General features: G+C 35.1%; 206 protein-coding genes, 1 tRNA gene and 3 riboswitches. Of the genes, 34 read left to right on the top strand and 173 right to left on the bottom strand.

The features are described 5' to 3' along the window. Positions 1 to 39: 39 nt before the first annotated feature. On the bottom strand, positions 40 to 1,581 hold the full coding sequence (gpmI, locus tag C8E03_RS13170) for a 2,3-bisphosphoglycerate-independent phosphoglycerate mutase (RefSeq protein WP_110291236.1): 1,542 nt from the start codon (positions 1,579 to 1,581) through the stop codon (positions 40 to 42). 262 nt (positions 1,582 to 1,843) lie between these two features. Between gpmI and C8E03_RS13165 the strand changes: the two genes are divergently transcribed. Continuing rightward, a complete protein-coding gene (locus C8E03_RS13165; RefSeq protein ID WP_094376710.1) occupies positions 1,844 to 2,131 on the top strand; it encodes a hypothetical protein in 288 nt (95 codons plus the stop codon). 147 nt (positions 2,132 to 2,278) lie between these two features. Next, positions 2,279 to 3,370 (top strand): PTS transporter subunit IIC, encoded by a 1,092-nt coding sequence (locus C8E03_RS13160; RefSeq protein WP_110291245.1) that lies wholly within the window; start codon positions 2,279 to 2,281, stop codon positions 3,368 to 3,370. Between the two features lie 9 nt (positions 3,371 to 3,379). Here the strand turns inward: C8E03_RS13160 and C8E03_RS13155 are convergent, their stop codons facing one another. From C8E03_RS13155 to C8E03_RS13080, 16 genes are all read right to left on the bottom strand, one after another. Beyond that, positions 3,380 to 3,910, bottom strand: a complete 531-nt coding sequence (locus tag C8E03_RS13155; RefSeq protein WP_094376709.1) for a DUF5662 family protein — start codon at positions 3,908 to 3,910, stop codon at positions 3,380 to 3,382. A 42-nt stretch (positions 3,911 to 3,952) separates the two neighbouring features. Then, the gene (locus tag C8E03_RS13150; protein ID WP_094376708.1) at positions 3,953 to 5,803 is read right to left on the bottom strand and encodes an alpha-amylase family glycosyl hydrolase; all 1,851 of its coding nucleotides are present in this window, start codon (positions 5,801 to 5,803) and stop codon (positions 3,953 to 3,955) included. A gap of 24 nt (positions 5,804 to 5,827) precedes the next feature. Next, on the bottom strand, positions 5,828 to 7,624 hold the full coding sequence (locus C8E03_RS13145) for an ABC-F family ATP-binding cassette domain-containing protein (protein WP_110291235.1): 1,797 nt from the start codon (positions 7,622 to 7,624) through the stop codon (positions 5,828 to 5,830). 152 nt (positions 7,625 to 7,776) lie between these two features. After that, positions 7,777 to 8,142 (bottom strand): CoA-binding protein, encoded by a 366-nt coding sequence (locus C8E03_RS13140; protein ID WP_094376706.1) that lies wholly within the window; start codon positions 8,140 to 8,142, stop codon positions 7,777 to 7,779. Continuing rightward, positions 8,133 to 8,615: a low molecular weight protein-tyrosine-phosphatase gene (locus C8E03_RS13135; protein WP_110291234.1), complete on the bottom strand. Its 483-nt coding sequence runs from the start codon at positions 8,613 to 8,615 to the stop codon at positions 8,133 to 8,135. The genes C8E03_RS13140 and C8E03_RS13135 overlap by 10 nt, the downstream gene beginning before the upstream one ends. Positions 8,616 to 8,801: 186 nt before the next feature. Next, a complete protein-coding gene (locus C8E03_RS13130; protein WP_094376704.1) occupies positions 8,802 to 9,998 on the bottom strand; it encodes a tyrosine-type recombinase/integrase in 1,197 nt (398 codons plus the stop codon). Positions 9,999 to 10,085: 87 nt separating this feature from the next. After that, complete coding sequence (locus tag C8E03_RS13125; protein ID WP_242993534.1) at positions 10,086 to 10,328, bottom strand: excisionase; 243 nt, start codon at positions 10,326 to 10,328, stop codon at positions 10,086 to 10,088. A gap of 617 nt (positions 10,329 to 10,945) precedes the next feature. Continuing rightward, positions 10,946 to 12,016 (bottom strand): nuclease-related domain-containing protein, encoded by a 1,071-nt coding sequence (locus C8E03_RS13120; protein WP_094376703.1) that lies wholly within the window; start codon positions 12,014 to 12,016, stop codon positions 10,946 to 10,948. A 111-nt stretch (positions 12,017 to 12,127) separates the two neighbouring features. Continuing rightward, a complete protein-coding gene (locus C8E03_RS13115) occupies positions 12,128 to 14,527 on the bottom strand; it encodes an AAA family ATPase (RefSeq protein WP_110291233.1) in 2,400 nt (799 codons plus the stop codon). Then, on the bottom strand, positions 14,528 to 15,151 hold the full coding sequence (locus C8E03_RS13110; RefSeq protein ID WP_146212327.1) for an ABC-three component system middle component 1: 624 nt from the start codon (positions 15,149 to 15,151) through the stop codon (positions 14,528 to 14,530). It lies immediately after the preceding gene. Between the two features lie 107 nt (positions 15,152 to 15,258). After that, on the bottom strand, positions 15,259 to 16,725 hold the full coding sequence (locus C8E03_RS13105; RefSeq protein WP_094376700.1) for a hypothetical protein: 1,467 nt from the start codon (positions 16,723 to 16,725) through the stop codon (positions 15,259 to 15,261). Positions 16,726 to 16,836: 111 nt separating this feature from the next. Continuing rightward, positions 16,837 to 17,124 carry a helix-turn-helix domain-containing protein gene (locus C8E03_RS13100; RefSeq protein WP_094376699.1) on the bottom strand — a complete coding sequence of 96 codons (288 nt, stop codon included), beginning with the start codon at positions 17,122 to 17,124 and terminating at the stop codon, positions 16,837 to 16,839. After that, on the bottom strand, positions 17,111 to 17,476 hold the full coding sequence (locus C8E03_RS13095) for a type II toxin-antitoxin system RelE/ParE family toxin (RefSeq protein WP_094376698.1): 366 nt from the start codon (positions 17,474 to 17,476) through the stop codon (positions 17,111 to 17,113). Before C8E03_RS13095 ends, C8E03_RS13100 begins: the two co-directional genes overlap by 14 nt. 303 nt (positions 17,477 to 17,779) lie before the next feature. Next, positions 17,780 to 18,439 carry a glycosyltransferase family protein gene (locus tag C8E03_RS13090; RefSeq protein ID WP_094376697.1) on the bottom strand — a complete coding sequence of 220 codons (660 nt, stop codon included), beginning with the start codon at positions 18,437 to 18,439 and terminating at the stop codon, positions 17,780 to 17,782. Between the two features lie 86 nt (positions 18,440 to 18,525). Beyond that, positions 18,526 to 19,260: a hypothetical protein gene (locus tag C8E03_RS13085; protein WP_146212326.1), complete on the bottom strand. Its 735-nt coding sequence runs from the start codon at positions 19,258 to 19,260 to the stop codon at positions 18,526 to 18,528. Positions 19,261 to 19,550: 290 nt separating this feature from the next. Next, a complete protein-coding gene (locus C8E03_RS13080; RefSeq protein ID WP_170122991.1) occupies positions 19,551 to 20,636 on the bottom strand; it encodes a CdaR family transcriptional regulator in 1,086 nt (361 codons plus the stop codon). A 247-nt stretch (positions 20,637 to 20,883) separates the two neighbouring features. On the opposite strand from C8E03_RS13080, the gene C8E03_RS13075 reads away from it, so the two are divergent. Further along, positions 20,884 to 22,023 carry a glycerate kinase family protein gene (locus tag C8E03_RS13075; RefSeq protein ID WP_094376694.1) on the top strand — a complete coding sequence of 380 codons (1,140 nt, stop codon included), beginning with the start codon at positions 20,884 to 20,886 and terminating at the stop codon, positions 22,021 to 22,023. A 66-nt stretch (positions 22,024 to 22,089) separates the two neighbouring features. Here the strand turns inward: C8E03_RS13075 and C8E03_RS13070 are convergent, their stop codons facing one another. Further along, entirely contained in the window at positions 22,090 to 23,703 is a 1,614-nt protein-coding gene (locus tag C8E03_RS13070; RefSeq protein WP_110291229.1) for a hypothetical protein, read from the bottom strand. A gap of 140 nt (positions 23,704 to 23,843) precedes the next feature. Between C8E03_RS13070 and C8E03_RS13065 the strand changes: the two genes are divergently transcribed. Further along, positions 23,844 to 24,428 (top strand): TetR/AcrR family transcriptional regulator, encoded by a 585-nt coding sequence (locus C8E03_RS13065; RefSeq protein WP_094376692.1) that lies wholly within the window; start codon positions 23,844 to 23,846, stop codon positions 24,426 to 24,428. Between the two features lie 62 nt (positions 24,429 to 24,490). After that, positions 24,491 to 25,108, top strand: coding sequence for a lactate utilization protein (locus C8E03_RS13060; protein ID WP_110291228.1), 618 nt, complete (start codon positions 24,491 to 24,493; stop codon positions 25,106 to 25,108). Positions 25,109 to 25,247: 139 nt separating this feature from the next. On the opposite strand, the gene C8E03_RS13055 is transcribed toward C8E03_RS13060, so the two are convergent. The 40 genes from C8E03_RS13055 to C8E03_RS12860 all read right to left on the bottom strand — a co-directional run bounded on the left by C8E03_RS13055 (position 25,248) and on the right by C8E03_RS12860 (position 73,925). Next, complete coding sequence (locus tag C8E03_RS13055; RefSeq protein WP_110291227.1) at positions 25,248 to 26,267, bottom strand: ABC transporter permease subunit; 1,020 nt, start codon at positions 26,265 to 26,267, stop codon at positions 25,248 to 25,250. Further along, positions 26,267 to 27,319 (bottom strand): ABC transporter permease, encoded by a 1,053-nt coding sequence (locus tag C8E03_RS13050; RefSeq protein ID WP_094376690.1) that lies wholly within the window; start codon positions 27,317 to 27,319, stop codon positions 26,267 to 26,269. The genes C8E03_RS13055 and C8E03_RS13050 overlap by 1 nt, the downstream gene beginning before the upstream one ends. Further along, on the bottom strand, positions 27,312 to 28,832 hold the full coding sequence (locus C8E03_RS13045) for a sugar ABC transporter ATP-binding protein (RefSeq protein WP_094376689.1): 1,521 nt from the start codon (positions 28,830 to 28,832) through the stop codon (positions 27,312 to 27,314). Before C8E03_RS13045 ends, C8E03_RS13050 begins: the two co-directional genes overlap by 8 nt. Positions 28,833 to 29,020: 188 nt before the next feature. Next, positions 29,021 to 30,091: an ABC transporter substrate-binding protein gene (locus tag C8E03_RS13040; protein ID WP_094376688.1), complete on the bottom strand. Its 1,071-nt coding sequence runs from the start codon at positions 30,089 to 30,091 to the stop codon at positions 29,021 to 29,023. Positions 30,092 to 30,265: 174 nt separating this feature from the next. Next, positions 30,266 to 31,729 (bottom strand): sensor histidine kinase, encoded by a 1,464-nt coding sequence (locus tag C8E03_RS13035; RefSeq protein ID WP_242993533.1) that lies wholly within the window; start codon positions 31,727 to 31,729, stop codon positions 30,266 to 30,268. A 6-nt stretch (positions 31,730 to 31,735) separates the two neighbouring features. Beyond that, the gene (locus C8E03_RS13030) at positions 31,736 to 33,355 is read right to left on the bottom strand and encodes a response regulator (RefSeq protein WP_094376687.1); all 1,620 of its coding nucleotides are present in this window, start codon (positions 33,353 to 33,355) and stop codon (positions 31,736 to 31,738) included. A gap of 250 nt (positions 33,356 to 33,605) precedes the next feature. Then, positions 33,606 to 34,346 carry an RNA polymerase sporulation sigma factor SigE gene (gene sigE, locus C8E03_RS13025; protein ID WP_094376686.1) on the bottom strand — a complete coding sequence of 247 codons (741 nt, stop codon included), beginning with the start codon at positions 34,344 to 34,346 and terminating at the stop codon, positions 33,606 to 33,608. A 14-nt stretch (positions 34,347 to 34,360) separates the two neighbouring features. Further along, positions 34,361 to 35,215 carry a sigma-E processing peptidase SpoIIGA gene (locus C8E03_RS13020; RefSeq protein ID WP_094376685.1) on the bottom strand — a complete coding sequence of 285 codons (855 nt, stop codon included), beginning with the start codon at positions 35,213 to 35,215 and terminating at the stop codon, positions 34,361 to 34,363. A 444-nt stretch (positions 35,216 to 35,659) separates the two neighbouring features. Next, positions 35,660 to 36,838, bottom strand: a complete 1,179-nt coding sequence (gene ftsZ / locus C8E03_RS13015) for a cell division protein FtsZ (RefSeq protein WP_094376684.1) — start codon at positions 36,836 to 36,838, stop codon at positions 35,660 to 35,662. Positions 36,839 to 36,957: 119 nt separating this feature from the next. Then, a complete protein-coding gene (locus tag C8E03_RS13010) occupies positions 36,958 to 37,680 on the bottom strand; it encodes a cell division protein FtsQ/DivIB (RefSeq protein ID WP_094376683.1) in 723 nt (240 codons plus the stop codon). Beyond that, positions 37,673 to 38,923 (bottom strand): UDP-N-acetylglucosamine 1-carboxyvinyltransferase, encoded by a 1,251-nt coding sequence (gene murA, locus C8E03_RS13005; protein WP_094376682.1) that lies wholly within the window; start codon positions 38,921 to 38,923, stop codon positions 37,673 to 37,675. Before murA ends, C8E03_RS13010 begins: the two co-directional genes overlap by 8 nt. A gap of 91 nt (positions 38,924 to 39,014) precedes the next feature. After that, positions 39,015 to 40,133, bottom strand: a complete 1,119-nt coding sequence (locus C8E03_RS13000) for an FtsW/RodA/SpoVE family cell cycle protein (RefSeq protein ID WP_110291226.1) — start codon at positions 40,131 to 40,133, stop codon at positions 39,015 to 39,017. A gap of 23 nt (positions 40,134 to 40,156) precedes the next feature. Then, positions 40,157 to 41,512, bottom strand: coding sequence for a UDP-N-acetylmuramoyl-L-alanine--D-glutamate ligase (murD, locus tag C8E03_RS12995; RefSeq protein ID WP_094376680.1), 1,356 nt, complete (start codon positions 41,510 to 41,512; stop codon positions 40,157 to 40,159). A gap of 16 nt (positions 41,513 to 41,528) precedes the next feature. After that, entirely contained in the window at positions 41,529 to 42,485 is a 957-nt protein-coding gene (mraY, locus tag C8E03_RS12990; protein ID WP_094376679.1) for a phospho-N-acetylmuramoyl-pentapeptide-transferase, read from the bottom strand. A gap of 78 nt (positions 42,486 to 42,563) precedes the next feature. After that, on the bottom strand, positions 42,564 to 44,495 hold the full coding sequence (locus tag C8E03_RS12985) for a penicillin-binding transpeptidase domain-containing protein (RefSeq protein ID WP_094376678.1): 1,932 nt from the start codon (positions 44,493 to 44,495) through the stop codon (positions 42,564 to 42,566). Between the two features lie 67 nt (positions 44,496 to 44,562). Then, the gene (locus C8E03_RS12980) at positions 44,563 to 46,614 is read right to left on the bottom strand and encodes a peptidoglycan D,D-transpeptidase FtsI family protein (RefSeq protein ID WP_110291225.1); all 2,052 of its coding nucleotides are present in this window, start codon (positions 46,612 to 46,614) and stop codon (positions 44,563 to 44,565) included. 24 nt (positions 46,615 to 46,638) lie between these two features. Continuing rightward, complete coding sequence (locus C8E03_RS12975) at positions 46,639 to 47,151, bottom strand: septum formation initiator family protein (RefSeq protein WP_094376676.1); 513 nt, start codon at positions 47,149 to 47,151, stop codon at positions 46,639 to 46,641. Between the two features lie 14 nt (positions 47,152 to 47,165). After that, positions 47,166 to 48,107, bottom strand: coding sequence for a 16S rRNA (cytosine(1402)-N(4))-methyltransferase RsmH (gene rsmH / locus C8E03_RS12970; protein WP_110291244.1), 942 nt, complete (start codon positions 48,105 to 48,107; stop codon positions 47,166 to 47,168). Positions 48,108 to 48,324: 217 nt separating this feature from the next. Then, on the bottom strand, positions 48,325 to 48,756 hold the full coding sequence (gene mraZ / locus C8E03_RS12965; RefSeq protein ID WP_094376675.1) for a division/cell wall cluster transcriptional repressor MraZ: 432 nt from the start codon (positions 48,754 to 48,756) through the stop codon (positions 48,325 to 48,327). A 288-nt stretch (positions 48,757 to 49,044) separates the two neighbouring features. After that, positions 49,045 to 49,218, bottom strand: a complete 174-nt coding sequence (locus C8E03_RS12960) for an aspartyl-phosphate phosphatase Spo0E family protein (protein WP_094376674.1) — start codon at positions 49,216 to 49,218, stop codon at positions 49,045 to 49,047. A gap of 14 nt (positions 49,219 to 49,232) precedes the next feature. Then, entirely contained in the window at positions 49,233 to 50,087 is an 855-nt protein-coding gene (gene lgt / locus C8E03_RS12955; RefSeq protein WP_094376673.1) for a prolipoprotein diacylglyceryl transferase, read from the bottom strand. Positions 50,088 to 50,250: 163 nt separating this feature from the next. Next, positions 50,251 to 51,348, bottom strand: a complete 1,098-nt coding sequence (ychF, locus tag C8E03_RS12950) for a redox-regulated ATPase YchF (RefSeq protein WP_110291224.1) — start codon at positions 51,346 to 51,348, stop codon at positions 50,251 to 50,253. A gap of 20 nt (positions 51,349 to 51,368) precedes the next feature. After that, positions 51,369 to 52,019, bottom strand: a complete 651-nt coding sequence (locus C8E03_RS12945; RefSeq protein ID WP_094376671.1) for a thiamine diphosphokinase — start codon at positions 52,017 to 52,019, stop codon at positions 51,369 to 51,371. Between the two features lie 55 nt (positions 52,020 to 52,074). Beyond that, positions 52,075 to 52,740: a ribulose-phosphate 3-epimerase gene (gene rpe, locus C8E03_RS12940; RefSeq protein ID WP_094376670.1), complete on the bottom strand. Its 666-nt coding sequence runs from the start codon at positions 52,738 to 52,740 to the stop codon at positions 52,075 to 52,077. Between the two features lie 2 nt (positions 52,741 to 52,742). Then, positions 52,743 to 53,621, bottom strand: a complete 879-nt coding sequence (gene rsgA, locus C8E03_RS12935; RefSeq protein ID WP_094376669.1) for a ribosome small subunit-dependent GTPase A — start codon at positions 53,619 to 53,621, stop codon at positions 52,743 to 52,745. Between the two features lie 6 nt (positions 53,622 to 53,627). Next, positions 53,628 to 55,712, bottom strand: a complete 2,085-nt coding sequence (gene pknB, locus C8E03_RS12930; protein ID WP_110291223.1) for a Stk1 family PASTA domain-containing Ser/Thr kinase — start codon at positions 55,710 to 55,712, stop codon at positions 53,628 to 53,630. Further along, positions 55,706 to 56,449, bottom strand: coding sequence for a Stp1/IreP family PP2C-type Ser/Thr phosphatase (locus tag C8E03_RS12925; protein ID WP_094376667.1), 744 nt, complete (start codon positions 56,447 to 56,449; stop codon positions 55,706 to 55,708). The genes pknB and C8E03_RS12925 overlap by 7 nt, the downstream gene beginning before the upstream one ends. Positions 56,450 to 56,452: 3 nt before the next feature. Further along, positions 56,453 to 57,505, bottom strand: coding sequence for a 23S rRNA (adenine(2503)-C(2))-methyltransferase RlmN (gene rlmN / locus C8E03_RS12920; RefSeq protein ID WP_110291222.1), 1,053 nt, complete (start codon positions 57,503 to 57,505; stop codon positions 56,453 to 56,455). A gap of 14 nt (positions 57,506 to 57,519) precedes the next feature. Beyond that, positions 57,520 to 58,881, bottom strand: a complete 1,362-nt coding sequence (rsmB, locus tag C8E03_RS12915; RefSeq protein ID WP_094376665.1) for a 16S rRNA (cytosine(967)-C(5))-methyltransferase RsmB — start codon at positions 58,879 to 58,881, stop codon at positions 57,520 to 57,522. Beyond that, positions 58,874 to 59,581 carry a zinc metallopeptidase gene (locus tag C8E03_RS12910; RefSeq protein ID WP_110291221.1) on the bottom strand — a complete coding sequence of 236 codons (708 nt, stop codon included), beginning with the start codon at positions 59,579 to 59,581 and terminating at the stop codon, positions 58,874 to 58,876. Before C8E03_RS12910 ends, rsmB begins: the two co-directional genes overlap by 8 nt. 176 nt (positions 59,582 to 59,757) lie before the next feature. After that, entirely contained in the window at positions 59,758 to 60,699 is a 942-nt protein-coding gene (gene fmt, locus C8E03_RS12905; protein WP_110291220.1) for a methionyl-tRNA formyltransferase, read from the bottom strand. Between the two features lies 1 nt (position 60,700). Then, the gene (gene def, locus C8E03_RS12900; protein WP_094376662.1) at positions 60,701 to 61,174 is read right to left on the bottom strand and encodes a peptide deformylase; all 474 of its coding nucleotides are present in this window, start codon (positions 61,172 to 61,174) and stop codon (positions 60,701 to 60,703) included. Positions 61,175 to 61,186: 12 nt separating this feature from the next. Next, entirely contained in the window at positions 61,187 to 63,412 is a 2,226-nt protein-coding gene (gene priA, locus C8E03_RS12895; RefSeq protein ID WP_094376661.1) for a replication restart helicase PriA, read from the bottom strand. A gap of 4 nt (positions 63,413 to 63,416) precedes the next feature. Then, entirely contained in the window at positions 63,417 to 64,883 is a 1,467-nt protein-coding gene (locus C8E03_RS12890) for a UDP-N-acetylmuramoyl-L-alanyl-D-glutamate--2,6-diaminopimelate ligase (protein ID WP_242993536.1), read from the bottom strand. A gap of 168 nt (positions 64,884 to 65,051) precedes the next feature. Next, complete coding sequence (locus C8E03_RS12885; RefSeq protein WP_242993532.1) at positions 65,052 to 65,801, bottom strand: hypothetical protein; 750 nt, start codon at positions 65,799 to 65,801, stop codon at positions 65,052 to 65,054. A 158-nt stretch (positions 65,802 to 65,959) separates the two neighbouring features. Continuing rightward, positions 65,960 to 67,135 carry a cation:proton antiporter gene (locus tag C8E03_RS12880; RefSeq protein ID WP_110291218.1) on the bottom strand — a complete coding sequence of 392 codons (1,176 nt, stop codon included), beginning with the start codon at positions 67,133 to 67,135 and terminating at the stop codon, positions 65,960 to 65,962. 111 nt (positions 67,136 to 67,246) lie between these two features. Further along, positions 67,247 to 67,317: riboswitch (Fluoride riboswitch) on the bottom strand. Between the two features lie 52 nt (positions 67,318 to 67,369). Continuing rightward, complete coding sequence (secD, locus tag C8E03_RS12875) at positions 67,370 to 69,526, bottom strand: protein translocase subunit SecD (RefSeq protein ID WP_110291217.1); 2,157 nt, start codon at positions 69,524 to 69,526, stop codon at positions 67,370 to 67,372. Positions 69,527 to 69,544: 18 nt separating this feature from the next. Then, positions 69,545 to 70,936, bottom strand: coding sequence for a thioether cross-link-forming SCIFF peptide maturase (gene scfB, locus C8E03_RS12870; RefSeq protein ID WP_094376657.1), 1,392 nt, complete (start codon positions 70,934 to 70,936; stop codon positions 69,545 to 69,547). Between the two features lie 146 nt (positions 70,937 to 71,082). Beyond that, positions 71,083 to 71,223, bottom strand: a complete 141-nt coding sequence (gene scfA, locus C8E03_RS12865) for a six-cysteine ranthipeptide SCIFF (RefSeq protein WP_094376656.1) — start codon at positions 71,221 to 71,223, stop codon at positions 71,083 to 71,085. Between the two features lie 77 nt (positions 71,224 to 71,300). Beyond that, positions 71,301 to 73,925 carry a glycoside hydrolase family 28 protein gene (locus C8E03_RS12860; RefSeq protein WP_110291216.1) on the bottom strand — a complete coding sequence of 875 codons (2,625 nt, stop codon included), beginning with the start codon at positions 73,923 to 73,925 and terminating at the stop codon, positions 71,301 to 71,303. A 213-nt stretch (positions 73,926 to 74,138) separates the two neighbouring features. Between C8E03_RS12860 and C8E03_RS12855 the strand changes: the two genes are divergently transcribed. Further along, positions 74,139 to 75,254, top strand: coding sequence for a glycoside hydrolase family 88/105 protein (locus C8E03_RS12855; protein ID WP_110291215.1), 1,116 nt, complete (start codon positions 74,139 to 74,141; stop codon positions 75,252 to 75,254). A 91-nt stretch (positions 75,255 to 75,345) separates the two neighbouring features. Further along, positions 75,346 to 76,899, top strand: coding sequence for a hydroxylamine reductase (gene hcp / locus C8E03_RS12850; protein WP_334294027.1), 1,554 nt, complete (start codon positions 75,346 to 75,348; stop codon positions 76,897 to 76,899). 113 nt (positions 76,900 to 77,012) lie between these two features. Here hcp and C8E03_RS12845 read toward each other — a convergent pair whose 3' ends face one another. From C8E03_RS12845 to gpr, 7 genes are all read right to left on the bottom strand, one after another. Further along, positions 77,013 to 78,917: a PTS fructose transporter subunit IIABC gene (locus tag C8E03_RS12845; protein ID WP_094376652.1), complete on the bottom strand. Its 1,905-nt coding sequence runs from the start codon at positions 78,915 to 78,917 to the stop codon at positions 77,013 to 77,015. Positions 78,918 to 78,938: 21 nt separating this feature from the next. Continuing rightward, positions 78,939 to 79,862 (bottom strand): 1-phosphofructokinase, encoded by a 924-nt coding sequence (gene pfkB, locus C8E03_RS12840; RefSeq protein ID WP_094376651.1) that lies wholly within the window; start codon positions 79,860 to 79,862, stop codon positions 78,939 to 78,941. Next, positions 79,840 to 80,610, bottom strand: a complete 771-nt coding sequence (locus C8E03_RS12835; protein ID WP_094376650.1) for a DeoR/GlpR family DNA-binding transcription regulator — start codon at positions 80,608 to 80,610, stop codon at positions 79,840 to 79,842. Before C8E03_RS12835 ends, pfkB begins: the two co-directional genes overlap by 23 nt. 444 nt (positions 80,611 to 81,054) lie before the next feature. After that, positions 81,055 to 82,200, bottom strand: a complete 1,146-nt coding sequence (gene hemW, locus C8E03_RS12830) for a radical SAM family heme chaperone HemW (RefSeq protein WP_094376649.1) — start codon at positions 82,198 to 82,200, stop codon at positions 81,055 to 81,057. A gap of 132 nt (positions 82,201 to 82,332) precedes the next feature. Continuing rightward, a complete protein-coding gene (lepA, locus tag C8E03_RS12825; RefSeq protein ID WP_094376648.1) occupies positions 82,333 to 84,147 on the bottom strand; it encodes a translation elongation factor 4 in 1,815 nt (604 codons plus the stop codon). 59 nt (positions 84,148 to 84,206) lie between these two features. Further along, complete coding sequence (spoIIP, locus tag C8E03_RS12820; protein WP_242993530.1) at positions 84,207 to 85,589, bottom strand: stage II sporulation protein P; 1,383 nt, start codon at positions 85,587 to 85,589, stop codon at positions 84,207 to 84,209. Between the two features lie 112 nt (positions 85,590 to 85,701). After that, a complete protein-coding gene (gene gpr, locus C8E03_RS12815) occupies positions 85,702 to 86,694 on the bottom strand; it encodes a GPR endopeptidase (RefSeq protein WP_242993528.1) in 993 nt (330 codons plus the stop codon). Positions 86,695 to 87,057: 363 nt separating this feature from the next. Here gpr and rpsT point away from each other — a divergent pair, with 363 nt between their 5' ends. Continuing rightward, positions 87,058 to 87,321, top strand: a complete 264-nt coding sequence (gene rpsT, locus C8E03_RS12810; protein WP_094376647.1) for a 30S ribosomal protein S20 — start codon at positions 87,058 to 87,060, stop codon at positions 87,319 to 87,321. A 188-nt stretch (positions 87,322 to 87,509) separates the two neighbouring features. Here the strand turns inward: rpsT and C8E03_RS12805 are convergent, their stop codons facing one another. The 5 genes from C8E03_RS12805 to C8E03_RS12785 form a co-directional block, all read right to left on the bottom strand. Then, on the bottom strand, positions 87,510 to 89,360 hold the full coding sequence (locus C8E03_RS12805; protein ID WP_110291213.1) for a methyl-accepting chemotaxis protein: 1,851 nt from the start codon (positions 89,358 to 89,360) through the stop codon (positions 87,510 to 87,512). A 232-nt stretch (positions 89,361 to 89,592) separates the two neighbouring features. Further along, positions 89,593 to 89,844: a DNA-directed RNA polymerase subunit omega gene (rpoZ, locus tag C8E03_RS12800; RefSeq protein ID WP_094376645.1), complete on the bottom strand. Its 252-nt coding sequence runs from the start codon at positions 89,842 to 89,844 to the stop codon at positions 89,593 to 89,595. 15 nt (positions 89,845 to 89,859) lie between these two features. After that, positions 89,860 to 90,480, bottom strand: coding sequence for a guanylate kinase (gene gmk, locus C8E03_RS12795; protein ID WP_094376644.1), 621 nt, complete (start codon positions 90,478 to 90,480; stop codon positions 89,860 to 89,862). 5 nt (positions 90,481 to 90,485) lie between these two features. Continuing rightward, a complete protein-coding gene (locus C8E03_RS12790; protein WP_094376643.1) occupies positions 90,486 to 90,731 on the bottom strand; it encodes a DUF370 domain-containing protein in 246 nt (81 codons plus the stop codon). An 18-nt stretch (positions 90,732 to 90,749) separates the two neighbouring features. Beyond that, positions 90,750 to 91,628, bottom strand: a complete 879-nt coding sequence (locus tag C8E03_RS12785) for a YicC/YloC family endoribonuclease (RefSeq protein WP_094376642.1) — start codon at positions 91,626 to 91,628, stop codon at positions 90,750 to 90,752. Between the two features lie 224 nt (positions 91,629 to 91,852). Here C8E03_RS12785 and C8E03_RS12780 point away from each other — a divergent pair, with 224 nt between their 5' ends. Next, positions 91,853 to 93,490 (top strand): ABC-F family ATP-binding cassette domain-containing protein, encoded by a 1,638-nt coding sequence (locus C8E03_RS12780; protein ID WP_094376641.1) that lies wholly within the window; start codon positions 91,853 to 91,855, stop codon positions 93,488 to 93,490. A 308-nt stretch (positions 93,491 to 93,798) separates the two neighbouring features. Here the strand turns inward: C8E03_RS12780 and C8E03_RS12770 are convergent, their stop codons facing one another. The 4 genes from C8E03_RS12770 to C8E03_RS12755 all read right to left on the bottom strand — a co-directional run bounded on the left by C8E03_RS12770 (position 93,799) and on the right by C8E03_RS12755 (position 97,678). Continuing rightward, positions 93,799 to 94,443 (bottom strand): VTC domain-containing protein, encoded by a 645-nt coding sequence (locus tag C8E03_RS12770; protein WP_094376639.1) that lies wholly within the window; start codon positions 94,441 to 94,443, stop codon positions 93,799 to 93,801. 187 nt (positions 94,444 to 94,630) lie between these two features. Next, positions 94,631 to 95,236, bottom strand: a complete 606-nt coding sequence (locus C8E03_RS12765) for an HAD family hydrolase (RefSeq protein ID WP_094376638.1) — start codon at positions 95,234 to 95,236, stop codon at positions 94,631 to 94,633. A gap of 140 nt (positions 95,237 to 95,376) precedes the next feature. Continuing rightward, positions 95,377 to 96,657, bottom strand: a complete 1,281-nt coding sequence (locus tag C8E03_RS12760; protein WP_094376637.1) for an adenylosuccinate synthase — start codon at positions 96,655 to 96,657, stop codon at positions 95,377 to 95,379. A 136-nt stretch (positions 96,658 to 96,793) separates the two neighbouring features. After that, positions 96,794 to 97,678, bottom strand: a complete 885-nt coding sequence (locus tag C8E03_RS12755) for a LysR family transcriptional regulator (protein ID WP_094376636.1) — start codon at positions 97,676 to 97,678, stop codon at positions 96,794 to 96,796. A gap of 207 nt (positions 97,679 to 97,885) precedes the next feature. On the opposite strand from C8E03_RS12755, the gene C8E03_RS12750 reads away from it, so the two are divergent. Then, positions 97,886 to 99,658 carry a methyl-accepting chemotaxis protein gene (locus tag C8E03_RS12750; protein WP_094376635.1) on the top strand — a complete coding sequence of 591 codons (1,773 nt, stop codon included), beginning with the start codon at positions 97,886 to 97,888 and terminating at the stop codon, positions 99,656 to 99,658. Between the two features lie 84 nt (positions 99,659 to 99,742). Here C8E03_RS12750 and modA read toward each other — a convergent pair whose 3' ends face one another. From modA to C8E03_RS12710, 8 genes are all read right to left on the bottom strand, one after another. Beyond that, on the bottom strand, positions 99,743 to 100,594 hold the full coding sequence (modA, locus tag C8E03_RS12745) for a molybdate ABC transporter substrate-binding protein (protein WP_094376634.1): 852 nt from the start codon (positions 100,592 to 100,594) through the stop codon (positions 99,743 to 99,745). Positions 100,595 to 100,863: 269 nt separating this feature from the next. After that, entirely contained in the window at positions 100,864 to 102,294 is a 1,431-nt protein-coding gene (purB, locus tag C8E03_RS12740) for an adenylosuccinate lyase (protein ID WP_094376633.1), read from the bottom strand. Between the two features lie 20 nt (positions 102,295 to 102,314). After that, the gene (gene purF, locus C8E03_RS12735; RefSeq protein ID WP_094376632.1) at positions 102,315 to 103,760 is read right to left on the bottom strand and encodes an amidophosphoribosyltransferase; all 1,446 of its coding nucleotides are present in this window, start codon (positions 103,758 to 103,760) and stop codon (positions 102,315 to 102,317) included. A 92-nt stretch (positions 103,761 to 103,852) separates the two neighbouring features. Then, on the bottom strand, positions 103,853 to 104,560 hold the full coding sequence (purC, locus tag C8E03_RS12730; RefSeq protein ID WP_110291212.1) for a phosphoribosylaminoimidazolesuccinocarboxamide synthase: 708 nt from the start codon (positions 104,558 to 104,560) through the stop codon (positions 103,853 to 103,855). Between the two features lie 168 nt (positions 104,561 to 104,728). Beyond that, the gene (locus C8E03_RS12725; protein WP_094376630.1) at positions 104,729 to 105,922 is read right to left on the bottom strand and encodes a hypothetical protein; all 1,194 of its coding nucleotides are present in this window, start codon (positions 105,920 to 105,922) and stop codon (positions 104,729 to 104,731) included. Between the two features lie 62 nt (positions 105,923 to 105,984). Beyond that, positions 105,985 to 106,794: a hypothetical protein gene (locus tag C8E03_RS12720; protein WP_110291211.1), complete on the bottom strand. Its 810-nt coding sequence runs from the start codon at positions 106,792 to 106,794 to the stop codon at positions 105,985 to 105,987. A 20-nt stretch (positions 106,795 to 106,814) separates the two neighbouring features. Then, on the bottom strand, positions 106,815 to 108,110 hold the full coding sequence (locus tag C8E03_RS12715; protein WP_110291210.1) for a DUF5716 family protein: 1,296 nt from the start codon (positions 108,108 to 108,110) through the stop codon (positions 106,815 to 106,817). A gap of 12 nt (positions 108,111 to 108,122) precedes the next feature. After that, on the bottom strand, positions 108,123 to 111,683 hold the full coding sequence (locus C8E03_RS12710; RefSeq protein WP_110291209.1) for a DUF5717 family protein: 3,561 nt from the start codon (positions 111,681 to 111,683) through the stop codon (positions 108,123 to 108,125). Between the two features lie 200 nt (positions 111,684 to 111,883). Between C8E03_RS12710 and C8E03_RS12705 the strand changes: the two genes are divergently transcribed. Together C8E03_RS12705 and C8E03_RS12700 are read left to right on the top strand one after the other, a co-directional pair. Then, a complete protein-coding gene (locus tag C8E03_RS12705; protein WP_094376626.1) occupies positions 111,884 to 113,020 on the top strand; it encodes a pyridoxal phosphate-dependent aminotransferase in 1,137 nt (378 codons plus the stop codon). Further along, the gene (locus C8E03_RS12700) at positions 113,008 to 114,051 is read left to right on the top strand and encodes an FAD-dependent oxidoreductase (RefSeq protein WP_110291208.1); all 1,044 of its coding nucleotides are present in this window, start codon (positions 113,008 to 113,010) and stop codon (positions 114,049 to 114,051) included. The genes C8E03_RS12705 and C8E03_RS12700 overlap by 13 nt, the downstream gene beginning before the upstream one ends. Before the next feature lie 85 nt (positions 114,052 to 114,136). Here C8E03_RS12700 and C8E03_RS12695 read toward each other — a convergent pair whose 3' ends face one another. The 9 genes from C8E03_RS12695 to C8E03_RS12655 all read right to left on the bottom strand — a co-directional run bounded on the left by C8E03_RS12695 (position 114,137) and on the right by C8E03_RS12655 (position 123,881). Then, entirely contained in the window at positions 114,137 to 114,388 is a 252-nt protein-coding gene (locus C8E03_RS12695; protein WP_181899182.1) for a hypothetical protein, read from the bottom strand. Between the two features lie 485 nt (positions 114,389 to 114,873). Next, positions 114,874 to 115,980 carry an SGNH/GDSL hydrolase family protein gene (locus tag C8E03_RS12690; RefSeq protein WP_110291207.1) on the bottom strand — a complete coding sequence of 369 codons (1,107 nt, stop codon included), beginning with the start codon at positions 115,978 to 115,980 and terminating at the stop codon, positions 114,874 to 114,876. Next, on the bottom strand, positions 115,977 to 117,029 hold the full coding sequence (locus C8E03_RS12685) for an SGNH/GDSL hydrolase family protein (RefSeq protein ID WP_094376623.1): 1,053 nt from the start codon (positions 117,027 to 117,029) through the stop codon (positions 115,977 to 115,979). Before C8E03_RS12685 ends, C8E03_RS12690 begins: the two co-directional genes overlap by 4 nt. A 33-nt stretch (positions 117,030 to 117,062) precedes the next feature. Continuing rightward, complete coding sequence (locus tag C8E03_RS12680) at positions 117,063 to 118,085, bottom strand: glycoside hydrolase family 130 protein (RefSeq protein WP_094376622.1); 1,023 nt, start codon at positions 118,083 to 118,085, stop codon at positions 117,063 to 117,065. A gap of 11 nt (positions 118,086 to 118,096) precedes the next feature. Next, positions 118,097 to 119,272, bottom strand: a complete 1,176-nt coding sequence (locus tag C8E03_RS12675) for a glycoside hydrolase family 130 protein (RefSeq protein WP_094376621.1) — start codon at positions 119,270 to 119,272, stop codon at positions 118,097 to 118,099. After that, a complete protein-coding gene (locus C8E03_RS12670) occupies positions 119,269 to 120,462 on the bottom strand; it encodes an AGE family epimerase/isomerase (protein WP_207657805.1) in 1,194 nt (397 codons plus the stop codon). The genes C8E03_RS12675 and C8E03_RS12670 overlap by 4 nt, the downstream gene beginning before the upstream one ends. A 71-nt stretch (positions 120,463 to 120,533) precedes the next feature. Beyond that, the gene (locus C8E03_RS12665; protein WP_094376619.1) at positions 120,534 to 121,391 is read right to left on the bottom strand and encodes a carbohydrate ABC transporter permease; all 858 of its coding nucleotides are present in this window, start codon (positions 121,389 to 121,391) and stop codon (positions 120,534 to 120,536) included. Continuing rightward, positions 121,388 to 122,392: a carbohydrate ABC transporter permease gene (locus C8E03_RS12660; RefSeq protein ID WP_094376618.1), complete on the bottom strand. Its 1,005-nt coding sequence runs from the start codon at positions 122,390 to 122,392 to the stop codon at positions 121,388 to 121,390. Before C8E03_RS12660 ends, C8E03_RS12665 begins: the two co-directional genes overlap by 4 nt. 103 nt (positions 122,393 to 122,495) lie before the next feature. Next, a complete protein-coding gene (locus C8E03_RS12655; protein WP_094376617.1) occupies positions 122,496 to 123,881 on the bottom strand; it encodes an ABC transporter substrate-binding protein in 1,386 nt (461 codons plus the stop codon). Between the two features lie 255 nt (positions 123,882 to 124,136). Here C8E03_RS12655 and C8E03_RS12650 point away from each other — a divergent pair, with 255 nt between their 5' ends. Continuing rightward, entirely contained in the window at positions 124,137 to 125,060 is a 924-nt protein-coding gene (locus tag C8E03_RS12650; protein ID WP_110291205.1) for a helix-turn-helix domain-containing protein, read from the top strand. Here the strand turns inward: C8E03_RS12650 and C8E03_RS12645 are convergent. From C8E03_RS12645 to C8E03_RS12610, 8 genes are all read right to left on the bottom strand, one after another. Beyond that, a complete protein-coding gene (locus tag C8E03_RS12645) occupies positions 125,008 to 126,048 on the bottom strand; it encodes a LacI family DNA-binding transcriptional regulator (RefSeq protein WP_094376615.1) in 1,041 nt (346 codons plus the stop codon). The two genes, C8E03_RS12650 and C8E03_RS12645, sit on opposite strands and share 53 nt — an antisense overlap. Positions 126,049 to 126,066: 18 nt before the next feature. Then, a complete protein-coding gene (locus C8E03_RS12640) occupies positions 126,067 to 126,747 on the bottom strand; it encodes a hypothetical protein (RefSeq protein ID WP_110291204.1) in 681 nt (226 codons plus the stop codon). 118 nt (positions 126,748 to 126,865) lie between these two features. Further along, entirely contained in the window at positions 126,866 to 129,466 is a 2,601-nt protein-coding gene (locus C8E03_RS12635; protein WP_110291203.1) for an alpha-L-rhamnosidase, read from the bottom strand. A gap of 31 nt (positions 129,467 to 129,497) precedes the next feature. Then, positions 129,498 to 130,391, bottom strand: a complete 894-nt coding sequence (locus tag C8E03_RS12630) for a carbohydrate ABC transporter permease (RefSeq protein WP_181899183.1) — start codon at positions 130,389 to 130,391, stop codon at positions 129,498 to 129,500. 10 nt (positions 130,392 to 130,401) lie between these two features. Next, entirely contained in the window at positions 130,402 to 131,331 is a 930-nt protein-coding gene (locus tag C8E03_RS12625; protein ID WP_094376612.1) for an ABC transporter permease, read from the bottom strand. A 127-nt stretch (positions 131,332 to 131,458) separates the two neighbouring features. Further along, the gene (locus tag C8E03_RS12620; RefSeq protein ID WP_170122990.1) at positions 131,459 to 133,006 is read right to left on the bottom strand and encodes an ABC transporter substrate-binding protein; all 1,548 of its coding nucleotides are present in this window, start codon (positions 133,004 to 133,006) and stop codon (positions 131,459 to 131,461) included. Between the two features lie 178 nt (positions 133,007 to 133,184). Further along, a complete protein-coding gene (locus C8E03_RS12615) occupies positions 133,185 to 133,979 on the bottom strand; it encodes a response regulator transcription factor (RefSeq protein ID WP_110291201.1) in 795 nt (264 codons plus the stop codon). Between the two features lie 3 nt (positions 133,980 to 133,982). Continuing rightward, complete coding sequence (locus C8E03_RS12610) at positions 133,983 to 135,677, bottom strand: sensor histidine kinase (protein ID WP_170122989.1); 1,695 nt, start codon at positions 135,675 to 135,677, stop codon at positions 133,983 to 133,985. A 201-nt stretch (positions 135,678 to 135,878) separates the two neighbouring features. On the opposite strand from C8E03_RS12610, the gene C8E03_RS12605 reads away from it, so the two are divergent. The 4 genes from C8E03_RS12605 to C8E03_RS12590 all read left to right on the top strand — a co-directional run bounded on the left by C8E03_RS12605 (position 135,879) and on the right by C8E03_RS12590 (position 139,909). After that, positions 135,879 to 136,280, top strand: coding sequence for an RrF2 family transcriptional regulator (locus C8E03_RS12605; protein WP_094376608.1), 402 nt, complete (start codon positions 135,879 to 135,881; stop codon positions 136,278 to 136,280). 63 nt (positions 136,281 to 136,343) lie between these two features. After that, positions 136,344 to 138,227, top strand: a complete 1,884-nt coding sequence (gene cooS / locus C8E03_RS12600) for an anaerobic carbon-monoxide dehydrogenase catalytic subunit (RefSeq protein WP_110291200.1) — start codon at positions 136,344 to 136,346, stop codon at positions 138,225 to 138,227. Positions 138,228 to 138,238: 11 nt separating this feature from the next. Then, on the top strand, positions 138,239 to 138,685 hold the full coding sequence (locus C8E03_RS12595) for a 4Fe-4S dicluster domain-containing protein (protein WP_110291199.1): 447 nt from the start codon (positions 138,239 to 138,241) through the stop codon (positions 138,683 to 138,685). 3 nt (positions 138,686 to 138,688) lie between these two features. After that, positions 138,689 to 139,909: an NAD(P)/FAD-dependent oxidoreductase gene (locus C8E03_RS12590; protein ID WP_110291198.1), complete on the top strand. Its 1,221-nt coding sequence runs from the start codon at positions 138,689 to 138,691 to the stop codon at positions 139,907 to 139,909. A gap of 810 nt (positions 139,910 to 140,719) precedes the next feature. Here C8E03_RS12590 and C8E03_RS12585 read toward each other — a convergent pair. Next, positions 140,720 to 140,947 (bottom strand): helix-turn-helix domain-containing protein, encoded by a 228-nt coding sequence (locus C8E03_RS12585; RefSeq protein WP_094376604.1) that lies wholly within the window; start codon positions 140,945 to 140,947, stop codon positions 140,720 to 140,722. Positions 140,948 to 141,319: 372 nt separating this feature from the next. Here C8E03_RS12585 and C8E03_RS12580 point away from each other — a divergent pair, with 372 nt between their 5' ends. Next, entirely contained in the window at positions 141,320 to 143,035 is a 1,716-nt protein-coding gene (locus tag C8E03_RS12580; RefSeq protein WP_110291197.1) for a methyl-accepting chemotaxis protein, read from the top strand. Between the two features lie 107 nt (positions 143,036 to 143,142). Here C8E03_RS12580 and vanT read toward each other — a convergent pair whose 3' ends face one another. The 7 genes from vanT to C8E03_RS12545 form a co-directional block, all read right to left on the bottom strand. Beyond that, the gene (gene vanT / locus C8E03_RS12575) at positions 143,143 to 145,278 is read right to left on the bottom strand and encodes a serine racemase VanT catalytic subunit (protein ID WP_110291196.1); all 2,136 of its coding nucleotides are present in this window, start codon (positions 145,276 to 145,278) and stop codon (positions 143,143 to 143,145) included. A 1-nt stretch (position 145,279) separates the two neighbouring features. Then, positions 145,280 to 146,032, bottom strand: a complete 753-nt coding sequence (locus C8E03_RS12570) for a M15 family metallopeptidase (RefSeq protein ID WP_110291195.1) — start codon at positions 146,030 to 146,032, stop codon at positions 145,280 to 145,282. Further along, entirely contained in the window at positions 146,029 to 147,078 is a 1,050-nt protein-coding gene (gene vanG, locus C8E03_RS12565; RefSeq protein ID WP_110291194.1) for a D-alanine--D-serine ligase VanG, read from the bottom strand. The genes C8E03_RS12570 and vanG overlap by 4 nt, the downstream gene beginning before the upstream one ends. Next, positions 147,071 to 147,907, bottom strand: a complete 837-nt coding sequence (gene vanW / locus C8E03_RS12560; protein ID WP_110291193.1) for a glycopeptide resistance accessory protein VanW — start codon at positions 147,905 to 147,907, stop codon at positions 147,071 to 147,073. Before vanW ends, vanG begins: the two co-directional genes overlap by 8 nt. 343 nt (positions 147,908 to 148,250) lie before the next feature. Beyond that, positions 148,251 to 149,030, bottom strand: a complete 780-nt coding sequence (locus tag C8E03_RS12555) for a shikimate kinase (RefSeq protein ID WP_110291192.1) — start codon at positions 149,028 to 149,030, stop codon at positions 148,251 to 148,253. A gap of 192 nt (positions 149,031 to 149,222) precedes the next feature. Beyond that, positions 149,223 to 149,987 carry a type I 3-dehydroquinate dehydratase gene (gene aroD, locus C8E03_RS12550; RefSeq protein ID WP_094376598.1) on the bottom strand — a complete coding sequence of 255 codons (765 nt, stop codon included), beginning with the start codon at positions 149,985 to 149,987 and terminating at the stop codon, positions 149,223 to 149,225. Positions 149,988 to 150,218: 231 nt separating this feature from the next. Then, positions 150,219 to 151,109: a LysR family transcriptional regulator gene (locus C8E03_RS12545; protein ID WP_094376597.1), complete on the bottom strand. Its 891-nt coding sequence runs from the start codon at positions 151,107 to 151,109 to the stop codon at positions 150,219 to 150,221. A 223-nt stretch (positions 151,110 to 151,332) separates the two neighbouring features. Here C8E03_RS12545 and C8E03_RS12540 point away from each other — a divergent pair, with 223 nt between their 5' ends. Together C8E03_RS12540 and C8E03_RS22950 are read left to right on the top strand one after the other, a co-directional pair. Then, the gene (locus C8E03_RS12540; RefSeq protein ID WP_094376596.1) at positions 151,333 to 153,330 is read left to right on the top strand and encodes an oxidoreductase; all 1,998 of its coding nucleotides are present in this window, start codon (positions 151,333 to 151,335) and stop codon (positions 153,328 to 153,330) included. A 243-nt stretch (positions 153,331 to 153,573) separates the two neighbouring features. Then, positions 153,574 to 153,828 (top strand): LysR substrate-binding domain-containing protein, encoded by a 255-nt coding sequence (locus tag C8E03_RS22950; RefSeq protein WP_110291191.1) that lies wholly within the window; start codon positions 153,574 to 153,576, stop codon positions 153,826 to 153,828. Between the two features lie 146 nt (positions 153,829 to 153,974). Here the strand turns inward: C8E03_RS22950 and C8E03_RS12525 are convergent, their stop codons facing one another. From C8E03_RS12525 to C8E03_RS12425, 21 genes are all read right to left on the bottom strand, one after another. Next, entirely contained in the window at positions 153,975 to 154,415 is a 441-nt protein-coding gene (locus C8E03_RS12525) for a reverse transcriptase domain-containing protein (RefSeq protein WP_242993524.1), read from the bottom strand. A gap of 347 nt (positions 154,416 to 154,762) precedes the next feature. Beyond that, on the bottom strand, positions 154,763 to 156,106 hold the full coding sequence (locus C8E03_RS12520) for a hypothetical protein (RefSeq protein ID WP_094376594.1): 1,344 nt from the start codon (positions 156,104 to 156,106) through the stop codon (positions 154,763 to 154,765). 111 nt (positions 156,107 to 156,217) lie between these two features. Beyond that, complete coding sequence (locus tag C8E03_RS12515) at positions 156,218 to 157,432, bottom strand: MFS transporter (RefSeq protein WP_094376593.1); 1,215 nt, start codon at positions 157,430 to 157,432, stop codon at positions 156,218 to 156,220. Positions 157,433 to 157,450: 18 nt separating this feature from the next. After that, entirely contained in the window at positions 157,451 to 158,320 is an 870-nt protein-coding gene (aroE, locus tag C8E03_RS12510) for a shikimate dehydrogenase (protein ID WP_110291190.1), read from the bottom strand. Positions 158,321 to 158,340: 20 nt separating this feature from the next. After that, positions 158,341 to 160,263 (bottom strand): oxidoreductase, encoded by a 1,923-nt coding sequence (locus C8E03_RS12505; protein ID WP_110291189.1) that lies wholly within the window; start codon positions 160,261 to 160,263, stop codon positions 158,341 to 158,343. 14 nt (positions 160,264 to 160,277) lie between these two features. Further along, positions 160,278 to 161,114: a sugar phosphate isomerase/epimerase family protein gene (locus C8E03_RS12500; RefSeq protein WP_094376590.1), complete on the bottom strand. Its 837-nt coding sequence runs from the start codon at positions 161,112 to 161,114 to the stop codon at positions 160,278 to 160,280. A 337-nt stretch (positions 161,115 to 161,451) separates the two neighbouring features. Beyond that, a complete protein-coding gene (locus C8E03_RS12495; RefSeq protein WP_094376589.1) occupies positions 161,452 to 162,072 on the bottom strand; it encodes an accessory gene regulator ArgB-like protein in 621 nt (206 codons plus the stop codon). Positions 162,073 to 162,084: 12 nt separating this feature from the next. Further along, on the bottom strand, positions 162,085 to 162,231 hold the full coding sequence (locus tag C8E03_RS12490) for a cyclic lactone autoinducer peptide (RefSeq protein ID WP_094376588.1): 147 nt from the start codon (positions 162,229 to 162,231) through the stop codon (positions 162,085 to 162,087). A 102-nt stretch (positions 162,232 to 162,333) separates the two neighbouring features. After that, entirely contained in the window at positions 162,334 to 162,990 is a 657-nt protein-coding gene (locus C8E03_RS12485) for a 3-oxoacid CoA-transferase subunit B (RefSeq protein WP_094376587.1), read from the bottom strand. 4 nt (positions 162,991 to 162,994) lie between these two features. After that, complete coding sequence (locus tag C8E03_RS12480) at positions 162,995 to 163,651, bottom strand: CoA transferase subunit A (RefSeq protein WP_094376586.1); 657 nt, start codon at positions 163,649 to 163,651, stop codon at positions 162,995 to 162,997. Between the two features lie 18 nt (positions 163,652 to 163,669). Next, entirely contained in the window at positions 163,670 to 164,410 is a 741-nt protein-coding gene (locus C8E03_RS12475; protein ID WP_094376585.1) for an acetoacetate decarboxylase, read from the bottom strand. 94 nt (positions 164,411 to 164,504) lie between these two features. Continuing rightward, entirely contained in the window at positions 164,505 to 165,689 is a 1,185-nt protein-coding gene (locus C8E03_RS12470; protein WP_110291188.1) for a thiolase family protein, read from the bottom strand. A 279-nt stretch (positions 165,690 to 165,968) separates the two neighbouring features. Next, positions 165,969 to 167,279, bottom strand: a complete 1,311-nt coding sequence (locus C8E03_RS12465; RefSeq protein ID WP_110291187.1) for a sensor histidine kinase — start codon at positions 167,277 to 167,279, stop codon at positions 165,969 to 165,971. A gap of 8 nt (positions 167,280 to 167,287) precedes the next feature. Then, positions 167,288 to 168,031 carry a LytR/AlgR family response regulator transcription factor gene (locus tag C8E03_RS12460; protein WP_094376582.1) on the bottom strand — a complete coding sequence of 248 codons (744 nt, stop codon included), beginning with the start codon at positions 168,029 to 168,031 and terminating at the stop codon, positions 167,288 to 167,290. 251 nt (positions 168,032 to 168,282) lie between these two features. Continuing rightward, a complete protein-coding gene (locus C8E03_RS12455; protein WP_094376581.1) occupies positions 168,283 to 169,206 on the bottom strand; it encodes a LysR family transcriptional regulator in 924 nt (307 codons plus the stop codon). Positions 169,207 to 169,221: 15 nt separating this feature from the next. Next, positions 169,222 to 170,193 carry an oligopeptide/dipeptide ABC transporter ATP-binding protein gene (locus C8E03_RS12450; protein WP_094376580.1) on the bottom strand — a complete coding sequence of 324 codons (972 nt, stop codon included), beginning with the start codon at positions 170,191 to 170,193 and terminating at the stop codon, positions 169,222 to 169,224. Continuing rightward, on the bottom strand, positions 170,186 to 170,971 hold the full coding sequence (locus C8E03_RS12445; protein WP_094376579.1) for an ABC transporter ATP-binding protein: 786 nt from the start codon (positions 170,969 to 170,971) through the stop codon (positions 170,186 to 170,188). The genes C8E03_RS12450 and C8E03_RS12445 overlap by 8 nt, the downstream gene beginning before the upstream one ends. A 22-nt stretch (positions 170,972 to 170,993) precedes the next feature. Beyond that, positions 170,994 to 172,640, bottom strand: coding sequence for an ABC transporter substrate-binding protein (locus tag C8E03_RS12440; protein ID WP_110291186.1), 1,647 nt, complete (start codon positions 172,638 to 172,640; stop codon positions 170,994 to 170,996). Between the two features lie 17 nt (positions 172,641 to 172,657). Then, entirely contained in the window at positions 172,658 to 173,491 is an 834-nt protein-coding gene (gene nikC, locus C8E03_RS12435) for a nickel transporter permease (RefSeq protein ID WP_110291185.1), read from the bottom strand. Beyond that, positions 173,475 to 174,434, bottom strand: a complete 960-nt coding sequence (gene nikB, locus C8E03_RS12430; RefSeq protein WP_110291184.1) for a nickel ABC transporter permease — start codon at positions 174,432 to 174,434, stop codon at positions 173,475 to 173,477. Before nikB ends, nikC begins: the two co-directional genes overlap by 17 nt. Before the next feature lie 292 nt (positions 174,435 to 174,726). Beyond that, positions 174,727 to 174,900: riboswitch (cobalamin riboswitch) on the bottom strand. Positions 174,901 to 175,006: 106 nt separating this feature from the next. After that, the gene (locus C8E03_RS12425; protein ID WP_110291183.1) at positions 175,007 to 176,398 is read right to left on the bottom strand and encodes a serine hydrolase domain-containing protein; all 1,392 of its coding nucleotides are present in this window, start codon (positions 176,396 to 176,398) and stop codon (positions 175,007 to 175,009) included. A 370-nt stretch (positions 176,399 to 176,768) separates the two neighbouring features. Here C8E03_RS12425 and C8E03_RS12420 point away from each other — a divergent pair, with 370 nt between their 5' ends. The 4 genes from C8E03_RS12420 (at position 176,769) to C8E03_RS12405 (ending at position 179,121) form a co-directional block, all read left to right on the top strand. Beyond that, positions 176,769 to 177,080 carry an ArsR/SmtB family transcription factor gene (locus tag C8E03_RS12420; RefSeq protein WP_094377715.1) on the top strand — a complete coding sequence of 104 codons (312 nt, stop codon included), beginning with the start codon at positions 176,769 to 176,771 and terminating at the stop codon, positions 177,078 to 177,080. 96 nt (positions 177,081 to 177,176) lie between these two features. Then, the gene (locus C8E03_RS12415; RefSeq protein WP_094377714.1) at positions 177,177 to 178,190 is read left to right on the top strand and encodes a permease; all 1,014 of its coding nucleotides are present in this window, start codon (positions 177,177 to 177,179) and stop codon (positions 178,188 to 178,190) included. 120 nt (positions 178,191 to 178,310) lie between these two features. After that, entirely contained in the window at positions 178,311 to 178,685 is a 375-nt protein-coding gene (locus C8E03_RS12410; RefSeq protein ID WP_408609920.1) for a thioredoxin family protein, read from the top strand. A gap of 22 nt (positions 178,686 to 178,707) precedes the next feature. Next, the gene (locus C8E03_RS12405) at positions 178,708 to 179,121 is read left to right on the top strand and encodes an arsenate reductase ArsC (RefSeq protein WP_094377720.1); all 414 of its coding nucleotides are present in this window, start codon (positions 178,708 to 178,710) and stop codon (positions 179,119 to 179,121) included. 71 nt (positions 179,122 to 179,192) lie between these two features. Here the strand turns inward: C8E03_RS12405 and C8E03_RS21990 are convergent, their stop codons facing one another. The 9 genes from C8E03_RS21990 to C8E03_RS12370 form a co-directional block, all read right to left on the bottom strand. Further along, positions 179,193 to 179,369 carry a hypothetical protein gene (locus tag C8E03_RS21990; protein ID WP_170122988.1) on the bottom strand — a complete coding sequence of 59 codons (177 nt, stop codon included), beginning with the start codon at positions 179,367 to 179,369 and terminating at the stop codon, positions 179,193 to 179,195. Positions 179,370 to 179,373: 4 nt separating this feature from the next. Then, positions 179,374 to 179,631 carry a hypothetical protein gene (locus tag C8E03_RS12400; RefSeq protein ID WP_110291182.1) on the bottom strand — a complete coding sequence of 86 codons (258 nt, stop codon included), beginning with the start codon at positions 179,629 to 179,631 and terminating at the stop codon, positions 179,374 to 179,376. A gap of 28 nt (positions 179,632 to 179,659) precedes the next feature. Then, a complete protein-coding gene (locus C8E03_RS12395) occupies positions 179,660 to 180,583 on the bottom strand; it encodes a helix-turn-helix domain-containing protein (RefSeq protein ID WP_110291181.1) in 924 nt (307 codons plus the stop codon). Positions 180,584 to 180,974: 391 nt separating this feature from the next. Continuing rightward, a complete protein-coding gene (locus C8E03_RS12390) occupies positions 180,975 to 182,732 on the bottom strand; it encodes an ABC transporter ATP-binding protein (protein WP_110291180.1) in 1,758 nt (585 codons plus the stop codon). Between the two features lies 1 nt (position 182,733). Then, entirely contained in the window at positions 182,734 to 184,539 is a 1,806-nt protein-coding gene (locus tag C8E03_RS12385) for an ABC transporter ATP-binding protein (RefSeq protein ID WP_110291179.1), read from the bottom strand. Positions 184,540 to 184,670: 131 nt separating this feature from the next. Next, the gene (locus C8E03_RS22845; protein ID WP_110291178.1) at positions 184,671 to 184,802 is read right to left on the bottom strand and encodes an ATP-binding cassette domain-containing protein; all 132 of its coding nucleotides are present in this window, start codon (positions 184,800 to 184,802) and stop codon (positions 184,671 to 184,673) included. Next, positions 184,799 to 184,963 carry a hypothetical protein gene (locus C8E03_RS21985; protein ID WP_170122987.1) on the bottom strand — a complete coding sequence of 55 codons (165 nt, stop codon included), beginning with the start codon at positions 184,961 to 184,963 and terminating at the stop codon, positions 184,799 to 184,801. The genes C8E03_RS22845 and C8E03_RS21985 overlap by 4 nt, the downstream gene beginning before the upstream one ends. A 288-nt stretch (positions 184,964 to 185,251) precedes the next feature. Next, positions 185,252 to 185,857 carry a TetR/AcrR family transcriptional regulator gene (locus C8E03_RS12375; RefSeq protein WP_278321182.1) on the bottom strand — a complete coding sequence of 202 codons (606 nt, stop codon included), beginning with the start codon at positions 185,855 to 185,857 and terminating at the stop codon, positions 185,252 to 185,254. Positions 185,858 to 185,960: 103 nt separating this feature from the next. Continuing rightward, complete coding sequence (locus C8E03_RS12370) at positions 185,961 to 186,215, bottom strand: hypothetical protein (protein WP_201798202.1); 255 nt, start codon at positions 186,213 to 186,215, stop codon at positions 185,961 to 185,963. Between the two features lie 229 nt (positions 186,216 to 186,444). Here C8E03_RS12370 and C8E03_RS12365 point away from each other — a divergent pair, with 229 nt between their 5' ends. Genes C8E03_RS12365 through C8E03_RS12355 form a run of 3 tightly spaced genes read left to right on the top strand, consistent with a single transcriptional unit; the run spans position 186,445 to position 190,640 of the window. Next, positions 186,445 to 188,250 (top strand): ABC transporter ATP-binding protein, encoded by a 1,806-nt coding sequence (locus C8E03_RS12365; protein WP_094377708.1) that lies wholly within the window; start codon positions 186,445 to 186,447, stop codon positions 188,248 to 188,250. A 1-nt stretch (position 188,251) separates the two neighbouring features. Next, positions 188,252 to 190,018, top strand: a complete 1,767-nt coding sequence (locus tag C8E03_RS12360) for an ABC transporter ATP-binding protein (RefSeq protein WP_094377707.1) — start codon at positions 188,252 to 188,254, stop codon at positions 190,016 to 190,018. 31 nt (positions 190,019 to 190,049) lie between these two features. Next, on the top strand, positions 190,050 to 190,640 hold the full coding sequence (locus C8E03_RS12355; protein ID WP_094377706.1) for a TetR/AcrR family transcriptional regulator: 591 nt from the start codon (positions 190,050 to 190,052) through the stop codon (positions 190,638 to 190,640). 110 nt (positions 190,641 to 190,750) lie between these two features. On the opposite strand, the gene C8E03_RS12350 is transcribed toward C8E03_RS12355, so the two are convergent. From C8E03_RS12350 to C8E03_RS12275, 16 genes are all read right to left on the bottom strand, one after another. Then, entirely contained in the window at positions 190,751 to 191,188 is a 438-nt protein-coding gene (locus C8E03_RS12350; RefSeq protein WP_110291177.1) for a DUF4345 domain-containing protein, read from the bottom strand. Between the two features lie 135 nt (positions 191,189 to 191,323). After that, positions 191,324 to 191,887 carry a flavodoxin family protein gene (locus C8E03_RS12345; protein WP_110291176.1) on the bottom strand — a complete coding sequence of 188 codons (564 nt, stop codon included), beginning with the start codon at positions 191,885 to 191,887 and terminating at the stop codon, positions 191,324 to 191,326. Continuing rightward, on the bottom strand, positions 191,884 to 192,414 hold the full coding sequence (locus C8E03_RS12340; RefSeq protein WP_094377703.1) for a PadR family transcriptional regulator: 531 nt from the start codon (positions 192,412 to 192,414) through the stop codon (positions 191,884 to 191,886). Before C8E03_RS12340 ends, C8E03_RS12345 begins: the two co-directional genes overlap by 4 nt. Positions 192,415 to 192,522: 108 nt before the next feature. After that, positions 192,523 to 193,020 carry a DUF1543 domain-containing protein gene (locus C8E03_RS12335; RefSeq protein ID WP_110291175.1) on the bottom strand — a complete coding sequence of 166 codons (498 nt, stop codon included), beginning with the start codon at positions 193,018 to 193,020 and terminating at the stop codon, positions 192,523 to 192,525. A gap of 54 nt (positions 193,021 to 193,074) precedes the next feature. Then, positions 193,075 to 193,734 (bottom strand): hypothetical protein, encoded by a 660-nt coding sequence (locus C8E03_RS12330; protein ID WP_094377702.1) that lies wholly within the window; start codon positions 193,732 to 193,734, stop codon positions 193,075 to 193,077. Between the two features lie 508 nt (positions 193,735 to 194,242). Next, the gene (gene metA / locus C8E03_RS12325) at positions 194,243 to 195,148 is read right to left on the bottom strand and encodes a homoserine O-acetyltransferase MetA (protein ID WP_094377701.1); all 906 of its coding nucleotides are present in this window, start codon (positions 195,146 to 195,148) and stop codon (positions 194,243 to 194,245) included. Between the two features lie 219 nt (positions 195,149 to 195,367). Beyond that, positions 195,368 to 196,012 (bottom strand): DUF1287 domain-containing protein, encoded by a 645-nt coding sequence (locus tag C8E03_RS12320; protein ID WP_094377700.1) that lies wholly within the window; start codon positions 196,010 to 196,012, stop codon positions 195,368 to 195,370. A gap of 120 nt (positions 196,013 to 196,132) precedes the next feature. Then, the gene (gene ligA / locus C8E03_RS12315) at positions 196,133 to 198,088 is read right to left on the bottom strand and encodes an NAD-dependent DNA ligase LigA (protein ID WP_330410800.1); all 1,956 of its coding nucleotides are present in this window, start codon (positions 198,086 to 198,088) and stop codon (positions 196,133 to 196,135) included. A gap of 54 nt (positions 198,089 to 198,142) precedes the next feature. Further along, positions 198,143 to 198,913: a 23S rRNA pseudouridine(2604) synthase RluF gene (rluF, locus tag C8E03_RS12310; RefSeq protein WP_094377698.1), complete on the bottom strand. Its 771-nt coding sequence runs from the start codon at positions 198,911 to 198,913 to the stop codon at positions 198,143 to 198,145. A gap of 140 nt (positions 198,914 to 199,053) precedes the next feature. Beyond that, positions 199,054 to 199,485 (bottom strand): hypothetical protein, encoded by a 432-nt coding sequence (locus tag C8E03_RS12305; protein WP_094377697.1) that lies wholly within the window; start codon positions 199,483 to 199,485, stop codon positions 199,054 to 199,056. A 167-nt stretch (positions 199,486 to 199,652) separates the two neighbouring features. After that, positions 199,653 to 200,867, bottom strand: coding sequence for an SH3 domain-containing protein (locus C8E03_RS12300; protein ID WP_094377696.1), 1,215 nt, complete (start codon positions 200,865 to 200,867; stop codon positions 199,653 to 199,655). Positions 200,868 to 201,062: 195 nt separating this feature from the next. Beyond that, positions 201,063 to 201,135: transfer RNA gene (locus tag C8E03_RS12295), tRNA-Arg, on the bottom strand. 278 nt (positions 201,136 to 201,413) lie between these two features. Continuing rightward, complete coding sequence (locus C8E03_RS12290) at positions 201,414 to 202,316, bottom strand: DUF5688 family protein (RefSeq protein WP_110291173.1); 903 nt, start codon at positions 202,314 to 202,316, stop codon at positions 201,414 to 201,416. A gap of 321 nt (positions 202,317 to 202,637) precedes the next feature. Then, positions 202,638 to 203,195, bottom strand: a complete 558-nt coding sequence (gene efp / locus C8E03_RS12285) for an elongation factor P (RefSeq protein ID WP_094377694.1) — start codon at positions 203,193 to 203,195, stop codon at positions 202,638 to 202,640. 131 nt (positions 203,196 to 203,326) lie between these two features. Beyond that, the gene (locus C8E03_RS12280; RefSeq protein WP_094376522.1) at positions 203,327 to 203,824 is read right to left on the bottom strand and encodes a YqeG family HAD IIIA-type phosphatase; all 498 of its coding nucleotides are present in this window, start codon (positions 203,822 to 203,824) and stop codon (positions 203,327 to 203,329) included. Continuing rightward, the gene (locus C8E03_RS12275; RefSeq protein ID WP_094376521.1) at positions 203,817 to 204,731 is read right to left on the bottom strand and encodes a DMT family transporter; all 915 of its coding nucleotides are present in this window, start codon (positions 204,729 to 204,731) and stop codon (positions 203,817 to 203,819) included. The genes C8E03_RS12280 and C8E03_RS12275 overlap by 8 nt, the downstream gene beginning before the upstream one ends. 265 nt (positions 204,732 to 204,996) lie before the next feature. On the opposite strand from C8E03_RS12275, the gene aroE (C8E03_RS12270) reads away from it, so the two are divergent. Further along, positions 204,997 to 205,860 (top strand): shikimate dehydrogenase, encoded by an 864-nt coding sequence (gene aroE / locus C8E03_RS12270; protein WP_094376520.1) that lies wholly within the window; start codon positions 204,997 to 204,999, stop codon positions 205,858 to 205,860. Positions 205,861 to 205,961: 101 nt separating this feature from the next. Here the strand turns inward: aroE (C8E03_RS12270) and nspC are convergent, their stop codons facing one another. From nspC to nrdR, 7 genes are all read right to left on the bottom strand, one after another. Next, entirely contained in the window at positions 205,962 to 207,086 is a 1,125-nt protein-coding gene (gene nspC, locus C8E03_RS12265; RefSeq protein WP_242993521.1) for a carboxynorspermidine decarboxylase, read from the bottom strand. Between the two features lie 17 nt (positions 207,087 to 207,103). After that, positions 207,104 to 208,306 (bottom strand): saccharopine dehydrogenase family protein, encoded by a 1,203-nt coding sequence (locus tag C8E03_RS12260; protein ID WP_094376519.1) that lies wholly within the window; start codon positions 208,304 to 208,306, stop codon positions 207,104 to 207,106. Positions 208,307 to 208,338: 32 nt separating this feature from the next. Continuing rightward, positions 208,339 to 209,187: an agmatinase gene (speB, locus tag C8E03_RS12255; RefSeq protein ID WP_094376518.1), complete on the bottom strand. Its 849-nt coding sequence runs from the start codon at positions 209,185 to 209,187 to the stop codon at positions 208,339 to 208,341. Further along, entirely contained in the window at positions 209,177 to 210,028 is an 852-nt protein-coding gene (gene speE / locus C8E03_RS12250) for a polyamine aminopropyltransferase (RefSeq protein WP_094376517.1), read from the bottom strand. Before speE ends, speB begins: the two co-directional genes overlap by 11 nt. A 14-nt stretch (positions 210,029 to 210,042) precedes the next feature. Further along, positions 210,043 to 211,488 (bottom strand): aminotransferase class I/II-fold pyridoxal phosphate-dependent enzyme, encoded by a 1,446-nt coding sequence (locus C8E03_RS12245; protein WP_094376516.1) that lies wholly within the window; start codon positions 211,486 to 211,488, stop codon positions 210,043 to 210,045. 563 nt (positions 211,489 to 212,051) lie between these two features. Further along, positions 212,052 to 212,837, bottom strand: a complete 786-nt coding sequence (gene truA / locus C8E03_RS12240) for a tRNA pseudouridine(38-40) synthase TruA (RefSeq protein ID WP_242993519.1) — start codon at positions 212,835 to 212,837, stop codon at positions 212,052 to 212,054. A 13-nt stretch (positions 212,838 to 212,850) separates the two neighbouring features. Next, positions 212,851 to 213,312, bottom strand: coding sequence for a transcriptional regulator NrdR (gene nrdR, locus C8E03_RS12235; RefSeq protein ID WP_110291171.1), 462 nt, complete (start codon positions 213,310 to 213,312; stop codon positions 212,851 to 212,853). 180 nt (positions 213,313 to 213,492) lie between these two features. On the opposite strand from nrdR, the gene C8E03_RS12230 reads away from it, so the two are divergent. From C8E03_RS12230 to C8E03_RS12220, 3 genes are read left to right on the top strand one after another with little or no spacing between them, the layout of a single operon-like run. After that, the gene (locus tag C8E03_RS12230; protein ID WP_094376513.1) at positions 213,493 to 213,867 is read left to right on the top strand and encodes a GntR family transcriptional regulator; all 375 of its coding nucleotides are present in this window, start codon (positions 213,493 to 213,495) and stop codon (positions 213,865 to 213,867) included. After that, positions 213,860 to 214,558: an ABC transporter ATP-binding protein gene (locus tag C8E03_RS12225; RefSeq protein WP_094376512.1), complete on the top strand. Its 699-nt coding sequence runs from the start codon at positions 213,860 to 213,862 to the stop codon at positions 214,556 to 214,558. The genes C8E03_RS12230 and C8E03_RS12225 overlap by 8 nt, the downstream gene beginning before the upstream one ends. Next, positions 214,552 to 215,340, top strand: coding sequence for a hypothetical protein (locus tag C8E03_RS12220; RefSeq protein ID WP_094376511.1), 789 nt, complete (start codon positions 214,552 to 214,554; stop codon positions 215,338 to 215,340). Before C8E03_RS12225 ends, C8E03_RS12220 begins: the two co-directional genes overlap by 7 nt. An 83-nt stretch (positions 215,341 to 215,423) precedes the next feature. Here C8E03_RS12220 and purH read toward each other — a convergent pair whose 3' ends face one another. Next, positions 215,424 to 216,980 (bottom strand): bifunctional phosphoribosylaminoimidazolecarboxamide formyltransferase/IMP cyclohydrolase, encoded by a 1,557-nt coding sequence (purH, locus tag C8E03_RS12215; protein ID WP_110291170.1) that lies wholly within the window; start codon positions 216,978 to 216,980, stop codon positions 215,424 to 215,426. A gap of 302 nt (positions 216,981 to 217,282) precedes the next feature. Next, positions 217,283 to 217,364, bottom strand: a riboswitch (ZMP/ZTP riboswitch). Positions 217,365 to 217,562: 198 nt separating this feature from the next. Here purH and truA (C8E03_RS12210) point away from each other — a divergent pair. Next, positions 217,563 to 218,312 carry a tRNA pseudouridine(38-40) synthase TruA gene (truA, locus tag C8E03_RS12210; RefSeq protein ID WP_094376525.1) on the top strand — a complete coding sequence of 250 codons (750 nt, stop codon included), beginning with the start codon at positions 217,563 to 217,565 and terminating at the stop codon, positions 218,310 to 218,312. 175 nt (positions 218,313 to 218,487) lie between these two features. Next, entirely contained in the window at positions 218,488 to 219,102 is a 615-nt protein-coding gene (locus tag C8E03_RS12205) for a hypothetical protein (RefSeq protein ID WP_110291169.1), read from the top strand. Positions 219,103 to 219,141: 39 nt separating this feature from the next. Here C8E03_RS12205 and C8E03_RS12200 read toward each other — a convergent pair whose 3' ends face one another. From C8E03_RS12200 to C8E03_RS12185, 4 genes are all read right to left on the bottom strand, one after another. Then, on the bottom strand, positions 219,142 to 219,867 hold the full coding sequence (locus tag C8E03_RS12200; RefSeq protein ID WP_094376508.1) for a peptidoglycan recognition protein family protein: 726 nt from the start codon (positions 219,865 to 219,867) through the stop codon (positions 219,142 to 219,144). Positions 219,868 to 219,888: 21 nt separating this feature from the next. Beyond that, positions 219,889 to 220,542, bottom strand: a complete 654-nt coding sequence (locus tag C8E03_RS12195; RefSeq protein WP_094376507.1) for a peptidoglycan recognition protein family protein — start codon at positions 220,540 to 220,542, stop codon at positions 219,889 to 219,891. 297 nt (positions 220,543 to 220,839) lie between these two features. After that, positions 220,840 to 222,294, bottom strand: a complete 1,455-nt coding sequence (gene guaB, locus C8E03_RS12190; protein ID WP_094376506.1) for an IMP dehydrogenase — start codon at positions 222,292 to 222,294, stop codon at positions 220,840 to 220,842. Positions 222,295 to 222,467: 173 nt separating this feature from the next. After that, on the bottom strand, positions 222,468 to 222,959 hold the full coding sequence (locus C8E03_RS12185; protein ID WP_094376505.1) for a DUF6106 family protein: 492 nt from the start codon (positions 222,957 to 222,959) through the stop codon (positions 222,468 to 222,470). 190 nt (positions 222,960 to 223,149) lie between these two features. Here C8E03_RS12185 and C8E03_RS12180 point away from each other — a divergent pair, with 190 nt between their 5' ends. Beyond that, on the top strand, positions 223,150 to 223,824 hold the full coding sequence (locus tag C8E03_RS12180) for a hypothetical protein (protein ID WP_094376504.1): 675 nt from the start codon (positions 223,150 to 223,152) through the stop codon (positions 223,822 to 223,824). A gap of 56 nt (positions 223,825 to 223,880) precedes the next feature. Here C8E03_RS12180 and C8E03_RS12175 read toward each other — a convergent pair whose 3' ends face one another. The 8 genes from C8E03_RS12175 to C8E03_RS12140 all read right to left on the bottom strand — a co-directional run bounded on the left by C8E03_RS12175 (position 223,881) and on the right by C8E03_RS12140 (position 230,492). After that, positions 223,881 to 224,657, bottom strand: a complete 777-nt coding sequence (locus tag C8E03_RS12175; RefSeq protein WP_094376503.1) for an ABC transporter permease — start codon at positions 224,655 to 224,657, stop codon at positions 223,881 to 223,883. A 10-nt stretch (positions 224,658 to 224,667) separates the two neighbouring features. Beyond that, positions 224,668 to 225,471: an ABC transporter permease gene (locus C8E03_RS12170; protein WP_110291168.1), complete on the bottom strand. Its 804-nt coding sequence runs from the start codon at positions 225,469 to 225,471 to the stop codon at positions 224,668 to 224,670. An 11-nt stretch (positions 225,472 to 225,482) separates the two neighbouring features. Beyond that, positions 225,483 to 226,283 carry an ABC transporter ATP-binding protein gene (locus C8E03_RS12165; RefSeq protein WP_094376501.1) on the bottom strand — a complete coding sequence of 267 codons (801 nt, stop codon included), beginning with the start codon at positions 226,281 to 226,283 and terminating at the stop codon, positions 225,483 to 225,485. A gap of 296 nt (positions 226,284 to 226,579) precedes the next feature. After that, the gene (locus C8E03_RS12160; protein WP_094376500.1) at positions 226,580 to 226,792 is read right to left on the bottom strand and encodes a hypothetical protein; all 213 of its coding nucleotides are present in this window, start codon (positions 226,790 to 226,792) and stop codon (positions 226,580 to 226,582) included. A 205-nt stretch (positions 226,793 to 226,997) separates the two neighbouring features. Next, positions 226,998 to 228,620: a chaperonin GroEL gene (gene groL, locus C8E03_RS12155; RefSeq protein WP_094376499.1), complete on the bottom strand. Its 1,623-nt coding sequence runs from the start codon at positions 228,618 to 228,620 to the stop codon at positions 226,998 to 227,000. A 29-nt stretch (positions 228,621 to 228,649) separates the two neighbouring features. Then, a complete protein-coding gene (locus C8E03_RS12150) occupies positions 228,650 to 228,934 on the bottom strand; it encodes a co-chaperone GroES (RefSeq protein ID WP_094376498.1) in 285 nt (94 codons plus the stop codon). A gap of 340 nt (positions 228,935 to 229,274) precedes the next feature. Then, entirely contained in the window at positions 229,275 to 230,168 is an 894-nt protein-coding gene (locus C8E03_RS12145; protein ID WP_094376497.1) for a DNA-3-methyladenine glycosylase family protein, read from the bottom strand. A gap of 138 nt (positions 230,169 to 230,306) precedes the next feature. Further along, positions 230,307 to 230,492 carry a hypothetical protein gene (locus tag C8E03_RS12140; RefSeq protein WP_110291167.1) on the bottom strand — a complete coding sequence of 62 codons (186 nt, stop codon included), beginning with the start codon at positions 230,490 to 230,492 and terminating at the stop codon, positions 230,307 to 230,309. Positions 230,493 to 230,686: the final 194 nt, after the last annotated feature.

Raw genomic sequence — 230,686 nt, 5'->3', positions numbered from 1 at the left:
GAGCCGTTTTATCACTGCAACAGCTCCTTCTTTTATTACTTATTTTTTAATTAGTAATGATTTTCCTGTCATTTCTTCTGGCTGAATCATACCCATCATTTCAATTAATGTCGGTGCTATATCTGCCAAACATCCATTTGCTCTTAATGTATATGCTGGATCATAATTAACTAAAATAAACGGAACCGGATTAATTGTGTGTGCTGTAAAGCTTCCTCCATTCTCATAATCAATTAACTGCTCTGCATTACCATGATCGGCACAAATAAACATCTGTCCATCTACTTCCTTTAAAGCCTCTACCGTTCTTCCTACACATTTATCTACTGCTTCTATTGCCTTAATAGCGGCTTCCTCAATTCCTGTATGCCCAACCATATCTGGATTTGCAAAATTAATGATAATAACATCGTATTTATCTGATTTAATTGCCTCAACCAACTTGTCACATACTTCATAAGCACTCATCTCTGGCTGTAAATCATAGGTTGCAACCTTTGGTGATTTTACTAAAATTCTGTCCTCTCCCTTGTTTGGCTCTTCTACCCCACCATTAAAGAAGAATGTAACATGTGCATATTTCTCTGTTTCAGCAATTCTTGCCTGTGTCTTTCCATTCGCCGCTAAAAATTCTCCAAAGGTATTTGTGATGGCAACCTTATGAAAAGCCACTAATTTATTTTGAATTGTAGTATCATACTCTGTAAAGCATACAAAAGTAAGTGACAGTCTTTTATCTCTTGTAAAGCCTGCAAAGGAATCATCACAAAAAGCTCTTGTGATTTCTCTTGCTCGATCTGGTCTAAAATTAAAGAAAATGACAGAATCGTTATCCTTGATTGTCGCCAATGGCTTACCTGCCTTAGTAACTACAGTTGGCAAAACAAACTCATCGTTCTTACCCTCATCATAAGAAGCCGATACACCACCTGCTGCACAATCTGCAAACACTCCTTCACCTTTTACCATTGCATTATACGCAAGCTCAACTCGATCCCAGCGATTATCACGATCCATTGCATAATAGCGTCCCATTACTGAAGCAATTTCACCTACACCAATTTCTTTCATTTTATCCGTCAATGCTTCTACAAAGGCTTTACCTGAAGCTGGTGGCGTATCTCGCCCATCTAAGAAACAATGTACATAGACTTTATCTAATCCCTGTTGCTTTGCAAGTCTCAATAAGCCATATAAATGGGTGTTATGACTATGTACACCGCCATCTGATAATAGTCCAAATAAATGTAATGCTGTATTGTTAATTTTAGCATTTTCTACTGCTTTTAATAAGGCTTTATTTTTGAAAAAGTCGCCATCATTGATTTCCTTTGTAATTCTTGTTAATTCCTGATAAATGATACGTCCGGCACCCATATTTAAGTGACCAACTTCGGAGTTACCCATCTGTCCATCCGGAAGCCCTACTTCCATACCGCTTGCAAAGCCTTTTACAAATGGGCATTCTGACATAAGTTTATTTAATACAGGAGAATTTGCCTCTGCTACCGCATTACCTTCTTTTCTATCGTTTAATCCATATCCGTCGAGTATCATTAGAACTGTTGGTTTTTTACTCATAATGTTTCTCCTTTATCATAATTATAATTAATTTTTCCATTCGTGCAGTGTTTATGCACATTTTGGCAGATTAAAAATCTAATTTTTATCTTACCCATCTCAATTTAAAATTCTACTCTATTTCTTCCCATATTTCAACACTTTTTACATAAGTGCAAATTATATTCAATAAAAAGATATCATATTTCTTGTATTTTAACCAATTAAGCATTATCATATAGCTATTAGGGGTGTTTCACCCAATACAAGAAAGGATGATGACATGATGCTTCAAAAAGTACAAAAGTTTTTAGAGAATGAACATACAGCATTAGAAAAGGGACTAATGATTTCAGTTGGTTGCTTGTCTGGCATAATTATTGGTTTCTTTATTTCACCTATCAAGTATGGTTTTAAGATGTGGAGTGATATAGGCAGTTACAATGGATGCAATAACGATAGTAAAACAGCGCCCCCACCTCTCAAACCTCCAAAAAAGAATTTCTTTCATAAAAAATTAAAATGCTTAAAGAAAACTAAAAAGAATAGCAATGCTTCTTTACTGCCATAATATTAAAGAAATAAAAGTTCACCTATTGGTGAGCTTTTTTCTTGCACAGACCGAAAATTTATGTTATTCTTTGCTCTATGAATACACATATGTATATACATATAATAATTCAAATAAGATACGAAATATGGAAAGGTTAGGTTGCAAATGGAAAAGTTTAAAAATATATTAAATCGCATTTTTATTGATGGTTTAAGCGGAATGGCTCTTGGATTATTCTCCACTCTGATTATCGGAACTATTATTCAGCAGATAGGGAATCTGGTCGGAGGTACTTTAGGAAATACCCTTTACTTAATCGGAAAGATTTCCGCTGCCTTAACAGGTGCAGGAATTGGTTGTGGTGTTGCTTATAAATTCAAATCAAGCCCTCTTGTTCTATTATCTTCTGCAACAGCTGGTATGATCGGAGCTTTTGCAAGCAAAATATTAATCGGAGGTGTAATGGTAAGTGGCACACTTGGTGAGCTAACCTTGAATCAGGCAATTCTGTTAATTGGACCTGGTGAACCGCTGGGAGCCTTTGTTTCTGCCTATATTGGAATTGAATTTGGCAATCTTGTGTCAGGTAGAACTCAGGTAGATATTCTAATAACGCCATTCGTTTCAATTGTTACAGGAGCCTTTGCAGGACTCTTTATTGGTACACCAATTTCTATGTTCATGACAAGTCTTGGTGATTTAATTAACTGGGGAACGATTCAGCAGCCTGTACTAATGGGAATCATTGTATCTGTCCTTATGGGAATGATTCTTACTCTTCCAATCAGCTCAGCAGCTCTTGGAATTAGTCTAAGCCTATCTGGTCTTGCCGCGGGCGCTGCAACAATAGGATGCTGTTGTAATATGATAGGATTTGCTATAGCAAGCTACCGGGAAAATAAAACCAGTGGTCTTATAGCGCAGGGAATCGGTACTTCCATGCTTCAGGTTCCGAATATTGTAAAAAAACCTATTATCTGGCTTCCGGCTATTATATCCAGTGCCATTCTCGGACCAATTGGTACTTTAATTTTTCATATGGAAAATAACTCCACAGGTTCTGGTATGGGAAGTGCTGGTCTGGTTGGACAAATCATGACTTGGAATACAATGCTTGCTTCTGACGGAGCCTTTTTGGTTTTATTTAAAATTCTATGCATGCACTTTATATTTCCAGCTATCCTCTCGCTTCTCATCTCAGAATGGATGCGCAAAAAAGGACTCCTTCAATTTGGAGACATGCTGCTTAAGCTATAATAGCAAACATTAAGGCTGCTTTAAGAATTCTGTTTTTATAAAATTGTAAGTGGCCTTTTCTCCTCTTTCAGCTAACATTATTAGAAGCGTTTCAAGCTCCAAGCTTGTTTTGGAAGCCATGTAATAATAAGCTTTTCCATTCTTAAAATATTGCAGCGGCATTGATGTATTGTATTTTTCTTTTAGATATATTTTAGAGGCAGATACTCTGTCTACAAACATCTCTGCAACATACTTTTTTGGCATTGGTACCGGAACAATTCCCCGTCCGTCCATACTGTAATCCGTCCAATATTCATAATGATGTTTATTCCTTCCTTTATGATGCATCCAGGCCTCTGAATATGACTTTATTTCTCTTTCTGCATTATTAGGGCTTCTCATACCTTGATAATATTTACATCCAACCACAAATTCTGTTGGTGAATATTTGGAAAGATCATGTAATAAGCCTTGTTTATATAAACCAATTTTAAAGCATCCTTGCATAACCAGAATTTTATGCTGTGTTATTGTTCGAAAATGTTGAAACGCTTTCATTATAATCTCCTGCCCCAGTAATATTGTAGTCATTTATTCATTCTACTTTCCTACTAATACCACTATACTTCTTTCGTTCACCTTAATATTTCTGTACACTGTCTTTTGTTCATCCTCTGTATTCTTTGAAGTATCAATTATTACTTTCCACTTTTTTTTCATTGGCAGATTAGGAAGTGCGAATTCATGTTCGATCCAATGCATATTATAAGCGATATATATATAATCATCTTCTTTTCCCTTTGAAGTTTTTGCATATTGACCGCAATACATAACACCAATCTGTCTATTATAGTTCTCAAAGTCCGGATACCACGCTTTTTCACCATGGTAAGATAAGTCTGGATATCCACAAGATAAGTAATCCATAATTTTAAGTTCTGTTTCATAGTGAAGAATTGGATGATTCTTACGAAAATGAATTAACATTTTGGTAAAATTCAAAATATCCTTATGTTGCTTTTCACCATTCCAATTCAACCATGCGATGTCATTGTCCTGACAATATGGATTGTTATTTCCTTTTTGGGAATTTGCTATTTCATCTCCACTTAGTATACTTGGAACACCCTGACTAAGCAGTAACATAAGCAAAGCATTTTTTATCTGTTTTTTTCTTAATTCTACAATTCCCTTACGACGAGTCTGACCCTCCACACCACAGTTCCAACTGTAATTATAATTGCTTCCATCACGGTTATTTTCGCCGTTTTCTTCATTATGCTTTGCATTATATGATACCAAATCCATAAGATTGAAGCCATTATGACTTGCTATATAATTAATCACTCCACACTGCTTGGGATTTCTTCTCATTCTATAAGCAATATGCTCAAGCTGCTCCTCATCACCCTTTAAAAATCTTCTTGCATCCACTAAATAACCATCATGATAAATTGCCAGATTCTTAAATTTAGGGAACTTTCCAGAACCATATATTTTATCAAACTCAAAGTGCTCTGCCATAATCTTTGTGTGACTCAATCTAGGTAAGGAGGCTATCGCCGTTAAAGGAGCGGCATTACTGTTAATATGCACCCCATCAATATGATATTCCTCTACCCAATACCTTATGCAGTCTATGATCATATTTTGATTTTCATTTTCTTGAAAGTAAAATTCCATAATAACTTCTATCTTATTTTTGTGTAGCGCTTTCACCATATCTTTAAAAGCAACCACACAGTTATTTCCATACGCATAAGAGGCTTTTGGTGCAAAGTAATTTCCTCTTGTGTAGCCCCAGTAATTAATTGCATAATGTCTGTCCGAATCAAACTTTTTATACTCCATTCGATTATCTTGTCTGGGTATAATTTCATCAAATTCATAGGCCGGCATAAGCTCTACCTGATTAATTCCAAGCTCCTTTAGATATGGTAACTTTTCCAATATTCCCTCAAAGGTTCCTTTCTTTCTAACCTTACAGGAAGAATGCATTGTAAAGCCTCTGACGTGTAGGGAATACATAACAGCTTCATAGAATGGAATCCTAAGTGGCTTATCCCCTTCCCAATCATATTCTTCAAAGTCAACAGCAGCTCTTACCTTTGCATCTTCAACTGCTTGTCCCCAAACCTCTCGCCCTATAACCTGCCTTGCGTAGGGGTCTAAATAATTCTTATGATCGAGCATATAAGTATACTCGTATCTGCTATCTTGTAAATTTGTAATCAATACAGAATATATGCTGCCAATCTTATCTTCTTCTTTAAAGTCAACAGTTAAAATAGCTTCCTTACTCCCCGTTTGAAAAATTACCAAACTGCATTTTACACCGTCTTCTACTGCAATTGCAAAATTAATTCCCTCATTACACATAGTAACTCCAAGTGCAGCAGTTGACCCTTTGTTCACTTTCAGTTTCGCTCTTTCGTTACTATCTGTCATCATAATGATTGCTCCTCATGCTCTACTTCAGTTATTGTTCGTTTTTTCAGCCTCTATCTTTTCTTTCAATTCTGTTAAATACATCCATCGTTCCATTTTCTCCTCCAGTTGAGTCTCAAATTTAGATTTTTGTTCCATTAACTGATTTAATTTAGGAAAATTTGTCGCTGAACTTGCTATATCCTTATCTATTTCTTCCAGCATTTCCTCTAGTTTAGCAATTTCTTCGTCTATGGTTTCAAAATCCTTTTGCTCCTGATAAGTGAATTTTAGCTTTTGTACTTTTATCTTTTCCGTCTTAACCTTATTACTATTTCCCTTGTTATCCAAAGTCAATGCAGGCTGCTGCTGCTCAATATATTCGCTGTATGCGCCTTCAAATTGTCTTATTCTTCCCTCTGTCTCGAATGCAAAAATTCGTTTTATTACTCTGTCCAAGAAATATCTATCATGTGATACGGTAATCACAATGCCGTCAAAGTTGTCTAAATAATCCTCAAGTACAGTCATCGTTTGTATATCGAGGTCATTCGTCGGCTCATCTAATAGTAAAACATTCGGAGCTTCCATTAAAATTCTAAGTAAATATAATCTTCGCTTTTCACCGCCAGACAGCTTTTTAATTTGACTCCATTGCAAAGTTCCATCAAACAAAAAGCGCTCCAGCATCTGTGATGCTGATATTTTACCTTCCGATGTTTCAATATATTCTGCTCCTTCTCTTACATACTCAATCACCTTTAAATTCTCATCCATGTATTCATTTTCCTGCGAAAAATAACCGATTTTAACTGTTGTACCAATTTCTATCATTCCTTCATCTGGTTTAATCACACCATTGATTATTTTAAGCAAGGTACTTTTGCCACAACCATTTGGTCCAATGATGCCGACTCTGTCACCCTTTAAAAAAATATAGGTAAAATCCTCAAATAGTTTCTTATTATCATAGCTTTTACTGATTCGATTCACTTCAACAGTTTTTCTCCCCAGTCTGGAAGACAAAGAACTCATCTCAATATTTTCATCCTGAGATGGTGCCTGCATTTGCACCATTTCCTCATAACGTTCAATACGAGCTTTTTGCTTGGTGGAACGTGCTCTGGCACCTCTGCTAATCCACGCCAATTCGTTTCTAAGAATCGACTGTCTCTTTCTCTCAGTTGCATTATCCATATCTTCTCTTGCTGTCTTTAGACGCAAAAACTCAGAATAGCTGCCTGCATAACTATAAATATTTCCTTTATCTATCTCAATAATACGGTTTGATACACGATCCAAGAAATATCGATCATGTGTCACCATAATAAGTGCACTCTTTAGTTTTTTTAAATAATCTTCCAACCATTGTGACATTTCATTATCTAAATGGTTCGTTGGCTCATCTAAAATAAGAATATCAGCAGATGCAATTAATGTGTTTGCAAGAGCAATTCTTTTTTTCTGACCTCCGGACATATGCTCTATTAACTCATTGTGCCCAATTATTCCAAGTTTATTAAGAATTGATTTTGCTTCGCTTTCAATTGACCATTGATTTTCTTTTGTAATATTTCCTTCCAATACTGCCTGCAATACAGTAATGTGATCATCATATATTGGGTTTTGAGGCAAATATCGAATATAAACATTGTTTCCTTTCGTCACAGTGCCTTTCTCAGGACGCTCCAATCCTGCAACTATTTTAAGAAGAGTTGATTTTCCTGTCCCATTTACTCCTATGACTCCAATTTTTTCATTTTCATTTATACTAAAGCTTGCATTATTAAATAGTATTTTATCGGTATAAGACTTAACCATATTTTCAACTGTTAATAAATTCATAAGTACCTCTCTAAACTCAATTTGTCTACATCCGATTATAGCAAGGATTTAATCATAGGGCAAGTGGTGATTATCAGAAAAACTGTTATATGGAAAGCATTTACTTGTGCTCTCTGCTATAACAGTTTCCTTATGCTCATACTATATTTTTGCTACTTCTTATTCTTGCTGTAAAGTTTTAATCCTACCAGTACACAGCCTTCAATATAAGGCAAATCATTTGCCTGCAAGTAAGCCAATAGTTCCTCACTCTCGGCCCCCGGCTGTATCACTATAGCTTTATATTCTTTTGTACATTCTTTAATTAATTGAAGCCCTCGTACCGGATTGATACATAAATCAATAATGTCAATCGGCTCATCAATTTCATTAATCGAATCCAATTCTTTGCCGACAGCATACACCTTATATCCATTTTCTAATAGCTCTTTTTTTATTTTGTACGCGTATTTTTCTTCCTTTCGTGTATCTCCAACTACTACAAATACATTTTGCTGCAATATTTCTTTTATATCCATTTGTTCTCCTTTTCCTTGAGTATTTGATCACATTCTCTAAGCAGTGCATTACAGCCTTCGTAAACATCTTGATACGTAATGTCAAAATCACCTGTATACCACGGATCTGAAATGTCCCTTGGTCGGTCTGTAAAATCCAAAAGTCTGCATACCTTACTCTTGCTATCCTTTCCAATTATTTTTAAAATATTTACTACATTTCTTTGTTCCATTCCTATAATAAAGTCAAAGTGATTACCGTCTTCTCGACATAGCTGTACCGCATATTTTCCTTCCACATTAATTCTAAATTCTCTCAATTTATTTTTCGTTCCATAGTGAACTGGATTGCCTATTTCCTCTCTGCTTGTAGCAGATGATGCGATAGAAAAGACATCCGTTAATCCCCTTTGCTTAACCATATCCTTGAATACAAACTCAGCCATCGGTGAACGACATATGTTGCCGTGGCAGACGAATAGTACTTTTATCATCTATTGATTCTCCTTGTAAATGCTGTATTTATAGGCTTTTTCATTACTTTTACAGTGTTTTCTTGCTTCTAGATTTTTAGTGTTTTTTGGTATAAATTCGCTTATTTTTGCTTATTTTATCCTTGCCTTGTCGTAAAAGTGTCGTAAACTTTTAAATCTTTACGACAACCCTTTTTCTACCATACATCAACATTCTAGTGCTAACAGTTCTTTGGATGCATCCTCATATCCCATATGTGTGTATGTATTTAGGGTTACTCCGATTTCACTATGTCCCATAAGATACTGCAAGGTCTTTGGATTCACTCCTGCCTTTGCCATATTAGAACAAAAGGTATGCCTGCACACATGTGGTGTGATCTTTGGCAATGGATTTTTATATATACCATTATATTTTTCTCTAATGTGCTGGAAATACTTTTCCCAATGAAGGGCAACCATAGGCATGTTATTTTTATCTAGAAATAAAAATCCCCATTTGCCATCAATCATTGGTTCTACTTTTGGTTTGGCTCGATTTGCAATCATTCGTTTGAAAGCTTCTCTTACCTCTGGTCTCATAGGAATATAACGAACACCTGCAGCAGTCTTTGGCTCTTGAATCACATATTGCATATCTCTTGTCCGTTGTAACTGATGTGTAATCAAAATCCGATTATTCTCAAAGTCAATATCACCAATGGTTAGTCCACAAAACTCTGATATACGCAGTCCTGTTCGAAATAAGATGAAGATTCCATCATAGTATCTACCAAAGTGCTTATCTTGTCTGATAAAATCAAGAAAATCTCTTTCCTGCTTTTTGGTTATGGCTTCTCTTGTCACACTATTATTTACAACTACGGAATGTAATTGAAAATCAAATGGATTCTTACGAATCAAATCATCATCTACTGCCATTTGAAAAGCAGGTCTTATGATTCCTCTAATTGCATGAATGGTTGAATATCCTCTTCCATCATCTTGCAATTTTATGATCCATAACTTTGCATCGGACAATTTTACCTGATCAATTCTTTTGGAGCCAAAGGTTTCCTTTTCCATAATATTTATGACAAACTGATAATTTGCTTTTGTACTGTGTCTAACTCCGCGCTTGCCTGCCACATACCTTTTCACTAATTCAAGAACAGACATATTACCACCATTAACTGCTACTCGATCTACACAATCAATTCGTATTTGTTTTTCTTGTTCTCTTAGTGAAATACATTCCTGCTTTCCCTTTGGTAATACATCTGATGGATTTAATTTCCAACTATACACCGTTCTTCGCTTTCCAAAAGCATCCATATATTTATATTCATATTTTCCATCTTTTCTTTGGCTCTCACCTTTTAATAATCTGCGTCCTTTCTGGTCACGTCTTACTGTATCTGACATAAAAACTCCTTCCTAATAAAAAGAGAGCCAAGCTATGATATATAAAATATACCATAAATATGACTCCTTTTCTATTGGATTCTACCCTTAAATCGCTGTCAATTTTTCATCAATGTATTGTTCAAACAACTTTCTTTTTATCTGTGGTCTTGTTCCATTCCATAAAATAAACTCTTCCTCCGGATGTTCATCTATTAACTTTCGAAGTTTTTTATATCCAATATGAAAATATTCTGAAGCCTCTTGAACAGATAAAATATATTTACGCCATAATGGAATTCCATATTTATTAGTTTTATTAATTGTTTTATTTTCTTCGATTACATTCACCTCATCCTATATTTTTGTTATATGCATAGCTGTTACTCCTAAGGTGCACCTCTCTGGTTTACTGCTATATACAAATAATAAAGGATATGAGAAAACAAAAAGCGGCTTCGTAGTCCGCACTTTTATGATTTACAAGGACTAGGAATACGCTTTTATAATTTTATTATTATTTTGTTTAATGTTTTGCTCATTCAAAATATAAACAACTTCACTTCTATAAAAAGGGGGGGGATTGCAAGATACGCAAAAGAGCTAGCTCCACTATTTTTGCATCTTGTTAGGGGTAAAATCCCCTAAAACCCCTAATATTTTTAATGTCACTCACTTTTTTCACTAATAATCGTGAAATGAGTGAACTTTTGTAACTCACTTTGGCAAAGTTAGTGAACTTTGTTAGTTACTTTTTCTGTTAGAAATTTTAAACATAAAAAAATCAGTTACTTTTTGTCACTCACAATTGCTAAATGAGTGAACTTTTGTAACTGACTTTTGGGATGTTAGTGAACTTTGTTAGTGAACATTTTAAACTTTACCCCGAAAACTGGACACAGATTTTAAATGTAACCTAAAAATTACAATTTCAGATAACAATCTGTTATTTATAACTTTTATTAAAATTACTTTTTCAGATAAAATGGTCCTAGAAAATGAGTAAACTGATTTTGTATTTTCTTTATAATTTCACAGGCTTCATTATTCTTTTTATTTAAATTAGAAATTTCTAGTTTTTGCTTTTCAATTATTGTATTTTGAGATTCTGTATTCTCCCTTAGTTTTGCTATAATTATTTTTTGTCTTTCATATTGATCTAATATTGTCTCCACTTTCTCCTCCAAACCAATCCATCCTAAACGGTGTTCTAAACTTGTAACAATTATTTCATCAAATCCTGTACCTCTTTTCTTACTATAACATTTATGAAAATCACAGCTTTCTTTCGCAAAATTAAGACATCCAATTAAATACTGCTGTGTTTTTCTAACATTCCCTCGACTATAATCCTTTCCTTTATATGGTCTAAAAACTAATCGTGCTCCACATTTAGGACAAATCGAAATATCTGTCCTTGTAAAATTATAATGTCCTTCATGAGTTTTTGTCCACTTTTCAATTTTTTCAGTTGTTTTAAGCATTTCCTTATGTTTGTCTGCTTTATTTTTTGAATTATCTTCATACTTTTTTATCTTTATATTTAGATTGGAATCAACTTTTTCATTATATTTTGTTCTTAATAATAAGCATAATACATTCAATAAATTTTTTCTTGTACATACATAATCATTAGGATATTGAGTAGTTAATTGCATATCATCGCATTTAAGTAAACATTCAATTGTCATAACTTTTTTTCTATCCACTCCTAATTCAGAGCAAAAAATATTTTTATGTAATCTATTCTGAATTAATGGATTAGAAACCTCCTCATTACTCATCAGTTTCCATTGTTCGTCTTTATAAGAACATTTCATATAATGTTCATTTTTTGTTTCAATAATATAGACAAAATAGTCTGTAACAATTATATGATCAAGTTCAGTTGTTAGATATCCGTTATCACCATACATTGATGGAAACTCTAGAATTACATTATTATAAATTCTTGCTTGAATTTGATTCAATTTAATAGCCTTCTTTATAATATTTATAACTTCTTGTTCTCCTACAATTCCTTTTTCAATGTTATTCATTTTGCATTCCTTTACTTATCTGTATTTTCTTTACTCTTTTTAAATAGCTATAATAAATTTTTATAATTTATTATACAAACAAAAATGTTATAAAATGACACAAACTGAATATCACTCTGTGAAAGTATATAGTTCCTCTTGTACATTATACATAATCATATCTTTTCCAGCTTTACCATTCTTATATTTTATATAACTTGCAATTTTATCTTCATGCGTAGATAAAATAAGCTGTGTTTTATTAAATTCATTCTTTATAATTTCAACAAACGACGCCATATTTAATTCATCCAATGATTGGCAAGGATCATCAATCATAAATACATCCAAATTTGTTTTTACAATCTTCTTAAGTGCAAGCATCAATGCAATATTAGTTATATTCTTTTGTCCCATACTAAATTTGTGACTTACATCAAGTCTTTTGTTAATATCTTTTTTATCTGTAGACATTTTAAATTCTGTAAGTAACTCATCATTTTGGCCTGTAAAACAATATACGCCAAGTCCACTCTGATGTGTTTGTATTAATTTTCCACTATAAATATAAAGAGGGATTTCTAAATATTTCATCAAATCATTTAAATATTCTTTTCTCGCATCATTTTTAGTTTTCAAAACTTTTTCTAATTTCTTACTTTTTATGCATAATTCTTTATATTTTACTATTTTTTCATCAAATATTTTTTTGTTTACAGAATATTCATGCGCTAACTTTTGTTTTTGCTTCCACTCTAAATAAATTATTTTTTCTTTTAATTTATCATTCATTAATTCTTCTTTTAATATATGAGTTATTTTATTTTTATTCTCCTCGTAAACCAACATATTTATATCCTGCTTTTCAGTATCTTCATTTACCAATTTTTTTTCAATCATTTCAAAGATACTATCTACAACTTTCTTGAAACTTTTCAAAACATCTGGGTATTCATGTACATTTTTATAATACTCATTAAATTTTATATTATCTATAAAAATTTCAAGTTCTGAAACTGTCATTAATTCATTCAATTCTACTAATTCCGTTTTTAATATTTCTATCTGATTTGAGAATTTTTCTTTAGAATTAATATCAATATATATTTTTTCGTCTGTCTCTTCATCGTTCAATTCTCTCTCTATATTTTTTTTAAATTTCAAATAATCAGTTTGCCATACTTGCTTATTCTTTTCTAAAGAATCATCTATTATTTTACTTGACTCTTCAAATATTTTTTCTGCTTGCTGTATTGATTGCGATAAGGAAATTATATTTCCATTATAATTTTTTCCACATAATGGGCACTGATTTTCAAAAATGTTGCTAACTTCATCTTCATGTCCTTTTATTTGTTTTCTAAAATTTTCCACTTGCTCATATAGAAACTGTTTATCATTTAAGCTATTTAAATAAGAGTTACGATTTTCTCTAATAAGATGAAGTGAATCAATACTTTCTTTTGATAAGTATTGTTCTTGTACTTCATCTTTCCATAAAATATCTCCTTCCAATAACAAGTTTTGTAAATACTTCTTTTTTTCACAAAGCCCCATATACTTATTAAGACTATTAGGACTATACGAATTCAAGATATAATACTTGTAAAATGCCTCATTATTACGTATATTTCTAACTAAATCTCTATTTCTTAATTCTCTATATTCTTTAGCTTTATCTAAAATTTCTTTTATATGTTTTGCATGTTCTATATATTCTTTAAATGGTTCTGTGTCTACATATAAATTCTTATCCCATATAAACTCAATTTTTTTAAAAACTTTTTCACACTTCGGCTCTTCACCACTAATATCTTTTACTTCTTCTTTCATTCTTTTCTTGATATCGTCTATTTCTGCTTCTAAAATATCAATATCTTTTTTTGTATTTATAGCTCTCTGATCCATTTCTTTGTAACATTCAATCGTTTCGTTATCAATAAATTTGCTTAAAAAATCGACTCTTTTCTTATCCGCCTTTAAAATCAAATCTCCCTCATGTTCTTGTTGAATATAATTTCTTCCAATCCATTCTAAAATATTTTTTTCACCGAATATATCCGCTATATCTTTACGAGTCTTTTCCTCATAATTATTCTCTAATAAATCATCAAAATCAAATTCTCCATCTATAATAAATGTTTTAAAGTCTTTTGCTTCTTCTATTTTTTTTAAAACACCTGGATTACCTTTATCAGAATAACGTACTAATGTAATAGTTCTCTCAATTTCATCCCAAAACTCTATTGCAACAAAGCAACACTTCGTCAAGTCATTAATTATCATATGTTCTTGCAGTTTTCTATTTCCGTATACATATTCTCCCGTTTCAAGAGTTCCTGTTAAAGCAAAAAATATTGATTGAAAAATAGATGTTTTTCCATACCCATTTGGTCCAGATAAAATCATAGAACTAGTTTTTTTATCATTCCTAAAGTCAATAGTAAAATACGGTTTATCTGTTTTTGTCTCATATACAAACGGTTTGAAATTACATATGTAAAGCTTACTTATATAACATTTTTTCTCCATCTATTTTTTCCCCTCTAACAATTCTTCTATCTTTTTATTAATACTTTCATTTTCATTATCTGATAATAAAACATAATCTTCAATTTCACTGTTGTTGTCTTCTACAAGCAATCTATATAGCTCTGGATGAATATTATTCAGTTTTATTTTAATAAAATCAAGTATTGTTTTATCTGTTGTCTCTAAACTATTTAAATTTAAATATGGAAGTTTAATAAATATTCTACTTAATAAATCATATCCAACATTATTGTTAATCTTAAATTCTTTAAATAAATCATAGTTTTCTAATATAGTACTCATGTTTGAACTACCATAGTCTTTACCACAGATTTCTTCTAATTTTTTCTTTTCTTCATCGTTATACCAAAGAACATATTTTCTACAAAAAAATTTATTCTCTTCTATCGACATAACTCTTTTTCTTTGTTGCCATGTCAACTCACCCTCTATTGCAGTAATCAAAATTACACCCCAATTAGATTTATAACTCTTCTTAACCTGACTATCTTTCTCTACTTCTGCACATATACTTATGACTTCATCAAGTGTATTTTTATCCAATTCAGTTTCTATAACAAAATACATTTCATCATAATTATTCACAAATATATTACGTAACAATGTTTTTTTATTTTTATTAGCAGTATTTTGTTAAAATTCTTTCATAAACGTCACTTCTTCTAAATATATAAAATTATTATTTTGAAATACTTGATTAATTATATCTATCATTTTTCTACCTCTTCATAATCTATAAATTCTGTTTTACGTACTACATTAAATAATGGAAATTTTCCCTGTTCTTCTTGAGTATTTTCTAAAAAGCTTAAATTTTCTTCCGATAATTTATAATTATAATTTTGTGTAATAATACTTTCATAATCTCTATAGACATCCGAATGTTTCCAATAATTATTTAATATGCCTGTCAAAATATTTTCATTACGTTTACTTCCGCCTCCTATCAAAGATGATAATGCATAATAATGATTCAATCCAATTACGCCGTTATTTTCCAAATTCATACTAGTTCTAAATTTCTCAATTACTTCTACAAAAAAATCATGTTTAACATCTGATATTTTATTATTTATAGATTCTGCTTCGTTTTCAGAAGAGAAAAAATCATATTCTAAATTTATATTATCAATAATTTTTTTCATATCCCACTCTTTTATAGTATCTAGTAAACAATTAGGACAATTTTCTACATTTTTTGAACATTTAGGACATGCTTCTTCATCTAAAAACCTTAAAAGTTTTTCCTTTTCCCTATATAATGCAGCCTCCCACCTAAATGAAGAATTATCTTTATCTAAAAAAACTCTTTGAACATCATAAAGTTCATATTTAAAATCATCTTGATCTTCTTTTTTCTCAAGTTTCATCATTTTCTTATACATATCTGTATATAATTTATCTAAAATATCATGTGTAGATAATGCATTATTTTTATTTTTTATATATGATGTCATCTTGTTTATTTGATTTATACATTCATCATCAATAGTATTAATATTAATTTCTTTAAAAGACAGACGTTTTTTAAAATCACTAAAATCTGTAGCACAATTATTCAAAATATTTATTAAAGGTTTTAAATTTTCTTCACAGATTCCCTCAATATCGCTAATTTTTATATATGCTTTTCCTTCTAAATCTAAAGTTTTTCTTATAAAAGATCTAATATCTTTACAATAAGACTCCTTATTTTGCAAATTCAAATTAATTTTCCAATAATTTATATCCTTGTTTTCTAATAATAAAGTAATTTGTTTAATCCATTTATTTTCTATACAATCTTTACATATTTTATTAAATTCTTCTTCATCAATTGATAGATCTGTTACCTCTGTACTATCATAACCCAAAATCCATTTAATAGATTCATTATTCATAATCTTATATTGAATAATAAAATTTTCTAAAACTTCTGCCCTATTTTTCTTTGTTATTGTTTTCTTTATTTGATAAATTTTTTTTATTTCATTATTGTCAAAAATAATAAAGTCTTCTAACCACTCAATCTTTATCTTTAAATTTCCTGCTAATACACCATTCTCATCTTCTTCAAACTTATTAACAAGCTCTTTAAGAAAATATAACAATGCTGTCATTCCTTGATAATGATATCCTTGCCAACTTGGTATTGCATTCCTTCGTTCATTATATAATGCCTCGTCTAATTGTCCCATAAATCCTCCATCTCCCATTTAATCTAATCTGTCACAAAATATATAAATAATCACTTTTTTACACACAAAAACCTCATCAATTTACATAATAAACTGATGAGGCATCTCTATTTATATTTTCTGTTTTGGAATAAACTCAATTTTGAGTGCCATATCCATACCATCTGCTAATCTTTTCAAAAGGTTAATGGATGGATTTCTTGTGCCGTTCTCTAATTTACTGATATCTGCTTGATTAATTCCTGTACGTTCTGCTAATTCTTTTTGTGTAAGATTTTGTGATACTCTTGCATCTACAATTGCTCGAATCACATCAAACTCTGGCTGCAGATTGTCATATTCTTTTTTAAACTCTTCATCCTGAAGTTGTTCTGCTAGAAAATCATCAAATTTTCTCATTGTTCTCACACCTTTCCAAATAATCATTTCTATACTTTTTTGCTTTTTCTATTTCAGCTTTCGGCGTTTTCTGTGTCTTTTTAATAAACCCATTGGTAACAATTATTTTCCCATCATAATAGAAAAAATATAATGCTCTTGAAATATCTGTACCCACTTTTCCTCTAATTTCAAAAATTCCATCTTCAAGATGTTTACTATATGGTTCCCTTAACTGATTTCCTTTTTCCTGTAGTATATCCATTATTCCAAGAAGTTTTGCACGCATCTTGTTATCTAGACCAAGTAAAAATTCTTCAACTGGTATTTCACCATTCTCTCGTTCATAAAATTCAATCGTAAATTTTTTCATTTTTTCCCTTGTCTGTTCAGTTTTATTATATGGCATATATGCCATATTGTCAATGAATTGTAATTTTTAGTTGATTCTTATATTTTATCATAGCCTGACGTCTCAATCCAAACTTAATTTACTTTTTATCTGTTTCAAAACACTGTCGTAATTTTGTCGTAAACTTTTATCCTACACCAAACATTCCTTATAAATACAAGTAAATTCCATTCATCTCTCACATTATGCCGTGGCAGACGAACATTACTTTTATCATGTATTGATTCTTCCTTGATTTACAATAAAATACCTTAAAATCAATAATTATATGTCATCTCCCCATATATATTCTTGTATAAATTTTTTTCTTTCATCATAAAAATTTTCGAAATTCGGCACCCCATCATCATGAATACACCAAGGCTCATTCAATGCTGGAACCACCACCTTATAGCCTTTTTTTCGAAATTCATAACTTTGTGATACATCATAAAAATCCCATTTATCAAAAATATCCTCTCTCCATTCAAGATCATATTGTGTTATCATCATAACCCCATCGATCGCCTCAACATTATGACATATTTGACAATTTCCCATTACACTCTCTCCTGATTGATCAAAACTACTAAAATACATTCTTCCAACTCGCTTATCATTCCACATGATCATAGAATCTGGCATAGAAATGCTACCAATTACTCCAACCATACCAATTGATGCATCTTCAAAAATTGTCATTATATCAAAAATAAATTTTTTATTTACAATAAAAACATCCTGATGTAAATATACTTTATATTTTGCATCAGAGGCATGCATCCCTTCATTATATCCACTTGTCATAGAAATAGCTTCTTCAATAGAAAGGATTTCTACCTCAAAATTTTCTGGTACTGATAACTGATTGAGATATAATAAACATTCTTGTAAATATCTTTGATTATTTACACATAAAATAAAGCATATTTTATTCTTATTCATTGATTTCCCTTTCTATTATTTCTTCTGTAACTATATATTCCATGTTTAAATCTTTACACTTTTATAATCAGACATCTTATTAAGCTTTACGCTTCGCACAATGACCTAAGCGTCTCTGATATCTTTGTTGGATGTAAAATCTGTTTCAAATAATCTCTTGCAACCTCTTTTAGTTGAATATCAAGACATAATCGAGCCATACAGCATAATACAATTTCCTCTCCAGGTTTTATTTCATTTGCATACTTAAACATTTCAAAAGCATACACTTTTTTTTCATGTTTCAAAAACAAATTAGCTAAATTAATTGTTACTTCATAAGAATTCATAGAAACAGAACACAGCATACATACAAGTGTTTGTATTGATGTATTGGTTTCTTCAATATAATTATACAAATAATCTTGAGCGTGTGGAATAATATTAAATTCAGCTCTCCACATTTGTAATTTCAACTCTGTTAAATACTCTATGTTTTTATAAAAGGAATCATATTTATGAAAAATTGTATCTTTTACTCCATTACCTATCTCCTGCATATAAATATTAATTGCTCTATAAAATGCTAACATCTCATTTACATTACTATAATTTTTTTTAAAAGATTCATCCATAAACATTTCTACAATATTTTCAAAATCCTCCTGTCTTTTCAACCACTCATCAACTTGTTTTATAATCATCGGGATCTTATTTCTATAGTTAACAATCCATTGTTTATATTTTCTTTCTTTTTCTTCTACTTTATTTTGTGTTTCTGAATTTATCCATACTCCTGCTGACTCATTAGAAAAAATGTTATTCTTATTATCATTCATCATATGCCTCTCTCTCGTACAATCCATTAGTATACTTTCTAATTTAAATTCGTTAAATTTGTTTTAGCCATATATAACTACTGATACTTGTTAGCATAAATTATAATAACTTTGCCCTTATGTGTCAATAAAAGTGTCATAAATTCAAAATTCATATAAACATTCTTTTACTGATTTATACTTTTTTCATTTTTCAACTTCACTTATTTACTGCCAGATAAAAAATTTGCGAAAAACAAAGAATAGTACAATGTGTACCGGTACAAAAATAAAGGTGTGAAAAGTACTTGCATTTATTTGCTCATGATAATTCCGATATATAATACAACAGCCTCTTTAAACGTTCTTGGATTATAACCAGATAAACGAGCAATTCGATCCAGCTTATATTGTAATGTGTTTTTATGCAGATAAAGTCTTTCTGCTGTTTTTTGAAGGGACATATCTTCTGCATAATAAATTGTAAGTAACTCTTTGTCTTCCTCACAAAGAGAAGCAACCGTCTTTTCTAAATAATGTTCCATGATTTTTGAATCTAGACTTCCAAGGACAATGTCTATGTCCAGTTGATCAAACGAGGCAATGTTTTGACCCGTTCGTTCTAAACTTTTTAACGCAATTTTGGCCGACTCAAATGAGTGCTTTAGCTGTAGCAGTTCGTGGGAGCTGCCAATACCAACCTCTAGAATCTGGTTGTTATCTTGAGCAAAGCTTTTTAAGATTTGCAAAGAAAAGAAAAGTTCTTTTTCATTTATCATAGCCACATAATCATTCGGATAATGATAGGTATACAGCGGTAATTTCAGAGTGTCAAACATTTGAAATAATTTTTGTTCGAATGAGGATCGATTGGCTATGTTGTAATCTGCTTTTAATTTAAAAATTACAACGCGTATTTTTTGCTTTTTGTCTAGTTTCCTTTCTTGCAGGCATTCGTACAGATATTCACGATTTGTTATTTCTCCTTTAGTAAGAGCGTGTATAATATAATTCATTTGCTCTTGCTGCGTGCGATTAGAGGCTTCCAATTCTTGTTCACGTATAAATAATTTCGTAATACGAATTGCCAAATAAGCAAATTTACGTACGAGTTCTGGTTCTCCACTGATCCCAATCACTGCAAGAAAAGAACCATTATGAAAAATAGGTACGTTTACTCCTTGTTGCGTTCCATAAAAACGACTCTCTTTCTTTACTTCAATCGTTTCGTGAGTTTGAGCCACTTGAAATCCAATCTCATGAAAATCCCCAATGCGATTCGTATTTGTACTGGCGAATATAGTTCCCTCTTCATCAATAAAGTTAATATCTTGACCGCAAACATCTTTGACCGTATCTACGATCTGTTGTGCCAAACTTTCATTTATTTTTGTTATCATTAAAATTCCTTTCATTCCATTTGATGGGGTATCGCTCACTCTAAATTGACTTATTGAATCAATAAATCAACAATTTCAATAAAGCAATATTGTATATGTTATGTATAACATATACAAACATTACATGCAACGAATATATGTTATTCCTAACATATAAATAAAAATTATTTTTAGTATAATAAACATATAAAATAAAAACCAATCGACGTGTAAACGAAAATGATTTTTAAACTAAGGAGGTACTAAATTGAATATTGTGATAGCAATTGATTCACTAAAAGGAAGTCTTACTTCTATGGAGGCAGGCTATGCCATTCAAGAGGGAATTATGAAAGCAAATCCTGCACACAACGTACAGGTTCGTCCGCTGGCAGATGGGGGAGAAGGAACCGTAGAGGCACTGGTGGACGGTATGAATGGTATCCTTCACAACGTTGAGGTGACTGGTCCACTTGGAGAGAGAATCACATCTAGCTATGGTATCATAGAAAATTCCAAAACCGCCATAATAGAAATGTCATCGGCCGCAGGAATTACTCTTGTACCAGAACAAAAAAGGAATCCCTTACATACCACAACCTATGGAGTGGGTGAACTGATTAAAGATGCAATCTTAAAAGGATGTAGAACGTTTCTTGTTGGAATTGGAGGAAGTGCCACCAATGATGGCGGTGTTGGAATGCTTCAAGCACTCGGTTTTGAGTTTTTGAATGCAAAAGGACAGCAAATTCCCTATGGCGCAAAAGGTTTGGCTGAATTAGAACTAATATCTGAACGAAATAAATTGAAGGAATTAAGTGAATGCGTGTTTTTCATCGCATGCGATGTGACAAATACAATCTGTGGAGAACTTGGATGTAGTGCTGTCTTTGGACCACAAAAGGGAGCAACTCCTTCCATGATTACTGAAATGGATCAATGGCTGGTACGGTATACTTCTTTAGCAAGAGAAACCTTTCCCAATGCCAATCCCAATCAGTTAGGAACTGGCGCCGCAGGAGGTATGGGATTTGCATTTCTAACATTTACAAATGCCATACTGGAATCCGGTGTAAAACTGATACTTGATAAAACCAACTTAGAAGAGTATATAAAAGAAGCTGATCTTGTTGTAACCGGCGAGGGAAGATTGGATGGACAAACTGCAATGGGAAAAGCTCCTATCGGCGTAGCCCGATTAGCAAAAAAATATAATAAAACCGTAATCGCATTTGCAGGCAGTGTGACGAAAGAGGCGAACGAGTGTAATAAACACGGAGTGGACGCTTTTTTCCCAATCATTCGTTCCATTGTTACGTTAGAAGAAGCAATGAAGCCTGAACACGCAAAAGAAAACCTGTCCGATACAGCAGAGCAGGTTTTCAGACTATTAAATAATAATTTATAAGTAATCAGATATAAAATAAATAAGGCATGAGACTACATATTACAAGCGAACCTGAAATGGAAACAATCAATTCGTTCGCCCTATTAAATAAGAATAGCCCTCTGCCTTACCTAGTTGATTCGTTGGTGTATCATCAACCATAATGGTTGCTTTCAACAAGGACTCGATTTGTTCTCGCATTAAGGTAATATTAAATTTGTCCATCTCACGATTTTCGCTGTCTGCCATCAGATAATCCGGTGATGCAACTAACCCAATTAACGGAATTCCAGCTTCAAGCAACGGTTGACTTTCCCCAAATTCAAACCGATTATGTCCTCGCAATGTTACAGTACGGACTGTCTCTCTCTCTTCAATCGCTTTCCTCCAAATTGCTTCCATCGTTGCATTTCCTGTATAAGTATATTCGGTTTGAATGTCTCCCGTTGCTTCATATTGTCCTGACGCATTGTCTTTCCATTCCATACTGCCTAAATGTTCGACTGTGATTCCCGCTACTGCTTTCATATGCCCCTCCTTGCCATCCCAAAGTTCAGGATGATCCTGCATCCACATTGATGTAGCCTGTGAAGTTCCTTTAAAATCAGGTAACCGAAAATGTCCTGTAACGAAAGCAAATACCATGGTTCGTTCTGGTTGTGTTTGACTTAAGTAGCGAATCATGGATAACATTCCTATGGCACCATCTTCTTCCACTACATTCACACCATCGGTATGCGTATTAATCAGAATCGATTCTTGCTTATTTTTCCCTTCCATCGTCACATAAAACGATTCTGTTACCGCATTTTCTTCTTTTTCTGCTTCTAAAATAACGGTACTTTGTTTATGATTTTGAGCTGCTTCAATCACTTTTTGTCCTTCCGTCTGATTAACCCAAACAGCAGGAATACCCGCATATTTCGTAGTAAATGGCAAATATTGGTCTTTCACTTTCTCATCCGACACACCTTTCCAAACTAAGATGACCGCTTTTGCACCCATTTCTTTTGCTTTCTTCAAATTTGGGTTTTGTAATGTTGAAGTTAATACCAAATCACCATCTCCTAATACAACATGATTTTGTTGTGGAAATACTTGACGTTCATTCATGATGAATCCCATAGGAAGCATCTTGGTGTTATCAATTTCAACTACGATGATTTTACCTTTTACATCCACATAATTGCCACTCTTTGTATAAACCAGTTCACCTGTTACTCCCAATTCATCTGTTTCACCAGAGTAAGGATAGGCTGCCGACACAGGAACCTCTTCATTATCAATAAATACAGCACTTCTCTTTTCTTCCCAACGGTCAAATGTGTATGTGTCACGGTGTACTTCAAACCCCATATCGGCCAATTGTTGCTCCAACCACAAAACAAACTGCTTGTGACCATCTGATCCCGTTGTACGGCTTCCAAATGAATTCATGGTTTCAATATCTTTCAACATAGTCTCTTCTGAATCCAATTTATTATCATCAATCGTATCCTCGATATCTTCTGCTAATTGAACCGATTTAGTAATCGGATTTGCATAGATAACAATAATCAAAAATGTGCTGACTAATACCGTCGATAAGATGATAAAAGATACGATCGATATTTCCGTTTCTTTCCCAATCCATACACAACCGCAAAATGCTAGTATTAAAAAAGCAATGCCTAATACGCCTCGATTTAACTTTTTAAACATGTCTCACTCACTCCTTACTATTTTTCATCATGTTTTCTTTGACATTACAATTGTAATCTCTCATAATGTATAGTATATTGAAAAGTAAGATAAAAAACAACGCAAGAATCGCCATCACGTACAAATGGGAGGAAAATGTCATGTCCGATGATCCATTATTCATTACAGACGCTGCCAAACACTATTCCAATAAAGAAACCAATCGTTTAACCAGAGAAGCCATCTGTACTGCACTCGTGCTATTATTAAAAGAACAGCCCATTGAAAAGATTACCATTACGGACATCGTTAAGCGGGCTGGGGTATCACGAACTGCCTACTATAGCAATTATTCCTCGAAGCAGGAAATCCTAATTGATCTCGTCCATGCGCTTATTTTCCAGATTAACCATAAGCTTTTACCATATACCAATGAAAGAACGGGTAAAGCAAAAGATCCCGAAAAATTTATCAAAGTACTATTTGAAATTATTTATGAGCAACGTGACATCTATAAAACGTTGCTCGAAGCAAATTTTAATTATATTATTTTAGACTGCTTAAATGATATTATGCTTGCACCTGTCCCCAATCCGTCCGATGAAAATAAATACAGAATATACTTCAATGCTGGTGCACTATATAATGTTTTTACAAAATGGATACAATCCGATTCTTTAAAAACAATTGATGACATGACAAAAATTTGTCTTAAAATTTATCATACCCCAATGTCACAAGAATAGTGTGAACATTACATTTTTCTATCTGATATATTATAATATAATCAAAAACTATAGGAGGCGTTATGAATCAGAAAATTGTAAAGGTAATATCTAATTTAAATAAAAACAACATGGCAGGATACTTTGTAGACAGTCGCACCGAATTGTTTGCTTTGCTATCCAGCCTTATCGCGGCAGACTCTACTGTCGGCTGCGGAGATTCCGTTACATTAGAAGAAACAGGTGTTTTCGAGTTCTTACGAAGAGGAAATTATACTTTCTTAGATAAATTTAATCCTACGCTATCCAGAGAAGAAAAAAACAAGCTATATCTTGAAAATTTTTCTGTCGATACATTTATCACTGGATCTAATGCGATTACAATGGATGGTAAAATTTTTAATATCGATGGAAATGGCAGTCGTGTAGCCCCTATGCTTTATGGTCCCAAGCAAGTGATTGTCGTGGTTGGTGTCAATAAGTTGACTGCTGATGCGGAATCTGCAATAAAAAGGACAAGACAAATAGCCGCCCCAATGGATGCAAAACGATTAGGAAAATCTACTCCCTGCACATCTCTCAACCGTTGTATCGACTGCAGCCATAAACAGCGTATCTGTAACGACTTTGTTTTAATCACAGGGCAATTTATAAAAGGCAGGATAAAAGTTATCCTAGTAAATGAAAAATTAGGATATTAAATACTATTCCTTTTGAACAAGTTTAGCATACATAATAAACTTAACTTATTTTAAATTCTTATGGTTATGAGCGGTAAATTACACCTATAACAGTTTTCATGCTATGCTATTTCCTTAACATAGCATGATTAAAATATCCCTATTTACTTTTTTCCTTTGCTTTTGCAAATAAGCTTTGTAATATAATAAAGAAAGCAAGTAATGCAGCTATCGTAATTTTTGTCCACCAAGAAGATAACGTTCCTTGAAAGGTAATAAAGGTTTCTATTGTACCTTTGATCAATACTCCAAACAGGCTTCCTATTACATTTCCGACTCCCCCTGTCAGTAACGTGCCTCCAATAACAGCCGATGCGATCGCCTCCATTTCAAAACCCTTTGCTTGCTCCACAAAGCCTGCACTGGTATTAAGAGAAAACAAAAAACCTCCGATAGCACACAAAAAGCCGTTTAATATATATGCCTTTAGTTTAATTCTTCTAACATTAAGTCCCATCAATAGCGCTGACTGCTCATTACCACCTACTGCATAAATGGAGCGTCCAAATTTCGTGTATTTTAGCATAATATATACTGCTATTAATATGACAATTGCAATTATAACGCTGGGATAGACATATGGGTACAACATAACACCCTTTTTATTCACTATGCCGCCAAACGGAAGATATATATTTGCATTTGCCCAGCTTAAAAACACATCGTTCTTTATGCTTATCATTTCCTGACTGATAATGGCTGTCATTCCTCTTGCGAAGAACATGCCTGCTAATGTAACAATAAAGGGCTGTATCTTTAAATAGGCTACTAAAAACCCCTGCATTACACCAAACACCAGGCCTACAATTAATACGATTATCACGGCCGGGACTGCTCCAATTCCCTTATTCTCCATCATCCATGCAAGAAGCATGCAAATCAAGGCTACCACAGAGCCTACTGAAATATCAATTCCCCCGGTAATCATTACAATTGTCATACCTGCCGCTATTACAATAAGTCCTGCATTGGAAATAAACAAATTCAAAAATACTTGAAGCCTTCCAAAACCTTTATTTTGAAATACAATCATACCTACCGCATACATCACAACAAATAACAGGATTGTAATGAGAAGAAGATAAGTATTTCCATCTAGCTTGAATTTTCTTTTTCCCATTATGCCACCTTCTTTCTTTCCTTATAACTAACTAATTTATCCTTGATATTTATAACTATTTTATTAAATTCCTTTGATTGCAGAGAAACGATAATTACTACAACAATTGCTTTATATACAGGAAGTTGATCTGCTGATACACTCATCGCATATAAGGTAGTCGTTAAAGCTTGTATGGTGTAAGCTCCAATTACGCTGCCCAAAATTGAGAATTTACCACCGGATAAACTGTTTCCTCCTAAGGCAACAGCTAAAATAGCATCCAGCTCCATATTCAATCCAATATTATTTGCGTCTGCTGAATAAATACGTGAAGATGCCATAAGGCCTGCGATACCCGCACATAAACCACAAAAAGCATACGTCAGGAAAATAATTTGTGCTGATTTAAGTCCTACCACTCTTGAAGCTCTTGCATTGATACCAACCGATTGAATATATAGTCCTAAGGCTGTCTTTTTTAGAATGAGATTTGCAAGAACAACAACGATGATTACTACAAAAATTGTTGTAGGCAAAGGTATCCCTTGAATATTTCCTCCCAACAATTTGTAGCTGTCTACTCTGATATATGTAATCTGCCCCTTTGTAATAAGCTGTGCGATTCCTCTTCCCGCAGTAAACAAAATTAAAGTTGCAACCATTGGCTGAATTTTCATTTTTGCGACCAAAAATCCATTCCAGCAGCCGCAAATGATACCGATTATAATTGCGACCAAAGCCCCCAAAAGGTAAGGATTTTGATATGAATTCGTTGTTTGCTGTCCACCCGATAAAATAAAACAGCAAATAGCAGCGGCCACTGACATAACTGCCCCCACTGATATATCGGTTCCACCTGAGGATGCAACCACAAGTGTCATTCCAACTGCTAATATAACCAGTTCACTTGCACGGTTGATTACGTCAATAATATAACCATATAATACTCCGTTTTTTATACTGATTTCAAAAAAGGAAGGTGTCTTTATCACATTAATCAGCAATACCAATATGAAACAAAGTATGGGTAAAAAAAGTCCATAGCCAGTTATTTTCTTAAATCTAGTCATTTTTCACTCCTCCTGCAATTGCTTTCATAATAGAGTCTTGCGATAATTCATCCTCGTTCAGCTCACCCACCTTACAACCATCTCGTAAAATAGCCATTTTGCTACAGGTTCTTATCATTTCCTCTATCTCTGAGGAAATAAACATGACCGCCATTCCCTTTTTGGCAAGCTCTAATACAAGCTTTTGTATCTCTGTTTTCGTTCCAATATCAATTCCTCTTGTTGGTTCATCTAGTATAAGAAAGTCTGGATCAGTCAAAAGCCATCTTCCAAGAATCACTTTCTGTTGATTCCCACCGCTTAATTGTTTAATTGGTGTTTCCCTGTCAGCGGTTTTGATTTGAAGAAGCTTTATGTATTGATCAGTAAATTCCTCTTGCTCCTTTTTGCTGATTGGCTTAAACATGCCTTTCTTTGCCTGAAGTGCTATTATGATATTTTCGCGAACGGATAGGTCTGAAATAATACCTTCTTCTTTACGATTTTCCGGAAGATATGCCATTCCTTTTTGCATCGCATCAATTGGCGCTTTGACTAAGAGATTTTTTCCCTTAACAAACAATTCCCCATTGTCTGGCTTATCTGCTCCATAAATGCATCTTGCAAGCTCGGAACGTCCTGATCCAAGAAGTCCGGTTAAACCAATCACCTCACCCTTATGAATTTGAATATTAAATGGTTTAATGGTGCCAGAATGCCCCAGATTTTTTGCTTCAATGATGACCTCATCCCCGCCACATTCTTTCTCACCCATCTTTTTAATAGCAGCCAAATCATCGAAATCCTTACCCATCATTTTTGCTACCAGTTGAATTCTTGGCAATTGACTTACCTCATAGGCTCCGACTAATTTACCGTTTCTTAGAACCGTTATGTAATCACATACTGCATATACCTGTTCAAGAAAATGAGTTACAAAAACAATTCCCACACCGTCTTTTTTTAGCTTTCGCATTAAGTTAAAAAGCTTTTCTACTTCACTGTCATCCAAGGAAGATGTTGGTTCATCTAATATCAAAACCTTTGCCGACATATCTACTGCCCTAGCTATGGCAATCATCTGCTGAATGGCAATGGAATAATTTTCTAACGCTTTTGTTACATCTATATGAATATCTAGACTGGCTAATAATTTTTTTGATTTTTGATTCATTTGCTTCCAATCTATAATACCTAAATGTCTTGGCTCTCTCCCAATGAACAAATTTTCTGCAACTGATAAATTCGGACATAAATTTACTTCCTGATAAACGGTACTGATACCGTTTTTCTGGGCTTCCTGAGGTGATTTGTTAATGATTGCCTCATTACAGCCCTCTATTTTAATTTCTCCATCTTCAAATTCTTCCACTCCCGTCAACACTTTGATTAAAGTTGATTTTCCTGCGCCGTTTTCTCCCATTAGTGCATGTATTTCACCTTTTCTTAATGTAAAGTCTACATTTTCCAAGGCAATTACTCCCGGAAAAGTTTTGCCAATCTGTCTCATTGTAAGTACAACGCCTTGTTCCATGTAATTCCATCCTTTCTATCTGTTTTGAATTGATTCAGCCTTGCAGCTAAACAGTACTAGTTTTTTATGTTAGTATGGAGAACTGTTTCCAGTTCTCCATACGATACTTCATCACAGGTATAAACGATTAACTCCATCTCTCCTGCATTATGCTGTCTTATTCTTGATAACCATTGATTGTTTATGGATTAATATGCACGTGTTGGTTTAATTTCTGCCGCTGTATCAGCCGGGAAGATTCCCTCCTCTACGTATGCAATCTTATCAACTGTTTCGCCCTTTTCAAGCTTTTGTATCAGTTCTGCTACACGTGGTCCATGTAATGGATTACATTCAATTGATACGTTCATATCACCTGCAATCATAGAATCAAATGCTGCGGCAACTGCATCAAAGGACAAAATAATAATATCCCCATTTGGACCACAGGTTTTTCCGGCTGCTTTAATCGCATCAATTGCTCCAAATGCCATATTATCATTTTCAGCAATTACAACGTCAATATCATCATAGGATTTTAAGAAAGATTCCATAACTTCCTGTCCCTTTGCCTGCGTAAATTCACCTGTTTGTCGTTCAAGCATTGTCCAGTTCGTATGTTCTTTCATTTTTTCTTCTACTCCATCGGTACGTCCAATTTGTGCAGATGCACCTATCGTACCTTGTAATGTAACAATGTTAATGTCTTCTGCGCTCCTTTGCTGCTTATCTAAATACTCTGCTAACCAATCTGCTGCATCATAGCCTTCTTGCAAGAAATTAGAGCCTACCCATGCTTCATATAAAGAATCATCAGAAACATCTACCATACGATCTACTATAATTACAGGAATTCCTGCATCCTTGGCCTCTTTTAATACTGTATCCCATCCTGTCTCTGTTACAGGTGCTATTACTATGTAATCTACATCCTGCTGTATAAAATTTCGTACTGCTTTAATTTGATTTTCTTGCTTTTGTTGTGCATCATCAAATAGTAAAGTATAACCATTCTCCTCTGTAAAGGTAGTTTTCATAGATTCTGTATTAGCAGTTCTCCAATCTGATTCTGCTCCTACTTGTGAAAAGCCAACTACAATCGTATCACCTGCAGCATTTGTGTCTTCACTTTTTGTATCGGTTGCAGTATCGGTATTAGTCTCTTGTGTTGTTTCTTGTTTTGTAGTTGCATCCGTGGTCGTTGTTTTTCCACCACAACCTGATAACATAACTGCTGTCATTGCCACGCTTAAAAGCGTACATAAAAACTTCCTCTTCATATCTAATTCCTCCCGCTAATGTGTTGTTCTCAGTTACATAATACATTTTATCTATTATTGAATTATAATGATACCGAATATATTATTACATATGTGTTTTTTTTTATAAATATATCAATAAAAAAACGAACCTATTAAAAAATGTTCGTTTTTTTATTAAAAAAGTTAATTTTTTTATGTTTTACTAATTGGCAGCCGTATGCTTACTCTTGTCCATTCTCCCTCTATGCTGTCAAAATCAAGTCCATATTCTGCCCCATAGTTTAATCGTATCCTCTCATCTACATTAGCCAGACCAAAGCCTCTTTGACTGCTTTCCTCCACATGTCCCTTTACCCTCTTTTGAATATACTTTAGTTCTTCCTTTGTCATTCCCTTACCATTATCCTCAACCTCCAGATAAATCAGTTTATTTTCAAGCCTTCCTTTTACACAAATCTTTCCCTTGCCTCTTTTGTTTTTAATACCATGATATAATGCATTTTCTACCAGTGGTTGAAGCGTCAGCTTAAGAATTGTATATTGATGTATCATAGGATCAATTAGAATTTCATACTCTAGGATATCGCGATAACGAAATTGCTGTATTTCCAAATAACTTCTTATATAAGATTCTTCCTCTTCAATTGTTATATAATCTCTCCCTTCGCTTAATACTGTTCTGAAAAAATCTGACAAAGAAGTCACCATTTTCACTACCTGATCCGTTTGTTGTCCCTCTGCAAGCCAGACGATAGTATCAAGCGTATTATAAAGAAAATGTGGGTTAATCTGTGATTGTAAAAGCTTAAGCTCCATCACTCTGAGATTATTTTGCTCCTTTTTTATATCCTCAACCAAATTTCCAATTTTTTGAATCATATTATTAAAACTGTTTGTCAATACTGAAATCTCATCATTTGATTCGATCTCTGCTCTTGTAGTAAAATCACCCCTGGCAACTATTTCTGTTGTATCACACAATTCTTTTATCGGTTTTGTGACACTCCTAACAATAATCATTGAAATTAAAATAGTTCCGACTAAGATTACAACAAATGCACACAAGCTGACTTGTACTGCATTATTTTGCTGATTGGCCAGTTCATGTCTGATTGTCTCAAAATTAGCTGCCTCATAATAAATATATTTTTGTATATGCTCCTGAATGATTTCACTTAAGATATATATACTATTATCCAGTAAATATATGTTCTCATCATATCTACCGTTTATGAGAAGATTTACTTTAATATCATCCACTCTATCCTCTAAGGTATCCAGATTTTTTAACAACTTTTTGATTCTAGATTTATTCTCTGGTGTTACTGTAATTTCGTACAGATTCTCAAATACCTTGCGTGCTTCATCAATAATTTCATAGGGATCTCTTATCTCCTCAGAATCCTTTGCTGTTTCAAAATCAGCAGAACCAATCACGATTCGATACATGCTATAATCAATTTCTTCTTTAAAATTAATATTGTAGTCGTTTGCTGCTGTTATATTGCGGACAATTTGGTTATAAGCATTACCAAAATTAATCAATGAAACAATGAGATATAAAATAAGTAACGTCATTGGAACAATGATTACCAAAGCAAACAGACCTAATTTTCTATTTAAATTAAAGGAAAACTTTTTACTTGCCTTTTTCAATGCCAGCTACTCCTTCCCTCTAAAACGAAATTCTTTGGGAGTACATTGCTGCGTTTTCTTAAAAATATAGCTAAAATAGTGAGAATCCTTATAACCAATTTCATAACCGATTTCTGTTGTTTTTAAATTGGAGCACATCAACAGCTCTTTCGCTTTGTTCATTCTTGTTTCTGTCAAAAATTCTATGAAAGTCTGCCCTGTTTCCTGACTGAAAATAGCACTAAAATAGGTAGGGCTGATATTTACGATGGAAGCAACCGTGTTTAACGAAATATCCTCTTTATCATAATTTTCCTGTATGTACTCGCGGGCAATTTTTAGTATTTCACCATATTTTTGTCTGGCGATCGCATCTCGAAGAGTAAATGCTTTATAAAGTAGTCTTATCATATATTTCTTACTTGCATCGACTGATGCTATAAAATCTTCTAAATTATAAAAGCTGCCCAGTTCTGCTACAATTTTGTCCTTTGAATATCCTATGGACTCCATAAATGCAGTGATGCAAAAATAAATATCCATAATAATATATTGCCGAAATAAAATTGATTTAATATTGACATTCCCTGCACTTAACAGATATTCTTCTATGAAATGATTAATTTCCTCTTTGGAACCATTTTTTAAAAACTTATCTAAATGAGATTTATTCATTTTTTCTGAATCTATCGCCTGCATATCAATCATGTCATTATGGTATGTATTTACTTTTTCAAGCATACTTCCATTTATAATCTGATTTGTTTTGGTAAAATATCTTGCCGAAAACGCTCTGTTGGCTATGTGGTAAGAATCTTGCAGTTCACTGATTCTTGTTACGATGCTGCCTATCCCTCCAAAATATTCAATGTCCGATTTATCTTGTAAAAGTGCTAATATCCGATTGCAATATGTCTTGATTAGAATTTCTAATTTCTTTTCATTCTCTGCTTTTATTATAATTGCTTTGATTTCATTTTCTAATTCAAATTTTATAACATCCACACTATTTTGTAACAAATCATCTATTTCAGCAATTGCGGCAATCAGATAACCAGAATATTCATATGGATTATTCTTGCTATAAATTTTCAATAGCAGTATGCTATATGCCCCAACAGCCAAATCAATCCCTAACTTCTTCCCTTTCTCTAATACCTGCAATAGCGTTAATTTGTTTTTAATAATCTCAAAAAAGAAGTTCTTCTTCTCAATTACTGTCTTCCCATTCATATCCTGTTTATATTGTATTAATAATTCTTTTTCTTGTGCTTCTTTCTTAATAATCTCTCTTACTTTATTGATTGCTTCAATTAATTTAGCTGATGAGATAGGTTTCAACAAATAATCGGTCACGCCAATGTGTATTGCCTGCTTCGCATAATCAAACTCATTATATCCGCTTAAGATAATAATTTTGGTATCAGGAAGCTCCTTTTTAACCATTTGGCTTAGCTCTAATCCATCCATAAACGGCATTTTAATGTCTGTAATTAAAATGTCCGGTTTCATACTTCTAATCAAGGGATAGGCAAGCTCACCATCACTTGCTTCACCTACAAATTGGTATCCTTCCTTTTCCCATGCTATATTATTCTTAATTCCTTCCCTTACTACAATTTCATCCTCTACCAGAAATACTTTCAAAATATTTTCCCCCTATCCTCAGATAAGTACTCCATAATAAGATTATCCAATTTTTTACTAAATTGCAATAGTAAAGTCAATTCACTTTATTGTTTTAGTAGTGAGCTGATAGAACAGGAAAGTGGTCAAGTACGCATCAGCTCCCTATCCTATGAAATAAAAAATCCGAAAGCAGCCGATATTTGAATCAGCACTTTCGGATTTCAAGTTGCTTCATTGATAGAGCAAAGTTAACTACAGAAATCTTAATTTATTCAAAACGAACAATTTCCTTTTTGAGCCTTCTAATAATCTTTTTCTCTAATCTTGATATGTAGGATTGTGATATTCCTAACAATTCAGCAACTTCTTTTTGAGTCAGCTCCTCACCGTCTCTTGTATTTAACCCAAAGCGTAACTTAACAATTGTTTTTTCTCGTTCCGATAGCTTATCAATTGCTTTATTTAACAACTTTCTTTCTACTTCATTTTCAATATCCTTGTAAATAATATCCTCATCTGTACCTAAAATATCGGATAGTAGCAATTCATTGCCATCCCAGTCAACATTTAGCGGTTCGTCAATGGATACCTCCATTTTCGTTTTATTATTTCTTCGTAAATACATTAATATTTCATTTTCAATACATCTGGAAGCATAGGTAGCAAGCTTAATATTCTTATTCGGATTAAAGGTATTTATGGCTTTTATTAACCCTATTGTTCCGATTGATATTAAATCCTCTACTCCAACGCCAGTATTATCAAATTTCTTTGCTATGTAAACAACTAATCTTAAATTATGTTCAATTAATACTGATTTAGCATCTTTATCATAATCTGTTCCAAGATCGCTAATAACCTCTGCTTCTTTTTGTACTTCTAACGGTGCTGGCAATACATCGGCCCCCCCAATGTAATGTATATCACCGCCTTTTGAAAACATCATATTCTGAAATGATGGCATTGCCCTAAACTGAAAGTGGTTTGGTACTGATACTTTTATAAACATAAATATGCCCCCTATTAATCTACTAATTTTGGATTTAAAATAATGTGATACCTTTTGTCAGATACAAATTCATTTTGGCAGATTCCTATTATTGGCATGAAAATTTCACTCACCCTCTGATCTTTAATAATTTTCATTTTGTCTGCTTTTATAGCCGGTATTAAACCATTCTTCTTGCCTACAGAATTATACGGAATATAGCATATTCCTTTTAAATCTTCTAAGTCAACATCCCTACTTACTGTTTCGCATTCCAAAAATGACTTAATATAATCTACCTGTTTGCTCGTAAGCAAGTCCTCTATTTTACCTAACGGTACAATATTTACAGGTTTTTTACTAATTGGCTCTACCAAACTGTTTCCAGTATCCACAAGCCCCTTTAGGTTCAACTGTTTATTATTAAGGCTTATGGTTACCTCACACACTTTACTTATATTTCTTTTGTAAAAAGAATATATAATGATTGCACCTCTAATAAGTATAAATATTATTAATCCAGCCACCAGCAGTTTTTCTACATTCATCTCTCTACCATATGTAATCCAATTTAATACACCTCCAATTAAAAAAGTTAATATGTATAATAGAATGACTGCTTTAAATATCTGGCTTCTCCCCTTGAGCTTTAATGCTAACTTTGTACTTAAAACATTAATTCCCATATGAATTATAATATATTTAATTATTATACTCTTTAGTGGCAACACGATTATGATTATGGTTAACATTGAACTAATTATACTGATAAAAAAAATTCTCGGATACGTGGCAGAGCACCCCATTATTTTTTTTATAATTGCAAAAATATAAAAGTTCATACACATGTTAATCAAAAAAAGTACATCTACATATAGCTCATAATACAATTTTCACTCCCCTCACTTAATAGTATGTGTCTAAGCTGTAATTATTATAAAACGAGTTAACTATATTTTTTGTCAAATCCTATACGAATATATATTTTTTTCATCTCACTTTTTCTACATTATAGACAATTATTCTTCATAGCTAATTTTTCTTATATAATTGCGCGAATAGCGTTTTATGAATCTCTTAATTTAATACTTTTCAAAATCCAGTCTTATAGAAGGAACAAAGCAGACAAGTCCGCATCAGCTCCCTAATCCCTCACACATGAGGAACTTGACCGCTTTGCCGCGCCGAATGCTGTTACGCAGTGACATTTTCCACTTGCATTCATGCGCATTGTGTTTTTATTTCATAGGAACCAAACTATTTTACGTTACCACAACAAGGTCTTTCCTTTGAAAAAAAACAGACCGTCAAGATGACGGCCTGTCCTAAAAATCTTATTTACGATTCTTCTGTAAAAACTCCGGAATCTTAATTGACTTCTCTTCCACATTGCTTTCCGGAGTACGCGGTCTTTGAATACCAGTCAAAGGCCTAGGTGATATAGAAGGAGTTGCCCCCAACTTAACCTCACTTGTTACCGGTCTTTGAGCAGCCTGTGTTGATGCTGCTTTCGTTGGGTATGAAAAGCTTGGCATAATTTTTCCCGGTGTTGAATTTGAAGAGACATTATCAAGTCCTGTTGCAATTACTGTAATACTAGCTTCATCTGTATACGTATCATCATACATCGCTCCAAAAATAATATTTGCACTGTCACCAGCTAAATCCTGAACATAACTTGCTGCATCATTTGCATCCATCAATGTGATATCACCTGATATATTAATAATTACATGAGTAGCACCCGTGATAGTAGTCTCAAGCAATGGACTTGCAACAGCCTGTTTCACTGCTTCTATTGCCTTATCATCACCCTTAGCCTTGCCAATACCAATATGTGCAATACCTTTATCCGTCATAACAGTTTGCACATCAGCAAAATCCAAATTGATTAATGCTGGAAGATTGATTAAATCGGTAATTCCCTGTACTGCCTGTTGTAAAACTTCATCTGCTTTCTTAAGTGCATCCGGCATGGTTGTCCTTCTATCAACGATTTCAAGAAGCTTATCATTTGGAATTACGATTAATGTATCTACGCTGTTTTTTAGCTTTTCAATTCCGTTAAGCGCATTTGACATACGTGCTCTTGCCTCAAATTTAAAGGGCTTAGTAACAACTCCTACTGTTAAAATTCCCATCTCTTTCGCAATCTTGGCTACTACAGGTGCCGCACCCGTTCCGGTTCCGCCCCCCATACCGCAGGTTACAAATACCATATCTGCTCCCTGAATTGCTTTTTGTATATCTTCAGCGCTCTCTTCCGCTGCCTTTTCCCCAACCTCTGGCTGTGCTCCCGCACCAAGTCCTTTTGTCAGTTTCTCTCCAATTTGTAAAGGTGTAGATGCCTTACACAGCTGCAATGCCTGCCTATCAGTATTAATACCGATAAATTCCACTCCACCAATTTTCTCATCAACCATTCTATTTACAGCATTATTTCCTGCCCCGCCAACTCCTACGACGATAATTTTTGCAGAAGATTCCGCTTCGTTTGTCTTTATTTCCAGCAAGGTTCTTCCTCCTTCACATTCCTTTTCCACATAAAAAAACTTACTCTCTATATAATATATTTTTTTTGTAAATTAATCAACACAATTTTGATATTTTCTCCTAAATTCTTTACATATCCTTATTTATCCTTTTCAAAAGTTATATTGGATACCCCCTCTTGATAATCTTCCATGTGAAGTACACCAGATAATCCTTCCAAATCAGGAAGTATACTTTTTAATCTTATAATTTTTTCTTCTGTGTCCTTATCCTTTCCCAAATAAACCCTGGCATCTGCAAAATAAAATGTCATTTCATAATTACTGTTAAAATAGACTTTATCAGGTGTTATTTCATATTTAGATAAGAGCTGTGTTACACTCACGATTGTATTGAAAACAGATTTTTCTTCAACAGGCAATTTTTGATATAAGATTATATGATCAAACTTAAGACCTGTAACTAAAGGTACTTTGTCAACCGCTTCTGAAGAGCTTTCAACTACAATTCCATCTTTATCAAAATACATACAAGAGCCAAGATACTCGATGTATCCTACGAGGCTTTTTTCATAAACATTAATTTTAACCTCATTGCCAGATATCATTTCCACCTCAATTGTATCAATAAAAGGGATCAAATAATCATTCCTATAATTGTATTTCCAATATAAATAAAGCGAATTATAACAATATCTGTTGCTAAATATTAATTTCTTAATTTCTTCCTCTGTATAATGCTCATTACCTGTTATTGTTATTTTCTTAACTGAAAATACGCTCACTATTGTTATCACTACCGCTGCCAGTAGCACTGCTATTAAAATAATTATAATCCGCCTTCTTTTGTTTTTTCTAATCATAACTAATATCAGCTCCCAGCATCTCTAAATCTTTACATATATCCTGATAACCTCTTTCTATATAATGAGCTTCCGATATATTTGTATTACCCTCGGCTATTAAGCCTGCAATTATAAGTGCTGCACCTCCTCTTAATTCTTCAGCCTTCACCTGCTCACCATGCAAACCCTTTACTCCTGTTACTTTTGCCTTATTGCCAGCTAAAACAATATCTGCTCCCATTTTCAAAAGCCATTCCACGGTTTTAAATCTTGCTTCAAAGATATTCTCTTTAATCATGCTCTCTCCATCCGCAACCGTAAGTACGGATAACAGCTGAGACTGCAAATCAGTAGGGAAACCAGGATATACACTTGTTTCAACATTTTTAACTGCTTGAACTGCTTTCGTGCCATCAATTATCAGTTGATTGTCAATACACATATATCTTCCACCCATTTTATTAACTACTTCTAATAAAGCAGTTAAATGATTCATTGGAGCATTATTTAATATAATCTTGCCTCGCGTTCCCATCGCGGCCAATATATAGGTTCCGGCCGCAATACGGTCTGATGCAATATTTATTTGTGCTCCATGAAGTTTCATAACCCCATTGATGGTAATTGTACCTGTACCAGCTCCTCTTACATCTCCTCCCATTTTATTAAGAAATCTGCAAAGCTCCATAACTTCCGGTTCTTTTGCCGCATTTTTAATAATTGTAGTTCCTGTTGCACATACTCCTGCCAGAATAATATTTTCTGTTGCTCCAACACTTGATATCGGTAAATTTATGATATTACCTTTTATTTGTGATGTATTCGCTATTAGACCTTCTGCACTTTCATATATGCCTATATTCATTTGTTTAAACGCCTCAAGATGTATATTGATTGGTCGTTTTCCAATCACACAGCCACCTGGATAAGGAATAACTGCTTTTTTCAGTCTGCCAAGCAAAGCACCTGACATCAAAACTGAGGAGCGCATCTTATCTGCTAACTCCAAAGGTATCTCATATGAATTTACATATGTCGAATCTATAATAAGGGAATTATCCTCCCATACTACCTTACACCCAATTATCTGCAATATGGCAGTCATATTATCTACATCAACAATATGAGGACAATTATGTAAAATTGTAATGTCCTTGCACAATATTGCTGCAGCAATGATTGGTAATGCTGCATTTTTTGAACCTTGGACTGCTACTTCACCATTTAATGGTAACCCACCTGAAATATTGATAGAGTTCAAAGTTAACCTCCATAATCGTATTATTTATAATACACTTTTCTACTCTATCTTATGTAAATTTCTTCATAATGAAGCTTATCTATATAAATTTTCACTTTTCAAGCTTCACTTGCCTTGAAACGCTAAGTGCAAGCCCCATTTCGGATAAGAGGAATAATGCTGAGGTTCCTCCATAGCTTATAAATGGTAATGTAATACCTGTATTTGGAATTGAATTCGTTACAACTGCAATATTTAGTATAACCTGTATTGCAATATGACCCATAATCCCTACTACAATCAGTGCACCATATAAATCCGGAGCATTATTGGCAATAATCATAAATCTCCATATCATCAGTATAAACAATAGAATAAGAGAAACTGCACCAAACAACCCTAATTCTTCACATATAATTGAAAAAATCATGTCATTTTGAGCTTCCGGTACAAAACCTAATTTCTGCATGCTTTCGCCGAGTCCTTTGCCAAGTATGCCTCCTGAACCAATTGCATATAATGCCTGCAATGTCTGGTAACCTTTATCAAAATTTTCAGGATGCAGCCAGATTTTAAGTCTTTCTGCCCGATATTTTTCGAGGTAGATAAAGATACCCATGAAAACAGAACCACCTAATCCAATAATAATAAACTGCATATACTTAGGACTGGCTACAAATATTAAGATAACCGCTATTCCTAATATAATAATGGCCGTACTTAAATTATTGACTCCAACTAAAGCTACAATAGGACCGCACAAGGCCATTACCATCATCATGGTACGAAACTGTTTAATTTTTTTTGAAACTTTACTGATTACTAATGCAAGAAAAAGTATAACTGCAAGCTTTGCAAATTCGGAAGGTTGAAATGAAATAGGTCCAATCTTAAGCCATCTCTTGGAACCATTAAAATCAGATCCTACAAATAATACTGCTGCTGATAAAATATGAGCTAATAAAAATGCCACCAGAGTAAATCTTTCCCAAAAATGATAATCAATTCTCGCTATAATGAGCATGGCAACAATGCCCAAAAGTGTGGCCATTAACTGCTTTTTCAAATAAAAGGTAGAATCTCCAAACTTGACCTGACCATTATAGGAGCTGGTACTATACAGCATTACTAATCCAAAGCAGACCAAGAAAATGATAATGAACAATAAGCTATAATCAAAATAATGCTCTTTTTTTCGTCTATGCGATTTTTCATTCTCCCTTGGACTCATTCCTTTTCTCCTCTATTTCAACTTTATAGCTTATGCACATATTCTTTAAACATTCTTCCACGCTCTTCATAATTTTTAAACATTCCCCAGCTCGCACAGGCAGGAGATAATAACACCGCATCACCCGTACTGGCTTTCAAAGCACTGATTTTAACTGCTTCCTGTAAGGTTTCTGCGAATATTATATTATGATAACCGCATTCCCTTGCAGTTTTGGCAATTTGTTGCTTCGTTTCTCCAATTAAAACAAGATATTTTACTTTTCCATCAAAGGAATTGATCCATTCATCGTATTCTGATTTCTTATCATATCCTCCACCAATTAATATGGTAGGCCGATTCATGGCCTGAATACCTTTTATTGCGGCATCCGGATTCGTTCCCTTTGAATCATTATAATAGGCAACCCCGGATTTCTCCATTACAAATTCTATCCTGTGCTCAACTGCTTTAAAACTCATTACTGTGTCCCTTATGACCTTCAGTGGAACTTTCATGCTAATTGATAAAGCAATAGCTGCCATAACATTTTCATGATTATGTCTGCCAAGTAATTTTAATTCCGTAGTCTTGCAAATAATCTCGATATTTTTCCCACTATTATATACTATATTCTCTTCGTCAATATAAATTCCTTTTTTTAATTTATTTATACTACTAAAGTAAATTACATTCGTATTTAATGTCTTTCCAAATTCTCTTAATATCTCATCCTCATAGTTAAGAACACAGGTATCATGAATTAACTGATTGCTCGTTATACTCTCCTTAACTGCTATGTATTGATCCATCGATTTATGCCGATTCAAATGATCTGGCGTAATATTAAGTATTGCACTTGCAACTGGTCTGAAATTTTCTATCGTTTCTAATTGAAAGCTGCTTATTTCCGCTACAGTGACCGACGTGTCATTCATCTCATCCACAACACTCGTATACGGTATTCCTATATTACCCACAACAAATACGCTGTCAAAGTAATTTTTCATGATCTCTCCGGTTAATGCTGTCGTTGTTGTTTTTCCGTTTGTTCCGGTAATTGCTATTACACTGCCCTTTGTTACAGAATATGCTAATTCCACTTCACCCCAAATTTTCACACCTGCTTTTTTGATCTGTTCAACTACCGGTTGATCAATTGGAACTCCGGGACTTACTACCGTTAAATCCAATGTATTAATTATTTTATTTGGAAGCTCACCTAACACTATTTTTATATTGTTTAAATCAGTTAATTTCTCTTCTATCTGTTCCTTTGATAACTTATCGTCACCATCGTATAAGATAACACTTGCACCTCTTTTTGATAAAAGTTCTGCGGCTCCAATTCCACTGATTCCCGTTCCTATTACACAAACATTCCTTTTTGTAAACTCCATTTGTACATCCTCCCACTTACATTGCTAATAAACCCAATAAGCAAAGCACTGCTGTAATAATTGTAAATACGGTAACTACCTTTGTTTCTGACCAACCGCATAATTCAAAATGATGATGAATGGGCGCCATTTTAAAGATACGTTTTCCCTTTGTCAATTTAAAATAAGTAACTTGCATCATAACAGATATCACTTCAACTAAATAGATTAATCCAACAATCAAAATAAATAATGGCATCTTAAGCATGTATGCTGATGCTGCAACAAACCCTCCAAGTGCCAGCGAGCCTGTATCACCCATAAATACTCTTGCCGGATGAGCATTAAATAATAAAAAACCAAGCAAGCTTCCCACTACAGCACAGGTTATTGGTTCAATACCACTTCCTTGGGTTATCGCAACCAGTGAAAAAAAGGTCGCAACCAGCACCGTGACGCTAGATGCCAAGCCATCCAACCCATCCGTAAAATTAACACCATTTACTGTTCCAATCATTGCGATAAACATAATTGGAATAGTAAGTATTCCCATATTAACATATTTACCGTCCGAAAACGGCAATAGCATCTCAAGTCCCACTTCAGAGTAATTGATTATATAATATGCAAATATGACCGTTACCATAATCTCTCCTGTCATCTTCTGCATTACGGTTAATCCTAACGAACGTTTTAGCACCACTTTAATGTAATCATCTAAAAATCCTATAATACCAAATCCCAGTGTTACAAATAAAATTGGAATAATCTTTGGATAATCCTGTATATAAAACAAGGATACAATAATAATACTTAATAAAATAAGTACTCCTCCCATAGTAGGAGTCCCTGTTTTCTTTAAATGTGTCTGTGGTCCATCTTCTCTTACGGTCTGACCTGCTTTCAGCTTAGTTAAATATTTAATTATACCCGGTCCCGAAATTGCACTGATGATAAAAGCCGCAATAACCGGAATCACTACCTTGTAATCCATTATCTACACCTCTAAATTTCTTTTGTTTTAGTTTAACATGAACTAGTATAATTCTTTTTAACTAATTTATCAACTTTTTTACTCTAAATAAAGAATTATATTACTTGTTTTACTTATAGTTTCTCCCGCTAGTGGAAATTGATCAGTAACAGTTTCTCCTTCATTTAGATATTCTACATTAAGTTCATATTCCTTTAGCACTTTATCTGCCTCTTTCTTAGTAAGACCTACTAATTCAGGCATTGTAATGTCTCCTATGTTATATTCTTCTATCTCTGAGGCTTCATACACCTGTTCAATGCCCAGATACGGAAGAATATTTTCAAATATTTCTTTTACAGCAGGTGCCGCTATCGTTCCTCCATAATAAATTCCTTGTGGATTATATATAATCGCCAGTGCCAATACCTGTGGATTCTCTGCCGGTGCAAATCCTATAAAAGAAGAAATATATTTTTTGGCACTTCTTGGAAGTGTCTGTGAGGTAGCTGTTTTGCCTCCTACTCGAAAGCCTGGTATATACGCTTTCTTACCTGTACCCTCTGATATTACTTTTTCTAATATAAAACGTATCGTTTCTGTTGTCTCTGATGAAATAATGTTAGCCTTAGTTGGATACGAAAAATTTTCTATTAACTGACCGTCATAGGTTCTGACTGCGACTCCAAAATGTGGTGTCACTCTGGTTCCTCCATTTATAATGGAGCTTACTGTAGTTGCCAATTGAATCGGTGTAATCTGAAAAGACTGTCCAAATGCCATGGTAGCCAGTTCGACCTGCCCAACATTTTCCTTTTTATGCATAATGGTTCCGGCTTCTCCCGGCAAATCCACCCCAGTCTTTTCCAGAAGACCAAGCTGTTTAAAATACTTAAAAATATTATCGACTCCCAGTCTTAATCCCACTTCTATAAAAACCGGATTACAGGAGTTCATAACTCCTTGTAGGAACGTTTCACTTCCATGTCCCGCTATTTTATGACATCGGATTCGCCGATCCTCTACAATCTTAAACCCCGGACAATGAAAGGTATCCTCTAAGGTTACTACTCCTTCTTCCAGACCTGCTGATGCTGTAATTATTTTAAAGGTGGAACCAGGTTCATAGGTATCATTAATACACCTGTTTCTCCACATCTGATTAAGCAAATTCTGTTTGGTTTTTTCATCTAACGTTTCTGTTGTTTCAAAATTTAATGTAAATGGATCATTTAAATCAAATTCAGGTAAATTAACCATTGCCATAATTTCTCCATTTTGCGGATTCATTATAATAATGCAGACGCTATCGGCTGACTTTGCTTCCATCACCTTAGCAGCAGACTGCTCTGCAAATTTTTGTATATTGCTATCCAGACTTATATATAAATCATTACCTGAAATCGGCTCTACTCTTCCCTCTGCTGCATCTTTTATCTCAACGCCCCTGGCATCTGTCATGGTTAGAATATAACCATTTTGCCCCTTTAAATAGTTCTCATATTTTACTTCAAGTCCTATAATTCCTTGATTGTCACTTCCTGTAAAGCCAAGCACCTTAGATGCCAAACTTCCATATGGATAATATCTCTTAAAATCTTCATCCACTTTTACTCCTGATAAACCATAAGAACGTATTTTATCTCCAATTTCCTTATCTACATTCGTTTTAATTCGCTCAATCGAGCTAAATTTTTCAACTCGTTTTCTGACTTTTTCCTCTGACAGCTCCAACTCTTTACATAATATGCTAATTACTTTCTCCGGCTCCTTTATCTGACTGTGAATAACCGAAATGGTACATACCGTTTTATTTGTTGCTACAATTTCACCGGTAGCATCTATAATCTTGCCCCTGGCTGCTTTGATTTCTCTCTCTCGTTCATGTAGTTCATCTGCTTTTTCCTGATAGTACTCAGACTTAACTATCATTAAATAAAACAGCCTTCCAACAAGCATAATAAGAATCATAGCCACTGCCGCAAACACAATAACTATTTTTTTTCTATTAAAAGTTTTGCTTTTAACCATTGCTATCCTCATAAACGTCATTATTACATTTTATTTCAGAATTCATGAGGTTATGAAAATTATTGAATTAATTCTGCTCATTGTCGGAGTCGTCTTCATTCAAATCTCCTAGTTGATAAGGTAACGCTGCATTTTCACTTGTACTACTTTCTTCAATATTCTCTTGAGTCGTTTGTTCTTGTTCTGATTGCTCCTGTGTTGTACTTTCAGAGGTCTGAGAAGCTTCCTGCGTTGTTTGTGTACTTTGTTCTGTTTTCTCCACCGCCTGTGTCGGAAATATATTTAAATAGGGAAGAATTTCTTCTAATATTCCCTTTGCCACTTTTTGAGCATAAATACTATTGGATTGTTTTTCTACGTTTGGTTCATCAATTACGACATAGATTACTACCTGTGGATCGTCTTGGGGTACATATCCCAGAAAAGAAACAACATAGTTTATTTTATCTCTGTTTTGCTTTTCAGCAGTTCCTGTTTTACCTCCCATTTCATAGCCTTCCACTCTTGCAGTCTTTCCTGTTCCGGCCTGATCACATACTGTTTTGTATAGATATTGCTTTAATTTATCTGATGTTGATTTCGATATTGTTTGTTTTAACAAAACTGGCTCAACTGTAGATACGGTTGCTCCTTTTGAATCCAATATTTTACTGGCTACATGCGGTTTATAATAATAGCCTCCATTGATAATAGAGGAAAATGCCGATACCATTTGTATCATAGTTACATTGAAATTCTGGCCAAATGCATTGGTGGCCAAGTCAGTTTGCCCCATATTTTCTAATGAATAAATAATACCACTTGCCTCACCCGGTAAATCAATTCCGGTTTTTTTACCTATATTAAATATACTCTGATATTTTGTAAATACTTCTTTTCCTTCTGTCAAGGCAATATGCATAAGTGCAACATTGCACGATTTCATAAGTGCCTGTTCAACAGTAACTGTTCCATGAGTTGCATTACATCCTATATCCCAACCACCAACATTTAAAAATCCGTTACAAGTATAAGTTTCATTACCGGTTATCTTTCCACTATCTATGGCTGATGCTACAGTGAATGGCTTGGCTGTAGAACCTGGCTCATAAGTATCTGTTATACATGAATTTTTCCAAATCTGATTCAAATTATTTAGTTTTGTCTCATCGTCCATAGCAGCGATATCTTCTTCTGAATAATAAACAGATAAATCCCTCGGATTATTCAAATCAAAATGATTGGAACTGCTTGCCATAGCAATAATACTTCCATCATTAGGATTTGCTATTATAACAGAAGTATTCTTACTTCCATCATCATCTTCTCGATATGAGCCTCGGTATTCTTCATTGAATGCTGCAATATGCTTTTCTACAATGCCCTGTACGGTTGCATCAATTGTAGTGACCACTGTATTTCCATCCGTGGCAGCTTTAATCGTTCTCTCCAACTCAGAATCGTCATTTAAATAGCCATATTCTCTTCCATCGACTCCATTTAACTGATCATTGTAATATTGTTCGATTCCCCAATTTCCCACATTACCTGATACTGTAAATCCAAGCAGACTACTGGCTAATGAACCATAGGGATAGGTTCTTAAATATTCATCCTCAAACCAAACTCCTTTTATATAAGGATTTTTCTTTTCCTTTGTTTTTTCGTCTATTTCATCTTGCATTTGAATAAATGTCTGAATTTCTTCATAGCTTAATTTTTTGAGCAATATTACATATCTACTGTCTTTTTTTTCATTTAGTATGCCTTGTAAGTCTGATTCATTTAATTCAAAGCAACTGGTTAGGGCGCTAATAGTAGGCTGAATATATTTCTCATCTGAATTTACCACCTTACAGTCTAATATTACGTTATATACTTTTTCGCTCGTAGCAAGAATCGTTCCTTTTACATCTGTTATATCTCCTCTTCGAAAAGGAATCGACTGGCTGTCATATTGCTGCTGTGACAATACCTGCTTTGTATATTTATCGCCACTTTCTGCATTAATATAAGTAAGTCGTACACTTAATCCAATTAAAGCTAGCATTATTACGATAAATAATACTGCTAGCTTCATTTGCATTTTTCTATTAAATTTTTTTTGTTCTTGTTTGTTTCTTTTATCTGATTTCTTCATGAAAGCCACCTGCACTTAACTTCTTTATTTAGACTTTTTTGCCTCTGGAATATCGCTATATTGTCTCACATAGTCACTTTCTTCATTATTGTATAACACTACTTGTTTTTCCGAAGCATAAACCATACCTAGATCTTCCATTGCAACTTTTTTGATATAATCCAGGTCAGTCGCATTATTGATTCTATTATAGGTTTCATCATTATCTGAACGCAAATCCGCTACTTCCTTTTCTAAGGACGAGATGTTTTTTACCTTTTGTGTCATCTCTGCTTGAAGCTTTAGATAAGAAATACATACAAATAATGTTACAATAGCAGCAACAGCCAAAAACACAACATACCCAAAATTCATATTAAGTGCTTTCTCTCTGTTTTTTCTGGCACTGTTGCTTAACCTAGGCTTGTCCACCTCAGACTTCTCATATGGATTTGGTACTACCTGAAACTGTCTTGCCGTGTTTCCGTATTGATAAGTTGATGTATTCCTTAAAAGTGTGTTTTGTGCAGACGCTCTTCTTCCTGTCTGATTCGACATAACCATTCACCCCTTTACTTAAATTCTCTTTCAAATACTCTAAGCTTAGAACTTTTAGAACGTTTGTTATATTCTATCTCTTCTTCACTTGGTTTAATTGGCTTTCTAGTAATTACTTTTCCTTTAGATTGTTTTCCACACACGCAGATAGGAAAATCACTGGGACATGTGCATGGATTTTCATTTCTTCTAAAACTATTTTTTACAATTCTATCTTCTAATGAATGAAATGTAATAATACATATTCTCCCGCCATCATTTAAGCTATCTATCATTTCATCTAAAGAATTCTTAAGTACTTCCAATTCTTTGTTAAGCTCTATTCTTATTGCCTGAAAGGTTTTTTTGGCCGGATGACCACCTGTAATTCTTTGCTTCATCGGTATTGCCGCTTTAATAATATCTGTAAGTTCAAAAGTTGTTTCTACTTCTTTATTAGCTCTAGCCCTAACAATATGCTTGGCAATATTTTTTGCAAATCTATCTTCTCCATAGTCCTTTATAATATGGTATAATTCCATTTCACTATAGTGATTCACAATATCCTTAGCTGTAAGCTCCTGTCTTTGATCCATTCTCATATCAAGAGGTGCATCCGCCATATAGGAAAAGCCTCTGTCAGCTGTATCTAATTGATATGATGATACTCCCAAATCAAGTAAAATCCCATCTACTTTGTCTGCTTCAAGCGTATGAAGTACCTGCTTCATATCATTATAGTTGCTTCTTACGATTGTAACTTTATTTCCAAATTCCTTTAGTTTTTCACCAGCTGCTTTAATTGCAGCCTCATCCTGATCTATTCCAATAAATCGTCCCTTATCCTTTAAGCGTGCACATACTTCATAAGCATGTCCTCCGCCTCCCAATGTGCCATCGACATAAATACCATCCGGTTTGATATTCAGATTACTTATTGTTTCGTCTAATAGTACCGATTTATGTTCAAAACTCATATTACCTCCATACTGTGCCATTCTCTTGGCTATATCAACAGCTTTGAAAGATTTTCTCAAACTTTCCTCTTTTGCCAAAGCGGATATTGACCATCCGCTTCGATACTTGCTCTTAATTTTATTATTATTCTGGTATTTTTGTTGAAGTTTGGGCTCCTAAGAAAACAAGCTTAGTCCATTTCCCCACTTTAAGAAATAAGTAACTTATCTGATAAGGTTATATACTTAACCCGAGTTCTTCCATGTGCTCTGCAATATCATCCATATCATCATATACATTGCTTTCAATCCATTTGGACTTGCTCCAGATTTCTATTCTGCTTAGTACACCTACTAAAACTACATCTTTGTTAAGCTGCGCAAATTCTCTTAAAACACTAGGAAGTAATATTCTTCCCTGCTTATCCACTTCACAGGTTGCTGCACCTGCCAAGAAAAAACGTGAGAACTGTCTTGCATTTTTATTTGTAAGTGGGAGTGTTTTCAGCTTTTCTTCAAAGGCTTGCCATTCATCAATAGGGTATACAAAAAGACATCCATCTAAACCCTTGGTAACAACAAATTCATCTCCCAAAGCTTCTCGAAACTTAGATGGCATAATCAACCTACCTTTAGCATCAATTGAATGGTTGTATTCCCCCATAAACATATAGCGCACCTTCTTTCAAAATGGTCTGCCACTTTTCTACCATTTTGTACCACTATGTACCACTTTCCACCACTTATATGTACATTTTATATTAATTCAGATGAAATAGCAATAGTTATCTTGAAAAACAAATAGTAAAAAAGTCCTATAAAATGCTAAAATTAACATTTTATAGGACTTGAATTTACAGGTCTTTACAACATTTTATAAAATTTTCTTCTTTCACAAGATTGTTGCTAATATACTAAGCAACCGAAGTTTTTTGATTCGGTTGCTTTCAATTGTATATTAGTTCAACCCATTATTTAGCTCAACAATATTAATATACTCTTCAATCAAATGGTCAAGTTCTACACTTTTTTCATACGTACCTTTTTCATCCATATTATTAGCTACAAATGAATTCAATTGTCTTCTTGCCTCTTCAATTTTAATTTTCAAAGCTGTAACGTTCTCCATCATCCAATCACCCTTTCTTATGAATTTATTACTTTTTTACGTTTTGTAAAAATGAAAAAAATCGAAACTACCACTACTATTATCGATAATAACTGTGATACAGGTATTGTCGTGTTAGCAATTAATAACTGGTCTGTTCTTAGCGATTCTATCCAAGAGCGTCCTGCACCATATCCCGCTGCATAAACCAAAAATATTTCACCATTGAATTTTTTATATCTCTTATAAATTAATATAAGTAACAATACACCACAATTCCAAAGCGATTCATATAGAAATGTTGGATGTACTTGAATATAATCAATGCCATCTTTAACACGAAGCAAAAGCTCTTCGGATATATCACCTGTCCTTACATCCGCAATTGGAATCCTCATAGCTAATAACCCATCTGAATAACCTCCAAAGGCTTCTCGGTTAAAGAAATTCCCCCACCTTCCTATTATTTGTCCAGACACAAGTCCTATACATGCAGTATCTGCCATTTTCCAAAAGGAAAGATTCCTTTTCTTGGAAAAAACAGACAAAGTAATGACCGCTGCTATGATGCCACCATAAATAGCCAGTCCACCTTGTCTTATGTTGATAATTTTTAATAAATTACCCTTGTACATATCCCATGAAAATACTACGTAATAAATTCTTGCTCCAATGATTGAAAATATAATTGCATATAATGCAAAGTCTGTATAGTCTTCCATTCGTTGATTTGTAATCTTTGCCTCATGCTCCGCCATTAAAATTCCAACAATCATACTAATACCAATGATAATTCCATAATATGCTATATCAAAGTCAAAAATATTAATACTCTTGCCGATATTGTTGAACTGAATTCCCAAATTGGGGAATGCAATACTGTATTGTTTCATAACTGTTTTCTCCTCTTTGCGAATGTTTTCGACTATATATTCATTTTAAACCTAATCAGAAAAAAAATCAAACTTAAGAGATTGATAAGTTTTTGCATTTTTCGACCTGATACAACGAATTGAAACATCATACATCATGATTTTATAAATTACAACATCAGTTTTATACATTGAATCTAAATAAAATAACATCACCGTCTTTTACTACATAATCTTTCCCTTCCAGTCCAACAAGCCCCTTCTCTTTAGCTGCTGAATAAGAACCACAGTCCAATAAATTTTTATAATTTACTACCTCTGCACGAATAAATCCTCTTTCAAAGTCTGAATGAATCTTTCCTGCTGCACCTGGCGCCTTCGTGCCCTTTTTAATTGTCCAAGCTCTTGTTTCATCTTCTCCTGCGGTTAGATAACTAATCAAGCCTAATAAGCTGTAGCTAGCTTTTATGAGTTTTTCAAGTCCTGATTCCATAAGACCCAAATCCTCTAGAAACATTTTCTTTTCATCCTCATCAAGCTCTGCAATTTCCTGCTCGATTTTTGCACAAACAACAAATACTTCACAACTTTCCTGCTTTGCAAATTCCCGTACAGAATTCACATATTGATTACTGCTGCCATCATCTGCAAGGTCATCTTCTATTACATTAGCCGCAAAAATAACCGGCTTATAAGTTAACAGATTGTAAGAGATTAACAACTCTTTCTCATCATCATCATTTGCTTCAAAACTCTTTGCCAGTTTTCCTTCTTCCAGATGCTCTTTTATTCTTGTCAGTAAATTTAGCTCCTTTGCAAGCGTCTTATCATTTCTTGCACCTTTGCTGGTTTTTGCAATTCTTCTTTCTAAAATTTCTATGTCTGAAAAAATCAGTTCAAGATTAATTGTTTCAATATCACGAAGTGGATCCACACTTCCATCTACATGAACTACATTGGTATCTTCAAAGCATCTTACCACATGTACAATAGCATCTACCTCTCTTATATTGGATAAAAATTGGTTTCCTAGACCTTCTCCCTTTGAAGCACCTTTTACCAGACCTGCTATATCTACAAATTCAATTGCTGCCGGTGTAACTTTCTTTGAAGCATAAAAATTACCCAATAAGGTAAGTCTTTCATCTGGAACTGTTACAATTCCTACATTTGGATCTATCGTACAGAATGGATAATTTGCTGATTCCGCTCCTGCTTTTGTTAAAGAATTAAATAATGTACTCTTTCCTACATTTGGCAACCCTACTATACCTAATTTCATATGTAACTTCCTTTCTACTGTCAGTCTTTTGATTGTATCATAATTAAAATTCCTGATTGAAACATAATTTTCGCACGTTCCTCTACGATTTCATTGCTTACGCCAAAGCCCCCTGACTGATTTGTCAAGTTATACTCATAAAGCGGATATTTAAACCCTGTTAACGTAAGACCAGTCACTTGATTGGTTAATGCAAGTAAGGATAGATAAGTCCCATACTGCTCTTTCTTTTTAATCTCAAGACTATCCTTTATCAGCATAATCTTATTGTTACTATCTATTATATAGCAATTAATATTCTTTTCCAATGCGATACTCAGGCTTTGAATATTTCCTAGAAGATGATCAATTCGACTACCGGTAGCCCCAATAATTGCAATTTCTGTACTCTCTATCTGCACTGCCCACAAAATGGCCATTTGCGTATCTGTGTCATCCTTTTCCGGCTTAAATCGATGTATTTTAATATCCGAGTGATTTTCATAATATTTTAGTGTATCCATCCTAACCGAATCAAAATCACCCATTATAATAGATGGCATGATTTCATATTCATAACATATCTCAATTCCCTTGTCTACTCCAATAATATATTCAAATTTATTTTTAGAAAGAAATTCTTCCAGAAATTCCTGATTTATATATCCGCCTGAAATGATAAGTGTTTTCATTTTTCCTCAATTCATACAGCATGCCTTTCACAATTTACGAACTTAAATTGCTATTTTACATACTTTCATATTTACTAATTATATTATTAAAGGATGTTATATTTTCTTTGATATCACCTTGAAATATTGAAGAACCCGCTACAATCACATTGGCACCGGCCTCAATAATCTTGTCTAAATTATCCTGCGTAATTCCTCCGTCTACCTCTATATCCGTATTGAATCCTTTATCCTTAATCATATCTCTAAGTCTGGTTACCTTGTCATACATACCGGCAATAAAAGCTTGTCCTCCAAAACCTGGATTGACAGTCATAATTAAAACCATATCAACTAAATCCAATACATAATCAAGTGCTGATAACGGCGTGGAAGGATTCAGTGCCACTCCCACTTTAACCCCATTTTGCTTAATAAAGTTAAGTGTCCTGTCAAGATGTTTACAAGCTTCTGCATGAACAGTAATAATATCTGCACCTGCCTTGACAAAATCAGCAATATATCGTTCCGGATTACTCACCATTAAATGAACATCAAAGATTTTATCTGTCGCACTTCTTATTGATTGGATAACAGGTACCCCAAGTGAAATACTTGGGACAAAATCTCCGTCCATAACATCTATGTGAATGTACTGAGCGCCTGCCTGGTCAGCTTTTTGTATATTATCGCTAAGATTTTTAAAATCCGCTGCAAGAATAGAGGGTGAAAGCTTTATCATATCTAATATCTCCTTTTGTCTTTTAATTCCTGAAACATCTCTACGTAATTATTGTATCTGATCGGACTTATATTACCATCCACAAGTGCTTTTTTAACCATACATTTTGGCTCATTTATATGCATACATCCTTGAAATTTACAACCTTCTTGATATTGAGCAAACTCCGGAAAATAATCTTTTAATTCATCTTTTTCAAAATCATTAATATATAAAGAGCTAAATCCTGGAGTGTCCATGATATAAGTCGCTTCTTCAATATATATTAATTCTGAATGTCTGGTCGTATGCCTCCCCCTTTCTATCTTCATGCTTATAGATCCGGTTTCCATCAATGCATTTGGTTGAAGTACGTTAATAATCGACGACTTTCCAACACCAGAGGGTCCAGCAACTGCTGTTGTTTTACCTCGGACTAAATTTCCAATTTCATCCACTCCATCTTCCTTTTTGGCACTCGTAAATACAATGTCATAGCCGCACTGCATATAAGTATTTTTAAGCTGTTCCAATTCCTTTTTCGTTACAATATCCTTTTTATTAAAGCATATGATTGTATTTACGCTTTGTCTTTCCATCATAATTAAAAACCGATCCAATAGATTAAAATTAGGATTTGGTTTTGCCGCAGCAAAAATGACCAATGCCTGATCAATGTTTGAAACAGCAGGACGAATTAGTTCATTCTTTCTTTTAAGAATCTCAATAATATTGCCCTTTCTTTCTTTTTCATCCAAAACATCTAAGATTACATTGTCTCCTACTAATGGTTTTATTTTATTTTTACGAAATACACCTTTGGCCTTACACTCATATACGATATCTTCACCTGTATGAACATAATAAAAACCTGCAATTCCTTTTATGATTTTTCCCTGCATATACTCCTATTCCGAAAATGTAATCGTAAAGGTACCATCCACGGCAACACCGTCAATATACATTTTCACTGTTCCTGTTGTCACTCCGCTCTCACCAATTATCTGACGTGAATATGGAAATTCCGAAGCTGATACATCTTCCTCTACTACAGTGGCAGTTTTCCCATTTTGAGTTAAATCTAACCGCATGGTACCATCCACAAAATCATCTGGCAAATCAGATTTTTCAATTCGAATTGTTCCTGTAGATTGTCCTTGCGCTGTGCCTGTTTCCGGCCCCATACTAACTACAAAGTCCACTGCGGTTCCCTCACTCACACTCTTTCCCGATGTATAGCTTTGACTGATTACATAACCTTCTTCTATTTTAGAGCTGTAAGAGGAATTAATGGTTCCCACTGCAAGCCCTGCTGATTTTAATGCAGACTTAGCAGCGGCCTCTGACATCTCAGTAATATCCGGAACTGTAACCTCTTCAGATCCACTGCTGACCACAACAGTTACACTGGATCCCTTTTTTACTGATGTTCCAGCAGTAGGAGATGTTGAAATCACATTTCCTTTCGCTACACTTGTGCTTGCCTGCGAGGAAGTGGTAACAGTCAGCCCTTCTTTTTCAAGTGTACTAACCGCCTCATCCTTTGATAATCCAGATACATCTGTCAAATCAAATGTACTCTCTCCGGTACTGACCGTAACATTAATTGTTGTGTTTTTATCAACCTTTTTACCCTTTTCAACATCTTGTGCAATAACATATCCAGACTCATACATGTCGGAATTCTCATAAGAGGAATCCTTTATCCCTAGTCCTAATGTGTTTAACTCGGTTTTCGCTTCTTCCAAGGTTTTTCCTACTACATTAATCATTTCAACCTGTTCTGTTGCTTCCTCAGTTGTTTCAACTGTAGTTTTATTTTTCGTACTGCTGCTTCCAAACCCATTAAATACACCAAAGGCTTTAGCTGCAACATAAATTGCTATCAACGCTATAATAATGGCTGCTACAATTCCAAGAACGTTCATAATTTTTTCTAGAGTTGGATTCATATCCTCAGAGGTATCATTTTCCTCATCACTTTCATCTTCGTATAAGTCTTCCTCTTCACTGTCCTCATCACCATCATCTTTTTCTTCTTGTAAATCATGTTTTTGCTTTACATCATAGCCAAGTTTTCCTGTTTCACTCTTTATTTTAACTCTCTCATCATCCGTTATCATGATAGTCTTAGCATTATTTTCTTCCGGTACCAGCTTTACAAAATCCTCATCAGGACTAACTAATGATTTCTTTAAATCTGCAATGACCTCTGCCATGTCGCTATAACGTCTATCTGCCCTCTTTTGCGTACATTTAAACACAATCTGCTCCAAACTGATTGGAATCTCAGGCGAATATACACGAGGTGAATCCATTTCATCCTGAATGTGCTTGATTGCTACAGCTACCGTATTGTCTCCATCAAAAGGAACTCTTCCGGTAAGCATCTCATATAAGGTAATTCCTAAAGAATAAATATCACTTTTTTCATCACTATAGCCACCTCTGGCCTGCTCAGGTGAAGTATAGTGAACCGATCCCATTACATTAGAGGATATGGTATTAGATGAAGCTGCCCGTGCTATGCCAAAATCAGTTACCTTAACCTTACCATCTCTGGAAATAATAATATTTTGTGGCTTTATGTCTCTATGAATGATATGATTGTTATGCGCAGCTTCAATCCCCATCGACATTTGAATAGCAATACTGATTGCTTCTTTTACAGACAGTTTACCTTTCTTTTGGATATAATTCTTAAGAGTGATCCCTTCTACCAGTTCCATTACAATATAATGAATCCCCTCTTCTTCTCCAACATCATATACATTTACAATATTCGGATGTGCTAAACCTGCTGCCGACTGTGCCTCTATTCTAAATTTAGATACAAAATTTTTATCATTGCTAAATTCATTTTTTAACACTTTAATTGCCACAAACCGATTTAGTTTGTGGTCTTTTCCTTTATATACATCGGACATGCCGCCTGAACCCACTGGCTCTAATACCTCATATCGATCACCAATAAACATACCAAGTCTTAACATATCTTCACCTCACTCACACATGGTTCAATTATTATAACTGCTATATTATCTTTTCCCCCATACTGATTTGCTGTTTCAACTAATCTTTGGGCCTTTTGTTCTGGTGTTTTTTCTTCTTTTACTATTTTAAATATTTCATTGTCTTCTATCATATTGGTTAATCCATCCGAGCACATAAGTATGATATCATTTAACTCCAATTTCATTTCAAAAAAATCCACTGCGATATCCTCCGAGGCTCCGATTGCTCTGGTAATTATATTCTTATCCGGATGATTTCTTGCATCCTCTCTGTCAATTTCTCCTAAGCGTATCATTTCTTCAACCAAAGAATGATCTTTTGTGATTTGCTTAATGGTTTGGTCTATAATATAAAGTCTGCTGTCACCTATGTTCGCTACATAGATATAATCCTTTACTACAGTCGCTACTACTAAGGTAGTGCCCATACCCATCAGTTCATTATTTTCACAGGCTTTACTCAAGAGCTCTTTATTCGCTGATTCAATTGATTGTCTGATAATCTTAATTGGATTCGTTTCTCGATTTGACTCAATCGATTTGACTAATTGCTGTACAGTATATTTTGATGCAAAATCTCCGGCCTTATGCCCACCCATGCCGTCAGCCACAGCAAACAGATTCGGAAGATTCCCCACTGGATTTTCAGATGTATATACGTAGTCCTGATTCATATTTCTCTTTTGTCCCACATCCGTTATGGAAAATGTCTTCATTACTTATAACTTCCTTTCTGCATTTCTATCTTTGTAACTCTTTCTAAGCTGACCACAGGCTCCATCAATATCTCTGCCCATTTCTCTTCTTATAGTAACATTTATTTGGCATTTTTCAAGTTTATTTTTAAAATTATCTATAACTTTTTTATTAGACTGTACAAAATCTCTTTCCTTTATTGGATTAACCGGTATTAAATTCACGTGACAATTGATACCTTTAATAAGCTCAATTAATTCTCTTACATCCTCATTGGTATCATTCACGCCACCTACCAAACTATATTCAAATGTAATTCTTCTCCCCGTTTTTTGGAAATAATATTTACAGGCAGAAATGACGTCTTTAAGGCTGTATTTATTTGCTATTGGCATCAGTGCTTTCCTTTTTTCATCTGTGGTTGCATGCAGCGATAATGCCAAGGTAATTTGAAGTTCCCTGTCCGCTAGCTCTGTCATTTTAGGAACAATTCCACAAGTAGAAACCGTAATATTCCTCTGGCTGATATTTAATCCAAATTCATCGGTTAGAATTTCAATAAATCGAAGCAGATTCTCGTAGTTATCCAAAGGTTCTCCTGTTCCCATTACTACCACATTAGAAATTCTCTCATTTGTACTTTTTTGTATTGCATAAATTTGCGAAAGCATCTCAGACGCAGTTAGGTTTCTATCTAAACCACCGATTGTAGAGGCACAAAATTTACACCCCATCCTGCAGCCAACCTGTGATGAAATACAAACTGAGTTTCCATGTTTATATCTCATTAATACACTTTCAATCACATTTCCATCGTTTAGCCGGAATAAGTATTTTTGTGTTCCATCAAGCTTAGACGTTTGTATTTCAATAGAACTTACATTAATAATTTCATAAGTTAATTTCAGCCTCTCTCTTAAGCTAACTGGTATATTTGACATTTCATCAAAGCTCTCTGCCAGCTTGACATGCAGCCAGTCATAAATTTGCTTTGCCCGAAATGCCTTATCTCCAATAGAAACAATTTCATCTTTTAATTGCTCCATATTAAGAGATTTGATATCAATCAATTCCATATTTCCTCCAAATATTATTGCCTGTCAGCTTTTCTAAGCTTAGCAATAAAAAATCCATCTGTTTCATTTATCTCAGGAAGCAGCTGAACGTATCCACTTTCTGCTGTATCACATTGAAGCTTATCCTTTAAGTAATTCGAAATACTTTCCAATTCAAACTCATGGTTTTGAATAAACCAACTTACATTTTCTAAATTTTCTTCCCGGTTAATAGTACAGGTACTATAAATTAAAACGCCTCCCGGTTTGACATACTGACCCACAACATGAAGAATATCCCTTTGAAGCTTTACCAAAGCACTTTGCTTCTTGGGAGTCATTTTGTATTTAATATCTGTCTTTTTTGCAATAACGCCAAGGCCTGAACATGGCAGATCGGCTAATACAACATCTGCCTTTTCTAACGATTTTTCATCTAAAATAAGTGCATCCTGTTGCCTTGCTTCTATATTAGTAAAGCCAATTCGATTTATATTTTCCTCAATGAGTGTAATCTTATTCTCTGTTAAATCTCTTGCCTCTACGTATCCGGTTTCTTTTAGCTTATCTGCCGCATGCAGACTTTTGCCTCCCGGTGCAGCGCAAACATCAATAACATACGAATTTTCTTTGATATCTGCCACTTCCGCAACAAGCATAGAACTGATATCCTGTACTTGAAAAAAGCCTTTTTTAAAAGCTTCCATTACATTTATTCTATTATAATCAGAGATTTCTAATGCATAATCTAAGCAATTGGATGAATTTACTTGAATTCCTTCCTGATTAAGCATAGCCTTTAGTTCCTCTGTCGTAATCTTGCTCGTATTGCACCTTATTGTCGTACTATTTTTATTCAAAAAGCCCTCTAATATCCTCTTTACAATATGATATTCGTATTCTTCCAGCCATTTTTCAACAATCCATTCCGGCATAGAATACATAATAGACAAATATTTGGAAGGTGTTTTCTTTTCATCAGGAAATGTAACCTGTTCCAAATTTCGGCTTATGTTTCTTAATACTCCATTTACAAAGCCTTTTAAATTATGAAATCCTTTTCTAGTTGCTAGTTTGACTGCTTCATTACATACTGCCGAATCAGGTACACTATCCATAAATTTCAATTGATATACGCTCATTCTTAGAATTGAACGAATTACCGGTTTCATTTTGTTAATCGAAACCTTGGAAAATTGGTTAATGATATAATCTATCAGTATCATATTTTCAATGGTTCCCTCTGAAACTCTTGTTATAAACGCTCTTTCCTGTTTATCCAAATACTGATATTTATCAAGTACATTACGTATAATAAGGTGACTGTATGCTTCATGTTCAGTCACCTCTAATAAAATACCCAGAATCAGTTCTCTCGTATTTACTGATTTAGTCACGATCTCTTCCTCCGAATAACAAAACTAGTCTTAAGAGCTGTAAAATAGCAGTTGCTGCACTTGCCACATAGGTCAGAGCTGCTGCTGATAGCACTTTCTTAGTATCATGTATTTCTTGACTTCCTAATATTCCTGTCTGATCCAATATGGCTACTGCCCGACTTGAAGCATTAAATTCCACTGGTAAAGTTATTAATTGAAATAACACCGCTGCAGAAAATAAAATGATACCAAACAAAACTAACGTATCAAATGCTCCGATAATTGCCCCAATTACAATAATAGGCCATGCAAGTGTTGAGCCTATATTAGCAACAGGTACAAGTGATGCTCTAATTCTTAATGGCACATAGTCTTGTTGATCTTGTATCGCATGTCCGCACTCATGAGCTGCGACTCCAATTGCTGCAACAGATTGAGAGCCATATACACTGTCAGACAAACGTAGCACCTTACCTCTTGGATCATAATGGTCTGTAAGATTACCCGATATTCTTTCAATCGTAACATCGTAAATGCCTGCAGAATTCAAAACTCTTCTCGCTGCATCAGCACCCGTCATTCCAGACATGCTTCGCACCTTTGAATACTTGGCAAAAGTCCCCTTAACCTTGGCTGATGCCGCCAACGTTAATATAATGCCTATTATAACTAAAATATAGGTTGGGTCGTAATAAAAACCATATCCATATCCTAACATATTTATTCCTCCTTCTGAAACAATGATAAGCAAAAAACTTTATCATTTTAAGATTAACATTAAAAATTAATGATAAATTATATCAATATCATCATGTAACAATGTATTATTTCTACATTTAGGATATTATACACCTATTTTAAGATAAAATTATGATTTTCAAATATTTTTCACAATTAATCCTTGTTTTCTCCTAATTTGATTCCAATTTCTAACTGTACACCTCTTAGGAAATCCTTTGCGGGCATTCGCTTTTTTCCCTCTAATTGAAGCTCTGTAATGGCTAGTAATCCATCTCCTGTTTTCACATTAATTGAATCGTTTGCAACAGCTACAATTTCTCCGGCTACTCCGTCTGCTTCCTCTGCTATGACAGTCGCTTTCCAAATCTTTAAGGTCTTATGATTCAGTTTACTATAAGCGCTTGGCCATGGATTTAAACCTCTGATTAATCGTTCAATATTAACTGCAGAATTGTTCCAGTCAATATTTCCTAATGATTTATCTAGCATCTTGGCATAGTTTGATAAGCTGTCATCCTGCTTTTCAAAAACAACTGTATTCTCTTCCAGTCGCTTAAGTGTTTCAACGCAAAGCTTCGCACCGGCCATCATAAGCTTATCATGAAGACTTCCTCCTGTTTCTTGTTCTGTTATTGGAACAACAGTCTTTAAAAGCATATCTCCGGTATCTATTCCAGCATCCATTCGCATTGTAGTAACTCCGGATTCCTTTTCCCCCTCAATAACTGCCCATTGAATCGGTGCTGCGCCACGGAATTTTGGCAATAAGGAGGCATGCACATTAATACATCCGTATCTTGGCATCTCTAAGATTGTCTTTGACAGAATCTGCCCAAATGCAACGACTACAATTACATCAGGATTGATGTTTTTTAATATTTCAATAAATTCAGGTTCTCTTACTTTAACTGGCTGATAAATAGGGATTTTGTGTCTTAATGCGGCTTCTTTCACTTGAGAAAATTGAATCTCCTTGCCTCTTCCCTTAGGTTTATCAGGCTGTGTAACAACCGCTGCCACTTCATGTCCGGCCGCAATTAGGCTTTCTAAAGTTCCTACCGAAAATTGAGGCGTTCCCATAAATATTATTCTCACATTACTCCTCCTCTTCAGCTCCTACATCATGCAATTCGCCTTCCACCTTATCTACATACATAATACCATCCAAATGGTCGCATTCATGGCAAATTGCTCTTGCAAGCAGCTCTGTTCCTTCTAATTCGAATTCATTCATTTCCGTATCAAAAGCTTTCACCTTAGCATAATTTGGTCTTGTAACCACTCCTGACTTTCCCGGAACACTAAGGCAGCCTTCGTCACCTGTCTGTTGACCTGAGGTTTCCAAAATAACCGGATTAATCAAGACAATGGGATCATCTCCTGTATCTATTACGACTATGCGTTTCAGTACTCCAACCTGCGATGCAGCAAGACCAACTCCGTATGCTTCGTACATCGTATCAAACATATCCTCAATTAACTCCAGAATTCTTGGCGTTATTTCGGTCACTTCACGACATTTCTTTCTTAAGCAATTATCTCCCAATTCTCTTATTTTTCTTAGTGCCATAACGATTCTCCTTTAATATGTGTTCATTGGATTAAAATCAAACTGAACATTTATGTTTTTGTATCTATCATTGTTGTTAATATATTGCTCTAAACTATTTTTGACCATCACCAGCTTATCATACTCATTTTGCTTAACATAAATAACCTTTTTATAAATATCATTTATTTTTGCTATCGTACAATCACTAGGACCAATGGCAGCAAGCCCCTTAATCATTTGTAAATCAATTTGCTGTTTTAATAAAAGTGCCGCATTGTCAGCACGTTCTTCTTCCTTTGATGTAATAAGTATTGCAAGCATATTAGAAGCAGGAGGATAACCCGCAATGCTTCGATAGGACATCTCCTGATTATAAAATTCTTCATAATCCTGATGCTCTGCAGCCAATACACTGTAATGACTGGGACTATAGGTTTGTATTACTACCTCACCCGCTTTTGTTCCTCTGCCTGCTCTTCCTGCTGCCTGTGTCAAAAGTTGAAAAGTTCGCTCAGAGCAGCGGTAATCATTCGAATATAACGATAAATCAGCAGCCAAAACTCCTACCAGCGTTACATTGTGGAAATCATGTCCTTTTACAATCATTTGCGTACCAATTAATATATCTGCCTCTCCATTCGCAAATGCGGATAATATCTTGGCATGACCATCCTTTGATTTCGTTGTATCCATATCCATACGCAAAATTTTTGCATTGGGATACTCTTTTTTAACAATTTCTTCAATTTGCTGTGTTCCAGCCCGAAAGCCTCCAATATATTTAGAGCCGCAGTTCGGACATAGCTTTACCATTTTTTCTTCATATCCGCAGTAATGGCAGATTAATTTACCATTATTATGTGAGGATAATGAAACATCACAATGTGGACATTTCATTACATGCCCGCAAGCTCTGCACGACACAAAACCTGCATACCCTCTTCTATTAATAAAAAGCATGATCTGCTCTTTTTTGCTTAATCGTTCTTCCATGAGTATTCTGAGCTTTCTACTTAATATAGAACGGTTGCCAGCCTTAAGTTCTTCTCTTAAATCAACTGTATATACACTTGGGAGCTCACTTTGACTTGTTCTGCTTGTTAAAGTAAGTAACTGATATTCTCCTTTTTTTGCCTTATAATAGGCATCTACAGAAGGCGTAGCCGAACCTAAAATTACACTTGCTCCTGCCATTTTGGCTCTTGCTATTGCAGTCTCTCTTGCATGATATTTAGGAACCGTTTCACTTTTATAGCTGCCTTCGTGTTCCTCATCAATGATAATAAAGCCCAGCTTACGAAATGGTGTAAATAATGCGGACCTTGGTCCAATCATAACGTCTATTTCACCATTTTTAGCTCTCTCAAACTGGTCGTATCTCTCACCGGTTGAAAGCCTTGAATTAATAATTGATACTCTCTCACCAAATTGCTGATAAAAACGCATTACCGTTTGATAGGTTAAGGATATTTCCGGAATCAGCACAATTGCTTGAAGTCCCTGCTCTACTGCTTTTTTAATCAGCTTCATATAAACTTCCGTCTTACCGCTTCCGGTAATGCCATAAATACAATAAGTATTTCTTACCCCATTGCGATAATCCTTTGTTATGGCATCCACTATATATAGTTGTTTCTCATTTAATTGAATCTCAGGTACATTTTTCTTTTGCATATTGACAGGATTTCTGTATATTTGCTCAGATTCAACCTCTAAAATACCTTGTTCTTTTAGTGCCTTAATAACTGCTGATGACACATTCAACTTATTCGTAACCAACTCATAATCTAAAACTTTTGTTGTAATCAATTCGGAAAGTAATCGTAATCTTGCTGTATTCTTTTTTCTTTGATATATCTCTAATTGAGCCTTTGCTGCATCTTCATCCAGTAATAGTCTGATGCATCTTTTTTCCTTTGATTTCATCTTTTGCTTAACAGGAATTACTGTTTTTAAAGCCTGAATCATAGTTCCGCCATATTGCTCTTTCATCCATCCTGCTAATAATATAAGCTGAGCCTCTATCATAACACTGTTTTTTAGTATACTATGAATTGGTTTTATCTTACTTATATCAAATTCAGGAACTTTTGTCAGCTCTAATACGTATCCCTTGATCAAACGATTTGCATTGCCAAAGGGAATTTCAACTTCCATACCCACTGAAATCTTACTTTCTAATTCTAGTGGTATGGCATATTGAAATGTTCTGTCTAATTTTTCATGAGAAATATCAATAATGATATTAGCAAACATGAATTTACCTGCTCTTTCTTTCCTCTAAAATATCCTGAATTATAATTCTTTCATCCATAGGGTATTTTATGCCTTTTATTTCCTGATAGTCCTCATGACCTTTCCCGGCCAAAACTATAACATCACCCGGCTTTCCATTGTCAATCACATAGGCAATGGCTTCTTTTCTGTCTATGATTTCAATATATTTTCCTGACGTCTTTCCTATACCAATCTTAATATCATTGATAATCTCCTGCGGTTCTTCATCTCTTGGATTGTCCGATGTAATAATCGTTAAATCAGAAAACTTGCCTGATACTTCTCCCATTTCATAACGCCTAAGCTTAGATCGGTTGCCTCCGCATCCAAACAAACAAACTAATCTTTTGGGATTATAATCTTTCAAGGTTGTCAGAAGACTTTCTAAACTCATTGCATTATGGGCATAATCAATCATCAATGTAAATTCATCTGATACTTTTACCATCTCAATTCTTCCTTTAACCTGAGCTGTCTTAAGCGCTTCCCTGATAATGTCTGTCTTAACATTGAAATGTCTGCATATCGCAATCGCAGTCAGCGAGTTATATACACTGAATTTACCTGGTACATCAATTTCAACTTCAAAGTTCATAAGCCCCGATACTTGATATGCTACCCCAAGATAACCTGGTCTAGATACGAGCTGTGTATTTGCTGCTCTTAAATCTGCTTTCTCTGAAAAGCCAAAGGTTTCAACCAAACAAGTATGCCCTTTCAGCACGTCCAATGCATGTTTATCATCAATATTAACAATACCTCTCTTACACTGCTGAAACAAAAGTCCCTTGCAGGCCATGTATTCCTCAAAGCTTTCATGCTCATTTGGTCCAATGTGATCTGGTTCAATATTGGTAAAAATACCAAATTCAAAGGTAAAACCATCAACGCGATGCATCATAAGCCCTTGTGAGGATACCTCCATCACTGCAATGTTACAGCCTTCCTCAATCATTCTCCTGAAATATTGTTGGACAATAAAAGACTCTGGCGTTGTATTGTTTGCTGGTATGACTTTGTCTCCAATAATAGCCTCTATTGTTCCAATCAACCCTACCTTATGTCCTGCACTTTCAAGAATCGACTTTACCATGTATGTCGTTGTTGTCTTACCCTTAGTACCCGTTACTCCGATTACCTTAAGCTTATCTGCCGGATAGTCAAAATAGGCAGCCGAAATGACTGCCATTGCTTTTCTCACATTATCAACTTTGATAATGACAGCAGGTGAAAAAACTGTAATTTCTCTTTCTACAACTAATACCGTAGCGCCTTTTCCTATCGCATCATTCGCAAATTTATGCCCATCTACCACTGTTCCTGGTACACAAAAAAACAAGGAGTTTTGTTCTACCTTGCGCGAATCGTATATAATTTTATCTACCTGTATATTAATGTCTCCTTGAATACATTGATAATCTACACGTTCTAATAATTTCGCTAATTCAATCAACCTAGTTCCTCCTGATTCATGCAGTGACATTGGCTTTCTTTACTATGCAAAGCCAGATTTTAACCATATTTAATAGAATAACATATCTGGATAAATGATGCAAATATAAAAAGAACTGCGCAACCCTGATTTAACTCAGCTTAGCCCAGCCCTTTTTTCTTTCTATTAAAACAAACTGCTAAATAAATTACCTGTTGAATAGTTGTTGCTGTAGCTTGCCTTATCTGTATAAGTATTCGCCTTTAAAGATTCCAAAACGGCTGCACTCTTTATCTTAGATGCCTTTGCTGATACATTGGCAGCATAAGAATTTGAGCCGTTAAAAAGAGTTTTAACTGTACTCATGTCCGCTTTCTTAAAGGTGCCTTCATCAATTGATAACTTATTATTACTGCCCACTGTAATACCAACCTGCTTTAATAAACTTTCGTTGGTCTTAGATAGTCTTGTCATGGATAAGGTGGATTTTAATATAGAAGTAGATTCTGCATTTGCTCCTTCTTCTATCATTGTATTATAGTCGCTCACAAATTCATTTACCGCCTTATAAATTGCATCGTTGTCGTATCCCGTTGTCGTTATCTTATCCCCTGATGAATCCGTTGTTGTAATTTCTCTTTGTTTAAATATGGACTTGCTTCCCTTGGCCGTTAACGTATCTGACGAATCTCCCAGACTAGCAGCGGCACTTTGAACAGAGGTTATCGTCTTAGTGGAATCCGTGCTGGTAGAAGTCGATGAATCGCTATCTGACTCCTGCATACTTTTGTAATACGCTTTTAGAAGCTTCTTATAGCTTCCGTTCTTAATACTTGCATAATCACTTAAAATCGCACTATTAGAATCGGTAGAGCTATTTGAGTTAGTGGTATAGCTGTTAAAGCTATAACTAACCATCTGACTGATTGTTGCCATAAAATCACTCCTTTGATTAAACCTGGCTTCCATGCCTTTCTAAACTTACGTACAATCGTTGGTCTACAGACATTAATTGATAGTTAGTATCATTTTACCAAATTTGACAAGAAGAATCAATATAACTGTACTAGAACTTTCTTCTCATTTTTCTACTTCTATTTTTGCAGTAATTTTTTGTAACTATTATCCATGCATATTGCTCCAAATGGGGCAGTAATTAAAATCGACATTACCGCTACCGTCAATACCTGCTGCCCGCAAGGTAGTGCCATTGCAAGCGGTATACTTCCAATCGCTGCCTGTACCGTAGCTTTCGGTGTATACGCTACCATACAAAAAATTTTTTCTTTCACCGATAATTTTGTTTTGATCAGGCAGGTAAAGACACCAAGCATTCTAAAAAGCAATGCACCAAGAACGATTATAATTGCCACGACTCCTGCTTCTATTGCATAACGAATATCAACAGTTGCACCAACCAAAACAAACAATAATACTTCCGCCGCTATCCAAAGTTTATTATATTTAATCGAAAGTCGTGATGCCACTTCTCGAGCACTTTGATATATGGTTATTCCTGTACTCATAACGGCTAGTAAGCCTGACATTGGTACAATTCCATCAAGCCTTTTCTCACACTCTAGTAATAGAAATGATACGCTTAATAGTATTATCACCTTAACAGAGTCTCTCATATGATAACTTCGAAAAACCTTTGTTAATCCTAAGCCGGCTATGATTCCAATCAAAATTCCTACTACAATTGATATCGGAATCTGTATAAAACTCATAATAGAAACATGTTCGCCAGATGCCAATGAAATCAGTGCTGTAAAGATTACTATAACAAATACATCATCTACCGATGCTCCCGCTAAAATAAGCTGAGGTATACTATGCTCTTTTCCATATCCCTCATCTATCAAGCGAATCATTCTTGGTACTACAACTGCAGGTGACACAGCCGCAATCACGCTTCCCATAATAGCTGTATCAAGCACACTCATTTCAAATACTTGAGTTCCAATCAATACAACTGCTCCTATTTCAAAACAAGCCGGCACAAAACACATTAATATTGCAGGTCTGCCTACTTTTTTTAAATCTTCAATATCCAATGTCAATCCTGCCCTGGTTAAAATAATGACTAATGCAGCTTTTCTTAAATCAGCAGATATCAAAAGTATGGATGAGTCCAACATATTAAATGCATATGGACTTATGACAATGCCCGTTATAATCATTCCCAAAAGACTTGGAAGCTTTAATTTATTAAAAACCGAACCAAGTACCAAACCAAATAAAAAAATAATTGCTATACTAGTTAACATAAATATCCTCCCTTACTCTTTCATTAATTTATTTGTATCATTCATTGAAAATAATACAACAAAAAAGCCAACGCTCACTATGAATCATCTAATAAAGAATCTCTTTATTATTTTATCATAGAAGTCATCAGCATTTTTGCGGTTTAGGTATTCCTAGGGAGAACTTCATTCCCTTAATATAAAATTATTGATCTATATTGTGAATCATTCAACTCCAGTCAAACGATAATGTATTTATTTTCGAATATTTTTTTTACTTACTAATTTTGTCTTAAACAAATACCACAATGCACCTGTTATACATACAGAAGAAAATGCACCATATACAATTCCCACAATTAACGGAAGCGCAAATTCCTTGATTGCAGTTACACCAAGAATATATAATACAAATATGGTGATAAACGTAGTAAAGGAGGTATAAATGCTTCTTGTTAATGTTTGAGTAATGCTGATATTTACAATGAGCTCCAAGCCATCCTTTTTCTCTGACATAATAGTTAGATTTTCTCTGATTCTGTCAAATATTACAATGGTAGCATTAATAGAATAACCAACAATTGTAAGCATACAAGCAATAAACGTTCCTCCAACAGAAACCCTTGAGATTGCATAAAAAGCTAATACTGCTAGAACGTCATTAATTAATGCAATTACCGCACTCGTTGCAAACCGAATATCTTTAAATCGAAACCAAATATAAATAAGCATACAAATAGTAGAAATAATAACAGCTACCAAAGCATCACTCTTCATTTCAGAGCTTATTGTTGAGCTGATGCTTTCAACCGTAATCAGGCTCTTATCAATACCAAATTTCTCTATCAGCTTATTGTTCAAGGATTCTCGTTCCTCTACATTCAATTCTCTCGTTTTAATAATTACTTGATTCGTACCTGTGACCTTTTGTGTTTGAATTGCTCCGTCATTCGTTACAGATTCCACTAAAGGTTTAACGTTCTGTTCTATATCCTCCAAAGATAATTCCTCATTAAAGGTGACATTAGAGGATGTACCACCGATAAATTCCAGACTAAAATTTAAGGTTCCTTTATTTTGAGACTGATTCAGAGCCATCATACCAAAACCAGCAATAATAACTAATACAGCAATTGCCATGCATAAATACTTTTTGCTCAAGAAATTAATTGTTTTTCTTTCCTTTTGCATACCGTAATATTTAACATCCTGAAAACCAATTGCATAGAGTGCTCTCATAATATATTTTGATATAATTAATGCTGTGAACATGGATAAAACTACTCCCATGGCAAGCGTCTGTGCAAAACCTTTAACAGTACCGGTTCCCTTTAACCCTAATACAATTGCTGCAATTAATGTTGTAATATTTCCATCTATAATTGCTGACATTGCTTTCTTAAATCCAACATCAATAGCAGTACGAACTGATTTTCCTGCTGTCAGTTCTTCTCTTACACGAGCAAATATAATAACATTGGCATCCACTGCCATACCAATAGAAAGAATAATTCCTGCTATACCCGGAAGAGTCAATGTGATATCAAATGCGTTTAATATAACAAGTTCTAATGTAATATAAAATAAAAGTGCAATCCCAGAAGCCAATCCTGGCAGCCAATATACTGCACACATAAAGATAATAACCAAAGCCAAGCCAATTGCTCCGGCCGTCAAGCTTGTCTTAATTGCCTCCTGTCCCAATCTAGCTCCAACTACATTAGAGCGAAGTTCCTCAAGCTCCACCTTAAGGGAACCAATTCGGATCGTGGAAGCAAGTGTTTCAGCAGCTTCATAGCTCTCCATACCGGTAATGGACGCCTGTCCTCCTGTAATAGTTGTTTGTACAACCGGAGAGCTTATCACCTCGCCATCAAATACAATTGGTATCTGTTGATTCAGATTAGCTGCCGTAGCCTCTGCAAACTTAGTCGCACCCTCATCTGTTAAAGTCAATGCCACAACATACTCTTTGTTTTTCATATTGTCCTGAGTAATCTGTGCCTCAGCAGTTGCAATATCTGAGCCTTCCAACAATACGTTTCCAGATGTATCCTGAAACTGAAGAGAACCCGGCTTTCCTAGCTCTTCCAGAATTGTATTTGCATCAGAAACGCCAGGAATTTCTACGTTAATTCTATCATCGCCTTCTTGATACACCTCAGATTCTGTACTATAGTTTTCCACACGTTTTTGCAGCTTATATACAGTATCTTTCATTTGTTCTTCCGTTGGAGTTTCTCCGACCGCCTGATAAGTAATACTTACTCCACCGGCCAAATCCAACCCCAAATTAATATTCTTTGCAGCTCCAGTATGCGTTTTTCCTATACCAAATGCTGAAGTAAAACCTAACCCCACTATAATGAAAAGAGTAATAACCAGGATTAGTATGCCTTTGTTTTTTTTCATTTTTTCCCTTCTCTCTCTTTATTCTGCCAACGCAGCCTTTATCATGATTGCACATTCTATTCTTTTTCTTTGAAGCTCACAGCCCACATCATAAGCATCCGTAATGGAGCCATGGAACTTATAGGAATTAGCTGCGCAGCCTCCGCTGCAATAGAATCTTGCAAAACAATTCTTACACTTGTCCTTTGCATAGACGTTACAAAGCTTAAACTCGTCCCGAATCTCTGTATTTATAACTCCTTCCTCCACATTACCCATGAGAAAGCCTTCCTCTCCCACAAACTGGTGACATGGATACAAATCTCCCCATGGAGTTACCGCCAGATATTCTGTCCCGGAACCGCATCCTGACAAACGTTTAGCAACACAAGGACCACCCTCTAAATCTATCATGAAATGGAAAAAATTAAATCCATTTCCTTCTTTTTCCCTTCGTATCATTTCTTTGGCAAGCTTATCATATTCTTCATATATCTGAGGAATATCCTCTTTCTTAATTGCATATTCTTCTTCGTCTGCCGATACAACAGGTTCTACCGATATTTGTTTAAAGCCCAAATCAGCTAAATGTAGTACATCATTGGAAAAATCCAGATTATGATGCGTAAAGGTACCTCTTACATAATAATTTGTCTGATTTCTTCTTTCAGCCGTCTTAATAAACTTAGGAATAATTAACTCATAACTTCCTTTCCCATTTCGAAAAGGACGCATATAATCATGAACCTCTGGTCTTCCATCAATACTTAAGACAATGTTGCTCATCTCTTGATTCGCAAACTCCAAAATATCTTCATTTAGCAAAACACCATTTGTAGTTAGTGTAAACCGAAACTTTTTATCGTGTATTACTTCCTGTTCTCTTCCGTATATAACCAGGTCTTTTACCACCTGCCAGTTCATAAGAGGCTCGCCGCCAAAAAAGTCCACCTCCAGATTTTTTCTGTTTCCAGAATTCGCAATCAGAAAATCCAATGCTTTCTTCCCGACTTCATAGCTCATAATTGCTCTTTTACCATGATATTCTCCCTCTTCTGCAAAGCAATATTTACAGGCAAGATTACAATCATGGGCGATATGAAGACAGAGCGCTTTCACTACTGTCTTTCTCTTTTTAAAATCCATAATATATTCTTGATATATATCTTTAGTAAAAAGGGATTCATCCTCTACTAATTCCTTAATATCACGAATCGCTTCCTTAATTTCTTCTCTACTATAGTGTCCTTTCAAATGATTGTTCAAATCATTTTCAAAAGTACGGTCTGATATATATTGAGAAACATCCAAAGAAGCGTTTTCACACAATAATGCAATTACATCATAAACCAAATCATCAACTACATGAATCGCTCCGCTGTTGACATCAAGTACAATATTGTAACCATTATTTTTGTATTGATGAACCACGCTTATGTTCTCCTTTCAAAGCAAAGCTTTACTTTGCAGGTTGTCTTTGTATCATACCCTAAATGAGTGTGCTTTGAATTTATCTGGATATATAAATTCAAAGCACACTCACTTAACATACATCCTCACCTATTAAGCAACCAATGCTATTTGTTTTCGCAGCTTTGATTTCCAACTGTACAAGAAGTCTTACAAGCCGACTGACAAGAAGTCTGGCATTCGCCGCAACCACCCTTTTTCATTGTATTTTTTAAATTTTTCGTATTTAATGTTTTAATATGTTTCATTCTTATACCTCCTTAAGTATTGGCTAAAAGCCACATCTTCGTTATTATATCACACCTTTTTTATTTTTAAAAGTATTTTATTTGTTTATTTTTACTTTTATAGACAGTTTATTCTTTTCCTTTATGAATCCGTCGTCGATTATAATTAAAATTTCATAATCGCCAACCTGATTTATATTAGGCTTCCAGCTTAACAGATAGTTTTCTCCATCAAATCTTGCACCCTCGGGAAGATTTTCAGCATATACTTTTAATTCTTTCTCAATTCCTTTTACTACATATTCTTTTTGCGTAAGTTCTTCATTATATATGTGGCTGTCAGCTTCCTCCATTACAGCTTCCCTTGCTGGATAACGTATCTGCAGCGATAGTGTTAATTCTTCTTTAGGTCGTACAATCACCTCCTCCATAGCAGCAAGAAAAGGACGAAAAACTGTCTGCGGTAATGGATATTTGTCAGTAGGTACTTTATAGGTATAGCCATTTTGAGGAATAGGAAGCGTTTCATATGGATAACAACGATCCTTTGGCGTTCCGGGTGATGGGGCATTCACAATGACCTCCTTAATTAAAACGTCTTCCGATATTTGCATGCTTTCTACCCGTGTTGTAAAATATGATTCATTTAATATATATTCTCGGTTAGTATGTCGTTTAAAATGATTCGTAACTATAGCAATACACTCTACATCTTCTTTAACAGCAGCATCTAACTTACAAATCTGTACATGATTAACATCGTCCAAAACAATTGCATGCCTTTCATCTTCTACCTTATAGTAAAGTTTAATATCAGAAAGTTTCAAGCCTGCCACATGCCTTGCATACAAGCCATATGCAGGCAAAATCCCCCAATTGCTAGGTTCTGGATAAACTGTAGGTAATTCTGGCACATTATAAGGATCGTCTTTCCACTCTTTACTCTCCTGATTCCAATCTACCCTTGGCAGCAAACCTTCCTCCTTAAGGAAAAATGTATTTACTAGCCATGGCAAGGTTTGTATAGAACTTTTGGTTTCATATTGAACATATTTCCAGTTCGTATTGAGCTGCCTTTGTTCTATTGCATGCTCCATCTTCATACCGCCCCGATATTCAACCTCGATATTTTTTATGGAAACATTTTGAATTGGTGCATCCGTCAATCCCATAAGCAGAATGGGATATCTAGGATCCGCATTTGTCACTTTAATATTACTGATTTCAATGTTATAAACCTTGGGCATTTCTCCTTTCCCAACTGCATTTGCATACAAGACAAGCTCCTCCCTTGGGATTTGCTTTGACTTGTCTGGTAGATACTTTTTCTGCTCTTCATCATATACGATCAAATAGAACGCACCATCCTCCTCCATGATATTAGCGTAATTGATATGAGATGGATTTTCTTGATTGACAATGCAAAAACTTGATTTTTCGTCAACCGTGACTTTTTGATCTTTATTATAAGAAGGAACATATCTTTTTGCAGGATAGCATTCATAATCTTTGGTATTTGGCAAAACCCAGTTTGTATTATCCAACCTAACATTACCTATTTTGGCATTTACAATCTCTTCTTCACTGTTTCCGGTAACTGGATAACGTCCTCTTTCTCCCACCCGTATGAAAATAGGAGAACTACTTATATTATCCATAACACAATCGGTAAAAACAATATTGCTTAAATCAGAAGCATCCACAGCCTCCAGCGCAAAGCCTCTGGAACGCTCAAACCTCACTCTTTTAATGGTAACCAAATCATAGCCACAGGTAGATTCTGTACCAAGCTTCACTCTTGCAGTCGGACCACATCGATCCGTTGCGACCAATTTATCCTTTGTAAATTTTCCTGCATAAACACTGCCTGCATCATATCCACAGACCATGCAATCTTCAATCAATATATTTTTCGTAGGAATAAAAGCCCCTGCACCATAGGATGCTTTCATAACCAATGCATCATCTGTGAGTGAATTAAACAAAGAATTTCTCACCGTCACATTTTGGCAGCAATCAATGTCAAAGGCATCTCTTGTGGTATCAACCAGAATATGATCTGCCAATAGATTTGTAACTCCCTCAGCTATAATTGCAAAATGTCCACCTATCAAAACCGAAAAACCCTTTAAAACAATATTCTTGCACCTGACAAGTGCAATCGCTTTATTCCCAAACCATTCGCCGATATGCCCCTTTTCCTTTCTCATTGGATTGTCGAAAGGATCTCCTCCTTGCAAAACATATTCCCGATATCCCGTTTTATCATCCATACGGCTTCCATCAATGAGCCCTTCTCCATAAATCATAACATTTTCTAGCTCTTTACCATAAATCATACTATTTGAAAAATATGTGTGTCCATGGTCTTGCAGTCCTGCATAAAGATTAATTTCAGGCTCATCATAATTACCACCTTCTCCTTGCTGTCTCTGATAGGAATTCGTAATTTGAGTTCTTGCCGCGTGTAAAACTGCATTTTTTGCAAGATAAAGATTAACTTTACTCTTTAATCGAATTGTATAAATTTTAAAATCACCATTCGGAATAACAACGGTACCACCGCCGGCAAGGCAGGCACTTTCTATGGCATTTTGAATTGCCCTTGTGTTCATTAATGGCTCTTCATTTGGTTTCGCTCCAAAGTCAGTAATCAAATATGTCTTCTCTTTGTATAAGTCTTCAAACGTTATTGTAGCGCCTGTGGCTTGTTTAATGTTCATTTCTACCTCCTGAATAATAATAAGTATAGATTAGCACTATTTTTTTGCGTTTGCCACGAATAATTTGTTATTTTTTTATTGTTTTTTGTTGATTTGTTTTGTATTATATTATTATGCAATTTTAAATTGACTGCTCTACAATCTTCAAACAATCAGACAGGTATCAACATGTCTGACTCATAATTTACTTTAATCATATAAACGGAGGAAACTATGAAAGCAACAAATGACCTTTTGCTACAAAAAATCAACCTATTGGTTGATAAATTAATGAATCTAGGAGTTCCTGACTGTAAAACTGATATTACAAACAAAGCTGAGCTTTCCAAAGGCTTAATTCCAAGAGACTTCGGAATAAAGGAATGGGACTGGCCGCAGGGTGTTGGTCTTTATGGACTACAAAAGCTTGAGGATTTCTACAATGATGGACGTTATCATGACTTTTTTCAAGACTGGTATCAATCCAACCTAGAAATTGGCCTTCCATCCAAAAATGTAAATACTACAGCTCCTTTTCTTCCTCTTGTAGATTTATGCAATGAATTAAATAACCCAATTTATGAAAGGCTTTGTATGGAAAGAGCTGAATGGCTTATCAATGATCTTCCACGTACAAAAGAAGGTGCTTTTCAGCATGTAACCAGCGCAATTGGAAATCGTCAGGGTGTTCACTTAAACGAAAGTGAAATGTGGATTGATACTATATTTATGACGGTTCTTTTCTTAAATAAAATGGGGCATAAATACAATCGTCAGGATTTTATCAGTGAAGCCACTCATCAAATGCTAATCCATATCAAATATTTATACGAAAAGAAAACAGGACTGTTCTATCATGGCTGGAGTTTTAATGAAAACAGTAACTTCGGAGAAATCTTCTGGTGTCGTGGAAACTCTTGGTTTACTTTCGGAATTATTGATTTTCTTGAGACAAGCAAAGCTACTTTGGATATAGGTATTAAAAAATATTTATTAGATACATTCAAGGCACAAGTCAATGCATTAATTAAGCTTCAGGCCCCCAGTGGCTTATGGCACACTGTATTAACCGACAACACAAGTTACGAAGAAGTATCTGGTTCAGCTGCCATTGTGACTGGTATTCTTAAAGCAATTAAATCAGGCTATTTAGATGACAGCTATCAGACCTATGCCGACAAAGCTATTGAGGCTATCTGCCAAAACATTGATACAGACGGTACAGTATTAAATGTATCGGCAGGAACAGGTATGGGATACGATGCCAATCATTATAAAAATATAATCATTGCGCCAATGGCATATGGGCAGTCTCTGGCACTTTCTGCTCTATGTGAAGCTTTGGTATAAATGTATCAAAACAGAATGAATATTATTTCTTTCATCGTAAAGACTACCTAACATAACCTATTTAACATATGGAGGATTGCAAATGAAAGATATGTTCTGTTTTCAGTGCCAGCAGACCGCACATAATACTGGTTGCGAAGGTAAAGCTGGCGTATGTGGCAAAAAGTCAGATACCGCAAATTATCAAGATGCATTAACCGGTGCCTTAATCGGACTTGCAAGGTCTGCTAAATCAGGGCACAAAACGTACGATACAGACGAAATTGTGATAAAAGGTCTGTTCACTACGATAACAAATGTAAACTTTTTTAATGACACCATCAAAAAACTTACAGCCAAGATACATGAAGAAAGAGGGAAAATTAACGCCCAGAAATATGAAGATTATGACATGGAATGTCTCTGGAATGATAATGAAAATATACGATCTTTAAAATCCCTAATTCTGTTTGGACTAAGAGGTATGGCGGCCTATGCTTATCACGCAATGGTACTTGGTAAGACAGATGATGAGGTTAACCAATTTTTTTACGAAGGACTGTATGCGATTGGAGAGAATTATGATTTAGAGAAGTTGCTTTCTCTGGTATTAAAGACTGGCGAAATAAATTTTAAATGTATGGAGCTGCTTGATAAAGCTAATACCGAAGCCTATGGTGCTCCTGTACCCACAACAGTACCTCTCACAATAGAAAAAGGTCCATTTATCGTAGTCAGTGGTCATGATTTATACGATTTAAAACTTTTGCTTGAGCAAACAAAAGATAAGGGAATTAATATATACACACACAGTGAAATGCTTCCTGCCCATGGCTATCCAAAATTAAAGGCATATTCTCACCTAAAAGGCAATTTTGGAACAGCTTGGCAAAGCCAGCAATCAGAATTTCACAATATTCCCGCACCAATATTATTTACAACCAATTGCCTGATGCCGGTTAGAGAAAGCTATAAAGACAGAGTATTTACAACATCGGTTGTTTCTTATCCCGAACTTGTTCATATTGGAGAGGATAAAGACTTCACACCGATTATTACAAAAGCAATTGAATGCGGTGGCTATGAGAAAGAAATGAATCTTACCGGTATCAACAAAGGCTCTACGGTTACAACCGGTTTCGCTCATGAAACTGTTCTTGGGGTTGCTGATAAAATCATTCAGGCCGTAAAAGACGGTAAGATAAGACATTTCTTTCTGGTAGGAGGATGTGACGGTGCTGCTCCTGGTAGAAGCTACTATACTGATTTTGTTAAGCAATCTCCAAAAGATACCATCATACTTACGCTCGCCTGTGGAAAATATCGTTTTAATGACCTTGATATCGGAGAAATCTGTGGTCTTCCTCGTATCCTGGATATGGGACAATGCAACGATGCTTATAGTGCAATCAAAGTGGCTCTGGCTCTTTCAAAGGTATTTGAGTGCAGCGTAAATGACTTACCCCTCACGCTCGTTTTGTCTTGGTACGAGCAAAAGGCGGTCTGTATCCTATTAACCCTTTTATACCTTGGAATCAAAAATATTTATCTTGGTCCCACACTGCCTGCATTTATTTCTCCTAAGATATTAAGTATCCTTGTTGATCAGTATAATATTACCCCTATTAGCACACCGGATAAAGATCTGGCTAAAATTCTTGGATAAAGCAAACAATTCATGCGATATTTATTAACACTAACACAATGCAGGACGTTGAATTTTTGTCAACGCCCTGCATTTTACATAATATTAACTGGATTCATTTCACTCTTTTGAAATTATTCCACCACTTTTTTCTTTATAACGCCCATCATAACTGCTGCAATTACAGTACCAATTGCAAGTGCTAATAAATATAACAGTGCATTTCCAACCACAGGGAATACAAAGATTCCACCATGTGGTGCCATCAATGTACAATCAAATGCCATAGATAATGCTCCCGCTACAGCTGAGCCAATGATGCAAGAAGGCAATACTCGAAGTGGATCGACTGCTGCAAATGGAATTGCACCCTCTGATATAAATGCCATTCCCATAATAAAGTTTGTCGGTCCTGATTTTCTTTCTTCTTTCGTAAACTTATTCTTAAATAATAAAGTAGCAAGTGCTACGGCTGTGGGAGGAACCATACCTCCTACCATTACGGCTGCCATAATATCATAATTGCCTGCTGCAATCGATGCAGTACCAAATACATAAGCTGCCTTATTAACTGGTCCTCCAAGATCTACTGACATCATACCACCAAGAATTAAACCTAACACAATTTTACTGGAACCACTCATATTAGTTAAAGCTTGATTCATCAAGGTATTTAAAGCACCTACCGGTGGTTCTACAACAAAAATCATAATAGTTCCCACAATCAACATTCCTATTAATGGGTACAAAAGCACCGGTTTTAATCCATCCAGAGAATCCGGAAGATGATCAAATAACTGACGTAATAACACCACAGTATAACCTGCTAAAAATCCAGCTACCAAAGCCCCAAGAAAACCTGAGCTTCCTGCTGCTGCAATTGCTCCTCCAACAAAACCAAGTGCAAGTCCCGGTCTGTCTGCTATACTCATAGCAATAAAGCCTGCAAGAATCGGCAGCATAAATCCGAAAGCTGCAACACCGATTTGCTTAAAGAATGCAGCATATGGTGTTATTGTTCCAAAGTTACTTCTTGCTTCTACTGATAATGAAGACATATCTACTAACACACCATCAATTAAAAATGCAATTGCAATCAAAATTCCTCCGCCTACAACAAATGGCAACATATGAGATACACCATTCATTAAATGTTTATATATCGTATGCGCTGTGCTGCCACTTGATATTGAAGATGAATCTTCATTTCCTCCTTTTGCATTGTAAATTGGTGCATCACCCAAAATTGCCTTATCAATCAATTTATCAGCCTTACTGATACCATCCGATACCTGACACTCGATTACTTTCTTACCGTGAAATCTTGCCATTGGAACTTTTGTATCGGCTGCAACAATAATAATATCCGCCAGCTCTATTTCACGATCAGTTAATACATTCTTTGCTCCACCTGATCCTCTTGTTTCTACCTTAATACTGCAGCCACGTTCCTTAGCTTTTTTTTCAATGGACTCAGCCGCCATATAAGTATGTGCAATTCCAGTCGGACAGGCGGTAACAGCGAGAATTTTTATTCCTTGATTATAACTGTAGGTTTCCTTTTTATCTATTTTGTCTGACCTTTTACTTTCTGCCCGGTCAATAATTTCAAGAAACTCATCCACTGTTCTTGCTTTTCTAAGATTGTCTGCAAAGGTTTCTTCCATTAAGAGAATAGACAATTTACTCAGTACATCCAAATGTACATTATCTCTCGTATTAGGAGCCGCAATCAAGAAGATTAAGCTAACTGGTTCACTATCTAAGGAATCAAAATCAACACCGTTTCTCACTACCATTGCCGCAAGACCGGGTGCCTGCACGGCACTACACCTTCCATGAGGGATTGCGATTCCCTCTCCTATTCCAGTTGTTCCTTCTTCCTCTCTTGCATATACTGCTTTACGATAGCTTGTTACATCTGTTATCTTTCCAGATGCTGCCATCAAATCAACCATGGCGTCTAATGTATCTTCCTTGGATATCACATTACCATTTAGATTAATACTCCTTTTGTCCAATAAATCTGTTATTCTCATATTGGAATCCTCCTTTTTATACTAAATCATTTTTAGTAATTTAAAAACTTCTTCCTTTCTTGCCAACTGATTGGAAAAAGCGCTTGCACTTCCAGTCGCAACACCCATTTTAAAAGCATATTGGTAAAGGTTTGTCGTATTTTTATATCCCATTTGTTCCAAATAACCAGCCAAAAAGCCTGCAACCATGGAATCTCCCGCTCCAACTGAATTTACTACTTGACCCTTTGGTGCCTTACTCGCTAAAATATCACCGTTTTCACTAAGGAATATAGCTCCATCCCCTGCCATTGAAATCAAAACATTTCTTGCTCCTTTTTCTTGAAGCTTTTTGGCATAATAAATAATTTCTTCATTCTCTTTTAACTCAACATCAAATATTTCACCCAACTCATGATGGTTTGGCTTGATTAAAAAGGGCTTTTTTTCTAATACGTTTACCAGTAATTTCTTGGTCGCATCTACTACCACTCGTACCTTTTTACTTTGTACGCGTTCCATAATATCGCAATATATGGTTGTGGAAACACAGCTAGGTATACTTCCCGCCAGCACAAGAATATCTTCTTGTTTTAACTGATCAAGCTGATCAAAAAGCTGATTCATATGTGCGGCTTCAATAATGGGACCAATCCCATTAATATCTGTTTCTTCCTTTGACTTTAGCTTGATATTGATTCTTGAATTTCCTTTTTCAATATTAATAAAATCACTATGGCAGCCCGATGCCTTTATCTGTTTTTCAATCTCTCTTCCTGTAAAGCCGGCTATAAAGCCCAGTGCAGTGCTCTCAAAGCCCAAATTATTAAGTACAATTGATACATTAATTCCTTTTCCGCCCGGAAGCATATTCTCTTTCTCAACCCGATTGACTTGTCCAGGCTTTAATTCCTCGACCCAAACTGCATAATCCAGACAGGGACTAAATGTTACAGTATAAATCATCTTCATTCACCTCCAGTACATTGGTACACTGTTTATAACTATTATCTTCCAGATTTGTTGTTATTATTTTGGATTCAGAAAATTCGGCAAAAGTAATGGGACATATTTGGTTGAATTTTGAAGAATCACTTAAAATATAACTGTCACTGCACCTATTAAATGCAGCTTTTTTTACCATTGCTTCATTAAGATCCGGCGTGGTAAATCCTATTTTCATGCTGACCCCATTTGTTCCAAAAAAACCTTTTGTAAAATTATATTTATTAAGGTTTAATATCGCTTCATTCCCTACAATAGCTTCTGTTGATGCTTTCAGTTCGCCGCCAATTAAATACACCGTGCATCCCGCCTTAATCAGCTTTCTTGCATGTGCAATGGCATTTGTAACAAAAACTGCATTTTTTTCACATAGATAGTCAATCAGATATTCTGTTGTCGTTCCTGCATCCAAATAAACAAAATCGTTTGCCCGTATGAGCGAAGCTGCATATTTTGCAATTTTTCTCTTATCATCCAAATTAAGAGTCTGCCTGGATTCCACTAAATCATCCTTCGTATTATAATTAGACCCCAATGCAATCGCACCTCCATGCACTTTAATCAAACGCCCATTTGAATGCAGGGTTGTCAAGTCGCGTCGAATTGTCGATTCGGAAGCTTCTAACTGTTCCATAAGTTCTTGAACTGTTACACTTCTTCTGTCCTCTACAATCTTAAGTATTTCCTCAAATCTTTGTTCTACTAACATTCCATACCTCCTTGACTGATTTTGATTATACGCTCACTTTCAGTCATTTTCAATCATTTTCATTCACAAATTCGACTGTCATTTTTTGTGCATTTTCTACAAAAATATTCATTTTATTCATTTTTTTTCGATTTTTTTCTTGAATTTACTTATTTTCAAGATACTAATTTTATTCTTGTTTAATGTTATCAATATTTTTCAGTCAAATTCATTCAAATATATTCAAGCACAATCTTATTATACCACATACTTTCATTTTCAAGAACACAGCGGACAAGTGCGCATTGTGTTTTTATTTCATATAGGAATCAAAGCTTTTATACATTACCACAACTAGGCTTTCCTATGAACAAAAAAAGTGTCTGCTTACAGACACTCTCGCAAGGCGCACTCTTCCATTTTTTTGTATATCCATAGCGTATTCCTCTTATGACATTTTTCAAATCATAACAAGAATTCTGCCAACACACAATTACTCAAATCAATACCCTTTTCTGTAAGGCAGATTCTATCTCCATTTATATCAAGTAGATTGTCCTTGACTAATTGAGCACTACATGTCCCATAAATACTTTGATATGTTACATCAAACAACTCCTCAAATTGCTTGATGCTTACTCCATTTATCATTCGAAGCCCCAGAAACATAAATTCCTCCATTTCTTCTTGCTTCGATAATTGGTGTATTTCCTGATGTAAATGTTCCCAATTGTCGTCTGCGCCTTTCAAATAATCCTGCATATTGTTAACATTCGAAAACCTTGTATGGTTAATAAAAGAAGCTCCTCCCAGTCCAAATCCAATATATTCCACTCTTCTCCAGTAACCTACATTATGTTTACATTCAAATCCTTTTTTACAATAATTCGAGATTTCATATCGATGATAACCTGCCGCTTCTAATATGCTTTTTGTATTATAATACATTAGCCTTTCCTCTTCTTCTGATGGCAGTTTTAAGATATTTTGCTTCCATTTATCGTAGAATTTGGTTCCCTCTTCTATCATAAGACTGTATGCTGACAGGTGTTCTGGTGAAAGTTTTATTGCTTTCTCTAATACCTTATTCCAGCTTTCTACTGTTTGTCTTGGTATCGCTGACATTAAGTCGATATTAATGTTGCTGAACCCTATTTTTCTTGCAAGCCAATAATTTTCGAGAAATTCTTCGTAAGTATGGATTCTTCCAAGCTCTCGTAACTCCTCGTTATTGATAGACTGAAGTCCTAAACTGATACGGTTAACACCTGCCTCTTGATATGCTTTAAGCTTGTTGTTTGTGGCTGTTCCCGGATTTACCTCAATTGTAATTTCTACATTTGAATCAATTTCAAATCTTTTATATACACTTTTAAGTACTAGAGCTATTTCCTCTCCCTCCAGAATGGAAGGGGTACCTCCTCCTATAAATATGGTTTTGACAATATAATTCTTCGCCTCTTTCCCCATAAGATTTATCTCTTCTATTTCTCTTATTAATGCCGGAACATAATTTACATTAAGCTGCGGAAAGGATAAAAAATCGCAATAATCACATTTTTTAACACAAAATGGAATATGAATGTAAATTTCTAACTCTTGTTTTTCCATAATTTTCTCCACTCATTTATAATGTTGTCATCAACCAACACGTTCTAAACAAAAAGCCTTTGAAACGGTTTTTCGTTTCGAGCCGTTGAAAAGGACGAATTCCCAATAATGAAAGTATTCGTCCTTTTTATTTTAGTCTTTGTCCAATTTCAGTACACTCATGAATGCTTTTTGCGGTATTTCTACATTTCCTACCTGTCGCATTCTCTTTTTACCTTCTTTTTGTTTCTCTAGCAGCTTACGCTTTCTTGATATATCTCCGCCATAGCATTTAGCAAGTACATCCTTTCTCATTGCCTTTACGGTTTCTCTTGCAATGACCTTGCTTCCAATTGCAGCCTGAATCGGGATTTCAAATAATTGTCTTGGAATTTCATCCTTTAACTTTTCACACATTTTTCTCCCGCGCTCATATGCTGTATCTGCATGGATAATAAAAGATAGTGCATCTACCTCTTCTTTATTAATTAAAATATCCAGCTTAACAAGCTCAGACCTCTCATAACCTTTCATTTCATAATCAAAAGAGGCATAACCTTTGGAACGTGATTTTAAAGCATCAAAAAAATCATAAATAATTTCATTCAACGGAAGATCATAGCGTAGCAATGCTCTTGTCTCTTCCATATATTCCATTCCATAATATATACCGCGTCTTTCCTGACACAAGTCCATAATTTGTCCTATAAATTCAGTCGTCACCATAATTTCAGCACTGACTACTGGTTCCTCCATATATGATATTACAGACGGTTCCGGCAAGTTAGACGGATTTGTCAGCTCTATCATTTCTCCATTTGTCTTATAAACTTTATAAATAACACCGGGAGCAGTTGTAACAATGTCTAAATTATATTCTCTTTCTAATCTTTCTTGGATAATTTCAAGATGCAGCAGTCCCAAAAAGCCGCATCGAAAACCAAAGCCCAGTGCAATGGATGTCTCGGCCTCAAATTGTAAAGCGGCATCGTTTAGCTGAAGTTTTTCCAATGCATCTCTCAAATCTGGATATTTTGCTCCATCTGCCGGGTACATTCCACAATAGACCATTGGATTTACTTTTTTATAACCCGGCAACGGCTGATTACAAGGATTATGATAATCGGTTACGGTATCCCCCACTCTTGTATCTTTCACATTTTTAAGGCTTGCTGTAATATAGCCAACCATTCCAGCAGTCAGCTCATCACTTGGAATAAATTGACCTGCTCCAAAATATCCCACCTCTACAACTTCTGCTGTTGCCTTTGTAGCCATCATTTTAATGGTACTTCCTTTTGAAACTCTACCTTCTTTGATACGGCAAAATACAATAACCCCCTTATAGGAATCATATAATGAATCGAATATAAGTGCCTTAAGCGGTGCATTGACATCCCCCACTGGTGCAGGAATTTTTTCCACGATCTGCTTTAATACTTGTTCACAATTTAAGCCCGTCTTTGCCGAAATCAATGGTGCATCCTGTGCTTCTATCCCAATAACATCTTCAATTTCATTAATGACGCGCTCAGGATCTGCACTTGGTAAATCTATTTTATTAATGACCGGAAATACATCTAAATTATGGTCTAGAGCCAAATATACATTGGCCAAAGTCTGAGCCTCAATTCCCTGCGCGGCATCTACAACTAATATCGCCCCATCGCAGGCTGCAAGACTTCTTGAAACCTCATAATTAAAATCGACATGTCCGGGAGTATCAATCAAATTAAAGATATACTCTTCCCCATTATCGGCTTTATATATTACACGAACCGACTGTGCCTTAATCGTGATTCCTCGTTCTCTTTCCAAGTCCATGTTATCCAAAACCTGTGCCTGCATCTCTCTGCTTGTTAACAAACCTGTCATTTCAATAATACGGTCAGCCAGTGTTGATTTTCCATGATCAATATGTGCAATGATACAAAAATTTCTAATTTTACTTTGGTCTATTACTGACATTCATTTTCTCCTTAACATAAGCGTTACTGTAGCAATTGTAGCATATTAAAAAGCATTATTCAATTCCCTTCCAACACTTTATTAATGATATCCGCCAACGGCTCCATAGCATTTTTAGCCTCCTCTACCGTATTGGTTTGACCTCCAATCTCAATTAAGGTTGCCCGTGGCATTAAATGCAGATTGTAACGATATCCTTTTAAGTAAATTTTCCTTGTAACATTAGGGTAAAGCTTCATTGCTTGCAGTTGCATCTGAAAGGAAAATGCTAAATTGTCCTCAATATATGGATTGTACAAATATTCTATATTTCCCACCTTCGTATTATAACTTAACCCATTAAAGAACATAAACTGGGCAGTCGGTTTTCCATTCACATCCGTCACCAGATGTGTATTTTCATTGATTCCATCCCGATGAAGATCAATCACCACTTGAATCGATGGATTTTCCTGTAATATTCGCTTTATATCCGGCTCTGCTAATGTAAATGCGTAATTTCTGTCTATCTTACCGTTTACCATATCATAGGTGGAGGAATTATGTATCACGTTATAACCATATGTACCTGCCAAAATCTCAGCCAGATATTCTCCCACACCAACAATTGTTGTGCTGGCATCTCCCTCTATCGAGTCAACAAAAGCCTCTTGCGAGTGCGTATGATAAATCAATATCTGAGGCACACTTGTGTCTTTTTGGATTGTCATATCCCTTTCTAACATATTTTTAGCATTAATTCGTTCACTATCTACCGAGGTGGTAGAATCCACAGAATAAAACGTATTTTTTAAAAAGTCAAAATCAGCCAGCTTTTCAAGTGAATATTCCGTACCGGTAATCGCAGTGACAGTACCCTGATTTACAGCTTTTGCACTGTTTCCCTCTTCCTGCTGAGCCGTTTGCTGTTCTGTATTTTCATTCGTATTCGTTTCATTTACTAATGTTTCATCCGAAGAATCCAAGGAATCAGAATTTGTGTTACTACTATTATTTTCCCGCTCTATATATTGTGCATTTTCTTCTGCAACTAGCTCTCCTGCACTGTTTATTGCTTCACCTGTTTCCTGATTGATATAATTTTCATCTGTCGCTTCTGCTGCTATTATCATTTCATATGTATATTCACTGTCTGCGGATGTTTCATAGCCGTTATTTTCATCAAAATATTTTAAAATCGGATAATCTTCTAAGACCTCATTTATGATTGCTTGTGTTACCGTATTCTTTTCCTTATCAGCAATGCTGCTAGTTACTGACGGCATATACATATTCATTACATCTTTTCCGACCGCACCGGTAAAATTGTTGATAACGTTATTCAAGGGATTTTCCATGCCATTAAATACTATCACAGAAAATCCCCTGACACATACATAAATTCCCAATAAAACAATTACAGTCCATACGAACGTATACAATCTCTTTTTGAAATTCTTCATTCTCATCACTCCAAATATATGGTAGGTGTTGTGCTGTGAAATGCATGGTAATCATTCATTCCTTAAAGTATATTCAGAGAAAGGAAATTTATTCTGTCTGTTTATTTTATTTTTAGGATAATGCTATATTTAATCCTTCTGAAATGGTATAGCCTAACAGTTTAATTGTCTCATCAATATCCTTTGGTGTGACAAACATTCCATTTAAATGAGGTGATATAATCTCTCTTATTAACTGATATTTTTCATTGCTATCAAATGTTTTTAATGTTCCTCCAATAGCTTTTAATTCCTTTGTCTGCTCCATTGCATCAATTAAGTTCTCCATTGTGTCATTGACAATCGTTGCCGCATCTACTACAGTTGGTATTCCAATTGCAATAACCGGAATATTTAAGCTTTCTTTATTAAGACCATTTCTATGATTACCCACTCCTGAGCCTGGATTGATACCGGTATCTGTTATCTGTATGGTTCGATTCAGCCTTTTTGTACTTCTTGCGGCCAGAGCGTCGATGGCGATTACATAATCAGGCTTTGTTTCTTCTACAACCCCCTTTATGATTTCTAATGTCTCCATACCTGTTTGCGCCATAACTCCCGGTATGATTCCGCTAATGATATTGACTTTATTTTTTCCATACGCTTCTTTTCCATACTCTTTCACAACGTGTCTTGTTATTAATAAATTTTCAACTACATTCGGTCCTAACGAGTCAGGCGTCACCTCTCTGTTACCAAGTCCAACTACTAATACAGCAATCTCTTTTTCGATTGGTATTATTTTTTTTAATTGCTCCGCCAGCTCCTTTGATATTTCTCTATGATAGTCTTCATCTGGAACCACCATATTAGGCGCTTCTAGTGTAATATAAGTTCCCATTGGTTTACCCATTGCCTTTGCACCGTTTTTGGTTTCTATGACTACTCTTGTTATTTTAATGTCTGAATCCTCTTTATATTTTTCATCAATTATAACACCACGAATCTCAACATTATCTTCCTCAAAGCTTTCCTTGGCCTCCACGGCTAAGTCTGTACGAATCATAAACTTTTCTGTTCCATTCTCTCCCATATTCTCCACTACCTTTCTGTACATTTTCATCTATGCCTATCATTCCCCAAAATTGGTTGATTATGTATCTCAGCTTCTTATAATAATAAAAGAAAAAATACTCTAAAGAACAACAACGATGCGTTGAACCAAAGGGCATTTTTAAGAACTATACTTATTATATTATGAACTACCACCCTGCAAAAAATGTGGTGAATTTTTCATGGTTTTTGGAAATACACTTGACATAGCACTCATAATCCGATAATATATATTAGTGTGTTTACATTAGCACGTCCGTGTCCGGCTAATGATGTAAATGCCTACTTTGAAAATTAAGAAGTTGAAAATAGATTTTATTTTCATTTCATAACAACCATTAAACAACATTAATAATAATCGGAGGTGCCTAAATTGGCTAATATTAAATCTGCAAAAAAAAGAATTTTAGTAAACAGAACTAAGACCGAAAGAAATAAAGCTATTAAATCCAAAGTTAAAACATCTATCAAGAAAGTAGATGCTGCCATTACTGCAAACGATAAGGGTGTTGCTACAGCAGCTTTAGCTGAAGCAATTTCAACTATTGACAAAGCTACTACAAAAGGTGTTTATCATAAAAATACGTCATCAAGAAAAATTTCTCGTTTAACAAAAGCTGTTAACGCAATTCAATAAGTAAGAAAAACACCAATCCCGTCAGTTGGTGTTTTTTTATTTCATAGAAAAGACCTTATTGTGGTAACGTATAAAAGCTTTGATTCCTATGAAATAAAAACATAATGCGCACGTATACAAGTGGAAAATGACACTGATAAGGGGATATATCAAACGATATATCCCCTTATCAGTATTCTATGTACTTTTTATAATTTAAACGCTGATACAGCATTTTCCAAATCTGCTGCTAAATCTGCCAATACAACTGCGGTTGCAGACACTTCTTCCAGATTAGCCGTTTGCTCCGTTACAGTACTTGAAATATCCGATGTTACCGTAACATTCTCTCCCGTTTTAATATCTATCTGTTTCATATTATCTGCTACATTAGCAATCGTACTTGATAATTCTTCAATCTCAGTAATAATATCCTTAATATCCTTATTAACGATCTCTGTTCCCTGTTTAATCTCAGCAAAACTCTTGCTCGTCATATCTGCCAATATATTTCCTTTTTTTAATTGATCGAGTCCTTCTGACATTTTACTACTCATGTTATTCGCATCTACCTGCACTTCTGTAATGATGGAACCAATTCTTGCCGCTGCTGTTTGTGAATCCTCAGCCAGTTTTCTAATTTCAGACGCTACTACTGCAAAACCTCGTCCCGCTTCTCCTGCTCTTGCAGCTTCTATACTTGCATTAAGTGAAAGCAAATTCGTCTGTGATGCTATTTCCGTAATTGAATTCAATATCGCATTCATTTCTTTCGTACTGTCGCTCAGTTTCGTTGCAACGCTGGCAACCTGATCCATAACATTATTAACATTTGATAACTGTCTTACATATTGATCAATATTGTCATTTCCCTTTTCAGCCATCTGCATGGATTGGTCTGCTCTGTTTTCAATTCTATCAGCACTTTGAGTGATTTTTCCGGAAATATTTTCCATCTCGTATACGCGATTCATGGCACTGTCTGATTCAGACTTTTGCTCATTCATTCGCAATGACATCGCATCAATTGCTTCTGAAATTCTAACACTGCCATTTGTGTTTTCAGTAACGCTTTCGGTAACAACCTTGGTAGAATTTTCTATTTCCTGACTCATAGAATATACTTTTCTAATAATATCTTTTAAACTATTGCTCATTTCGTTAAAAGCATCTGCCAAATCCTTTATTTCATCTCTCGAATTAACTGCAACCTCTTTGGCCGTTAAATCCCCGCTTGCCATAATTTGCATCTGTTCCTTTAAACTATGTATTGGTTTTGTTATATTTTTAGCAAGAATAATTACTAAAAATATGGATAATGCTGTAACCAATGCAACCACAATTATAATTACAACAATAATATGAACAAAAGATGCCTGGATTTCTTCTTTCAAGGTTTCACTTCTTATCAGCTCACTGTCTGTTAAAATAGAAACCTCATCCTGTATATATCCGGCTACATCTCTTAAATAGTATATAGAATCAAAAGCTTTTGAATCTAGTTGCCCAAGTGCCGCCAATTCATTTGCCTTTATTTCATATGTAGAATATAGACGTTTTATCGTTTCAATTGCATTTCTGCTTTCTTTATTCTCGGGAATATTCTCGATATTTGCATCTGTATCAGAAATCGCCTTTGATATCACTGTAAGCCTATCGGGAATATTAGCGTCCGCTGAATTCTTATTCTGAGTACATAAAGAAAGTAAATCCGATGGTATTAAAGCACAATTCTCTTTTATAGAATTAATGGTTGTTACATTTTCAATTACATTTTCAAGTTTTGAAGTAAAGCTGACTGCATTTACTCCTAAAATAATTAATGCAATTGTCATAGTTATTAGTATAAATGATGAAGTATATACAATTTTTCTTCCTATTGTCTTTGGTGTTATAGCATTTAAAAAACTATTCTTTCTTTGACTTCTTGTATTATCCTTTATCTTCTTCTTACCTTTTTTCTTTTTAAGGGTTGTACTATCAATGTTCTCTTCATCCTGCCGTATCATATTTTTCCTCATGAAATTTTTTGTCAACCTTAGCTTGCCTTTAGCTTTCATAAAAAGACCTCCATTAATTTTCTTCCTTGGTTTGTGTCAATCTTACAAATATATGAATTTATTATAGCAAATTGTGGTAATATATACAAGTTATTTCATTACTTTTACTTTTTTTGATATATATAATCACTATAATAATATTAGTAATACGATATGAAATTGACATAACATTTTATCAGATAATTCAATGACACATTAAAAAGGCAGGAATTATATTACCTGCCCAAATGTCTTATTCAGTCTCAGTAGATGAATCTTCATCACCAACAATTTTAACCAATCCGCTATTTAATTCTTCAACCGCTATGGATAGAGGTTTCTTACCTTTTGCATCTACAAGAGGCTCTTCGCCACCTATGATCTGTCTTGCTCTTTTAGAGGTTGCAAGCACGATCGAATATCTGCTGTTTACGACCGGTTGTTCACCCGCTTCTACCTCACTGTTTACTACTCTCATTAAGTCTGTGTATGATGGATGTAACATTTTAATATACTCCTTTCAAAAGCTCTTTAACTCTTCTCTGATTTGCTCAATTTTACTTATATTTCTAGATGCTCTGCTATGCTCACCTTGTATGATATTATGAGTATGTACAATGCATTCATCTAAATCATCATTAACAATCAAATAATCATACTGCTCAATTCCTTCTGCTTCCTGCGTTGCTCTTCTAAGTCTGCACTGTATTGTTTCAAAATCTTCGGTTCCTCTTCCAACCAGCCTTTGCTTTAACACGGTGGCATTTGGCGGAGTAACAAACAGTAATAAAGTATCAGGAAACTTTTCTTTTACCTTAAGCGCACCCTGAATTTCTATTTCCAAAATTACATCTTTTCCGCTGTCGAGCTGACTATCTACATATTCCTTTGGCGTTCCATAGAAATTACCAACATATTGAGCATACTCAATCAACTTATTATTGTCAATCATATTCATGAATTCTTCTCTGGTTTTAAAGAAATATTCAACGCCATTCTCTTCCCCTGCTCTTGGCTTTCTTGTAGTAGCCGAAATTGAAAATGCATAATTTGTATATCTGCTCATCAATCCCTTAACAAGAGTCCCTTTTCCTGCACCTGAAAAGCCTGATATAACTATTAAGATACCTTTCCTATCCATTATTGTCACCTTTCATCGTTATTAAACCTGCCAGCTATTGTCTCAGGCTGCAATGCTGACAATATAATATATTCATCCTCCGTTATGATTACTGAACGTGTTCTTCTTCCCTGTGTAGCATCAACAGTTAACCCCTTATCCTTTGCACTTTGTATCATTCTCTTAATCGGAGCGGCTTCGGGGTTAATGACTGCTACTATTTTATTTGTATTTACAACATTTCCAAATCCAACGTTTATTAAACCTGCCAAATTTCATCACCTTTAATTTTATTCTATATTCTGTATCTGCTCTCTAACCTTTTCAATCTCTGTCTTTAAATTAATTGCTCTGTTGGAAATTTGTATATCATTTGCCTTGGATAATATCGTATTAGCCTCTCTGTTCATTTCTTGTGCAATAAAGTCTAATTTTCTTCCCATATTACCACCAGCACATAATGTATCTTTTGTATTCATTATGTGGCTTTTTAATCTTACAATTTCTTCATCCACACATATTTTGTCTGCAAATAAAACGACTTCTGCTGCAATCCTGCTTTCCTCTATGCCTGATTCATTTAGCAGTTCCTTTACACGCTCATTAAGCTTTTCCCGATATTCCATAATAATCTCAGGTGAACGTTCTTCAATATACGCTACATCCTTAAGCATTGTGTTAAGCTTCTCAATTAAATCCTGTTTTAAATTCTCTCCCTCCACAAGTCTTGCATCTGCCAAATTCTTAGCTGCAGTCGAAACTGTTTTCTCTATCAGCTTCCACAATTCCTCCTCATCAAGCGATTGCTCCTCCATTATTAAAACTTCCGGGTATTTTGACAAGGTAACTGCACTTATTTCTCCATTCAGTTCAAATTCTTCTGAAATCTTATTGATATACTTAAGGTACTCTGCCGCTAAATCATAATTATACTTTAAAGATATTTTATTTTCTGATAAATCCTCATATGTAAAAAATATATCCACTTTACCTCTCTGGATATAATTCTTCAACACATTTCGAATTCCTGCTTCAAAAATATTTAACTTCTTTGGCATCTTTATATTAATATCTAAGTATCTATGATTTACTGCCTTCATCTCTACAGTCAGCTTGCGGACTCCATCAGATTCTTCACATCTGCCAAAGCCCGTCATACTTTTTATCATCTTATCACTCTCTTTATCTTATTTGCAATACAGTATACTATGTCTTATTGCACACTCATCAAATTATTATAATTCATTTGACCTCCAACGTCAACATATCAAATACCATAGTTTTGTTTTTATGTAAATTATTTAGAGAAAGACTTGCAAATTACATATTTTACTGTAAAATAGGTAGAGAAAGTTATTTGAAACATATATGATAAATAAGAAAGGTTTACAAAATGATTAGTGCAAATAATGTAACATTAAGAATCGGAAAAAAAGCTTTATTTGAAGACGTTAATATTAAATTTACAGAAGGAAATTGTTATGGTCTGATTGGTGCCAATGGTGCCGGTAAATCTACATTTCTCAAAATTTTATCGGGACAAATAGAACCCTCCAAAGGTGATGTTATCATTACTTCCGGGCAAAGGCTGTCTTTCCTCCAACAAGATCACTTTAAATTTGACGATTTTGCAGTTCTTGATACAGTTATTATGGGAAATGCAAGACTATATGAGATTATGAAAGAAAAAGAGCAGATTTATGCCAAAGAGGACTTTACAGAAGAGGACGGCATAAAAGCCAGTGAACTTGAAGGTGAATTTGCAACAATGAACGGTTGGGAAGCGGAATCAGATGCCGCAACCTTACTCAACGGTCTTGGTATTGCAACAGATCTTCATTATAAATTTATGAAAGACTTAAACGGCAGTGAAAAAGTAAAAGTATTACTGGCACAGGCTTTATTTGGAAATCCTGATATTCTTCTATTAGATGAGCCTACCAATCATTTGGATTTAGATGCAATTGCATGGCTTGAGGAATTTTTAATTAACTTTGAAAACACTGTGATCGTAGTATCTCATGATCGTTATTTTTTAAATAAAGTTTGTACACATACTGCCGATATCGATTATGCTAAGATTCAGCTTTATGCTGGTAACTATGATTTTTGGTATGAATCCAGCCAGCTTATTGTAAAGCAAATGAAAGAAGCCAATAAGAAAAAGGAAGATAAAATCAAGGAATTACAAGACTTTATTTCCAGATTTAGTGCAAACGCCTCTAAGTCAAAGCAGGCAACCTCAAGAAAGAAAGCGCTTGAAAAAATCGAATTGGATGACATTAGACCATCCAGCAGGAAATATCCCTATATTGATTTCAGACCATCTCGGGAAATTGGCAATGAAGTACTTACGGTTGAGAATCTGTCAAAAACAATTGATGGTGAGAAGATACTTGATAATATTTCATTTATTGCAAACAAAGAAGATAAAATTGCTTTTGTTGGCAGCAATGAACTTGCAAAAACCACATTATTTAAAATATTAGCGGGAGAAATGGAACCAGACGAGGGAAATTATAAGTGGGGAATTACCGTAACAACTTCCTACTTTCCCAAGGATAGTACTTCTGAATTTAATAATGAGCTCACTATTGTCGACTGGCTTACACAGTTTTCAGAGGAAAAAGATGTTACCTATGTTCGTGGTTTTCTAGGCAGAATGCTTTTTGCCGGTGATGACGGTGTGAAAAAGGTTAAGGTATTATCTGGTGGCGAAAAGGTTCGCTGTCTTTTATCAAAACTCATGATTTCAGGTGCGAATGCATTAATGCTTGATGAGCCAACAAACCATCTGGATATGGAGTCGATCACAGCTCTAAATAATGGAATGATTAAGTTCCCTGGTGTTTTATTTTTTGCTTCACATGACCATCAGTTTATACAGACTACTGCAAATCGTATTATGGAAATATTACCGGGCGGAAAACTGTTAGACAAGATAACCACTTACGATGAATATCTGGAAAGCGATGAAATGGCAAGAAAACGTCAGGTTTATACTGCTGATAAGGAAGAGGATGAAAATTAAACTGAAGCTATGAATAAAAAAATCAAACAAATACTTGCTATGGTTGGTGTTATATTCTTAGTCGGACTTTATGTAATGACATTTATATTTGCACTCATTAAATCACCAAACTCCACCAATCTATTTAAGGCATCGTTTTATGCTACGATCGTGATTCCAATATTAATATATGCATATAAATTAATATTTAACTATCTTAAGAAAAAATAACTAGTTATTAAAAAAGGCCTAAGAAGCATATTCACTATGCTGCTTAAGCCTTTTATATATACTATTTCCATGAAATCACGAAACTTTTCTCTCCATATTTATAAGGAAAAAGCTACTTCATAGGATGGTTCATTGGATATATTTAATATATGATTGAGAGCTCTAGGAATTTTAATGATTTTTTTATAACTCATAATAACTTTATCACAGCTTAAGCAATCAAACATCTGAATGCTTTCATCCAATAAACCGGCTGTCTGATCCACAGCTCTTTTGATATCTTCATTAAATACAATGCAAAACTTTCCTGGTCTGTCATATACTACTCTTCTATATTCCATTACAGTAGCCAGTTCCAAATGATTAATGGTAAGATATAAATAAAATTCTCTCATTAATGATTTCTTACTGTTTTTCAACCATTCAATGTCTTTTTCTAATATTTTGCTGCATTCTTCTTTAGTTAAATTAACAAATGCTTTATAAATTACTCCATTTTGCCTGCTCTTTTTCTCTAAATAATATGTACTTAACTCATCTAATCTCATACATAAACTAAAAATAGGTTTGTTTTCAATATTTTCATCCTTAGAGCTTTTATATCTGTTTTCTACAAACTTAACTTTCCTTATTGCTGTTTCTCTTCCATCCCTTTTATATTTTTCCTGTATTTTCTCTCTTATCCTGTCATAATCATCGTAATTAATTACATTATTTTCTTCGTTATACATTACGTACTTCATAAATAGCCTCCATTCATACTAATCTAACAATATGCAGGAAAGTTTTTCAAACATCCTACAAGTTACAGTATATTCAAATGCCTCTATATTCATTCCAAATTTGTTACTTTTTAATATTATTTTCTTAATATGATTATATTATAATATCAATCTATGAAGACTTCGTGACTAACTTTTGACGTTTTTATTAAAATTGTCTGAATATCTTATTTAATTCTTGCACTGCATTGTCTCTCGTAGTGAAATGAATACTATGGATTCCTAATTTTTGTGCAGCCTCTATGTTATTTATATTATCATCCAAGAAAACGGCCTCTTCCGATTTAATATTATACTTATCCAACAGCAAATGAAATATTTCTTCTTCTGGCTTTATCTTCTTTACTTCAAATGAAAATAATGCTCCATCACAGACCTCTAAAAAGTCAAGCTGCTTCTTCGATAAATCATATGTTCTTCTTGGATAATTTGATAATATATAAATCTTATATCCTTTTTTCTTTAACTCCTGAATCCATGGTTTTGTATAATCATATGTGGCAACCGTATTTCCGATATTTTGAAATACTTCAGCTATTTCCTTTTCATATTCTGGCGCATTGCGAATAAAGGAGGACAGTATTTCTTCATCAGATAAAAGACTTCGGTCAAACTCATTCCATTCTTTGCTTTGTACCATAGCTTTAGATACTGCCTCCTTTACTTCCTTCGTAAAGTCAAATTCCTCAATAAAATCGTGCCACCTAAAATTCACAAGTACCATTCCTAAATCAAATATAATCGTGTTAATCATTCCTGCACCTCACCTTTATATGTATTCTTAATCCTATTCTCATAACTCTATTTACAGATAAATCTGTTGTTTCTTACATCATTTATTTTCTTTTACATTAACAAAGGCAGACAATTTTTACTGTCCGCCTTCGTAATCATTTATCTGCTTCTATAAATAATGTCATCTCTTCCTGGTCCGTTTGAAATTAATGTGATTGGAAATCCGAGTCTTTCCTCAATAAATTCAATATATTTTCTACAATTTTCCGGCAAATCTTCGTATTTTTTAATTCCTCGTATTTCTGTTTTCCATCCTGGTAATACTTCCAGTACCGGCTTCGCCTTTTCTAACTGTGCTGTAGTAGGAAAATCTGTTATTACCTTACCATCAATCTCATATCCCGTACATATCGGAATTTCATTTAAATATCCTAATACATCCACTACTGTAAATGCTACGTCTGTAGCTCCCTGCATTCTACAGCCATATTTAGATGCCACTATATCAAACCATCCCATACGTCTTGGACGACCTGTTGTAGCTCCATATTCACCACCATCTCCGCCGCGTTTTCTTAATTCATCCGCCTCATCACCAAATATTTCACTGACAAAAGCACCTGCACCAACTGCACTTGAATATGCCTTGCAAACTGTAATAATCTGCTTAATTTCATATGGAGCAATTCCCGCTCCGATAGCACCGTATGCAGCAAGTGTTGATGATGAAGTAACCATTGGATAAATACCATGATCTGGGTCCTTTAAAGAGCCTAACTGTCCTTCTAATAAAACATTCTTTCCTTGCTTAATTGCATTCCATAAATATAAAGATACATCACATACATAAGGAGCCACCATATCCTTGTATTTCATTAATTCCTCGAAAATTTCATCTGTATTTAAAACCGGCTTATGATATAAATGTTCTAATAACACGTTTTTCGTTTCACAAACCCGTTCTATTTTTTCTCTTAGTGAATCTGCCTCAAATAGTTCACATACCTGAAAACCAATTTTTGCATATTTATCTGAATAAAATGGTGCGATTCCTGATTTGGTAGAACCAAAGGATTTGCCACCCAGTCTTTCTTCCTCATATTGATCCAAAAGAATATGATATGGCATCACTATTTGTGCCCGATCGGATACTAAAATCTTTGGAGCCGGAACGCCACGTTCTACAATTCCTTGTATCTCCTTAAATAAAAGTGGTATATTAAGAGCAACACCATTTCCTATCACACTTGTAGTATGACCATAGAAAACTCCTGATGGAAGTGTATGTAATGCAAACTTTCCATAATCATTGATAATGGTATGACCTGCATTTGCCCCTCCTTGAAATCTTACGATAATATCAGCCTCTTTCGCGAGCATATCGGTAATCTTTCCTTTGCCTTCATCTCCCCAATTTGCTCCAACTACTGCTTTAACCATAATATATCCTCCTAACATTTCACATTACATATTTGCTTTTGCAAAGCTTATTTAACCTAACGATTTGATTATACTACAATCATTTTCATAAGTAAAATCAATATCTTTTATATTAGATATAACGTATACTTATGTTCTAATTTGAAATCATATCCATAAATTTTTGTGCTGCTGAGGATAATGGATTATTTTCATCCATAGCAATACAAAAATTTCTTTTTGGAATTACTTCATTGAATTTTAACTCAATTAATTCTCCATTCTCAATGTATTTCCTTGCAAAATCCCTAACCACACTTGCAATCCCCAAATTTCTCAACGCAAACTGAACAATAATTTCACTGGTTGCCAATTCAAACTCAGGATTTAATACTACATTTCTATTCAGCAGATACGCATCCACATAGGTTCTTGTACTTGTATTACCCTCCAGACAGATGATAGGAAGTGTTTCAAGCTGGCTGTATTCCAATTTTTTATCCTTTAAATAGCGAAATTTAGAACCTGCAACAAAACTATCTTCTATTTCCTTTACAGCTCGAATCTGTATACCCGACCTATGAACAATCGGAGAACTGACTACTCCAAAATCAATTCTGCCTTCTTGCAGTATATTTAGTGTTTCCGGGGTTGGACCATTTGTAACCGTCACTTTTATCTTGGGATATTGCTCATGAAATTGTTCCAATATAGGTAAAAGATAAAATTGCAATGTCATATCACTAGCTCCGATTCGGATTTCGCCATATTGCAAATTCAGCATTTCCTTTACCTTATTTTCCCCTAAAGTAATGTATTCATACCCTCTTTTAATATAAGAAAATAAAACCTCTCCCTCTGATGTAAAACGAACTCCCTTAGAAGTTCGTATAAAAAGCGGTGCTCCAATCGCTTTCTCAAGCTGCTTGATTGACTGGCTGACTGCAGGCTGCGATATTGCCAGTTGCTCTGCTGCCTTAGATATACTCTTAAGAATACCGACATAATAAAATATTTTATAATAATCTAAATTAATATCCATGATTACACCTGTTTCGTCTTTCCTTGTTCTTTCTTTATTATCACATATTTCATTTTATATTTCAAATAGAGAAAACAATTCTATTTTAATCAAATTTGATTGAAATATTCTGATAAAAAAACTATAATTAAATACAGTACCAATATCTCATTTATTATATAATTTTTAGTATTGATACATAATCTATTTGATAAAGGAGTTAACATTATGAATAAACAAGTAACGATTGAAAAAAGAAAAGGAATTAAATTATTAGTCAGAATGCTGTTAATTATAATTGTACCACTTATCATTCTATCTATCGTCTCCATCATTTCAAGTACCCTTAGAATGCTTTCTCTTTCTGATAATCTTATTAAACATGAATTAAATGCTGGCGTATACTCGCTTAAATCCATTACCGCTTCATTTGGTGATGGTGATTACACCTACACAAATGGCGTTTTATATAAAGGCGGAAAAGATATCTCGGATATTTTAAATATTTTGGATGATTTCAAAAATAATACTGAAATGGACTGCACCATATTTATGAGTGATACTCGTGCAGCAACAAGCCTAAAGAGCTCAGACGGCAGCCGTATTGTTGGAACAAAAGCAGGCGATAATGTAATTGAAACCGTTCTTAATAATGGCAAGGAATATTATGATTCCGATATCGTAATTAATGGAACTGCATATTGCGGTTATTATGCTCCTCTTTATCAGCCAAGCAGCAACGAAATTGTAGGTATGTTGTTTGCAGGTATTCCTCGTACCGAAGCAATTGGAACTGTCCAGAAAAATATCTATGAAAATATGATAATCGATATTATTGTATTAGTTATATCATTAATTTCCGGCATTTTCTTTATTGGACTAATTGTAAAGGCCATACGTAATATTGTTACACATGTAAATAAAGTGGCAAATGGAGAGTTGGATGAAGATGTACAAAATAAATTATTGAAGCGCAAAGATGAAGTAGGTGATATGTCACGTTCTTTGCAGTCATTGATTCATTCCTTTACCGATATATTACATAAAATCCTATCTACTTCTGATTCTCTGGCTGATTTTTCAACCAGCTTTAAAGCTTCCTTTCTTTCAATAAGTGAAGCTATTAGCAATATAAATACTGCAATAGATGAAATAGCAAATGGCGCAACCTCTCAGGCAAGTGAAACACAAAATGCCAATAGTGAAGTATTAAATATGGGAAATGCCATTGATCATACCTACTTAAATGTCGAGGTACTCACTACAAGTGCCAAGAAAATGGTGGACTATAATGGCACTGCCAATACCACTCTTACCGAACTATTTGACATCAGTCAAAAAACAAAGGAATCTGTTGATACTGTTCAAGATCAGACTAACATAACGAACGAATCTGCTATTCAGATTCAAGCAGCTACGGATTTGATTGCAGACATTGCCAGTCAGACTAATTTGCTTTCATTAAATGCCAGCATAGAAGCAGCCAGAGCAGGTGAACATGGACGAGGATTTGCCGTTGTCGCGGAAGAAATCAGAGTTTTGGCAGATCAATCGCATGACTCAGCCAATAAAATTGCAACTATTGTAAATACCTTGATTAATAATTCAAATACAAGTGTTAAAACGATGAATCATGTTGCCGATATGATTGCTTCTCAAAATGAAAAGCTTGATAATACAAGGGAAATGTTTACTTCCTTAGACTCGGAAATTAAAGAAGTTAATGTAGCAATTAATAAAATCACTTCTGAAATCGACCATTTGGCAAGCCTAAAGGAAAATGTCTTAAACAGTGTTGAAAGCCTTGCCGCTATCGCCGAAGAAAATGCTGCAAGCACAGAAGAAACCTCTGCATCTATGATAGAGCTAAGTAAAATTGTAACTGATTGTACGGATGCAACCAATGACATTGTCACACTATCCTCTGACCTTGCTGCAAATACCAAACAGTTTCGTTTAAACCAGCAGCATGCTGCAAAAGAACTTAAGATAGAAGAATAAAGTAGTGAGCGCCCTATGGATTGTGGGGCGCTCATATTATAATCTTGGCAGTTAAATTTGAATAATGAATGAATAACAGCACCGTTAATTATTTACTTTAGTATCAAAATAATATTTATCTAAAATAGTCTTTGCCTCATCAGAAATAAGAAAATGTATAAAGTCAAGTGCCGCCTCTTCTTCCAAACGGTCTGCTTCTTTATTTTGAATCTGTGCAACAGGATAGAAAACATCTCCTGTAAGCTCATTGGGAATTTTTTCTAGTATTATTAACTTATCATCATAACCATATGTATCTGAATAATAAAGCGTTCCAACTTCATTTAAACCTTCTGACACTGCTGCTATTACTGCACCAACGTTTGCGCATTCATTAATCTGTATGCCTCCTAGGATTTCTGAAATTTCTGCGGTTGTTATTGCCGAAGCATCCTCACATTTTGGAAGTATTGCGGAGGAAGCCATAGCCTGTCTTGTATATATTCCTACGGGCACTAAACTATCTGCTAATGCAAGACTGGAAGCCTTTGCCAAATCGGATATCCCTGTAACACTAGTATTGCTTCCGTTGTAAGTTACAACACAAACCTGATTATTAACAACATTAAATCTCGTCTCTTCCAATATCAAGCTATCCCCTTGTAGCTGATCCATCTGTTTTTGATCATCAGAAAAAAATACATCACAAGCTGCCCCTTCCTCAATCCGTGTCATCAATGCACCTGCGTTTTCATAGTCTCCAATGATTTTTACGTTTGGTTGGATTTCGTTGTATGCCACGATCAATTCTTCCATAACGGCATTTAAGCTTTTTGCTGCAAACAGTGTAACAGTCGTCTTACTTTCTTTCGTTGTGTTTGTATCGCTTTTACAGCCTACCAACATAGCTGCTGTCATAGCAGTCATTAACAACACAATTAATCCCTTCTTTTTCATATAAAAGTCCCCCTTTTGCTTCTGTAATTACAAAGATAATAAACACATTAAATTCTATCACTAATTATTCTATAAAGGTAGTCTTTTTTGATAATTTATATGGTAAATTCACACTTTATATTAAGAATCACGAATGATAAAACATAACACAAAAAATTCCGTGACAAAAATCACGGAATTTTTTTAATGAATGTTCAATATTAGTTCTTACATTTTTTCAATGTGAAATTATAAATCACAACATTTAGCTGAGTAAGAAACCGATTCAACTAAACATTGATTGTAGCTTTGATTCCCAATATTTCCTTATTTGCTTCTAATACCGGATTTACTACATTTTCAAGAAATGTCTCTACTTGCTCTTTAGAGCGTCCTGTATATTTAGCCGGATCCATTGTCTGATTAAGCTCTTCTATTGTCATATTAAAGGCAGGATCCGCAGCAATCAGCTCTAAAAGATTATTTTCCAAACCATTTACCTTAACATTCTTACCTGCTTCCATTGACAGCTCTCTAATTCTTTCATGAAGTTCCTGCCTGTCTCCGCCTGCTTTTACCGCATCCATCATAATATTTTCCGTTGCCATAAAAGGAAGTTCAGAACGTAAACGCTTTTCAATTACCTTAGGATAAACCACTAAACCGTCTACTACATTTAAGCAAAGATCCAAAATTCCATCAATTGCCAAAAAGCCTTCCGGAATACTAAGTCTCTTATTCGCAGAATCGTCCAAGGTTCTTTCAAACCACTGCGTCGCTGAAGTAATCGCAGGATTAAGAGCATCTATCATGACATATCTTGACAGAGAAGCTATTCTTTCACTTCTCATTGGATTTCTCTTATATGCCATTGCAGATGAGCCAATCTGATTCTTTTCAAATGGCTCTTCCACCTCTTTTAAATGCTGTAATAAGCGGATATCGTTTGACATCTTATGGGCGCTTAATGCGATTCCTGATAAAATATTTAGCACTCTGGCATCTACCTTACGTGAATAGGTTTGTCCTGAAACTGCATAACACTCTTGGAAGCCTAATTTTTTTGCTATCATTGGATCTATTTTATCAATTGTTTCGTGATTCCCATCAAATAATTCCAAAAAACTTGCCTGCGTACCGGTTGTTCCCTTGGAACCTAACAGTTTGAGACTTTTAAGTACATATTCCAAATCCTCAAAATCCATCATAAATTCCTGTAACCACAGTGTGGCTCTCTTTCCTACCGTAGTAGGCTGGGCAGGCTGAAAATGTGTAAACGCAAGCGTTGGCAGAGCTTTATATTCCTCTGCGAACTTAGCAAGCTCTGCGATCACATTGATTAATTTTGTACGAACCAGCTTTAGCGCCTCTGCCATAACAATAATATCTGTATTGTCACCGACATAGCATGAGGTAGCTCCTAAATGAATAATTCCCTTTGCCTTAGGACACTGTACTCCATATGCATATACATGTGACATTACATCATGTCTGACAAGTGCTTCTCTTTCCTTTGCAACGTCATAATTAATATCATCCTTATGCGCTTTTAATTCCTCAATTTGCTCATCCGTGATATTCAGTCCTAATTCTTTTTCCGTTTCGGCTAACGCAATCCATAACCTTCTCCATGTTCGAAATTTCATATCTGGAGAAAAGATATACTGCATTTTTTTACTCGCATATCTTTCTGATAATGGACTTTGGTATCTATCTGTCATACTCTTAACTCCTTGGCTTATTATTTTTGATATTCTCCGCGAATATCCTCAGTTGGCGGATTCATAGGATATTTACCTGTAAAGCAACCATTGCAGATTGGCAGTTTATCTACCATCTCGCTTAATCTCTCAATTCTTAAATAACCTAAGCTATCAGCTCCAATAACCTTTCTTATATCATCTACTGTTCGGTTATATGCAATGAGCTGCTCTCTGCTAGGTATATCCGTTCCAAAATAACAAGGAAATAAAAAAGGTGGGGAACTGACTCTTACATGAACCTCTTTTGCTCCTGCTTCCTTTAACATGCTTACAATTCTATCACTGGTTGTTCCGCGTACAATGGAATCATCAATCATGATGACTCTTTTTCCTTTTACTGCCTCTGCCAAAACATTCAGCTTAATTCTTACACTTGATTCTCTGTTGCTTTGCTTGGGTTTAATAAAAGTACGACCTACATAACCGTTTTTCACAAACGCTGTTCCATAGGGAATCCCTGATTGAAGAGAATAGCCAAGCGCTGCTGCATTTCCTGATTCAGGCACTCCAACAACTAAATCTGCCTCTACCGGCGAATCCATGGCTAAGAATTTACCTGCCAAAATTCTGGAATGATATACACTGATTCCATCAATATGACTATCTGGTCTGGCAAAATAAATATATTCAAAAATACATCTAGCCTCTTTTTCCTTTGATTTACACATACTTGTATCAGAAAAAATACCCTCCGGTGTAATAGTAACAACCTCTCCAGGTAATATATCACGTATAAACTGTGCACCCACTGTTTCTAGCGCACAGGTTTCCGATGTAATAATATAAGAATTATCTCTTTTCCCAATACATAGTGGCTTAAAGCCATAAGAATCTCTTGCTCCAATTAGCTTTCTTGGGCTCATAACAATTAACGAATATGCCCCCTGAATCTTTTTCATTGCCCGGACAACTGCTTCTTCAACTGATTTGGTATTCAGTCTCTCTCTCGCAATATGATAGGCAATTACCTCGGAATCAATTGTTGTCTGAAATATAGCACCGGTGTACTCTAACTCATGTCTTAACTGAGGTGCATTAATTAAATTACCGTTATGTGCCAATGCCAGAGTCCCTTTTACATAATTTAAAACCAATGGCTGTGCATTTTCTCTCGTGCTGCTTCCCGCAGTTGAATAACGAACATGACCCACGCCAATATCACCATTCATACCTTCTAAGCTTTCAGGAGTAAATACCTCATTTACCAATCCCATTCCTTTGTAGGAGCTTACCTTACCCTTTGGCCCTTCCGTTTCGCTTACAGCTATACCGCAGCTTTCCTGCCCTCTGTGCTGTAAAGCAAAAAGACCATAATATATCGTGGACGCAACATTTCCACCGTCAAAATCATACATACCGAAAACGCCGCATTCTTCGTGTAATTCGTCTGTTATGTCATACTGCTCATGTATATTATTACTCATTGAATTTCCTTTCTAACATGTAGTAGTCTGCCAGGTTCAAATCTCCTGCAATTTGAAAGCATAGGAAATTTAAAAACCTCCTATGCTATCAATTATTTAATTCCAAGTCTCGCAAATACTTCCTTATAGGCATCTTCTACATTACCCAAATCTCTTCTGAAGCGATCCTTGTCCAATTTTTCATTTGTTTCTAAGTCCCACAATCTACATGTATCAGGTGAAATCTCGTCAGCTAAAATAATCTGACCTTTATATCTTCCAAACTCCACCTTAAAATCAATCAGTCTCATGCCAAGCTTTTCAAAATACTTGCACAAAAAGCTGTTTACTTTAAATACAAGCTCTGTAATTTTATCTATTTCGTCTTTTGTTGCTAAACCAAGTGCCAAAGCATAGTAATCGTTAATAAAAGGATCTCCAAGCTCATCATTCTTATAGCTGAATTCCAGTGTAGGTGAAAACAATTTAGTTCCTTCTTCAATTCCCAGTTTTTTCGAAAAGCTTCCGGCAGCAACGTTTCTTACGATTACTTCCAATGGTACGATTTCAACCTTTTTTACTGCTGTCTCTCTATCACTAAGCTCTTTCACCAAATGAGTAGGCACGCCTTCTTTTTCCAATAGAGCAAAAAGATGATTGGTCATTTTATTATTAATTACACCTTTACCCACAATCGTTCCCTTTTTCAAGCCGTTAAAAGCTGTTGCATCATCCTTATAATCAACAATCAGTACATCCTCGACATCGGTTGAATAAACCTTTTTTGCCTTTCCTTCATAAAGCATTTCTAACTTTTTCATTGGTTGCCACCTGTCCTTCTTGGTATATCATTATCAGTTTACCTACTCTTATAGAGATTATGCTCTCTTCTAGCATTATAATATAATGCATTTTCAAAAGCAATATGATATCCTTATTAATCAGGGTTATATGTTATTAAAATTATTAAGTAATACTTATAACTTATGCTAATCGTTCTCCGTAATATCCTCTACGGATTTTACTACATCAACAATTTCATCTGCATATTCTGGGTTCGTTGCGGCAATCTTTGTGATATCCTTTTTCGCATTCTTAATCATATCTGTATTGTATTCTACTCTCTTACGAAGATTTTGACGCCTTACATTCAAATTATGTCTCACTTCCACCATTTCCTTGTCATCAATCAATGCAAGTGCCTGATGAATCCATATCGAAGGTGCCTGTATTTTATAACGGGTCAGTATTCCGATTAATTGTCTGTTATTAAAATCCAAATCAGCCGTATTTAGCTTATATCTCTGGCTTTCTGCCTTTGCTGCCAAATATTGCTCCCAAATAAACGAAAGTTCACGCCCGCCGCTGACATTATAGGTACTGCAAATATAGTCCAAGGCATTTGTAGCATTGACATATCTAATTTTCGTACTGTTTGACAAGCTGATTGCGCGATTAATTTTAAGGTCAACTTTCTTTAACTCTACTACATTGTATCTTATTTTTACAAAAATAGCAGTTGCAGCAATGGCTCCGCAAAATACAACGGCGGAATATCCTACTGATACCTTCAGATTAGTAATTGTCTGTAAAATAAATAACATTAGAAAAGATATAATAAATGTAAACAGTGTTATAATTGCAAGTGCTTTCATATTCTTTTGGCTTTTGACCGTTTCTTTTCTTAAAAAAATGAGAGATGTTTTTTCACCTTCCAAATATTTTAAATCTGTCTTAATTAAACTCTGCTCCTTTTCTCGTTCTTCCAAATCAGCCAATACGTGTGGAATATCCTCTTCATTTAATTCGATTTGAGAATATTGCAAATCGGTAATTTTAGCTGCCGCACTTTGAAAACTTTTTCTTTCATCACTAAGTAAAACAATTTCTCTTGCTAAATCAGAAACTTCTGCCTTGTTATTTAATGGCAACTCTTCAATTTGTTGAATATCACTCAAATAGGTCGTAACCAGATTATATTCTTGCTTTGTATCAGATAACTCCTTTCTTGCTATCTTTATTTGATCACAGCAAAATTTGACATACTGATCCCTTTGCTCTTTATTATTAATATTGATTTCCTCAAGCTTTAATTTTCTATCCTCCAACACTTGATCAATTTCATTCATTAACTGTTCCTGTTGTGTGTTTTCTCTTTTCTTAAATCTGTCAAAAAGCCCCATATTATCCTCCACTGTTGCAGCTTACTGCTGATTGCCGAAAGTCTGCATCTTACAATTCTCTCTTATGAATTAATGTTATTAAAGCTAATATACTCTTCCTTCCAATCAGCAAGCAGGCTTTCCAACCCCTTATAATATTGTGCAATCTGGTTTTCCTTTTTGTAATCAAGCACTTCGTTTAATTGGTCAAGTTTTATATTACATTCTGAAGATTCTATCATAGCCAAATCTTTTTTTAAAGCCTCTTCACAATCTAAGTCAAGAGCTTCCTTTATATCCTCTGTTTCCTCTTTTGGTGCCATAGCAACTGCATATAAAAACTGCTTATATATGTCTTGATTATTCCCAAATTCATAAGCTTGTTTAAAATAACGTGCTGCCTCTCTGAAATAAAACATTTTTGCATAAGCTACTCCTATGTTGTTTAATACTTTTTCCCTTTGACCGTATTCACAAAACCCATACAATTTCTTATATTCTAATATTGCTTCTACATACTTTTTGTTTTGCAAATAATGGGTTGCTCTTGCCAATGACTTTTCCCAATCACTTTTTTGGTCCATTTCAGTCAAAAGCTTATTTGTTTCCTCCATATCTCTATCAGAAATATATCCCGCATATTTTAGTATAATCATAATTAAGCTTTTGACATTTCCTCGATTTTTATTTAACTGCTGGACTAAATCAGTTAATTTAAGCTCTTTATCAATCCAATCAATCAGCTCATCGCTAATCATACTTTCTTCAATAAAATAGAGATTATCGTAGAGATAATAGCATAATTCTTCTATGGTATACAAATTAAGACTCATGCTTTTCATAAAGTATGGTTTTTCTGCTTTATTAGGATGACACAATATAAGCCTGCCCATTTTATCCCTTCCTTCTATAATTACAATAGTATCTCATGCTTCCATATTTTTTCCGATGATTTAAAAAATTCTCCAAAACCTAAATCTTTAATGATAGCTGTACCTATATTGGCACATTCAAATTTTACATAAAGCTGTACCCTTATCGTTTTATTTGGCCTGTTAGGCAATTCATGAAGATTAATAATGATATTACGCGTATCCTGATTATCAATTGGGGTAAACTTTAATTCAACACAAGATTCCTCATCTAGTATTAATTCACATTCCCCTTTTGCATCATACCAATTTTCACCCGCTGTTATGAGGGAATGATATTTTTTCTCCCCCTGATAAAAGACGTCCAAACCAACATTATACTTTATCTTATTTTCACTAAAAAACAAATAATTCTCAGTTTGCGTATCAATAAATTTGGCAGCCCCTGTGTAGCAGGCTCCTTTTGTGTACAGATTTTTGCCTTGAAAAACCCGTCTCCCACTGCATAAAAATCGTAGAGTCTCCTTAGATAAAGTACTTTCAAAGCCATCTCCACATAAAAATACACAAGAAATTATATTGACTCCAAAATAGTTCTTAAGTGCATCCTTGACAGTCTGGTCCAATTTCTTTCTCTTTTCTTCCTCTGAATCAGGTAAAAAGCTTGTTGGGGGCATTTCTATATCTTTAAAATTTTTCTTATCAATTGTAACAAATATAGGTGTTGTTTTTGTGTTGATTTTCAAATAATATGCTTTAAGATAATCTCTGCAATAATCCAGTAATACTACATCATAGCTCCATAGTTCCCTCTTTTGGTTCAAAGTATATTCTACAAAACTTTCATCATGACTCTGAATATAAATATGATCCTCACATATCCCAATTGCTTTTGCACTTTGTTTGATTGTGGCGGTTAAATTTCTATCTATATGCTCCAACGTAAATACAATGACATCCGGTATTTTTTGTGCAATTCCTTCATACGCAAAAAGGCTAAGCGTTTTTCTTATAAAAGTCTCAAGCAATTGAGCAGGAACATATTCTTTATCCTCAATAACTGTAACTTCATTATGTATCCCTTTATCTAATATGTCTTTAACAAGCAGCTCCTCACCATTTAGCGCTTTCTTAAGTGCCTCATCGCCAAAAAACCATTTATCCAGACCCTTTTTCTTTAATAACACGGTTGGTATCTGAAATCTTTCCTCACCTGCTGTCGTGCTGATCGTTTTTGGCTCAGCATTTGTAAAATTAAAATAGCTGATCTGTGAATAGTCATTGCATAAGTCATATCCTACAATCAGTTCTTTTTTTGATTTTTCACAACTATCCACCTATTTCTCCTCCTATATGCTCTTAAATAGCAGCTCTACCGTCTGAGAATTATATGCATATCGTTTCATCAGCTCCAGTAATGTTTGATCATCATTTAACTGCATTGCCACAGACATATCGTTTAACATATTATAACGACTCTGTGTACTGCATAAATCCATTTCGTTTTTTACTATAACGTGATTCTTAACTAAATGATCTGTATTATTTTCCTCTGTCATATAATATTGAATTCTTTCACCATAAAATGCCGTAAATTGCTTACTATAGATACCAGGGTATATTTGTTTCATTTCTTCAATTTTATATTCACCTTCACCCTTCAAATCCTCTCGAAAATAGTGAATCTGGACTTTATTATTTGAATCTGCTTGATATTCCACGATATATTGTCCTTCATAGCAGCAGGTTTCCAAAATCTGTTTTTCAAACTGATTATAGAATTTAAAATACATTTTACGATGCATAAATTCCTGTAAGGTTTTAATTACATACTCTTTGTTTTTTTCTGTTAAAACAGAATCTTGTGCAAAATGTTTTAGCAAAGCTAGTTTACAGGTATCGTTTTGTAAATCTTCGTTTTGCTGTTCCTTAGCGATGTACTCAAATATTTTATCACCTACTGTCTTATTAAAGACTAAATAACGGTATGCATAATAGGTTAAAAAAGCCTTTTCTATTTGAAATCTGGCACCCTTTATATAATAATATTCAAAAATTTTATCAATTTCCTCTATGTACTCATTCGTAAATAAAACCTGCAAAATTAATCTCTCAGAAAGCTCATAGGCATCTAAATCAAATTTAAACGCAGCAATCCAGATATCTTTCATTTTATTTGAAGTTCCATTAAAATATTGGACTAAATAGTTCAATATAGTATCATCATACTTCCTTGCTTGAAATACATAGACACACATTGATAATAAAATGGCATTTTCCTCATAGTCATTTATATCAATAAGCCTGCTTATTAATTTAACGAGCTGCTTTACTTTGATTTGTTCGCATCCATATTTTTGAATCTCTTCATACGCTTTTTCATAAAATCCTTTCATGATAAGATATTCTATTGCTTTGGAACGCTGAAAACCAGCCACACAGGCAAGATTCATATCTTTCATATAGATTGTCAAATTATCATCCTCATAGTGATCATAGCAATATTGAATGACAATACTTCTTAAATAGTTTTTATAGCTGTCTTTTATAAAGGATTCATCGATCAGCTCAGATATAATCTCAAGACATTTGTCCGTTATGTTGCTGCTGGCCACCAAATTCTGACAAATGTTGAATTTAATATTGATGTCTTCTGTGTCCAGCTCATAGCACCTCTTAATATAATATGCTTCATCTATCAAATTCTTTAATTCATACTCAATTGAATTTAAATACCTATTTCCTTCTCTATCCAGAAGCGCTATCTCATACTCCTTTGTGTAAAGATTAATATATGCAGTATTATCTATGACAGGGTATATTTTTTCTGTCTTCAAATGCTTATGAACTACCAAAACACTTTTAATATTGGGGTTTTTACAGTATAATTCACAGCCAAATAAAATTCCTGATATTTTATTTGCTATTTCCTTTGTCATTTGATTCAAAGACAGCATGGTATCATATATAAAAGCAAGCTGTTCATTGTTACGTTTCAACATCAACTGTTCTAACATAAATTCCTCAATATGACGGCGATAGCTTTGAAATAATTCGGGATATACATCTCTTTGCTTAATGACGCGCTCATAAAGCAAAGCACTTTTTTTGTATTCTAAATTATTGTAATATCCAAAATACATTAAGACCGGTTTTGGTATATTCTCTGTATTGTGCATTGGAATCGCATACATATAGTACTCATACAATCTTGTAATTCTTACATCCTGCTCAACACCCAGACTGTACCATTTAAAATACTTTGCCTCAGTTTTATTTCCCTTAATTAATAGACCACATATGGCACCAAGAATTTCCTTATCCTGATATTTTTCATATCCGTAAATTAAAATCTTGTATAAAATATGATTAAAATCCTTTGCTTTCGCAGATAAATTTGCAGTTTGTAATAATACTTCTCTAGATAAAACCTGATTCTTAGCCGCCCACCAAAGAACTTGCAATTCAAACCGATCAAGCTTTGCCAGTATAAACAGCTCTGCCTGCATCAATCGATAGGCTTCCACATAAATAATGGGACTCTCTCCTCCCAAATAATATTGTTCCTCAATTTTACTGAATTTTTGCAAAGTATCTGCCTGCAATGTAGTGTCCATGCATAATAATACCCATAGTATTTCCCAGCTTTTTTGCTTTTTATTATAAATATTTCTAACTTCATCTGTAATCTTGCTTAAATATTTCTTATCCTTATTCCAGAAAGTAGTAAGGTAAAGATAATAAACGTATCTTCTAATATCCTCTTTTATATCTTTTTTATTTTGCTCAAATTCTTTTAACAACTCATAAGCATCATAATTTTTCTTTTCGATAAATAGAAGCTGTGCCTTTAACAGCTTATATACTTTGTTATCTTCTTCTGAATCAATTAATTCATTCACATATTCCATGCAGTCTTTCACCCATGGATTTGTATTTGTTTTTTTGCAGCGAAAAGCAGTATAGAGCTTTGTTAATTCAACCAGACACTTTTTTCTCATCCTTGCCTTTTTTCTTTTCTTCCAAAGCTCCTTTTCATCCTCTGCCGATACGGTTACATGATAAACAATATTGCAATTAATCGTATTAAAAATGATTCGTCCAAAATTTCTGCCACTATGCAGCTTATCTTTTCTGATAATATATTCTAATGGATAACTGCTTCCTATAAAATCATCTGTAGTAAGAATATTATCATGAAGTTCAATAAACTCACTATCTGCATGTATTTTAATTTTTACATATCCCCAAGTACTTTTGGTAATGGTAATACTTTCTTTTTCATCTCCCGTAAGCGGTACAAAATTCTTTTCCTGTTCATTAATTTGAATTGAAATTGGATTTTTCTTATGAATCCCTATCAAAAACTCTTCCATACATTGTTCTGTCATTACCTCTCCTGCAGTAAGAGCGATATATAAGTTTTCATATCGTTTGTCATGATTAATAAAAATATTTCGAAATTCAGGTAATTGAAATACTTCAAATGCCTCATTCCAATTTAAGGCAGCCAGATTGGTAAAATGAAACAGATTATTTATTTTACCCATAGATGAAAGAATCACTTTCTTTTGAATATTCACAATAAAAGGAAGACTAAATTCGCCTCCATTGCTAATAATATAGAAATTACCTTTTATCGCTTCCCCCTCACAAATTCCCTTACTCAGAAAAAGAAATTGAATCGTTGCTTCTTTTCCGATAAACTGAGAATTTATACATTGCATTCTATATGTAGAGGTATATACAACCCCCTTCATCTTGTAAGAATTAGTACTTATTAATGTAAAACTGCCATCATAACAGTCATCTGCATTAAGAGTTATTTCTATTAATGGTGTAGAAATCTCGATTTTAGGCGTATTACTCTTAAAATCTCCTCGTTCAAGTTCCTCTACTCTTTCGCGCAAATCCTTCACCTGCTTTTTTATTAGTATCAAATTTTCTTTCTAATGTTTATTGTTTGTTGCTTTTTACAATAAAATAGATATAATAATTATAACACTATATCTACAGTTCGTGCAATATCCGACTTGTTTTGATACTAATTTACTATATAAGGAAAATTTTAAGAATTTTCCTTGACGGCTTTCGTCAGAAAGGAATTATTATGATTCGACATACTGATCATTTTCACGGCAGTGATTTAGAAAAAATCGAGACTGTCTATGGAATAAAGAAAGATGAAATTACTAGCTTTAGCGCAAATGTAAACCCATTGGGTGTTTCTCCCCTGTTGAGAAAAACCCTGTCTGATAAAATAGATGTAATCACCTCTTATCCTGACAGAGAATACCAAACTCTTCGAAAGAGAATTGCAAATTATGCCGGCTGTGAAGCTTCCCAGATAATAGTAGGAAATGGCTCTACTGAATTAATCTCATTATTTATTCAAATAAAACATCCTCAAAAGGCACTTATTATTGGCCCCACCTATTCCGAGTATGAACGTGAAATTTCACTTGGAGGAGGTACTTCACTTTATTATCCCTTAAAGGAGGAGGAGGATTTCAATATCAATGTTGAGGATTTCATAACTCATTTGCATGAGGGAATTGATTTGCTTGTCATCTGTAATCCCAATAATCCAACCTCAACCTCAATAAGCAACAGGCAGCTGCGACTAATCTTAGATTCATGTAAACAACATGATATTTTCGTTATGATTGATGAAACCTACGTGGAATTTGCTGATAATATGGACGAGATTAATTCCATACCGCTTACCTACTATTATAATAATTTAATTATCTTAAGAGGTATTTCTAAATTCTTTGCTGCTCCGGGACTTAGGCTTGGCTATGCCATAACCGGCAATCTGGATTTAATAAAGGAAATCAATAAAAGGAAAAATCCCTGGACAATTAATAGTTTGGCTGAGGTGGCCGGCACGATTATGTTCACAGATAAGGATTACATTGCAGCTACAAAACAACTAATTTCATCTGAACGGGCACGTATATACGATGCATTAAAGAAAGAAACAAAATTATATCCTTATAAGCCCAGCGCAAATTTTATACTTGTTAAAATAAAGAAAGACCACCTTACCTCACAAGACATCTTTGATGCTGCTATACGTAAACACCTAATGATAAGAGACTGCTCCACTTTTCCTTTCTTAAGCAATAAATATTTTCGTTTCTGTTTTATGCAGCCTGAAAAAAATGATGAACTGCTAGACTGTATTTTAGAAACGTTACATGATAACAGCAATTTCATAGGAGACAGAAAATGTATGATGTAATAATTATAGGTGCAGGTCCAACAGGCAGCAGTGCTGCAAGGGAATTGGCCAGCAATGGTTATCATGTATTGTTGGTGGAAAAATTTAAAATGCCAAGAAATAAATCCTGCTCCGGCGTTCTTATCAAAAAGTCAATGGATTTGGTTTTACAATACTTTGGCGAAGAAGTTCCTGCTTTCACCATGTGTCAACCGACGGATAATAAAGGTATGATTTTTACAAATGATAAAGGTAAGGAATACCGTTACGAACAAGAAGGGTTGAATATTTGGCGAAGTAGTTTTGACTGCTGGCTGGCTTCAAAGGCAGCACAAGCAGGTGCTAAGCTGCGTGATGAGACAGTGGCTTTATCTTGTGAGGAGCAAGAAAACGGTGTCCTTGTAAATCTAAAAGGTACCACTTCATATTCAGAAATGGCCAAATTAGTCCTTGTTTGCGATGGTGTAATAGGCTCTGTTAAGCGAAAGCTGATACATACACCTCAAAACTATATCACCACATATCAAACTTTTAACAGAGGTTTTATTGATTTAGATCGGCATTATTTTTATGCCTATTTACAGCCCAAACTTTCGGAATACGATGCATGGTTTAACGTAAAAGATGATTATCTTATCTTTGGGGTGTCTGTTAAGGATCCCCGTAATATAAAACATTATTACTCTGAATTTATGGAATATATGAAAAAACAATATAATGCCAAAATTACAGAGCAAGAAAAAGATGAAAGATGGCTTATGCCGCATATAATGCCAGGATGTCCTATTGAATATGGTTACAATAGAGTGCTGTTTGCCGGTGAAACAGCAGGGTTTCTAAATCCAATGGGCGAGGGTATCTATGCTGGTTTGGAAAGCGGTTATGCAGCCGCAAGAGCAATTGAAGAAATGGATTGGAATGACGATCTGAATCTTGAGGCCTTATATTCTTCATACAAAGCTAACACTGCTGTATTAAGAGATTATATGACTCGTCAATGGGATTTTGTTGGAAGCATGTCAGAAACATTCGGTCATATGAAAATACGATAGGATTCTATCAGAAACTTGAACTTATGCAAATTGCTTCCATGTCAGGCTCGACCAAAAAAATGCCCCATAATAATTGGGGCATTTTTTAAAACCAATGTGTAATTCCTGTTATTTCTTTTGCTTTTTTCATAATATCATCTTGATTTAGCTTCAAATAAAGTTCTAATTGCTTTACCTCATCCTCAGTAAAACCGTTTTGCTTTTCAATAATACCACTTGGAACAATGCCTTCCGCGTAAGCAGTCTCACTTTCAAAGGTTACTCTAACAATCTTCTCTTTTCCGCGTGATAAAATGCAGGAATGTGTCATCTTTAATTCATTATTAACATTTCCCATAACATCATTCCTCCAATTCATGATGTAATATTTTAATAGTGCCTAGAATAAATATCCAATTTGTCTATATTATTATACTATTAATTGATAAAAATCGCAAACAAATTATAATTTTTATTCATATTTTATTCACCATTTTCTAGTAACGTTAACAATTAATTCAATATATTATCACTATTTTAACACATTTTTTAATTATACTTAGTACATCAGTTAAAGCTAATCCCTTAATTTATATAGATAATCTTTTTCATATTTTTAAGGAAACTTGGTTTCCTTAAACTCCCTCCCCCCTAAAAAGTAACCGCCACGGTTACTTTTTTTATTTCATACGTGGAAAGACCTTGTTATAGTAACGTATAATAGTATTGAAACATAAGAACAAAGCAACTGTTTTCTGTAAAATTCAAATGGCATAAATTCAAAAAAGGGATTAGCAATCACTTTTGCCTCTCCCTTTTTTCTTGAATAAAATTAACCTGTCTCTAATCCGTAATAAGGGATACCAAATAAAAAAATCCCTTATCATCTTCATGACTTTCTATGATTTTTATTTCTACTTCATGCATTTCTTTTTTATCTTTATTCCATACGTTTTGCAGATACAGGCAATCTCCCCATGTTTCCTCAAAATTAGCATCCAGTTTTACTGTATGTTCTTTATCCCCATCGATGATAGCTTCTGCAACTGGTCGTGGTTTAGTAATCGATTTCAAATATTGAATAGAAATAACCGAAGCGTTTATCTTAAAGGTGATTGAATCTCCTCTTTTTCCTCCGATCCATCCATTTTTATACAAATCGAGCATCCCCATCTTTTCTCTGGTATCTACATGGAATCCATCTAATATTGGTACACTGTTTTGAATCTGATATAACTTTGCATTTTCATAGCGATTTGCTGTAAATGGTTGTTTGGGATATAGTGCCTTTATATCCTCAATATCTAAGTCCTGATAGACCGCTTCCAATAAAGCAGTTAACTCCTCTGCCAAAAGTGCATGTCCTTTATCATTTGGATGCAGGTTATCCTGCGTCATTAAACTCCGCTCCAGTGTTCCTTGTATAATCTGTGCATATAAGCTTTCTTTCATACTCACACAAGGAATCTGGTAATACTTTGCAATTTCATTATGATAATCTTGGGCATTGACTCCCGTATCATAAAATACATTGTTCAGTACTAAAACAGCAGGACTTTTTTCTGCTGCATACACTTTCCGGATTACTCCTTCATAGGTTTCCTGAAAAAATGAGGTAAATTCATCATTTACTGAAAAATCTACGACTACAAAATCTGGACGATACACCAAAACATCTCTCCATGCTCTTGCTGCTCCATAGAGTGAATTGGTCGCGCCGATCCCGCCATTGACATAATGGAACTTACTTTGTGGAAATGTCTTTGTCCACCATTCATATACCAAATAGGCATAGCACTTAGTTGGTGCAGTTGCAAGACTTCCCTGTGTAATGGAACCACCTATAAAACCAATCGTAAATTCACCGCCTTGCTTTGCCAACTTCATTAGTTTTTTTAATCGATACAGATTGCCTTGATAAACAATTCCTGAATTTTCTTTATGACTCATTCTTCTGCCTCCCATATCTTTTGTCCCAATGACTCAATAAACGCACTCAATTCATCAGACATCTCCTCTGCTTCCGAAATACGGATATGACCCGGTGTTCCGGCTGCGTTTCTGGTGTAAAGAAAATGGTAGAGATTTGAATCATTGACTTTTTGACATACCTCTTCAATTGCATCATCCCACTCTTTTGCATGATTTAAAATAGTTGTGGTCAAAATCAATACTGATTTTGGATATTTCAATCTAAGGTTTCTGATAAGCATCTCATAGTGTTCTTTCCAGTACTTTGCCTTAACTCCCTTTGGCTCTGCTGCCATATAATCCTCCGGGTGATTATCATTTTGTCCAATCGCTACGATAACTACATGTGGTCTGTATTTTGTAAAATCCCATGGTTTTACACTGCCAAGGTGTGGATTATAGTTAAGTTTATCATAAGTATCTTCCATTCCAATGTATTCCGGTGCGCAAAACCATCCGGTCTTATTCAGCAGTGAGATACCTCCCTGCGCGATATCATGAATCTCTGCCCCCAGTTTTCTAGCTGTCATCCAAGCGTAAGAATACCAACTGTTTGAGTATTCTCCATTGTGTTTTGGATCTTCTTTTCCAACATAGTCAATTGCTTCGGATACCTCCCCAGCAGACACACTGTCTCCATATACTTCGATTTTTTTCTTTGGCTTAGAATCTGCATGTTTCACCACACAGTCATCCTCTACAAGAAAGCCCAAAAAGGTAAACAGGTGACAAGCATCCTGCCTTTTAAAGAGTAATAATTCATGTTCCTCATTCTTTTTATCAACCGGAATCTCAATCTCCTCTTTTCCTTTCCTTGAAAGTAAAAGTTTTCCCTGCACGCCATCCAAAATATACCCAAGATAATTGTTCCAGCATTCATGGTGATTCTCTACGACTACTTTCAGTGTGTTTTTTGTAAAATTCATTTTTACCCAACTGCATGGGTAAATGAAAACAGGCGCATTTTTATCTTCAAAATCAATCCGGCCACTGTATTGCAAATGTGTATTTTCTGGTAATATCAGCATACGATTTCCTCCATTTGATGTCTGTCACTTAGTCTATCGGATTCCAAGTTCTGTGTCTTCTTGTCTCACAGCACTGTTATTCTTAATGTAATCTATAATTTCATCTAGTGTTGTGAATGCAAGACCGACGTAGCTGTCTGCCGCACCATAATAAACGGCAATCTTTCCACTTTTTGAGTCATGGATGGTTGCACATGGGAAACATACATTTGGTACAAATCCACGTTCCTCATACCACTCCTGAGGAGTCAGAAGAAAATTCTCACATCTATATTTCACTTTGGAAGGTTCATCAATGTCTAAAATTGCTCCACCAATTGAATAAACAAGCCCGTTACAGGTTCCAGTTACTCCATGATAAAATAAAAGCCAGCCTTCACTTGTCTCAATCGGAGCCGCACCTCCACCAATCTTTACAGACTGCCACCATTCCGGATTCTTGCCCATGACATGGCGGTGTTTCCCCCAGTAGGTCAAATCAGGACTCTCGCTGATAAAGATATCACCAAATGGTGTATGTCCACTATCGGAGGGTCTGGATAACATCATAAAGTTTCCATTTATTTTTCTAGGGAACAATACTGCATTCCTGTTAAACGGGAGAAATGGATTTTCAATTCTGGTAAATGTCTTAAAATCGGTTGTCTTTGCCATCCCGATTGCCGCACCGTAAAAATCCTGGCACCAGATTATATAATATGTATCTTCTATCTTTACAAGACGGGGATCATATGCATAAATCGGCATAAATTCTTTTCCACTCTCATCTTGAAAAGGAATTTTATTTTCATCAAAGTTCCAGTGAATCGCATCTTTGCTTCTTCCCAGATAGATATATGGAATTCCGTTTACCTGCTCTCCACGAAACACGCCAATAAATGCTCCTTCATAGGGAATCACTGCACTGTTAAAAATTCTTGCCACTTTCTCTGTGGGATTTCGTCCAATAATCGGATTTTTATCATAGCGCCAAATTGGAGCGCCCTTTAAGTCTTCTGGCTTATCCTGCCATGGTACATTTTGCACTGTTGGACTGTTCATTGTATATTTACTCATATTAATCCCTCTTACTTTCCGTTGTTTATCAGTCTTAAATTTTCTTTGATTATCTCACATCTTTGTGCCACACATTCTACGGAACGCCCTGGATCTTTGGGTGTGTGAAATACGTAATCAATCAATTTTTCTTTTGTTGTTGTTGCCACATGCATTCTCGTATCAGAGGAAGCATAGTAGATATAAACCTCTCCGTTATCCTTTGCAATGGCACCATTAGTAAATACCACATTGGATACATCTCCCACTCTTTCTTCTCCAAGTGGCGCAATTAAGAATCCAGAAGGCTCTGCAATCACCTTAGCGGGGTCATCAATTGCCGTTGCGAATGCATAGATGACATAGCGAAGTCCTGCTGCTGTATTTCTAACACCATGTGCAATATGAATCCAACCTTTTTCTGTCTTAATTGGCACAGCTCCGGCTCCGTTTTTAGCCTCGGTAATGGTATGATACTTTCTTTTACTGGTTATGATCTCTTCATCAATTACCGCATGTGTAATATCTTCGCATAAACCAAATCCGATTCCGCCACCCGATCCGGTATCAATAAAATCGTCCATTGGCCTTGTGTAAAAAGCATACTTACCATTCACAAATTCCGGATGCAGTACAACATTTCTTTGCTGCAAAGAGTGCAGCGTTTTAAGATTCTCTAGCCGCTCCCAATTTTTCAAATCCTTGGTTCTTACAATTCCTGCCTCTGCAACTGCTGCTGATAAATCCGACTGCGTCTTATCTTTACTCTCAGAGCAAAACACACCATAAATGTATCCGTCTTCATGCTGTGTCAGACGCATATCATAAACATTGGTTTCACTTAAACACGTATCCTCTAATAGAATGGGATAATCCCAGAAATGAAATCCGTCAATACCATGATCGCTCTCTGCGACTGCAAAGAATGACTTTCTGTCATTTCCTTCTACTCTTGCAACCAGATAAAATTTATTATTCAAATAAATGGCTCCGGCATTTAATACCGCATTTACGCCTAATCGTTCCATAAAGAACGGATTTGTCTCTTTGTTTATATCATAACGCCAGATAAGTGGAATATGCTGGTTTGTCAGAACCGGATCTACATATCTGTCATAAATTCCGTTATAAAAATTACTTTTTTGATTTTTCTTTTGAAATAGCTGCTGTTGTTCTTCTAATTTTTCGAAATATTTTTCATGAATCATCCTTTTAGTCTCCTCATTACCTCTAAACACATCCGACCATTGTGATAAGGACATTTCCACATGTTTACAATTCCTTTTTCTTTGTTCGAAATGCCTTGGTCATCCACTGACCAAAACCACTCTGAGCCTTTTCTGTAATCGATAAAGTTTTTCTTAATATAGTTCCAAATCGAGGTTGCTGCTTCGTAGTATTTTTTTTCTTTTTTATCTTTTTGATAACCGTTTAAAAACCCTATTACTGCTTCCGCTTGCACCCACCAGATTCTGGTTTTGTCAATTTCTCCATTGCAGCATTCATTGTACAAAGAATCCCCAGTAAATGCTGTTTCAAATATTTTTTCTGTTAGTGATGTTGTGATATTTATCATTCTTTGACTGTAAGATCTCTCTCCCAGTACCTCACATCCTCTGTCAATCAGCCATGCGGCTTCTATATCGTGTCCATAGGAGTTTAAATCCAAAATGCTTCTATATTTTTTATCAAAAAATACTTCTTGTCTCTTTAATATGGGATTATAAATTCGATCCGCTATAACATTTAATATAAAACGTAATCGATGTGCTACTTTATTGGTAAATTCAATGCTTTTATTCTCCTCTTTTCGTACACGGTATAATTCGGTATAAGCTTCAAACACATGAAGAATCGTGTTCATAGTCTTGTCTGCCATGACACCGTTTTCTGATAGCTTTTCGTTGTCCACTGGCATAAACCTGCGATCAAATGCTTCCATGTACCCATATGAGTCTGTACAATTATCTTCAATCAAATCAAACAGCTTTTCAGCCATTTCTAACGCTTTTTCGTCCTTACTTACTGCATAGTAGGAAGACAATGCATAAATTGCAAATGCCTGGCAATATGTATGTTTGGTCGTATCTGCCTGTATTCCATTGTAATGAACAGACCAGTAAACCCCCCCATATTCTTTATCCCAAAATGCTTCTTTCAAAAATCGATATGCATGTGTTGCACATTCTAACAGATGTTCATCCCCAAGCTCCCCATAAGTGTTTGCGAAAAACCATAAAATCCTGCTATTTAAGATGCCACCTTTATCCGCTTCTTTTTGAAGTGTTAAATCCCCATCCATCTGACCATAAAATCCGCCATGTTCTTCATCTTTCATATGAACCCAGAAAGGAATCATTCTATTTGTTAAATATTCTTTTATTTCACCAATCAACATCATCGCCTCTACTATCTCACTCTATATTTTTAAGTTTTTTTAACTCTGTATTTTCTATATTAAGATTCTTATTAACCTTTGACTGCACCTGCAGCAATTCCACTGTAAATCTGTTTTTGGCACAATAAGAATACGATTAATGCCGGCAGCAGTGAAATAATAACACCAGCACAAATTAAATTATATCTGCTTCCCAATGGTCCGGTAAAGCTGTATAGCGCAGTAGACATGGTTGCGTACTTTGATTTGTCCTGCAAATAAAGATTTGCACAGTAATATTCATTATAGACACCGACGCCTTTCAATATCAGACTGGTTACAATCGCTGGTTTCAACAACGGTAACAAAATTCTTCGATAAATAGTAAAATATGATGCCCCGTCAATGATAGCTGATTCATCCAAGGATATTGAAATATTTTCAAAATATTGTATGAATATGTAGATGGATATTACATCCGTTCCCATACACATAATAATGTATCCATATAAGGTATTGACAAACCCAAGCTTTGTCATAATTTCATACACTGCTACCTGCATAGCAATTCCGGGTAATAATGCTGCAAATGTAAATAAATTTCGAATTAATTCATTTCCAACAAATTTAAAACGATTTAATACATAAGCTAACTGTGTACCAATCAGTACTGATCCAAGCAATACAAATACAAGAATAATCACAGAATTTCGAAAAGCAAGCCCCATGTTTGCTTTTTGAAATGCATCTACAAAATTACTTAAATTTAACCAGTTAGAGGGAAAAGTCATTACATTCGTATTTTGGTATTCTGCCTCTGACTTAAATGCTGTAATCACGCAAGAAACAACCGGAATGATTGCGCAAAACGATACGAATAACAAGGAGGCATACTGTATAATTTTCCATATAATGAAACCTATACTATAATGCTTTTTTATTTTTTTCACGCTACATCACTTCCCTTCTGTTGTTTTAGCAGTTTTCGCTTTTGAGGTTTTACCTTTGTTTCCTTACTGCCGTCTTCCTCATTTGCATTTCGAAAAACAAATCGAAAAAATAGTTTCTGCAATATGGTACAGACAAAAATAATTGCCAGCAAAAATACAGCCATAGCAGACGCCAATCCAACTTTCTGATTCGTATGAGCGATTGTATTCATTACAACAAAGTATGTTCCTGTCCCATTTGCACCACTTGTAATCACATATGGTGCCTCAAACGCACTTAACGCGCCTGTTATAGAAAGAATAATATTTAACGTTACAATTGTCTTAATGCTTGGCAAAATAATATGCCGAAATTGTTGAAATTTATTTGCTCCATCTATCTGTGCAGCTTCATATAACGTCTCATCTACAGACATCATAGCACCGATAAACAATATCATATTCTGACCAAAGTATCTCCATACGGAAGTACCAACTAAAGACCAGTTATTGATCGACTGATCCTTTAACCAATAAGGCAAATTATCTATTTGAAAACCGCACCATTGCAATACTGTATCAAATACAAATCCTCTTGTGAAAAAGAATTTAAAGATAAAACCTATTGCAATACCATTAATCAAATAGGGAAAAAACATAGCTCCTTTAAAGAAATTGCCTGCTTTCACTTTAAAACTTAAAATAGTTGCAAGATATAATGCCAGTGCAACCTGAAAAACAGAGCCACACATATAATACAGACTCAGTTTTAATGCGCCTACAATATCATCTCTTTCAAATACCGCTTTGTAATTATTAAATCCAACAAAGGTTCTAGCACCAACATATTTCATTTTATAAAAACTATACTTTACCATTTCACAAAAAGGATAATAGGTAAATGTTAAAAGCAGTATAAGCGGTACCACTGTAAATGCAAAAATTACAACTGCCTGTTGCCCTTTTCTGCTCTTTATCCATTGACCAAATGTTTTCTTCTTTGCAACACTTCTTTGTGGCATACCTTGTTCCTCCATTTTTCTCATTACCATTGAAATTTTTATCAGGTTGAGAAACACTCAACCTGATAAATCTTGTTATATGGCAGAAACATTTTGTCATTGCTTAATACTTTTGTTCAATACCATTTGTCTCTTGAGCATCAGACCAAGCTTTGTTCCATTCACTCATAATATCATCGAAAGTTTTGTCTCCATTTGCTGCATGCTCTATAATAGACTGAACTTTTTGGTTTCCACCTGTATTTACCATTAATTCTGAGTCAGCATTCAACATATTGAAGAAGTCTTCTTCTCCTGATACTGCCGGCTGATCTTCAATAAACTCTACACTTTCAAACTCTGCATAGGTATCCGGAAGTTCATCATTGTCTTTATCAACAGTAATACCACCTTCATTCATTGCATAACCTGATTCTTCTGTCATCCATTTCACAAATACCATAGCTGCTTTCTGATTATCGGAGGAAGAATCTACATTAATACAATAACTATAATCGCCTGCTGTCGTCGCATATTGTTTTCCATCTATTGTAATAGGAAATGGCATATATCCAACATCATCTGGTTGATCACCAGCCTGTTTTATTTGTGAAAATGCCCATGAGCCAAGAACCATGCATCCAATTTCACCATTATTGAGCATTGCTTTGCTGCCTTCCCAGTCTGTCGTTGAATAGTCATCTTCTGTTAACCCATTTGCCACTGCATCATATAAAATTTTATATACGTTGTATGCATGTGTTCCATCTCCGGGGTCAGTAAATGGTGCTGCCGTATGTATTAATGTCTGATTCATATAATCCGTTTCACCAGTAGCAGCTCCACCAATATATGCATCCCATGCTCCCATAGTCCAGCCTGCAGCATAATTTGTATAAAGTGGAATTGCCTGCGTATTATCCTTAATTAACTGTAAGTCTTTAAGTAATTCTTCCGGTGTTGTTGGAAGTGCATCAATACCTGCTGCTTTAAAAACTGCTTTGTTATATACAATTCCATTTGCTGTACCATCACATGGAATTCCATATTCCTGCCCATCATATTCCCAAGCCGTAGCATATTTGATTTCTTCTTTCATGGTATCAAGGTCACCATATGACAAAAAGTATGTACTTAAGTCACTTTTATCCACAGCCGGAATGTACATAATGTCACCCCAATCTCCACCTTGCAGACGAATCAAAGCATTATCCGCATAGGCAGAATCTGTTTCAACTTCTACTGTGATATTGGGATAAAGTTTATTAAAATCAGCTACGTAATCTTTCCATTGCTTTCCTGAATAATCTGATTTTTCCATATCCGTTCTGCTATTATAGAAATGAATTGTAGTTTTTATATCTGTATAATCCTTACCCACCTCTATGTCCGCATATTGAATCGTTTCTTCATCTATATCCTTGGATGCACTTTTGTTACCATTTCCACAAGCTGCTAATGACAATGTCATAACCGCCGATAAAAATATTGCTAAAACTTTTTTACTCATATTTTCTTTTCCTCCTTAAACTAATTATTGATTATTTAACTTAATTACATTATAATCAATTAAGTAATTTAATCATCATTCATTCTTGCTATTAATCATTGATTCTTGATTATATTTGTCTTTTTGTTACTGTTTGCTAATTTTTATTCAACGTTTTTGTTAATTATGCATATATAATTTAAATTGCTAAAATTATTGTATACTTTTTAGCTTAACCACTAATTAATATATTTTGAATGCAAAGGAGAATTAATTTTGGATTTTATAACTCAATTTCACCAATCTGTCTCAGGACGAAAAATGATCAATATGAAAGCAGAACCAGATATACTCATTCCCAATATATACACGTGTCAATCTACAATTCAAACAAATTTATTAAAATTACTGGCAGGTGGCACCTGTCCTATTGATTATCCTTTTTCCTTTTCCTTTTCTCCTTTCACAGGCTTTCTATTTTTATATACTTTATCAGGCAGCGGCAAACTAAATTGCGAACATTTTTCTGCTATCATGACTGAACAAACTGGTATATTGTTTGATTGTACACATTCGTTCACTTTACAAACTGCAGTATTACCTTGGAAGTTTAAATTGTTCTTTATTAACGGAAATGATTGGGATTCATATCACGCTCTTTCTCCGTATCCGATAAAGCCTTTTTCTATTCCTGTACATTCTGCGTTTCATCAGAATTTATCAAAACTTTCTGGTATTCCCAATCAGTATTCTGATTATGATGCCATTATCATGCATAAAGCTTTAACAGATATCTTGTGTGATTTATACCTGGCAAATATACCAGCACCCACTCCTTCCTCTTCCATTCCTGAGTATCTGGTAGAGATGAAAAATCAATTTGATTATCATTATCAAATGAAGTTTTCACTTTCTAGTTTAGAGAATACGCTCAAAATCAATAAATACAGACTTTGCAGAGAATTTTCTAAATTTTATGGGATGCCTCCTTTACAATACTTAAACCAAAAAAGAATTGAAATAGCAAAAGAAATGCTGCTCACCACAGATTATAATATCCATGAAATAAGCAGCTATATCGGTTATGAAAATACAAATCACTTTATTAATTTATTTAAAAAGAGCACAAACCTTACCCCAAGCGCATTTAAACAAACGGTATTGGTGGAGCAATCTGCTTTGCACTCTCCCGTTCAATAAGTTTACCCGCAACTACAAATGTCCCGGTAGAATAGTTCTGGTTGTTTATTTTATGGAGGAGTATGTGAAGCGTCCGCTTAGCCATTTCAATCATGTCAATGGCATAAGTAGTAAGACCAATTGTTACAAATTGCTCACTTAAAAAATCATCAAAACCCACAACAGAAATATCCTCCGGTACCAGGTAGCCTGCGTCCTTTAATTTTCGCATCATAAAGCTGGCTGTCAGATCGCAGTTACAAAAAAACGCCGTAGGCATGTCCTTTGGCAAAGTAAATTTTGTTTCATAATTTAATTGCCCTGACTCCCTGTCTCTGTCGTCAATGAACCATTCTTCTTTCCACACTTCTCCGTGCTCCATGACGGATTTCAGATACCCCAGAAAACGTTCATCAATACTTGATGTTGCCAATCTTGTTCCAACAAATCCTATTTTTTTATGTCCCAGCTCAAACAAATAGTTGGTCATCTGATATCCTCCCTGTAAATTATTAAATACTACTGAATCACAAGCTGATCCTACATTGGATGCGTCCAGTTCTACTAATGGCAAGCCTAAATTAGAGGTTAAAAAAACAGAATACTTTTTTCTAAAACTTCCCATGATAATTAAACCATCAATTTTTTCTTCCTGAATAATCTGCGGTATTCTACACTCGTTTTCATCTTCCTCATTTACCACCTCTAGAATCATAAAACTCTTTTTTTGTTTTGCTTTTTGCATAATTTCCTGATATATCTTCCAATAAAAAGATTGATTTTCAGCTAAGTATCTCTCAGCAACCACAATCCCAAGAACATATATTTCTTTTTTTGCTAAGTCCTTAACTTTTGTCTTTTTTTCATATCCCATCTTTGCTGCTAATTCAAGAATACGCTTTCTGGATTCTTCACTTACCCCTTTTTGTCCGGATAATGCCTTTGATACAGTTACAACACTTACATTCATCTTCTTTGCAATATCTGCCATCTTCACTGTCCTACCCATTCTTGCACCTCTACTTTTTTACTTTTCAACGATTCTTTCACCATTCAACCATTTTAAAAATATTTTTGCATTTTGCATATTTTTAGCATTATTCGCAATTCCCACAACCGGGTTCTTTAATATAGTACCTAATTTTTTGTACTCGGCACTATCTGCGATGTTGACTCCATAGGGTAGAATTTCACCTTGTCCTGTTTCCTTATCTTCAAATGATATGTCATCATTCTCCTTGTATCCAGCCGCATAAAGAAATTGATTGGTATTTCTTTCTAATTCGTCCTCCTCCAATACAGTATTCAAGTCCTGCATGAATCCATACCCGGCAAAGGTTCGAATTACTTCTTCATTTGCTATCACAAGATCAATTTGATGGTTACTTAGATACACTTCCAACTTATTAAGACCATCTCCGTCGGTATAAAAGGAATCATCGATTGTTACAAAAGTACGGTCTGTCCCATTGTTAAAAATCTTTTCTAATTCCTGTTCAACCTTTTGTGTTTCTTCATCATTTAGAATATCATCGACTACAGCGACATATAATATGGATTCACTCTTATGTAATATATGCCAGCAAAGTGATACTACAATGGCTATTCCTACTGCGGTGCATAGGATTTGAAATAGATAGTAATCTTTAAAATATGTAATTTTTTGTCTGGTACTAAGAATTTTCCATTGATTTTTCTCTATTTTCACCTTTAGCTCCCTACTGTTTTCTTTACTATTGATAATCAGTATATCTGCCGAACTAAATTGTGTCAATACATTAAGCTAAATAGAATTATATTTAACCATTTATTTAATCTCTATAACTCTATGTATTAAGGGTATCATCATAGAAGCATTTACTAAAATAGTTCCCCTCCCTTTCCTGAATTTCATAAATACCACATTCCACTTCAAAGACATAGCCTTCTACACGTTTTTGATTACACTGATAGCATCCTTTTTTTAACGCAATGACTGCCTTAGCACCAAATGGGACTTCAAAATAATAACTTACTTTACCTTCTTTATCATACATCCACTCACTAATATAGGTTCCCATAGCAGTATTGAATAAAGCCTTTACAAAACCAAGTCTTTCATCGGGATGAGGGGCAAGAAGAGCATATCGAAATCCTGCCTCTTCCTCGCAGGGATTAAAACCACAGATATAACGATACATCCAGCTTTCGATACTTCCATAGCTGTAATGATTCAGGCTATTCATTCCCTCTGGGTTCATACTGTTATCCGGCATCACAGAATTCCATCGTTCCCAAATCGTGGTTGCACCAAGGTTCACGGCGTATAACCAACCAGGATAGTCTTCATTTAACAACAAATCAACGGCCAGCTTATGATTGCCCGTTTTGGAAAGTGCAGGACAAAGAACAGTTGTTCCTACAAAACCGGTATTTAAATGTTTTTTATTTTCAAAAATCAGATTTTTTAATTTTTGTCCTTCCTTTTTCTCTTGTTCTGGCATCAATCCAAACTCAATTACTAGAGCGGATGCAGTCTGCGTCTTGCAGATGCATAAACCGTTTTTATCAAAATAAGTCTCATGTATCGCTTTCTTAATTTCTTCTGCTAATGTCTCATAGAAAATGCTATCCTCCTCTAGACCAAGAATTTTTGCTGCTTTACCTACGATTTTGCTGCAATGGTAATAATAAGCGCTCGCTATAAATAACGCATTGGTTGCACCAAATGGTCCCGGCTTTTCATTGTCAAGTGCAAGCCAATCGGCAAAGTGAAAGCCATCCTTAACCAAATGCTTCCCCCCTAATGCTTCTTCCTTTTTCTTTTGATAATCCACCCACGCTTTCATTCCTGGATAGGTTTCTAAAAGCAAAGTTTTACTGCCATAATGCAGATAAACATTCCAAGGGATAATAACCCCCGCATCAGCCCAAGGGCAAGAACCGTGTTCTGAAATCATATCATGTTTTAATCTTGGAACTACATTTGGTACAGAACCCTCTAATATACTTTGCTCTGCACGCATATCCCACAAGTACTTCCGATAAAAGGCGGGCATATACATATTAAAGCAGGCCGTATCTGAAAAAATCTGTGCATCACCAGTCCATCCCAATTTTTCATCCCTTTGAGGACAATCGGTTGGAACATCTAAAAAATTATCCTTTTGACTCCACAATGCATTGGAAAATAATTGATTTACCTTTTTATGTCCTGTCTCTATCTTACCAATCTGATCAATGTCACTTCGTATGTGATATGCTTCAAAATTCTCTTTTATTATTGGTTCTGCGCATTCCACTTTCATATAGCGAAATCCAAAAAAGGTAAAGTGTGGTCGAACATGAGCCTTCTTCCCATCTGAAATATAAGTAAACTTTGCCTTTGCCGTTCGATAGTTCTCGTTGTAAAAACATCCCTCCTGCATAATCTCAGATGCAGTCAAACATATTATAGTATCTTTTGAAAGGTTACAATTGAATTCTACCCATCCGGTTATATTTTGACCAAAATCCAATACTTGTTCGCCTTTTTTGGTTTTAATTAATTGAAGTGGTTTTAATTTTTCTTTCTTAATAATCGGTAGGCTATATCGATCGGTTAAGGGACCGCATTGGATTGGTTCCCGTTCTACTACCTCCTGATAGTCGAACATCGCTTCTAATCTGGCATCGTAAAGCTCTCCGTCATAGATATTACTATCCATGATAGCAGACGGTTTGCACTGCCAGCTTGTATCCGTTCCCACAAACAGACTGGTTTTGTCTTCATATTCGATATGAAGCTCTTGTATTAGATAATAACTGTCACCATAAACATCCGTATAGCCGCCGTCAAAACCAAGTCTGCCTTTATACCAGCCTGCACCTAGCAATACTTCTATTTGATTTTTCCCTTCTATTAAGTATTTAGTAATATCGTAGGTATGAACCTGAAGATGAAAATCATACGAGTGATACCCCGGAGCAAGAAATTCATTTCCTACCTTTTTCCCATTTAGATATAGCTCATAGAGTCCAAGTCCGGTCAAATAAGTTCTTGCTTGTTTTACTTTTTTATCAATTGTAATTTCTTTATAAAAGCATGGGTGAATTTCTTTGTCAAATGTTGGTGAAATCCACTTAGCCCTCCATGCTTCCTTTAATTTACCGGTTTCAAACCAACTTTTTTGGCAGGCACTTTCCCCATTTTCAGCGGTCACTGCTACCTCCCAGCTATACCTGGTTCTTGGCTCTAGCATCAATTGTACTTGGTAGTCCAAACTATTTGCATTTTCATCTTTCCCACTGTCAAAAATAATATGATTGTCCTTTTTCACAATGATTTGCGCATATTTTTGCTTTTTCGCATTTTGATAATCGACTATAATCCAGGAAAAGCTAATTGTATCCATTGTAAAGCCAATTGGTTTTTCAATTTGATTGACTCTTAATTTTGTTATTTTCATTACATTCACCCTTTTCAATATAGTTGATTACTTATCCCTTTACTGCTCCCATCGTAAGACCTTTTGCAAAGTATTTATGAAAAAATGGATAAGCAATTATGATTGGTAATATGGCTACCACTGCAATTGCCATACGAATCGTAGCGCTTGGCATATTCGACATATCAACTCCCATCATATTCTGGGAATTATTTGCCATAAATAAGATATTTTCGTTCATTTTATTTAGCAAAAGCTGTATTGAATATAATTTTTCATCGGTAACGTAATAAAGGCCGTTTGTCCAGTCATTCCAGTAGGAAACTGCCGATAGAAGTCCCACTGTTGCAAGAATTGGCTTTGACAAAGGCAGTATCATTTTAAAGTAAATGCGAAAATGACCACAACCATCTATTTTTGCTGCTTCTATTAATTCCTCTGGAATGCTTTGCTGAAAATAATTTTTTACTAATATTACGGTAAAGCCACTCATTAATAAATTCGGCAAAATTAATCCCCATATTGTATTCTTAACCTTTAATAAATTATTATAAACAAGATAGGTGGGAACTACTCCGCCGTTAAACAACATTGTAATCAACACAAATATAAAAACAGCGTTAACTCCTTTTATGTCCTTTTGTATTAATCCGTATGCAAGCATACTGACCATAATTACACTTAATACAGTTCCTAAGACACTAACCAAAACTGTGACTCCATAGGCACGTCCTATTTGTGTCCACTCCTGAAATATATATTGATAGGCCTCAAAGCTTATATTCTTTGGTATAAACTGATAGCCTGATTTGGTTACATCAAATGCGTCAGACAGCGATGAAGCAATTAAAAGCCAAAAAGGTATCACAGCCAATGCAGACACGATAAATAGTACTGTATGGGCGATTATTTGCATAATTTTGTTACTTTTTGTATGTATTCCCATAAAGACCTCCTTAAAACAAAGCATTTTCTTTGCTTAGTTTTCTTATTATCTGATTTGATATTACAACTAAAGCAGCACCGACAATCGACTGAAACACACAGGCCGCAGCAGACATACTGATATTATTTTGATTCATAAGCGCATTGTACACATAGGTATCAATTGTCTGCGTTACGTTATAAAGCATTCCTGAATTCTTTGGAACCTGATAAAATAAACCAAAGTCAGAATAAAAAATGCGGCCAATATTTAATATGGTAAGTGTAATGATTGTTGGCTTTAAGCATGGAAGTGTAATATTCGTTATCTGTTTCCATTTGGAAGCTCCATCTATTTGAGCCGCTTCATAAAATTCAGGACTAATTCCAATAACACTTGCCAGATAGATAACCGTACCAAAGCCAAGACTCTTCCATTGATTTGTAAATACTAAGATAAATGGCCAATATTTTTGCTGTTGATAAAATGAAATGGATTGATTAATGCCAAAGAAAGGGAGAATAGTAGCATTAATAAAGCCTGTTTCTCCGCTCAAGAATGCATAGGCTAAATAGCTTACAACAACCCATGACATTAAAAATGGCAGCAAAATCAAGGTTTGATAGATTCGGGACGCAATTTTTTGCTGTACTTCATTTAATAAGATTGCAACTGTAATCGGTATGATAATTCCAAGTATAATAAATACTATATTATAAAGTATTGTATTTCTGGTCATAATCAAAGCGGTGTTGCCTTGTGAGAATAAAAACTTAAAGTTATCTAAGCCACACCAAGGACTTTTTAAAATTCCATCCCTAAAATTTAATTTCTTAAATGCAATTATCATGCCAAACATTGGTAAATAGTTATTAATTAAAAAATAGAGAATTCCCGGTAACATGAGTGCATAAACTGGGAGCGCATTTTTCCACCGAAATGATTTCTTTTTCTTTACCATACTTTTCTCCTCCAAATAATTTAATCTTGTAATGAATCTTCCCATCTGTGCCAAAGGGTTTAAAAAAGGAAAGAACGGTGAATGTCCTTCCCTTTCTATTACTGCTTATTCAACATGAATGGATTCTTTATTGTTTCTCTAGCCATAAATCAAATTGAGCTTGATTGTCTGCAATGACGTCTTCAATTCCTGCATTTTTTAAGGCTGAGATAAATTCAGGATATACGCTGTCTAAATCTACACTGCCTGTTTCTAAGGAAGGAAGATATTGTGACATAACACTGTTAATTGCAATGAGCTGATTCGTCATATTCTCACTGTTATAGGAATATCCTACTGCTTTGGATTTGTTACTCATTGATTTTTGTGTAAATGTTTCGTTTGCTTCCTCACTTGTTGCATCAGACCATGTATATTCATATCTTCTGTCTCCATAAAGACCAAGTGTATTATAGTAGCCGCTTGTATCTGCTGTCACACCCTCTGGAAATGTAATTAATTTCTCAGTATCCGTTTTCACATAATGAGTTCCTTCAATTCCCCAATGAATCAAGTTTGCTAAATCGGAATCTTCATACATCAGATTCAAAAATTTCATTGCTGCATCTGGGTTTTTACTGGTTATTGGTATGGTCCAATACGTTCCGCTGTTTGGCGATAAGGAAGTATAATAATTATCCGTAGTTACAAGTGCCACAAATTCTTTGCCATATTGAGTTTCAGAATCTGGAATCATTTCCGGTTTATTTAACATTGGAAAAGAGCAGATAACTCCTGTGCTTAATAACTCTGTTTTTAAGGAATCTGTTGTTGCTGCATCCGGCATAATATAGCCTGCTTCATACCACTCTCTGACTGTTTTTAAGTAATTATAATAATCCTCTGTTTCATACAAATTTACTATTTTTGTGCTGTCCGTTCCCATCAGTACACCCGAATTGGCGGTTGCACCCAAGGTATCTGCAATTCCAAAGTATCCGTATGCTGTTGCTGCTGAAACGTCTGTTCCAATAATTCCATATGGATACATATCTGGATGTTTTTCCTTAATCGCTGCAAAGATCTCTGTAAAATCATTAAGTTGATACTGATCCTTTACAGTCACACCAATTTCATCAAGAACATCCTTTTGAATGAGCAAAGATCCTTGTGCTCCGTAGTTATAAAGTACAGGAGAAATTCCATAAATCTCATCGTTAACTACCGTACCGTCCGTAATTGGGTATTCCTCCATTAATTTTGAAATCGTAGGTGCATTTTCGGTAATTAATAGATCCAATGGCTCTAGTGATGCACTGTTTACGTAATTTGACACACCTTGAAATGCATTCATCATTAAATCAATTTGTTCTCCTGAAGTAATCCATAAAGAATACTGTGAAAATGTTTCAGGAATTGAAATTGCCTTAAATTCAACCTCAACGTTAATCTTTTCTTTTGTAATTTCATTAACAGCATCCTGTACCTTTAATAAATCTGCCGGTGTATTTCCTGCTGTTAAATATGTCATTACAATATGTGCCGTCTCCTGACTTGCCTGTTCATCACCTGTGTCTTGACTCGTTGTATCTTGACTGGTTGACTGCTCACTTGATTGATTCTTGGTACCACATCCCATAAACATGGTTGCGGTCAACACGGTCATTAGTAATAATGATAGTATTTTCTTTTTCATATTCATCCTCCTTTTATCGATATCAATATTATAGAACACTATTTCTCTTATGTATCCTCCAATTCCGATTGACAAATTATACAATAACGACGTATTTTACCACATTTCCGACTTTTATATGCACATTTCCTATATGAAAAGAAGCCAGATAAATTTGACTTCTATCTGACTTCTTTTACTAGCATTTCTTACCTTTTAAATATTGATTCTGATAATCTCTTGGCGTTTTTCCATAATATTTTTTAAACATTTTTGTAAAATAAGAATAATTTCCATATCCCACCTTTGCTGAAATCATACTTATGGTAAGCACATTGCTTTCTAGCAGTTCTTTCGCCAAAAACATCCTTTGGCTTGTAATATAATCAATTAAGGTTTGTCCTTTTTGTTTTTTAAAAAGCCTCGTTAAATAATCCGGACTTAAAAATACCATTTTGGCTATTTCCTCTACAGTCAGGTTATCAGATATATGATTTTGAATATAATGTTCCACCTCATTTAAGGGGTCTTTTACCTTTTCCTCCTCATTGATCCCTTTCTTTTCACTCAATTCCTTTATAAAACGCTTTCCATACTCTAAATATTCCTGTGTCCGATAGGTGTTCTTAATCTCATCGCTTGCCCTCTGTAGTATCTCCAACAGCTTCTTTGGCGGGATGGGCTTTAGTACATAATCAAAACATTTTAAGGAGATAGCCTGTTTGGCATATTGAAATTCATCATGACAAGTCAGAAAAATACATAACGTATTGGGATAATGCTCTCTGACCCATTCTACTAAATCTAAACCTGTGCCATAAGGCATCTCAATGTCACAGACTAAAATAGCAACCTTTTCGTTTTGAAAAATATTAAGCGCCTGAGAATAGCTATTAGCTGTAAAAATATTATCAAAATCAAGTCTGTCCCAATTTACACTGTCTAAAATTCCTTGTATTGCATATATTTCATCATCTACAATTAATAAGTTCATATATTACCTCCGCACAACTGGAAATTCCATCCATACCTGTGTACCATAGCCCTCTGAACTGCTGATAGACAAAACAGCCTCTTCCCCATAATATAAATTTAAACGCCGTCTGCAATTCCATATTCCGATATGCTTACCTATTCGGTCATGAATAATTACTCCATCCTTTAACTGCTGCAATCTATCCTCGCTCATGCCGCATCCTGTATCACAGATTGAAATGGACATCTTATTTCCATCCGACTTGATAATAAGTATAATCTCAATCAAGTCATCCATTTTCAGAGCGTATTTTATAGAGTTTTCAACAAAATTCTCGATAATAAGTGGGAGAATCAAAAGCTCGCTTATGCCTTCATCAATATCATATACGCAGGTAAATTTCTCTGGAAACCGTATCTTTTGTATTTCTAAGTAATTCTTAACAAAATGTATTTCTTCTTTTAATGTTACCAAATCATTTGCATTACGTAAAGAATATCTAAAATATTCCACTAACAAAAGGGTGTAGTCCAGAATATATTTGTAATTTTGTGATTGCGCCAGGCTATAAATCATATTTAAGGAATTTAACAATAAATGAGGATTGATCTGCAAACGCAGATTTGTCTTCTCAATATCCAGCCTCTCAATATCCTTTTCATAAGATTCAATTCGAAGGTTTTGTATCTGACCAGCCATATTGTTAAAGACCTCTTTCACATGTTCAAATTCTGTTGAATTAAGCCTGCCTTTCATACGATAATCAATATTGTCCTTTTCAATTTCCTGCATTGCGTGGTTTATTGCTTTCAAAGGTCTTAATACCATTCTATAAAGCGCTATAATTAAAACAGGGATTAAAAAAAAACTTAAGATTCCCAATACCAGAATGTTTTTTTCCAGAAACGGTATTTCGTTATTGATTTCTTTAAATGGAACAATTCTTGCTATTTCATAGTCCAATACTACTGACGGCTGGTAAATTACATAACATTTTTGCTCTATCTGATTAATCGTTATGACCTGCTCCTTTTTTGATAAAATTACGCTTTTGTCTACATCACCTGCTATTATATTTCCCTGCTTATCGACCAGACAGATTTTTTCTCCGTTAATATCAGACGTTTTTTCCATATTTTCTAACATGTTATCCAAATCACACAGCATTCCAAAGGAAAAGTACTCATAATTCACCAGATGCAATAAATATTTTTGATTATTGATATTTATGATTTCAAATGATAAAGGGGGAATCTCTTTTAAATCATTATTGCCCAGATAGTCTGCAACCTCTTGCTTTTGCACATAGGATATCTTAAGGGGATCATTCGTTATATATATACTATTATCCCAATTCACTTTAAGAAAAGCTAAGTCGCTAAATACATTATTTTCTCTTTTCGTTTTCAGCTTTTTCCAAAATTCAAAGGCTGCAATATTCTTTTGCCCCACACTGTAACCAGGCTGCAGCTCCAAATAATTTTCCTGCATAATATCCTCAAGCGCATTTCTCATGTAATCAAGTCCATTATCCAAATCTGACACATGAATGGATAGCGCATTTTGATAAGAAGTAAAAAGTGCCTCCTCTACGTTGTGAATCATATGCTTTGCAGTTATAATTAAGAGTATGTTGATTGGAATAATCGTTATACATGCAACTAATACGATACGAAATGTTAAAGAATGTATCAATTGTTTTATTTTTCTTTTCATTTTTCTCATCCTTTATGGTTATATATCCTGTTAATTTTTAAGTATACCCCAAAATATCAAAATTGAATAGTTGATTTATAATCTCATTTATCTTATCGAATTTTGTCGAAAATGTAAATAAATTGGATTAAAAAAATCAATTTCATGTTAATCTTGACCAAATTAGTACACTATGTTAAAATCATAACAAGGAGGTATCACATGCTTATTACCAGAGAATGCGATTATGCAGTCCGAATCATTCGAGCACTTGCTCAAGGAGAGCTTACCAGTATTTCTTATATTTGCGAAAAGGAACATATTACTATGTCAATTGCGTATAAGATTGCAAGGAAGCTTGAGAAAGCTGGATATTTAAAAAGTTACCGCGGTAATGCAGGCGGTTATGCTTTAAATTGTGATTTGGCAAAAACAACTTTATATGACATATTAACCGTCATTGATCCTAAGCTATTGCTGATTGAGTGTATGCAGACAGGCTATGAATGTTCTTTAAATGCGCCTGTACATCCTTGTCTTGTACATCATGAATTTTGTAGAATTCAAAGCAAGCTGAATCAAGAGCTAAAAGCGAAATCTTTGGCAGATATTTTACATGTGTAATTTTTTTGCCTCAATCTATACTATTTTAGTACAGTATAACATGTTAATTAAGGAGGAATTACTATGAATCAATGTTATGGATGCAATACCTGTAAAAGTGCTGACAAACCACTGGAAGGTTTCATTCAGTCGTTACCAATGGAAACATCCCACCACCGTGTGGAAAAACAAAGTACCAAATGTGGATTTGGATTGCAGGGAGTCTGTTGCAGACTATGTGCTAACGGTCCTTGTCGTATTACCCCAAGCTCACCCAGAGGAATCTGCGGAGCCAATGCCGATACCATTGTGACCAGAAACTTTCTAAGAGCCGTTGCTGCAGGAAGTGGCTGCTACATACATATTGTTGAAAACACCGCTTTAAATTTAAAAAATACAGCCAAAATCAAAGGTGAATTAAAGGGAATTGCTTCTCTTGATCATTTGGCAGACATCTTTGGTATCAAAGAGGACGATGTATATGCTAAGGCAGAAAAGGTTGCTGATGCTGTATTGGGGGATTTGTATAAGCCGGAATATGTCCCAATGGAGCTGGTTGAAAAGGTTGGCTATGCTCCTCGCGTAAAACGCTGGAAAGAGCTTGGCATTATGCCCGGCGGTGCAAAATCAGAAGTTTTTAAAGGAGTAGTCAAATGCTCTACTAACCTCAATTCCGATCCTGTAGATATGCTTCTTGACTGCTTGAAGCTTGGTATCTCAACCGGTGTATACGGTCTGACACTAACGAATTTATTAAATGATGTATTGCTAGGACAGCCAGAGCTTCGTATGGCTCCTGTTGGTCTTCGCATAATTAACCCGGATTATATTAATATTATGATTACCGGTCATCAGCATACCATATTTGTTGATTTGCAGGAAAGACTTATTTCCAAAGAAGCAATCGCCAAAGCGAACGCAGTCGGTGCAAAGGGCTTTAAATTAGTTGGCTGTACTTGTGTCGGTCAGGATTTGCAACTAAGAGGCGCTCATTATACCGAGGTATTTGATGGTCATGCCGGAAATAACTACACCAGTGAAGCTATACTTGCTACCGGTGCGATTGATGCTGTTCTTTCTGAATTTAACTGCACATTGCCCGGAATTGAACCAATCTGTGATGAGCTTAATATTAAACAGATTTGTCTGGATGATGTGGCCAAAAAAGCAAATGCTGAACTACTAAAATTTGATTTTGAAAACCGTGAAGAACAAAGTGATATTATAATAGATAAAGTCATTGAATCCTACAAAGTGCGTCGTGGAATCGTTCCATTGAATTTGATGAAAGAGCATGGAAATGACCACTCATTAACCGGTGTCAGTGAAGGTTCTTTAAAAGCATTTCTTGGCGGAAGCTGGAAGCCTCTTATTGACTTAATTGTTGCAGGAGAAATTAAAGGAATCGCAGGCGTAGTGGGTTGTTCAAATCTGACCGCAGGCGGTCATGATGTACTGACTGTTGATCTTACTAAGGAATTGATTGCAAGAGACATCATTGTACTTACCGCAGGCTGTTCCTCAGGTGGTATCGAAAACTGTGGCCTTATGACTCCAGAAGCGGCTGAATTGGCCGGTCCTAAGCTTAAAGCTGTCTGTAAAAAGCTGGGAATACCTCCTGTCCTTAATTTTGGACCTTGTCTTGCAATTGGTCGGTTGGAAATTGTTGCGACCCAAATTGCTGCTGAGCTAGGCGTAGACCTTCCACAATTACCACTTGTGCTCTCTGCCGCGCAATGGCTGGAAGAGCAAGCGTTAGCTGATGGCTGCTTTGGTTTATCCCTTGGCTTACCACTCCATCTTGGCTTGCCTCCATTTATAACAGGCAGTAAAACGGTTGTAAAGGTATTAACACAAGATATGAAAGAATTAACCGGCGGTCAGGTTATTATAAACTCTGATGCCATAGAAAGTGCTAATATACTGGAACAAATTATTATGGAAAAACGTATCGGTCTTAACATATAGGAGGATTGCATATGAGACGAATAATCATTGATGCAACAAAATGTGATGGCTGCAAGAATTGTACACTGGCTTGCATGCAGGCACACAGTGAAAGAGAAGGCAGTATCTATGACCTTGATTTGACTGATATTAGCAATGAATCCAGAAATCTCATCGTACAGGCTTTTGATGGAACTTATAAACCAATCTTTTGCCGCCATTGTGACCAGCCTGAATGTGTGATGTCCTGTATGAGTGGCGCTTTGCAAAAAGATAAAGAAACCGGACTTGTACTTTATAACGAAGCCAAATGCGGTTCCTGCTTTATGTGCGTCATGAACTGTCCTTATGGAGTATTAAAGGCAGACACTAAGACAAGAACAAAAGTAATCAAATGTGACTTTTGTATTGATGCAGGGGGCGAGCCAAGCTGTGTAAAGGCATGTCCGAAACAGGCAATCTATGTAGAGGAGGTATAAGAGATGATTCATTTGATAATCGGTGCAGGAGCTGCTGGAATTACGGCTGCCAAAACCTTACGTGAGTTAGATTCAGATGCAGCTATCATTATGATTTCTGCCGATGAGTTTGTTCATTCCCGCTGTATGTTACATAAATATATAAGTGCGGAACGTAATGAAAAAACACTATCCTTTGTATCCGATCATTTTTTTGAAGAAAATGATATTATGTGGATGAATAAAACCTATGTCAATCACGTTGATACCGCTTCGCAAGAAGTAGAATTACAAGATGGCACCCATATGTTTTATGATAAACTGCTTATCGCCACAGGTGCGAACAGTATAATTCCGCCAATCGGACATTTTAAAGAGTCTAAGAACGTATTCGGCCTTAGAAATCTAAGTGATGCACAGCAAATATCCAACCTTTCCGCCAGTGCTAACCGCATCTTAATCGTTGGCTCTGGATTGGTGGGAATGGATGCAGCTTATGCATTTTTAGAAATGCATAAAAATGTTACAATAATAGAAATGGCTGACAGAATATTACCGACTCAATTAGATGCAACCGCCGGCAAAGCATATCAAAAGCTGTTTGAACAACATGGCTGTAAATTTATCCTAGGCAAAAAGGCCTCCGAAACAATCCAAAACAAAGATGGAAACATTGAAGCTGTCATTTTGGATGATGGCACCAAAATAGAGTGTGATCTCATTATTGTTGCTGCTGGCGTTTGCCCAGCCGTTGCATGTGTTGACAATACAGACATTGCAACAGAACGCTTTATCATAGTTGATGATTTTTTGCAGACCTCCGATAAAAATATATATGCTGCCGGAGATGTAACAGGACTTTCCGCCATCTGGCCTAATGCCATGAAGCAAGGGCAAATCGCAGCTTACAATATGTGCGGTAAAAAAGTGCAATATCTTGACCAATATGCCATGAAAAACACAATGAACTTCTACGGACTCACTACCCTGTCTCTTGGAAGAGGCATAGCAGATGAGAATGACAAAGTAATAATATGTGAGGATGCCAATAATTACAAAAAAGCAATTTTAAAAGATGGATGTCTGTCACATATTATGCTTCAAGGTAACATTGATTACAGCGGCATATATCAATTTTTAATTAAAAATAAAATTAAACTGCATTTAGATAAAACAGATATCTTTCATCTTTCCTTTGCTGATTTCTATAAAATAGATAAAACAGGTCAGTATACCTACCAATAAAACAATAACTAACATTACATAAGCATAGAAAATGCCAAAATCGATACCACGACTTTCGGCATTTTTTATGCTGCCGAGTAATTATCTTGCTGTGGTAAAATAATAAAATTAGTAAATCTTATAGAATAAAAGAATATTATTTTGATGTTATAAATTTCTTCATGTTATTGACATATTTTATACACTTTTAAAGTTATTTATTAACAATTAATTCAATTTCTCATCACGGTTTCTACACAAATTAATATTATACTTAATTCATCAGTTAAGTTAATCACTTATTTATATAGATAATCTTTTTCATATTTACTTAAGGAATTAAATTCCTTAAGCTCCCTCCCCCTAAAAGTAACCGTAATGGTTACTTTTTTTATTATATAGGAAAGACCTTAGTGAGGGATTAGAAAGCTGATGCGGACTTGTCCTCTTTGTTCTCTCATAGGAAAGTCCTTTTTGAGTACAAATTTATTGTTTCTGTTTCTATCGTTACAGGGTATTTTCTTTGACCGCGCAAAAAAGAAAGACTTCATATAAAAGTCTCTCTAATTTTTTTTCATCGTTATTATATTTGTTTTTAATATGGATTGGTCTAATCATTAAATACCAAAATAAGTTAAAACTTCATTATCTATATTCAATTCTGATAAAGCAAAAACAGTACATTTTAATGCTTTTACTTCTAAAATGTACTGTTACACTGTTACTTCTCCTCCAATCTCTATATGCTGTTTAACTCTATACTCTTGTTGCAAATTTTATATAATACTTAATTATCTTTCCAAATCCAATACAAAAACTTTTATTTCATTACTAAAGATGCATTATGTCTTCCAGCATTTTCACGAAAGTACTAGGCTTCATCTGAAAGGAATTGCTCATTCGAAAAATAACGTCAAGTGTAGGGTTTCTTTTTTTTCGTTCTAACAAACTAATATAAGTTCTATCCATATTACATAAGTGTGCTAATTCCTCCTGCGACATGCCATTTTTTTTTCTCTCCTGTTTAATAACGATGGAAATTGCCTCTTTTAACTCCAAATTTATCACCTCGCTATCTATACATTATGAAAAAAATAACTTTTAAGTTCTACGGACTATAGTCACATTTTTAATATGGTGCTATAATGAATACTAGGTATTAATCTTATGATTATAGCAAAATAATATAATGCGCTAAAAACAGCTTAATCAGTACCTTTTAGTATATGCAGATATATATAATTATATATTAATAATATCAAAAATAAATTTAAAAATGCATAATACAAACGTATCAGGCATTTAAAGAAGGAGGGATATCATTAAAATTTCTAAAGCTTTGTTTCATTTACATACTATGAAAAATCTCACTGGCTAAAGAAATAGGCTACACAAGTAGCTAATGATAAAAAGGAAAAGGAGACGAAAGATATGACGAAACTGTTGAAAAAAGCATCTATTAAACTAAAACTATTGATTGGCTTTTTATTTATTGCCGCAATCTCAGTAGCTGTAGGCTTAGTAGGTACCATAAGCATGGACAAAATAGCGGATCATTCAGAAACCATGTATTCTTATAATCTGGCAAGCATTGATGATTTACATATCATTAAAGAAAATCTTTTGAACGTCAGAACTCAACTGCAAAAGGCAGTTTTATATCAAGATCCTGATCAAACAAAAGATTCCATTGAAAGCATTGATGAATTCACCCAAATCAATGAGACATATATTGATAGCTATGATAAATTTTCTTTATCAGATAAGGCGAGAGAAATATGGAATAACTTCTTAACGGATATGGATGCCTATCGTACTGCCAGAGAGGAAGTATTGACGTTGGCATCTGCCGGTAAATATGAAGAAGCCTCGAACAGCTTAAGCTCCGTAACACAGATAAGGGAATCTATGTTTGACAAGCTAAATCAGTTAATTGAATTGAACCAGCAAATGGCTCAGGCAAGTGACGCTGAAAACAAAGGCCTTGCAAATACCAGTTCAACTACCATGTCCATGATGATAGTTGTAGGTTTAATACTATCTATATTCATTGGCTTAAGATTATCCTTAAATATTTCCAAATCCATCAATAAGGGATTGGAATTTGCATCTGCTCTTGGTGAAGGTGATTTGACAGTGGTAATCAAAAATAGCAGTCAGGATGAACTTGGCAGGATGATTGATGCTTTAAATCTAGCTAAAGACAACATGAGAAAAATTGTTTCAAGTATTGTAGTACAGACAGAGGAAGTATCAGCCTCTAGTGAAAAGCTTTCTGCTACACTTGAAGAAGTGTCTCAAAGCTTTGAAACCATGAATACCAGCACCTCAACTATTTCAGATGGTGTAATGGATATTCGTGCTGCAACAGAAGAATTAACGGCTACCGTAGAACAGGTAAATACAGGTGTCACTCAATTAGCTACCAGTTCTTCTGACGGAAGCAAGGAAGCTGTTGATATTAAAGCCCGTGCAATACAAATTAAGGACAAGGGCACCGAATCAAGACAATTAGCTGACAGTATGTACCATGATAAACAGGTCAATATACTGGATGCAATTGAAAAAGGAAAGGTAGTTGAAGAAATTTCCAATATTGCAAATCTGATTAATGACATTGCAAGTCAAACAAACCTGTTGGCATTGAATGCTTCTATTGAAGCAGCCAGAGCTGGGGAGCATGGCAGGGGCTTTGCAGTAGTCGCAAGTGAAATTGGTGCATTAGCAGCACAATCAACAAATTATGTCAGAGAAATTACAGATGTGGTTAACAATGTTAAAAATGCATTTAGTAATTTAGCCGATAACTCAAAAGAGATATTAGGCTATGTGGACACAAGGGTCAGAGGGGATTATGATTTACTTGTAGATACAGGAATCAATTATGAAAAGGATGCAATTTATGTAAGCAGCCTTTCGCAGGATACCGCCAGCATGGCACAGGAGCTTAATGCTTCAACCGAAGAAATCACAAGCGTGATTCAAACGATTGCTTCCAATATAGAGGATACAGCAATCAGCTTTACTCAAATTCAGGAGAATATGAATGAAACTAATATCGCAATGGAGCAGATTGCCAAAACGGCAGAAAATCAGGCTACTATAGCAGAAACACTGAATAAACTAACTTCTGGCTTTAAAATATAAAAAGCTAAGATACTGATTAGCATAACCTAATTACTTTTGATATTAAGATTATAATAATATATATCTAAAAAGGAAGCTTATCATTTGCTTAAGCTTCCTTTTACTGATTATGATACCATTACTCTTTCCAACCGCTCACCTAAACGACTTACAATTTCATTTGAAATCGTATTTGTCTGGCTTGCCATATCACAGGCCGTTATTTCTTTCTCTTTCGATTTTCCAATAACAACTGCAATATCACCACACCTTACTGCATCAAGCTCTGTTACATCAATTAGAGTTTGATCCATACAAATGCGGCCTATTATATTCGCTTCAAAACCATCAACTAATACCCGTCCACCCCCCTTTGAAAGAGCGCGTGGCAGACCATCTGCATAACCAATTGATATAACCGCTAACTTCATATCTCGTTTTGCTATATATTGTCTTCCATATCCCGCTGATTCCCCCTTATAAAGCTGCTTGACCTCAATTATTCTTGCTTTAACCGCTAAAACTGGTTCTAAGAATACATCACTTTTATTTACATCCTCTTTCGAACTTAAAATTCCATAAAGTGCAATACCAACTCTTGCATAATTTCCACCTAAATGCGGATAGTTTAATATTCCATAGCTTGCCAGAATATGCGTCTTAGAACAAATAATTCCTCTTAGTTTCAACTTCTCTATTACCTCAAAAAATACTTTTCCCTGATTATTGGTAAATATTTGATCCTCAGTCTCTGAAGAATCAGACGAACATAAATGTGTATAAATTCCCTCTATCTTTAAGTTTTTCATTTTGAAGATATCGAATAGCTCATTGATATTTTCACTTCGTTCTCCTAGTCGGTGCATTCCCGTATCAATGCATAGATGCACTCTAAATTTTTTTCCATACTGATTCATGCTATTCGCATAGGAGTAATCGATAACAGTCTGTATCAGCTTATATTTTCTTAATAGAGGAAACTGCTTTGGATGGGTATAACCTAATATAAGGATATCGCCTTTAATCTTGTTTTTTCTCAGCTTAATGCCCTCAAGAACCGTGGCTACACAAAAGGCTTTGATACCCATTGCATTTAATTCTTTTGCAATCAAAACTGCTCCATGACCATATGCATCTGCCTTAACAGCAGGCATCAACTCACATTCAGGGGGCAGCTTTGTGCGAAGTTCATTTACATTATGACAAAGCGCATTCCGATTCAACTCTATCCAGGCGCGCCCATAGTGAAATTCCTCTCTCCTGCCTCTTTGCAAAAGGTATGACAAAGCAGCAGCTATGATAAAAGAACACAGGCTTACCAATAAATAATGAATCAGACTATTTTCCACTAATATATGGAACAGACCTGTAGCTTTTGAAAAACCTCTTATCAAAATGATAACAAGAGGGTGAAGCACATAGATAAAACCTGCAATAACACGCATCCTTTTGGAAGATTGTGTTTTGAAAGATAAAATAAACTGAAACCCAAAATACATGCACGGCAAAAGTGCAAAATACATACTGTCATGACGTTGCAATGACAGCAGCTTTAATGTAAAACCCTCAAATGTCATAGCAATCATAGACAATAGAAAACCCCAAAGACAAACTTTTCTGCTAACATGCTTCTTAGAATGATTTAATAAGGCACCCATCATCAAGAAAACCGGTGTATAAAACAGACCATTTCTTGTATAGGTGTATAAGAAAAAACCTACGCGATAAACAGTCCGAAGAACAGGTATGTGATTACTCAGTCCAAAGTAACTGTCACCAAACAATCCGAATAAATATAAACTAAAAGTAATGATAACCACCTGCTTATAAGAAAACCTTTTGATTAAAATACATAAAAGAAGCACTCCACTAATACAAGCAGGAAGATACCAAAGGTGATAAAATGTACCATCAAACACTAGCAATCGAAAGAAATCTAAAAAAGTTAAATTTCGATATAATCCAGCATAAAATCCAATGGGCAGATAGAGAAGAATGGCTCCCGCATAAAAAATCAAATTATTTTTGATAAAACAAATTATGACACTCTTATTTCTATTAGGGGAAAATAGATAATCTGGAAGAATAAAAAAGCCCGTTACCATAAGAAAAAAGGGGACTGCAATCCGTGCAATTACTCTGGTCAATAGATAATCAGCATTGAAACTTATGCCGGTCAGGGGTGAGGTATGGATGGAAACAATGAGAAAAGCAGCTATCAGCTTAAAATAATCCAGCCCACCGTAATTTTTTCTATCCCCCATTTTATTTCCTCCATTCTGTAATCACAAAACCATCCACATTATTACCTGATATTAGGTACTTCGCATTTATATCCATTTCTAACTGTGCAGTTTCCTGATCGATTCCTTTTTGATAGGATATATAATATTTAGTATTCGTATTTTTGTAGGTATAGCTGCTGTTACCAAATGGATATTGCTTTAAGAAAGAGGTATACTCTTCTAGCGTCAATTTGTTTTGAACTATAATAGCAGCATGAGGAATTCCGACATAGCGAAAATGCCATGGTTCATGAGCAATTTTTGTTATATTTTCTTTTCCCATAGGATAACGCTCTATAAACCCAAAATGTGCTGCTCTTTCCCTGAAAGTCTGGCAAATACCTGTATATGGAAATTCAGGACAGATAAAATTAATATTTTCTTGCCTTATTCCCAAATCAATTGCAAGACCTGTCTGATGTTCGCTGTGACCGGGCAGCGCCACAAACTTTTCTGTGAATTCTGCCCCCTGCTCTTGTAATGACTGTTGAAAGATAGTTTGCTGTTCTTTCAACGTTCGATAGCCGCTGACTGCTGTTATTTGCGGCCACCCATTGATGTCATGCATTAGCAACGACAATGCCCTTGCAGCCGTATGCTCCATTAATATATTATTTTTGTCCTCGGCTAATGTCAGAAGACATCTATTATGGTTTTCTTGATATGCATAACTTTGATTAACCAAAATTAGGTTCCCAGCATGAATGGCTTCTCTTAATAGTGTTATTTTCATTCTTTCACCGCCAATTCTATGACTTTTGATATTATTTGTTCAAATGTAATTCCAATCGCTTTCATCATACTTGGAAAACGACTATGGGCTGTAAACCCAGGTATTGTATTGACTTCATTAAATACAATTTGCCCTGATGGAGTTAAAAATAAGTCCACTCTGGCAAATCCGCGGCATCCTAATGCTTTATAGATAATCAGTGCCTTCTCTTTAATTTCACTGGATTTTTCTTCCGATATGCGTGCAGGAACATGAATGACAGAGGTCTTTAAGGAATATTTTTCATCAAAATCAAAGAAACCTTTGGCAAGATCAATTTCATCCACTTCACCGATTGTGTACTCTTCATTCCCCATAATAGCGCAGCCTACTTCAAATCCTTCTATTGCTTTTTCTATTATCACTTGGTTATCAAATGTAAAAGCCAAATTGATAGCATTACTTAGTTCATTTTCTCTTAACACCCTGGTAACTCCGTATGAGGAGCCTGCCTTTACTGGTTTAACAAAGAGTGGATAACCTATTTTATTTATCTGATCTAATTCTGTTTTCTGCCAGCGACCTGGTTCAAGCACATAAGACTCTGGGACTAATACACCTGCCAACCTCGCTAATCTATGTGCCTTATCCTTGTCCATACATAACGCCGATGCAAGTGTTTTGCAACCTACTATCGCAATATCTGCAAGCTCAAGCATTCCCTGAAGCGTACCATCTTCACCATTTTTACCATGCAACACTGGAAATGCGGCATCAATTGGAATCGCTTTCGTATCATTTTGATATAATAAAATTAGTTCGTGCACTGTGCGATTTGGTGATAATATGGCTCTCGTACAGTCTGCTTCATTGCACCACGTATTATTAGCTATCTTTTCAATATCTCCCTCAAAATAATACCATGTTCCGTCTTTGGTAATACCTATCATAACCGGTTGGTAAAGTTCTTGATTGATATGGCTGATAACCGCGTATGCTGATTCAAGAGAAATACTATATTCCGAAGAACATCCTCCAAACAGTACTGCAATATTTAATTTATTCATAATGAAATCCTTTCTCTCCAATTGATATATTTTCTGGTAACTGATATCCGATTTCACATTTATTTTTATATAACAGTCTGGTAGCAGAGTTTGATATGCTGCCATATGATATGACCTTTGAAATCACTTCAACCTCTTCAAAAATCTTATCATTTGAACGGTAATATATTGTTTTTCCATTCAGTACCTCATAGCTTTTCTTACAGTCCTTATTGATTAGTAACCTGCCATTAATACAATTCTGATCAAAGGTAATTTGAATTTGCAAGGTTTCCTTTGTGTTATTTTTCACCTTAAGATCCAGCCACCCCTCAGAAACAGTTGCATCGACACCGATAGGTGCATCACTTGGAGGATCTGGGAAATCTTTTATGGTATGACCATGACGCTCCACTATAGTAAGTGGGGAATGCAAAAACATCCAATACAACAAATTACTTAATTGACAAAGTCCCCCTCCGGGTGCGGTTGTAAGCTTTCCATTTATCATGATTAAGCCATCTTTGTAGGGTATAGCTTTGTCTGCATATCTTACCAGCTTCCAAAATGAGAAAGTCTCATTTGGTAAAATGATAAGCTTGTCTATAGCGGCCGCTGCCAATTTCAAATTAAAGACCTTATTTTCCTGATAAACCAAATCAAATCCTGTTTTATAATTGTACAAGGGGCAACTGCTCTCAAAAAGTTCATATGGCAGAAGAATTTCCTTTTTTGTAGCAGCATAATGCTCCCTGTCAAACTTCATTCCCATATAAAAGCAAGCTAGTCTTTGGTATTTTCGTATCGGCATAAGCCATGGAAATATTTGCGTAATTCGTTTTCTTTTCATAACTCTCCTTTCACGTAAGAACAAGGTATATAAAAGCGAGTACTTCCTTATCCACACCGCGTCTCTGCGATCCCCTGCATAATAAGAAATTCATCGAAATTTTCTATTAAATAAAGAAAAACTCCCCGCCGTGTAGTGATATCTTATCACAGCGAAGAGTTCCTAGTTTTAACTTTGTATGAGGATTTTCTTAGTATTTCATTTTGATTTTCATAAGATTTATTAAGATTTTGCTGTATAATTCTTAAGACAATTTAAGAATAAAATCAGTTTCAATTTTGTTAATCAATATCTTTATTACTTTCTTTTACTACGGTTAAAAATTTTCTTTATATAAATTCCTTTATTCCAGCGCTGTTAATTTAGCCACTACTTCCTCACTGATTTGAGCAATTGTCTTATGATCTGTTTCTACTATAATATCCGCTGCTGCCAGATATTTTTCCCGTCTCTTATCCATTAGCTCTGCTATAAATGTTGTATTCATATTATTATTTAAAATAGGGCGTTCTGTACTATCCTTTACACGCTCTAGTGTAGTTTCCGGTGTAGCAGTTAACAATACGATGCGGCCACGTTTTTTCATATGATCAACATTTTCTTCTCTCAAAACAATTCCTCCACCACAGGACACAATTAATTGTTTTCTTTTTTGAAGTTCTATTAAGGTATTGCTTTCACAGTTTCTAAAATATGACTCGCCAAATTCTTCAAAAATTTGAGGGATACTCATTCCTTCTTTTTCTACAATCAATTTGTCGGTATCAACTTCTTCCATTTCAAGAAGATGACATAAATAAGAGGAAACCGTACTTTTACCTGCTCCCATAAAACCAATCAACATAATATTATAAGAAAATAAGCTTTTAGCCTGAATTTTTCTACTGTTTTTTACTATGTATCTAAAGGTATCCAATATTTCTTCTTCAAATTTATGATTCTGAAGCTTCGCTTTTAAGGCTTCTCTTTGCTTTTTCTCCTGTTCAGGTTGCAAAATAGGTAATCCGTTTTCTTTTTTATATTGGATAATCTCTTGTATGTAGTCCATTCTTTTTTCTAATGATTTCACAATTTGATCATCACACTGACTGATTTGTTCTCTGATTTCCTCTAGCGTTCTCATTGAAACCTCCTATGATTGTAATTGAAAATTTATTGCTGTCCCTAACTATGTTCAAGTTATGATAGCAATCACTGTTTTCATTAAATTTCGAAAACAGTTTAGAGCTTTAAAGTGATGCACTGAAATATCATATCATAACCTTCTATATAAATCAATAGGCGTAAAATGAATTATCCCCAATCATAAAGAATATCAATGCATACTGCGATTCAATAGCTGTAAAACATGATCTAATTCTTTCACTGGAATCTGACCCGGTGCAGATGCTTTTTTGGCTGAACCAAATGTAATTGCCGAGCCAAAAGCTTCCCCTGTCAAACGGCTGACAACTCCAATACCAGACATTGACATTGTAACAATTGGTATTCTAGCATATTGCTCTGACATGATTACAGTCGCTGCCATTAATTCAAGAACATCTAGCTTATTGTTAGGCATCACTGCAATTTTGGCAATATCGGCTCCTAAATCCTGCATCTTTCTTAAACGCTCAACGATATCCTCCTTGGATGGCGTTTTGTCAAAATCATGATTAGAGGCTATTACCTTTACTTTGCTTGCATGTATATGCTCAATGGCAGATTTAACGATTTCATCCCCAGTAAATATCTCTATATCCACCAGATCAACCAAACCGGTGGCAGCCACTGCTTGATTCAGTGCAGCGTACGAAGCCGCTTCGATTGCCTTTTCACCACCCTCTCTTTTCGTACGAAACGTAAAAAGAAGCGGAATTTCGTTTAATGCAGGCGCTAAATCTTCTAATACAGCTATTATCTGCTTCAAATCGTTTGAACCTTCAAACCAATCCACTCGCCACTCTACTATATCGACCGGAATGTCTGTTATACTTTTTGCTTCTTCTATAATTTCCACTCTTGTTTTAGAAACGATAGGAACACAGATTTTTGGAAGTCCCTCTCCTATCACCACATTTTTAACTGTTACTGTATTCATATAGCCTCCTTATTCTTCAATACTGATGTATATAATGCATTCTTATTTTATTAAAAACCTTAATTATTTCTATATATCACAATATTTTATAATTATAACATAGCTAGAATCCATTCTGCCACATGAAACAACAAGTATATCTTGTGATGTGCCCGGTAAATATTTTATCCTTATCTACATTTGTATTTACCTCCCCGCAAATCTGCCCTGACTAGGATATCATGTTAAAATTCATATATTGATTTCGTTTTGATCCTGTACAAATTTAGCAAATTGCTGAATAACAGGCGCTAAATATTTATTTTTTACCCTTGCCATGTAAATTTTTCTTGTATATAAAGGATTGTTTATATTCAATATTTTAACGTTAAGAGTCTGCAATATTAAAATATTAGGTAAGACAGCGATTCCAAAATTTTCAGCAACTAAACCTGCCAATGCCCCATCCTCTTCTACTTCATATAGAATTGTGGGAGAAAGTCCTATTTGTCTGAATAAATTATCAATTACCGGTCTTAGACCGCTCGATTTTGAAAAAAAGATCTGCGGATAATCAATTGTTTCTTTTAAATCAATTGATGTTTTCTCAGCCAGAGGATGTGAAAGTGGAACGATTACCACTAATTCCTGTTTGCCTATTGGATTAAATTCAATTTCTTTTTCATTTTCTATTTTAGAGCAGAACGCAATATCATATTTTTCTTCTTTTAAACCTCTTAAAATATCTGTGGTAGCGGCGGAATGAAATGAAAATTTGATATTCTTTTCTTCATTTTCTTTGAGAAATTGAGATACAATCTGTGGTACATAACGAGTTCCCAATGTATATATAAAGGCTAAATCAATATAACCACTGGTTTCACTCGTAAGCATTTTCGTTTTTTTAATACCGCTTTCCAAAGTTCCAAGAGATTCTTCCACATATTTAAGAAATTCTCTTCCGTACTTAGTTAAAACAACGTTTCTTCCCTGTTTTTCAAACAAATAGGTTCCAAGCTCCTGTTCCAGAGAGGTAATGGCATGGCTAAGGCTTGGCTGCGTAATGGAAAGTTCATTCGCAGCATTTGTGTAATGCTCCATATGAGCCAGTGTAACAAAATAATACAGATGATTTAAGTTCATATATTCATCCTTTCTTTTTCCTTTTTCTTACTACTTAAATAGAGACATCCTATTCGCATTCTTGATTTATATTAACATGATTCATAGATAAATTCTATAGATTAATAAAAAATCTGAATTTGTTTTTATGCATATCTTGATATAAGATTATTATAGTATCAAAGAAAATAATTTTTTTGCTAATAATTGTTAATACATTAACATAAGAAAAATGGAGGCAAGCATGAATAAAAATTATTCAAATATTTTCACTCCCCTTACAGTGAAAACGATGACCTTAAAAAACCGTGTTGTAATGACACCAATGGGTACAAACTATGGGGAACAAAACGGGGAAATGAGCTTTTTGCATATTCATTATTATGAGCAGCGTGCTAAAGGTGGTACTGGACTATTAACGGTTGAAAATGCAAGTGTTGACTCACCGCTAGGCTCAAATGGTACTACTCAATTACGACTTGATCATGATAATTACATTCCCAGGCTTTTTAAACTGTGTGAAACGGTTCATAAGCACGGAGCCTGCATCTCTATTCAAATAAATCATGCGGGTGCTTCTGCTCTATCTTCCAGAACGAACATGCAGCCGGTTTCAGCTTCTAATCTTCCTTCTAAGAAAGGAGGAGAAATACCTCGTCCATTGACAGTGGAAGAAATTGAACAAATTGCTAAAAAATACGGTGATGCGGCAAGAAGAGCGCAGATTGCCGGATTTGACTCCATTGAGGTACATGCGGGACATTCCTATTTAATCAGCCAGTTTTTATCTCCTCTTACCAATAATCGTACAGATGAATATGGCGGTTCTAAGGAAAATCGCGCCAGATTCGCAAAGCTTGTAATGACAGAAGTAAGAAATGCCGTAGGTCCTGATTTTCCAATAATGCTTCGCGTCAGTGCAGACGAATTTTTGGAAGGCGGAAATACGTTAGATGATACGTTAGAACTTTTGGAATATTTTGGACAGGAAGCGGATATTCTTGATGTATCTGCAGGTTTAAATGGCTCTATCCAATACCAGATTGATGCCAATTATCTTCCCGATGGATGGCGCTCTTACATGGCTAAGGCTGTAAGAGAAAAATTTAATAAGCCGGTTATTACTATGGGAAATATCAGAGATCCTAAAGTCGCTGAGGATATTCTCGCACGAAAAGATGCCGATTTAATCGGTATGGGACGAGGACTCATTGCTGATCCGGACTGGGTTAATAAAGTGGATGCCGGTCAGGAGAATACCATTAGAAAGTGTATCTCCTGTAACATTGGCTGTGCCGGAAATCGAATCGGTATTAACCGTCCTATCCGCTGTACAATTAATCCGGCGGTTAATGAAGGCGAAAGCTATAAGGAACAGCAAATTAAAAAGCCATGTAATGTTGTCGTAATTGGTGCCGGAACTGCCGGTCTGGAAGCAGCCTGTACCTCTGCCGAAGTTGGCTGTACCACTTTCCTATTAGAGAAAAGAAACGTTTTAGGAGGATTAGCGGCTGATATATCCAAAATCCCGGATAAAAAGCGTTTATCTGATTTTCCAAATTATCTCATTCAGCGTGCCAAAAGTTTGAAAAACCTTTATATTTTTACAGATACAGAAGCAGACACTAGCTTTATTGAGAGTCTTAATCCGAATATTATTATTAATGCAACTGGCTCTAACCCTCTTCTTCCTCCGATTAAAGGACTCTTTGAATGTCTTAATCAAGAAGATACTAAAGTAGATACCATTACCGGAATGATTGATAAGCTGAATGCTTATCCGGAGGATTTAACAGGTAAAAAAGTTGTTGTAATCGGAGGGGGTGCAGTGGGACTTGATGTCGTAGAATATTTTGCACCTAGAAATGCTGACATTACCATTGTAGAAATGCAGTCTGTAATCGGTAAAGATTTAGATCCTGTTTCTAAAGTAGGTACTGCTGCCCTAATGGAAAAGCACCATGTTACACAGCTTATAAACACTACTCTTTTAGAAGTTAAACCAGAGTCTTTTATTTTAAAACATAGAGATTCAGAAGAGGAAACATTCTTTGATTATGGCTTTGTCTGCCTTGGAATGCGCGCTAATAATCCAATTATTGACGCACTTCATGAAACATTTAATGATTCTGATGTTGAAATCATCAATATTGGTGACAGCGTTCGTGCCAGAAGAATTATTGACGGCGTTTTGGAAGGTAGAAATGTTTTGAGTTTGTTATCCAGAAAAGGCTTTCTTTAAGATTAGATATTGTATATTTATACCACTTATTCAACTTTATGAGAATAAGTGGTCTTTTTTGTACCCCATATTTGCTTATTATTTCAACAACTTCTCTTTTCTATGTTATACTTATTCTATTATAGTGTTTGTTTAGTCGATTTTTAAATATTAAATTAAGAAGGAATATAATATTATGAACCTCTATCATTTACGGTACTTCGTAACACTGGCTCACCTTGAACACTACACAAAAGCCGCAGTCTGTTTCATAAAATTAATGCTTCACCCCAAATAGCACTTGAAATTGAAGAGGATCAGGTAATCGCCGGATTCGTAGCTGCTGGTTTTGGTATCGCTATTGTTCCTGATATGCCTATGTTAAACCAGCTTCCTGTAAAAACACTTTCTATTAAGAATCCAAGCTGGGAACGTCGTTTTTATATGGCTTACTTAAAAGGCCAGTATCAAACACCTGTGGTATCTGATTTTATTCAATTCATTAAAAATAAAGTCTAATTTAGTGCCATGCCTGATAGAGTAGGCGGGTGAAATTTCACCCGCCCCTCATCAAACCGTACGTGAGGTTTTCCCTCATACGGCTTTCCGACATTCTTCTTTCTTCATCATTATGTCATGCAGATAACTTCTGTAAACCTTTCTCGCTAAGTATAGTTCTCCATAAGGTCTTCCATCTTTTCTAGTTTATTAAATCGTCTATGGTGCATTCCCAGAAAGTCAAATCCCTCTTTTCCATCCCATAAACAAACTATCTTGGTTTTAACCGGATGCAATGTTAAGTCTAGTTTTCCCATGATGTACCTTAACAGTTCTAATGCATGATTCGCACTTTTCTTATTCTTGCAAATGATTACACTATCATCCGCATATCTTACGAGTTTTCCATGGGTAAGTCCATACTTTTCCCACAGACGGTCAAGTGTATTCAGATAGATATTGGCTAGTAGCGGGGATATCACCGAACCTTGACTTGTACCCAGTTCGCTTATTTCTAGTACATTTTCATACAGAACCCCTGCTTTTAGCCACTGTCTGATGAGTTTGAGTATCCTTCTGTCTGATATCCTTTGTTCCACCAGTTTCATTAGCTTTTCTTGATTGACGTTATCAAAGAAGGTTTGTATATCGGCATCTACAACGTAGGCTCGACTTCCCTAGTCTCCTCTTTTCAGAGCAGTTTTAATTACGATACGGCAGATTTCACTTTATGTTACGGTCTGTATAATTGCTCGCCCTCTTTCGAAGACTTTATCCATCCGCTTAGCACCCTACATTACTGTAACGCACCGGATTTAGCTACACGGCTCACTGGCGATTACCGTGACCGGACTTACACCGGCAGGCATGATCCAGCTTCGCTGGACACACGCACAAATAAACAGGCAACCGCAAAAACTGGTTGCCTGTTTTATATCACAATCATAAATATTTTTTATTCTCTCTCTTTGTTTAATCCTGGAATGCTCCAATTACTCAATAATAGATTTAATCCAAAGCCAACCAGTAGCGCCCATGCCGAACCTTGCATTGCAAGAACAACTGCCATAATCGCTGCTATACTTTTATCCAAATCGGATTCACAATATTCCATACCAATTCTGGCACAGACAAATGCCTGAAAGATTAGAGTAATACCAGCTCCTACCGGAAATACAGGCTTTAACAGTGTAACTACTGGAATACAAATTACGCTTATGAAAGTTCCTAATCGAAACGATCCCATTGCTCCAATCAAAGATTTCATAGCTTTCTTGCCTTCTTTATAACGAATACTAACGGAAACGGTCATTCCAACCCATAATGGACCGGCAAGAGGTGGAAATGGTGCGAAAATTGAAAGAATAACATTTCGTATTCCGCTGATTAAATTAGAACGACTGGAATTAAAATCAATGATTTCATCATCGCGCGCTTCTTTCGCCTCATTGATTAAGCTTTCTGAGGTAACAAAATCACCAAATGCTATCACATAACAAATTAATGCAAGAGGCAGTGCATTTAAAAACATCTTAAAGCCCGGGAACCCAACGCCAAAAACACTGACCGTATCAAACATTTCTTTGAACTGAGGAACTTTAATGAAAGTACCAAATTCCACAGACGGAAGCGCCAGTTCTCCAACAATGATACCTATTATCATTGCAATCAGATAGGGAAATAGATTGCCATATTGAGCAATGATATCCAACACCTTGTACTTCTTTCTTGCTTCCTGATATTTACTTGAAAAACTGATGATTGCCAAAAATAATGCACCGACACCAACAGCAATTGGATAGTTCTTTAGCTGTCCGTTTTCAGAAAGCTGACCTTGCAGTACCGTAATTGGTGTAGCCAGAAGAATTCCTCCTTTAATTGATGTTGGAATGTTTCTAATAAAGCTTTCTGCGAGTTTAGTAATTCCCATAAATATAAATACCAGACCGACTAAAAGCTGCAAAGCAATCATAGCCTGTATTCGTTTGGGTCCTTGCTCATAGGTGGTAAGATATGCCAAAGTTAAAGGCAATGTTGCGGTAATCCATCCTGGAATAACCGGATCGCCCAGATTTGCATGCAGTATATACAAAAATGCTTCTAATATAATACAACTCCATGCTAATTCATATGGTAAGCCTAAATATTCTGTCATATAAGGAATAGCACTTAAGGCCGTAGCTCCTACAATCAATCCTTGGATAAATTCTACCTTTTCCATTTTGTAGTGGATACCAGGAATTCTTAGTTTAAAAATCCAGATAGGTAGGTAAGGCAGTTCTTTTTTTTCGTTTATCATATGACCTCCTGTGTACTTTGATGAATTTTTAACAAATAATGGTAAAATAGATTAAAAACATACTGTCAGGGCATCTGTTTACTCGCCCTGGCAGTCTATTATAACCTTATTCTAAACTTCTTGCACTACTTTTTTCATATTTATCTTTACGTATATCGCCAATAAAATACCAACAAGCGTTACTCCTGCATTTAACAATAAAATCATTCTAGGTGCATTGGAACCGCCGATTTTAGTTATATAACTTGCAAGTGTTAAAATAGTATAATTTGCCACAGAGGATGCAATCATTACAAAAGATGTTGCAGTTGCCTTGTTCTCCGGGAAAAATTTAATTGTTGTGGCAACAGCAAGTTGAAGTACTCCGCCTGCTCCCGCATATCCAATAACAAAACCGCCAATCAAACAAATTGTCGGAGATTGAATAAAATAGCACAGTAACAGCATTACGGTTGTGATGGTTGGATATAGTACCAGTACATTTGTCTCTTTCAAGCCTTTTTTAATCATAAAAGCCGTTGCTATTATAGCTAAAGCGGTTCCTGCTGCATAATAGGATTGAATCATAGCTGGATTGGACAGACCGTATAATTGACCCAATTCTTTATTACAATTTAGCCAAAGCATAAATGTTGAAGAACTGGTAAAGCCAATTAAAATCGCAGACACTGATACAAGAGAAAATTTCATTTTATGCTTAACAGGCTTTTCTGATGCATTTGCAGCATTTGATCTATTTGCCTTAGGAAATGGAAGAAATATGATTAAAATTCCATCTAATAATATTGCTGCAGCGCAGAGTGTAAATAAGGTTGTATAAGGCAGATTCGCTCCTGCAACCCATAAAATAAAGAATGGTAATAAAAACTGACTGATACACATAGAAAATTTTGTAAACATGTTTGCAATGGATCCATTATTTACAAATATCTCCATACATGTTGGGCTGACACATGCATCCAGAAATGAATTTGCTGCCCCTCCCAAAATAGCAAATAAATATGCTACAGTCATATTTGGCGCCAATATAATTCCTGCAAAAAAACCTGTATATAATACAACACCAATGATTCCACTTAATTTTCTGCCATATTTATCCGAAAACGGACCTGCTATAAAGTGTGCTAACAAACGCCCTAGTCCTAGTGCTGCGATAACCGTTACCACAGAACTTACGTCATAACTGCCATCTGCCAGTGTTTTTGCTCCCCAGGCTTTTGCAAAATCTGTTTTATACTGACTTAATATAGATGCTCCGATTCCATGAATAAAAAAAGAAAAATAAAGAGCAAGAGCGGTTGGATAGTATTTTTTATTATTATTCATCTGTTTTCTCTCTTTCTGTTAACTGAAAAACAACGCCTTTACTTCTTCAACTGGCATATCTTGTCCTGTATAAAGTTTAAATGCTGCTGCGCCCTGCCATACAAGCATACCCTGCCCGCCGATACAAGTACACCCTGCTTCTTTTGCTTCTTTTAGCATTTTGGTTTCCTTTGGATTATAAACTGCATCAGCAACAATAAGCCCAGGATGATACATTGTTACATCCTTTATAACGCTATTATTCTCCATTGGCTTCATACCTACGATGGTTGCATTCGCTACGATATCACTGGATGCAATTTCTTCTCTCATCTTCTCTTCATCTGCTATATCAAATATCTTAACAACGCATTCCGGCTTCTCATTTTTTATCTTCTTTGCAGTTTGAATCGTTTTTTCAAAAAATTCATCTTTCATATTAAAGATTGATATTTCCTTCGCTCCCTCTAAGGCACACTGCACCTGAATTGCGGTTGCAGCTCCACCACCGCCGAAAACTGTTATTTTCTTTCCAGCAACTTCAACTCCATGATCACGAAGATTATCTACAAATCCTTGTCCATCTGTAATATGGCCAACCAATTTTCCGTCTTCATTTACAATTGTGTTGACTGCACCGATGATGCGGGCAGCCGGCGAAAGTTCATCCATAAATTTAGCTGCTTCACTTTTACATGGCATTGTAACATTGCATCCTCTCATATGTAAAGTTCTGATTGCATCAATTGCCTTTGGTACTTCATCTACTTTAATATCAAATGCGAGGTATGCATAATCTAGTTCCAGCTTCATAAAGCTGTAATTGTACATAGCTGGTGAACCGGAGTGTCCTACTGGGGAACCAATCAGTCCTAATAAACCTGTTCTACCTGAAATTCTTTTTTCCATCGTTTTCTCCTTTTATTTCTCTATATATTCAACGCTGCCTCATAAGCTTCTCTGGTAGCATCCAGTGCCCTTCTTGCTCTTATTGCATCACCAATTACATATACTTCCTTTGCAAGATTTGAAGCTTCCTCTCCAAAAGGATTATAGTTACGATATCCCATTGCAAGAACTACATTGTCAAATCCTGACAATTGTTTCTTTGTCCCATCCTCAAGAGTATATGTTACACCGTCTGTGTTAAACTCACTTACCTTGGCACCAGTTACCGTTTGAATCTTGTATTCATCAAAATCTTTCATGAGATATTTTCTATGCTCTGTAATAACATCTGCACCTACCTTATCTCTTAATTCGATAACAGTAACCTCGTGATTCGCCTCTCCTAAAAAGGCAGCCAGCTCACACCCTACCATTCCTCCGCCAACAACCAATACCTTTAAACCGCATTGTGCTTTTCCGGACAATACATCATCACCGTGTAACAATCCTGCCTCTTGGATTCCCGGTATTGGGAGCACCAATGGTTTGGAACCAGTTGCCACAACGACTGCATCAGGACATTCCTTACGAATCAATGCTTCTGTTACTTCTGTATTCATTACGATTTTGACACCGCTTTTCTCGCAAAGTGCGATATAATTGCGTACCATGCCAATCAAATCACCTTTTCCAGGTGGAAATGCTGCTAAACGCATATTTCCTCCGAGTACACCTGATTTTTCATATACTGTTACATTATGACCCTTTAAGCGTGTTATATAAGCAGCATACAGTCCTCCGACACCACCGCCGATCACCATAATCTGCTTTTTTGTTTCAGCTTTAGTTAATTCTGTTTCATGACCAACTCTTGGATTAACCAGACATTGAATTGGTTTTCCCTGAAACATATTGGCAACACAGCCTTGCAGACATCCAATACAAGGTGTCATACTATCTAATTCTCCATGATAGGATTTATTTGGCATTTCCGGATCAGCAATGCTTTGACGGCCAAAGGCGATTAAATCTGCGCGTCCTTCCTTTACCATAAGTTCTGCATAATCTGGTTCTGTAAAACGTCCAACCATGATAACTGGTATCTGAACTGCCTTTTTGATTTCAGTTACGTAATCTGCGTTGAAACCACCATGTACACATGTAGGAGCCCACATAAACTCATCGCGTATATGAACGGCGCGAGACACATGAAGTGCATCTGCTTTACAGACCTCTAAGTATGCTGCTACAGCTGCCGCATCCTGTACGCTGATTCCACCAAGTACATTGTCATCACAATTAATACGACAAATAATTCCTAATGATTCCCCAACTTTTTTTCTGATATTCTCAATAATTAATCTGGACAAACGCATACGGTTTTCAAAGTTTCCGCCAAATTCATCCACTCTTTTGTTCGTTCTTTGAGAAATAAAGCTGCTGACGAGATATCCGTGTGCCATATGTACTTCAACAAAATCAAAGCCTGCTTTCTTGGCACGCAGCGCAGCATCACCATATTTTTCAATCAAATCATATATTTCTTCTCTGGTAATTTCTTGCGGGATATCTTTTCCTACATGGCTGGCAATGGGTGAGGGTGCCTTTATCGGATGTCCGGCTGCTTTTGCATTTCCTTCCGCCCCTGCATGCTGAAGCTGAACAGAAATCTTACCACCCTCTGCGTGTACGGCATCTGCTACCTTTGCAAAACTGTCAATGACAGTATCATCATATAGACAAGGCTTCTTTGGACCTCCTTTTGCCGTTTTATCAACTACGGTAGCTTCCACTGTAATAAGTCCAAAACCGCCTTTTGCACGAACTGCATAATATCCTAAAGAACGTTCGCTTAAGCATCCGTCTCCATTTGCAAAATTATTTCCCATTGGGGGTACTACAAAACGGTTTTTTATGGTAACCGGACCAATCTGAACCGGTGTAAACATATTTTGAAATCTCACAGTAATTTCTCCTTTTATTCCGCCAATAGTTCTGGCCAAACTTCTTGTAATACTTTCATTGCTCCGGCGTAAGTCTTTTCTGCTGCTATTTTTGCACCTTCTGCCATATAAAAATCAGAAATAACTTCTACTCCTACAGCCTTTGGTTCAACCCCTGCCTCTTTAATCATTTTCACGAATCCTTTTGTATCTCCATATCCTGTACCAGGAGCTAATCTGTCATGCATGGATTCGTCACGTAAAATACTTGGAGCATAGGCTCTGTCATGTACATCATTAATCTGGATTGATATAATTGCATCCCCCGGAACGCCACAAAGATCAAACGGTTGATTTGCTCGAACCCAATGCCATGTATCTAAGATTATTTTAGCATTTTCACAGCCACTTAATTTTACTACCTCCCAAGCTTTCTTTAAGTCAGGAATACCACTGTATGGCATTGGTTCCACACCAATTGTATATTTTCCTGCTCTCTGGCAAAGTTCTTTTAGTTTCTGTGCAATGTGTTCTACAGAATAATTTTCCATCAAACCACAGTTGATATGGTTCACATGGAATAGTTCACACATATGAAAACAAACTTGTTCTTTGTATTTCTGCTCGTATGTACGATGTTCATCTGCCCACATGGTTATATACTCCACCTCAGTACATTTCATATCGTATTTTTTCAAAATTGCTAAAATATCTTCGTCATGAAGTCCTTCTGCCAATGCATCTACGTAAGTCTCTGCCCGAAGACCAATTCCTTCATAGCCTGCTTCCTTAGCAGCCTTAACACGTTCGTCAAATGTGATTTGGTCTCCCAATGTCCATGAGCTAATTGTAATAGGGTATTTTGCTGACATATTCCGTTCTCCTTTTTATCAATTATTGATCGTTAATTTTCTAACATAGCCATATTATAATTCTATTTTTGCTAGAAATCCAATTGATAATTTTGTTATAATTGATAAATATTTTATATAGATTAGAATAAACAATTGTTATATATGTAGGTCTTTTCTATGTAATAAAAAGTGTCTCTTGCAGGCACTTTCGCGCCGAATGCTGTCACGCAGTGACATTTTCCTCTTGCATTCGTGTGCATTGTGTTTTATTTCATAGGATTCAATACCTTTTTACGTTACCACAACAAGGTATTTTTTATGATATGAAAAAACATCGCTCTTTCGAGCGATGCCTCTAAAAATCTCTTGATTTTTGTAATAGCACATTGATGAATTCATCAATTGCTTTTCGATTCCATAAATCTGATATCTTATGCAATACCAATAATAGCGCTGCTGCACTAATTCCGCATATTACCAGATTTCTTACATGATATAAATGAAGCATGGTCAATATTATACTGCCAAAATCAGCCGACAAAAGAATATATAATGCTTTCTTTCTAAAATGCTTTCTTTCATTTAAATCCAACTTTTTATTTTCATTATCTAAAGGGCACAAGCTGAAAATAATTACATTGGATAAAACAAATGCACTCCACCACACATTTTGATTCATATTTATTGCAGAAACAACCAATATAAAGAAAACAAAGCAACAGGAAAACAAATAGCATCCTAGTCTTGTCCTAGCATGATAGCCGCCTGCATTCCTTCTTAAGGGAATTAAAACACATGCTATTATGATTAATTCAGGTAACAGCTTTAAGCAAACAGCAATCAGCAGATAGGATATACAGTGGAGCAGCTTTAGACTCAAGCAATCAAGCCCAAATTGGTATACATCTGCCTCCTCTTGCGGAATAACTTTATACAATATAAGCTTATCGATTATGTATTCTTTCCACTTAAACATTCTAGCTATTCCTTAGAATTTTCTCAATTTTTTTGCTGCTTTTGGAATTTGTGGTTGATATCCAAGGAAAAAGCAAGCAGAATTAACCTCCTTTTGGGCTGAATTTAAAATTATCTTTGATGCTACATCCATTGATACTTTTTTTAATTGTTCTCTCATAATAATTCCTCCATTTTTGATAATAATGTTTGTCTTACAATATAATATATGCTTCAAATATGTTTTTATGATAAAAACTTTAAAAAAAATTAGTAATTAAGACTAAACTTCCATAACTTTTAAATCAGGTGAAATGATAAGCTTTGCTTCTGTTGCATTTTGAACATCTTCCACTGTCAGACCAGGAGCAATTTCCTTTAACACTAGTCCTTTTTTCGGAACTACATCGATGACTGCCATTTCTGTTACGATAGTTCTTGCAACATTGACTGCTGTTAGCGGAAGTCGGCATTTTTTAACAATCTTAGGAGCACCGTTTTTATTTACATGCTCCATAGCTAAAATTACTTTCTTAGCTCCAACAACTAAATCCATAGCACCGCCCATTCCCGGCACTTTTTTACCTGGAATCATCCAATTTGCTACATTTCCTTCCTCGTCAACTTCCAAAGCTCCCAATACGGTAATATCTACATGTCCGCCGCGGATGATACAAAACGAAAATGAACTGTCAAAAAAACTGGTTCCTTTCACTGTTGTAACATAATTTCCACCGGCATCAATGCAGTCACTCTTTTGTTCTCCTTCACCTGCCTTTGGACCTACTCCTAATATACCATTTTCAGCCTGTAGCATTACGTTGACATCCTTTGGTATATAATTTGCAACCATTGTAGGCATTCCGATACCAAGGTTTACAACATCTCCGTCCTTAAGCTCCTTAGCAATTCTTTTTGCAATAAATTCTCTATTTTCCATACTCTTATCCCACCTTTACAATAGCATTTACAAATATTCCGGGTACATTGACATGATTTGGGTCAATTTCTCCTGCCTTTACATATTCATCAACTTCTGCTATAACATAATCAGCAGCTGTGGCCATAACAATATTAAAGTTTCTTGATGAACCATTAATAACAAGATTTCCTGTTTCATCAGCCATATGTGCTTTGATTAAAGCTACATTGGCTTTCAATGGCATTTCTAGTAAATATTCTTTGTTGTCAATTTCAATCTTTCTCTTATCCTCTTCTACAATAGTACCTACACCTACAGGTGTTAAAAAGCCGCCAAGGCCTGCTCCGCCTGCACGTATTTTTTCTGCAAGTGTACCCTGTGGAAAGAGCTGTACGGTTGCTTCTTTGGTCATAAGCAATCTACCGGTTTCCGGATTGGAGCCGATATAGGATGCAAATATCCGCTTTACTCTTCCACTTTTTACAAGCTGAAAAATGGATAGCTCCTGTGTACCTGTATCATTTGATATAATTGTAAGGTTGCCAGCCGAATTTTCGTTTAAAAGAGCTGCAACTAAATGTTCCGGATGACCTCCTGTCAGAAATCCTCCGACCATGATGGAATCTCCATCTTTAATCATACTGATTGCTTCTTGTGCTGATGTTATTTTATTTTTCATTGTCATGCCTCCTTCGCATTATTTTAAATAATCATGGATTACATTTGCATAAGGTAACGTTAAATCTGCGATAAAGTGTCTTCCTTCAATGCAGGCTTTTACTGGCAAATCCGCCACCGGAGCATTGACATGGGGTGTCAGACTCAGTCTGGCCGCTCCCGACCAAGCACCTTTTACCGTTATGTCTTCCAGATTATAGGCTACGAGCTGTGCAATTTTAGGACTACCATCCACATCTGGAATTAATTTTAAGTTGATTTGTGTCTTTGCTATGGTTTTTGCAATTTCTTCTTGATTTAATATGTTATATTTGAAAGGCATTGTGCCCATAGCAACCATGATGTTATTATAAAATAATTTACCTGTTAGCGTTTCTGTTTCTTCTACTTCGAGACAAGGTCTGCCCCATTTTTTAGGAAAACCCCATATTTCTCGTCCTCCTAAAATGGCAGGGCCGTTATCTAAATACATTTGAGCTGTGAAATTACAAGGTTCATTATGAAAGGTACACGGAATTACAATTCCGCTCTCTTCATAGCTTCCAAGACCAGAAGAATCTGGCATTTTAATCCATTCATATAAAACAGTGTTACTACCATCCGGCTGGAGTGGTTCTGGTACTGCTTGTCTGATTGCCGCCGGATCTGATTCATATCGTATCGTAAAAAATTCTCTGTTTATAAAACGACAAGGTGGTCTGCCATAGCTTGGGCTCGCTGCTGGCATTGATTGTAATAGTAGAACTTCCTCTTGTGTCATAAACATCTTCCTTTCTATGTAATTTTCGTTTCTATTGATTGGGTCTATTTTAAGGGCATAATATAAATTTTATAATACTATCGTTTTATTTTAATTATACTAATGCATTTTCTACCAGCATGGCGATTCCCATGCCACTTCCAATACATAAGGTTGCTACGCCGTAATGTGCAGAGGTCCTTGTCATTTCATGCAACAATGTAACCAATATTCTTGCTCCACTCGCACCTACAGGATGTCCCAATGCAATTGCACCTCCATTGACGTTTACTTTCTTTGTATTTACTCCAAGCTCCTTTGCAACTGCCACAGATTGTGCGGCAAAAGCTTCGTTAAGCTCGTAAAGATCAATATCATCTATTGTTAATCCTTGCTTTTTAAGAAGCGTAGAAACCGCTTTAACTGGTCCCATACCCATGTAAGCAGGATCAAGTCCCACTAAGGAATAGCCTTTGATAAATGCTACAGGTTTTAAGTTATGCTCCTTACATTTGTCTTCTGACACAACCAGCATTGCGGCAGCACCATCACTGATACCTGAAGCATTTCCGGCCGTTACGGTTCCGTCTGCTTTAAATACGGTTCTTAAGTGAGAGAGTTTTTCTACATTGGTTTGAGGCTTTACGTGCTCATCCTCAGTAAAACAAATTTCTTCTTTTTTCTTTTTTATAGTAACAGGAACAATTTCACTTTCAAATATTTTCTTGCTTTTTGCTTCTGTTGCTTTCCTATGACTTTCATATGAGAACTCATCCTGTTCTTGTCTGGTAATGTTATATTTTTCAGCAACATTTTCTGCAGTTATACCCATATGATACTTATTAATTGGACACGTCAGACCATCGGTAACTAAACTATCTATTAATTCACCACTTCCAAGGCGATAGCCATTTCTTGCGTTTCTTAAATAATATGGTGCATTTGACATACTTTCCATACCTCCGGCTAACATGACACTACCCTGACCAGCCAAAATAGAATTATAGGCCAAAGCAACAGCATGAAGTCCTGAACCGCAAACGGTATTTATTGTAGAAGCAGGTATATCAATAGGTATGCCTGCTTTTAATGCAGCTTGTCTTGCAGGATTCTGACCGATGCCAGCCTGAAGTACATTTCCCATATAAACCTCATCAATCAATGAGCCTTCTAAATTACTTTGTCCGAGACATTCTTTCATAACCACAGCTGCCATTTCAGGAGCACTCAAGGATGCTAAAGTTCCGTTGAAAGAACCAACAGCAGTTCTTAGTGGGCTTACCAAAGCTACTTTTTTCATAAAACATTCATTCCTTTCATTTGAATCGCGTGTTAGCTATCATCTCAGGCAGCTAATTGATTTAACTGCCGAGTGAATCGCTTTCTTATTCTCAGTTGCATTTATGTAAAATGAATAACGAATCAGGCTGCACAACCTGTTTTCTTTTATTCACAGTCGTATTTTCCCACTCTTTTATACTATTTTCAACATAAGTCGCATAACTGACAGTTTTTATGTATAAGTGACAGAAAAAGGGGCTAATGTATACATTAGCCCCGACAAATAATGATAATTAATTTATTGATTGAAAATTATTTTACAACTAAATATTCCTCCATTTTCCTCTAAAACCATACTCCCATTGTATTTCTTGATAACGTTTTCGACATTAAGCAAACCAATTCCATGATTTTTACCTTTTATTGATACCGGCTTCCCGCGATGCCATTTTTCAATCAACACGGAGCTGTTCTTGATATTGATCACAATAAAATCATTATATGTATCTAATTTCATCCCTATCATTTTGTTATCTGCAACCAAATAACAGGCCTCAATCGCATTATCCAGTAAATTTCCGAAAATTGTAGTTACTTCAATTGGTTCCATAAAGCTAAGATCGACGCTGCCTATTTCTAAATCAAATTGAATATTTCTAATATTAGCAGTTTTCTTTTTATCATTCAGTAAAACGTTTAATATTGGATTATTTGTATATTCCTCCAATGCAAGCGGCAAAAGTATTCGACTGATTTCCTGTGTATAAGTAATCGCAATCTCGTCTTCTTTTGTCTGATACATACTCTCTATCATTGTAAGATGCTTATTTACATCATGTAGAATTTTTACAGATTCATTATACTTTTCTTCCTGCTTCGCATAATATTCATATTGCAGTAAGGACTGCTGCTCTAAAAGTTTTAGCTTAACCCTAAGTTGATTATATTCCTCGGCGAATCTTGCGAAATATAGAAAGTATAAGTCAGCAAATAAAATAAATCCCATATTTACTAGTAATAATATATGTTCTGTTCGATTTGTTAATTTTGATAAAACAGTTATAATTACTGCCAAATTGGCAACACTGAATAAAATGATAATGAACTCTATCCAAAATTGTGTTCTTGTAAACATTCGTATTGATTCATCTTTCCATAATCTTGAAATTACTAAATAATAAAAGATAAGAACAAATAATTTGGAAAAGGTTGTTTCAACACTTTCTATCATAATTGACTGAAAATAATTAATTTTAAATTTCCATAAAATAAACTCAAGTATCACCACCCCGACTGTTTCACAGATTGACAATATGAGAATCAATACTGGTACCTCTAATAGACGAGAAATCAATTTTCTATTTGTATTCTCATACAAAATTATATTTACAGCACTAAACAATATAATCCAACTTGCTATATTTATAATTGGCATTTCGATTACATTAATGCAGCCAATCAAAACGCATAATCCCATTTTAATCAATACATACAACTTATTATTGTCATATATTCTTTCATTCCTTTCTTCAATAAATTGAAATAGTATAATGCCATTAACAAGGCATGAGACAATGGTTCCAAATATAAAAATAATATAATTTTCCATTTCTTCTCCTATATACTGCTCTGAATAAATTTGTTCAATTTCTTTCTGAAATCTGCTGATTTTTTCTGCGATACAGGAAGTTTTTCATTGTTATCAAGAAAAACCTCATAACCTTTAATTTTTTTAATATGTGATAAATTAATCAGAAAACACTGATGGCATATTTCGAAATTATGATCCTGCATTTTTTCTGCTAACTCTTTCATTCTGTCAATAAAGAAATATTCCTCATATTCGAGCTTTATTTTTATTTTTCTATTGATATATTCAAAATAATAAATATCATTTACATAAAAATTTTTAATTTTACTTTCTAATCTTCCCTCCCCTGTAATTTCTACTATTTCAAATTTTACTATTTCCACTTTCTCATTTTCTTGCTGAATACAACGTAACACTTCGTCTAGCTGAAGCTGTGCCTTAACCTTTGAAATCGGTTTTTCCAAATACGCAAAAGCATGCACATTATTTAAAGCTTGTATACAGTATTGATGATAGCTGGTAGTATATACTATTTTGACATTTCGATTTATTTCACGCAGCTTTTTGCCAGCCTGAATACCATTCATTCCATCCATCGCAATATCAAGAAATACTAAGTCAAATTTGTCGTGAAAATCAAGCAATTCTTCTCCTGATTTAAAGGTATTCATTCGAAAAGGAATCAATTTGGTATCCATATAGTTTTTCACTATAGTTTCAATTTTTAAGGAATCCTTTTTATTGTTATCACAAATAGCAATTGTAAACATTTATAACCTCCTAAACAGACCTCAATACTTCTTATTCTATAGACATGTTTTTGATAAATCAACTTTATTTTTAAAATAAATGCTAATTACCAATCTAAAAACTTGTTTTCCCTATAAATGGTAATAATACGACAAAAAAGACCTAAATTCTTAATTAGAAATTTCTAAATAGAATTTAAGTCTTTTTATATTTATTTTATGGTGCTAAATTACTCTTTGTTCACCTTATCCTTACAGTATTAAAACCAACTCTAAGACTCTTTTTCATCCTGTAGTTTTTGTTTTAAGAAAGCTAGAAAATCGGCTGGTATTTTCTCAAGTTCATCATTTTTTCGTTTCACATATCCAAATGCAATATTTTGATTACCAAGAGAAACCGGAATTTTATGTATCCCTCTTTCTCTTTTGCCACAACTATTAATATCACTGCAAAGACATCCATAATCTGTATTTTTAAGCATGTAATCCATAAAGTAATCACTATTGGTGATTGACATTAAAAAAGTCTCATTTTTTAATGGAGTATCTTCTTTTATATGTCCAATGTGATGGATTAAAGAATAGTGTTCTTCATAATTACATAGTAATTTCATTCTGTAAATCAACTGTACATCTACGCTTTTTGCTCCATAAGAGGGATGGTTTGATCCAACGAAAAGGTAAAGCCTTGTATCTTTTAATTTTTGAAATATCAGACCCTTTGCCTGAATTTGATTTTGAAAGGCTGCAATATGTCGATCTGAAATATATACAAAGCCTAGTTGAGACTGTCGTCTGTGAACCCTCGTAATTACCTCTTCCACATTTCCTTCAAAATAATCTAGCTGCACCTCTTTCATTTTTATTTTATTATAGTATTCGGAAGTCAGTAAGGCAAGCCTGTTACTTGATATCGATGCGATAGACAAAAAATATCTTTCCTGTTTCCCTTTTATATCGGAGATGCTTTGAACCTCTTTTAGTACATTTACAGCATACCGATAGATTTTCTCCCCTTCAGGAGTAGTGATAACGCCGTTACTTTTTCGTTCAAGTAATACAATATTTAACTCCTGTTCCAGAGCCTTTATGGTCTTGCTGACATGGGACTGGGTAGTAAAAAGTACTTTTGCCGCTGAATGAAAACTTCCCATATCCACACTTACAACAAAATATTGTAGATGTTTAATATCCATCGGTTATTCTCCTTTCTAAACGGGTTTATCAATTGGTAATAAATGGCAAGCTACCATATGCCCTTCTTGGTATTCTCTTAATTTTGGTTTTATCTCTCTACACAGTTGCTTTGCATCACTGCATCGACTCTGAAATGGACAGCCATTAGGCAAATTCACTGGACTTGGAACTTCTCCTGTCAGCTTGTCTATTTTTGTACTTTTGTCCATTCCCAGATAAAAAACAGAGTGTAAAAGTCCTTTGGTATAAGGGTGGATTGCATATTTGTGCAAATCTTTTCCTGGCAATATCTCTACAATATTTCCCAAGTACATAACTGCTACCTGATGGGATATCTGGGATACCAAAACTATGTCGTGGCATATAAATCCAATCGATATTTGTTTTTGCTTTTGAAGGCGAATTAATAATTCTATAATATTTTTCTGAACCGACACATCCAGTGCGGAGGTAGCTTCATCGCAGATAATCAGCTCTGGCTCTAGTACAAGCGCTCTGGCAATGCCAATTCTTTGGCGCTGCCCTCCGCTCATATGGTGAGGATAACGTAGCGCAAACTCTTCTGGTAATTCAACCATTTCTAAATATTTTCGTGCGATTTCATCTTTTTCATGATTTTTTATTTTCTTGAAATTCAACAATGGTTCACAGATAATATCACGAATTTTCATCCGAGGAGGAAGTGCTTCTAATGGGTTTTGGAATATCATCTGAATATGACTGTGATTATTACGCTTTTCTTCTCCTTTAAGCTTTGTAATATCACACCCCCGAAACATAATCTCACCACTGGTAGGTTTTGTTATTAATGATAGCATTTTTATGAAAGTACTTTTACCGCAACCGCTCTCCCCAACAATCCCAAGGGTTTTACCTTGGTAAAATTTTAAAGATATATCATCACAGGCTGTTAAGGTACTATTTTTTGATATTTTAAACTTTTTAGTTAAATTTTGGGCCTCCAGTATTGCGTTATTTTCACACATATCTTTTACCCTCCAGTGTCGGTACACAATCAAGTAGCTTTCTGGTATATTCAGATACTGGATTGTTCAAGAGTTCTTCGGGAGTTCCCGTATCGACAATTTTACCTGATTTCATCACCACAATTCGATCCGCGATGTATGATGCCAGACCAATATTATGTGTAACAAATATAATAGCGGTATGATATATTTCCCGTAAATCTTTCATTTGTCTTACAATCTGCGCCTGAGTTGTTACATCCAATGCACTTGTGGGTTCGTCTGCGAGCAAAAGATTGGGACTAAATGTCATTGCCATTGCAATACCAACCCTTTGACGCATACCTCCGCTTAACTGAAACGGATAACTATTCATAACATGATCAACATCAGAAAGCATCATATCTTCAAGCAATTGCATACTCTTATTCCAGGCTTCTTTTTTAGATATTTTTTCATGGGTTCTTATAAATTCCACATATTGGCTGCCAATTTTACGAATAGGATTAAGCATAGCTCCTGAATCCTGATAAATCATGGCTATTTTTTTTCCACGAATGTTGCGCCACTGTTCATCGGAATAGTCAAGAATGGAATCACCAAAAAATGTCAACTTTCCATTCGTGACCTTTCCCCCGCAAGATAAAAGTCCCATAGCAGAGTGAATAAGAGTGGTTTTTCCACTTCCGCTTTCTCCTACGATCCCCACAATTTCTCCCTCTTTCATACTCAGGCTGAAATTCTCAATCACAGGATTTCCTGTCTGATAAGAAACACTTATATTACGAAACTCGAACATTAGTTTAATCGGCCTCCATTCGTTAATTACTTGGTTCTATATCAGCAGTAATCCAGTAATAATCAGCTGTATATATGTTAGCTCCTGTTACAGAAGCAACACTGCACATATTGCTATGATAATATCCATGAACTAAAACGGCTGCGTCATCAATTAAAATCTGTTGAAGCTGTTCTATCAATTTTGCCCGTGCATCTTTATTCAGTTCGCTTTCTAATTCTTCATATAGGCGGTCATATTCTTCATTCGCATATCCACAGTAGTTGGCGGTTGACTTACTGTACCAGTTATCAAGATAACTATACGGATCTCCCACGGGCACGGTCATCCAGTTGGTAGCAAGAAGGTCATATTCACCAGATACCAGCATGTTCCATTCTGTATCAGCATCGGTAGTGTTGACGGTGACTTTGATACCGATTGAATCTAGTTGAACTGCGATTGCTTCTGTGAAGTCTGTCAGGTTCCTGCTGTCATAGGTCAGGTAGTTTAGGTTGATCATTTGTCCATTTAACTCTCTGTAACCATCTCCATCTGTATCTGTAATACCAGCATCATCCAGACATTTTACTGCTGCTTCTACATCAAAAGGTGTGCTATCCTTTAAATTTTGATAACCATAATCAAGACCGGATGGAAGTACGGAATAGCCTGCTGTATACATTCCACCTACAGTTATATTACACATAGTCTCATCATCAAGTGCAAGTAAAACAGCATTTCTTAAAGCTTCATTAGCCAGAATACCTTTCTGATTCATATATGAAAAACCGCAGCGGATACCAGTTGCCTCTGATACATTAAAATCAGAAGAATCCTGTAAGGTTGTCAGGTCATTCGAAGAATTGATATTTTCTACCACATCTACATCCCCATTACGAATTGCAAGCGCTTTCGTTGTAGTATCCTTTATAAATATAATATTTAGGTTCTGATATGGTACTTCTTTGCCCCAATAGTATTCATTTGCCGCCATTTTAATTGAAACATCCGTATCATAGGATACAATGGCATAAGGGCCAGTTCCGATTGGGTTCTCGGAAATATTTCCCTGTTCAACATCCAATATGGAATAATACGGATGGGCAAGGATAGAACATAAATCAGCATATGGCTTACTTGTAACGATTGTAACAGTTCCGGCACTGTCATCTGCCGTAATAGAATCATATGTCATATACTGAGAAGGAGTAGAATTTCCTGTACCTTCTGCCTCCTGGCTATACATATAGGAAAGGGAAGCTACTACTTTTGATGGTGTCAGGTCATTTCCGTTTGAAAATTTTACTCCATCACGGATATGAAAGACCCAATTCGTATTGGTTTCATCAACAGAATAGTTATCACATAAATAGTAGTCTGCATTCATTTCATCATCAAAATGAAATAAGCCTTCTCCAATTCCGTATCGGGATACACACCATGCAGCATTTATCATTGTCGATGGATCTAGACTATCAGAAAAGTTAGTGCATCCAAAATTAAGGGTATTGGAAATGTCTTTTTCTTCTGTCTTTTGCGTGTTGTTTTCATCATTGGTACTAGTTTCATTGTTGGTACTAATATCATTGTTGGTATTGTCTTTTGCGCATCCGGCAAGAGAAGTTCCTGCAATAACCGCAAGCAGTGTTAATATTAATGCTGTTTTTTTGTTAATTATTCTTCTCATAAATCCTCCAATTTTAATCACTTAGTTTTATTTCTTGGATCCAGTATATCTCTAAGACTGTCTCCTAAAAGATTAAATATTACGACTACGATGCAGATTGCAAATCCTGGATAGATCATTAACCACGGATAATCCATCATGTAAATTCTACCTTCATTTAGCATAAGTCCCCATTCTGCCAAAGGCGGTTTCGCACCAAACCCCAGAAAAGAAAGTCCAGCAAGCTCTAACATCATGGTACCAATATCAGAAGCTGCTGTCACAATTAAGGTTGGCATTACATTAGGAAGCATATATTTTTTTAATATATACAAATTCTTTGAACCTGTAGTCAAAGCCGCATATATGTAATCTTTATGACGTATCTTCAGTACCAGGCTCCTTGCGAGTCTGGCATACTTCGTCCAACTGACAATTAATATAGCAATTACCGCATTCATGGTACTTGCTCCCATAATACCTGCTACTGCAATTGCAAGCACCATTCCTGGAAAAGATATTAACATATCTGCTATACGCATTACGACTGTATCAATCACACCACCAAAATAACCAGCAGTAATTCCTAAAACTGTTCCAAGGAAAAGTACAGATATGGTAAGTAACAGTGAAGAGGTAAGAGAGATTCTGCTTCCATAGATAACACGAGAAAATACATCTCTTCCCAGTTTATCGGTTCCAAAAAGATGCTCACCTCCGGGTGGTAAAAAAGCATCTTTTAAATTTGAATCATAAGGGCTTATCTTAATCCACAAAGGTGCACTGACTGCTGTCAGTATTAATAAAAACACAAGTGCAGACAAGATAGCAAACTGTTTATGTAATCTCACAAAATCAAGCATTCTTTTCATATATTTTTCTCCCTTCCCGTATTCTTGGGTCAAGAAAGCCATAGGATAGATCCACTATAAGATTAATTAACATATAGAGGAAAGCAATCCACAAGACATAAGCCTGTATCAACGGATAATCATATGCTGTAATAGCCGATACGGCCAGGCTTCCTAGACCAGGGTAAGAAAAAATCACTTCCACAACAGCTGTTCCACCTAACAATGAGCCTAATGACAATCCGATTAAAGTAATTAAAGGAAGAAGAGCATTGGGGAATACATGTCTGATCAGTATCGTTTTTTCTTTCAGACCTCTTGATCTTGCGCCATTTACATAGTCTTGATTTAATTCCTCCAAAACTGCTGCCCTAACCTGCCTGGTATATTTAGCTGACATTGCAAAGGCCAAAGTAACTGCTGGGAGAACCATTTTGTCTATTCCCGCCCCCATCGAAACAACAGGAAATAAACCAAGTTTAAAGGCTACAAAATACACGAGCAATAAACCTACCCAAAAATTAGGAATTGATAATCCCAAGAAAGAAATACCACGTACAAAATAGTCGGTAAATCGATTTTGTCTGACTGCAGCAAGCAGACCTGCCGGAACAGAAATAAGCAACATAAGTATAAGTGAAAAAAATGCAAGCCAAAGAGTTGGTCCAATTCTTGACATCAGTATGGAAGCAACTGGTTTATTCATGGAATACGACGTGCCAAAATCTCCTTGCAAGCTACTGCTCAGCCACTTAAAATACTGAATCATAAAAGGCTCATTTAATCCCATTGCCTCTCTGGTTTTTTCTAAAGTCTCCTTATCCGGCATGACCCCTGATGCAGCATACATGGTACGTACCGGATCTCCCGGCGCAAGATAGGTAAGCATAAAAGTCATCAGGCTAATGCCTAGCAAGACTATGATAGCTTGCATCAATCTTGTGGTTAATTGTTTCACATTCATAGTTTCTTCTCCATCATTGAATCGTTTTAATATTCTTTTTCCCTCACGCAATTAGACTTGGCCGCTTTGCCGCACCGAATGCTGTCTCGCAGTGACATTTTCCACCTGCATTCGTGCGCATTGTGTTTTTATTTCATAGGAACCAATACTTTTATAAGTTGCCACAACAAGATCTTTCCTATCAAATGAAATAAAAAAAACGTATCCACTACGGACACGCTTAAAAGTATACTAAAAAATGCATGAAACATCCTTTCATACACAATAAGTAACACCTATACACCGTAGGGTTTGACTCCAATTCATAGAAGCAGGTCTCCTGACTTAAAAGCATTGCTTTTACCACCTTCCCAGAAATCTCCAGTGGATACGGTAAAAGTCCTTTATCACAGTGACGGGATCGTGCCGGAATTACACCGACTTCCCTTTGAATCCCTTTTAGGGAACTTCTTTTGTTATATTTTTGCTATTATAACACAAAATACGACATATTACATCTATATAATGATTCCAAATTGGAATACCAATTGAATGAAAGTGTATTGAAATAAAATACTTTTCCATATCCTCCACTACGAAAGAAACGATGGCAAAAAGCAGAATCCCACCAAAACAATTATTTTCATTATCCCTATCAAAATCAGATATAGTAAAAGCCCAAACAGTATATGGGCAAACCCTTTCGCAAAACGAAATAAAGCTTTCCAAGTTGCCTTAAATACTTTAGGGATGGAAACAAAAAAAAGTATAGGTATCAAAAAATCAATAATCAAAAGCATTGGTAAATAGATATCTGAGCTGATTAATAAAGCTAAACCATATATTGTAGTAAGTGTAAATGTACTTACAAATATGATATTGATTTTCTTATAAAATTCATTATTTCTGGCAATAACAGGAGAAACCATATCTTCTTGCATCAAAACATTTATTATTCTAGATTGAATCCGGTCATACGAGACAGTTTCACCACTGCCAAAATTTCCTTTTATCAATGCACCTGAAATATTGTCATTAATATTATACATAATTGCAAGGCCAATTTCTTTGGAAGGAAGTAACATCATATTTGTATGATAATTCTCACAACTTCCTCCGTGATGTACAAGTTCACCATAATCGAACCAGCCAAGTCCATAGTGTTCGCTGGTTTTAGATGATTTCGTATGGAGTGTGCGTATTCCATCTTCTGATAAGATTCTTGAGTTTTTATAGCATCCTCCATTTAAATTTACAATCAAGTATTTCGCCATATCCTCCGCACATGTTGCAAGATAACCCGCTGGTATGATTTCTGGATGAAATTCGTACTCTGTCTGTCGAATCAGACCTAAAACAGGCTGAACTCCCTTCTCCAAACCATAATCAAGTGCTTTCTGATGATTCGCAAAAGAACAGTGCATCTCCAATGGCTTAAAAATATTACTTACAACATAATTATCAAATGTCATGCCGGATACGATTTCAATAATTTTTCCAAGAATCACATAATTAAGATTGGAATACTCATAGGATGCACCAGGCTTTCTGCTCAGCCTGACACTAGATAAATATTTTAAAACCTGAGATAAACTTTCTTTTGGATTCCGATTAAATATTTTCATTCCTTCATAAGTAGAAAATCCACTTGTATGGTTGAGAAGTTGGCGAACTGTTACAGTTTTACCATTTTTTATACATTTAAACTGAGGTATATACTGAAAAACATAATCGTCAATATTCAAAACTCCACCTTCTATCAGTTGCATAATTGCCATAGCTGTAAAAGATTTACTAGATGAACCAATATAAAATACAGTTTTTTCTGTTACCTTGTCTCCTGATTCATTAGTCTTTCCAAATCCTTTTAGATAGATGATATCTTTACCTGATACGATTGCTATTGCCAAACCTGGTATTTTTAATTGTTTCATTTCTTCCTGAATAATATTGTCAATACTTAATAGATTTAAATGATTGTTCATGAAATTGATCTCCTTTATTTTACCAAATCAGTTTACTATACTATTGGCACTTCTATCACAATATGCATATACTTATTAGATTATAATGAAGGAATAAAACCTACATTCCCTGGATGTAATCACACTATCGGCTGAAATCTCTTTGATTCTAGCTTTTGTCTTATCAAAACCGTTGGGTGCTTACGTTTCTACCAATTCGAAAAGCACTGTAATTCCCAGTAAATCCGCACTCTTCCTGGGCTGATATGCTGATATGTGTCAATATTTAATTTTTTCATATGTGTCAATTTTTAGTTTTTTCATATTGACATTTTTTGATTTGAAGCATATACTGTTTATATCAAGATTTTTTGATGTGAGGTGATGAAAGTTGGAACTTACTCCGGATAAAAACGCTAAGGTGTTCAAAGCGTTTTGCGATGAAAAGCGGCTTGCCATTTTGGAGCTGTTGCGCAGCGGTGAAAAATGTGCCTGTGTTTTAATAGAACAAATGGAAATCGGCCAGTCCTCCTTGTCCTATCACATGAAGATTTTATGTGATTCGGGTATTGTGGAAAGCAGACAGGAAGGAAAATGGACACATTATAAAATCAGTGAACAAGGTAGCTACGAGGCAATGCTCCTGTTAAAAGCAATTACCACTCCCAATGCAACCGCAACAGATACACACTGTTGCAATTAATGAAAGCCATCTAATGGAAGATGGCTTTTATTCAACACAATATATCAAGTTTTTTTGATGTGACTATATAATTTAGGAAAGAGAGGCGCTTACCCTATGGAAACCCTTCAAACTATGTGGCTGTTCTTTCAAGACCAATTGCTTGGAATGAAATGGCTCAATACTTTAATCGGCAATCAGCTCTCACTGTTTGGTCTTGATGTAACAGGACGTATTGGTGGCAGCGTTCAATTCTTTATCTACGACGTACTAAAAATCACCGTGTTGCTCTGTGTACTAATTTTTATTATCTCGTACATTCAAAGCTACTTCCCTCCAGAACGGAGCAAGAAAATCATGAGCCGCTTTCACGGCGTGTGGTCAAATATCATGGCTGCGTTACTTGGTACAGTGACACCATTTTGCTCTTGTTCGTCTATTCCGCTTTTTATTGGCTTTACCAGTGCAGGGCTGCCGCTTGGCGTGACATTTTCGTTTTTGATTTCTTCTCCCATGGTAGACCTTGGTTCGCTCGTTCTGCTCATGAGTATCTTTGGTACAAAGGTAGCTATTGTCTATGTGGTTGTGGGATTAATCATTGCCGTTATCGGCGGTACGCTGATTGAAAAACTTCACATGGAAAACTATGTGGAAGAATTCATCCGCTCGGCAAGCAATGTAGATATTGAATCACCTGACTTAACCCGCAAAGAGCGTGTCATTTATGCCAAAGATCAGGTGGTATCAACTTTCAAAAAGGTACTGCCATACATTCTCATAGGTGTTGGCATTGGCGCAATCATTCACAATTGGATTCCTGAAAGCTGGATTGAAATGGTGCTGGGTAGCAATAATCTTTTTGGCGTAGTGCTGGCAACTCTGCTTGGCATTCCCATGTACGCCGATATTTTCGGCACGATCCCAGTGGCCGAAGCATTGCTCTACAAAGGGGCACAGCTTGGTACGGTACTATCATTCATGATGGCGGTTACTACACTCAGTCTCCCATCTATGATCATGCTTCGCAAAGCGGTAAAACCTAAGCTTTTGGGTGCATTTATAGGCATCTGTACGATTGGTATTATCATTGTCGGTTATCTTTTTAATATATTTCAGTATCTACTGGTTTAATGGAGGTATTTTCCATTTAAGTTACTAATAATAAATTATAAGGAGGATTTTATTATGGCATTGTTTGGTTTTGGTAAAAAGAAAAAAGAGGAAGAACTGGTGCAGTGTGATTGCGGTGGAATGTGCAACCCCACTGAAATTACTGCAAAGAAATCTACAAAAGACACAAAAGCAAAAAATTCAGAATGTTGCTGTGGAGGTAACTGTAATACAGAAACGATTGCAGAATCCGAGAAAGTAAAAGTCAGTGGTTCGTCCATCAAGGTGCTCGGCTCTGGCTGTGCAAAGTGCAATCAACTGGAAGCGGCTACTTTGGAAGCGCTGAAAGAGCTTGAAATGGATACCACCATCGACCATGTGACGGACTTTTCACAGATAGCCGCTTATGGTGTGATGACTACCCCTGCTCTTGTGGTAGATGGCAAGGTAGTTTCCTTTGGCAAGGTACTGAAAAAAGATGAAGTTATTAAAATCCTGAAAAAAGTAAGAGGGTAACTACGAAAGGATGGTTTCCAGTATGAATAAGCCGAAAGTAGCATTTATCTGTGTACACAACTCCTGCCGCAGTCAGATAGCTGAAGCACTGGGTAAACACCTTGCCGGAGAAATTTTTGAAAGCTATTCAGCGGGGACTGAAACTAAGCCGCAGATTAATCAGGATGCAGTGCGGCTGATGAAGCAGTTTTACGGCATTGATATTGAACTAAAGCAGCGCAGTAAGCTGCTTGAGGAGATTCCCCCAGTGGACATCGTAGTCACAATGGGCTGCAATGTGCAATGTCCATTTCTCTCCTGTAAGCACAGAGAGGACTGGGGATTGGATGATCCCACAGGGAAAAACGACGTAGAGTTTGAACGTACTATAAAAGAAATACACTCTAAAATCGAAGATTTACGAGAGCGAATCATGACTAATCAAGTTAATTTTTAATGCAAGAAGCAAAGATTCTGGTGAAAATCGGAATCCTTGCTTCTTATTAAATATTAGCATACATCATTTGCTCATGAATAATTTGATATCATCTCCAACTCGTCAGATACCTGCACATATACAATTGATGTAATCACACTGTTTGCTAGAATCTCTTTTCTTCCTTCTTTCGTCTCAATCACAACGCTATTCTTTCGAATCTCTACTGTTTTCGACTCAAGATAAACTGGTACTTCATGAAATTTCAATAAGTCACGTAAACTTTAATTTTCTAGCAGTTCCACCTGTAGCTATCACAATATCATCCGCTTTCAAATCAGTAATATCTTTTACTTCATGATTAAAAATTACCTTAACTGAAGATTTTTGAAGCTGCTTGATATACCAATTCAGTAAATTTTTATCTTTCTCTTTAAAAGTAGGAGCTGCCGCTGCTTGAAAAACAACCAGAATGGCAAGATATACAAGGTCTGATATCTTCCATACAATTTTCACGAATTTTTGTAACAATATTCTTACCTATTTATCATAATTTTTACTATGGTATAAATTCTCTTATTTTATTCTCCTTACGATATTCAGAAGGTGTCTGTCCAGTATATTTTCTAAAGACACTTCCAAAATGACTTTGTGAACAAAAACATAAATACTCTGATATTTCCACAATATCAGATTCTGAATATTTTAACATGTTTTTTGCTAATTGCACACGTTCCCTCAGAATGTAGTTTTGTATTGTCATTCCAACCTGTTCTGAAAATTTTCTTGATACATAACTTGGATTCAATCCAACTTCTCTTGCAATATTCTCTACTTTGATTGTCTGAAAAATATTTTTTCCAATGTAATCTTTACATAACTCAATAAAATCAGAACTTTTCTGTTGATCTCTTGAGATTTTTACAAACCTCACGAAATCGTCCAATGCGTTTTTCTGCAAATATAACATTTCGACGATATTCGTGCATTTTTCAAGCTTTTGAAGATACAAATCACTTAAGTTATAAGCTTCTGAGGGACTCATCCCCCCTTCAATTGCTGCACGAGTTATTAGAGTAATGATACATACTGTCACATATTCATTCTGTTTTCGGCTGGCAGTAGCCAGTCTTCCCATTCTTTCCGATTCTATGCTGTTTTTTATTTTATCAATCATTTCTAAATCTGCGTTTTTCACTGCATCTGTAAACATTCTTTCTTCGGCATAGCTAATATGATTCAGGTCTGCTTCCATTTTTTCAAGTTTATACTTTAAATCATCTTCTTCGTCTGGCTTAAAGTGCTTCGCTGTCTTAATACTATAAGAAATGATTTCTTCCTCACTAATAATTGTCCCATTTATCATTGTATTTGATATTGCCATAATATTTAACATGGTATCTATATCAATATAGGGCACTATCAAGTCTTTTCCATTAATATTATGCATTTTCTTGTAATTATATATTTGAGTCCTTGTCAAATAATCTACTGCTACTGGTCCAATAATATAGCAGTTGCCAATATCATCTCCTAGTATTCGTCAAAGAAAAATGTGCAAACACCTTTTTGCTCTCCTCATTACTCGCGTAAATGAAAACAACCTGCGTTACAGGAATCGTAAGTACATAGCAATGTATGGACTTATTATACTATAAAACAGGCTGATTGGTTTGTATTATTTAATTTTTTATTTCTGGGAACAAATGATAACAATTCATTATTCCATCAGATGTATCACACTCGATTCTATATTTTGTTGTGTCAAGTGTTCTACTTAATGCTGATACATCTTTTCCAAATAATTTTTTTTCTTTATCAGTAACCTAAGAACTCCCTTCCTATTTTATTTACATTCATTTTTAACCGTGTCATTACACGCTCCATCCCATACTTTCTTGCTGAATAGAAAACAGTTTATGATATAATCCCTTTTTCATCATTAGAATTTCATGGATACCTTCTTCAGCTATTTCGCCCTTATCAAGTACAATAATCTTATCTGCTTTAGCAATAGTACGAAGCTTATGAGCAATTACGATAACAGTCTTGCCTTTTATTAACTCACCAATTGCCTGTTGAATATGTTCTTCACTTTCTGGATCTAAACTTGCTGTCGCTTCGTCCAGCAAAACTATGGGGGCATCCTTTAGCAAAGCTCTAGCAATAGACAACCTTTGTCTTTCTCCTCCTGATAAAGTATTTCCATTTTCACCCAGTAAAGTATTGTATCCATCGGGAAGTTTATTAATAAACTCATCACATCGGGCTGCTTTTGCCGCTGCAATAACTTCCTCTTTTGTTGCATTCATATTTCCAATATTTATATTATTATAAATTGTATCATTAAAAAGCACGACATCCTGAAAAACAAAAGACATATATCCCATCAGATGCTCTGGATCCAGATTTTTAATATCTACACCACCTATTGTAATTTTTCCCTTGTCTACGTCCCAAAAACGGGCAACTAGTCTTGACAATGTACTTTTTCCACTTCCAGAAGGACCCACTAATGCAGTAATACTGTTCGCAGGAATTGTTGTTGAAATATTACTAATTGTTTTTTCCTTTCCTTTGTTATAACTAAAATCAACATCTTGAAATTCTATGTTGTATTCTTCTATAGGCGTTTCCTTGCCTTCCATTGGTACATAATCCATTAAAGTACGCATACGTTTGATTGCAATTTGATGATAAAACAGCTCAGGGAGTAATTGTAATTCGACATTGATCGGTCCGTATATTCTTGTAACAATAAGAAGAAAAGCTAGTAATGGAATAAGCTCAATTTGTCCACCAGCCAAAAGTGTAGTCCCTACAAAAATAGTAAGACCTATCCCTGCCTGTAATATCATTTGCGAACTTGCTACAAAAATACCACTCCCAAGTTCAGTCTGGATTGCAAGTTTTTTCATATTTAACAAAGCATTATTGAGTTTTTCCGACTTTTCTCCATCTAAAGTACATGCTTTAATTACTTTAATTCCTTCGATATACTCTTGCACCTGTCCAGACGCTTCCAATTTTGCCACAGCATGGCGTTTACCAAGAAACTGTTGTATTTTTCGAGATGCCACGATAATAAATAATGCAATAGGCACCGAAATAAAAATTGCAAGCGACATACGCCAATCATAAAAAGATAACATAATACAAATAATGGTTACAGATATTCCATTTGCTATTAATTGCGGATATACATGGCTTAGTACATGCTCACTTGTCTCAACATCCCCCATCATATTCGTTGTAAGTTCAGTCAAATCTTTCGAATTAAATAGGCTCATAGGCAGCTTTCTGATATGTTCCGCTATTGCTATACGGGTATTTTTACTTTCTAAATAAGACGCCACGTAAGTTTTTTTATAATCATTTTTATTACAGATAAATATAAGAATGAACCCAAAAATTCCTGCTGCAAATAATCCCCACAATTTTAACCAGGAAATAGATTCATTGTTAAAAGGTTTTACAATTTCCATAATTGCAAATAACATGATAGATGCTGGAATAAACATTGAAAAATTAGTAATTGTGCAGGCAAAGATTGCTTTTTTCAAATCTTTATATCCTTTATCTGTTAAGAACATGGCATTTTTCAAATACGGTTCTTTTCTTGTCTTTTCCATTTTACGCCTCCTTATCATTCATGACCCAGCTAGAAGTCGTGTTGTAGGTTTTCCACATTGCAGCATACTTTCCTTCTTTGGCTACTAAATCATTATGCGTTCCTTCTTCAATCACTTTTCCTTGATCCATCACAATAATTTTATTTGCATTTCGAACGGTAGAAAGTCTATGAGCAATAATAATAACTGTTTTATTTTTCATCAGTTTTTCAAAAGCTTTTTGGATTAAGTGTTCGTTTTCAGGATCTGCGAAAGCTGTTGCTTCATCAAGAACAACGATAGGAGCATCTTTTACAATCGCTCTGGCAATGGCAAGTCTTTGTTGCTCTCCACCCGATAAATGTACTCCTTTTGTACCTATCACTGTTTGATATCCATTCGGTAATTTTTCTATAAATTCATGACACTGAGCTGCTTTTGCTGCACTTTCGATATCTGCTTTCGTAGCATTTGGATTCCCCATTGCAATGTTGTCATAAATGCTCTGCTTGAATAGAAAAACATCTTGAAAAACAAAACTGACTTTTTCCATTAAATAAGATGATGTAAAGTCTCTGACGTCTACTTCACCAATTAAGATCTTTCCACTATCAACATCAAAAAATCGTGGTGTTAAATGGGCAATGGTACTTTTCCCGCTTCCAGAAGGTCCGACAATTGCTGTCACCTCACCCTGATTCGCACAAAAATCCACACCATCCAACGCCTTAATCTTTTCCTCCTTTTTATAGGAAAATTCCACATTTTTAAATGTAACTTGAAAACTCTCTGTTGTTTTTGGATGTATCGGTTGTTTTAATTCTGGTTCAGAAAGTATTTTATCCATTGCTTCAACACCATTAAATATCCTTGTAACATCTGAATTAACATATAAAACTTTCATTAATACACCTGCAATAGACGGAACAAATATAAGATAAAAAATAAAAGTAATTGCAAACTTTCTGTAATCTGTTGTATTCATTCCTACTAGAATTCCAACTGGCAAAAGAAACAGATAAATATGATTAATGAGCGTCGTATACATAGACATGGGATTTTCCCAGCTCAATGTATAAGGAATCACCATATCCGTATATTCCTTAATTGTTTTATGTAAGCTTTGGAATGAATATACTGTTTGTTTATACGCTTTCACGACCGAAATACCACGAATGTACTCAACAGAAGCGTTATTCATATCTTCAAGTGATGTCTGATATTTTGCCATCATTTCTTTTGCGCCATCTTTTCCATATAACAGAATCTGCATTGCAAAAGCAATGGCCATTCCCAAAATAGCAGCTGATCCAAAACGCCAATCTACTGCAAGCAGTAATATAAGCATAACAATCGGGGCAACAAATGCTGCAACAATATCAGGCAATTGATGAGCGATGAATTGTTCAATTTTTTCAATATTCTCATCTGTTATTTTACGAAGCTTTCCACTTCCTATCATAATATGGAATCCCAATGGAACCTTTGCTAAATGAGATGCAAAATTGATCTTTAATTCGTATAATGTGCCAAAGGCAGCTATATGGGAGCACATTAAGGCCGATACATATAGGAATACATTCAGTAACATTCCTCCAAGCGCCATATATGCAAATTTCATTAGTTCTGATATATTTAGATTTGAAAACTCTGGCCATACTCTTAGAATCTCACGAATAACAAAATAAATTGCTATAAATGGAATAAAGTTAGCAATTGCAGCCAAAGATGATAAAATTACTGATAGAATCACTAAAGGTTTTTTCGTAGCCGCAAGTTCTAATAATCTAGGCATACCTGTTTTGTATGTTTTTTTTGATTCCTCCATTTAAAACTCCTCCTCTGGAATAAAATATTTTTTAAGTTTTGTTTCTGCATTCATTTCTTGCAGAGAATAATAGTCTTTCACTTTTCCCTCTTCTAAATAAAGTACTGAGGTGTAGCAACCAAGTAAAAACTCTAAATCGAAAAGCAACTGACAAAAGTGGATTTTCCCGCACCATTTTTTCCAATAAGCCCAACAATCTCTCCTTTTGTAATTTGAAGTTTCGTTATATTTAATACTTCTTTTTTCCCTCGGCAGCAAATCATATTTTCAAAATCAAAAAATCCACACTCTTTTTTGATTTTAAATGTTTTTTTGTAACATGCTTTAAATCTAATGTACGAAGACCTTTTTCACTTAACATATCAGGAGGTGCTTCATTCATTTCTGAATCTGTATATTCATTACATATCTTTCCATTTTTCATGTAAATAAACCGGTCTCCTAATTTCCGTAAATAATATAATCGATGCTCAGACACGATTACTGTCTTACCCATAGCTTTTAACGTTGTTAATACTTGCTTTAAGTTTGTTATTGAGACAGAATCCAGATTAGAACTAGGTTCATCATTCTCCTTTTGAGTTAGTTTTGGCTAACTCGTAGTCTTGAGATAACGCCCACTCACATGGACGCATAAGTTTAATACTATTTACTAAAAATATAGATACTTGGAAAAGAAATTTTACGTTTTCACACCACCCTTCAAAAATAGTTAATTATTCTTTATAATTTTCTCAATTCCTAAACAGCCATCAATAAAGAATTGCCTAAAAAAAGTAGCCTCTGCAATTGCAGTCTCTTTATCCATTTTATGACAGATCGGTTCAAAAATCGCTTTTATATAGACTTCGCATATAATATGTAAAGAATTTTTATTAATAACATAGTTTGAATTATATTTATTCTTCAAAATCTCAATATATTTTATCCATGTCTTTGTTTCTCTTTCAACAAGTTCTTGCAAAAAAGATCCTTTTATAGTTTCATGAGAGTAATTCGCAAGCAGATAAAATTTATCAAACTGCTCATAAATCAAATCATACATAGCTGCAAGACTGCTCTGGCTTCCTTGCTTATTGCTTTTTTCGGTATAACTTATCCCCTGAAAAGCGTCTTCAACGGTTTGGTCATATGCCTGATCATACATTTGATAGAAGGATTCTACTGCACTTTTTGTAACTGCTAAAAATAAAGAATCCTTGTTTGGGTAATAGCGATAGATTGCACCTGTCGTTACTCCAGCATTTTTAGCTATGATACGCATAGAGGAATCGTGGTACCCCTGCAGAACAAACTCCTTTTGAGCACTTTCTAATATGTTTTTTTTACATTCTTCTGATTTTTCTATTACAATTTACTCCTCTCCAAAAAATAACACTGTTATTTTTATATCATTATTATATTTATTTGTCAATACAATTTTATAAATCACTTCTATATTGCAATATTTTATCATTTATTTGTCTCAACGTTTTCATCCGTTCCATAGCAGCAACGAATTCACTAACCGTTGTTGTACTGACTAAATAGTATCCCATGATAAAACCTGGAAGCATATGTGTATATATTCCAACCGCAGCGCCCAGTATAAAATTCCATAGTCCAGTAAGTAAAGATAACACCGTCAATTCGAGTACAAGCAAAATGATATATGTTATTGTAAAGCGTATAGCCACGCTTCAATTAATTTCCGCTACTCTATATGGCTTTGAAATACTCCAAATGGTTTAAAATGTTATAACAACAAACTGTGTAACTTTCCTGATGTTCAGTACAGTCCTGATATTTTTTATCATTATCTAACAAATCGCCATTTTTCTATTGCAATTAGTTGTAACTAACTATACAATACTTATGCGACCAAAATAATAATAATAGTCGCATAAACAGGAAAAGGAGATAAAAATGAGCAGGAAAAAGTTGAAAAAGAAAGAAGGAATTGCCCGGCTCTTTGAATTGGCTGGAGCGAAGAAACGGAAGCTTTCATTGGCATGTGCCCTGGCAGTACTATCCTCAGGAGCACGTATTACAGCATTTTTTACAATTTATGGAGTTGTAAAAGAACTGTTAAGATCATATGGGAACCCGTCACAAATTAACTTCAATCGGATCATTGCATATGCATTGATTACCCTGGCGGGAGTGATTTTGTATGGGGTGACTTCCTATCTGTCTTCTGCAATTGCACATACAAGTGCATATGATCTTTTATATGAAATCAGGATGACTATGATGAATAAAATGTCGCGTATATCCTCAGGGTATTTTACAGGAACTACGCAGGGGGCAATAAAGAAGATTATGTCTGATGATGTAGAAGAGATAGAAGGCTTTGTGGCACATAATCTATGTGACTTATCAGCAGCAGTTGCAACACCGCTTTTTACATTGGTTTATTTATTTGCGTTAGACTGGCGGCTGGCTCTGGTAACGTTACTTCCGATTCTGATTTCGGTTATACTGCTTGGAAGCTGCTTAAAGCAAAAAGGAAAAGCCGAATTGCAAAAGGAAATGCATGATTCTATGGAGAAAATGACAGGAACAATTGTGGAGTATATTCATGGAATGCCGGTAGTAAAAGTGTTTAATCGCTCGTTAAGTGCTTTTAAACGATATGAGGATGACTTGAATTCTTTTGTGGATGTAGTGGATCGCACGGCAAAAGCAAATGCAATCCCGATGGCGAGTTACTATGCTTTTTTTGGAACACAGCTGTTGTTCCTGCTTCCAGCAAGTATATTACTGATGTCAAAAACAACAAACTATGTTTATTTTCTTCCAGTTGTTTTATTGTTCTTTTTAGTTGGACCGGGTTTAAAAGAGCCCATGGAAAGTATGATGAACATGATGATTATGTCTAATCGTATAGTGGAAAGTGTAAAGCGAATTGATGAGGTACTTGATCAGCCTGAGATCAAGTCAGATGGGAATCAAATTCCTTCCTCCTATGATGTGGCTTTTGAACATGTGGAATTTTCATATACAGAATCAGCACAGACAATTGATGATATATCTTTTTATGCAGAACAGGGAAGCATAAATGGAATTGTAGGGCCGTCGGGTGGCGGTAAATCCACATTGGCACAGCTTTTGTTACGGTTTTATGACATCCAAAAAGGATGCATAAAAATTGGAGGAATAGAGATTAGGCAAATTCCAATAGATCATTTGATGAACATCATATCCTATGTTTTTCAGGATTCTGTCATATTTCATGATACAGTGGAAAATAACATTCGCATGGGGAACACAGAAGCTTCCTTTGAAAGTATACAGGAGGCTGCAAAAAATGCTCGTATTGATGATGTGATAAGGCGATTACCCAAAGGGTATCAGACGGTTGTGGGAGAGAAAAACACATATCTTTCCGGGGGTGAAAAACAAAGACTGGCGATAGCAAGAGTATTTTTAAAGGACTCACCCATTGTTATACTGGATGAAGCAACGGCTTATGCAGATGCAGAAAATGAAGCGAAAATCCAGGAAGCATTTGCAAAACTATCTAAGAATAAAACTGTTTTTATCATTGCGCATCGATTGAGGACGATTGAGAATGCAGAACATATTCTAGTACTGGAGCAAGGAAAGCTAAATGGGTTTGGAACACATAAGCAGTTACTGAATTCCTGTGTGCTGTATCAAAATATGGTAGCGGCTAATGAGCGACGGGATGCATGGACAATCAGAAGGAAAGAACAGGAGGCTATATAATATGAAGACAATAAAGCAATGGTTTCAAATGTTATCCTTTGGAAACACTAAAAAATACCGCAATATAATCTTATGGTTTTTTCTGGACAGCGTGACGGCTTCTCTACCTTATAATATCGTGATTATGGCAATTTACTATTTACTCCTGCCATTATCAGCCTCTGAAACAAAATTACAGTCAGGACAGCTATGGGCAATCACAGGAGTTCTGGCTTTGCAGTTCGTTGCCTATTTCTTTATCCGAAGAAAAACATACATAGACAGCTGCGTTGGAATGGCAGATACCATTAAAAAATCAAGGATTTCTATTGGAAAGCACTTGCGTATTCTACCAATGGGTTTTTTCAATGAGCGTGATGCAGGAGACCTTTCTACGGTTCTTTTGCGCGATTACACCACGGTAGAAACACTTTCTGGGCAGTTTGCACCGCAAATAACTATTACGACAGCAAGACTGCTGATGTCCATGCTGGTTCTTGGCATCTTTGATTATCGCATGATGCTTGCAATGTTTATTGTAGTTCCACTGGCACTTCCCTTTGCGCTGCTCAGTTATAAAAGAATGGTACATTCCAGCCTGGATTTGCAGAATGCACAGCAAAGTGCATCCTCTGGAATTCTTGAATATGTGGAGGGAATACAGACGCTAAAAGCCTATCATATGGCGGGAGAAAAGTTTGATACTTTAAAAGAATCATTCTTAAATCAAAGAAAAGCAGCTATCAATATTGAAACAAAATCTGCATCGCCGGTTGCAGTACTTGGCAGAGTTATATTAAACCTTGGTATCGTATTTGTGATTTTGTTAGGCGCAGTATTGACAACAGGTGGTTCCTTACATCCATTTTACTATATTGCATTCCTGATTGTGACTTTAAATGTATACGAACCGGTATCCATGCTGTTCGTATTTATTGCAGATTTTTCAAGAAGTAAACGGTCGGGAGATCGAATCCAGTCAATTTTCAAGGAAGAACCCTTACCATGTGTGAAAAGGACAGTGAAGGAGAAAAAAGACAGTTCAAATATGGACATTGTTTTTTCTCATGTGAATTTTTCTTATGGCAATAAACAGGTATTGCATGATATATCGGTAGCATTTAAGAAAAATACAATCACTGCCCTTGTGGGTCCATCTGGCAGTGGAAAGTCAACAATTACAAGACTTGCTGCAAGGTTCTGGGATGTCAGTCAGGGCGAAATCACATTGGGTGGAATTCCACTGACGCAAATGGAGGCAGATGAGGTATTAGAGAATATCGGTATTGTTTTTCAGGATGTATATCTTTTTCATGACACAATCGAAGCAAACATCAGGATGGGGAAAGCGACTGCTTCCAGTGAGGAAGTCATAGAAGCAGCGAGAAAGGCAGCTTGTCATGAATTTATTATGTCACTTCCAGATGGATATGATACAATGGTAGGCGAAGGTGGTTCAACTCTTTCGGGTGGCGAAAAACAGAGAATATCAATTGCCAGAGCGTTACTAAAGGATGCTCCGATTGTCTTATTAGATGAGGCTACGGCTGCATTGGATTCGGAGAACGAGGTCTTGATACAACAGGCAATATCAAAGCTTGTAGAAGAGAAAACAGTAATTGTAATTGCACATAGATTGCAGTCAGTCTGCAACGCGGATCAGATTGTTGTGTTGGAGGATGGAAGAATTACAGAGCGTGGGACACATAAAGAACTGCTAGAAGAGAAAGGAATGTATGCAAGACTCTGGGAAGAACAGAACAATGCAGGCAGTTGGAGAATTGCTTGATTAGTACGATAATGAAAGGTGGATAATACAGATGCCAATACGCGTCTTTGACGAGGAAGAAAAGAATATCATACGGAAAAAGATGCTTGACGAGGGTATGGAATTGATTAAAAAGTACGGTCTTACACACACCTCGGTAGTCAAAATTACAAATGCAGCCGGGATTGGAAAGAGCACATTTTATAACTTTTTTACGTCAAAGGAAGTATTTGTGGTAGAACTGATTCAATACGAACGACGCAGGATGATGGATTATTTTCATCAGATACTTCACGGACGTGAAAGAATCACAGTATCAGAAGCAAAGGACTTTCTGCAAAAGATTATCTTTCATCAGGATAGTATCTATCAGTATCTGACGGAACAGGATATGGAAATGTTGTATCCAGTGATGGAAGAACAGGGATTGATCCAATCAGATCTGCAATCCGGCACACCGGAATTTCTATTTGAACACTTTGAAGGAATCAATCCGAAAGCAGATACAAAGGTCTTTACAAATTTTCTACGAATTATGGCATTAGCAGTATCTCAAAAAGATGCTCTTCATGCAGATGTTTTAGATGAAAATTTGGAGATGATGTTTGAAACTATGTTTGCATATATTTTCATTAATCAATAATGGATAAAAAGCTGTTGAGAGATAAACAATGGAATTAATGTTCCGACAAACACTAGTACAATTAAAATCCAATCACCTGCAGCACTTAATTTAATAAAGATAAAAACATGTTATTTAAAGATACGCCTTTGCCATAAGGTTAGAAGTGGAAAGCTAAACTCAATCATTACATAAACAAGATCAATAGGAGAAGGTATGCCACAAAATAGCAAAGAAAGCAAACGCCCAATTCCTCCACAGAAAAAGCATACAGCAATCACCCGAAGCGTTGTTTTATCACGGTCGATTCGCGGGATCATCCACAACAAAACTATACCAATGCCTAACCATAGACCATTGTAAAATCGAAAATTACTTTCCAGCATAAGAAGTCCGTTTGAGTATTCTTGCCCTTCAGCAAAGCCGTAGTACCAGTTGACTGCACCGTAGGCATATCCCAAATAAGCTGAAAATAGGGCTAATATACTGATCAGGCCAAGAATTAGCTGCATAATACGCTTTGATATCATTTTGCTTTTCATATTTTTATTTATTACATTATCTTTCATAATTTATTTCACGCTTCTTTCTATATCAATCTAATAGTTATATATCGTTTCGATAGTTACAACTAAAAAAAATGCACTTCCTTTTCTTTTTTTATAAGTATGTGCCCCTACTTGTAAATATATCTTATTTTCTGTTTATTGGTCATTTAGAATGGCTGCCGCCAAATCATTTGCTGTTTTTCTAGCTCTTTCATTAAAATCTGATGCATTACTATATGGAATGACATACTCACCAACAAGTTTCGTATGGAACATACCCTTATTCTCTCCATCAAAGCCTCTGCGGAAAAATTCCTGTACTAAATCTGCATTTCCCTCTTCCTGACCAGCACAGGTAATGAGTAGTGCTACACGTTTTCCATCTAATAGGGATGTATTGGAAAGACAAAACGAGCGGTCAACAAGAGGCTTCAACTGTGCAGTAAGGTCAAAGCAATATAGAGGGGAAGCATAGATTACAACATCCGCCAAGCTAATACGCATGAGTACCTGTTCGGCATCGTCTTTTTGTATACATCCAGCTGCATCTTTGTTCTGCATACAGGCATAACAGCCCAGACAGGCATTTATGTTATAATCAGTTACATTAATTCGGTCAATATCATGTCCTTGTGACAGAAGATTTCTCTCCAAAAAACCAAGTGCGGTTGCGGTCTTTCCATGCCTTTGGGGACTTCCCATAATAATTGCTATTTTCATAAGTTCTCTCCTTCGATTTGTTTTAATAACTTATTACACCAATCAATTATAAATTGATAGTAATTAACACCATAGATCATTGCAGAATAAATGAATTTAAATTGATTTACATCATATTCTTTTTCAACGTCCGACTTTTGATTACTTAACCGATTTAAAAGTTCTTCCACTTCTGATATAAAAATTTTTAAATTAGAAATTGCTTTTTCATTGGGTAAGTATTGATAAAAGTAGAAATTAACTAAATGATCCTGTTTTGTTTTAGAAAAAGCAATCGGCTTTTCAAGCCAGTTCAAAAAATATGTCTTTCCCACGTCAGTAATAGCATAAAGTTTTTTGAATTTACTACTCTCAATAACTTCATGACAACTGATGTGGCCTTTTTCCTCTAATCTTTTTAACGCCGGATAAATGCTCCCAAAACTAGCATCAAAAAAGTAGGATGTGCAGTTAACCATCCACTGCTTTAAATCATACCCGCTCATTTCTTCTTTCATCAGAAAACCTAAGATAATGTATTCTAACATATCTCCTCCTTATACCATCGTTTTATATATCGAATCGATATATAAATATTATAATAGCAAAATTGGATTTGTCAATAGTCATATTTAGAAAAAAGCTCCCCCACTGATCTATATTAACTTCTTATAGCCACTCCAATCAGGATTCAAGCTATACACTTTTTCATCAAGAATTAAATGAATGTAAAGTTTCATTCCGTCTGCAAATTTCAAACTATTTTCAACCTTGAAAATACCGTCAACATGACTATCAGTAACATTTTTTAGTAACTCTTTTTTCGCTTTCTCTTTTGCTTCTTCTTCCGTTTTTGCTACAAAAAATCCATATTCATGTTGTTCTCCAAAGGTTTCCTTTAAATACCCCCCCCTATTTAGAAAAAACAGATTAAGTTCTGTATTTTGCGGATAATCTTTAATCTGAATAGCACACCCATCGGCGCCTGTAAGTGCTTTATATTCATCTAGGTGCAAATGTTCTCCATACCAATCTTCTTTAAGAATCTCATACGTTTTTTCTATACAATCTGCTATAACCAGTTGCACATCATGTACTTCAATATTTGCTTTGCTAACACTTCCACCAATTCCGATCACAAATAACTTTTTCATATATTCCTCCTGCTATTACGCTTTTTCTATTAATCACCAATCGTATTTAAACTTTCAAGAAACATTAATGATTTCGTCGATTTCTTCATCTATCATACTTTCCGAATATTTTTCATAAGAATTCTCTATGTACTGCCCCCAGTCACTCTGATATTCTGATTCACTCATAAACGCGTACCAACCCTGTTTTTGAGTTGCAAAATCCGCTGCATTATTGGCAAGCATTTTCGAAAACTGTGGATCATTTATGATGGACATGTATGAATTTTTTGATTCCTCACCATTTGCTATGCTTTTTGCATCTATGTTTGCGCAACTCGCAAATAGCTCCATCTGAGTACAATCAGCAAGATTAACTTCATTTAATTTTATCTCATAAGTCTGTCCATTTCCATTTACATCACTGATTTTTATATTAATAATTGGGTTATCTGTTGTTGAGTTATCTGCATATGTCGCTGTAACATTTCGATAGTTTTCTCCTTCTCCAATACTCCATAATCCAATGATACCGCTGGTCATATTCCCCTCTAGACTAGTTACATCTTTCGTACCTGTTAATTCTTCTCCATCGCTCCACTGTAATGCGATATTCGAACTAGCTTGTGCTTCCAGCACTAAATTTTGTACTGTATCATTTGTTCCTGTTACACTATTATTATAGTATCCATAATATGTGTAAGAATTTTGATATCCTACTCCTGTTATTCCCATAGCTCATTTCTCCCTTCTCTTTGGAATTAAATAAAGTCCAAACAACTACTAAAATTTATTAACCTAAAACGTAATTTTAATAAAAACAAAAGCAGTATGCCAAAGTCACCTTCACAGACAACTTCAAAACACACTGCTTTCCATACATTCCATGTACCGATTCCCATCTCACAGATTATCTTCCGCAATCAACTTCATCGTTACAAATTAATTTATTTTCTTTACACATTACAGTCAAAAGACCTGACACCATCCGTCATCCGAAACCCAATCAGCACCAAAATATCCCGACACCAATCTTTTGGATTCAAATCAAAATTTTTCTCATCACTTGATTTTTTTCATCAAGTGACACCCCAAATCTCTGACACCTTTTTCACCATTTTTGGCTCCAATTTTGACACCTTTTGACTCCAATTTGACCCCAAAACATACGCTGAATTACGATAAGAAAAATCACTTTCGAATCTACCAAACCCCATAAAATCTAGGATTCTACAGCCCTTCCCTACAACTCATAAGGCGTCACCTGATATACATAATAATTAAGCCAATTCGTATACAGATTATTACAATGTGATCTCCACTGCAATTTTGGTTTTATTGTATAATCATTATCTACATAATAATTCTTTGGCAATTCAATCTCCAAGCCCTTATCTTTGTCGCGAATATACTCATTATGTAACGTAAATCTGTCATACTCTGGATGCCCAGTAACAAAGATTTGTTTGCCTTCCTCTGCTGTTACAATATAAATACCTGCCTCCTCTGATTCGGCAAGAATGGTCAGTTGCGGATTCTTCTCAATGTCTTCCTTTGAAATTGTAGTGTGCCTGGAATGTGGTGCATAGAACTCATCATCAAATCCCCTAACAAGCGGCACCTTTTTGTTAAGAACAGAGTGCTTAAACAGGCCAAACATTTTTTGTTCAAGGGCTTCCTTTTTAATACCATAGTGATAATACAAACCGGCCTGTGCTCCCCAGCATATATGAAAAGTTGAGGTCACATTAGTTTTCGACCACTCAAATATCTGCGTCAATTCCTCCCAATAATTTACCTCCTCAAACGGCATCTGCTCCACCGGAGCTCCTGTTATAATTAAACCATCAAATTTCTGGTGTTTTATTTCGTCAAATGTATTATAGAACTTGTTCAAGTGAATTGCCGGAGTATTCTTAGATATATGACTGGTTACATTGATAAATGTTATATCTACCTGTAGCGGTGTGTTAGACAAGGCCCGCATTAACTGAAGCTCCGTATCCTGCTTCACTGGCATCAGATTTAAAATACCTATCCCAATTGGACGAATATCCTGATGCATTGCACGATTTTCATCCATGACAAATATATTTTCAGTTTCTAAAATTCCCTTTGCTGGTAAATCACTTTGTACCTTAATTGGCATACTATCACCCGTCTCATTTATTCTGTGCTTTTTCAGTGTCTATATTATTCTTTTATACAAAACAACTTATTTCTCTGCTTCTGAATTAAAAATACCAATCGCTTTCATAAAAGATCAATATTTACATTATTATATCATATCTTGTCTCATCGTGCTAAGAATTGTTTTCTAAATTAGATTTAAAAAATCCTCTTCATTTTATTTTATAATGAAAAACATTTATTCAGATATTCTAAAATGTCCAATAATATCTGTTCGTTTTTCTAAAATATCTTCTTCATATTTTTTCTGCCAACAATCATTGTGATGAATAACATACGGTACATTATTAAAATTTCTTCTATCAGATACTATTCCTATATGATGTTTGAAAACAACAATATCTCCTCCTTGCCATTCTTCATAATCATTAACATCAGTTGTTAGGTTAATTGTATTGTTAAGAAAATATACATACAAATTTTTTACACGTCTAAAATCAATATTAGAATCTGGTTCATCTATATCATAATTTTCAGGATGTTCAGTTATATCCTTTTCTAAAAGTATTTGTAAATTGTAACCTGAATTTTTCAATGCAAATGCAACTACGTCTGTACATACACCATAATGATCATCCGGATATCCCGTTTCATAATATTTACTTTTATATTTTGGGTGTGTATCAACATATACTAATGCATTTTCAAGTATATCTGTTTGGTCTTCAATTCCATCTTTATCTTTATCAATTGTGCTTTGTATTTGTGATAATTCGATATAATTTTGAGGTCTCTTTGAAGATGTATTTTGATATTTAATTACTACAAATATTAATACAATAATAATTATACATAATAATATTGTTATTATTCTCTTTTTCATATTGTTTCCTATCTAATTATTTGAACATAGCTTTCACTTGCCAAGATTATTTTTACATTTAAGTATTTTGCGCTTATTAGCACATATTATATCTTGTCACATTGTTCTAAGAATTGTTTTCTAAATTAGATTCATAAAATCCTCTTCTGAAATAATTTCTACACCTAATTCCTTTGCTTTTTTATTTTTAGAAGACATTGACATCGTATCATTATTAATCAAATAATTAGTTTTCGAAGTAACACTGCCTGTTACCTTCCCCCCCTTTTCCTCAATGAAAGACTTAAGCTCATTTCGGTTTTCATAATGATTTAAACTTCCTGTAATAACAAAAATCTTATCTTTTAATGCTAGATTTGACTCGTTGATTTCTATTTTTTCCAGCACAAGCTCCTCCAACAGATGCTCTAGATTTTCAACATTGCTTTCTTTCTCAAAGTATGAAACTAAGCTGTCTGCAATAACGCCTCCAATTCCCCCAATCAAAGCCAATTCCTCTCTCGTAGCATGCATCAACCGTCCGATATCATAGTCGAATTCCTTGCAAATTATTTTTGCATTGGATAAGCCAATATTTAATATACCAAGACTATAGATGAGCTTTGGCAAAGTGGTCTGCCTGGCTTTTTCAAGACTACTCATTAAATTATCATAGGATTTTGGACCAAAACCCTCCATTTGTATAATTTCCTCTTTATACTGATTTAGCTTGAAAATATCTGAAAACTCTTTAATAAAACCTTTTGCAATGAATTTTTCTAAAGATGCTTCCGACAAACCATCTATGTTAAGAGCATCTCTGCTGACAAATAAGGTGAAAGCCTTGATTTTTTTTGCCAGACATTCAGGATTCTCACAATAAAGTGCTTCTACATCGTTTATTTTTCTAATGTTGGTTCTTTGACTACAGACCGGACATACCTCTGGTATGCCACTTGCACCGCTCCTCGTCAGATTATCTGCAATTTGAGGTATAATCATATTTGCTTTGTATACCTTTATGATATCTCCCTGACCAAGTTCTAAGCCTTTTAAAATGCTTATATTGTGAACACTTGCTCGACTTACAGACGTTCCCTCAAGCTCTACCGGTTCAAAAATTGCCACAGGATTAATCAACCCTGTTCTTGACGGACTCCATTCAATTTCCAAAAGCTTCGTTTCCTTAACCTCATCTGCCCATTTAAATGCCATAGAGTCTCTTGGAAACTTTGAGGTAGCTCCAAGACCTTGCCCATATGCAATATTATCATAAACTGCTACCAGTCCATCTGATGGAACTTCATACTTTTGTATCTTTTCTGAAAAATATGACATTGTCTCTGGTAAAGTTTCTCTCGTTACTACCTTGTATTCAACCACATCAAAGCCTTGCTCTTTTAACCATTCATATTGAAATTTCCTGGAATTATAAAAATTGATACCATCAGCCTTAACTAGCGAAAATGCATAAAACTTTACATTTCGACTTGCTGTAATCTGGTTATTTAACTGACGTACAGAACCGCTGCATAGATTTCTTGGATTCTTATATTTTGCATCCACATCTTCAATTAAATTATTTATATTCTCAAAATCAGAATAGCTTATAACTGCTTCTCCTCGCAGAATCAGTTCTCCGGTATAAGTTATCTTAAGCGGTACATTCTTAAAGACCTTTGCATTATTTGTAATCACCTCTCCAATCTCTCCATTACCTCTGGTAACTGCTTTTTGAAGCTCACCTTGATTGTACGTTAATACAATGGTAAGACCGTCCAGCTTCCATGATAAAAGTGTTTCCTGATTACCAATCCAGTCTGCAAGCTCCTCAACTGACTTGGTTTTATTCAAAGAAAGCATTGGCTTTTCATGTCGCTCCTTAGGAAGCTCACTCATTACCTCGTACCCAACATTAACAGTGGGGCTATTTCCAAGTACTACTTTTGTTTCCTTTTCAAGCTGCAATAGCTCATCATACAAAGCATCATATTCATAATTGCTCATAATTTCCGTTGCTTCCTGATAATAAGCCCTTCCCGCTTCATTTAGAATTTGTATTAATTCCTTTATTCGGTCAATCTTATTTCCGTTCATTTTTTCCTCCATTTTACGGTTACTCGCCGATATAGGCGGCAGTTTAAGAATCTCTTACACTTTTTTATAAACTGTAGTATTTGAAGAATGCAAAATAAGCTTATTCAGCTTATTTATTTCCTCACTCGTCACCTCACGATATTTACCCTGCCTTAAATTGCCCAGAGAAATATTCATGATTCGTACTCTTTCCAGCTTTGTCACCTTGTATCCAAAGTATTCACACATACGTCTGATTTGCCTGTTTAATCCCTGCGTGATTATAATTTTAAAGGTATATTTTCCTACTTTTTCTATTCTGCATTCTCTCGTAACCGTATCAAGAATTGGTACCCCCTTTGCCATTCCTTTTAAAAAATCGTTGGTAATCACCCTGTCCACATCAACTATGTATTCCTTTTCATGCATATTGCCAGAACGCATCATTTTATTCACAATATCTCCATTATTAGTCATCAATATTAAACCTTGAGAGTCCTTATCAAGTCTACCAACCGGATAAATTCTTTGAGAATAGCCAATATAGTCAACTATATTATTTGTTTCCTTTTTTTGCGTCGTACATACAACACCAACCGGCTTATTAAAGGCTAAAAGCACCATTTTCTCTTCATGTTTTACTAATGTATTTTCAACACAAATTTTCTGACTTCCATCTACCTTAGTACCCATTACTGCAACAATTCCGTCTACTGTTATTTTTCCTGCTTCTATTAGACGATCAGCCTCTCTTCTTGAGCATATCCCTGCTTCACTTAAATATTTATTCAATCGAATCAATTCCCTTGATTTACGTTCAACTTTTTTATTTGTGTTATGACCCATAAAGTTCCTCCTTAAAACCGTATGTATAGTTTAAACGTCCCCCTGACAATAGTCAAGGCTAAAAGTATGCGCAATTAACATGTCTAAAGGTGTCGGCAAAGTCGACACCCTGTAATTTTATAGCAAGCGTAATAAGTTTTCTATAAGTAATTCTTTAATTTTTTAATACTGTTATCTTCAAAAGTTACCAATTCATTTGCCAATTCTACTGATTTATCTGTGGCATTATCACTTTCCATAAGTGTAGACATAATTCCTGTCATGCCAACTGAGTTTTCACGAATCATCATATCTGCAATATGTTTCGTACTGGTATTAAAAATAGTATTAGCCTGAATGGATGACCACATTTTAAACTTGTCCACAGCACTATTTTCCAGCATCACGCCCGATTCAATTAATCTATCTGAAGCCTTAGCGTTTATTTCACGATACTTTTGAAGCTGCAAATTCATATCATAATTTAAATTATCGTCATAAACCTTATTTAATAGCATATTAATAGTATCCATTCCTTTTTTACTATTTTTATAGGTTTCCTGCAAAAGCTGTCTGTCAGAACTGGTAATCATATCATTCACCTCCAATAAATTACGATTGCTTTCAAATTTAAATTATAGTTATAGCATATGAATTTTTTTAAATATTATGTAAATTTATATCGTAAAATAATGGAAAAAAGAATGTGCAATGCACACTCTTTTTAATCCCAAACAAGTATTTAAGATTCTACCTGCTTTTATTTATAAGTATCCGCTAAATATTCTGATTTCACATAACCAATTACACCATCACAATTGATTTTACTCCAACCATTATCTAAAACTGCTGTTCTTGTCACCTTAGTACCTTCATAGGCTGTTCCTACTCTGCTTGAGCTTTCATCCGCCTGTTCTCTAATGTTAACAGTCGACGATAAATATTTTGTTTCCTGTATTGCACCCTGAGTTGTTAAACATTCAGATAAAACATAACCTGTCTGACCATTAAATTCGATGCGGCTCCAGCCATTCGAATAAATCCCTGTTCTCTTAGCACTTTCACCAACATAAAGCTGTCCAAGTCTTGTTGCATCTTCGCTGCTTGACTCTCTGACATTTACTGTCTCGGCTGCATAAACTGTTTCACTAACCTCTTCAAGTCCATCCTCTGTTGCAGTCTGTTCTGTTTGCTCTTCTGCCGGTTGTTCCTGTGTTTGCTCTTCTTGAGCTGGCTGCTCCTCTTGTGGCTGCTCCTCTGCTGGCTGTTCTTGTGTAGAATCCTCCGTCGTACTAGAAAGCTTTGCGATAAATTCCTTTAAATCAGGATCGTTTTCCTGAGCCTCAGCAAATTTTGTATCAATTGAACTAATCAGGTCAACCACATCTTGTCCTGCTGCAATATTAGATATATAAGAATCTACCTCAGGTGAGAGCTCTCCATTATAAATGTATAAACTTCCATCTTCATTGGAACAAATATATAATGGAATCTCGCCCGGAACCAATGTATTAATATTAATAAATTTAATCTCATAATATACAAAAACAATATAGGAATTCTCTTCCGGTCCAATCTTGGTATAACAGGTTATATTATCATAGCCTTCGATATACTCTTTCTTTTGCTGAATCTGAGTCTTCTCATCTTCACTTAAAGGGTTCACTATTTGAAGCAACGTATCAATATCACTACTAGCCATAGCAGTAAAATATTTATTTACTAACTCATTAACGGCCGGGTAAGCATCTGTCTGCAAATCATTGGATGTCTGAGCTGCTGTGTCAGTAGCATCCGTAGTAGTTTCATCGACGGTAATTACCTTTTCGGAATTTGTTTCTTCTGCTTTATCATTTGAATCTTTTGATGATACCTTAACTAATGTAAAAATCATTACTACAAATATAGCCGCAATGATTACATATGTTTTATTCTTTATCAAAAACGCTTTCATATCTTCCCAATTAAGTTTCATATAAACCTCCTAAATTTACGAATATCAACATTATATTATAGAAACGTGAATATTTGATGTATTTTATCTTTCGAAATTAATCATGTAAAATTACAATAATTTTAATAAATGTGTCAACAACATACTAATTTTATTACATGATGCAAATTTTATCAAACAATCACCCTGAAAACAACTGCCCCTATTTGACTAATATGCATCCGGAGGGATTCGAACCCCCGACACGTGGTACCGGAAACCACCGCTCTATCCCCTGAGCTACGAATGCATGATATAAGTGCCTATTGCACTTCACCCACCTGTCATCCTATATTAAAAAACAGGTACTTTGCGCGCCGAATGCACTGATCCAGTAATATCTTCATATGCATTCGTACGCACTATGTATTTTCTAATTATCAAAAACCATATGTCTTATTATGATACAACATCTCAATTTTTTCAATAATTAAATAATCGGTTATAATTACACATTTAGTATTTTACCTCATTTGACGCAAATAATCAATTGGAAGTTTATAGATTTTTAAGAAACTATAAAAAAGATTACAATAATATTCTTATTTTATCCTCTTTCTTTATGTATTCATAGATACTATAGGATAATATTTCCTCTGCTTCTACGTGGTTGTCATTTGTATCTTTTACCATTTCCTTAAGATCTTCTGGACGCATATTTTTATTCTGTGGAATTAAAATAAGCTCATGAATGCTGCTGGGCAGCACATACAAATCACTATTCAAGGTTTTTGAAAAATTCTTTAATACATCCTTATATAAAATGCAGGCCGCTCCATTTAGTTTTGCCTTATTGCTTAAAACATACATCGGCAGCACATCATTAGGCTCCTCTTTATATATTTCCTGTATTGTTTCTCCAAGCTCTTCTCTTAGTATATCTTCAATATTTTCTACCTCCGCCTGAAGAAGCCTCTTTGTATTTCTTTGTGCCGCTTTAAAAATTGCTTCTATTTCTATTCCCCACATCTGTATGTGAGAATTATTTATTACAATCGTTGCATTACCAGACATATCACTTTGAGCCAGACAATAAAATACGATTGCTAAATCCATAAATTGAATATAAGGTATTTTTTTTAATTGTTCCAAATTTTTGTCAAAATTAATTAGCTTATACGCTATTTTGTCTTTCACATTTTCGAAGTTAGAAAAAAAGTTAATATCAATACTGTTAACAACTTTATTTTGCTTATAAAGTGATATTATTTCTTGGATAATTCCCTGAAGATTATCCTCAGTCAACTCCTCAAAATAATAATTGTTTAAATAAATAGTTGGTGAAATGTTCTCATTCTTAGTTCTTATAGTAATTCCATCTAAAACTACGTTATTATTTTTCGTAATCTTCTGCATTGCAACTTCAGCCTTTTCTCCTAATTGTTTTTGTATTCCCTCTTTTATTTTATTGGCAAAAACATTATACTCCATATGATCTCCTATTCTTGTTTATTTAATAATTGATTAACTTCTTTTTTGTTTCACTAATATGAATTCATTTATAACTAATTAAATAAAACCTATACGCATCCCCTCCTAAAGGCGCAAGAATAGACTCTCTCAACTATTTTGCATAAATAATTTATAATACCCCAATAGATAACTTGATTCATTTATAATTGAAAAATATGCACGAATTGTGCAAAAGATAAAAGCCGAAAATAACTGATGAAAAATAATTATTGTTCTACTGAATATAGTATATAGAAAACATAAATTCATTCTCTATATACTATGGAATATACTGGCTGCTTACACTCTAGAAAGGTAATCACCTGTTCTGGTATCAATTTTAATCTTATCACCCTGATTAACAAATAAAGGTACATAAACCGTTGCACCTGTTTCTACAACAGCAGGCTTTGTAGCACCTGTTGCGGTATCACCTTTAACACCCGGTTCGGTATCCGTAATTTCCAATTCAACAAATAATGGCGGCTCAACAGCAAATACATTTCCATTATGTGCGCAAATCTTAACCATTTCATTTTCTTTTACGAATTTTAATGAATCGCCAATTTCATCTGCATTTAAAGCAATCTGCTCAAATGTCTCAGTATCCATGAAATTATATAAATCTCCGTCAGAATATAAGTATTGCATATCATTTCTGTCAATACGAGCCTGAGGAAACTTCTCAGTTGGTCTGAAAGTTTTTTCTACTACTCCACCATTTCTAATATTTTTTAATTTTGTTCTAACAAAAGCTGCACCCTTACCTGGCTTTACATGCTGAAATTCAATAATTTGAAAAATGTTATTATCTATTTCTACAGTTATACCATTTCTAAAATCACCTGCTGATATCATATCTGATATTCCTCCTTAAAATAATGCCGATGGCAGTTCTCTTTACTACCACACTCTTTTATATTCTATAATAAATAGTCATTTTTTTCAACTATTTTTTTGATAAAACCACAACATAGCTAATATACATGCTACTCTTTTGTTTTCATATAGAAAAATAAAACAATTTTCTCTAAATAGCGCTTTAGTACAATTTGGATTTCTTCCTTTGGATGAATGGGCTTTACTAATATCGTTTTTAATCCTGCTCGATTTGCCCCATATACATCGGTAAATATCTGATCTCCGATAAAAATTGTATTTTCCTTATTCGTACCAATAGTATTCATTGCCTCCTGATAACCTTTCAAAAACGGCTTACGAGCATTAAAAATGTATTTTACCTGAACCTCATCATTAAAGGTCTTCACTCTTTCTTCCTTATTATTGGAGATTAAACATACCTGAAAGCCAATCTTCTTAAGACGCTTTATTAATTCCTTAACTCTGTCATCCGCCTTTGCACCATGCTGTACTAAAGTATTATCTACATCAAATAGAATTCCTCGATAACCTTGCTTAAATAATTCCTCATAATCAATAATATAGGAAGAATTTACATAGTCACTGGGATAAAATTTCTTAAGCATGATTGGTACTCCTTTTCTTTAATGTAAGCTTTATAAATTCAAATTTTGTTTCAGCCATTATAACAGCCGCTAGAATCAAAGTACATCCAACCACCATCTTTAAAGTCAAACTTTCTCCTAAAAATAAAACAGAAAAAGCTACGCCGAAAACAGATTCACCCGACAGCAATAGTGCAGCTGTAGACGGCTCGATGTACTTCTGACAAATATTTTGCAGCAAAAAACATATCATGGTACTTCCAATCCCAAGATAAAACATACCAACAAGCATGTCTGGCTGCGTAATTGCTATTGGGAAACCTCCATCCATTATTGGGGCTGTGATCCACGATAATATTGCCGCAACAAGTATTTGCAAAAATGTTAATACAACCGTATCCTGCTCCTGTGAAAATTTACTGATAAATACCATATGGATGGCATATCCAAAACCACTTATTAAGGTTAAAATATCTCCAATATTAATACTCTTATCCCCATTCAGTGACAATAAACCAATTCCAATAATTGCCATAAATGCAGCAGCAACGCAATAAATGTCAGGCCTTGTTTTGCTGATTATCCAATATAAAAAAGGGACAATCACTACATAAATCGTAGTAATAAAAGCATTTTTCCCTGCGGTTGTATAGACACAGCCTATCGTTTGTAGTAAATAGCTGATAAATATTAATATACCCAATATCAAACCCGCTTTTACATTTTCTTTATTTAATTTAATCCGCCTTTTATAAAATATTATGCCAAGGCCAATCGTAGCAATAGTAAAACGAAATGCCAGCATATATACTGGCGGAATCAAATCCAACGAATTTTTCACTATTACAAATGCAAATCCCCAAATCAATGCCGTCAATATTAAACCTGCACTTGCCAATATCTTAATCTTACTCTTTTGTATCTTCATTTTATCACTCTTATACCTAATTTCTTCTAATTTCTAATTACAGTTACTTATTTCCTTGTATCATTATATACAACATTAATAAATGGTTCAAGTTAATTTATAAAGAATTGTATTTGACATAAGATTTCTTTTCCATTATGATAAGAAATAAATAATTGTGATAATACTTTTCACAACAATACATATCTATATTTATTGTCAATTATTGATAGAACGATTCCTATAATTAACAATTACATAATAAATAAAAAGGCGGGATTGAATAATGAATAGAATAACTGGTCACACTGTTCTAACTGGCTTACTTGGAAGCCCTGTTTCACATAGTATTTCTCCAATGATGCATAATGAAGCGTTCAGGCTTCTTGATTTGGATTATGTTTATTTAGCCTTTGATGTCGGAACCGATAATCTAAGAACTGCTGTTGCGGGACTCAAGACTCTTGGGGTACGAGGCTTTAACTGTACGATGCCTGATAAAAATTTAATGTTTGAATTATCCGATAAATTATCACCATCTGCCGAGCTGATTGGTGCCGTTAATACCGTTATTAATGACAATGGAATTCTAACCGGTGACAATACAGACGGTGTCGGTTATATGCGTGCAGTTAAGGATGCAGGCTTTCATATCACAGGTAAGAAAATGACACTACTTGGAGCCGGCGGTGCCGCTACCGCTATTTGTGTACAGGCTGCACTTGACGGTGTTTCTGAAATAGATGTTTTTAGTATTAAGGATCAGTTTTATAGCAGAGCTCAAAATCTGATTGACAATATAAATAAGAAAACAAATTGTAAAGCTTCGTTATATGAATTGCCTGATGATGCTATGCTTAAAAAAAGTATTTCAGAAAGCGTAATTTTAACGAATGGAACCAGCGTTGGTATGTCCCCTAATGTAGATAACAGCATTATAAACGATACTTCCATGTTTCATGAGAACCTGATTGTATCTGATGTCATCTATAATCCACAAAAGACAAAGCTTCTAAAGCTGGCAGAGGATGTCGGTTTAAGTACTTTCAACGGAATGTATATGCTGCTTTATCAGGGAGCTAAGTCGTTTGAACTTTGGACCGACAAGGAAATGCCAACTGAACAAATCAAAGAAAAGTTCTTTCAGTAAACAAAACCTATATTAAAATCCAAATGGCACATGAAATCTTTCGCAACAACATTCTTGTGCCATTTATATTTAACATAATAAAATTTAATATTAGAAATTTTTTAAGATAATCGCATTTTAAAATCCTCATAGCCAAATACCTTGATTGTTTCCATCATATCACCCTTTTTAAGTACTATAGACGGTAATTTCATCCCATTAAATGTATTGTTCTTAACCATAGAATAAATTGCCATATCACAAAGCTTAAGCCTTGAGCCAACCTTTAAAGCATCTTCGAAAGAATAATCTCCAATTATATCTCCTGCAAGACAGGTCGGGCCTCCCAAACGATACGTATATTTCTTTTCATTTGCATAAAAAGCTCCTTCGATACTCGGGCGGTAAGGCATTTCCAATACATCTGGCATATGACATGCGGCAGAGGTATCGACTATTGCAATGCTCATTCCGTTTTCAATGATGTCCAATACCTTTGTAAGCAAATAACCAGCATTTAAGGCAACTGCTTCACCCGGTTCTAGATAAATTTCCAGATCATACTTATTCTGCATTCGATTAATGTTGGTAATTAATTTTTCTATATCATAACCCTCTTTGGTAATGTGATGTCCACCACCTAAATTCAACCATTTCATTTGTGGTAAAAGATGTCCGAACTGCTCCTCAACAGCTTGTAACGTTGTGACTAAATCAATGGAATCCTGCTCACAAAGAGTGTGAAAATGGAGTCCTGAAATTCCCTCTAATAAATCCTTGCGAAAATTTTCTTTTGTCACTCCCATTCTGGAAAAAGGAGCACAAGGATCATAAATAGCATGTCCCTCCTGCGTGGAACACTGCGGATTAATCCTGATTCCGCATTCTATCTTATGCTCTTGTGCTAATTTCTTATATTTAGTCCATTGAGAGAAGGAATTGAATACAATGTGGTCGCAAATAGTTACAATTTCATCCATTTCCTCTTCTCGATAGGCAGCAGCATAAATGTGATTTTCCCCATCCATATATTCATGTGCAAGCCTTGCTTCGTATAAACCACTCGCAGTCGTTCCATTTAGGTAATGACCAATTAATGGATAGACAGAGAACATGGAAAAGCATTTTTGTGCCAACAAAATATGACAACCTGTCCGGTCAATGACTCTCTTAAGTATTTCAAGATTTTTAATCAGCTTCTCCTCCTCCACGACATAGCAGGGAGTAAGAATTGTTTCGTCATTCATTTCCATTCCTCTTTCTGTTAATCCACTAAAACCGGATTATGGTTCTCCTCCCAAGGAAGCCCCCATTTATTCAGCTCTTCCATAAAAGGATCTGGATCAAATTCTTCAATATTAAAGACACCTTTTCCGCTCCAAGTACCATTCATCACAAGCATAGTTCCTATCATAGCCGGCACACCTGTCGTATAGCTGATAGCTTGTGAGCCTACTTCCTTATAACATTCCTGATGATCACAAATGTTATATAAGTAATAAGTCTTGTCTTTTCCATCCTTTTTACCTTTAAAAATACAACCTATGTTTGTCTTTCCTACGGTTCTGGGTCCGAGACTTGCGGGATCTGGCAATACTTCCTTTAGAAATTGTAATGGTACAATTTGCTTCCCTTCAAATTCAATTGGATCAATCGAAGTCATTCCAACATTTTCAAGACATTTTAAATGAGTTAAGTAGCTTTGTCCAAAGGTCATGAAAAAACGGATTCTTTTGATTCCTGTAATATTAATTGCCAGAGATTCTAATTCCTCATGATGAAGCAAATACATGTCTTTCTTCCCAACACCCTTAAAGTCATATTCCCGTTTAATCTCCATTGGCTTTGTTTCAACCCAATGTCCAGCCTCCCAATAGCTGCCGTTTGCAGATACCTCTCGGATATTTATCTCTGGGTTAAAATTTGTTGCAAATGGATATCCATGATCTCCACCATTGCAGTCTAATATATCAATGTAATTAATTTCATCAAATTCATGCTTTAAGGCATACGCAGAAAATACACCTGTTACCCCTGGGTCAAAGCCGCTTCCAAGAAGAGCCATGATTCCGGCCTTCTCAAATTTTTCCTTATACTCCCACTGCCACTTATATTCAAATTTGGCAGTATCTAGTGGCTCATAGTTAGCAGTATCTATATAATGCGTCTTAGTTTCAAGACAAGCATCCATAATTGATAGATCCTGATATGGCAGTGCTAAATTTAATACTACATTTGGCTTAAACAATTTAATCAGTTTAACCAGATCTTCCACGTTATCTGCATCTACCTGTGCGGTATGAATTATTGTTTTCGTTTTTCCTTCTAATTCCTCTTTCAGCCTGTCGCACTTACTTTTTGTACGGCTTGCTATCATGATTTCTTCAAACACCTCACTGTTTTGACAACATTTATGAATTGCAACACCTGCAACTCCTCCACATCCAACAATTAACGCTTTTCCCAACTTAATTCCTCCTAGATTCATTTTTCTATTTTTTATCCAACACAAAGCAGCAGCTCTCTCAATATCTTACAAGCCACTGCGGTCGAAGCCCCGCTATGATCATACACGGGGGATAGTTCATTCACATCCATGCCAACAATATTGAGCTTACTTACCTTTAAAATAGCACTTAATAATTCCATAAAGGTTACTCCACCTGCCTCGGGTGTTCCGGTTCCCGGAAAAACAGATGGGTCTAGCACATCCAAATCAATGGTAAAATAAACCGGATAATTTTCACATTCTTTGATGGCCTCCTCCAGCCCTTCAAAGGAAAACTTATGAAGATTTGTATGCTTCTTCGCCCAGTTAAATTCATCACGTTCACCGCTTCTGATTCCAAACTGATGTATCTTTCCATCTCCGATTAAATCCCACGCCCGTCTGATTACGGTTGCATGAGACAACTTTTCTCCCAGATAATCCTCTCTTAAATCCGTATGTGCATCAAAATGAATGATGCGAAGCTTATGATACTGCTCTATTACTGCTTCCAATGCTCCAAGCGTTACCAAATGCTCTCCGCCTATCATGCATGGAATTTTATGATCCTTTCGAATCGTACCTGCCGCTTCTTTGATATCATCAAGTGCCTTTCTTGTATTTCCAAAGGTAAGTTCTAAATCTCCACCATCAAATACTTTAATTTCTCCCATGTCCTTATCCTGATAAGGACTATAAGTCTCTAAGCCGAATGATTCGCTTCGCATCGTTTTACTGGCAAATCTAGTACCTGGACGGTACGAGGTTGTTGAGTCAAAGGGTGCTCCAAACAATACGATATCTGCTTCTTCATATTCGGCATCACATCCGATAAAGGTTTCAATATTTTTATTCCACATCACGTAACAGCTCCTCTATATAATTTGGCAGTGCAAAGGCTCCTATATGCAGCTGTGTATTATAGTACTTGGTTCCAAGGCCTCTTGCATTCCATCTTGTACTGCCGAAATCTTTAATTGGATGATATTTCTTAGAAGCAAAACCAAACAGCCAATAGCCTGAATGATAGGTTGGAATATGAGCCTGGTATACTTTGCTGATTGGAAAGCTTTCCACAATCCTTTTATGTATTCTTTGCATCATAATCGCATCATCATTATAAAATGCACTCTCATGCTGATTTACCATAATTCCATCGTCCTTTAAAGCCTTTGAACAGCTACCATAAAATTCCTTGGTAAACAGGCCCTCTGCCGGTCCAAACGGATCGGTGGAATCAACAATAATTAGATCATACTCATCATGACAATTTCGAACAAATTTTAATTCATCCTGATAAATGATATCAACTCTGCTATCATCTAAACAACAGGCTGTTACCGGTAAATATTTTTTACAAACCTCGACTACCAATTCGTCCTGCTCTACCATATCAATATGCTCTATTGTTTCATATCTGGCAAGCTCACGAATCACACCACCATCACCCGCTCCGATGACCAATACCCTTTTTACATTTGGGTGTACTGCCATAGGTACATGAACAATCATTTCATGATAGATAAATTCATCCTTCTCTGTCAGCATCATATTGCCATCCATTGCTAAAAAGCGGCCAAAATCTTTTGATTCAAAAATATCAATTCTTTGTATTTCACTTTGCGCACTAAACAATTGACGATCCACTTTGATTGAAAAGTTTACTCCCGATGTATGATGCTCTGTAAACCAAAATTCCATATTTATTCATCCTTTCATTTTAATACATTCAAGCTCTCAATCTTCATATCTTCCGGTCCGGTCATAAAGCAGCCCTTTTCCTTGGCATATAAAATATAATCAAGAATATCTTTTGTAATTCTCTCTCCCGGAGCTAAAATAGGTATTCCCGGCGGATAACACATAACAAATTCGCTGCAAACCTTGCCGATGCTTTCACGAATAGGAAGTGAATATTTTACACCGTAAAATGCCTGTTGAGGTGTGACTGTTACGATTGGATTAATATATTCATGGTCAAGCATCCCGGCCCGATCCTTTTTAAATCTTCTTCTAATCTCTGACAGAGCGCTAACCAGTCGTTCAATATCTCGTTTACTGTCTCCCACGGAAATATAAGCTAAGATATTTCCAATATCACCAAATTCAATCTGAATTCCATACTCATCTCTTAATAGATCATATACCTCAATACCGGCCAGGCCGATGTCTAAGGTATTAATAGACAGCTTTGTAACATCATAATCAAATATCGTATCTTTATTAATCAACTCTCTGCAATAAGCATAATAATCTCCAATTTGATTAATTTCCTCTCTTGCATAATGCGCCAGGCTTCTTACCTTTTCAAAAATATCCTTACCGTTTAAAGCTAAATTTTTTCTTGAAATATCAAGGCTGGACATTAAAAGATAGGAACCACTTGTGGTCTGTGTTAAATTAATAATCTGCCTTACATAACCTACATTTACATTAGAACCCAGCAATAAAAGAGAGCTCTGTGTCAGACTTCCGCCCGATTTGTGCATACTAATCGCTGCCATATCTGCACCTGCTTCCATTGCAGACATAGGTAAATTATCATCAAAATAAAAGTGCGTGCCATGCGCTTCATCCGCAAGTACCAACATGCCATACTGATGTGCAAGCTTTGTAATCTCCTTAATATCTGAGCAAATGCCATAATAGGTTGGATTATTTACCAATATTGCCTTTGCATCTGGATTATCCTCGATCACTTTTTTTAGGTCTGCCACAGACATACCAAGAGAGATGCCCAAACGGTTATCAACACCCGGATTTACATAAACAGGAATTGCACCACTTAATATCATTGCATTTATTGCGCTTCTATGTACATTTCTTGGCATAATAATTTTGTCTCCTGATTTACAGGCAGCCAACACCATACTCTGTACAGCTGAGGTAGTGCCGCCCACCATGAGAAAACCATGTGCAGCGCCAAACGCATCTGCTACCAATTCTTCTGCTTCTCGAATTACTGACATAGGATGACATAGATTATCTAACGGCTTCATGGAATTAACATCAACAGCCAGACACTTTTCACCTAAAAATCTGGTTAATTCTTCATTTCCTTTACCTCTCTTATGACCAGGTACATCAAATGGTACAACTCGTTCTTTTTTTAAATTGTTTAAGGCCTCATAAATAGGCATACGATTTTGGTCTAGTTTCATAGATACCTCCATTTGTGTATTTAATAATTATTCTACCCAAAAACAGATTGAATTACCCTTGTATCATGAAATCATAAAATTTCGCTTCGTCAAACAAACCGATATGCAAAAAAATTCAAGTACAAAGGCAGTCTACTACTACTTTTACACTTGAATTGTTCACTAAATTGTGTTATTTATATTTGAATTTACATTCTCATTTTATTTATCCAATATTAGCATATAGAGTCTATATAGCAAGAATTACTTTTACCACTCTTATTGATTGTTTCACAAGTGTGATGTGCAGCTTACTGCACACGGTTATGTAGTCACTAACTCAATGTTTACATATAAACATCAACTTATAAAATTTGAGCAAAATACTCAATCAATAAGGCAACTAAGTTGCCAATTCGGCATTTGACCTGGCTGTCCGTATGGCCTTAATTTCTAACCTATATTCAAGATAGAAATGGTCAAAAAATTCCTGCAAAAGACTTTTTAATGCTTTTGCTGTAAGCAGAATTATATACTATTTCTCTTAATAAAGTCAACACTTTTTTGAAAATAAATTAAATTTATTAAACTAAATGTTTAGTTCTAGTAAACAAAACTGCCTCCTCTTCTTTCGTATATATGACACGTTCTAAAAATAATCCGTTCGGTGGAGCCAGAAATCCTGAAAACTTTCGATTGCCTGAATAAAAGATTTGCTCAAATTCTACCATTTTACGCTCTCCTGCCCCAATTTCCAACAAGGTCCCCGTAAGAATTCTTGCCATATTATATAAAAAACCATTGCCAAAATAACAAATCACAATTTCATTATCCCTTTTCTCTATCGTAATATCATACAGACAGCGAATACAGGATTTCATAGGATTCTTTTCTGATGAAAATGCACGGAAATCATGAGTACCCATCAGTTGATTTGCCGCGCTTCTCATAAGTTCCAGATTAAGTTCTTTCTCGTAATGATACAGATATTTTCTTCGAAACACACTTGGTCTTTGACCATTGGCAATATGATAACTGTAAATTTTAGAAACAGCGGATAATCGGCTGTGAAAATCTTTTGAAACCTCTTGTATACAAACCATTTTTATATCTGGCGGAAGCTTTTTATTTATCTTTAACAAAAAATCTTTTAACTCCTGAATTGACTTACATTTAAAGTTAGCAGTCTGTCCATAAGCATGAACGCCCGCATCTGTTCTGCCTGAGCCTTGTATTTGAATATCCTCCTGCAATACAACACTAAGAGTTTCTTCTAAAACTATCTGTATCGTGTTCGTTGTATTTTTTTGCTTTTGCCACCCATTGTAGGAGGTTCCATCATATTGTATCGTCATCCTATAATTTTTCACTACTGATACTCCGTTATTTCTTCTCATTATTCAAAAGCTTCGTCAATTCTTCCATAAAAGTATTCACATCTTTAAATTCTCTATATACAGAAGCAAATCTAACATACGCTACTGCTTCTAAATCCTTAAGCTTATCCATAACAATTTCACCAATTTGCTTACTTTCTATTTCTCTTTCCTCGAGATTAAATATTTCATTCTCTACTTCATCAATCAGCTTGTTAATTTCATTTGCTGACACTGGCCTTTTATGACAAGCTCTCAAAACCCCTGCTTCTATCTTAGATCGGTCATATTGTTCTCTGTTGTTATCTTTCTTTATTACAATTAATGGAATTGTCTCTACCTTTTCATAGGTAGTAAAGCGTTTTCCACACACGTCGCATAAACGTCTTCGCCTTATAGAACTATTATCATCAGCCGGTCTTGAATCAATGACTCTTGTATTTTCTTTACTACAAAATGGACATTTCATAGACTTCCTCCTGCTTTCTATTTTCATCGTTATTTAATTATAAGCATTTCTAATAACTATGTCAAATTATTGCTTTTAAATTTTATTTTATCTATTGACTTTTATCTCTTTCAAATGTACTATTGTATTAAGTACTTAGTACAATATTGCTTATCAAAAACTAAGAATAGAGGTGATAAAATGACATGGAATCTAAATTCTGACAGACCGATTTACTCTCAATTAATAGATAAATTAAAAATAGATATCATAGCCGGTGTATATAAAGCAGGTGATAAGATACCATCAGTAAGAGAATTGGCATCTGATGCATCTGTCAATCCGAATACAATGCAAAAGGCTCTCGCTGAGCTGGAACGTGATGGACTCGTATATTCTCAACGTACGAGCGGCAGATTTATAACGGAGGATCAAGAAATGATTAAGCATGTTAAAAATCAGTTAGCAATAGAACAAATCACAGAGTTTTTTGAAAAAATGAAACAACTGGGATACAAAAGAGAAGAGACAATGCAATTAATAGAATGTGCATTAAGGGGGAAAGAGAATGAGTAACATATTAGAATGCAGTTCTTTAGTAAAAAAATACGGTACCAAAACTGCTCTTTCAGAAATTGATTTAATCATAGAGCCAGGGCATATTACTGGTCTGCTCGGTCCAAATGGCAGTGGTAAAAGCACACTGATAAAGCTTATCAATGGCTTACTGGTTCCTGACAGCGGTGTGATAAGAATTAATGGTATGACGCCGGATGTAGATACGAAAAAAATAGTTTCTTATCTGCCGGAAAGAACTTATCTGGATAATTCGCTAAAGGTAAAAGATATCATCTCCTTCTTTGAAGATTTCTATGATAACTTCAATAAGGAAAAAGCGTATGATATGCTAAATCATCTTAAAATTAATGCAAATGACAGTTTAAGGAAGATGTCAAAGGGAACAAAAGAAAAAGTGCAACTGATTCTGGTTATGAGCCGTGATGCGAAGCTATATTGCCTTGATGAACCAATTGCCGGAGTCGATCCAGCTGCAAGAGACTATATCCTCAATACAATTATATCGAATTATAATGAAAATGCTTCTATTATTATATCTACTCATCTGATATCTGATATTGAAAATATTTTAGATGAAATACTCTTTATAAATCAAGGCAAAATCACGTTAAAATCTACCGTTGATGAGATCCGCTTTCAGGAAGGTAAATCGGTTGATGCTTTATTTAGGGAGGTATTCAAATGCTAGGAAAACTAATTAAACATGAGTTTAAAGCTGTATCCAAAGTCCTTGGAATCCTGCACATCGCTTTGTTAATAACCACAATTATGGGAATATTTGCAATTAATATAAGCAAACATAGCGGTTTTATTTTTTTTAACGAGCTTACTTTTATTCTTTATATATTCATTCTTATAGCTATTTCCATTGCTGTAATGATATATATAGTAATCCGGTTTTACCAAAATATATTCACTGATGAAGGCTATTTAACGAATACCTTACCGGTTAAGCCGTATGAGCATATAATAGCAAAGCTATATGTAAGCTTTGTCTGGGTCATTATTAACGCAATTTGTACTCTGATTTCTTTTTTCTTTTTAATGCTTAGTCAAAGCTCTATATCAGAAATCAAAATCGCCTTGTGGAATTATAAATCAGATTTATTAGATTTAATGGGCAATCACACGCAGCTTGTAATATTTTTAATGATTTTAGGAGTTTTCATTTCTGTAATTTATATGCTAATTATGTCCTATGCTGCTATAGCCATAGGTCAAACAATGAGAAATCATAAAGTTTTATTCTCACTTGGTGCTTATGTCGTGCTTTATGTTTTATCTCAAATTGTGTCAACGATAATCCGTTTACCCTTTGGTTTTATATCATTATTAGAAACCAATACCATTAATTGGAATACCTTTTTCGTACCAATTATACTACTATCCTATTTACTCTCCACAGCCTTGATCATATTATACTTTTTCATTACCAATTACATTATGAGTAAAAAGCTAAATCTTGATTAACTGTCCAAGAAAAAAGGAATATCAGCGATGTAAGGCCGATATTCCTTATATATTTTTAAAAAACCTTGTTGCCCACTTTGTTCTTAGTGTTTGAAATGTCTCATTCCTGTAAATATCATAGCTATTCCATAATCATCACATTTTTTAATGGAATCCTCATCCCGAACCGAGCCGCCCGGCTGAATAATTGCTGTAATTCCTGCCTGATGTGCTACCTCTACACAATCATCAAACGGAAAGAACGCATCCGATGCCAAAACAGCCCCATTAGTTGCCTGAGCACCAATTAATTCTTTTGCATGCTCTACTGATTGCGAAGCAGCCCATACTCTGTTTACCTGTCCGGGTCCAATTCCAATCGATTGTTTATTCTTTGCCATTGCTATACCGTTTGATTTTACAAACTTCACCATTTTCCAAGCAAACATTAAATCCTCCATTTGCTCCTTTGTAGGCTCTATCTTTGTAACCACCTTTATTTCCGAATTCTCCGGCAATAATTTACTGTCAATTGTCTGAACAATCAAACCTCCATTTACTTTCTTCAAATCGTAAGCTGACGACGGCTGTGGTATAGAAATATCTTCTAATTGCAATACGCGGACATTTTTCTTCGACTGCAATATTTCCAATGCTTCTTTTTCATAGGATGGTGCTACAATAACCTCCAAAAATATTTTCTTCATTTCTTCTGCCATATCTTTGGTCACTTCACGATTCGCTACAACAATTCCACCAAAAATAGAAGTTTTATCCGCCGTATAAGCTTTCGTCCAAGCCTTAAGAATGCTGTCTGCCGAGCCTACTCCACAAGGATTTCCATGCTTGCAGGCCACTACGGTCGGTTCTGTAAATTCCTTAAGAAGCTCCAGTGCTCCATTTGTATCATTGATATTGTTAAAGGAAAGCTCCTTTCCATTTAACTGTACCGCATCTACGATAGAACCTTTCTTTTTGCCTATCTCTCTGTAAAAGGCAGCAGACTGGTGAGGATTTTCACCATATCTCATATCCTGTACTTTTTCAAAGGTCATCGTTAAGGTTTCAGGGAAAGCCTCATCTTTTCTTTCTTTCTTTAGATAATCAGCAATCATGGTATCATAGTTTGACGTGTGCATAAATACCTTTTGCATCAAATAAAATTTAGTATCTAAGGAAACCTTTCCATCAGATTTTAATTCTGCCAATACGGTTTCATAATCTCTTGGGTCTACTATTACAGCAACGTCTTGATAATTCTTAGCGGCAGAACGAAGCATTGTTGGTCCACCGATATCGATATTTTCGACTGCTTCTTCTCTTTTCACACCATCCTTTAAAATAGTGGCTTTAAAAGGATAAAGATTAACTACTACAATATCAATTGTCTCTATCTTTAATTCCTCTAACTGCTTCATGTGCTCTGGCTTAGAACGCATTGCCAGAAGTCCTGCATGTACAATCGGGTGAAGCGTCTTTACTCTTCCGTCCAAACATTCCGGAAAACCGGTCAATTCAGATATCTCAATCGCTTTCACACCTGCTTCCTTTAATTTGCTGTATGTTCCGCCTGTAGAAATAATCTCAATTCCCAAACTGACAAATTCCTTTGCTAACTCTACAATTCCGGTTTTGTCTGATACACTTATTAATGCTCTCATATTTTGACCTCCGTTTAATATAAGTAATCCTGTTTAAATGTTTAATTCAATAAGTTCCATAGTAACTTGGGTAAAAACTAGGTATTTCCTATGAAAGAACAAAACAGACAAGTCTAGTTCCCTAATCCTTCACTCATGAGGGACTTGACCGCTTTGACGCGCAAAATGCTGTCACACAGTGACATGTTCCACCTGCATTCGTGCGCATATGTTCTTATTTCATAGGAATCAATACTTTTTAATTTACTACAACAAGGTGTTTCCTGTGAAATAAAAAAATACCGCCCTGCTGAGTAACCAAGTCAGGTTGCCCAGGCGGTCGGCATGAAATCTGCTGTACTCCCTGTGAGTACTCTCACGTTTCCGCCAGTCATACAGCTCCTATATAAATTCTACACTAGAATATATTCTTTTTCAAGGCTTTAAGCTTTAATTTTTCTAACTTTAATTAATAAGTTATACTTATATATTGTGTTAATTTCATTAATTCACCTTTATAAAAAGTAAGCCTTGTTATATCCTTGATATTTTACTATAATAAGAAAAGTATAAATGCTGCATAGGAAAGGATTAAATACTAAAATGAGAAACATTAAATTAACAATAGAATATGACGGAAGCCGTTATAGTGGCTGGCAGCGACTTGGCAAAGGAGAATCAACAAATACAATAGAAAATAAACTTTTAGAAATTATCAAGAAAATGACAGGTGAGACTTTAGAATTATTCTGCGGTGCTAGGACAGAGGTTGGTGTTCATGCTTATGCTCAAATTGCAAATTTTAAAACACATAGTAATTTAAAGTTATATGAAATGAAAAACTATTTTAACCGCTATCTCCCTATGGATATTGCAATTATTGATATTGAAGAAATGACAGAGCGTTTTCACAGCAGCTTAAATGCCAAGAGTAAAAAATATTTGTACCGCATTGCTATTGGTGATGTACCAAGCGTATTTGATCGGAAATATACGTATTATTCATTTGCTAAGCTTGATATCAAATTAATGCAAAATGCTTCCGAACAGTTACTGGGTAAACATAATTTTAAAGCATTTACTACTGCTAAAAAATGCAAATCTACTGAAAAGGAAATCTATTCTATTCAAATAGAACACAACGAAAAAGAAATTCATATTATCATTCATGCAAATGATTTTCTGCATAATATGGCGCGCATGATTGTAGCTTACCTTATGGAGGCTGGTGCTGGAAAGCTCAACACTAGTAGTATCAATGATCTTATTTGCGGCAAGGTATCCGAAGCTTCTGTTCTTCCTGCCGAAGCAAGCGGATTGTTTCTCCTGGAAATTCAATATGAAACAATATAATCTTTTGAATAAGGCTGGATTCTATATGGATTCAGCCTTATATTGATTTATAAACTATTAATAAATTGTTAATTTCTTCCGATAATAATATTATGAAAGCCATATTCAAAATAGAAAGGGACTTCTTAATATAGTTGCACAATTCATACAAGGATGTATGTCGGGAGATTAAGTTATGATATTAGATATTGATATTCGAGTTTCAAATGACAATGGTATTCAGGTACATCAGTTTACCAAGCACTTTGACAGCCGTTTTGAGGGAAGAAGTAACATTAACGCTTCAGATAATTCCATAACCAAAAGTTTTGAAGAATTTCTTGCTGAATTTCTATCAAGCAGTGGCCGCGTAATTAGGAATCAATTAATTACCGGACAGACTGCTGCTTCGAATGCAGTTCAGACCTCATCCGATTGCTTTAGCAATATTGAATATACATTAAAATTAGGTGATTCACAGTCTGTCTCCGGTAAAATTCCACTTGATAAATTATTCCGCCTAAGTGAGCTATCCAGAATTTCTACTCAATCTGATGATGCCAGCCCTATCAAGAATACATCTTCTGCTTATGAAAACACATATGAGGAAGCTTTAGAATCGGCAAATTTACCATCTAATACAAGCTCTGATGAAGCACTTGTATTAAAGCGCAATCATTTCAAAGAAACCATTGCTCTGTCTGAGGTAGATGAAATGTTTCGGCAATTAATTTCTACTGCGGTTACAAGGTACGAAGACAGCTTCTATATACACAATATAGAAGATTCCAATTTTGCTGAGCTCTCGTAGTTGCTTTTTTCAGGATTTTAAAAAGCTGGAACCAAAATATTAATTTTGTTTCCAGCTATCTGTTTTCACACTTTCCATAACATCTTTCTTTAATTGCAGCCATTCGTCCTCATGCTCTACATAGTACTTTGGACATTTCTTGCCTGTTACGTCATAATGTCTTATTATTTGATCTTCACCCAAATTAAACTTTTCACACAAAAATGCTGTTAGTTTTACAACACTTTCGTAGCTTGCATCTGTAAACTTACCTGTTTTATCTTTGTGACAAACTTCAATTGATAAAGTATCTGAGTTTCTTTCATTTGATGCATATGCCACTTCATCCATAGGGACACATTCAATTACTTCTCCTTCAATACCTACAACAAAATTACTGCTTACGGAAGCCTCTTTGGTAGTTGCCAGCTCTCCATAATAATGTCTGTGCTGTGCCGCCGTTGTTCCCGGATTTCCAGTGTAATGAATGACAACTGCATTGACTGCCTCCAATTTTTTTCCCGGTCTGGAATATTCATTTACATCTACAAAATCTTCTGTAATCCAATCGGGTGTTTCAATTTCATTTGCAGTCTCTTCTTCTGCCGCTTGTGTATTGGATACTTTAACTACAGCAGCGCTCGCTATTTCTTTGCTTGGTAGTTCTAAAATTTCCTTTTTTATTATTCCATAATAGCTTAGGCAGACCAATATGATTGTACTAATAATTGCGATCAACTTTATCCTGCCAAATAAATGATTATCTCTCTTGCGCCTGTTATACATTTTTTCCCTCAGCCCTATGTATTATTTTTCACCGTAAGTATTGATGTAATCTTTTACATCTTTAATAAATTGTTCCCATTTATCTTCATGCTCAACATAATATTTTGGACACATTTTACCGGTTACGTCGTAATGTCGAATGACATCCTTTGGTTTTAAATCAAATTTTCCGCACAGCCAAGCGGTCAAATGTATTAAGGATTGATATGTGTCTTCATTAAATTCTCCTGTCTCGTCCATATGACAACATTCAATTGAAATGGTGTCATAATTTCTGTCATTTGAAGCATATGCAACCTCATTGGTTGGAATACACTGAATAATTTCTCCCTCCAATCCTATAATAAAATGACTGCTTGCCTTTGTAAGCTGGCTATCCTTTAAACCCTCAAAGTAGCTTCTGTTTTGAGCTGCTGTCGTTCCCGGATTTGCTGTATAGTGAATGACAATTCCCTTTATTTTGTTATTTGCTTCACCCGGTCTGGAATATTCGTTGACAGTTAGTAGATCCACTTGAAAATCTGGGGCATCCTTTACTATTTTGGATTTGAGTAGAAAGCTTAAAAGCATAATAAAGCCTGAAATGATAAGCATAGAAATTGCACCAAACAACAGATTTCTTACTATTCTTCGTTTTCTTCTTTTCTTACTTCTTATTTTCTCTTTCTTTTTCATAACCTTTTCTCTTTTTCGTTTAATGTCCTTATTATATACTATTTCTAATATTTATTATTTAATATTTTATTAATATTTTCGGAAGCTTTTCTTTTAAAAGAACATCCTTAAAAATCATGCGGGGAAAAAAATTTATTTTTTGCAATTTTAAAAAGCTTTTATACGTTAACAACAAGGTCTTTCCTATGAAATGAAAAACCAAAACTTGTTCAAGAACGGTGATGAATATTTCAGCGCTGACTTTATATATCTATATTTATAAAAAGCCGCTACTTGTTCCTAGTAACGGCTTTCCATTTATTGATCTACACTATAATTTGGTGCTTCCTTTGTTATATGAATGTCATGTGGATGGCTTTCCTTTAAAGAAGCGGCTGATATTTTAACAAAGCGTCCGTTTTCCTTTAGCGCCTCAATGGTTCCGGCTCCACAGTATCCCATTCCGGAACGTAAACCGCCCATAAGCTGGAAAACCGTATCTTCTACTGTTCCCTTATATGCCACACGTCCTTCTACTCCTTCTGGTACAAGCTTTTTAGCATCTGTCTGGAAATAACGATCCTTGCTTCCATTTTCCATAGCTGCAATGGAACCCATGCCACGATATACTTTGTATTTTCTTCCCTGATATAATTCAAATGTTCCAGGGCTTTCATCACATCCTGCGAAAATACTTCCTAGCATACAAACGCTGGCACCTGCTGCTATTGCCTTTGTCATATCTCCTGAATATTTGATACCTCCATCAGCAATGATTGGGATATTATGTTCCTTGGCTGCTTCATAACAATCCATAACAGCTGTAATCTGAGGAACACCAATACCTGCAACCACACGGGTAGTACAAATCGAGCCAGGTCCTATTCCAACCTTAACCGCATCCACACCTGCTTTAATAAGTGCTGTAGTTGCTTCACCTGTTGCCACATTTCCTGCTACAACTTGTAAATCAGGATACTTTTCTTTTATCTTTTTCACAGCATTAATAATATTAAGAGAATGTCCGTGTGCAGAGTCAATAACAATAACATCTACCTTTACATTTACTAATGCATCAACACGCTCTAATATATTATTGGTTATACCTACTGCAGCGCCGCATAATAACCTTCCCTGCGCATCCTTAGCTGATAATGGGTACTTGATTTGCTTTTCGATATCTTTAATTGTAATTAGACCTTTTAAGTTAAAATCTTTATCAACTATCGGAAGTTTTTCTTTTCTGGCAGTCCCCAGAATTTTCTTCGCTTCATCTAAGGTAATTCCTTCCATAGCTGTAATCAATCCTTCTGAGGTCATTGATTCTTTAATTTTTTTGGAATAGTCTTCTTCGAATTTTAAATCACGATTTGTAATGATACCTACCAACTTCTTACCTTCCGTAATAGGTACCCCGGAAATTCTGAACTTAGCCATCAGATTATTGGCATCTTCTAACGTATGTTCAGGAGATAAATAAAATGGGTCTGTGATAACACCATTTTCAGAACGTTTTACCTTATCTACTTCTTCGGCCTGCTTGTCAATTGACATGTTCTTATGGATGATTCCGATTCCGCCCTGCCTTGCCATTGCAATAGCCATTCTATGTTCTGTTACAGTGTCCATTCCTGCACTCATTAATGGAATGTTTAATTTTACTGACTTAGTTAAGTAAGTCGATAAATTTACTTGATTCGGAATTAATTCAGAATATGCAGGAACTAACAGCACATCATCAAAAGTAATTCCTTCACCAATAATTTTACCCATTCTTTTATCCTCGCTTTCTTATCCCTATAATATTGTAGCTGCAAAGGGTAAATCTCACCCTTTGCAGCCTCTCTTTGTTCTAGTTTCTCTAGTCTAACAAAAATATGAATTGATGTCAATTATATTTTTAAACGTAAATATACAATTTAAAAATAACTTATTTGTTAAATTAGCTAAATATTTATTTTTCGTGGATGAGCATCTCTCATGGCACTTAATATTTCCGAATTTGGTTCAAATAACACCTTTATATATCCATTGTTACTATGTAAAACCATAGCATAAACCTTATGATCTGGCTCTAAGGAAGTAAAATCATATACTTTACTTGTATTTCGATAGGAATCCAACAAATAAGAATCTGAGGATGCTAAAATCTCAAGCTGAGATAAATCAAAGGATGCTGCTTTTTTACGCCTTTCCTTTCCCATAATTTTATCTATACTAAGCTCACCCTTAATATAGGTATATTCAAATTCCAAATCAAACATTTTAAAAAGATAAATATCTAGCATAATCATTAAAATTCCCAATATTAAGCCAAAGGGAATTATAATACTGGAAGCAAACACAATAATGGTAAGCAATATCAAACCAGCCTTTGCTAACATACTTTTTGAGGTCATCCTCCTCTTAATCAGCTGCTCAATAAATACTTCATTCATTCTTATATCCTCCTAAATTAACTTTTATAAAATCTAAATTACTCTTGTAATTACTAAACTCTTTCTATTATAGCTGACATTTACACTTTTTAAAAGAAAAAAATTATTTTTCACAAATTTTATACAATTTTATGGTAAAATAGTTCATTATGTACTTATGCTTGTATGAACAAGACGAATGGAGGAAAGTATGAGTTTTAAAGAACAGTGGAATATTGAAAAAGAGAAATTGGGCAAAATGAAAGCAAAAGATAAGTTTGAATATATATGGGAGTATTATAAGTATTGGATAATCGGAATAATAGCCTGTGTTTTTTTAATATACGGAATCGTAGATGCACAGATTGAAAACTCAAAGGATACTTATCTGTACGTTACCATGGTAAATTCAAGTTTGGCAAGCTCTGGTGAAATTACTTTATTAGACGACTTTGCTGCCGCAAAGGGTATCAATACATCGAAGGTAAGAGTCAATCTGGATACATCCATACAAATGACAGAAGATATGTCAGATGAATACAGTATAAACTGTTCCGCTAAAATGTTCGCTCAATTTGCGGCTAAGACAATTGATGTCACAATCATGAATAAGTCTATGATTGATTTCTTTGATGACAAGGATGCGTTTTATCCATTAAATGAAGTGCTTCCTGCCAATTTTTATAATACGCATAAGGATCAGTTCATTACAGGTACTGACTCAGATGGCAATACTTATATCTGTGCCATGGATATTAGTGACAGTAAGCTTTTCCAAAAATTTAACGCCTACTCAGAAACTCCTTATTTTAGTATTATTTCCAATACCGAAAATCCAGAACACTGCATCGAATTTTTAACATACCTTTACTCAGAAAATGAATAACCGTTCAATCCCCCATCAGACATTATCTGATGGGATTTTTAATAAATATATATCCTTTACGAGCCTGTTGACTGATAATGTCTGATTCCCAATCTCCACAATCCAGAACAAGGAATAATAAAGAGTGTCCCAAGCATTGGCAACATTCCCAAGGATACCTGATTGCTTTTCCCGCATAAATATAAAAAGGGATAATATTGGAATAAAGCAAAGGGAATAATATAAGTACACAGCCTCAGCACATTTTTACCATATACATTAATAGGATATTTACCATATTCTCTGGCTCCATCTGTGAATACATTCATAAATTCCAGACCATCTAAGGTGAAAAAGCATAAAGAGGCATAAATGATAAAAACCCCTGCAAATATAACGGTACCGCCTGCAATCATCAATATCACTGTGATTATCCTGTAAAGATTCCAATGTATCTGACTTTTTGACACTGCATAGCAAAACATTACAATCGCCTGTACTATTCGTCCAATTCTGGTAAGTTCTAATTTACTGCTAATCACCTGAAAAATAAGACCTCTTGGTCGAATCATAATTCGGTCAAATTCACCATTTCCAATCATGCTCGCGAATTCATCAAAACCTCGAAAAAAACACTCTGCAAAGGAGAACGCCAATAGTACAATAGAAAAGCACATCAAGCATTCACTATAGGTAAAGCTTTCTACATTAGAAAAACGTTTAAACATAAACACTATTCCAAGAAACACGTTAAAAGACACCAGAAATTGTCCAATTGAAGTAAACAAAAAAGATATTTTATATTGCATCATACTTCTAATATGAATGCCCACATATTTCATATACAGCTTCATTTTTCCTCCTTCATCCGCCCTGAACAGTTAGACTGCCTAAAGCTTTATTCATGATTATTTTACCGACTGTTACTAAGATTATGAGCCAGATTACCTGCAACAGCATGGCTTGGTATATGTCGCTGCCACTGATATCCTGACTGTAAATTCGAAACGGTACATTTTGCATTGCAGCAAAGGGCAATAGCTCCACGACAGCTCTTATCTTATCCGGTAAAAACGGCAGAGGAATGACCGCTCCTGACAAAAATTCCGCAAGTGACTGACTAACCATCCGAATTCCCATAGGATTAACCGTATAAAAGGTAAGACCATATATTATCATTCCATACGCAACTACTACAAGAAACCCCAAAAGCATTGACATCAAAAATAAAACAAATACACTTAGGTGATCCGGCAATACGAGCCTATATGGACTTGGCAGTAAATATCCCGTTAGCAAGATTGGAATACATCGTAGTATTGCCTTACTGGCTCGATTAGCTATGCCTCTCACAAACCACATGGAATAAATATCTACTGGTCTGCAAAGTTCATACGCAATATTTCCAGTTTTAATTGATTCAAACAGCTCCTTTTCCCAAAACCAAGTCATAAACAGAGCTAAAAACGCCTGCTGAAACCACACATAAGAACTAAGTGCCGAAAATTCCATAGGAAAAGCCGATGGATTGGCACGATAAAAAGCACGAAACATTAATATTTCCATCATGCCCCATACAAACTGCGTAATGATGCCTGCCAGGGCGGCAATTCTATACTGGAATCCATTTATAAAGCGCATGCGAAAAAAAGAGAGATACTTTTTCATCCTATCCCCTCCTATATCCGAAACTGCTTATATAGTTGTGCAACAATTTCATCCAGGGAAGCATCTTGATGAACGGATTTGCCTTTTAATTCATCCAAACTTCCATCCATCAAAATTTTACCCTTACCAATCAGAAGAATTCTTGAGGTAAGCGCTTCAATATCCTGCATATCATGGGTCGTTAAAATTACAGTGGTATTATGTTTTTGATTCAGACCCAATATAAAGTCTCTCACTGCAAGCTTTGATACTGCGTCAAGCCCAATCGTAGGCTCATCAAGGAAAAGAATTTTAGGACTATGTAATAATGCCGCTGCTATCTCGCAACGCATCCGTTGTCCAAGTGATAATTGCCTTACGGGAGTTTTTACGATTTGATTCAGTGACAATAGCTCAACCAATTCCTCTAAATTTCTCTGATACATCTCCTTGGGAACACTATAAATATCCCTGATTAGCTCAAAGGAATCGATTACCGGCACATCCCACCATAATTGTGAACGTTGTCCGAAAACAACACCGATATCACGGACATGGGCTTTTCTCTCTTTCCATGGAATTCTTCCATTGATAGTGCATTCGCCCGAATCCGGAGTTAGAATTCCGCTTAGTACCTTAATAGTACTGCTTTTACCTGCTCCATTTGGACCAATATAGCCAACCATTTCTCCATCCAAAATGGTAAAGGAAATACAATCCAAAGCCTTGATTTCTTCGTACTCTTTGCTATAAAGCGATTTAATTGCCTCCCTGAAGCCAGAATTTCTCCTTGCGACCTGATAGGTCTTACTTAGTTTTTCTACCTTAATCATTTTTAACCTCCTGGTAGTAATATTTTTAAATAATCATTTTTATCAGAGGACATAAAGAAGCTTTCTTATCTGTCATTTATAATACTGATTATTAAGGTTGATTGTAATTCAACCTAACACTAAGATTTCAAACCGAATAAAATCTTACATGTTAAAATATCTTGCCAAGCGACAGAATATCTTTCGATACTCGTTTTCCTTTGAAATTGACAAAGGAACCCGTTTTGGTAGGTATTCTCTTTTTATTATAAAAAGGGATTTAATTTTATCACCATAGAGTTCCTTTGTAAAGCCTTTTACTTATTTTTATCACTCAAACTATCTTTGTTGTCTTGATCTTCTGCAATAGGAACCTGATAATTATAGATTTCCTTATAGGAATCTGCTTCTGATTTGGATGCCGGATTTGATGGCATTAAACCTGTACAATCTGTAGTTGATACTGCATTCGTATATTCATCACTTAAATACTTATCAATACTGTCCTGTTTTTTCGGTTTATCTTTCATAATAACTCCTCTCACTTTTCATTTCTGAATATTATGTGCAGCTAATCATAAATTATGTATTACCTAATCTGCAATCTATCATAATACAACTAATATTTTAATTAGTATAAATTTTTCATACAAAAAGACATCCTAACATTACTTTTACGTAATATTAGGATGCCCTCTATTAAAAATTAATGATTAATTAATGATTACTGACTAATTACATCATTCCCATTCCTGGAGCTCCGCCTGGCATGGCAGGGGTATCTTCTTTGATTGATGCTACAACAGACTCTGTTGTAAGAAGTGTAGAAGCTACACTTGTAGCGTTTTGTAATGCGCTTCTTGTAACTTTAGCCGGATCAAGAATTCCCGCTTCTACCATATCTACATATTCATCCTTTAATGCATCATAACCCATTCCTGGTTTTTGTTCTTTCACTTTGCTAATAATAACAGAGCCTTCTAATCCTGCATTTGCTGCTATAAAGAACAATGGAGATTCCAGTGCTTTAATAATTACGTTTGCTCCGGTTTTTTCATCTCCGTCAAGTGTTTCTACTAATTTAGCAACTTCTTTAGAAGCATGAATGTAAGCAGAACCACCACCTGCAATGATACCTTCTTCAACAGCTGCTTTAGTAGCTGCCAAAGCATCTTCCATACGCAATTTCTTTTCTTTCATTTCAGTTTCAGTCGCAGCACCCACACGAATTACAGCAACACCACCTGATAATTTAGCAAGTCTTTCTTGTAATTTTTCTTTATCAAATTCCGAAGTAGTCTCTTCTAGCTGAGCTTTAATCTGATTTATTCTAAAGGAAATATCATCTTTCTTTCCTTCTCCGTCAACAATAACTGTATTCTCTTTCTGAACCTTAACTGATTTTGCACGTCCAAGCTGCTCCATCGTAGTTTCTTTTAAGTCAAGTCCCATATCATCTGTAATGACTGTAGCACCAGTTAAAATAGCAATGTCTTCAAGCATCGCTTTTCTTCTGTCGCCATAGCCTGGAGCCTTTACTGCAACTACTTGGAAAGTTCCTCTTAATTTATTAACGATTAAGGTTGTTAATGCTTCGCCTTCAATATCTTCAGCGATAATTAATAATTTTGAACCTGATTGAACAATTTGTTCAAGAATTGGTAAAATATCCTGAATACTGGAAATTTTCTTATCTGTAATCAGAACATATGGATTATCCAGAACAGCTTCCATCTTCTCCATGTCTGTTGCCATGTAAGCTGAAATATATCCTCTGTCAAATTGCATACCTTCTACTAAATCTAATTCAGTAAGCATTGTCTTTGATTCTTCAATCGTAATAACACCGTTGTTTGATACTTTTTCCATTGCATCTGCTACCATGTTACCAACTTCTTCATCACCTGCTGAAATAGCGGCAACCTTTGCAATATGGTCTTTTCCGTTTACTTTTTGGCTCATTTTAGCAATTGAATCCACTGCAATGTCAGTTGCTTTCTTCATACCCTTTCTTAATATAATTGGGTTAGCTCCTGCTGCTAAGTTCTTAATTCCTTCATTGATCATTGCCTGTGCTAATACAGTCGCTGTTGTAGTACCATCACCTGCTACATCATTTGTCTTTGTAGCAACTTCCTTTACTAACTGAGCACCCATATTCTCAAAGGAATCTTCTAATTCAATTTCTTTGGCGATTGTAACACCATCATTTGTAATTAATGGAGTACCATATGATTTATCTAAAACAACATTTCTTCCTTTTGGTCCCAGTGTTACTCTTACTGTATTTGCTAATTGGTTTACACCTGATTCTAATGCTGCTCTGGCTTCTGCACCATATTTAATCTCTTTTGCCATGTTTCTATTCCTCCTATTATATTCAAAAATTATTCAATTACAGCTAAAATATCGTTTTGCTTAACAATAATATATTCTTCGTTATCAACTTCAACTTCTGTTCCTGAATATTTGGAATAAATTACTTTATCCCCAGCCTTTACCTGCATTTCAACTTCTTTTCCATCTACAACTCCACCTGGTCCTACAGCTATTACTTCTGCCTGTTGTGGTTTTTCTTTATTTTGGCCAGGTAATACAATACCTGATTTTGTAGTCTCTTCTGCTACTAACTGTTTAATTATAACTCTGTCTCCTAATGGTACTAATTTCATTTTGACTCCTTTCCTGACGCGCTTTCACGCCAATACAGTAATTTTTCTTTTTATTTATTAGCACTCACTTAGCTCGAGTGCTAACCGATAGACATATATTAGTTAATTCGTGAAAATTATGCAACTGTTTCAGAAGATTGTTTTTCCAATTTTATCTTTTATTGACTCTCGTTTTCTCTCGTTTTCTCTCCTTTTCTCACTTTTCAATATTTTATATTATTTCTATTCATTTTACTCCGATAAAATGCTAATTATTCTTTATTCCACTTTTTTTCTAATTAAGCTTCTAAATGAATTAAGTAAATATTTTGATAATCCATATAAGCAATTTGGTTATGTTTTATTTCAAACCTAAATCTCGGGCATAATAGAACAAATACTGTTGTGCATATCCTCCATATTCTCCATAGATTCGATCAGCAAACTGCTCTATTTCGCTCTTAGGTGTCTCCTTTTCAAAATAAATTCTTTCCATAATTCGTTTAATCCATACATCAATTGGAAAAGCATCTCTCTTTGAAAGTGAAAATAGCGCTACACAACTTGCTACCTTACTCCCAACCCCTTTAATCTGCATAAGCTCTTCTCTTGCCTGTCTGAAGCTACAGTTTAACAAGCTTTCTTCCTTAATCGTTCCATCTAAAATCTTCTCACAAGCATTTAATATGTAGGGGGCGCGAAACCCAGTTTTACACAAACGCATTTCAGAATCACTCACCTTGCTTAGCTTCTCAATAGTCGGAAAACAATAATATTCTTTTGCATTTATCTCCCCTGCCGGTTCACCATATTTTATAGAAAGAGTATTTACAATTTGTTTAATATGGGGAATCTGCTTATTTTGAGAAATGATAAATGAAATCAAAGTTTCAAAAAAATCCTGATTTAAAATCCTGATTCCGCTTTTTTCTATAATTACCTGCTCAAGAGCACCATTTTGATTCAGTACTCTTTTTTCATTCTCAATCAGCCAGTTTTTAATCTGGCTATAATCTCTGTCTAAGTCAAAATATGATCTCCAAACCGTTTCAAAGGTGTGCTCATCCGTGTCATAAAACGTAATTTTCTCACCAACCTGTTTGATGTGAAGCAAATGATCCTTTGCTACTAAGACATATTCTTTTTCCTCCAGCTTATCAAAATGAAAGCATTGCCCACATTCTAATATCTGTTCAATATCGAAGGAATCTACCTCCTCTAATATAATATTGTTATTCTCTTGTTTAATCTTCATTTGTCCCCCAGTCATGCAAAATGCACACTATATTCATGTTTTATCCAGGTTCTTTCTGTTTTTAGAAAGCTAACCGTGCATGATTCATTATAATATAGAGTGCACTAAAATGCACGACATTCCTTATATTTCTAGGAACTAGTTATTCTCATCGTGCTCATTTGAATCAGTCTCTTTCTCAGACGCATTATTTTGTCTGATATTTGTATTTGTCTTTTGTTTGTTAAAATACTTTTTATATCCTTTTTTTCCTAATATGATAACAAGAGTTATGACAACTGCCCAGATTATAAGATAGGGAAAGGCTGCTATCAGCTCAATCATTAAGCTTCGAAATCCTTCTTTAATTGCGGGAGTTTGACAGTTACATAAAGAAAAAATCTCTAAAAGCCCTGTTATGGCTTTATTTTTTTGTCAAATTTTAAAAATAATAGTGGGTATTTTATGGGTATTGTGTTATAATATGGATATAGGAGGTGTTACACATGAGACTTATGGTATCCAAATCTAAAAATGCA

The organism is Lachnotalea glycerini (assembly GCF_003201285.1).
GTDB lineage: Bacteria > Bacillota > Clostridia > Lachnospirales > Lachnospiraceae > Lachnotalea > Lachnotalea glycerini.
This window is presented reverse-complemented; position numbering and strand designations above follow the sequence as displayed.

Coding starts and splice junctions, on each gene's coding strand:
- gpmI (WP_110291236.1), bottom strand. CDS start 1,581: ATGAGTAAAAAACCAACAGTTCTAATGATACTCGACGGATATGGATTA.
- C8E03_RS13165 (WP_094376710.1), top strand. CDS start 1,844: ATGATGCTTCAAAAAGTACAAAAGTTTTTAGAGAATGAACATACAGCA.
- C8E03_RS13160 (WP_110291245.1), top strand. CDS start 2,279: ATGGAAAAGTTTAAAAATATATTAAATCGCATTTTTATTGATGGTTTA.
- C8E03_RS13155 (WP_094376709.1), bottom strand. CDS start 3,910: ATGAAAGCGTTTCAACATTTTCGAACAATAACACAGCATAAAATTCTG.
- C8E03_RS13150 (WP_094376708.1), bottom strand. CDS start 5,803: ATGATGACAGATAGTAACGAAAGAGCGAAACTGAAAGTGAACAAAGGG.
- C8E03_RS13145 (WP_110291235.1), bottom strand. CDS start 7,624: ATGAATTTATTAACAGTTGAAAATATGGTTAAGTCTTATACCGATAAA.
- C8E03_RS13140 (WP_094376706.1), bottom strand. CDS start 8,142: ATGGATATAAAAGAAATATTGCAGCAAAATGTATTTGTAGTAGTTGGA.
- C8E03_RS13135 (WP_110291234.1), bottom strand. CDS start 8,615: ATGATAAAAGTACTATTCGTCTGCCACGGCAACATATGTCGTTCACCG.
- C8E03_RS13130 (WP_094376704.1), bottom strand. CDS start 9,998: ATGTCAGATACAGTAAGACGTGACCAGAAAGGACGCAGATTATTAAAA.
- C8E03_RS13120 (WP_094376703.1), bottom strand. CDS start 12,016: ATGAATAACATTGAAAAAGGAATTGTAGGAGAACAAGAAGTTATAAAT.
- C8E03_RS13115 (WP_110291233.1), bottom strand. CDS start 14,527: ATGGAGAAAAAATGTTATATAAGTAAGCTTTACATATGTAATTTCAAA.
- C8E03_RS13105 (WP_094376700.1), bottom strand. CDS start 16,725: ATGGGACAATTAGACGAGGCATTATATAATGAACGAAGGAATGCAATA.
- C8E03_RS13100 (WP_094376699.1), bottom strand. CDS start 17,124: ATGAGAAAATTTGATGATTTTCTAGCAGAACAACTTCAGGATGAAGAG.
- C8E03_RS13095 (WP_094376698.1), bottom strand. CDS start 17,476: ATGAAAAAATTTACGATTGAATTTTATGAACGAGAGAATGGTGAAATA.
- C8E03_RS13090 (WP_094376697.1), bottom strand. CDS start 18,439: ATGAATAAGAATAAAATATGCTTTATTTTATGTGTAAATAATCAAAGA.
- C8E03_RS13085 (WP_146212326.1), bottom strand. CDS start 19,260: ATGATGAATGATAATAAGAATAACATTTTTTCTAATGAGTCAGCAGGA.
- C8E03_RS13080 (WP_170122991.1), bottom strand. CDS start 20,636: ATGATAACAAAAATAAATGAAAGTTTGGCACAACAGATCGTAGATACG.
- C8E03_RS13070 (WP_110291229.1), bottom strand. CDS start 23,703: ATGTTTAAAAAGTTAAATCGAGGCGTATTAGGCATTGCTTTTTTAATA.
- C8E03_RS13065 (WP_094376692.1), top strand. CDS start 23,844: ATGTCCGATGATCCATTATTCATTACAGACGCTGCCAAACACTATTCC.
- C8E03_RS13060 (WP_110291228.1), top strand. CDS start 24,491: ATGAATCAGAAAATTGTAAAGGTAATATCTAATTTAAATAAAAACAAC.
- C8E03_RS13055 (WP_110291227.1), bottom strand. CDS start 26,267: ATGGGAAAAAGAAAATTCAAGCTAGATGGAAATACTTATCTTCTTCTC.
- C8E03_RS13050 (WP_094376690.1), bottom strand. CDS start 27,319: ATGACTAGATTTAAGAAAATAACTGGCTATGGACTTTTTTTACCCATA.
- C8E03_RS13045 (WP_094376689.1), bottom strand. CDS start 28,832: ATGGAACAAGGCGTTGTACTTACAATGAGACAGATTGGCAAAACTTTT.
- C8E03_RS13040 (WP_094376688.1), bottom strand. CDS start 30,091: ATGAAGAGGAAGTTTTTATGTACGCTTTTAAGCGTGGCAATGACAGCA.
- sigE (WP_094376686.1), bottom strand. CDS start 34,346: ATGTTTATAAAAGTATCAGTACCAAACCACTTTCAGTTTAGGGCAATG.
- C8E03_RS13010 (WP_094376683.1), bottom strand. CDS start 37,680: ATGATTAGAAAAAACAAAAGAAGGCGGATTATAATTATTTTAATAGCA.
- C8E03_RS13000 (WP_110291226.1), bottom strand. CDS start 40,133: ATGAGTCCAAGGGAGAATGAAAAATCGCATAGACGAAAAAAAGAGCAT.
- murD (WP_094376680.1), bottom strand. CDS start 41,512: ATGGAGTTTACAAAAAGGAATGTTTGTGTAATAGGAACGGGAATCAGT.
- mraY (WP_094376679.1), bottom strand. CDS start 42,485: ATGGATTACAAGGTAGTGATTCCGGTTATTGCGGCTTTTATCATCAGT.
- C8E03_RS12985 (WP_094376678.1), bottom strand. CDS start 44,495: ATGGTTAAAAGCAAAACTTTTAATAGAAAAAAAATAGTTATTGTGTTT.
- C8E03_RS12980 (WP_110291225.1), bottom strand. CDS start 46,614: ATGAAGAAATCAGATAAAAGAAACAAACAAGAACAAAAAAAATTTAAT.
- C8E03_RS12975 (WP_094376676.1), bottom strand. CDS start 47,151: ATGTCGAATCAGACAGGAAGAAGAGCGTCTGCACAAAACACACTTTTA.
- rsmH (WP_110291244.1), bottom strand. CDS start 48,107: ATGAGTTTTGAACATAAATCGGTACTATTAGACGAAACAATAAGTAAT.
- mraZ (WP_094376675.1), bottom strand. CDS start 48,756: ATGTTTATGGGGGAATACAACCATTCAATTGATGCTAAAGGTAGGTTG.
- C8E03_RS12960 (WP_094376674.1), bottom strand. CDS start 49,218: ATGATGGAGAACGTTACAGCTTTGAAAATTAAAATTGAAGAGGCAAGA.
- lgt (WP_094376673.1), bottom strand. CDS start 50,087: ATGAAACAATACAGTATTGCATTCCCCAATTTGGGAATTCAGTTCAAC.
- ychF (WP_110291224.1), bottom strand. CDS start 51,348: ATGAAATTAGGTATAGTAGGGTTGCCAAATGTAGGAAAGAGTACATTA.
- C8E03_RS12945 (WP_094376671.1), bottom strand. CDS start 52,019: ATGAAAACACTTATCATTTCAGGCGGATATATAAATCAGGAATTTCTG.
- rpe (WP_094376670.1), bottom strand. CDS start 52,740: ATGATAAAGCTTTCACCCTCTATTCTTGCAGCGGATTTTAAAAATCTT.
- rsgA (WP_094376669.1), bottom strand. CDS start 53,621: ATGCAGGGAAAAATCATAAAAGGAATTGCAGGTTTTTATTATGTTCAT.
- pknB (WP_110291223.1), bottom strand. CDS start 55,712: ATGTTAAGACTTGGTATGTTTATTGGTGATCGATATGAGGTATTAGAG.
- C8E03_RS12925 (WP_094376667.1), bottom strand. CDS start 56,449: ATGAAGACATTTTCCATAACGGATGTGGGACAAAAGAGAAATATGAAT.
- rlmN (WP_110291222.1), bottom strand. CDS start 57,505: ATGGAATTGATTGATATCAAATCTCTTAATATGGAGCAATTAAAAGAT.
- C8E03_RS12910 (WP_110291221.1), bottom strand. CDS start 59,581: ATGTTAGGATATGGATATGGTTTTTATTACGACCCAACCTATATTTTA.
- def (WP_094376662.1), bottom strand. CDS start 61,174: ATGGCACTAAGAAAAATAAGAGAATTGGGAGATAATTGCTTAAGAAAG.
- priA (WP_094376661.1), bottom strand. CDS start 63,412: ATGTTTGCTAATATCATTATTGATATTTCTCATGAAAAATTAGACAGA.
- C8E03_RS12885 (WP_242993532.1), bottom strand. CDS start 65,801: ATGGCAACAATCAGTCAGATGGTTAGTTATAGCTTTAACAGCTATACC.
- C8E03_RS12880 (WP_110291218.1), bottom strand. CDS start 67,135: ATGTTAACTAGTATAGCAATTATTTTTTTATTTGGTTTGGTACTTGGT.
- secD (WP_110291217.1), bottom strand. CDS start 69,526: ATGAAAAAAAACAAAGGCATACTAATCCTGGTTATTACTCTTTTCATT.
- scfA (WP_094376656.1), bottom strand. CDS start 71,223: ATGAAACATATTAAAACATTAAATACGAAAAATTTAAAAAATACAATG.
- C8E03_RS12860 (WP_110291216.1), bottom strand. CDS start 73,925: ATGAACATTAAACAAGCCACAGGCGCTACAATAACGTTTGAAGACTTA.
- C8E03_RS12855 (WP_110291215.1), top strand. CDS start 74,139: ATGAAAGCAACAAATGACCTTTTGCTACAAAAAATCAACCTATTGGTT.
- hcp (WP_334294027.1), top strand. CDS start 75,346: ATGTTCTGTTTTCAGTGCCAGCAGACCGCACATAATACTGGTTGCGAA.
- C8E03_RS12845 (WP_094376652.1), bottom strand. CDS start 78,917: ATGAGAATAACAGATTTATTGGACAAAAGGAGTATTAATCTAAATGGT.
- pfkB (WP_094376651.1), bottom strand. CDS start 79,862: ATGATTTATACTGTAACATTTAGTCCCTGTCTGGATTATGCAGTTTGG.
- C8E03_RS12835 (WP_094376650.1), bottom strand. CDS start 80,610: ATGTTAGTAGAACAAAGATTTGAGGAAATACTTAAGATTGTAGAGGAC.
- hemW (WP_094376649.1), bottom strand. CDS start 82,200: ATGGAAAAACAAGAGTTAGAAATTTACATTCATATTCCATTTTGTGTT.
- lepA (WP_094376648.1), bottom strand. CDS start 84,147: ATGTCAGTAATAGACCAAAGTAAAATTAGAAATTTTTGTATCATTGCA.
- spoIIP (WP_242993530.1), bottom strand. CDS start 85,589: ATGAAGAATTTCAAAAAGAGATTGTATACGTTCGTATGGACTGTAATT.
- gpr (WP_242993528.1), bottom strand. CDS start 86,694: ATGAAAATGTACAGAAAGGTAGTGGAGAATATGGGAGAGAATGGAACA.
- C8E03_RS12805 (WP_110291213.1), bottom strand. CDS start 89,360: ATGAAAGCTAAAGGCAAGCTAAGGTTGACAAAAAATTTCATGAGGAAA.
- rpoZ (WP_094376645.1), bottom strand. CDS start 89,844: ATGTTACATCCATCATACACAGACTTAATGAGAGTAGTAAACAGTGAG.
- gmk (WP_094376644.1), bottom strand. CDS start 90,480: ATGGATAGGAAAGGTATCTTAATAGTTATATCAGGCTTTTCAGGTGCA.
- C8E03_RS12785 (WP_094376642.1), bottom strand. CDS start 91,628: ATGATAAAAAGTATGACGGGCTTTGGCAGATGTGAAGAATCTGATGGA.
- C8E03_RS12780 (WP_094376641.1), top strand. CDS start 91,853: ATGATTAGTGCAAATAATGTAACATTAAGAATCGGAAAAAAAGCTTTA.
- C8E03_RS12770 (WP_094376639.1), bottom strand. CDS start 94,443: ATGAAGTACGTAATGTATAACGAAGAAAATAATGTAATTAATTACGAT.
- C8E03_RS12765 (WP_094376638.1), bottom strand. CDS start 95,236: ATGATTAACACGATTATATTTGATTTAGGAATGGTACTTGTGAATTTT.
- C8E03_RS12760 (WP_094376637.1), bottom strand. CDS start 96,657: ATGGTTAAAGCAGTAGTTGGAGCAAATTGGGGAGATGAAGGCAAAGGA.
- C8E03_RS12755 (WP_094376636.1), bottom strand. CDS start 97,678: ATGGATATTAATTTAGATTATTATAAAATATTTTATTATGTCGGTATT.
- C8E03_RS12750 (WP_094376635.1), top strand. CDS start 97,886: ATGAATAAACAAGTAACGATTGAAAAAAGAAAAGGAATTAAATTATTA.
- modA (WP_094376634.1), bottom strand. CDS start 100,594: ATGAAAAAGAAGGGATTAATTGTGTTGTTAATGACTGCTATGACAGCA.
- purB (WP_094376633.1), bottom strand. CDS start 102,294: ATGACAGATAGATACCAAAGTCCATTATCAGAAAGATATGCGAGTAAA.
- purF (WP_094376632.1), bottom strand. CDS start 103,760: ATGAGTAATAATATACATGAGCAGTATGACATAACAGACGAATTACAC.
- purC (WP_110291212.1), bottom strand. CDS start 104,560: ATGAAAAAGTTAGAAATGCTTTATGAAGGAAAGGCAAAAAAGGTTTAT.
- C8E03_RS12725 (WP_094376630.1), bottom strand. CDS start 105,922: ATGGGGCTTTTTGACAGATTTAAGAAAAGAGAAAACACACAACAGGAA.
- C8E03_RS12720 (WP_110291211.1), bottom strand. CDS start 106,794: ATGGGCAGGCTTATATTGTGTCATCCTAATAAAGCAGAAAAACCATAC.
- C8E03_RS12705 (WP_094376626.1), top strand. CDS start 111,884: ATGATTCGACATACTGATCATTTTCACGGCAGTGATTTAGAAAAAATC.
- C8E03_RS12700 (WP_110291208.1), top strand. CDS start 113,008: ATGTATGATGTAATAATTATAGGTGCAGGTCCAACAGGCAGCAGTGCT.
- C8E03_RS12695 (WP_181899182.1), bottom strand. CDS start 114,388: ATGGGAAATGTTAATAATGAATTAAAGATGACACATTCCTGCATTTTA.
- C8E03_RS12690 (WP_110291207.1), bottom strand. CDS start 115,980: ATGAGTCATAAAGAAAATTCAGGAATTGTTTATCAAGGCAATCTGTAT.
- C8E03_RS12685 (WP_094376623.1), bottom strand. CDS start 117,029: ATGCTGATATTACCAGAAAATACACATTTGCAATACAGTGGCCGGATT.
- C8E03_RS12680 (WP_094376622.1), bottom strand. CDS start 118,085: ATGAGTAAATATACAATGAACAGTCCAACAGTGCAAAATGTACCATGG.
- C8E03_RS12675 (WP_094376621.1), bottom strand. CDS start 119,272: ATGATTCATGAAAAATATTTCGAAAAATTAGAAGAACAACAGCAGCTA.
- C8E03_RS12670 (WP_207657805.1), bottom strand. CDS start 120,462: ATGTTGATTGGTGAAATAAAAGAATATTTAACAAATAGAATGATTCCT.
- C8E03_RS12660 (WP_094376618.1), bottom strand. CDS start 122,392: ATGCCACAAAGAAGTGTTGCAAAGAAGAAAACATTTGGTCAATGGATA.
- C8E03_RS12655 (WP_094376617.1), bottom strand. CDS start 123,881: ATGAGTAAAAAAGTTTTAGCAATATTTTTATCGGCGGTTATGACATTG.
- C8E03_RS12645 (WP_094376615.1), bottom strand. CDS start 126,048: ATGGGTAGGACAGTGAAGATGGCAGATATTGCAAAGAAGATGAATGTA.
- C8E03_RS12635 (WP_110291203.1), bottom strand. CDS start 129,466: ATGAAAATAACAAAATTAAGAGTCAATCAAATTGAAAAACCAATTGGC.
- C8E03_RS12630 (WP_181899183.1), bottom strand. CDS start 130,391: ATGGGAATACATACAAAAAGTAACAAAATTATGCAAATAATCGCCCAT.
- C8E03_RS12625 (WP_094376612.1), bottom strand. CDS start 131,331: ATGGTAAAGAAAAAGAAATCATTTCGGTGGAAAAATGCGCTCCCAGTT.
- C8E03_RS12620 (WP_170122990.1), bottom strand. CDS start 133,006: ATGAAAAAGAAAATACTATCATTATTACTAATGACCGTGTTGACCGCA.
- C8E03_RS12615 (WP_110291201.1), bottom strand. CDS start 133,979: ATGAACTTATTAATTGTAGATGATGAAATATATGCAATACAAGGAATT.
- C8E03_RS12610 (WP_170122989.1), bottom strand. CDS start 135,677: ATGAAAAGAAAAATAAAACAATTGATACATTCTTTAACATTTCGTATC.
- C8E03_RS12605 (WP_094376608.1), top strand. CDS start 135,879: ATGCTTATTACCAGAGAATGCGATTATGCAGTCCGAATCATTCGAGCA.
- cooS (WP_110291200.1), top strand. CDS start 136,344: ATGAATCAATGTTATGGATGCAATACCTGTAAAAGTGCTGACAAACCA.
- C8E03_RS12595 (WP_110291199.1), top strand. CDS start 138,239: ATGAGACGAATAATCATTGATGCAACAAAATGTGATGGCTGCAAGAAT.
- C8E03_RS12590 (WP_110291198.1), top strand. CDS start 138,689: ATGATTCATTTGATAATCGGTGCAGGAGCTGCTGGAATTACGGCTGCC.
- C8E03_RS12580 (WP_110291197.1), top strand. CDS start 141,320: ATGACGAAACTGTTGAAAAAAGCATCTATTAAACTAAAACTATTGATT.
- vanT (WP_110291196.1), bottom strand. CDS start 145,278: ATGGGGGATAGAAAAAATTACGGTGGGCTGGATTATTTTAAGCTGATA.
- C8E03_RS12570 (WP_110291195.1), bottom strand. CDS start 146,032: ATGAAAATAACACTATTAAGAGAAGCCATTCATGCTGGGAACCTAATT.
- vanG (WP_110291194.1), bottom strand. CDS start 147,078: ATGAATAAATTAAATATTGCAGTACTGTTTGGAGGATGTTCTTCGGAA.
- vanW (WP_110291193.1), bottom strand. CDS start 147,907: ATGAAAAGAAAACGAATTACGCAAATATTTCCATGGCTTATGCCGATA.
- C8E03_RS12555 (WP_110291192.1), bottom strand. CDS start 149,030: ATGAGAACGCTAGAGGAAATCAGAGAACAAATCAGTCAGTGTGATGAT.
- aroD (WP_094376598.1), bottom strand. CDS start 149,987: ATGAATACAGTAACAGTTAAAAATGTGGTGATAGGAGAGGGACTTCCA.
- C8E03_RS12545 (WP_094376597.1), bottom strand. CDS start 151,109: ATGAACTTAAATCATCTGTATTATTTTGTTACACTGGCTCATATGGAG.
- C8E03_RS12540 (WP_094376596.1), top strand. CDS start 151,333: ATGAATAAAAATTATTCAAATATTTTCACTCCCCTTACAGTGAAAACG.
- C8E03_RS12525 (WP_242993524.1), bottom strand. CDS start 154,415: ATGAAACTGGTGGAACAAAGGATATCAGACAGAAGGATACTCAAACTC.
- C8E03_RS12520 (WP_094376594.1), bottom strand. CDS start 156,106: ATGATAAACGAAAAAAAAGAACTGCCTTACCTACCTATCTGGATTTTT.
- C8E03_RS12515 (WP_094376593.1), bottom strand. CDS start 157,432: ATGAATAATAATAAAAAATACTATCCAACCGCTCTTGCTCTTTATTTT.
- aroE (WP_110291190.1), bottom strand. CDS start 158,320: ATGGAAAAAAGAATTTCAGGTAGAACAGGTTTATTAGGACTGATTGGT.
- C8E03_RS12500 (WP_094376590.1), bottom strand. CDS start 161,114: ATGTCAGCAAAATACCCTATTACAATTAGCTCATGGACATTGGGAGAC.
- C8E03_RS12495 (WP_094376589.1), bottom strand. CDS start 162,072: ATGTTTAAGTGGAAAGAATACATAATCGATAAGCTTATATTGTATAAA.
- C8E03_RS12490 (WP_094376588.1), bottom strand. CDS start 162,231: ATGAGAGAACAATTAAAAAAAGTATCAATGGATGTAGCATCAAAGATA.
- C8E03_RS12485 (WP_094376587.1), bottom strand. CDS start 162,990: ATGGAAAATAGAGAATTTATTGCAAAAAGAATTGCTAAGGAGCTTAAG.
- C8E03_RS12480 (WP_094376586.1), bottom strand. CDS start 163,651: ATGAAAAATAAAATAACATCAGCACAAGAAGCAATCAGTATGATTAAA.
- C8E03_RS12475 (WP_094376585.1), bottom strand. CDS start 164,410: ATGACACAAGAGGAAGTTCTACTATTACAATCAATGCCAGCAGCGAGC.
- C8E03_RS12470 (WP_110291188.1), bottom strand. CDS start 165,689: ATGAAAAAAGTAGCTTTGGTAAGCCCACTAAGAACTGCTGTTGGTTCT.
- C8E03_RS12465 (WP_110291187.1), bottom strand. CDS start 167,279: ATGGAAAATTATATTATTTTTATATTTGGAACCATTGTCTCATGCCTT.
- C8E03_RS12460 (WP_094376582.1), bottom strand. CDS start 168,031: ATGTTTACAATTGCTATTTGTGATAACAATAAAAAGGATTCCTTAAAA.
- C8E03_RS12455 (WP_094376581.1), bottom strand. CDS start 169,206: ATGGATATTAAACATCTACAATATTTTGTTGTAAGTGTGGATATGGGA.
- C8E03_RS12450 (WP_094376580.1), bottom strand. CDS start 170,193: ATGTGTGAAAATAACGCAATACTGGAGGCCCAAAATTTAACTAAAAAG.
- C8E03_RS12445 (WP_094376579.1), bottom strand. CDS start 170,971: ATGTTCGAGTTTCGTAATATAAGTGTTTCTTATCAGACAGGAAATCCT.
- C8E03_RS12440 (WP_110291186.1), bottom strand. CDS start 172,640: ATGAGAAGAATAATTAACAAAAAAACAGCATTAATATTAACACTGCTT.
- nikC (WP_110291185.1), bottom strand. CDS start 173,491: ATGAAAAGAATGCTTGATTTTGTGAGATTACATAAACAGTTTGCTATC.
- nikB (WP_110291184.1), bottom strand. CDS start 174,434: ATGAATGTGAAACAATTAACCACAAGATTGATGCAAGCTATCATAGTC.
- C8E03_RS12425 (WP_110291183.1), bottom strand. CDS start 176,398: ATGAACAATCATTTAAATCTATTAAGTATTGACAATATTATTCAGGAA.
- C8E03_RS12415 (WP_094377714.1), top strand. CDS start 177,177: ATGGAAACCCTTCAAACTATGTGGCTGTTCTTTCAAGACCAATTGCTT.
- C8E03_RS12410 (WP_408609920.1), top strand. CDS start 178,311: ATGTGCAACCCCACTGAAATTACTGCAAAGAAATCTACAAAAGACACA.
- C8E03_RS12405 (WP_094377720.1), top strand. CDS start 178,708: ATGAATAAGCCGAAAGTAGCATTTATCTGTGTACACAACTCCTGCCGC.
- C8E03_RS12390 (WP_110291180.1), bottom strand. CDS start 182,732: ATGGAAAAGACAAGAAAAGAACCGTATTTGAAAAATGCCATGTTCTTA.
- C8E03_RS12385 (WP_110291179.1), bottom strand. CDS start 184,539: ATGGAGGAATCAAAAAAAACATACAAAACAGGTATGCCTAGATTATTA.
- C8E03_RS22845 (WP_110291178.1), bottom strand. CDS start 184,802: ATGATTTGCTGCCGAGGGAAAAAAGAAGTATTAAATATAACGAAACTT.
- C8E03_RS21985 (WP_170122987.1), bottom strand. CDS start 184,963: ATGAAAAATGGAAAGATATGTAATGAATATACAGATTCAGAAATGAAT.
- C8E03_RS12365 (WP_094377708.1), top strand. CDS start 186,445: ATGAGCAGGAAAAAGTTGAAAAAGAAAGAAGGAATTGCCCGGCTCTTT.
- C8E03_RS12360 (WP_094377707.1), top strand. CDS start 188,252: ATGAAGACAATAAAGCAATGGTTTCAAATGTTATCCTTTGGAAACACT.
- C8E03_RS12355 (WP_094377706.1), top strand. CDS start 190,050: ATGCCAATACGCGTCTTTGACGAGGAAGAAAAGAATATCATACGGAAA.
- C8E03_RS12350 (WP_110291177.1), bottom strand. CDS start 191,188: ATGAAAGATAATGTAATAAATAAAAATATGAAAAGCAAAATGATATCA.
- C8E03_RS12345 (WP_110291176.1), bottom strand. CDS start 191,887: ATGAAAATAGCAATTATTATGGGAAGTCCCCAAAGGCATGGAAAGACC.
- C8E03_RS12340 (WP_094377703.1), bottom strand. CDS start 192,414: ATGTTAGAATACATTATCTTAGGTTTTCTGATGAAAGAAGAAATGAGC.
- C8E03_RS12335 (WP_110291175.1), bottom strand. CDS start 193,020: ATGAAAAAGTTATTTGTGATCGGAATTGGTGGAAGTGTTAGCAAAGCA.
- C8E03_RS12330 (WP_094377702.1), bottom strand. CDS start 193,734: ATGGGAATAACAGGAGTAGGATATCAAAATTCTTACACATATTATGGA.
- metA (WP_094377701.1), bottom strand. CDS start 195,148: ATGCCAATTAAGGTACAAAGTGATTTACCAGCAAAGGGAATTTTAGAA.
- C8E03_RS12320 (WP_094377700.1), bottom strand. CDS start 196,012: ATGAAAAAGAGAATAATAACAATATTATTATGTATAATTATTATTGTA.
- ligA (WP_330410800.1), bottom strand. CDS start 198,088: ATGAACGGAAATAAGATTGACCGAATAAAGGAATTAATACAAATTCTA.
- rluF (WP_094377698.1), bottom strand. CDS start 198,913: ATGGGTCATAACACAAATAAAAAAGTTGAACGTAAATCAAGGGAATTG.
- C8E03_RS12305 (WP_094377697.1), bottom strand. CDS start 199,485: ATGATTACCAGTTCTGACAGACAGCTTTTGCAGGAAACCTATAAAAAT.
- C8E03_RS12300 (WP_094377696.1), bottom strand. CDS start 200,867: ATGAAACTTAATTGGGAAGATATGAAAGCGTTTTTGATAAAGAATAAA.
- C8E03_RS12290 (WP_110291173.1), bottom strand. CDS start 202,316: ATGGAGTATAATGTTTTTGCCAATAAAATAAAAGAGGGAATACAAAAA.
- efp (WP_094377694.1), bottom strand. CDS start 203,195: ATGATATCAGCAGGTGATTTTAGAAATGGTATAACTGTAGAAATAGAT.
- C8E03_RS12280 (WP_094376522.1), bottom strand. CDS start 203,824: ATGCTTAAGAAATTTTATCCCAGTGACTATGTAAATTCTTCCTATATT.
- C8E03_RS12275 (WP_094376521.1), bottom strand. CDS start 204,731: ATGAAGATACAAAAGAGTAAGATTAAGATATTGGCAAGTGCAGGTTTA.
- aroE (WP_094376520.1), top strand. CDS start 204,997: ATGAATAGAATAACTGGTCACACTGTTCTAACTGGCTTACTTGGAAGC.
- nspC (WP_242993521.1), bottom strand. CDS start 207,086: ATGAATGACGAAACAATTCTTACTCCCTGCTATGTCGTGGAGGAGGAG.
- speB (WP_094376518.1), bottom strand. CDS start 209,187: ATGTGGAATAAAAATATTGAAACCTTTATCGGATGTGATGCCGAATAT.
- speE (WP_094376517.1), bottom strand. CDS start 210,028: ATGGAATTTTGGTTTACAGAGCATCATACATCGGGAGTAAACTTTTCA.
- C8E03_RS12245 (WP_094376516.1), bottom strand. CDS start 211,488: ATGAAACTAGACCAAAATCGTATGCCTATTTATGAGGCCTTAAACAAT.
- nrdR (WP_110291171.1), bottom strand. CDS start 213,312: ATGAAATGTCCATTTTGTAGTAAAGAAAATACAAGAGTCATTGATTCA.
- C8E03_RS12230 (WP_094376513.1), top strand. CDS start 213,493: ATGACATGGAATCTAAATTCTGACAGACCGATTTACTCTCAATTAATA.
- C8E03_RS12225 (WP_094376512.1), top strand. CDS start 213,860: ATGAGTAACATATTAGAATGCAGTTCTTTAGTAAAAAAATACGGTACC.
- C8E03_RS12220 (WP_094376511.1), top strand. CDS start 214,552: ATGCTAGGAAAACTAATTAAACATGAGTTTAAAGCTGTATCCAAAGTC.
- purH (WP_110291170.1), bottom strand. CDS start 216,980: ATGAGAGCATTAATAAGTGTATCAGACAAAACCGGAATTGTAGAGTTA.
- truA (WP_094376525.1), top strand. CDS start 217,563: ATGAGAAACATTAAATTAACAATAGAATATGACGGAAGCCGTTATAGT.
- C8E03_RS12205 (WP_110291169.1), top strand. CDS start 218,488: ATGATATTAGATATTGATATTCGAGTTTCAAATGACAATGGTATTCAG.
- C8E03_RS12200 (WP_094376508.1), bottom strand. CDS start 219,867: ATGTATAACAGGCGCAAGAGAGATAATCATTTATTTGGCAGGATAAAG.
- C8E03_RS12195 (WP_094376507.1), bottom strand. CDS start 220,542: ATGAAAAAGAAAGAGAAAATAAGAAGTAAGAAAAGAAGAAAACGAAGA.
- guaB (WP_094376506.1), bottom strand. CDS start 222,294: ATGGGTAAAATTATTGGTGAAGGAATTACTTTTGATGATGTGCTGTTA.
- C8E03_RS12185 (WP_094376505.1), bottom strand. CDS start 222,959: ATGAATGAAGTATTTATTGAGCAGCTGATTAAGAGGAGGATGACCTCA.
- C8E03_RS12180 (WP_094376504.1), top strand. CDS start 223,150: ATGAGTTTTAAAGAACAGTGGAATATTGAAAAAGAGAAATTGGGCAAA.
- C8E03_RS12175 (WP_094376503.1), bottom strand. CDS start 224,657: ATGAAGCTGTATATGAAATATGTGGGCATTCATATTAGAAGTATGATG.
- C8E03_RS12170 (WP_110291168.1), bottom strand. CDS start 225,471: ATGAAAAAGTATCTCTCTTTTTTTCGCATGCGCTTTATAAATGGATTC.
- C8E03_RS12165 (WP_094376501.1), bottom strand. CDS start 226,283: ATGATTAAGGTAGAAAAACTAAGTAAGACCTATCAGGTCGCAAGGAGA.
- C8E03_RS12160 (WP_094376500.1), bottom strand. CDS start 226,792: ATGAAAGATAAACCGAAAAAACAGGACAGTATTGATAAGTATTTAAGT.
- groL (WP_094376499.1), bottom strand. CDS start 228,620: ATGGCAAAAGAGATTAAATATGGTGCAGAAGCCAGAGCAGCATTAGAA.
- C8E03_RS12150 (WP_094376498.1), bottom strand. CDS start 228,934: ATGAAATTAGTACCATTAGGAGACAGAGTTATAATTAAACAGTTAGTA.
- C8E03_RS12145 (WP_094376497.1), bottom strand. CDS start 230,168: ATGAAGATTAAACAAGAGAATAACAATATTATATTAGAGGAGGTAGAT.
- C8E03_RS12140 (WP_110291167.1), bottom strand. CDS start 230,492: ATGATTGAGCTGATAGCAGCCTTTCCCTATCTTATAATCTGGGCAGTT.